Genomic DNA, 169,826 nt, shown 5'->3' with positions numbered 1-169,826 from the left:
ATAACCTGAAGGCCGCAGGTTCAAATCCTGCCCCCGCAACCAAAATCTTCAAGACTTATCAAACGAATAAGCCCTCCTCATCGGAGGGCTTTTGCGTTCTAAGCCCTCAAATGCCTATGCCACGTGGCGAGTGGATTTTTCATTCTCACATATCGGATAAATCAGGATCGCATGGGTCGACGCTCATCACTGATCGTGCCGGCTTAAGCTTTCGGGTGCGAGCCAAAGCATCCGCGAGATCATTTCCCGCTATACCGGAGTGTCCCTTGCACCACTCTATGTCCACGTTCGGATTACGAAGGAGCAAGCTATCCAAACTCCGCCACAGGGCTTCATCCGGTATCTGCCGCTTTCGGGCTCGCGAATTGGGGTTGATGCGTTTCCAACCGTTGGTCCGCCAGATTTTGCGATGGCGGTGGCAACCATCGACAACATGAACGGAGTCCGTCCAAAGGACGGTTGTCCGGCCAGGAGCGTGAGCATCCAGCCATAAAAGTGCTTTCGTGACTGCCATGACTTCAAAGGAATTATTTGTAAGTCCGATTTCCATCCCACGCGCAGCATGCAGCTGCTGCTCCGTCTCGAAGACGACAAATGCCCAGCTTCCCGATATTCCAACGGGATCGTACGAACCATCCGTGTAGATTGTGAGTGGAGCAGTCATCGAGCTTGTTTTCCCGTGTCAAAACCGCCTGGAAAAATAACAGTGCCTTCGAGGCATTTCTGTAGATGGCGTTTACTATGTCCTCGTCGAATCAAAATCTCCTGTTCTTTGTATCGGGACAGAAAATTCTGGCTTTCGCAGAGTAGGTCGTACCAGATCGGGAGATCTCGAGCGCGGTAACCTTCACTCTACAGTTCCTAGCCTAACTCTTGCACCTGTGAATGGCGGAAAAAGGAAATTCCAGCCTTAATGAGAGACATAGCCTCCGCGCTTCACGTCGCGAAGCGCGACGAACACGGCCGCTGCCAGCACAGCAATCATCGCACCCGTAATAATCAGAACCGATCCATGCGCCTGAGTGAAGGCGCTGCGCGCCGCGGTCCGTATCGCCTCAGCCTCATCTCCACCCAACCGCGCGGCTGCCGTCATCGCTTCACCTATGGATCCACCTGCGTCGGCTGCTGGAGAAAACGAGCGTGAAACTGCGGAGAAATAGATTGAGTTCACGAGCACTCCGAAGAAGGTGATCCCAATGCCGGCGCCAAGTTCGTAGCCGGTGCTTTCCAGAGCACCCGCGGCGCCTGCCTTATCCGCTGGCGCGCTTCCCATGATGGCGATGGACGATGCCAAAAGACCAATGCCGAGGCAAAGGCCAAGCATCGCCAGAAGCGCCGCCGTCATCTGCGGCGAAGTGATGAGATCGATGGATGCGAGACCGAACAGCGCTGAGGCGGCTCCCATCATCGAGAGGGTTGCGATCGGCCGAAGACCGAATCTATTCGCAAGGTTGCCACCGAGTGGACCACCCACGGCCGCCGCAATGACGAGTGGCAGCATGAACAGACCGGCATCGAGCGGCGACATGCCGAGCACGTACTGGAGTTCCTGCGCAAGCACCAACTCAAACCCCGCCAATGCGCCGGAGGCGACGAACGCCATAAGCATCCCGGCAGCAATCGCTGGTTTGAGGAAGAGCGACAGGTCGAGCATAGGATTGCGGGACGAGACTTGCAGCCTGCCAAACCAGCCGAGCAGAATTATACCCGCGGACAGCGATGCAGCGACCGTACCGTTGATGCCGCCTTTCATCCCGGTCTTGATGCCGTAAACGGTCAGAACCAGACCCGAGACCAGCAATGCCGCCTGTCCGATATTCCAGGCCCCGAGACCGGTGCCAACCTTCCTCGGAACAAGGAACCAGACAAGGGTGATGACGACAGCCAACACCGGAAGATTGACGAGGAAGACCGACCCCCACCAGAAGTGCTCGAGCAGGATGCCCCCGACAAGCGGACCGATAGCGGCGCCCGCCATGCCGACGACACTCCACAAACCGAGTGCTCGCGCCCGCTCGCCATCATCCTCGAATGTCGTGCGAATGATGGCAAGGACGCAGGGCATGATCATCGAAGCGCCAACGCCAAGGACGGCGCGGGAACCGATCAGCATCGCCGGCGACGTCGAGAATGCGGCCGCAGCCGATGCGCCGCCAAACACGACAAGTCCGGTCAGAAGCATTCGCCGGTAGCCCATGCGGTCTGCAAGCGTTCCCATCGGCACCAGCAGACCGGCCATGACAAGCGCATAGATGTCGATGATCCAGAGCACCTCGGTACCGGAAGCACCAAGAGCGATGGTCAGTGAAGGCACCGCAATATGGAGAATGGTGAGGTCGAGCACGACGGGCAGAAAGGCCATCATGACGGCAGAGAGAATAAGCCAACGATTGGCGGAGGACATGCGAGACACCTGCAACACGAATTTTTTATCAGAACGATCGTTTCACTATTGCATTAATACACGATCGTTCGTAAAACAATCAAGTGACAAATTGGAGAATGACGTGGGTCGTATTCGCAGGATTCAGAAAGATGACATCTTGGATGCCGCCGAGCGCGTGGTGTTGAAGCTCGGCGCCGCCGGGCTTTCAATCGATGCCGTCGCACAGGAGGCGGGTGTCAGCAAGTCCACCGTCGTTTACGATCACAAGTCGAAGAGCGCATTGCTTGAGGCTCTGATCGACCGCCGTATATCGCAGGAACTGGAGCGGCAGGCAAAATCGGTCGAAGACGCTGCCGATACCCCTCATCCCGAGCTTTTCGGGCGGATCAAGCTCGCCGAACGTGTTGTGGATGATACCGAACGCGCGGTTGCCATGGCGATCAGCGCCTCCGTTTCCTCCGAGGAGAAGCTCCAGCAGCAGATGCGTGACTGGACGTTGGCAGACCTCAAAGCCATGGGCGAGGGTGCCCGTCCCGAAGCGGCCCTGATGGCTTACCTTGCCCTCTCGGGTTTTTATTTCACCGAACTCTTCGGTTTCCACCAGTGGAGCCAGGATGATCAAGCCAGAATTCTCGAAGGTGTGCGAACGATCTACACGTCCTATCCCGAGAAGTAATCGTCGCCCATAGGGCCCAATAACAGCCGATTCAAGGAAGAAACATGTACCGCTGCAGCCAACTGCCGCGCCTAAGGGCGTGCCTTATTGCAACCTCGATTCTCATGCTGACGGCGACGACTGCCCTTGCGCAGGAAGGCGGGGAGATGCCGCCCGCCGCCGTCGGTGTCATCGATCTCAAGGCGCATGCGATCCCGGTTATCAGTGAGCTTCCAGGCCGTGTGGCCGCCACTCGGGTCTCCGAAGTGCGTGCCCGCGTTTCCGGTATCTTGCAGGAGCGCGTTTTCGAACAGGGCGCGCTCGTGAAGGAGGGTGACGTCCTTTATCGGATCGATCCCCGTCTCTTCAAAGTCCGCGTTTCCAGCGCGCAGGCAACTCTTCGCCGCGCAGAAGCCACGCGCGACAACGCCAAGGTCCAGCTGGAACGGCAGAGGATGCTGCGGGAGCGCAATGTTGCCAGCGGTATCGACTATGACACCGCGGCCGTCAATCTTGCTCAGGCAGAGGCCGATGTGGCACTTCAGCAGGCTTCTCTCGAAGAGGCAAAGATCAATCTCGAATATACCGAGGTTCGTGCTCCGATCACAGGCATCATCGGCGGCGCGCTCGTCACCGAAGGCGCGCTTGTTACCGCGGACGGCACATCGAATCTCGCGTTGATTCAGCAGATTAATCCTGCCTATGCCGACTTTACCCAGTCCGCCCAGGATCTTCTGGCGCTACGCCGCGCCGTTACTGACGGCAAGCTGGCAAGCCCCGCTCCCGGACAGGCAAGCGTAGAGCTGGTTTTTGATGGCGGCGATGTCTACGGCGGGAAAGGCAAGCTGCTGTTTTCCAGCGCCAACGTGGATTCAACGACCGGCCAGGTGACATTGCGTGCCGAGTTTCCGAACCCGAATGGCGATCTTTTGCCCGGCATGTATGTGCGCGTGCGCATCGAACAGGCCGTCCGTCAGGACTCAATCACCATTCCTCAGCGTTCCGTGCTGAGAACCCAGGACGGCAAGGCGCAGGTCTACGTTGTCGAGGCTGATGACACTGCAAAGCTCCGGGATGTCCAGCTAGGACAGGCGCTTGGCCAGGAGTGGGTGGTCGAAAGCGGCCTTAAGGAGGGCGAGAAGGTCGTGGTCGATGGTGTGCAGAAGGTTCAGCCGGACACCAAGGTTGCCTCTGAATCCTGGTCGGCGGACGAACACAAGCAATCTGGCGGCGTAATTCCCGCCACCTCGGGAAATTCAAGGTAATATAATGGCACAGTTCTTTATCAGCAGGCCGATCCTTGCCTGGGTCTTCGCCCTGTTCATTTCCATAGCGGGCATCATCGCCTTGCCCTTTCTGCCGATTGCGCAATACCCCAAGGTTGCGCCGCCGCAGCTCACCATTTCCACCTCCTATCCCGGTGCCTCACCGCAGGAAATCTATCAGGGTGTGACGCGGCTGATCGAGGAGGAGCTGAACGGCGTCGCCAACATGATGTATTTCGAATCGACTTCGGACACATCAGGCGCTGTCAGCATCAATGCCACCTTCGAGGCCGGCACCAACATCGATCAGGCATCGGTCAACGTGCAGAACGCTATCCGGCGCGTGGAGTCTCGTCTTCCGTCTGCGGTCACCTCGCAGGGTGTCAACGTTGAAGAAGCAGCATCGGGCTTCCTGATGATGATCACGCTGACCTCCACCGACGGTCGCATGGACGAAGTCGCACTTGGCGATTATCTGAACCGAAACGTTCTTGGTGAAATCCGCCGTCTTGATGGCGTCGGTCGCGCCCAGATGTTCGCGGCTCAGCGCGCCATGCGCGTCTGGATCGACCCGGACAAGATGGTCGGCCTGAATCTGACGGCAGCAGACATCAATGCCGCCATCACCGCCCAGAACGCCCAGGTTGCTGCCGGCCAGATTGGCGCTGCCCCAAACCCGGTATCGCAGGATCTGACCGCCACGGTTCTCGTACAGGGCCAGCTTTCTGACCCCAGGGCGTTTGGCGAAATTATCCTGCGCGCAAACCCCGATGGCAGCGCAGTCCTTCTGAAGGATGTCGCCAGGATCGAACTTGGCGCGGAGAACTACAACTTCACCAGCCGCCTGAACGGGCAACCGAGCGCGGCAGTTGGTATTCAGCTTTCCTCGACGGGGAACGCGGTAGCGACTTCGAACGCCGTAAAGTCGAAGATGGACGAGCTGTCGCAGTTTTTCCCCCAAGGGGTTGAATACGCCACGCCATACGACACCAGCCCATTCGTGTCGGCGTCCATCGAGAAGGTGCTGAGCACGCTGATCGAAGCCGTCGTACTCGTCTTCGTCGTGATGTTCGTGTTCCTGCAGAATTTCCGCTACACCGTCATCCCGACTCTGGTCGTTCCCGTTGCGCTGTTAGGCACATGCGCCATCATGTTCGCGACCGGCTTCTCCATCAACGTGCTGACCATGTTCGCAATGGTTCTCGCCATCGGTATTCTCGTCGATGACGCTATCGTAGTGGTTGAAAACGTTGAACGCATCATGGCTGAGGAAGGCCTCTCACCCAAGGCCGCAACCCGCAAGGCGATGGGGCAGATTACAGGCGCGATCCTCGGGATCACCCTTGTCCTCGCATGTGTGTTCATCCCGATGGCTTTCTTCCCGGGTTCGACCGGCATCATCTATCGCCAGTTTTCGCTGACGATGGTCGTATCGATCGGCTTTTCCGCTTTTCTGGCGCTGTCGCTTACCCCAGCGCTCTGCGCGACATTCCTCAAGCCGATTACCAAGGGGCATCATGAAAAAAAGGGGTTGGCAGGCTGGTTCAACCGTAATTTTGACGGCCTGACAAACCGCTACGTCAAGGTGACCAACGGCATGGCAAAGCGCGCCGGCCGGATGATGGTGATTTACCTTGCCCTCGTCGTTGGTCTTGGCTACCTGTTCATCAATCTCCCCTCGGCATTCGTGCCCGCGGAAGACCAGGGAACATTGCTGGTCGACATTCAGGGGCCGCCGGAAGCCAGCGCCAATCGCACGCAGGCGTCGGTCAGGCAGATCGAAGAAATCCTGAAAGCGGAGTCCGGCGTCAAGGATGTCATTGCGATCCAGGGCTTCAGCTTTTCCGGTAGCGGCGCCAACGCCGCGCTGATGTTCGTCACTCTCAAGGACTGGAGTGAACGCGGTGCGGACAACTCGGCGCAGGCCATTGCAGACCGCGTAAACATGTCGCTGTTCGGCCTTAAGGATGCGACCAGCTTTGCGCTTTCCCCTCCGGCTATCGAAGGTTTCGGTGCCACGGGCGGTTTCGCATTCCGCCTTCAGGACCGCAATGGTGTTGGCCAGGCCGCCCTGTCTGCTGCGGGAGCCGAATTGATGCAGAAGGCTGGGCAAAGTCCGGTGCTGACCGGCATGCGTGTGGAAGGCCTTCCGGATGCGGCGCAGGTTCTGCTGGTGATCGATCGCGAAAAGGCGAACACGTTCGGTGTGACCTTCTCCGACATCAACAACACGATCACCGCCAACCTCGGATCGTCCTATATCAATGACTTTCCGAATGCCGGCCGCATGCAGCGTGTCATCGTGCAGGCCAAGGACCAGAGCCGCCTTCAGGTCGAAGATTTGCTCAAGCTGAACGTCCGCAATGCCAGCGGCGGAATGGTTCCGCTGTCGTCCTTTGCAATTGCGCAGTGGCAGAAAGGTTCGCCACAGATCGTTGGTTACAACGGTTATCCGACGATACGCATCTCGGGTGAACCTGCTCCCGGCAACTCATCGGGTGCGGCCATCGCCGAGATGGAGCGTCTGGCGGGCGAAATGCCCGAGGGCATCGGCTTCGAGTGGACGGGTCAGTCGCTGGAGGAAATCAAATCCGGTTCACAGGCGCCCTTCCTGTTCGGCATCAGCCTTCTCTTCGTCTTCCTGCTTCTCGCAGGTCTCTACGAAAGCTGGTCGATCCCGTTCTCGGTCATGCTCGTGGTGCCGCTCGGTGTCATCGGTTGCGTGCTTGCGGTCATGCTCGCCGGAATGCCGAATGACATCTATTTCAAGGTGGGCCTGATCGCGATCATCGGCCTGTCGGCAAAGAACGCGATCCTGATCATCGAATTTGCCAAGGACAATTACGCCGAGGGCAAGCCGTTGCTGGAATCAGCGATCGAGGCCGCAAAGCTCCGCTTCCGCCCGATCATCATGACCTCGCTCGCATTCACGCTCGGCGTCGTACCGTTGGCAATCGCCTCCGGTGCCAGTGCCGCCAGCCAGAATGCCATCGGCACGGCCGTTCTGGGCGGCATGATTTCGGCGACAATCCTTGGTGTGTTCTTTGTCCCGGCCTTCTTCGTCTTCGTGCTGAAACTGTTCAGGACGAAGCGGCCGGAGGCGGACGATGCAGCCGCGAGTTCCGAGATTGTGCCAATCGCTCACGGTTCGCGCACATAACCTCAATCGCAGTTCGGGGTGTATCTTCCTCTGCACCGCAAGGCTCCACCCCCTTTTCCCAAAGGCGGTGGAGCCACTGTTCCAATCCAGTCCCTGGTGATCGGGCGCGCATCCCGCCCGGGTGATAATCTAGGGTGCCACTTCCGCCGAAAACGCCGATTTGATGAGTGTTTCGGTATATTCAGCGGCTGGCCTGTTGAATATGGCGTCCGTTTCGCCCTCTTCCACAATCGTCCCGTTTCTCATGACGATGACGTAGTCCGAAATGGCCTTGATGACAGAAAGGTCGTGGCTGATGAAGATGTAGGAAAGGCTGTGCGTCTTCTGCAAATCACGTAGCAGGTCGATAACCTGTCCTTGAACGGACCGGTCCAGCGCGGATGTAGGTTCATCGAGAATGACGACATCAGGCTTGAGGATGATCGCACGGGCAATTGCGATACGCTGGCGTTGCCCGCCTGAAAACTCGTGCGGGTAGCGGTTGCGGGTGGCTGGGTCGAGACCGACTTCTTTCAGTGCTTCGATTGCCCTTTTGTCCCGCTCCGCGCGGCTCAAACGTTGCTCATGCACGAACAGACCTTCAGTGATTATCTCTCCGACCGTCTGTCTTGGCGAAAGCGAACCATAGGGATCCTGAAACACAAGCTGCAAATGCCGCCGCAATGGCCGCATTGCCTTTCGGTCAAGGTCACTGATGTCCGTCTCGCCGAAGAAAATGCGGCCCTTGGAATGGGCAAGGCGCAGAAGCGCGCGTCCGAGGGTGGACTTGCCTGATCCGGACTCACCAACGATGCCGATGGTTTGTCCCTGGCGAAGGCTTAGATTGACGTCGTCGACAGCCCGAAACTTGCTCGATTTCGACAGGAAGCCACCCGGAATTTTATAATCGACCGTCACGTTCCGCCCGGAGAGAACGACAGGCGCCTCTTTGCCGACTGGCAACTTGTGCCCACTGGGTTCTGCATCGAGAAGCATCCGGGTGTAGTCAGCCTGCGGGCGATCGAAGATATCTTCCGTCGTGCCGGATTCGACGATTTCCCCGCGGCGCATAACCGCGACGCGATCGGCGAAATGGCGCACAACACCGAGATCATGCGTGATCAGGACGACGGCCATGCCGAAGCGTTTCTGCAATGACTTCAGAAGGTCGAGGATCTGTGCCTGGATCGTCACGTCAAGCGCAGTGGTCGGCTCATCCGCAATCAAAATGTCCGGCTCGTTTGCGAGAGCCATGGCAATCATGGCGCGCTGGCGCTGACCACCGGAAAGTTCATGCGGGTAGCTGTCTATGCGCCGCTCCGGCTCAGGAATTCCCACGAGCTTCAGGAGTTCGAGAACGCGGGCACGCGCCTCCTTTTTGCTGCCACCCCTATGGTGAACGATCGGTTCGGCGATTTGCGCGCCGATCCTGTAGAGAGGATCAAGCGAGGTCATCGGCTCCTGGAAAATCATGGTGATTTTCGCACCCCGGATATTGTTGAGCTCGCTGACCGGCAGGCCGATCAACTCGCGTCCACGATATTTTGCCGAACCCTCGATAACGCCGTTGGATGCAAGCAGCCCCATGATGCCCATCATGGTCTGGCTTTTGCCGGAACCGGATTCTCCGACGACGGCAAGCGTTTCCCCCTGTTTGACGTCGAGATCGATGCCTTTGACGGCATTGACGATGCCGTCAGGCGTGGTGAAGTCAACCTTGAGATTGCGGACGGTGAGGATGGTTTCAGATGTCGTATTCATGTCAACGATCCTTGGGATCGAGTGCATCACGCAACCCGTCACCCACGAAATTCAGCGAAAACAGGGTCAGAACGAAGAAGATCGCCGGGAATATCAGGAGCCACGGGGCTGACTGGATATTGTTTGCGCCCTCGGAAATCAGCGCCCCCCAGCTTGTCAGCGGCGCCTGCACGCCAAGGCCGAGGAAAGAGAGGAAGCTTTCCAGAAGAATGACTTTGGGCACGACGACCGTGACGAACACGACGACGGGGCCGATCGTATTGGGAATGATATGGCGGCGGATGATCTGCCAGTCGCTCAAACCCAAAGCCTGTGCGGCGCCCACAAACTCCCGCCGTTTCAAGGCAAGCGTCTGGCCACGGACGATACGCGCCATATCCAGCCACTCCACGGCACCGATGACCAGGAAGATCAGGATGAAGCTGCGGCCGAAAAAGACCACGAGGACGACCACGAGAAAGACGAAGGGCAGCGAATAGAGGATTTCCACGAAACGCATCATCACATTGTCGACACGCCCGCCTATATACCCCGCGGTTGCGCCGTAAAGAACGCCGATGCCGAGCGAAACGAGGCTGGCCAGAACGCCGACGGCGATCGAGATTTGCCCACCCAGCATCACGCGCGCCAGCATGTCGCGACCGTTGGAATCGGTGCCGAAAAAGAAGTACTCGCGGTTGACGTCGCCTTCCAGCTTCAGCGTTCGGCCTTCATCTTCGGTGGCGACGACCTTTGTGTTTTCGAATTCGTTGGCGCGGTCGAAATACCGTGTCGTGCGCGGGTCAATCGGACTGGTGGAGGTGACGGTTGCCGTGAAGGTCTGTCCTTCGACTGAAAATTCCTGCAGCTCGACGCGCGCCCGGTTGGCAACGCCTTCCATCACGCCTTGCAGGTTGTTCACATCCGGGCGCGGCTCAAGGCTTGGCGGGACGGAGACATAGGACGAAAACACCTGATCATAGGTGTGTGTGAGGAAATGCGGGCCGATGAATGAGAAAAGCGTGATCAGCAGCAGCATGACGGAACCTGCCATGGCGGCCTTGTTTCGTCTGAAACGCAGGGCTGCCAGCTGGAACAGGCTTCGGCTTTTCACCAATGGTTGATGGGCAATATTGCCGGGGATATCAGTCATGTCTGACCCTCGGATCGAGCAGGCCGTAGAGAATATCGACCACGAGATTGAACAGGATGACAAAAATGGCGACGAGAACGACGGTTCCCATCACCAGAGTATAGTCACGATTGATCGCGCCAAGAACGAAGTAGCGGCCGACACCCGGAATAGTGAAAATCGTCTCGATGACCGCCGAACCCGTCAACAGCGCTGCGGCGCAGGGAGCCAGATAGGAAACGACCGGAAGCATCGCCGCGCGCATGGCGTGGAATACCACCACGTTGCGCGCTGGAAGGCCATAAGCCTTGGCGGTGCGGATGTGGTCCATCCGCAAAGCCTCGATCATCGCACCGCGTGTCAGGCGCGCGATAACCGCAAGCTGCGGTAAAGCGAGCGCGATCATCGGGAGGATGAGATATCGCAGCGATCCGTCACCCCAGCTGCCGGCGGGCAGAAGCCCGAGTATGACGGCAAAGACAAGCGTGAGAACAGGTGCGACAACGAAGTTCGGCACTGTAACGCCAACCGTCGAAATTGACATGATCGAAAAATCGAAGGCACTATTCTGCCTTAGCGCGGCCAGAGTGCCGGCGAGAACGCCACCCACAAGCGCCAGCAAAAGAGCATAGCTGCCGAGTTCCAGCGAATAAGGCAGACCTTTGCCGATCAATTGCGCGACGGTATTGTCCTTGTAGACGTAGCTCGGACCGAAATCGCCGGTGACGGCATTGCCGAGATAGATGAGATACTGGCGCCACAATGGTTCATCCAGATGATAGGTTCTCATCAGGTTTTCCATCGTCTGCGGCGGCAGGGGACGTTCAAGATTGAACGGTCCGCCCGGTGCGAAACGCATCAGGAAAAACGAAATCGTGACGACGATAAACAAAGTCGGCACCGCACTCGCCAAACGGCGCAGGATAAACGAGATCATGCTTTTTCGGGCTCCGGCATGGCACGGTGGTGTGAGCCACCGTGCCGACGCTGCTTATTCGGAAACGCTCAGGAAGCGGCTGAGGTGTGCGTTAGCAGCATTGTCGACCCAACCCTTGACGCGGTTGGAAACCAGCCAAAGATCGGCCTGCGTCAGAAGCGGAACAACCGGCTGTTCCTTCATGAGGATGGTTTCTGCCTCATGCAGCAGCTTGGAGCGAGCGGCAGGATCCTTCTCGTCATAGGACTTCTGCATCAGCGCGTCATATTCGGCGTTGTTGAACTTGGAATAGTTGAAGGTCTTGTTGGAGGATACCGAAAGCGCCAGGAAGTTTTCGGCATCGGCATAGTCGGCAACCCATCCGGCACGCGCCACGTTGAATTTGCCGCCTTCCTGAAGGTAGCCATAGTGCGAGGCGACGTCGAGGTTCACCAGCGACACCTTTGCGCCGAAGGTGTTCTTCCACATATCAGCGATAGCCGTCGCAACGCGTTCATGGTTCGGGTTGGTATTGTAACGGATTTCGATGGAAAGCGGCTTGCCGCCTTCACCGTAACCAGCCTCCTTCATGAGCTTGAGGGCTTCGTCTTCACGGTCAAGCTGCGACAGCGTGGCGAAGTCGGCCTTTGCCGGCTCTTTGTAGGAATCCATGCCCGGAGGAACCATGGAGTAGGCCGGAATCTGGGAACCGCTATAGATTTCCTTGGCGAGGAAATCGCGATCCACTGCCATGGAGAGCGCCTGGCGGACACGGACGTCGTTATAAGGCGCTTCGCGGGTATCGAAGGTGTAGTAATAGGTGGCAAGCGTCGGCGAAACGTGAACCTGTTCGCCATAGGCCTTGCGCAGACGGTCGATCTGATCCGCGGAAAAGTTATAGGCGAGGTCCATTTCCTTTGCTTCGAAACGACGAACGGATGCGGCCTGGTCATCGATCGGGTAGAAGATGACCTTGTCGATCTTGGTGTTGGGCGCATCCCAGAAACTGGTGTTCTTGACGACCGTCAAGCTGTCGTTTGGAACATGCGCTTCGAGCTTGTAAGCACCATTCGAAACCATGACACCGGGCTTTACGAAGTCGGTGCCGTTCTTTTCGTAACTCGCCTTGGAGATTGGCAAAGCCGCCTGGTGAGAAAGGAGTTCAAGGAAGAATGGTGTCGGGCGCTCGAGTGTGATCTCAAGGGTCTTGTCATCCACCGCCTTGACGCCAAGCTGCTCAACCGGAACCTCGCCCTTGTTGATCTTTTCGGCGTTTTTGATCGGGTAAAGAATATTTGCATATTTTGCGGCGGTCTTCGGATCTTCGACGCGCTGGTAGGAGAAAACAAAATCTCCGGCCGTTACCGGGGTGCCATCCGACCACTTCGCATCCGCACGCAGTTTGAACGTGTAGACGGTGCCATCCTCAGACAGCGTCCAGCTTTCCGCCGTACCGGGAACGATCTTGCCGGCGGCATCGTAAATGGTGAGACCTTCATAAAGGTCTTTCAGGATAAAGGCTTCGATGTTGATGGAGGTCTGTGCCTGATCGAGCGTCTGCGGTTCGCCGGCATTGCCACGATGCAGAACTGTTTCTGCAAGCGCGGAACTGGCGCCAATCAGTAATGATCCTACCAGCAGAGTGGTGCGAGCTGTTGTTTTTATCGACATTGTTTTCTTTCCCCGTGAATATTTTGAGTCCACAAACAAGGCCAAATTGCTCCGGAGTGCAACCACAATAAATTGTGAGTTGATGTAGAAACCACAAGTTTCACTTAAGTTGACATGTCCGCGCTAGACCCGACGGTTTCTTATAAAACACTTCGGCTGAAGCCATCCTGCGCCACGTTGTCCCACAGCGAATGGCCCTCCGGCGGCCGAGCGGTTCACGTCGAAATCTGGTCGATGCCCTATCCCTTTATTCCGCTTGCCGCGATACTGGAGATGAACAGCCTCTGCAGGCAGAGATAAAAGATCAGTACCGGTAGGGTGATGATCGTGAGATAGGCCATGACTTCACCCCATGGCGTGTTGAGCTGGAAGAAATATTGCAGCCCCACCATTACGGGTCTGTATGCCTCGGACTGGGTCACGAGAAGCGGCCATAGGTATTGCTGGCTGTACATGACGAGAAACTTCAGGATCGCAGCCGTTGCGATGACCGGGCCGCTGAGCGGCATAACCACCTGGGCATAAATTCGTAGCCAGCTGGCGCCGTCGATGCGCGCCGCCTCCAGCAATTCCTTCGGCAGATCCTTGAAATATTGCACGAAGAGGAAAATCGTCAGCCCGTCTGCGATCCACGGAATGATCTGCACATGCCAGGAGTTGAGCCACCCCCAGGTAAACCCACCGCTGCCAATCCATGGCAGATTGTTGACTTCCAGCAGCAGCGGCACGGCAATTGTTTCAAAGGGAATGATGAGCGTGGCGAGGATGATCGAAAATAAAACATCCTTCCCGCGCCAGTTTAAAAAGGTGAAGGCGAAGGCGGCAAGCGAGCCAAAAAGCAGGGCGAGAAACACGGTAACACCCGTGACCAGAACCGAATTGAATATGAAGGTTGCAATCGGCGCCCGGGCGAAAGCTGCCGTGTAGTTTTCAAGCGAGAGATGTCCCACCGGCAGGAAGGCTCTTATCGACGTGGCGTCACTCAGCAATTGGTCGTTTGGTTTCAGCGACGAGAACCCCATGAACAACAGCGGTAAAATGAAGATCGCCGCGAAGGCGAGCATGAGCACATAGTTGCCGATGAGAAAAGCGAGGCTTTTGCGTTGTCCGGCCTGCATCATTGCTTCTCCCTTGTCATGTACCGCTGGGTCAAGGAAATGCACAGAACGAGCAGGAACAGGACGACCGAGATTGCGGAACCTGCTGCGATGTCCTGCTGGCGGTATCCTCGCTCAACCGCCTGATAGACGATGCTCTGTGTAGAGTCGCGAGGTCCGCCTTTGGTCATCACATCGATCTGCGCGAAAAGCGCAAAAGCCTGCATGGTGATGACGATGATAATCAGCACGGCTGTGTTGCGCAGCAGCGGCCAGGTTATCATGCTGAACCTCTGCCAGCGGCTCGCTCCTTCGATGTCAGCTGCCTCGTAGAGATCCGGAGAGATGGTTTGCAGACCGGAGAGCCATATGACCATGTGGAACCCAACGCCCTGCCAGACCGACATCACCAGAATGGCCCATAAGGCGGTATCAGTTCTGCCCAGCCAGTCGACAGGCTGGAAGAGCCCGAAGCTCATGTAACTCAAGAGACTGTTCAGGAGCCCGTTATCGGCCGCATAGATAAATCGCCAGAGCAGCGCCACCACCACCACCGACAGCACGACAGGCATGAAGTAGATTGCGCGGAAAATCGTGACGCCGGGGATTTTCTGGTTCACCAACAGGGCAAGAAACAACGCCAGCGCAGCCTGAACCGGCGCGACGACGACCACGAAGGAAAGCGTGTTCACGAGAGCTGTCAGGAATACGACATCACTTGCCAGAATGACGATCTGGTCCTCGCCCCAGGTGAAGCTCTTATATTCCCGCATTCCTTCCAGGTGGGGATAATCAGGGTTGTTGCGGGTGAAATTGCGAATTCTCGGATAGGAGATGGCGCCATCGGCATCCCGGCTGATGCTGCCGTCCGCCTCTTTTTCCGGTTCGAGCGTCAGCACGCCGATACCCAGCAGCCGGGTGTAATTTTCAACGCCGACAAACTCGGTCGGATTGGGAGATGTCAGCCGCTGGTTGGTGAAGGAAAACCCGAGCCCCAGCAGAAAGGGCGTGATCAGGAACAGCCCGATCAGCATCATCGCCGGTGCAGCCATGATCCAGCCCGTGAAGCCGTCTCGGGTGAGTTTCCCCTTTGAAGAAAAGAACGCCATCGGTCACGACCCCTATTTGGGTTGGTAACCGGAATTGCGCTCAATGTTGTTGTTTATCTCATCCGTTGCGTTGTCCAGCGTATCGGCAACATCCGCACCGTTGGCAATGTCGGAAAGAGCCTTGGAAAAGACCGGCGAGATGAAGGCGTAAGCCGGAGTTACCGGACGCAACGTTCCCTGGCGCTTGGACAGATCGAAGAAAATTTCGAGCGGGCCGCCCTGCTTGTAATTCTTCGTCATCTGGGCCGCCGAGGAGGTAGCCGGGATGAGGCCGATCGCATCGGAGAACTGCGCGAGATATTTGTCCTGTATGGCGAATTCGATGAAAGCGGACGCGCCTTCCGGATGTTTGCTGGTGGCCGACACACCAAACTGCCAGGATCCGGCGCCGATCTTCGGACCCTGCCCGAAATCAGGCGCCGGCAGAAACAGCAGGTCGTCGCCATATTTCTCAAGCGCCTTCACCGCAACCCAATTGCCCATCCATTGCAAGGCGTGACGACCTTCCAGAAAGCCGGTTTCATGGTCGGCAGGTGATTGTGACGTTCCGGGTGCCAGCTTCTTCTCGAACAGAGACTGCCACCATTCTCCGAACTTGACGGCACTGTCTCCGTTGAGGAAGTTCTCGGCGGTTTGATAATTTTTCTTGTCGATCAGGCTGCCGCCGAAGCTCTCCAGAAACGGGCTGAAGGCATAGCTGTACCATTCGGTTTTGTCGGCCATGCCAAGGTCGATCGCATATTCGAACTTGCCGCTGGCCGCGAGCTTCTCGAGCGCCGCATTGAACTCCTCGCCGGTCCATGCCTTTTCCAGTGTTGGAATGCGAATGCCGTTTTCATCGAGAACCGATTTGCGGGCGAATATGGCGACGGCTGCATCCCACAGGCCGACGGAATAGAGCTTGTCTCCCCACTTGCCCACCGCACCTGGCAGGAAATTTTCAAGCTTTGCCTCATCGATCTGCAGTGGCTGTAAATAACCCGACCACGCCCAGTTCGGCATGTTCGGCCCATCGACATCCAGAATGTCGGGCAGCTTGTTGGAAAGTGCTGCGGCGGTGACGGACTCGTTATAGGCACTCTGCGGGAACTCCTGAAGCGAGACCCGCCAGTCTGACTGAGACGAATTGAAATCCTCGATGATGCCGGCCAATATCTTGCGTTCTTCAACATTGCCCGCGCCGTGATACCACATCGTCAGGTCGGTCTGCGCCAGTGCCGCAGTGGAAAAAAACAACGAGAGGGCACTGAACGCGCCCGCAAAAATGGCTTTGGTGGTCATGGATTGTCCTCCTCCTGAAGGAGGGTAACTTCACCATCCAGAGATTGTTCCGAAGAAAATCTGCATTCTGGCGGTGCATCTTTTGTAAGAGCGCGAATAGATGGAACTTCGAGCAGCATTACGAACCCGCCTGAAATGCAGGCGGAAATGCCCACGCGTCCTTAAGCAAGGGCAGTGAACTTGACTGAGCCCTTGCTAAAGGAATGATGTTGCAACTGCCCAGCGGGGTTGCTCGGGCGCGGGGAGGTGCGGTTGAAAATCCTTTTGGTCGAAGATGATGCGGAATTGGCGCAATGGCTGATCAAGGCGCTGAAGCAACGCTACGAATTCATGATCGACTGGGCCGAAGATGGCGCGGTTGCGGACAATCGCCTGCGCGAGGAGGAATTTGATGTCGTGATTCTCGATCTCGGTTTGCCGTCCATGGGTGGGAGGTCGGTGCTGTCAGCGATGCGGTCTCGAGATGATCTCACTCCGACCTTGATTCTCACCGCCCGGGATACGTTGAGCGAGCGGATTGGCAGTCTGCACGAAGGGGCGGATGATTTTCTAGCAAAACCCTTCGCGATTGAGGAGCTGGAGGCAAGGCTGGTGGCACTCGTTCGGCGGTCGCATGGTCGCAACGCTGGAACCTTTTCATGCGGGGGACTGGCTTATTTCCCTGCAGAACAGCGTTTCACACTCCACGATAAAATCCTCGAACTTACACCGCGAGAGCACTCGATGCTGAGGGTCCTGGTCCAGCACGCGGGCGAGCCGATGTCCAAGCAGAAGATTGTCGACCGAATGTTCTCTTTCGACGCGGATATTCAGCTGGAAGCTATCGAAGTCATTGCCCATCGTTTGAGGAAGAAGCTGTCCGGAACCGTACAGATCACGACGCTGCGTGGTATCGGCTACGTTCTCGAAGAGACCCAGCCATGTTGAGGAGTCCGGAACGCGCCGGTCGCCGGTTGGCCGTTACGATCGGCTACTGGATATTTCCTGCGATCATTACCGCCATGGCTTCGACCTTATGGTTCAGCACAACGACCGTACAGGAGCTTGCCGACAGCGCCTATGATCGCTCACTAGCCGGAGCCGTACGGGCGGTTGATGCCAACATATCAACCGAGAGCGGGGGAGTGGGTGTCGAGTTACCCTATAACCTGTTCAATTTCTTCCAGTTGACCGCCCAGGGGACGGTCTATTTCAACGTTTCCACCAGCGACAATCTGGTCCAGATCGGCGATGTGCTGCTGCCGGAAACATCGGGGCTCGAAAGTGGCGAGCTCAGGTTTCACGATGGCATCTATTTCGGGCAGGAAATACGGGTTGGTGCACTGAAGCGTCCACTCGATGCATCGAAACCTGACGGCGTGCAGATCACGATACAGGTGGCCGAGACCAAGGTGTCGCGTGGGGCTTTCCAGAACGAACTGATCACCAGGGCCATTCTTCGCGACATACTTGTTGTTCTTATTCTGGGCGTGCTGATCGCGCTTGGCGTATTCAAGGCTCTAAAGCCCTTGAACCGTCTGAAAGAGACGATCGATGCGCGCGAACCCGACGATCTCAAGCCGGTCGCCGTCGCGTCGTTGCCGCTTGAAGTCCGCCCGCTGGTGCAGGCGATGAACGGGATAATGCAACGTACAGCCGAAGAGGCGACACAACAGCGGCGCTTTCTCGATGATGCGTCGCATCAGCTTCGCACCCCTATGACAATCCTGAGGACCCAGATCGAATACGCGCTCCACCAGGCTTCGCTCAATGAAATCCGGGCCACGCTGCATTCATCCAAGGACGTTTTGGAGAGGGCGATCCGGACGACCAACCAGCTTCTTGCATTGGCCAAGGCGCGCGCTGCGCAGGGAACGGAAATCTACCCGCAGGAGCGGCTATGCCTGTCGGAAACCGTCGCAGATACGATCCGGATGTTGTGGCCGCGCATCAGAAGCCGGAAGATGGATTGTGTTTTCGAGGCCTTAGAGCCGGAGGTGATCGTGCGTGCCAATGAAGGGCTGCTGCGCGAGGCGATGATCAACATCATTGACAATGCCGTGCATTATGCGCCGGAAAGCTCGCTCGTCACCGTGTCGCTGATACTAGAAGGCCAGATGGTCAATATTGATATCATGGACGAAGGCCCCGGCATGGCCGAAAACGATATCCTGCATGCCGGAACCCGGTTCAGGAGCGGAAAAAAAACGGGCAGCGGCAATGGGCTTGGGCTGGCGATTGCACTTACGGTTGCCCGGGCGAATGGCGGTACGATGACGGTCAGCAACCGCCGGGATCGCTCCGGCCTGATTGTAAGGATTGCTTTACCCGTCATCCGTTGAAAGCCGATTGAAAGCTTGGCTGCGATATATCCCGCTTCTGCAGATTGGAGGTCTGCGTTCACTACCTGGAGGAGACATCAATGTCATTCATTTCACGCGTTGCCATCACGGCGGCGGCGGCGTCAGTCGTGCTTGGAGGCTCGACCTCGATTACGCTCGCCGAACCGAAGAATCCCGAATGCATAGCGCCAGCCCAGCCGGGCGGCGGTTTCGACATCACCTGCAAGCTGGCTCAGGCGGCGTTGCAGCAATCCGGCGCGGTCAAGTCGCAGGTACGCGTTTCCTACATGCCGGGCGGCATCGGCGCCGTTGCATATAACGCCATCGTTGGCCAGCGCCGTGCAGAACCGGGCACCATCGTCGCGTACTCCGCCGGCTCGCTGTTGAACATCGCGCAGGGCAAGTTCGGTGCTTTCACAGAGAAGGATGTGCGCTGGGTGGCGACCATCGGAACCGACTACGGCGCTGTCGTCGTTCAGGCCGATAGCCCGTATAAATCGCTCAGCGACCTCATGAATGCCATCAAGCAGGATCCGACTTCGGTGATCATCGGAGCGGGTGGCACGATCGGTAGCCAGGACTGGATGAAGGCGGCCATGGCGGCTCGCGCTGCCGGAATCGACTACAAGACGATGCGTTTCGTGGCTTTCGAAGGCGGCGGTGACTGCGCGACTGCGCTTCATGGTGGCCATGTCAATGTCTGCATGAACGATGTCGGTGACAGTCAGGCTGCAATCGATGGCGGTGCGCCGCTCAAGTTGCTCGCGATTTTCTCGGAAGAACGTCTGCCCGGAAAGCTTGCCGAAGTTCAGACCGCCAGAGAGCAGGGCTTCGACATCCTCTGGCCGATCGCTCGTGGTTTCTACGTGGGCCCCGACGTCTCCGACGAAGACTATAAGTGGTGGTCGGATGCTTTCGAGGCGACAATGAAGTCTGCGAACTACGACGCAGCGCTGCAGCAGCGCAACCTCTTCCCGCTGCCGATGGCGGGTGCGGAGACGACGGCGTTTGTCGAAGAGCGGGTCGCTGCTTACAAAAAACTCGCCGCCGACTTTGGTCTCGCGACAAAATAAGGCTTGAACCATGAACAACGACCGCATTCTTGGTGCGGCCGCAATTGCGGTCGCAGCGATCCTGATCGCCTATGGTTACGGCTTGGAAGCACCGTTTGCCTACGAGCCCGTCGGCCCCCGGGCATTTCCTCTTATAGCAGCGGCAGTCATCGCTGTCTGTGGAGTGATCCTGGTGTTAAAGCCGGGTGCGGTGGACGGTTCCCAAACACCGATGCCCGGCAGAGCCATCATCGCTCTGTCGGGGTCGCTTCTTGCCTATTCCCTTGTATTTCAGCCATTGGGCTTCGTCATTTCGACGATGGTCTTCATGGTGCCGATTGCGATGATCTTCGGTGCGAAATGGTGGCAGGGAGCCCTGACCGGGGGATTGCTCGCCGTTTCGTCATTCCTTCTCTTTGACCGCGTCCTTGACGTCGTCCTGCCTGTTGGCCCGTTCGGGGGTATTGTCTGATGGAAACTCTCGGTTATCTCATGCATGGTTTCAGTGTCGCCCTGACGCCGAGCAACCTGCTGCTGGCATCGCTTGGCGCAGTCGTCGGCACCATGGTCGGCGTTCTGCCGGGGCTTGGTCCCATCAATGCCGTCGCGATGCTGGTTCCCGTCGTCTTCGCGCTGGGCTTGCCGCCCGAAAGCTCGCTGATCCTGATGGCGGCCATCTATATTGGCTCCGAGTACGGCGGCCGTATCAGCGCAATCCTTCTCAACGTTCCCGGTGAAGCTTCCGCGGTGATGACCGCGATTGAGGGCTATCCATTGGCGCGGCAGGGCAAGGCGGGGATCGCGCTTTCACTTTCCGCCTGGACATCCTTTGTCGGGTCGGCGATTGCAACTGTCGGAATTGTGGTTGCCGCACCCGTTCTTGCAAGCTGGGCGCTCGCATTCGGCCCGGTGGAATATGTCGCCCTCATGGTGTTCGCCTTCGCCTGTCTGAGCGGCCTCCTGACGGATCAACCAGTAAAAGCCATGCTGGCAATCTCGCTCGGCCTGGCCATCTCGACGATCGGTATTGATGCCAATTCCGGCGTCTATCGTTATACCTTCGGCTCACCCAATCTAGTCGATGGCGTCCAGTTCGCCACCGTCGTGATCGGGCTTTTTGCTATCAGCGAACTCCTGATCATGCTGGAATCCATGCACGGCGGTGCTGCTGTTCGCATCAAGCAGATGGGACGCTCCCTCTTCAATCGAAGCGAAATGCTGTTCACCAACATGGCCACGCTACGCGGCTCGTTGATCGGCTTCTTTGTCGGTATTCTGCCGGGCGCAGGCGGCACCGTCGCTTCGGCGCTTGCCTATACGACGGAGAAGCGCGTCGTTGAAAGGAGTGGCCCGGAAGGAAGTCTTTTCGGTAAGGGCGACATGCGCGGCCTGGCCTCCGTAGAGGCCGCTAATAACAGCGCTTCAAACAGCAATTTCATCCCCATGCTCACCCTCGGAATCCCAAGCTCGGGGACCACAGCAATCATGCTCGGTGTTCTGACGCTCTACAATCTGACACCAGGTCCAGCCCTGTTCAGATCGCAACCAGACCTCGTCTGGGGCCTGATTGCCTCGCTGTTCATCGGGAATTTCATTCTGCTCGCGATCAACATTCCGCTTGTCGGTGTCTTCGCCCGCATGCTGTCGGTCCCGGCATGGGTGCTGGTTCCGTTCATAGTGGTTGTCAGCACCATCGGTGTCTATTCTGGAAAATCGACCACGTTCGAGCTGGTGCTGATGATCGGGCTCGGTATCGGCGCATATTTTTTGCGTCGCCTTGGCGTTCCGATGGCGCCACTGATCCTCGGGCTGGTGCTGGGCAAGATACTCGAGCAAAGCCTTCGCCGCGCGCTGTCTCTTTCTGCCGGCGACATCTCTATCCTGTGGTCGAGCCCGATTTCCATCGTTCTCTGGACGATGGCAGGGGCTGTCTTCCTGGCCCCGCTTCTTCTGCCGAAATTCCAGCGGTGGCGGAGTGCAACGATCCCCGCCGATGAGTGAGGTGAAGGAAGATGTCGTATCTGTTGCCCTCTGAAGACGAGAAAGTTGCAGCCGGCATCCGGCTGCGGGAGATGCTGGCCAAGCCGGAAATCATCAGGATGCCGGGAGCGCACAACGGTTTGTCGTCGCTCCAGGCGAAGGCTGCCGGGTTCGAGGCGCTCTACCTGTCGGGAGCGGCAATGAGCGCCTCCATGGGCTTGCCAGATCTGGGCATCCTGACGCTCGATGATGTGCTGTTTTTCACGCGGCAAATTGTAAGAGCATCGGGTCTGCCGCTTCTTGTGGACGCAGATACGGGTTTCGGCGAGGCGCTCAATGTCATGAACACAGTGCGCAGGCTTGAAGAGGCGGGCGCGGCGGCCATCCAGATCGAGGATCAGGTGCTCCCGAAAAAATGTGGGCACCTGAACGACAAGAAACTGGCCGCTGCCGGGGATATGGCCGCGAAGGTCGCAGCTGCGGCGTGCGCGCGGCGGTCTCTGGTGATAGTCGCGCGTACGGATGCCGCCAGCGACGAGGGCCTCGAAAAGGCAATCGATCGCGCCAGATTATACGTCAGGGCAGGCGCAGATGCCATATTTCCGGAGGCACTGACGACCCGCGACATGTTTGTGGAGTTTGCCAATGCCATGAAAGGCGTGCCCCTGCTTGCCAACATGACAGAGTACGGTCGCTCGCCTTCGATGACCGCGTCACAGCTGCAGGACATGGGCTACCGCATGGTGATCTGGCCTGTCTCGTCACTGCGTGTCGCGAATAAGGCGCAGCAGGAACTCTTCGAGGATCTGGCCCGCAGCGGAAACACAACGGCTTCCGTTGCGCGAATGCAGACCCGCGCGGAACTTTACGAGGTGATCGATCTCAACGGCTATGAGGCGTTGGATGCCAGCATCATTGCCAGTCGTTTGCCGAAAACCAACCAGGCGTAGAGCGCCAGCTACACCGCCTGACCGACGAGTTGGCTGATCGGGAAATAGGCCTGTGAGCACGTCGTGAGAGTTTTCGAGACGAAAGCCGTCCGTGCGATTTGCTCGTTTGCGTCGAGCAAATAGCTGACAGAAACGGGCAGTTCATTGAGTGAAACGCAGAGGGGCATCTGTCTGCACCGATTTACGAAAAAATTCAGCAAGGAAGGGCGCCCGTGCGGAGCATCACAGCCGAATTGGTGTGATCAGAGCACTGAGACGGAAAAGAGCACAATCAAATCTCTCGGCAGATTCCGTGGGTGAGTTGGCGGCTGCAATGTTGTCACAACGTGCAACCCCCAAACCCTCCTCAACTCAAGAGGAAACACCATCTCGCGGGCAGCCAAAGGTGCCACGCTCCCTAGAAACTCTCCAGATGCAGCTATCTTCATAGGAAAAATGGGTGCGCCCCATTGGTGAGTGTTAAGCAACAAGGCGATGTAGCATGTAATGTTGTGAAGATACTGTAGAACTATTTTCGCTTCAGTAAAAAAGAAAGAAGGCATTCAATGCGAATTCTCATTATTCTTTGTCTGTTGACTGTAATTGCGGGCTGCGAAACCGTCGAGCAGGAAAATCGTTGCTCGGGGTATGGATTTGTTCGCGGTACCGATGCCTACGCCAATTGCCTGCAGCGGCTCGATATGTCACGTGAATATCGTTTTAGGCGCGGTTATGATTCTCCAATGTATGACTATGACTAGACGGCGGTCCTTCGAGGCTTTGGCGAACACCGCCATGCCCAGACTGTCCAAAAGAGGTTCATTGTAGGAACGGAGCCACCTCTCACGATGGGCGTTTCCGATCATCCAAGTCAACCATAGTAAAAAAGTGGTGATCCATGCGTATTCTAATCGTTGAAGATGATCGTGAGCTGGCTTCGTCACTGAAGGCGATGATGGAAGAATCCATTGGAGTTGCGGATACATTTGATACGGTAGCAGATGCGGAAGCCGCACTACTTACATTCAAGTTTGATCTTGTCCTCATAGACCGTAACCTTCCAGACGGTGATGGTCTGTCTCTTTTGCCTACACTGCGACAACTCCGGCCAAGGCCGGCGACACTTATATTGACAGCTTTAGACGATCCGACCGATATCGTATGTGCGCTCGACAGAGGGGCCGATGAGTATGTTGGAAAGCCTTTTGAACCAATTGAGCTTGTTGCTCGGGCGCGTGCTGTCCTGCGTCGCTATAATCTGGATGAGACAGGCTGCGCACAGTTTGGCAATCTGTCATTCGATCTCATAAATCGCTCCGCGATGATTAATGAGAATGTGCTGGCCATCCCAAGACGTGAACTCGCTATCCTCGAAGCACTTATCCGGCGTGCAGGTCGCGTCGTGCAACGCGATAATCTGGAGGCTTCCGTCTACAATATCGGCGACGAGCTGGAATCCAACGCGCTGGATTCCCATGTGTCCCGATTACGCAAGCGACTGCGTGAAGCAAACTGCAACATCACGATCCAGACAATCCGCGGTATCGGCTACATGTTGGCGCACGAACAATGAACCGAACGCGATCGATAGCTTTGCCGGTCGCCGGCGTGCTAATACTCGGCATGGCGCTCATCATGGTGATAAGCACCGTTGTGACGCTCATAGTATTTCTACTGACTGATAACGATAGCCGCCAGCGTATCGCTGTGGATATTGTTGGCAGATTCCTAATCGAGGAAACGAAGGACACCAGAAGCGGCTCACCAAATTCAGCATATGTGCCCGCAAAGACGATTGAATTGGCTAAAGGTCAGCCAGAATTTTGGTACGTCGTCGATGACGGTATCAAGACTGCCAAGCATGGTACGGTTCCGCCTTCAGCCAAGTTGATCCTCGACGCTGCCCCATCTCAAATGCTTACATATGAATTCAGCTACATGGTTGGCGGTAGGGATTATATCGGGGCGAAGAGAGTTGATGAGAGCGATTCAAGTGTAACTGTCTCTGTCGGCGGAGTTTCTCTTTCTGATACTCAAATGCTAATTTGCGCGCTCTGGTTGGTTTGGCCGCAGGGATTGTACCATTTACTTGGTGCCGTTCTCATCACGACAGCTGCTATCGCTTTCATAACGATGCGTCGCACAATCGCTGCCCCAGTAAGAAGGGTCGTTAGCTCTGCAGAGGATATTGACGGCCTTCCCAATGGTCGCAGACTATCTGACCACGACACCCCGAAAGAGTTGAAGCCAATGGTTGCCGCGTTCAACACTGCGCTTTCGCGGATCGATAATGCATTTGAAGCGCAGCGAAACTTCCTCGCCAGTGCGTCTCACGAGCTGAGAACGCCCTTGACCAAATTACGCATCAAACTTGATTTAGTTCAAGATCCTGAAGTGCGGGAGGTGCTGGTTCGCGATGTAACACGCCTGGCATCGATTGTAACGACATCGCTGCAACTTGCCCGTTTATCCGGCCAGTCCCTTACATTTTCGGTCTTGGATCTCACGACTTTGGCACGCGCTATCGTTGCGGATCATGTTCCGTCCGCCATGAAGCACGGAATGGAAATTGAGTTCAACGCGCCAGAAGAACGGGTCATGATTTCCGGCTCCGAGCCGGCAATACGTGTCGCGCTAGACAATCTGATTATCAACGCCATGCGCCACGCACAAGGAACAGAGATACTCACGGTCGATGTACTCCCCTCGTGTACACTGCGGGTTTCAGACAATGGTCCAGGTATCCCGGCAATGGAGCGTCAGAAAATGCTGCGGCCGTTCGTACGTGGCAATGGTAGTACATGCGAGGGAACGGGTATGGGGCTGGCCATCGTTAGCCAGATCATGGCGGCCCATGGTGGATTTGTTCACCTGGAGGAGGCTGCGGAAGGTGGCTTGATGGCGAGCCTCGCGTTTCCGCGGTCTGAAGCCGGAGCTTAAATTGGTGGGTATGCCCGGCCTGTAACTGCTTGCATCGTGATCACTTCCTCCTTTTCGGAAACGCGGCCCGGCGCTCGACTTCAGCGCGTGGGGCAGCGTTGGTATGGGATGGGCAGCGACGCTGGACGTCGATTTCGTTGATCGCGGCATTGGGGCAGGTGATGCATGCGACTGCAAGGGCGTTCCCCGGACTTCCTCCACATCCTTAACGAGCGTTGCAGACAATCGTCTGCGTCTTGCTGATGCATGGGCACGCTTTCGAAAGTTGGCCTGCGAGCCCTGACACATTATGAGTTTCCAGTATCCTGCCAAATTGTGTTTTTTCATTGCACCTAATGTGTACTTTAAGTACACAATCGCTTGACGTCCTGTCTTGCCCGTGCAATCTTCGAGTTATCAACATCAGGAAGCTCGGAGTTACGCGATGGCGAAGACCGTTAAGAGCAGTCTCTATGAGGATCTGAAGCGGCAGATTCTGACGATGGAGCTCGATCCGGACGCGGATCTCGATGAAGTGTCCCTGAGCGAACATTACGGCCTGTCCCGGACGCCCGTGCGTGACATTTTTCGTCGGCTGGCAGGCGAGGGATATATCGATATTCGTGAGAACCGGGGTGCGCGCGTCATCCCGATGAACCACACGACGCTTCGCAACTTCTTCCAGGTCGCGCCGATGATTTATGCGGCGATCGGGCGGTTGGCGGTGCAGAATTTCAAACCGGCTCAACTCCTCGATCTGAAGGAAACGCAGGAGCGGTTCCGCAAAGCCAGCGGCGACGAAGACGCGCTGAGCATGGTTTTGCAGAACAATCGTTTCCACGAGATTTTCGGCGAAATGTCGGCCAATGCCTATCTGCAACCGAGTCTCGGTCGTCTTCTCATCGATCACGCGCGCATTGGCCACACATTCTTTCGGCCGCGTAGTGCAGACATGAAACGACGCCTGCAGTTGGCTGTCGAGCACCATGACAGTTTCATCGAGGCGCTGGGCGCCCATGATGAGGACGCCGTTGTTGATCTCGTCTTCGAACATTGGGAGCTGTCGCGCGAGAACATGGAGATGTTCATCGCGCCGCAGGGCATCAAGGCGGATGCGATGCTCGGCGCTCCGGCCACGCAATCACTGGAGAAGTCATCGTGAAGTTTGAGGGTATCTACACCCCGGCGATAACGCCGCTCGACGAGGGCGGCCAGATCGACCGGAAAGCATTCGCCGCAGTGCTGGAATCGCTGATCGAGGCGGGTGTTCACGGTATCATCGTCGGCGGTTCGACCGGTGAATATTACGCCCAGACCAGCCAGGAACGGTTTGATCTCGCAGCTTATGCCAAGGAGGTCGTCGGCACACGGTTGCCGTTGATCATCGGGACCGGTGCGACCCGCACCGAGGATTCGATCGAATACGCGAAGGCCGCCAGGGAAATCGGCGCAGACGCAATCCTGGTCTCGACACCGCCCTATGCGCTGCCGACCGAGCGGGAGAATGCGGTTCATGCGCTTGCCGTCGACCGCGCGGCCAATATGCCGATCATGCTTTACAATTATCCGGCGCGCATGGGCGTGATGATGGGTGAGGAATATTTCTCGCGCGTCGGCAAATCGAAGAATGTCGTCGCCATCAAGGAAAGTTCTGGCGAGATGGCGAACCTTCATCTGCTCGCCCGGAAGTTTCCGCATATTGCCCTGTCCTGCGGCTGGGACGATCAGGCGCTGGAATTCTTCGCCTGGGGCGCCAGAAGCTGGGTCTGCGCCGGCTCGAATTTCCTGCCGAAAGAACATGTCGCGCTCTATGAGGCCTGCGTCATCGAAAAGAATTTCGACAAGGGGCGCGCGATCATGACCGCAATGCTGCCGCTTATGGATTTCCTTGAATGTGGCAAATTCGTTCAGTCGATCAAGCATGGATGCGAGATCATCGGGCTGACGGCCGGACCGGTCCGCGCGCCGCTGCGGCCGATGAATTCCGAAGAAAAGAGAACCCTTGAGACCGTTGTCGCCACGTTGAAGCGGACGGTCGGTCAGATCACGTCGGGAGCCAATCGTCATGCATGAACCGTTGACCGCCGCCGAATATAAGGCAATTGCCGCCGATCTCCAGTTTCCGGCGGGCGTTTTCATCGATGGCGCATTTCGTCCGGCCAGTTCCGGCAAGACATTCAAGACCAAGAACCCGGCAACCGGAGAAACGCTTGCAAGGATTGCCGCATGCGACAGCACGGATATCGATCTCGCGGTTCTCAAGGCACGCGATGCATTCGATGACGGTCGCTGGCGTCTGCAGCATCCGGGCGAGCGCAAGACCGTGCTTCTCAAGCTCGCAAGGCTGATCGAAGAGAACCGTCACGAACTGGCGGTCATGGAAAGTCTCGATAGCGGCAAGCCGGTGCGCGAGTGCCAGACGGTCGATATTCCCGATACCATTCATACGTTGCGCTGGCACGCTGAGCTGATCGACAAGCTCTATGACAACACCGCTCCTGTCGGTTCCAATGCGCTGACCATGATCATGCGCGAGCCGATCGGCGTCGTTGGGTGTGTATTGCCATGGAACTTCCCGCTGCTGATGCTGGCGTGGAAGATCGGCCCTGCGCTCGCCGCCGGTTGTTCCATCGTCGTCAAGCCGGCGGAAGATACGACACTCACCACGCTTCGGGTTGCGGAACTCGCCCATGAGGCCGGAATTCCAGCGGGTGTTTTCAACGTCGTCACCGGCAACGGCAAGGATGTGGGCGAACCTCTTGGCCTGCATATGGATGTGGATATGGTCGCTTTCACGGGTTCGACGCCGACAGGTCGCCGTTTCCTGCGTTATGCCGCCGATTCCAACCTCAAGAAGGTCGTACTGGAATGCGGAGGCAAGAACCCGGCAGTCGTCCTCGATGATGCCGAGGACCTTGATCTGGTCGCCGAGCAGGTCGTCAACGGCGCCTTCTGGAACATGGGCGAGAATTGCTCGGCCACCTCGCGCCTGATCGTCCATTCGAAGGTCAAGGACGAGCTTCTGAACAGGATCGGCGCTTATCTGCGCGAGTGGAAAACGGGTGATCCGCTTGATCCCGAAAACCGCATCGGCGCGCTGGTCAACAAGGCGCATTTCGACAAGGTGACTTCATTCCTTGAGGACGCCAGGGCGGAGAAACTTTCGGTCGTCCATGGCGGCGGCACACAGAACGGCGCCTTTGTGGAACCGACCGTCGTTGATGGTGTCGCGCCGAAAAGCCGGCTGTTCCAGGAGGAAATCTTCGGGCCGATCCTGTCGGTGACGACGTTCAACACGCTGGCCGAGGCTGTTGCACTGGCCAACGACACCAATTACGGACTGACGGCTTCGGTCTATACCGGCAGCCTGCGCAACGCCATCAAGCTGTCGCGTGAAATCCGTGCCGGCGTCGTCACCGTCAACTGCTTCGGAGAGGGCGACGCCAGCACGCCATTTGGTGGCTACAAGGAATCCGGTTTCGGTGGCCGCGACAAGTCGATCTTCGCTCACGACAATTATTGCGAACTGAAGACGATCTGGATCGACGTTTCCGAGCGCTCCGTGGATGAGACGGTGAGATGACAACAGGAACCGTGAGGCGTCTTCCAGTCGAAAACGGCGCCTCCGGTTGGGAGGCGATCAGCCAGCGCCCTTTCCCGCTTAAAAAGCTTGAGACTGTCGTATCGGCCGATTGGCTGGTCATCGGCGCGGGTTTTGCCGGCCTTTCGGCTGCCCGACGTCTACAGGCTCTCCGTCCCGGTGAAAAAATCGTGCTGGTGGATGCGGGTGAAATCGGCAAGGGCACGTCGGGCCGTAACTCCGGTTTCATGATCGATGTTCCGCACAATCTCTCCGCAAGCGAATATTCCAGCGGCGGAGCCGAAGCGACGCGGGTGGAGATGGCGCAGAACCGCTTTGCTATCGCTTTCGCGAAAGACGCGGCTCAGGACTACGGAATGTCGCGTGAGACCTTCGATCCCGCCGGCAAGACCAATGCGGCCGCCACCGGGCGCGGAATGAAGCTGAATGCGAATTTCGGCCAGTCGCTGAAGGCGGCTGGTGAGAAGCACTTATTTCTCGACGCGCAGGAAATGCGGGAACTCACCGGGTCGAGCTATTATCTCGGCGGGCTCTATACGCCGGGAACAGTACTGATCCAGCCCGCCGATTATGTGCGCCAGTTCGCCGCCGGTCTGTCGGACAAGATCGATATTTTCGAGTGCTCGCCGGTCACATCGCTCACACGAAAGGATGGAAGGTGGATTGCCTCCTCTCCGTCCGGATCGGTCAATGCGACAAAGGTTATTCTCGGCGTCAACGGACATATCGACGATTTCGGCCATTTCGGCGGTCGGCTGATGCACATCTTCGCCTATGCATCGATGACGGCGGGCTTCCCCGCTGGTGAGTTTGGCTCTTCGGTTTCCGGTCGGGATCGCTGGGCGTTGCTTCCCGCAGACGCCATGGGGGCGACCATTCGCAAGATCACCACCAATGGTGTTTCGCGGATCGTCATCCGCACGAAGTACACCTACGAGACGAAGGTTGCCGTCGGCGAACACCGGATGGCCAGGATGAAAGAGGAGCATCGCCGTTCGCTCGATGCCCGTTTCCCGGAACTGGCGCAAATCGGTTTCGAACATAGCTGGGCCGGGCGTCTCTGTCTCAGCCGCAACCATGCACCCGCCTTCGGCGAGGTGGAGGAGGGGCTCTTCTCCGCCTGCTGCGAGAACGGTCTTGGAACGGTGAAAAGCACTCTGGCGGGCATCATGGCCGCCGATCTTGCGACCGGGACGACGTCGCTGGAACTTAGCCGATACATGGATCACCCGCAGCCTTCGCGAATACCGCCCGAGCCGTTTGCATGGCTGGGCATCAACGGCGTGATCCGATTGCAGGAATTGCGTGCAGGCCGCGAGGGTTGAACCTTCGCCGCGCAATAAGAGGCTCGCGTCCGGCGCGGCTTCAATAAAGATGGGAACAAGAAACCAGGAGTAAGAGCGATGAAGACGATGTGGAAGGCGCTTTGCGCCGCCGCCATGATTGGAATGAGCATGCTTCCCGCCCGCGCGGAAGAAAAGACCATCAACATGGGCACGTTGTCCTGGGAGGATCTGACACCTATTACCGGCATCACCAGGAAGGTCCTCGAAGATTCCGGTTATACCGTCAAGGTCACCGAATTCTCCGAATGGGGCATCGCTTATGCCGCTCTCGCAAAGGGCGACATTCAGGTTCTGGCGTCGCAGACCGACTATGTGGCGCAGGATTACTGGAACAAGAACAAGAACCGCCTCGAGAAGATTTCGCCGGTTTCGCACGGTCTTTATCAGGGCATAGCGGTTCCGAAATACGTGCCGATCGACAGCCTCGAACAGCTCAATGAGAATAGCGACAAATTCAGCGGCAAGATCATAGGTATCGAGCCGGGCTCCGGCCTGATGAAGGACGCGTCGAACGCGGTCAAGGATTACGGCATCAAGCTGCAATTGGTGGAAGGCAGCACCGCGGCGATGACGGCGGCGCTGAAGTCGGCCTATGACCGCAAGGAATGGATCGCGGTGACGGTCTGGGAGCCGTCATGGATGGTCCAGAAATATGAAGTGAAATATCTCAAGGATCCGAAAGGCGTCTTCCCGCCGCCGCAAGGCTATTACTGGATCGGCCAGAAGGGTTTCTCCGCTGATAATCCGCATGCCCGCGAAGTCATGGCCAGCGTCTACGTGCCGATCGCCGATATCACTGCGATCAATGGTGCGGTCAAGGACGGCAAGACCATGGACCAGGCCGTGCAGGACTGGATCGGCGCCCATGCCGACCTGATCAAGCGTTGGGAAAATATCAAGAAGAACTGATCGCGCACTCGCCGCCCGGCACCGGTCGGGCGGCTTTTGTCAAAGCAACCAGAGAAGCCAGCATAATTGGCTCAAGGGAACCGCCATGAAAATCGACGCTGCTCAATCGAGCGAAATCCTGATCGACTGCCAGTCCCTCTGGAAGGTCTTCGGCGACAAGACCGGCGCCGCGATGCGATCGATTGCCGAACGCGGGCTTGGCAAGAAGGAAGTATTGCAGCAATTCAACTGCGTTGTCGGTGTGAACAATGCCAGCCTGCAGGTTCGGCGCGGAGAAATATTCTGCATCATGGGACTTTCCGGCAGCGGAAAGTCGACGCTGATCCGAATGCTGAACAAGCTCATCACGCCCAGCGCCGGCAAGGTGCTGGTCAAGGGACGGGACGTTGCTGCCCTGTCGCCACCCGATCTGCGTGAAATGCGGGCGAAGAACATCGGTATGGTGTTTCAGAACGTGGCGCTCCTGCCGCATCGGACGGTGCTTGAAAACGCCGCCTTCGGCCTTGAAGTTCAGGGCATACCAAAGACCGAGCGCAACAGCACCGCAAAGCAGGCTCTCGAGAAGGTTGGTCTGGCTGACTGGCTTGAGCGATACCCGACTGAACTGTCGGGCGGAATGCAGCAGCGTGTCGGTCTTGCGCGCGCTTTGGCTTCCGATCCCGAAATTATTCTCATGGACGAGCCGTTCAGCGCGCTTGACCCGCTGATCAGGCGGCAGCTGCAGGACGAATTCCGCCAGCTGACAAAGCAGCTCGGCAAGTCCGCAGTGTTCATCACCCATGATCTCGATGAGGCGATCCGCATCGGAGACCGCATCGCGATCATGAAAGACGGCGCGATCATTCAGACCGGGACTGCCGAAGACATCATTCTCAATCCGGCGGATGATTATGTTGCGGAATTCGTGGCCGGCATTTCCCGCCTGCATCTGATCAAGGCGCATTCGGTCATGCACAGTGTCAGCGACTACAGGAAGGAACAACCGAATTCGGACCTTTCGACGCTGGTGCGCACGACGCCGGACGCCGACATCGATGAGCTGATCTCGCTTACGATGCAGTCGGAACGCGATGCCATCGCCGTGGTCGATAACGAGCAGGTTGTTGGCATCGTCACCCCCCGCAGTCTCCTCATGGGGGTCAAGGGGTCTTCCAACAATGACCGCGCAGCGGCCTGATCTCTAGCGGGAGCTTCGTGACATGGACACTTCAGGCTTTACGGACGCCTTCGACGAATGGACGGATGCAACGCTGGAATGGGTGAGCGAGAATGGCGAATCCCTTTTCGACTACGTTCGGCTGGTTCTTGAGGGTCTCTATAATGGTATTCTCTGGCTACTGGAGTTGCCGCCTTTTTATCTGGTGGCTGTCATCGTGGCGCTGGTGGGCTGGCGGTTTGTCAATCGCTGGTTCGCGGTTCTGAGCGGCCTTGCTCTCATGCTTTGTTACGCCATGGGTCTCTGGCCGGAAACCATGAGCACGCTGGCGCTGGTGCTGACCGCCACCGTGCTGGCGCTGGCCATCGGTATTCCGATCGGTATTGCGGCGGGTTTCTTCACCGCGCTCGACAGGTTCATGGAGCCGGGGCTGGACCTGATCCAGACGTTACCGCCCTATATCTATCTGCTGCCGGCCATTGCGCTCCTTGGATACGGCCCTGCCACTGCGCTGATCGCCACCGTCGTCGTCGCTATTCCGCCTGCGATCCGGTTGACCTCGCTCGGCATCAGAATGACACCCAACGAGTTTCTCGAACTGGGCGAGGCAATCGGCATGACGCCGCGCACGATGTTTTTCAAGATTCGCCTGCCCTTTGCGCTTCCGAGCATCATGGCGGGTGTCAACCAGAGCCTGATGATGGCCTTCGGTATGGTGGTGATCGCAGGCATCGTCGGTTCCGGCGGGCTTGGCGAGACGATCTATGGATCGATCCGCACGCTCGATATCGCCACATCGATCAACGGCGCGATTGCAATTGTCGTCCTGACGATGGTGCTTGATCGCATTACCCAGAGTGCCGCCCGTATCGGGGCAGGGAGGACGTGATGGCTGATACAACGCTGCAGTTTTCACCCGGTGCCATTCTGGCTCCGGCCGTCGACTGGCTCAACACCAACCTGCATCCGCTTTTTGCGGCAATCGGTTATGTGGTGGAGGCCGTCCTTTCCGCCCTTGAGGCGACGCTGCTTTCGGTGCCGCCTTATGCTTTGATCGTGATCGTTTTTATCGCCGCGTTTTTTGCCGTCAGCGTCAGGGCGGCGATCCTTGCCGGCCTTTGTCTCGGCTTTTGCCTGCTTGTCGGCCTGTGGACCGCATCGATGCAGACGGTGGCACTGGTCACCGTTGCCGTGCTGATCTCGGTCACGATCGCATTTCCGATCGGCGTCCTGTGCTCCCGGCACAAGACACTGGAAGCGATTGTTCGCCCGGTTCTCGATGTCATGCAGACGGTGCCGCCCTGGGTCTATCTGATCCCCGCCGTGATGATCTTCAGCCTTGGGCGCGTGCCGGCGATCATCGCGACGATTGTTTATGGCATCCCGCCCATGCTGCGATTGACGACATTGGCTTTCAACCAGGTGCCACGGGAGTTCATGGAGCTTGGAAGCGCCATCGGTGCGCATCCTCGCTCGGTGCTGTGGAAGATTGAAATTCCGCTCGCCAGACAGACGCTTCTCGTCGGACTCAACCAATGTATCCTTCTGTCTCTGGCCATGGTGGTGCTTGCCGGTCTTGTCGGAGCGGGAGGACTCGGCGCGGAAGTCACACGTGGTCTGACGCGAATGGAGATGGGTCTTGGCCTGCGCGCCGGCCTTGCGATTGTCGCCGTCGCACTTCTTCTCGATCGGTTGAGCCGGGGTCTGCTTGATCGCAACACGGTCGCGAGACCTGCACTGGATTGAGGAAAGCTCCGTGAGACAGTCGTTTTTTTGCATCGATGCCCATACCTGCGGAAATCCGGTCCGCCTTGTCGCAGCCGGTGGGCCGATGCTGCCGCATCTGCCAATGGGCGAGCGGCGGGAAATTTTCATTCGCGAGCATGACTGGGTCCGTCGGGCGCTGATGTTCGAGCCAAGGGGGCACGACATCATGTCTGGTGCCATAATATATCCCGCCCATCGTGAGGATTGCGATTTTGCCGTCCTTTTCATCGAGGTCAGCGGCTGCCTGCCGATGTGCGGCGCCGGAACCATCGGGGTTGTCACCGCGGCCATTGAAGAAGGCCTGGTGAAACCCCGCACGCCGGGTGTCGTTGCAATCGAAACACCCGCAGGCAGAGTAGATGTCACCTACACGATGAAGAATGGTTTCGTTGACGCCGTCCGATTGCATAATGTCGCGAGCTACCTTCATCAAAGCGACATCGAGGTCGATGTCCCCGGTGTCGGACAGCTTGTCGTCGATATCGCCTATGGCGGCAACTTCTACGCCGTCATTGAGCCCCAGAAACACTGGGAAGGTTTCGAGGGAATGACCGCATCGCAAATTATCGAATACAGCCAGAAGCTTCGCCATGCTCTGGAGATGGTTTGCAATCCCCTCCACCCCGATGATGGGCGCATCAGAGGCGTGCATCACGCGATCTGGTGTGACGCGCCCGTCAGCAGCGGTGCCGATGGCCGGTCGGCGGTATTTTATGGCGACAAGGCGATCGACAGGTCTCCGGGCGGCACCGGCACATCCGCGCGCATGGCGCAGCTCCATGGAAAGGGACGCCTGCCGGTCGGTTCAACCTATAGAAACGAGAGCCTCATCGGCACGATCTTTGAGGGGCGTGTCGAAAGCGCGGCAAACATCGGTTCGTTTGAAGGGATAATCCCAAGCATTGGCGCCTGGGCCCGTGTCATCGGACACAACACGATCTATGTCGATGATCGCGACCCACTCGCCCACGGGTTTCAGATTTCGTGAGTGGGTGAGGCAACGGCGAGGGGAGCGAGGCGATGCGTCTGGAACAGCACAAGGAGGGTGAGGCAACGGACCAGACAAACCGGCTCAAGGTCGGCTTCGTGCTGGCGCGCTCATTCACGCTGTCTGCCTTCGCGATGTTTGTTGATACCCTGCGCCTTGCGAGCGACGAACAGGATCGCTCGGGACGGGTAAAAGCCGACTGGCAGGTGCTGGGCAGCACTCGGCACCTCATCATTTCAAGCTGCGGTGTGCAGGTTGCCCCGACATCGGATTTTGTCGATCCCACCCGGTTCGATTATATCGCCGTCATTGGCGGATTGCTGAACAGGGAGGATCCCGTCGATCATGAGACGATCGCGTTTTTAAAGCTTGTCGATGCGAGGAAGGTTCCCTTGCTCGGCATTTGCACCGGCACGTTCATTCTGGCCGAAGCGGGGTTGATGAAGAACCACGACGTCTGCGTGAGCTGGCTTCATGCCAAGGCGTTCAGGGAGCGGTTTCCCGGACTGTCAGTCCGGCCTGACAGGATTTTCAATCTGGATAGACGCCGGGGTTCCTGCGCCGGAGGCAGCAGCGCCGCCGATATGGCGGCGGCTCTCGTACGGCGCCACATCAGCCCCGATGCGGAGCGAAACGCCCTTGAAGTGCTGCAGATCGAGAAGGCGCGCTCCCATCTGGAAATCCAGCCGCGGCGACCGCTATACGAGGAATACAGGGATTCGCGCCTCAGGGCAGTCATGATCATGATGGAGCAGCATCTTGACGGTGATATGCCGATCGCTCAGCTCGCAGCATTCGTGGGGGTGACGCGCCGGCAGCTGGAGCGGATTTTCGAGAAGGAAGCGGGCATTTCGCCGGCACGGGCCTATGTCCGGGTGCGTCTTGAGCGCGCCAAGGTGCTTCTCACACAGACGAAATTGCCGCTGACCGACATCGCGCTCGATCTCGGCTTTCACACGGCCTCGCAATTTACACGCTCATTCAAGAAAGAGTTTGGGCAGACTCCGTCCCACCTGCGTTCGGCTCTTTTGGGAGCGAATTGACGTCACGCCGGAAGCACTGACGGTCGATTTTTCAGTTCTTGCAAGAAGGGGAGACGACATCTTTGTATGTGATGCCGTTCACCCATGCCGGCCATTAGCGGTCGATGACAAGATCACTCAGTGGTCGCGAACAGCAAGGCAGGAACATTCCCGCATCGATCTCGCGTTGCCGTATCCCGCCATTGTGGTTCATGTCGACGGTGCCGGATACCAGCTTCGATTTGCATGTGCCGCAAACGCCGTTGGAGCAGGACGAAGGCAGGCGAACCCCGGACTTTTTTGCTGACGACAAAACGGTCTGGTCGCTTCCCACTTCAATGTTCCGGCCCTGCTTCTGAAATTCAACCTGCCATACCCTGCTCGCCTGGGCCTCCTCTGCTGGAAGCCCCGGTTCATCGATCACTGCCGCGTCGAAGCTCTCTTCGATATAGTTTTCAGTTGGTACGCCGAGCGCCGATGAAATCGAGCGGGCTGCCGCCATGAAAGGCGCCGGGCCGCAGCACATGACGGTCCGATCAGCAATATCGGGCACGGCAAGCTTCATGAAATCGGTTGTGATGCGGCCGGTCAGACCCGGCCATGCAGGTTCACCAAGCACTGTCTCGGGAAGAAAATGCAGCCGCAACCCCTTCATTCGGGCGGCAAGACAGTTCAGTTCGTCGCGAAATATCAGATCGAGCGGCGTTCGCGCCGCGTGCATGAAGACGATATCTGCGGGTTCGCAGCGATCCGCGAGATCGCGGAGGATCGACATCACCGGGGTTATTCCCGAACCGCCGGAGAGAAGAAGCAGTTTGGAAGAGAGGGCATAAGGGCGGATGAAGTGCCCAAGCGGGCCTTGCGCGCTTACGGTCATGCCCCTGGCCAGATTGTCGTGAAGCCAGTTCGATATCCGACCGTTCGCCACGCGTTTGACCGTGACGCTGAAAGCATTCGACCGGTGGGGCGAAGACGAGATGCTGTAGCAGCGCGCTTCGGCATCGTTCCCCATCGGAAAATCGAAGAGAAAATACTGGCCGCCTTCGAAATCGAACCGCTTGCCGTGCGGGGATGCGAAGGTGAAACTCTTCACATCATGGGTTTCCTGATGAACGTCGATGCAGACAAGCGTGTCGTCATGCTCCGGATCCCAAACGCCGCAATCTGCAACCGCACCGCTTTTCCTTGTTGCGAGATCAATATCCATTGGCGCGCATCCGGTCGATATACCACGTCGCGAACTTGTCGAGATTGGTTTCGGAAAAACGGGAATAGGGGCCGGGTCGATAGGCGGGATCAAGGGCGCCTGCGTGGGAGCGGGCGACCAGATCCGCATCCTGATCGGTGGTCGCGATCCACACATCGGTCAGCTTGTCGAGATCATAGTCGACGCCTTCAACGGCGTCCTTGTGAACCAGCCACTTCGTTCGCACCAGGGTTTTTCCGGCTGAGAGCGGAATGACGATTGCAACAACCGCATGGTCTCCCATGAAGTGGTTCCAGGAATTGTGTCCCCAGAGGTGTGTGTCGCCCAGATCCTTCCGGCTCATGTGGCCGAGAAGCCTGGCGGAAGCGGCCGTCGCGTCATGGGTCTGGGATTCGCCGGCGCCGGAAATGATCAGACGCTGCGTTCTGAAGTTGGTTGCGCAATCCGTAAGCTGTTCGACGGCCGAGGAGGGAAATCCATCCGTTTCCCATGCCCTGGTTCGCTCTTCATAAAGCCGGAAATGTTCTTCCGCCTGCTCCCGGTCTTCGGCGCTCAAGGTCTCCGGGTCGAAACCGAAGTCGAGATCGACGAAAGAAACGCAGAGTTCCGGATGGTTTGCCGAGCAATGATAGCACTCGCGGTTGTTTTCCATCGTCAGCTTCCAGTTGCCATCCTCGATGACGTCGGTCTGATGTGCGATCTTCGCATTTCGGATGTCATAGGGGGCGAGACGCTCCGCCATCGTCCGCTCGAGGAGGTCGATGTCTTCAGGCGGATTTTCGGAAAGACAGACATAGATCAGGCCGCCGATCGATTTGAAATTCACCTGCCTCAGGCCGTGACAGTCCTTGTCGAAGTCCTTGCCCATATGCGGCGCATAGCTGAGCTCGCCGGTCAGTTCATAGGTCCAGGTGTGGTAGGGGCAGACGAGCTTCGAGATGATCGTGCTGCCCGCATCCAGCAGACGCGCACCACGATGGCGACAGACATTGTGCAGCACGCGGATTTCGCCTTCGTCGTCCCGCAGGAGGATGAGGCTGGTCCTGCCGATGTCGACCACTGTGGCGTCACCGGCTTCCGGAACGTCGCAGTCGAGACCCACACAGATCCAGTGCTTGTGAAAAAACACCTCGATATCGGCGTCGAACACGTCGTCGCGCGTATAGAGACCGGCGGGCAGGGAGTGCCCGTTGGTGCGGGCATCGAGCAATGACGAGATGGATGATGCGAGCTTGTTTAGCATGATATCCCCTGATGTTTATTTCTATGGAGATTGCGCTTGCATCCCTTGGTTCTCAACAGCATTAATTCTTACGTTGACATAATGAAATGTAATGCAAAGAGGCTATGATGCAGTTTCGCAGACGCCTGCCGTCGCTTACGGCGCTGATCATGCTTGAGGCGGTTTTGCGTCGGAGAAGCTTCACCGCTGCCGCCGGGGAACTTGGCGTTACCCAGGCGGCGGTCAGCAGACAGATCGCCCTGCTGGAGGAGGAGCTGGGCGTGCCGATGTTTATCCGTAAGCACCGGGCAATCGAGCCCACGGCTGCTTGTGAGGCTCTCGGAGCGTCACTGGCGCAAAGCTTCGTCAACATCGCTGAGACAATCGATGCCATCAAGGGATCGGCGAAAGACATCGTCACCATTGGAGCGACGGTTGCGTTCTCGTCCTTCTGGCTGCTCCCGCGCCTTGCCGATTTCCGCGCGCAGAACCCCGGAATTCAGATCCGGGTCGTTTCACAGGATACGCGCATCAATCTTGATGACGGGGATATCGACATAGCGATCCGGTACGGTGTTCCTCCGTTTAACGACGGAACGGTCATCGCATCGTGCGACGACATGCTTATGCTCGTATGTTCACCCGGTTACCTGGAGAAGCGCGGAAGGGGAGCCTTGGTCGCGTCGGATGATCTGATAGAAACGGATGTTGAGGACAGGTCATGGCTTTCATGGAGCCACTGGTTTTCCAACCTCGATGTCCGGTTCGAAATAAAGCCGACGCTGCGCTTCAATCATTACACCGAAACCATTTTTGCTGCACGCGAAGGGCAGGGCCTGGCGCTTGGCTGGGGGCTTCTTGTGAAGACTTTTCTGGACGACGGGACGCTGGTGCCCTTTGATGACACCCGAATGGCTTCCGGCGCTCGCTATAACGTGGTCCTGCCGATCAAATCGAGAAGGACAATGGCGATCGACCGCGCTGCGGCCTGGCTTACCGCAGCGCTGCATGGGTAAACGGGGCGGCACATCGCTCAGTAACTGACCGTCACAACGACCGTATCGCTGTAAACTCCCGGTGCCGGTGTATTCTGCGCCGGTACACGTCCATAGACGGTCAGTGTCTGCAGGCTACCGGTTCCGGTGCCGGTGGCGATTTGACCAGCCGCACTTCCCCAGACATTCGTGCGGTTGACGTCGCGATAGAGCCCGTAGGTTATTGATCCGCCCGCCAGCACCATCTGGCGCGAAGCCGGTGGGCTGTTACTCAGGCCGCCGTTGAGGGCGATGCTGTAATTCAGGTTGCTGGTACAGGTAAGAGCGATGGCCCCGGTCGCATCGACTGCGGTGTTGAGAACGCCGTGACTGCCGAAATTGATGTTTTGCGCCGAGACGATGCAGGTCGGCGATACCGCAGCCGTAACGTTGAATGGCACCTGTGTCGGGTTCTGGGTTACGTCGGAGCAGTTCGGGGCCAATAAAAGGAATGACGTATAGGTAAAACTGGTCTCGGCGCCGGCAAAGCTGGAGAGGTAGGGGCCGCGCGCGGCAGCGGCCTGACCGGCGGTGATCCTGCCATAAACGGTACGGCTCGTGCTGTTGAGGAGGAGGGGCAGCGCCATATCGATAGGCGGAGGTGATCCAAGTGCGGGCTGGGTGACCGATCCCCAGGGCGTTGTGCGTCCGGAGTTCTGATATAGCTGATAATTGAGGATGTTACTGCCTTGCAGCATCCGTCGGATACCGCCCGATTGCCCACCGCTACCGGCGTTGATGTTGGGGCAGATGCGGACGGAAAGCGCCAGTGACAAAGGGTTGGAGCAGGTGACCGACAATGTTGCGGTGGTATCCACGGCGCTGCCGCTTGTAAGGTTGACGAAGCCAAAACTCATGTCCGACATGCTGAAGCTGCAGCTTTGCGCCAGAACCGGTGTCCCGAACAGGAAAGCGGTGATGGCAAGGGCAGCGCGGGTCAGAATCTTCATTGAACGCTCCTGCATATGGCTTCAAGGGTGGCGCGTGTCTTGGCGGCAGGGGACACGGTAATCTGTGCTTCGCACTCTCCCTTCGTGGGTTGCGTGATGGCAAGCCGATGTGTTTCGCCGATATTATCAAGATAGGCCTGTCCGTCATAACCGACGATGAAGTCACGCTCACCGTCTATCTTGCCGGTCGACCCGGTTTCGATAAACTGGCCGCTTTCATCCTTCAGCGTTACCAGCGCCACCTGCCCCTCGGTTTCCACCTTGAAGCTGACGACTGCTCCGGCGCGCTCTGTCGGCGTGACGGTTTGTTTCGTTGTGTCGATGCGGGCATCGACGGGAAGATTGCTGGGGTCCAGCGTAATGTTGTTGACGTCATAGGACCGCAGGTTCGGAAGCAATATCTTTCCGCGTCGGTTCGTCTGGCCGATGGGGCGGTTCTCCAGCAGAATATCGACGCCGGGCGCGCCCGCATCCACGACGGCGAAGGCGTCATCGATCCGGTTTCCAATAAAGACATCGCCGCCGGCCAGCGCTATCGATCCGTCGATCTGGGCATAGGCCTGTGTCGTGCGGTTGAATTGATCGACGCCGGCCGACACACGTGCGACGCTGCCGCGATAACTGCCGGAGGCGGAGGCGATATCGTTGCCGCCCATCGAACCGCGCAGGCGCCAGCCATAACTTCCCTCCGCCTGTTCTTCGGATTTTCCGACTTCGGCCGTCAGAGAATATCCGTCCGCATCGGAGGACATGCCGGCCGAACCGGAGACGCCACCGCCGAACGACCAGGAGAGACCGGCATAGATGCCGTAGGAATTGCTGTCCTCTAGGTCCTTATAAGCGGTGACGAAGATATTGCCGTTTTCGCCAAAGGGCCGCGTGGCGGAAAGGCCAAGCAGCCGGGATTTTCTTTCATCGAAAGTTTCCAGCTGTGTGTAGGAGAAGTTAAGGCTCGTCTCATCGAAACCAAGTTGCGTAGAAACGGAAATCTGGTCGAGCGCGCGCGGCGGCCGCGCGCTGAGCAGGCCGGCTATCGTGCGGACTTTCGATGTATCAGCGGAAACGGATGCCATATCGTTATAGTCGCCGAATGTCCGTTGCGAGCGGGCGTTCAACCGTATTCCGAGCAATTCGGCTTCGACATTTGCGGAAAGCTGATAACCGCTTTCCGCATCAAAACGGCTCGATGCGCCCGAAATCGCCGCCAGCCCATGGGCTCCAAGCGTGAAGACGCCGCCGAAACCGATATTGTAGAAATCCTCACCGCCTTCCGCATGGCCCTCCAATGTCAACCCGTCCGACAATCCATAACGCACCGTTGCAGAGCCGAGAGGCCTGTCATCATAATCGAAAGACGAGGTGCCGTAATTGCGCCGGGCAAAGCCAAGCTCGGCCGAAAAATCGATGAGACCCTGCGCGAGCAAATCCGGCGAGGTATAAAAAGGCGTTTCGGACACGGTTTCGCGCCCCAGCGCATCCCGCACCACCAGCCTTGCATTGCCCGCACCGCTGATGACCGGCAGATTGGTGATGGAGAATGGCCCCTCGGGAACCTCTTGCGACAGGCGGCGGATATTGTTGACATAGACATCGACGGTGGAGGGCACCGCTGCGGAGCCTGCAAATTCAGGCATCGGCATGGTGACGATATCCGGCCGCAGATCGAAGTTTCGGCGGATCTGCACGCCGCCCAGCCGCGTTGGACGTGTCCAGCTCAACCCCCCGGTGATCAGGTCTCCGGCCCGGTATGTCGTCAGGCTGTCCTCATCGGAGTAGCTCCAGGTGGTGTCGAGGCGCTGGGTGTCGAATTGCGACAGGCGGGATGTGCTCAAGACCTGAGACGAAGACAGCACGCCGAGCGGGCCGAACACACGGCTTTCCAAAAGGGCGGAGACACCGTTGAAATCGGTAAGATCCGACCATTTGTTGCCACCGGACGAGCCGTAGATCGTGTAGTTCACCAGACCTCCAAAATCGCTTGTGGCCCTGTCCTGCACGTCCTCGTCTTCCTGCTCATCGCTCCTGCCGGATGCGTCGATGACCTTGCTTGCCCGTGCCGCCGTGGGCAGGGTGAAATGGACCGACTGCGCGCTTTCATCATAACGCGTCACCACATCCGGCAGTCTGGAGACATCGATCCAGCCATCATCGCCTACAGCGCTTTCAACCGGCGAAATCCCGATGTTCTTCAGCTGCTCCGGTTCGATAAGAAGCGACCCGGCGTCGTTTTGACGAAATGTGGCGATCAGTTCCGTTGAAACATCATTGATGTAGACTTCGAGCTGCAATGGCCCGGCTTCTTTTGCGGCAAAAGAAGTGGGCTGCGTTGCAGGGGGCAAATCCTGCGCCACGGATAAACTGCTCGATGAAAAGATCGTCAAACCTGCAATCGTCAAAACGGCAAGGTCAGCCGCCGTTGACGCGCGCCGTCGCATTGACGGGGCCGCCTTCGCTCTCAGCCGAAATCTTCAGTGTGCCACCAGCTTTTTTGCCGCCGGTTGCCGGAACAAGAAAGCTTGCACCGGATTTGCCGAGCACATAACCCACCAGACCCTGCTGCTGGGCAATCGCTTGCCCGTTGCCGCCCAGAACTTTCAGGTTGGCGATCCGTATCCGTTTCTGACCATTGTTGGAAACGGATACCCTGTAACCTTTGCCCTGCCGCGTTATCGACCAGACCGGCTCGGCATCGCCTGTGGAAGCGGGCGAAAAGAAAACAGGTATGGAGTGGCGAACGACCAGATTGACCGTGCCAGACTGGGGTCTTCCCCCAGAGGGCAATTCGTCCACAATGACGCGATAGCTCTCTTCCGCCCTGATGGGTGTTTTGGAAAGCCGGACGATACGAATAAGGTTCTCGGCGCCCGGTTTCAGCTGCGTCATCGGCGGGCTGGCGACGACGTCCTCTGCCGCAGTATAGACGTCTGAGCCATTTTGCTGGGTCCAGCGGAATATCCTGACCTGAACGTTGATGGGCGTTTTCGCATCATTCCATATGCGCAGGCTGGATGCCGCTGCCGGTGCCCTTAAATCCAGAATGACTGGTGAAACCCGCAGAGATGCGGCGTGTGAAGGTGAGACACTCAAACCGGCAATAAACGCAGCCGCTAAGGTAAAAAGACGCATGCGCGATCCTCCCTATGGCGATCAGTAATTGAGCGTGGCCGTCACCGTATCGGTATAGACGCCGACCGCGGGTGTCGTCTGGGCAGGTACGCGCCCATAGACCGTGAATGTTTGCGGCGCTCCGGTTCCCGTTCCTGTCTGGCGATCCGTCCCCACGGTATTGCCCCAAACCGTGGTATGTGCCGCAGTCGTATAGAGCGAGTATGCAATGGTGGCACCCGCCGGGGAGGTCATCAGACGGTTGGCGACGGTGGCGCCTGAACCGGCGCCGGCGCTCAGGCCAAGGCTGAAGGGTGTGCTGGAGGTGCATTGAACGACGACCTGACTGGTCGCGTCAATATTGCTGCTGATGACGCCATTGGTGCCGAAGTTCAGATTGCCGGCCGAGTTGATCTGGCATGCCGCCTGAATGGTGATTTGTACCGTGAAGTTTGAAGTGGCGACCTGCGCCATGCCTGATGACGGCGCAAGGGCGAACGCCGCAAGTGATAATAGGTAGCCTGATGTTGCGAACTTCATGCTCTCTCCCCAAGCGGCTGTGCTGCTGATTTCCTCGGTCACAACGCAGGATCACCCCAATAGCGGGTAATTAGAATAATCTAATACTCGCTTCGATTTGGTTAACAAATCCTTAACGGCGGATCCTAGAAAACTACAGGATGAGATACAGTATAAAGTGCAACCGTAAATTCCATGGAATTCGCGGATGCGAAAATAGATAAACTCGCAGAAAATGTTATATAATCAGTAGCTTGTCCATTTCCTCGCAGCGAGGTTCGATGTGATGGTGCACATTTGGATGAAGACGCAGGATCGTGACCCCTTGGCCGATGCCCATATAGGGAGCTCTTATTCCTGACTTTCGAGTCGATAGCGGCTTCCGGGGTATAATAGCCGTACCGATGTTACCGCACGGCTGGAAGACCACGTTCGCCGCCGAACCTGCAGGCAGGGTTCGTGCCGGCCGATCGCCAGCAATTTGCACTCCCATGGTTGGGGCGCTGCGGCTTCTATGAACTGTTCGGTCCGGGAAATCGGCGCCAACGCCGTCAAATAGGCATTCGGGGTCATGGAGCTGAAATCCTGCCGCAGATAGTCTGGAGCGACTGCGGCATTCACGAAACGATCTTCCAGCTGGATCGGAACGTCGTCTTCGTGATGAACGATGATCGAATGGAAGATTTTCGCACCAACGTCGATCTCCAGCGCCGAGGCAAGATCGGGACCACATACTTCGGTCTGCGCCAGGATCAGGCTGGCCTGGTGGGAAGAGCCCCTTTCCTTGATCTCGTCGGCGATGTTTCGCACACCCATCATGCCGGCGCTTCTTTTTTTCGATGCGACGAATGAACCGCGTCCCTGAACGCGCACGATAACACCTTCGGTCGCAAGCTCCCGCAGGGCACGATTTGCCGTCATTCGGCTGACGCCCAGCATCTCCACCATTTCGTTTTCGGAAGGGACCCGGTGGTGGAGGGGCCATTCGCCGCTCGCGATCTTTGCCTTGATTTGCGTTTTCACACGCTCATAGAGCGGCAGAGACGGATACTCGCTGGATGTTGCGAGGTCGCTTTCGATCACGGACGGCATTTAAACTCCCTGAAAATCGGCAGATTGCCTAAAATATAACCAGCATTTCGGACACATGCAAAATATCATCTTTGCACTTGCTTGTCTCCTAAAACCATGCAAAGTTACATATACAACTTGTAAAGCGTCGATGGGGAGTTGAAAAGTCGATCTTTTGCGGGCGCATTTTTCTCGTAAGTGGCTGAGGTGAGGATGTTTGCATGCCGACCCGCTCCGAAAGGAAAATGCAGGCAGGCTCGCCGATATTGGGAGAAAGGGCTGTGAATTCGTGGCTGTGAACCGTTTGCGGCTCTGATGCCTTGCAGGCGAACACATAGGTTTCGGCGCAAGAAGGCTGGATTGGCAGCGTTCAGGATTCGGACGATGTCGGTTTTTCAGTTGCTCTTCCAGTGCCTTTCCGGCTTGCCGCCATTCTCTAGCATTAAAGCTGTTTCAGCAAAGTTGTATAGTGAACTTAAGGGGAGTTACTTTCGTTGTGGCATAAAACTCCGATGCTGCGGGCAGGGAATAGGTGTGTTGTTCGGACCTGCTCCAAACCGTCCCGCTGACCCGGCGAAAGGTCGATATTCCTTCATCATATTTTCAGGGAGATCCTGCGCCGGCACCGCATGAATTTGTGCCGACAACATGCCAACCATCAATCAAAAAGGGGAATAAGATGTTGAATGCTAAATTTAAACTCGCGCTTGCCGCCACGGCCCTGTTTGCGGCGCTGCCCTTGGGCTCGGCCCATGCAGCCAGCTATTGCGGCGAGGGAAAGACTGTCACTTTTGCCGGCATCGATTGGGAAAGCGGCGCCTTCGTTACCGAAGTCATGAAGGCCATTCTGTCGAAGGGATATGATTGCAAGGTGGATTCCATTCCCGGCAATTCGGTGACGCTGGAACAGGCCACAGCCAATAACGACGTTCAGATTTTCGCCGAGGAATGGATCGGCCGGTCCGACGTCTGGAACAAGGCCGCTGCCGCAGGACAGGTTACCTCGGTCGGCAAGACCTTCGTCGGTGCCTCCGAAGGCTGGTTCGTTCCTGAATACCTGGTCAAGGGCGACGCGACAAAGGGCATAGAGGCAAAGGCCCCCGACCTGAAAAGTGTCGAGCAGCTTTCCGATCCGAAGATCGCTGCCCTTTTTCAGGATCCCGAAGAGCCGTCCAAGGGACGTTTTCTCAATTGCCCTTCGGGCTGGACCTGTGAGGGTGTCAATACCGCCAAGCTCCAGGCTTACAAGCTCGACTCGACCTACGTGAACTTCCGCCCGGGTACGGGCACGGCGCTGGATGCGGGGATCAGCGCCGCCTATCTTCAGGGCGAGCCGCTGCTGTTCTACTACTGGAGCCCGACCGCAATCATGGGCAAGTACAAGCTCGTGCAGCTTTCCGAGCCGGCCTACACCGAAGCCTGCTGGAAGGACCTGACAAGCGCCGATGGCAAGCGGGAGGCGGGATGCGCTTTCCCGGCGGTTGAGGTTGCTTATGGCGTCAACAGCGACTTCGCCAAGGCTGCGCCGGATATCATCGAAATCTTCGGCAAGGCGACCTTCCCGCTTGAGGAGGTCAATTCCAGCCTCGCTTATATGGTTGACGAAAAGGCCGATGCCGTGGCCGCAGCGACGCGCTTCCTGAAGACCAAGGGCGATATCTGGGGCGCATGGGTGTCGCCGGAGGCCAAGACCCGTATCGAAGCCGCGATCAAGTAGCAATCACGGGGCCGCATGCTGGATTGGCATGCGGCTTTTCTTTTCCCGTCAGAGCCGTGACCGTCGGGGACGGAAGACGGCAAGTGCGAGGACGCCACCCGATGTTTCCTGAGTCTCTTCATATTTCCATTCGTGGCCCGATCAACGACTTCGTCCAGTCGCTGGTCGTCAATTACGGCTTCGTCTTCAAGGCAATTTCGCAAACCATTCTGCAGGTCATCCTGTTCATGGAATGGATATTGCGCGGCCTGCCATGGTGGCTGGTCCTGCTTGCCTTTCTGGCGCTCGCATGGTTTGCCGCGCGCAAGATTTCGCTTGTTCTCATGGTCGGGGTCATGCTGCTCATCGTCGGCGCTCTCGGCTTGTGGGACCTGACAATGCAGACGCTGGCGCTGATGCTCATCGCCAGCCTGATTTCCATCATCATCGGTGTCCCGGTCGGCATCTGGCTCGCCAAGAGCCAGATCATGCGGCGTATCACGCTGCCTGTCCTCGACGTCATGCAGACGATGCCGAGTTTCGTTTATCTGATCCCGGCAATCATGCTTTTCGGCCTTGGCAAGGTGCCGGCGGTACTCGCGACCATCATCTATGCCGTACCACCGCTGATCCGCCTGACAGATCTGGGCATCCGCCAGGTGGATCGCGAAGTGGTGGAGGCGGCAACCGCTTTCGGCAGCAGCCCGTCGCAGATACTGTTCGGGGTTGAACTGCCGCTGGCCACACCCACAATCATGGCTGGCCTGAACCAGACGATCATGATGGCTCTTTCCATGGTGGTGGTCGCCTCGATGATCGGTGCACGTGGTCTGGGCGAACAGGTCCTGAACGGTATTCAGACACTGGATGTCGGAAAGGGCCTCGAGGCGGGTCTGGGCATCGTCATTCTCGCCATCGTCCTCGACCGTATTACGCAGGGCTTCGGCCAATCCAGCCGGAAGGAGCGCGGCGATGACTGATATCGCAATCCGTAATGTTTCCAAGATTTTCGGCGGCAACTGGAAAGCCGCGCTCGCCATGACGAAGGACGGCGCCGACAAGGCTGAAATATTGGCCAAGACAGGTTGCAGCGTCGGTCTCGACGATGTCAGCCTCGACATTGCCGGCAGCCGCATCTTTGTCATCATGGGCCTGTCCGGCTCCGGAAAATCGACGCTTGTGCGCCATATCAACCGCCTGATCGAACCGACGAGCGGTGAAATTCTGGTTGGCGGCAGCAATGTGCTTGATCTGAGGGCCAAGGATCTGCGCGACTTCCGCAATCGCCGCGTCAGCATGGTGTTTCAGAATTTCGGCCTCATGCCACACCGCACGGTTATGCAGAATGTCGTTTATGGCCAGCGTGTACGCGGCCTTTCAAAGGCGGAAGCAAATCCGATCGGCATGCAATGGATCGAGACCGTCGGGCTCGCCGGCTATGAAAACAAGATGCCCCACCAGCTTTCCGGCGGCATGAAGCAGCGTGTCGGCCTTGCGCGGGCTCTCGCTGCCGATACCGACGTTATCCTGATGGATGAGGCATTCTCCGCTCTCGATCCGCTGATCCGCGCCGATATGCAGGATCAGCTTCTGCAGCTGGAGAAGAACCTCTCAAAAACCATCGTCTTCATCACGCATGATCTTGATGAGGCGTTGCGGATCGGTGCGCAGATCGCGATTTTGAAGGACGGGAAACTGGTGCAGGTCGGAACGCCGGACGATATTCTCAATCGCCCTGCCAATGATTATGTCGCCCGCTTCGTGCAGCGTCGCACGGGTGCGGCGGTCGCCCACCATGATTGAGACCGTCATCATCGATCAGGGCATCTCATGGCGGGATGTCGCCATGGTGGCAAAAGGTGCACGACTGCGGCTTGCCGATGCCGCGTGGAAGCGTATCGCCGCGGCGCGTGACATTGTCGAGGCGCTGGTGTCGAAAGGCGTGCGCGGCTACGGCATCAATACCGGTGTCGGTGCCCTGTGCGACGTGATCGTGGACAGGGATCGACAACAGGCCCTGTCGCGAAACATCCTGCTCAGCCATTCCTGCGGGGTTGGAGAACCGCTGGGGCGGGAGCAGACACGTGCCATCATGGCCGCGCAGATCGTCAATTTTGCCCATGGTTTTTCCGGCATCCGCGTGGAAACCGTTGAGGCGTTGCTGGCCCTTTTGAATGCGGATGTTTTACCCGTCATTCCCTCACGCGGTTCGGTCGGGTATCTCACCCATGCCGCGGCGATCGGGCTGGTATTGATCGGCGAAGGCGAGGCGCTGCGTGATGGCGAAAGGCTGTCCGGAGGGCAGGCGCTGGCAGCTGTCGGTCTCTTGCCACTTGTGCCTCTGGCCAAGGAGGGGCTGAGTCTCGTCAACGGAACGCCCTGCGCCACCGGACTTGCCTGTCTGGCGCTGTCACAAATGGAAAATCTGCTGGACTGGGCGGATGCGGCCGCAGCGATGAGTTATGAAAATCTGGGCGCGCAGTCCGATCCATTCTCGGCAGCGCCGCTTGCTCTGCGCACATCCCCGGGGCTTCAGACCGTTGGAAATAATCTCCGCCATCTGTTGGCGGATAGTCCCCTCTTGGCGCGCTCGGCGGGATCGCGCACGCAGGATCCGCTCAGCCTTCGCGCCGTTCCGCAAATCCACGGCGCCATTCGCGACAGCGTCATGCAGATCGGCGAAGTGGTGAATCGCGAACTGGCAAGTGTTACGGACAATCCGGTCGTTACCGGTTCGCCAGATATGCCGCAGGTGCATTCACAGGCCCATGCGGTTGGCGCGGCATTGGGGCTTGCCATGGATGGTCTGGCCGTAGCCGCTGCAGAACTGGCAAGCGTTGCGGAGCGCCGGATCGACCGCCTTGTCAATCCGCTGGTCAGCGGCCTGCCAGCTTTTCTGGCGGAAGGCAGCGGTGTCTGCTCCGGTTTCATGATCATTCAGTATACGGCCGCGGCGCTGGTTGCCGAAAACCGGCGGCTGGCTGCGCCCGCCAGTCTGGATGGTGGCATTACCTCTGCCTTGCAGGAGGATATTCTCACTCACGCCACGCCGGCTGCCGACAAGGCACTTTCCATCATCGCCAATCTCGAAACCATTCTTTCGATCGAGATCATGTGTGCGGCGCAGGCCTATGACATGCAGTCTGGAGAAGCCGGCATGGCACCCGGCACCCACGCCCTCTACCGGCGTATTCGCGCAGACGTTCCCTTTTACCGCGATGACCGGCCGCTCAATTCTCTGCTTGCCATGGTGGAGAAGCTGTTGCGCAACACGAGCGCCGGGATTGGGCACTTGTCATAAATCAGGGATGCGCCGCCGGTGATGAATTTATGCACCGGCGTCATATTTAATCCAGCATCACCATATGTGCGGGCAGTTGGTCCTCGAAAAACTTCGAGAAAGTCGCGATGCGGGGCGGGAGCTTCTGGTAGGGCGGATAATAAAGCGTCAGCCAGAGTTCCGGCGGCGACCAGCCGCGCAGAACATGTATCAGCCGGCCGCTGCGGATATGGTCGGCGATATGAAACCCCGGCAACATGGCCACCCCGGCACCATCCGCCGCCAAATCTGCCAGAACCTCGCCATTATTAGCGCTGAATCTGCGACCGGCCGAAATCGTGATGCTTGATCCGCCATCCGAAAGGACCCAGTTTTCCCGCCGGCTTTCACCGCTATAGGCAAGGCAATCGTCGGGCGTCAGCTCGCCCGGATGTTCCATTTGCGTGAACCGGCTGCCCGGTGCCGCCACCAATATTCTCGGCACGGCCCTGATCTTGCGCCAGATGGTGAATTTGTCTGATGGGGCTGACGAAATGCGGATCGCGAGATCGTAGTCGTCATCGACGATGTTGACCAAGCCGTCGGACAGCGAAATCTCGAAGCACATTTTCGGGTACAGTTCCCGGAAACCCGAGAGGATCGGTGGCAGTACGGTTTTCCCGAGCCATGTCGGCGCGCTGATCCTCAGTCTTCCCTGATCGGCCTTGTGAGCATTCCTGACGTCGCGCCGGGCATTTTCGAGCGCTTCTATTGCCGGCTGAATCTGCGCGGCAAAAACGGCTCCGTCGGTCGTCAGCGATACCTGACGGGTCGTGCGGACAAACAATTGCACGCCGAGATCACATTCAAGCGCGGCAATGGCGCGGGTGACGGCTGCTGCCGTCATGCCCAGTTCACGGGCCACCTGCGCGAAGTTGCGCTTTTCGGCCGCCATCAGAAAGGTTTTGAGAGCTTTGTGGTCGTTCATCTCTATTATTTCAAAAATCGCAATTCAGTCACAAGAAATATTGCAATTCCTCGATGCAATCAAGCGACGTATATCTTTGTCATCGAAACGGACACACAAACGAAGAGAGGCGCCGACGATGATCAAGGATATCAAGGGCCTGCACCACGTTACCTCCATGGCGTCGGATGCGCTGCAGAACAACAGTTTTTTCACCGAAACGCTCGGCCTGCGCCGGGTGAAGAAGACGGTCAACTTTGATGAGCCCAGCGTCTATCACCTTTATTACGGTGATGAAACGGGATCGCCCGGCACGGTCATGACCTATTTTCCCTTCGCCCAGATGATGGCCGGTCGTCCCGGTGTCGGCGAAGTGGGCGAGACCCAGTTCTCCATTCCCAAGGGTGCGCTCGGCTTCTGGAAAGATCGTCTCATTGCCAAAGGCGCTACCGGAATTGAGGCCGACACGGTCTTCGGCGACAATCGCCTGCGCTTCACCGGTCCAGATGGCGACGGTCTCGCGCTGATCGAAACGGGCGATGATGCACGTGCTGGCTGGCTGGCCGAGGGCATAACCGAAGATAATGCCATACGCGGTTTCACCGGTGCGCGTTTCAATCTTCACGATACGGCTGCAACCGAGGAGCTTCTGCGTTTCATGGGTTATGAGCGGGCCGACGTTGAAGGAAACGTCACACGTTTCGTTATTCCCGGTGGCAATGGAGCGGATACGATCGATCTTGCGGCGTTGCCGAAGACACCCTTTGCCCGCCCGGGAGCCGGTTCGGTGCACCACATCGCCTTTGCGGTTGAAAACCGTGAAAAGCAGCTCGAAGTGCGCAAGGCGCTGATGGATACCGGCTATCAGGTGACCCCCGTCATCGACCGCGATTACTTCTGGGCGATCTATTTCCGCACCCCGGGCGGGATCCTGTTCGAGATCGCTACCAATGAACCCGGTTTCGACCGGGACGAGGATACAGCCCATCTTGGTGAGGCGCTCAAGCTGCCAAACCGGTATGAGCCGTTCCGCAACAAGATCGAGGCGAGCCTGGTTCCGCTCGCTGCTTAAGACGGACCGCTGATCCGAACCGACTGACAGATACACATTCACGCCCTTCAAAGACGGCTGCCCGCGCCGGGCAGCCCACCGGCGAAGCCTTGTCAATTTCCACCGCCGTAGATCGGCAATCACCACCTGAACGGAGAACGAAAATGTCCAAGCTCGAAGTCCTTACCCCCGCCAACAGCCAGTTGATCTTCATCGACCAGCAGCCGCAGATGGCTTTCGGCGTGCAATCGATCGATCGTCAGACCCTGAAGAACAATGTTGTCGGCCTCGCCAAGGCCGCCCGGATATTCAATATCCCGACGACCATCACGACGGTCGAAACGGAAAGCTTCTCCGGCAACACCTTCCCGGAATTGCTCGCGGTTTTTCCGGAGAACGATATCCTCGAGCGCACTTCGATGAATTCCTGGGATGACCAGAATGTCCGTGACGCCCTGGCGAAGAACGCCGCCGGCGGCCGAAGGAAGATCGTCGTTTCCGGTCTCTGGACGGAAGTCTGCAACACCACCTTCGCGCTCTCGGCGCTTCACGATGTTGCGGATTACGAGATCTACATGGTGGCGGATGCCTCCGGTGGCACCTCTGTCGATGCGCATAAATATGCGATGGATCGCATGGTGCAGGCCGGCATCATCCCGGTCACCTGGCAGCAGGTGCTGCTTGAATGGCAACGCGACTGGGCACGCAAGGAAACCTATGACGCCGTCACCTCGCTGGTGAAGGAACATTCCGGCGCCTACGGCATGGGCATCGACTATGCCGTCACCCATGTCCATGGCGGTGCAGAGCGCGTCAAACACGGCAAGCGCATCGGCCCGAACCCAGCCCCAAAATAAGCTTTCAACCGCGCCGCACCGGAAGGATCGATGTCCCCTCCGGTGCGGCTTTCATCCATCTAGGAGGTTCCCATGAAAGTCTATCTTCTGTCGCTTGGCGCCGGCCTGCTGGTCGGCATTGTTTACAGCCTGCTCAATGTGCGTTCACCCGCACCGCCCATCATCGCGCTTGTCGGCCTGCTTGGCATATTGCTGGGCGAACAGGTCATTCCTTTTGCAAGGTCGATCATCGGCAAGGAGCCGGCCGCCGTTTCGTGGATCAACCAGATCAAGCCGCATATGTTCGGCCATATGCCAAAGGGCAGCGGAGAGACCGTGGATCTCGCCAGGGCGAAACAGCCTGCGGATGGGGAGAGAAGCTGATGCCAACGCGACGCACTTTTCTTGGCGCGGCATCGAGCCTTGCCTTTCCGCATCTCTTTTCACCGGCCAATGCCGCTGATCCCATTCAGACCGGAGCCTATTCCATGTATCCCGACACCATTCTTCACAATGGCCGCCTGACGACACTTGATCGCGGCAATCCAAATGCAACGGCAGTTGCCATCAAGGATGGTCTGTTCGTGGACGTGGGAACCGATGCCGATGTCATGGCACTCGCCGGGCCCGGGACGAAAATCATCGATCTGAAGGGCAAACGCGTGCTGCCCGGCCTCATCGACAATCACACCCACGTCGTTCGCGGCGGTTTGAACTTCAACATGGAACTGCGCTGGGATGGCGTGCGCTCGCTGGCGGACGCCATGGACATGCTCAAACGGCAGGTGGCGATCACGCCCGCCCCGCAATGGGTGCGCGTCGTTGGCGGCTTCACCGAGCATCAATTCGTCGAAAAGCGCCTGCCGACCATTGAGGAAATCAATGCGGTGGCGCCCGACACGCCGGTCTTCCTGCTGCATCTCTATGATCGGGCGCTGCTGAATGGCGCAGCCCTTCGCGCCGTTGGTTATACGCGGGATACACCGAACCCGCCCGGCGGCGAGATCACCCGCGATGCGAACGGCAATCCCACGGGCATGCTGCTTGCCAAACCAAATGCCGGTATCCTCTATTCGACGCTCGCCAAGGGACCGAAGCTGCCGTTTGACTATCAGGTCAACTCCACGCGCCACTTCATGCGTGAGTTGAACCGGCTGGGTGTGACCGGCGTGATCGATGCGGGTGGTGGCTTCCAGAATTACCCTGATGATTATGAGGTCATCCAGAAGCTCTCCGATGAAGGCCAGATGACCGTGCGTCTCGCCTACAACCTCTTCACGCAGAAGCCCAAGCAGGAAAAGGAGGATTTCCTCAACTGGACCTCTTCGGTCAAATACAAGCAGGGCAATGACTATTTCCGGCACAATGGCGCAGGTGAGATGCTGGTTTTTTCCGCTGCCGATTTCGAGGATTTCCGCCAGCCGCGACCGGACATGCCGCCGGAAATGGAGGGTGAACTCGAAGAGGTCGTGCGGGTTCTCGCGGAAAACCGCTGGCCCTGGCGTCTGCATGCCACCTATGACGAGACAATCTCGCGGGCGCTTGATGTCTTCGAAAAGGTCGACCGGGACATTCCGCTTGAAGGTCTGAACTGGTTCTTCGATCATGCTGAGACCATTTCTGATCGTTCGATCGACCGTATTGCAGCGCTTGGCGGCGGTATCGCCACCCAGCACCGCATGGCCTATCAGGGCGAATACTTCGTCGAACGTTATGGACAGGGAGTTGCCGAGGCGACGCCGCCGATCAGGAAAATGCTCGACAAGGGCGTCAATGTCTCTGCCGGTACCGATGCCACCCGTGTCGCCTCGTACAATCCATGGGTGTCCCTTTCGTGGATGGTAACCGGCAAGACGGTGGGCGGCATGCAGCTTTATCCACGCGCCAATTGCCTTGACCGCGAAACGGCGCTGCGCATGTGGACCGAAAAAGTCACCTGGTTCTCGAACGAAGAAGGCAAGAAGGGCCGCATCGAAAAAGGCCAGTTCGCCGATCTGGTGGTGCCGGACAAGGATTATTTTTCCTGCGCGGAAGACGAAATCTCCTTCCTCACCTCCGAGCTGACCATGGTCGGCGGCAAGATCGTCTATGGCGCCGGCGACTTCAAGGCGCTCGACGAGAACGACGTGCCCCCCGCCATGCCGGACTGGTCGCCGGTTCGCGCTTTCGGCGGTTATGCCGCCTGGGGTGAGCCGCAAGGGGCTGGAAAGAACTCGTTGCGACGCGCGGCAATCACGTCCTGCGGCTGCGCCAGCGATTGCGGCGTTCATGGACATGACCATGCCGGAGCATGGACATCGAAGCTGCCAATCGCCGATCTGAAGGGCTTCTTCGGAGCGCTCGGCTGCTCATGCTGGGCGGTTTAAGCCCGACCGTGTGAATGTCAGGCCGACCAAGCGGGCAGCGTATTGCCGCTGCCCGCATCCAACGCGAAGGAAGTCCTCTCAGGCGGGCTAATGTTGCGAATTATGCAATTATATCGAAACTATTGATGCAATTGTTGGCGATAATTGTTTCAGCCAATATCGCTCCATCAGATGAACGCAACGCCGCTCGAAGCGAGCGGCCAGGCCGCAGGAGCAGACAATGACCAAACCATCTTCAACACTTCGCCTTCACGGGTTGCTTGCAGATATCGTTGCCGCGCCCGTCACACGAACCCTTGCGCTTCTGGCGCTTTGCTCGGCGTATATTCAGGGGCCGCTGACCAAGATCTTCGACTTTCCCGGTGCGATTGCCGAGATGAACCATTTCGGCCTTCATCCGGCTGCGGTTTTTGCCGTTGTCGTCATCGTGTTCGAGCTTGCCGCCTCGGCCATGGTGGTTTCCGGCTTTCTGCGCTGGGCAGGCGCTCTGGCGCTTGCGGGCTTCACGCTTCTGGCCACCTTCATTGCTCTTCGGTTCTGGGAAATGGCGCCCGGCATGGATCGCATGATGGCCACCAACGCCTTCTTCGAACATCTCGGTCTGGCTGGCGCCTTTGTTATCGTTGCCGCAATCGATCTCACGAAAGGAACAGGCAAATGAGTGCCGCAAAATCCTCCACGAGCAGCTTTGCTCCTCTTGCACAGCCGGTTTTTGCCGTCCTCTGGGCCGCAACCGTGCTTGGCAATACCGGCAGTTTCATGCGCGATGTCGCCAGTTCGTGGCTGATGACCGACCTTTCGGCCTCGCCTGCGGCAGTCGCCATGGTTCAGGCGGCGGGAACCCTGCCAATCTTTCTGCTGGCGATCCCGGCCGGCGTGCTGACGGATATTCTCGACCGTCGTAAATTTTTGATTGCGGTCCAGCTGCTGCTGGCCTCTGTCAGTCTCACCCTCATGGTCCTCGCCCATACCGGATTATTGTCCGTCAGTGCCCTGATCGGCCTCACTTTCCTCGGCGGCATCGGTGCGGCGCTGATGGGGCCGACCTGGCAGGCCATCGTGCCGGAACTGGTGAAACGCGAGGACATCAAGAGCGCCGTCGCGCTCAATTCGCTGGGCATCAATATCGCCCGTTCCATTGGTCCTGCGGTTGGTGGCATATTGCTTGCTGCCTTTGGTGCGGCCGTTACCTACGGCGCAGATGTCGCAAGTTACTTTGTTGTCATCGCGGCGCTCTTGTGGTGGCCACGGGCGAAGAACGCCAATGATGCATTGGCGGAAGGTTTCTCTGGTGCATTCCGGGCTGGTCTTCGTTACACACGCGCCAGCCGTCCCCTGCATGTCGTCCTGCTGCGAGCTGCGATCTTCTTTGCATTCGCCAGCGCCGTCTGGGCGCTGTTGCCACTGGTCGCACGGCAATTGCTCGGCGGAGATGCTAGCTTTTATGGCATTCTGCTCGGTGCGGTCGGTGCGGGCGCGATTGGCGGCGCGTTGATCATGCCGAAACTGCGCGCCCGCTTTGATGCCGATGCCCTGCTTCTGGGGGCTGCTGTCATTACCGCGCTCGTCATGGCCGGCCTGTCGTTTGCTCCGCCCAAGTGGCTGGCCATCGTCATCCTGCTGTTTCTCGGTGGCGCATGGATCACGGCGCTGACGACGTTGAATGGCGCGGCCCAGGCCATTCTGCCGAACTGGGTGCGGGGCCGTGGGCTGGCGGTCTATCTTACCGTCTTCAACGGCGCGATGACGGCGGGCAGCATCGGTTGGGGTGCCGTTGGTGAAGCGGCAGGCGTGCCCGGAACGCTGCTGATCGGCGCTGCTGGTCTGTTTATCGCCGGTCTTGTCATGCACCGCCTGAAATTGCCTGCCGGCGACGCGGATATGGTGCCGTCCAACCATTGGCCGGAACCGCTCGTTGCCGAGCCTGTGGCCCATGACCGCGGCCCGGTCCTGATCCTGATCGAGTACAACGTCGAAAAGCATCACCGCAGCGCCTTCCTGCACGCATTGGATGAGCTTTCACAGGAGCGCCGACGCGATGGTGCCTACGGCTGGGGTGTCACCGAGGATTCCGCCGATCCGCAGAAGATCGTTGAATGGTTCATGGTGGAATCCTGGGCGGAGCATCTGCGCCAGCATAAACGGGTCTCCAATGCCGACGCGGATTTGCAGGGCAAGGTACTTGCCTATCATTCGGGAATGGCAAGACCGGTCGTGCGGCACTTCCTCACGATCAATCGTCCGGGGAAAGCATAAAGCGAAAAAGGGGCCGATTGGCCCCTTTTTCATTGCTGCGGTAACCAACCGCGGGCTATTTTGTGATCCGCTCAAAAACACGGCTCAACGCTCCTTTCAGCGCATTGGAGCCGCCATTACGGTCAAAATCCTGCAAAACCTGTTCGTTGAGCCCGCCTTTGGTGGCAAATTCAACGCTGAGATCAAGGAAACTGGTGTCTCTGTCAGCGAGCTGGGCCACTTCGGAAAGACCAGCGAAGAGCGGGGCGAGATAGGCGCGACCCTTTTCTTCCGGCAAGCCGTTTTCAGCCAGCCATTCGGTCGTATGCTGCATGATGCCGAAATAGGTGGCCATCAGGGCACTCGCGGCAGCGAGAAGATCGTATTCCGCCTTCGTCTCGCATTCGACCGCATTGCCAAGGCTATTAAAAATTGCCGATGTATCTGCATCCGGCGGATAGACGGCTGTGACACCCCTGCGCCGTGCGACGAAAGGCAGGGGAATCGCCTGCGTGAGGCTGACATCCGCGCCGATCCAGTCGAAAAGCGCTTCGCGGCTGGTTGCGGCAACGACGCTGATGACCTTCTGTCCCTTCCGGAAACGCAACGGGCGGATGACGTCTTCGGCAATCTGCGGCCGGATTGCCAAGACGACGGTATGGCACCCGTCGATGATCGCCTGATTGTCGCCGGTAACGATCACCTGCAGGAAATCGGCAGCGAGCCTGGCCGAAATATCCGCGTTGCGCGCTGAAACCATGACATGCGGCACGGCCGCCGGCTTCAGGAGCAGGCCCCGCACCATCGCGTCGGTGATCGCTCCGGTTCCGATAAAACCGATTTTCTGGGGCAGGGGCATGATGACTCCACGTCGGCAGGGGGCCAGATCGGCCGTGTTTTACGCAGGATGGTGATGATTGTTCCGGACTGGTGATGAGACATTGGGCCAGAAAACTGGTCTGTCGGCAATGTTAATTTTTTTCCCGCATCCGCCGGCAGGACGTAAACGTGCTCCGCATCAGACGCTCAGCAGCAATCTGATTTTCCTTCTATTTTAGCATCTTATCGCGATCAGTTTTGCACTTTGAAGCAAGATTTTCGTGAGCACCCGGTGCCGATTGGCCAAAATATTTCACTTGATATTTACATTCGGAATGTATGTATATGGCACCGAAAGATCGGGCGCTTGTGATGTGTCCGAAAGCTCGTTTGCATCAAAAGGTGAAAAATGGTCGAGAAAAGTCAGTGGCGGCGCGGGCGAACGGTGGCCCTTGCGTTGATCCTATCCTGCGTCCTCTATCCCGGACGAGTGCTCTCGCAGCAGCAACCCACCCCGTCGGTCACGGTCGAAACCGCCAAGGCGGCGGATTTCACGCTGACTGCGCGTTTGCCCGGACGTATCAAGCCATCGACGATTTCAGAGGTGCGGCCGCAGGTCTCAGGCATCATCCGGGAACGGTTGTTTGAGGAGGGCGCCCGTGTCGAGGCCGGTCAGGTTCTCTACAAGATCGAGGATGAAACCTATGTCGCGGCGGTGGAGTCCGCCAAAGCCAATGTCGCCCAGGCGCAGGCAAGTTACGATTTCGCCCTTGTCGATGCACGCCGTGCTGAGGAGACATTTGCCAACAATGTCAGCTCGGCAGCGAACCGCGATAACAAGATCGCCGAAAGAAACAAGACGCAGGCCGCACTTCAGGTGGCGCGGGCTCAGCTGACGACAGCGGAGATCGACCTTGAGAGAACGACGATCCGCGCACCGATCTCCGGTATCATCGGGTTCTCGGAAACGACGGCCGGCGCGCTTGTTGCTGCGCAGCAGACGACCGCTTTGACCACGATCCGCGCGCTCGACACGATTTACGTTGATGTGACGCAGTCCGTAAACGATCTGTTGCGGTGGAATGCCGACAAAAGGGTCGGGAGCAGCCAGTCCCTGTCCGTTGCAACGATGATCCTTCCGAACGGCCAGACTTACCCGGTAAAGGGTGATCTTAAGGCGGCCGAACCGAGGGTCGAGCCGACGACGGGCATGGTCACGCTTCGAATTTCGTTTTCCAACCCCGATAACCGGCTCCTGCCGGGCCTCTATGTGGAAGTTGAGCTGCCGCAGGCCGTCACCAAGGACGCGATCCTTGTTCCGCAAAGTGCTGTGATGCGCAACGCCAAAGGCGAGGCATCCGTCTGGATCGTGGAAGGCGGCAAGATTGTTCCCCGTCCGGTGAATATCGTCACTGGCGCTGGCAACCGCTGGGTCACCAGCAGCGGCCTGAAGCCGGGGGACCAGATCGTCATGTCCGGTTTCCAGAAGGTGGCGCCGGGCGCCACGGTGGAAATAGAACAACAGCCGTTGGGCCAGCAGGCCGCCCGGGCCGGGAGCAACTGATCCATGGCACGGTTTTTCATAGACAGACCCATTTTTGCCTGGGTCATCGCAATCATCATCATGGGCCTCGGCATCCTGTCGATCATGAGACTGCCGATCTCGCAATATCCCTCGATAGCCGGTCCATCCGTGGTTATCGGCGCGACTTATCCCGGGGCATCCGCCGAGACGGTCGCGGATACGGTGGTGCAGATCATCGAGAAGGAAATGACGGGCCTTGACGGGCTGCGTTACATCGACTCGTCGACGACATCGACGGGCCGCGCCACCGTGACGCTCACCTTCAATCTGGGCACTGATCCCGATATCGCCCAGGTGCAGGTCCAGAACAAGCTGAGCCAGGCCGAAGCGAGCCTGCCTTCGGAAGTGACACGCCAGGGCGTGACGGTCGAGAAATCGACAACCGGCTTCCTGATGGTGATCGCGCTGATCTCCGACGACGGGGCCCGAAGCGCCATCGATCTGGCCGACTACCTGAACTCCTACATGGTTGAACCGATCTCGAGGCTGAAGGGCGTCGGTAAGGTCGAGGTGTTCGGATCGGAATATGCGATGCGGATTTGGCTCGATCCGCAGAAGCTGAAATATTACGGCCTCTCTCCCACCACTGTCATCAATGCCATCAGCGCCCAGAATGCGCAGATATCGGCCGGTGCCTTCGGCGCAATGCCGGCACCGGAAGGCCAGCAGCTCAATGCCACCGTCACCGCGCAGTCGCTCCTGAAGACGCCGCAAGATTTCGAACGCATTGTCTTGCGTGCCGATACCGATGGCGGGCTGGTGTTGCTGCGTGATGTCGCGCGGGCGGAACTCGGAACCGAAAACTACGAAATCTCCAGTTTCTATAACGGCAAACCGTCGTCAGGCATGGCAATCCAGCTGGCATCCGGCGCCAATGCGCTTGAAACGGCGGAACTGGTGAAGGCGAAGATGGCCGATCTCGGCGCATTCCTTCCCGCCGGGGTAAGCTATGTCATTCCCTATGACACGACGCCGTTCGTCTCGCTTTCCATTGAGGCAGTTATTCACACGCTCATCGAAGCGATCGTGCTGGTCGTGTTCGTGATGCTGATCTTCCTGCATAATTTCCGCGCGACGCTGATCCCGACGCTGGCCGTGCCGGTGGTTCTGCTCGGAACCTTTGGCATCATGGCGGCGCTTGGATTTTCGATCAACACGCTCACCATGCTTGCCATGGTTCTGGCGATCGGCCTGCTCGTGGACGATGCGATCGTGGTGGTGGAAAATGTCGAGCGCATCATGCGAGACGAACATCTCGATCCCGTCGCGGCGACGAAAAAATCGATGGGAGAAATCCAGGGCGCGCTAGTGGGCATCGCCATGGTGGTTTCCGCCGTCTTCGTGCCCATGGCGTTTTTTGGCGGCGCGACAGGGGAAATGTACAAGCAGTTCTCGGTGACGATCGTCGCGGCCATGGCGCTCTCGGTGCTGGTGGCCCTGATCTTCACACCGGCGCTCTGCGCGACGATGCTGAAGGCCCATGACCATAATGCAAAGCCGGGCCTTGCCAGCCGTTTCAGCAACTGGTTCGAGCGCAATTTCTCATGGCTGACGACAAGATACGGCAATATCGTCAGGGCTTCGGCGAAAAGGCCGGTCCGGATGTTCCTCGTCTACCTGCTTCTGGTGGTCGCCATGGTCTTCCTTTATCAGAAGACGCCCACCTCGTTCCTTCCCGATGAGGATCAGGGAACCCTGCTCACCATCATCCAGACGCCGCCCGGTTCCACCGCGCAAAATACCGAGGCGGTTCTGGGCAAGGTGGAAAACTACTACATGAGTGCCGAAGCGCAGAACGTCGAGGCTGTCTTCTCGGTTCGTGGTTTCTCCTTCGCCGGTCAGGGCCAGAACATGGGCATGATGTTCGTCAAGCTGAAGGACTGGGAAGAACGCAAGGGTAAGGACGACTCTGCCCAGGCCATCGCCGCGCGTGCTTTCGGGCCTTTGATGGGCGGCATCAAGGAGGCGATCGTGGTTCCGCTGGTGCCGCCGGCGGTCACGGAACTCGGCAACTCCAACGGCTTTACCGCCTTCCTGCAGGCGCGTTCCGGCCAGAGCCATGAGCAGCTTCTGGAAGCGCGCAACATGCTGCTGGGTCTGGCGGCGCAAAGCCCCAAGCTCATGGCCGTCCGGCCGAATGGCGTGGAAGATGCTTCCCAGTTCGAACTCAACATCGACTGGGGCAAAGCCGGCGCCGTTGGTCTCAGCGCAGCGGATGTCGGGTCGTTCCTGACCACCGTCTGGTCGAGTTCCTATGTGAACGACTTCCTCTACGAGGGACGCATGAAGCGCGTTTATGTGCAGGGCGAGCCCCTGGCGCGCACCGGGCCGGAAGACCTTGCTCTCTGGCGGGTGCCGAATGCGAATGGCGATTTCGTCGATCTTTCGACAATTGCCAGCCAGAACTGGGTCTTCGGGCCTCAGCAAGTCAGCCGTTATGACGCTCTTCCTGCCATGTCGATCGAAGGGTCGGCGGCTCCGGGTTTTTCCTCGGGTGAGGCGCTGGCGGAAATGGAGGCGCTTGCCGCGAAACTGCCGCCTGGCTTCAGCCTGCAATGGACAGGAATGTCGCTTGAGGAAAAGGATGCCGGTGCCGGCGCCCTTCCCCTCTATGGGCTGGCATTGGCGACCATGTTCCTCTGCCTTGCGGCGCTCTATGAAAGCTGGACCATTCCCGTTGCGGTTCTGCTCGCCATGCCGGTCGGTATCCTCGGTGCACTTCTGGGCGCATGGATCGGTGGACAGTCGAACGGCGTCTATTTCCAGGTGGGTCTTCTGACGGTGGTGGGCCTGACGGGCAAGAACGGCATCATGATTGTCGAATTTGCGCGGGAGCGAATGGCGCAGCTTGGCGAAAGCGCATTCGAGGCGGTCTGCCAGGCGGCGAAACTTCGCTTCCGGCCGATCCTGATGACGTCGCTTGCCTTTGGTCTCGGGGTCATCCCGCTCGTCATATCGACGGGTGCCGGTGCCGGCGCGCGCCAGGCTATCGGCTTTGCCACCTTCTTCGGAACGGTGACGGGGACGTTGCTGGCGATTGTTTTCGTGCCGGTTTTCTTCGTGCTGATATCGGGGATATTTAGCCGCAGGAGCGTAAAGGCGGCTGAGCCGAAAAACGCCTGAGGTCGATGCATTCCCGTCCCGCCGTGACGAGTTGCGGCGGGACGGCGGTTTGCTTTTGCCGGGCTGGTCCATGTAGAAAGCAACGGCGAAATTCAGTCATGGGAGTTTAGAGACGTGAGGAGAACCAAGGAGCAGGCGGCGGAAACGGGCCGCCAGATTTTGCAGGCGGCAGAGACCCTGTTTCTGGACAAGGGTTACGACAATGTCAGCCTGGAGGAAATCGCTGCTCTTTCCGGTGTGACCCGGGGTGCGATTCACTGGCATTTCAAGAACAAGCACGGGCTTCTGCTTGCTCTCAGAAATGAGGCGCAGGAACCGTTTCGGCGATTTGCCGACGAACTTTCCGAAGGCCGCAGCTCCGCTTCCATCGAAAAACTCGGTGATATCATAGCCGATACCTTCAGGATGCTGGAGCAAGATCCCCGTCAGCGCGGTCTGCTGCGGGTGATGATGAGGCTTGATATCGTTCTGGCGGAAAAGGATGAGGCCGCACAAAACACGTTTCCCGAGGAAATGCATGAATTGTTCGTGCGCATATTCAGGGCAGTCGAGCGAAATCCCGGAATGGTGAAGCCGTGGACGCCGGAAAAGGCGGCCTCCATGCTTTATGCGGCTATGGGCGGTCTCATTACGGAATGGGCGTTAAGGAAGAGCGTCTTTACGCTCTCCGAAGACGGGAGCCTTCTGGTTACGACTTTGCTGGCTGGAGTTCAGCAAAAATACCAAGGCCTCAACTGAACCGATCCTGACAAAATCACGGCAGGCAAACCACGTCTGACATGCGCTGGTGAAGGAAGATGACTAGGTTCGAATTTACAAACGTTTTGTATGTATATATAAAGGCATGGCTACTGTTGCCCCGGCAAGCAGGGCTGGTTGACCGTTACGATCTCGAAAGCGAACCGGTTACCCAATGGAGGAGGCGGTTCCGAAAATGATGCAGGATCGGGAAAATGTTTCGCGCCAGCCTCTTCCCATTCGGGGTAGTCTGGCTGTTTGCACAGGTTACGGAGATTTCGCGCCTGCTCCGTCTTCGATAAACATGGCTCTGACGTATCGTCCCCCGCAGTCAGGGCCAGTGATGTCCGCAACGCTCATTGCCGGACATCGGACGGGGCACGTTTTTCCCCACCAGCGTGCCCCGTCGTTTCTCCCGCGGCTTCGCCGTCTCATCTGCAGTGGACGGGAGGTCGGTCAAAACCGTTTCAGGAAACCGTCCGACTGGCTGAGAGTGGTCGCGCTTGGCATCATTCTGGTCGATTTCGCCGTGTTGTCCCTCGCCAACAGGTTTCTTGACCGGAACTTCGAAGGTTATCTGCCGGGCCTCGGACCAATGCTAGGCGGATTGCTCTTTGCAATTATCATCATGCGGCTTGCGCGTCCCGCATTTTATCCGGACTGGATCGCGATCGGCGCCCTCCAGGCAGCGATGGGATGTATCGTCTGCGTCGATGAGGGCCTTCGATCGTCCGCGGCCTTTCTGCTTTTCTGCTGTCTGTTTCTTGGTCTTTCGTTATTGCGGCTCTGGATTGGAGAAACGATCCGCCCCCACCGGGGGGCTACATCCCTGCTGGCAGGCGGCTTTACCACCCTCTTCTTTGTCGCATGGCTGGTCGCGGATCGCTCCTTGGGACTGGGAGCGGGGCCGGACATCATTCTGGCGGCGGATCTTCTGGTGGCGGGTTTCACGATGGTGGCGTTCGGACTTTCGCTGCGATCTGGCAAGGGCAAGCATTAAGGCAATGCAAGGGCTTGATGCGTGGACGCACAAGCGAACCCTGTCGATCGCGATCAAAATCGCGATCCATTCCTGCGGTGTTCATGCCGAGGCTGAGTTGATTGTCGGCCCACACGCGCCTGCCGCTCCTGTGCCCAGCTAATATCCCGCACCTAGCCGTGCGGCTTTGCGATCAGGCAAGAGGCTGCGCGCATTCAAAATCTTCTCCAGCGGTATATTTACTTTTATAATTATATAATGCAGATTTGCCCTATTGCTCGGAGGGAGCACGAAGTCTGTTGGAGGAACACATGCAAAAATTTATCGGATTTGGCTTTGCCGCCGCGCTCGCGGCTGTCGGCTTCGCCGTAACGCCCGTGAAGGCGCAGCAACTGGAATTGACGATCGCCGCGCCGGCCGGGGCAGGTGGTGGCTGGGATGCGGCATCGCGTTCGCTTCAGGAGGTCATGATGGCGACAGGCGCGGCCAAGAGCGTGCAGGTCGTCAACGTGCCCGGTGCCGGCGGCACGGTTGGGCTGGCGCAATTTGTCGGGCAGGCCAAGGGCAACCCTAACCAGCTGCTGGTTGCCGGCATCACGCTGGTCGGCGCCAGCATTTCCAACAACTCACCTGTCGATCTGACGCAGGTCACACCCCTTGCCCGCCTCACCGGTGATCCGCTCGTGATCGTCGTGCCGAAGGATTCGTCGATCAAGACGATGGCCGATCTGCAGGCAACCATCGAGAAAGATGTGGCCAAGACCATCTGGGTCGGAGGCTCGGCCGGCGGTGCGAATCATATTCTGGCGGCTCTGGTGACCAAGGCATCCGGGCAGGACCCGGCCAAGATCAATTACGTTGCTTATTCCGGCGGCGGCGAGTCGCTCGCAGCCATGCTTGGCGGGCAGGCGACGGCAGGTGTCTCGGGCTACGGCGAATGGGAAGGCCAGATCAAGTCCGGCGATCTGCGAGCGCTTGCAATATCCTATCCCGAGCCTATCCCGGGCATCGAGGCGAAACCTCTGAAGGCCCAGGGCTTCGATATCGAACTTGTGAACTGGCGTGGCGTCTTTGCCGGTCAGGGTGTCGAGGGCAAAGAGCTTGAGGCATTGCAGGCGGCCATTGAAAAGACCGTCAAATCGAACGAGTGGCAAACCGCTTTGAAAGCGCGGGGATGGACCGACTATTACGCGCCCTCTGACGAATTCAAGGCCTTCATCGGCTCTGAAACCGAACGGGTCCGCGCGATCCTGACATCCATCGGTCTTGCCAACTGATCTGGCCAGCGCGGGAGGCGGAGAGACCGTTTCCCGCCCGTGAGGAATATCATGACATCCAAAACATCTTCGCTGCGCAATCCGCCTGCGGTGGTCGTTGCCGTCATTCTGTTTGCCATAGCGGTCATCACCTATTGGGATGCAAGCGGCATGACGGCGCGGGCGACCTATGGCATGAGCGCGAATGCCGCTTCCTATTTTGTCGCCCTGCTGTTTTTCCTCCTGTCACTCGGGCATCTGTTCAGCGCTTTCAGGCCGAGTGAACTGGAGGATGAGGCAACCGACTGGAAGGCCGTGGGCTGGATCGCCATTGCCTTGTCAGGCCTGATCGGTGCGATCTGGTTCGGCGGTGGTTTCATTCTGGGGTCGACGCTGCTTTTCGCTTTCACTGCCAAAGCATTCGGGCGCAGGGCATTGGCCGTGGACCTCTGTCTCGGGGCGATCATCGCCGTCGTGATCTTCCTCATGTTCAACAAGCTTTTGACCCTCGCGCTGCCCCAGGGGCCGCTTGAGCGTCTGTTCTGAGGTGATCATGGATTCGCTTTTCGCCCTGTTCCAGGGGTTCTCTACCGCAATCGAACCCGCAAATCTCATCTTTGCGGCCGTGGGGGTCATCATCGGTACGGCTGTCGGCGTGCTTCCCGGCATTGGCCCGGCACTGACGGTCGCCCTTCTCCTGCCGGTGACGTTCAAGCTCGATCCCGGCGGCTCGATCATCATGTTTGCCGGTATCTATTATGGTGGCATGTATGGCGGGTCGACTACCGCGATCCTGCTCAACACGCCGGGAGAAAGCGCCTCTGTCGTGACCGCACTTGAGGGCAACAAGATGGCGCGGGCGGGTCGCGGCGGCCCGGCGCTTGCGACGGCTGCGATCGGCTCGTTCGTGGCTGCGCTGGTGGCCACTTTTGGCCTGGCATTCCTTGCGCCCATTCTTGTCAAGGTCGCCGTCCAGTTCGGTCCGTGGGATTATTTCGGGCTGATGCTGATTGCTTTCGTTACCGTTTCCGCGACATTTGGGTCGTCGCCGCTCAGGGGGCTGACGAGCCTTGCTTTCGGTCTGTGGCTCGGCCTGATGGGCATCGATCAATTGACCGGGCAGGCGCGCCTGACCTTCGGTGTGCCGGAGCTTCTGGACGGTGTGGAAGTCACGACGCTGGCCGTCGGCCTGTTTGCGATAGGCGAGGCACTGCTTGTCGCGTCCCGTCACCTCCACAAGCCGGAAAAACCGATCCCCGTCAAAGGATCGATCTGGATGACGCTTGAGGACTGGAAACGTTCATGGAAGCCGTGGCTGCGCGGAACCATAATCGGGTTTCCAATCGGTGCACTGCCTGCAGGCGGAGCGGAGATTCCGACCTTCCTCAGTTACAACATCGAGCGGAAGCTTTCGAAAAAACCAGAAGAATTTGGCAACGGTGCGATCGAGGGCGTAGCCGGTCCTGAGGCCGCCAATAACGCTTCGGCTGCCGGTACGCTCGTTCCACTGCTCACGCTTGGGCTGCCCACCTCCGCCACGGCCGCCGTCATGCTGGCGGGATTCCAGCAGTATAATATCCAGCCGGGTCCGCTACTCTTTACGCAGCATGCGGATCTCGTCTGGGGACTGGTTGCCAGCCTGTTCATTGCCAATGTCATGTTGCTGGTGCTCAACCTTCCGCTGGTTGGATTGTGGGTGCGCCTTCTCGCCATTCCGCTGCCATGGCTTTACGCGGGCATCCTCGTCTTCGCCTCGATGGGAACAATCGCGGCCAATCCTTCCGTTGTCGAATTGCTGCTGCTGACCGGATTTGGCGTTGTCGGCTTTTTCATGCGGAAATTCGATTATCCCGTCGCGCCGGCCGTCGTCGGTCTCATCCTCGGGCCATTGGCAGATAGCGCCCTCAGGCGCTCGTTGCAGATGAGCCTTGGTGATTCCATGATCCTGCTGCAACATCCGAGTTCGGCGACGATGATCGCTTTTGCGGTGATTGCGCTCGTTGCACCCTTCCTTTTCAAGGGGCTTTCCCGCTTCCGGCAGGATGAGGATTGAACAGTGAGGCGGCGGCCCGTTCGGGCGGCCGCCTGTTGCTTTGAGGCCGGGGATCATACAAGACTGGGCAAAATTACAGAGCGAGCCCCATGGTACGGAAAAGTCTTACGCCGCAGATCGTCGGAAACGTGATTGAATTCATTCAGACGAATGGGATCGGCAAGGGCGAGCATCTTCCTCTTCAAATGCTGGCTGACGCCTTCCGTGTCTCGCGTGCTCCCATCATGAGCGCTCTTAAGCAACTGGAGACCCAGGGCGTCGTGCGGGCGGAGCCCAATCGCGGTTATTTCCTGGCGGTGGACCCCGGCAGTCTTCAGGATATGAAATCCGCAGGCGTTGAAGACGGCGAGGGCGACGAGGCGATCTATTTCCGCATCGCCGAGGATCGCCTCGCCGGCAAGCTTGACGAGCGCATGAGCGAAAACGAACTCATGCGGTTTTACGATCTTCCGCGTACCAAGCTGCTGAGGGTCCTTCGGCGTATTGCGGAAGAAGGCTGGATCGAGCGCCTGCCCGGCAATGGCTGGGCGTTCACGCAGGCGCTGACGTCGAAGAAGAGCTATGAGGACGGTTACGCCTTTCGCGCCGTGATCGAGCAGCAGGCCATGTTGCTTCCGAGTTTCGAGCCCAATCCCGAAGGTCTAAAGCGGGCGCGGGAGATTCAGACGCGGCTGCGTGACGGCGGATATGAAACATGGTCGCGCGCCGAAATCTTCAAGGCCAATAACGAGTTTCACGAGATGCTCGTCGCCTGCTCGCAGAACGAATTTTTCCTGGATGCGATCAGACGCATCAACCGTCTGCGCCGGCTTATCGAATATCACATCACCATCGACCGCAGCCGCCTGCCCCGGCAGACGGAGGAACATCTGCAAATTCTCGACCTGATCGAACATGGTCGCCGGAACGAGGCCGCTGCTTTTCTCTACACCCACATCATGGGTGCCAGCCGCATCAAGTCACCCAAGGTCTAGATCCCTAACGTCTCGTCACGTTGCGCTGGGATTGCTCGCCTGTTTCGTGTCCTTCACCGCGTGAAAAGACAATCTGTTTATTATCGACCTAATTGCATTTTGTGATTATATTATGTATGTAAATCGCGACTTGCAAAGCAAGCAATGATAACGCCTGCGGGGGATGGCCGTGACGCTCGACCACAACAATATGCGAACGAAATTCGAGATAAACGGCGTCAGCTACGATATCATCGATCTTCCCGCAGAGGCGGGCGACTGTCTGGCGCGCATGCCTTATGTTCATCGGATATTGCTGGAGAATGTGCTTCGCACCGGAGAAGACGATGCTGCACGGGCGAAAGCGGCGATGATCGACTGGCTTGAAACCGGTGGCAGCGAGGTTGAAATTCCGTTTCTACCGAACCGGGTGCTGATGCATGATACGACCTGCGGCCCGGCTTTGGTCGACATTGCCGGAATGCGCTCTGCGCTTGCAGAAGCCGGGGGCGACCCCGCCCTGCTCAATCCGGTTGTTCCAGTGGATGTCTCGACCGACCATTCCGTTGCCGTGGATGTGTTTGCGACCTCATCGGCGCTCACCTGCAATATGGAGCGCGAATATGAGCGGAATGCGGAGCGCTATAGCTTCATGAAATGGGCGACGAATACGCTTGCCGATTTTCGGACACACCCCCCCGGCACGGGCATCATGCACACGCTCAATCTCGAGCGCCTGGCAACCGTTGTGACCTCGCAGCGGCGCAATGGGATATTGTGGGCCATGCCGGACACACTGATCGGTACGGACAGCCATACGCCGATGATCAATGGCATCGGGGTGCTTGGCTGGGGTGTCGGCGGGCTGGAGGCAGAAAGCGTGTTTTTCGGCATGCCGGTCGCCCTTCGCGTGCCTGACGTGGTTGGTATCCGGCTGACAGGAGCGCTGAAAGAGGGCGTGCTTGCCACGGATCTCGCGCTGGTCATCACGCATCTGCTGCGCCAGATTGACCTGCAGGATAAATATGTCGAGTTTTACGGTCCGGGCGTCTCCGGTCTGACGGCTGGTGACCGGGCGGTCATCGCCAATATGACGCCGGAATTCGGAGCAAATAGCGGTTATTTCCCGATAGATCGTCAGTCTGTCGACTATCTGCTCAAGACCGGGCGCACGCCGGATCACGCTGCCTTCGTTGAGGCTTATGCCAGACGTGTCGGAATCTGGTTCGATCCCGATACAAATCCCCGCTACACCGCAACCCTTGATCTCGACCTTTCGAGCGTCGAGCCAAGCCTTGCCGGACCGTGCCGCCCTCAGGACAGGATTCCGGTCAGCGCGACGCGCCATGCGATCTCCGCCATGAAGAAGGCCGGCACGATTTCCCTGGAAGGTGAGCCGAATGACGGCGCCGTCGCAATCGCGGCGATTACCAGCTGCACCAACACGTCCGACCCCCGGCTCCTGATCGCCGCCGGGCTCCTGGCCCGCAAAGCCAATGCTTACGGTCTGCGCCCACCGCATTGGGTCAAAACCTCGACTGCTCCGGGTTCGCCGACGGCGGAGCGCTACCTCCAGCGTGCGGGGCTGTTGACCGATCTGGAGGCCGTTGGTTTTGGCATTGTCGGTTATGGTTGCACCACCTGTATCGGCAATTCCGGTTCACTCACCAGTCCGGTTGCAATGGCAATGGCGGAGCGGGACATTCTTCCTGTCGCGGTTCTTTCCGGCAACCGTAATTTCCCTGGTCGGGTTCATCCGCAGCTGGAAGCCGGTTTTCTGGCCTCGCCACCCATGGTCGTGGCTTTCGCTCTGGCCGGCACGGTTGAGCTCGATATCATGAACGATCCCCTGGGCATTTCGGCCGGTGGCACTCCCGTCACGCTGTCGATGATCTGGCCGACCGGTGCCGAGATCGATGCGGCCATGGAGACGGCGTCCAGGGTGGAGGATTTCGCGCCGGCCTATGACGCGGCCGAGGCAAGCAAGGCGTGGAAGGAGCTTCCCGCGCCCACAACGATGCTTTTCCCCTGGGATGAGAAATCGACCTATATCCGTCGACCGCCTTTTTCCGGCTTCGGCAAGGGAACGAGGCTTGGCGCCTATGAAGCCCATCCTATGCTCGTGCTCGGCGACGACATCACGACCGACCATATCTCGCCCGCGGGTGCCATTCCCGCGACGGGCGACGCGGGACGGCATCTCATTGATCGCGGCGAGAATCCGCTTGATCTCAATGTCTTTTCTTCACGGCGCGGCAACTGGGAAGTCATGATCCGTGGTCTCTTCACCAACAAGACCGTGCGCAATCTTCTGGCGGCCGACATTCCCGCGGGTTCTACCATCCATGCGGGAACGGGGGAAATTCTTCCGCTCTGGGATGTTGCCCAGCGATACGAAGCCGAAGGCAAATCCGTTGTCGTTATGGCGGGTGAGCGTTACGGAATGGGATCTTCCCGCGACTGGGCCGCAAAAGGCGTTGCGCTCCTGGGTGTTCGGGCGGTTCTGGCGACAAGTTTCGAGCGCATTCACCGCTGGAACCTGATCGGCATGGGTGTCCTGCCATTGCGGCTTCCGGAAGGGCTGAAGCCCGCGCAGCTTGAAATGACCGCCCGCGACACAATCACCGTGGATGCCGATGTCCTGTCGATCGCACCCCGCTGCGCGATACCCGTGACAATCACGCGGCCCAACGGGGTTTCCATCTCTTTCGAGGCATCTGCGGCGATCGAAACCCGGGCGGAAATCGCCATTTTGTGTGCCGGCGGGGTTCTGCCCCTGATCCTTGAACGCCTGCACCGGCCTTCCGGGAAACGTCAGCGCGCCTGACGTCCCTTTTTGCGGGCCTTTGCGGACAAGGGACGCTCGGCATGCCGCCGATACTCTAATGTCCCGGATGCAGCGCGTCGTTGAGATACATACAGGTGAGCATGGTGAATACATAGGCCTGAATGCCGGCCATCAGGAACTCCAGAGCCGTGATGGCGACCGTCATGAAGAGTGGCGCGATGGCGCCGATTACCCCCAGCGCATTGACGCTGGCGAGGGAGACGACAAAACCTGCAAAGACCTTCAGGGTGATATGACCCGCAAGCATGACCGCAAACAGGCGGACGGAATGGCTGACCGGGCGCGAAATATAGGAGATGATCTCAATCGGCACGATGATCGGCGCCAGGATTGCCGGGATTCCAGCGGGTTTGAACAGGCCGAAAAACCCAATGCCGTGTTTGAACAGGCCATAGAGCGTGACGGTGCCGAACACCATCATGGCGAGGCCGAAGGTGACGATGATCTGGCTCGTTACGGTAAAGGCATAAGGAAACATGCCGATCATGTTCGCGAACAGGATGAACATGAAAAGCGAGAACACGAAGGGAAAGAACCGCATTCCCTGTTCGCCGGCATTGTCACGCAGGGTCTTGGCAACGAACTGGTAAAGCAGCTCCGCGCTCGATTGCCAGCGGCCGGGCACGAGGCGGGCCTTGCCGGTTGCCAGAAGCAGGAATGAACTCGCCAGTGTGACGGTGAGAAACATGTATGCCGAAGCATTGGTGAAGCTGAGGTCGATATCCCCGACTGTAATTTCAACGAGAGGTTTGACTTCGAATTGGTCGATTGGGCCGGCCATGACAGGTCCTTCAGTAAATTGCGACAATGACGGGAATGCGCGGGTGTTCGAGGTCACGGCTGTGCCGGACGCAGGAAGACCGTGCGTGTGGTGGAAAGTCAGAAATAGGGAGGGTGTTCGGTATATCGGCCATTCTGATCCCAAGATTGAGAGTCAGGGCCGTCCCCGGAACGTTTCGAGGCACGGGTCGTCCCGCGCCAGGGCTTTCTAGCCAAATCGGTGGCAGGTGACAATCGTTTTCCGGCAAACGCATCGGCGCGGGAAAACCGGACCAGATGGTTGGCGACAAGAACGAAGATCAAGGCCGCTGAAATCTGCGTCACCCAGCATGGAGAGCGTTGATTTGCACTCTGTGCGACCGTTTCTGAAATGTCCCGATAGAGCATCCGGGGCGCCTTCCACATCATCAATCCCGTGATCATGGGGCCGTCCCCGTTCGGTTTGAAGCGCGCGGGCCGTCCCGCGTGCCGTTTTCTCAGGCCGTAAACAACAGGAGGCCAAAGATGGCGAACAGCATCAGATGCAACAGTCCCTGCGCTGCCGAGGTTCGCCTGCCGAGATAGGTCAGGGTTGTCAGTGCAACCGTCAGGGTAAACAGGATGGTTTCGGCGGGCGAAATTCCGAAGATCACCGTTTTGCCGGTGACGAGGCCGACCGTCAGGACCGCCGGGACCGTGAGCCCGACAGTTGAAACAAATGCGCCGAGGCAAAGATTGATTGCCCGTTGTGTCTCGTTGTTCAATGCGGCCTTCACGGCCGTGATCGATTCGGGCGTAAAGACGATGATCGCAATAAGAACGCCGCCAACGGCCACCGGGGCGCCGGCTTGTGCAACGCTGTAGTCGATGACGATGGCGAGGTCGTGTGCGAGCAGTACGATCGGCAGCATCAATCCGATCAGAACCATCGAGTGAACGATGTTCTTTTTGCGGGCATGACCGTCCGTCGGATGGTCTGGAGCCTGACGCGTGACGGGTTCTGTCAGCCTGATTGACATCCGGCCCGGTGCGGGCTGCATGAAGTGGCTGCGGTAGCGGCCCATCTGGAGGGCGAGGAAACTGCCGTAGACAATCACGGTCACAAGGGAGATGACGATGGCCTGGAGAGCGGTAAACGTGCCATTGCCTGCGGGAAGCGTGTTCGGCACCAGAAGCGCGACGCCGGCCAGAACGACCGTCATCGCAATGAAGGAAACGGCGCCGGGCGCATTATATTCCTGCTCGCCATAACGCATTGCGCCCGCCAAAAGGCAGATACCTGTCACGAGATTGAGGATGATCATCATCACCGCGAATATGGAATCTCTTCCGATTGTTGGTGCCTCGTTCGGCCCTAGCATCACCGCGGCAATCAGGATCACTTCGATGGCGACGATCGACAATGTGAGAATGAGCGTTCCGTATGGTTCACCCAGTTGATGGGCCAGTTCATCGGCCTCTTTCACGACTCCGAAAGCCGCCATCAGGATTGTGGCGAAGAGCGCGAGAAAGCACGAGATGGCAACGGTTGGCGTCATGTCCGCCGAAAGCCATGACTGGCCGAACAGTTGGAAAACGGCGACAACCACCCAGGCCACGACGAGTTTCGGCCAGGGAGTGCGGAGAAGGGGTGGAGATTTGTCAGACATTGCAGGCGACCTCTATCTGGGGTCGTCCCCGGTAATCTGTCGCATTCGGGTCGTCCCGAACGAAGCCCTGTCAAGCTGTTGATGTCAGCGATAGCATGGCAGGGCTCCTGAAAGCAATGCCGCAGTCGGGCTTCCGCCTTGATGATGAGCGCCATTGGCGTTGCACTCATCATCAGCTTATAACCCGGCTTGGATGTTTAGTGCGGCAGCATTTCCGGCGCGTATGACGGGTCTTGCTGAGTGTTTATAGAACAGAAAAAAGCGCGGCCATCTTAGATTGACCGCGCTTGATGTTCTTGCCGAGAGGAGTGGTCTACGGAAGGACTGCCGAGACCTTCTTACGTTTCCTTGCGTGGCTGCTTTTCCGACGTTGGCCGATCCGTGCCATTTGTGATGGAAGCTGCGAGGAGGGCCTGTGTCGGGTCTGCTCCCTTGAAACCGGCCTGTGCGAGGATTTCATCGAGAACCGGCTTCTGCGCGGTGAAGCTCAGCAGCTGGCTTGAAAGATCACCCAGGCCATTGCCGTTTTGTCCGTCGCTGCCGCCACCGAGCGCGCCGGCCAGATTGCCGGCGCTGAAGATGCGGATGTCGGAAATCTTCTCGATCGGCTTCATCGCTTCGGCCAGCGCCTCGGGGATGATGGCGATCCGCGCGCGGGCAAGTTCGAATTCGATGATGTCGCCGGAAAGCGCATTGCGTGCATCGTTTTTCGCCCGCTCCGCCTGCGCCTCGGCATCACCGAGCGCGATGACGCCTTCGGCGCGGATTTTGGCGGCCTGCGCCTCGGCCTCGGCACCGATCTTGGCGGCGGCAGCGAGGTTTTCCGCGGCTTCGCGCTCGGCTTCCGCCTTCACGGTGATCGCCGTCGCTTCCTGTTCGGCCGCCTTGCGGGCGTCGATCACGGCGATACGCTTGGCGCGTTCGGCGATTTCCACTTCGCGGGCGGTTGCCACCTGTTCTTCGGCGGTGATGGCCGCTGCCTTTGCCTCATCAGCCTTGGCGCGCGCAGCCTGTTCCTGCTCCACCTTCTGGGCAACGGCGATCGCCGCTTCGATCCGGGCGGTTTCGGTGATCTTGCGGGCTTCCGCCTCGCGCTCGGCGATGCCGCGCTCGGCCTCGATGCGGGCGGTCTCGCGCGCCTGACGGGCTTCCGCATCCCGCTCGGCAATGCCGCGTTCGGTATCGAGCTTGGCGGTTTCCTCGTTCAGGCGTGCCGCCTGTTCGGCGCGTGCCGCCTCCGCCCTGGTTTCTGCGGTCTTGTTGGCGATATCGCGTTCCTGCGTCAGTTCCGCATCGCGCTGTTCGCGTTCGATGGTCAGGCGGCGAAGCACGGCTTCGCGGTCCTTGGTGGCGATTTCGACCTCGTTGTCGCGGACGATCTGGTTGCGCTCGCGTTTGCGCTCCTCGGTGATCCGTGTCAGCGCCGTCAGGCCTTCCGCGTCGAAGGTGTTGTTGGGGTTGAAATGCTTGATGTCGGTCTGGTCGAGCCGCGTCAGCGATACCGATTCCAGTTCCAGACCGTTGGACTGCAGGTCATGCGCAACGGCTGCCTGCACGGATTTGACGAATTCGGCGCGCTGTTCCTGCAAGTCGCGCAGCGACATGGTTGCCGCAACCGAGCGCAGGCCGTCGACAAATTTCGCCTCGACCAGGGATTTTAGCGCATCGGCATCATTTGTCCGGTCGCCGAGTGTCTGGGCGGCCAGCGCGATATTTTCGGCGTCCGGCTTCACACGCACGTAAAATTCGGCGGTGATATCGGCGCGCATGCGATCCTTGGTGATCAGCGATTCATGTTCGGATCTCTTCACTTCCAGCCGCAACGTGCTGAGCGAGACCCAGGAATAGGAGTGGAAGATCGGCAGAATGATTGCGCCGCCGTCGAGTACGACTTTTTTGCCGCCAAGGCCGGTTCTGACATAGGCCTTGTCGCGCGTCGAGCGCGTGTAAAGCGATGTCATGATGATGCCGATGACGACGATCGCCGTGACGATGACCCCGGCAATCAGGCTCAAAGAAAAGAAGTCCATGGTGAATTAACCCCTGTTGTGCCCGCTATTATGAATTTTTCAGATCCGGCGGTGCGGGAATGGCCTGGAAAAGCCCGTCCGCCCCGTCGACGATCAATACCTGCGCACCCGTATCGATCGTGTGACCGGATGCGGCCTGTGCGCGCAGGAAGTGAATATTGTCATGCCGGTCCTTGACCCGCACGGTGCCGGGCTTGCCCTGGTCAAGCGGCCCGATGGTGACGACGCCTGTGAGACCCAGAAAGTCGGCCTGCTCAAGCGCGTTGGTCTCATCGCGTGGAATGACCTTTGCAACAGCAAGGCTGAGCGACCGCGTGGCCGGAATGGCTGCAGCAATCGCGCCGGTCATGGCCAGAGGGAGCGGCAAGGGTCCGAGAAGCATTGTGGAAGCGACCCCCTGAATGAAGAAACCGGTAACGGCAAAAACCGAAAGCAGGATAACCGCAAGAACAAGCAGCGGCACGCCGCCGGCGTTGAGCCAGGACATCCAGCTTCCCAGCAACCCCGCTTCGGTATCGCCCGGCGCATGGTAGCTGAAACTGTCGTCCAGCAGACCGGAGGCTGACACGCCGAGCAGGACCGAGACGAGTTCGACAATGCCGAGGCCGGCGACCGTCAAGAGGGCGATCCAGAAGGGGGCAGTGCCGGGCTGGACAATGCCCTCCATCAGCGTTGTCCCTCCCGGAAAGCCTTGAGCCGCGCCTCTATGGCGCTCTGGCGTTGCATGCGGCCTAACTCTTCCACCTCGGCTGCGCCGGTATTGGGCTTGGCCGGTGTGCCGGTCACCCTTTCGATCGCTTCCAGCGCCTCGGCCAGACGGCGGTCATTGCGCTGGGACGGGGTGGCGTCGACACTGGCAGGTGCTGCGCGTTCGGCACGCTTGGCATCTTCGAGCCGCTTTTGCGCATCCGCCTTTGCAGAGGCGATGCTGCGCAAGGTGGTTTCCGCCTCGGCAATCTCGGCGGCGTTCTCGATGATCGCCTTGTTCAGCGCTTCGCGCTGCGCCTCCAGATCGATCTGCAACCCGGTTGCGGCGCGGGCCAGATCCTCGCGGCCGTTTTCCAGCCCGATTCTGATCTTGTCGTCGAGGTCGCTGATCTCTTCATCAAGATCGACGGCCTTCGATTTGAGGCGATGGCCGGCGGCAACCGCCACGCCGAGCGCCGCTCGCGCTTCCTCGGCGATTTTGGCAATTTCCCGCACGGCCTGCTGCGCGACTGCGACGGGATTGGACGCTTCCGCCGCATCGACGGCGTTGTTCATGACACCGGCGATGACACGCCCGAGTCGCCCAAGAATACCTTCATTGTTCATCGAAGCCTCCCTGTTCGGTTGGAAGCCGGTTTTTATGCCGGCATGGATGCTGATGGTTTCGCCCTCGAAAACGAGGCGCGCTTCTGAAAAGTCATTCCAGCCGTCGTGATAGCCAAGAACCGTGTAGGGCACGACGACCCGGCCCGAGAGGGTGGCGATGCTGAGGCTGTCAGGCCCTTTGACCGAAAACAGCTTGCTGTCGAGCGGGATGTCGCGCACCGGCTCCTGCGGATCACGCTGGCTGTGGTCGCGCAAAGCGAGCGTCACCATGCGGGATGGGAGACCTGTCTTGACCCTGATTTCTTCGTAAGCTGCGGCATGCAGTGCCACGAGGTTGGCGCCTTCTGTCTGATCGAGGATTGCCATAGCACGTCGATAGGCAAGAAGCGTTTCTTCGAGGGAAGATCGATCTTCCCTTGAAAGATTGAGTGCCAGAACGACGTTGGACAGAAGTTTCGTGCTCATGTGAAATATATAAAGCACTTCATTGGTGCTTTCAAGGGGCGGTGGTAGTTTTTTCAACCCTGCATAAGCTGATTTCCCGCTTCAGATGTAGTTTATACCGTACCGAACCACCGGCTAGCGGCTTCCGTGAGTTCCTCCTTGTCAGGAGTTGACCCCGTAGCCCAGGCGACGATGCCATCGGGACGCACCAGCGCGGCGCTTAATCCGAGCGGGTCGACGGCATTGGCCGCCACATAAGCGATCCGTCCGGTCCAACGACCTGCAAGCGCTTCAAGCGATGCACCCACGCCAAAGTTCAAAAGCAGCGCTCTTCCTTCTCGCAGAAGTTCGCCGGTCTTCCTTCCATCGGTCAGTACGAAATCCGGAACGCTGCGGCCGACAAGCGGATGTTGGCCGCCAAGCTCATAGCGCAGGGAAACACCCCAGACACGCTCGGCGAAATATGTCGCGCCATCGCGGGTCTCGATGAGGTCGCGGATGATGGTTTCCAGCGCCCTTGTGCTCGAGCTGGGGCGCATGAGAGCGACCTGCGCGCGCGACCAGTCGAGGATCTGTGCTCCCACCGGGTGTCGCTCGCTGGTATAGGTGTCCAGCAATCCGTCCGGGGCATCCCCGCGGATTGTCGCTGCAAGTTTCCAGCCAAGATTGAGCGCATCGCCCAGCCCGAGATTAAGCCCCTGGCCGCCAAGCGGGGAGTGGATATGTGCGGCATCGCCCGCCAGTAATATTCGGCCGTTGCGATAGGTCGTGGCCTGATAGGCGCGATCCGTCCATGTCGTTGCAAGTCTGAGGCCTGTGACCGTGACGTCGGTGCCGGAGACATGCCGCAGGACAGTCTGCACATGCTCCGGTGTCATCGGCTTGGTCCGGTGAAAGCGGCCGCCGTCGAAATCGACCATCGCGATGGTTCCGGGCTCTTGGTAGGTATACATGCCGGTCGGTGTGTAGTGACGGCCCGGAGCGAGTTTTTCCGGGTCCGCCATCTCGACCTCGACGGAATAGCCGGTAAATTCGGGATCGGTGCCGACGAAATCGAAGCCGCCCGCCTTGCGCACCGTGCTGCGGCCGCCATCGCAGCCAACGAGCCAGCGCCCGTGAAATATCTGGCCACCGGCGTAAACGGTCACACCCGTATCCGACTGCTGGACGCTCTCAACCCCAGCGCCGCGTCTGATCTCGGCCCCCATCGCGGTTGCACGTCTTTCCAGAACGGCTTCGATCTCTTCCATGCTGGAGGCCATGGTCACCGGCGTCGAATCCGGCAAGCGATAGGTCCATTTCGACGCATCGATATTGTCGTTGAAGAACTGGATACCGGCGAAATGGCCGCCCGGGCGGCGGCGCTGCTGCATCCAGTGTGTGGTCAAGCCGTGGCTGTCGTTTGGCTGTTCTCTTGTCGGCAGATTTTTGGTTATGTCCTCGAGCAGGCCCCGGCGGTGGAAACTTTCGATGGTGGGCACGGAAAGACCGCGCATGCCGAAGGGGAGTTTCTTAAGCGGCGACGAAGGATCGTGGGCCCGCTCCAGCACCAGTACCGAAACCTTCGCAAGGCGCAGCTCACAGGCGAGAAACAGGCCCACAGGACCAGCGCCAGCAATCACGACATCGTAAATCTGAGGGGTATTTGACATGAAATGCTCCTTTGGTCGTTCGACCGGAGCAGCTCATCGTTTGAGAACCACACGGACGAACAATTTGACGCCTTCACAGCGTCGTTGTTCGTCGTGGGACTCATGCGCGGGGCATGGACAGAGCTTTCGTTTCCGAAAGGACTTGGGCTAGACCACACCAAGTCGTGCCTTTTTCGACATTTCTTCCATAACGCCGGAGCGGCCGGTCGGCAAGGCAAATCCAGCGCGTCGTCCATCCGGCAGTCTCATTTCTCAAGACCCGGGCCGATGTTCCCGGAATGCGGCGGCAAGTGTGCGCAAGGCCTCGCGGGATCTGCTGTCGGTGAGGGTGGAGAACATCACGACCTCGGTGGAGGGCAGCGACGGCAGGCCGAAGCGCTGGCTAACCTCGACCGTGCCGGGCGGTGCAAGACGGCAGGAAAAGGCGGAAATGGCAAGGCCGGCGGAGACCGCGGCCGTAACCATCGACGAGGTGCCGCCAAGAAACACCTCCGTCCAGGCAATGGAGGCCGAATCCAGTGCGCGGGCGGCAATGTTGCGCACACCGCAGGCGGGTGAAAGCGCGGCCAGCCGCAGGGGTTCGCCCTGACGGTGTTCGAATTGCGGAGCGGCGTACCAGCCGAAATGCTCCGGCCCCAGCACCTCGCCGTCGCGTCGGTCGTCTTCACGCCGGATAATTGCGGCGTCGATTTCGCCACGGTCGAAGGCGTCCAGCAGCACACGGGAATTGTCCATGCGCACTTCGATCGTCAGTCCCGGATCATGGGCATTGAGCCGCGCCAGAAGGTTTGGCACCTCCGGCCCCGCAACATGGGCGGCAATGCCAAGGCCAAAACGGCGGCGCTGGGATGAAAGGCCGGCGAGGGCACGATCATGCGCGGCAAGGAATTCGCGGGCGGGCGCCAGAAACACCGCACCTTGCGCCGACAGCCGCACGGACCGGGGCGTACGCTCAAGCAGCCGTTGGCCCAGCCGGTCTTCCAGCCGCTTCAGCTTGACGCTGATGGCGCCCTGCGTGGTTCCCAGAGCTTCGGCAGCGCGGGTGAAGCTTTGCAGATCGGCAATGGTGACAAAAGCCTCGACGGCATCCACATCCAGCGTGCGCATATCAATAATTCCAATTTGTTGTCTCTGAAATAGCCAACCATCCAATTCAGTTATGGTCAAGCTTTGGTTAGTTTGCGTCCGGTTCCGCAGACCGGATTTCGCTGTTGCGATCCGCTCCATGAAAGGCTGAAGAATGACCCTTGCCGTTACCGCACCCGCGGGCAGCAGAAGCGCCATGGCGCTCGCTGCCGTTTGTCTCTCCGCCCTGATGTTCGGACTGGAGATTTCCAGCGTTCCGGCGATCCTGCCGACACTCGAACAGATGCTGCATGCGGATTTCCGGCAGCTTCAATGGATCATGAATGCTTACACGATCGGCGTGACGGTGGTGTTGATGGCGACAGGTGCGCTGGCAGACCGCTTTGGCCGCAAGCGCGTCTTCATTGCCAGCATTGTCGCTTTTGCACTTTCGTCTCTCGCCTGCGGAGTGACGGAAAATGTGATGGTGCTGATTGCGGCGCGTTTCCTTCAGGGGCTGAGCGGCGGTGCGATGCTGGTGTGCCAGATCGCCATCCTGTCATACCAGTTCCGCACGGCCAGTGAGCGTGGCATGGCGTTCGGCTGGTGGGGCATCATTTCCGGCGTAGGGCTGGGGTTTGGCCCGATTATCGGCGGGGCCATCGTCGCGCTGTGGAGCTGGGAATGGGTGTTCCTCGTTCACGTGGCGCTCAGCGCGGGCACCTTGCTGCTCGCAGTGGGCGGCGTGAGAGAATCGCTTGATCCGGAAGCGACACGTCTTGATCTTGCCGGTATCGCCACGCTGTCGCTGGCCGTGTTTCTCCTTGCCTTTTTCATCACACAAGGCCCTGAACTCGGCTTTGCCAGCCAGGCGGCGCTATTGATCCTTGCGGGGTCCGTCGCGAGCTTCATCGCTTTTCTCATCGTGGAAAAGCTCACACCAAGGCCGATGTTCGATTTTTCCGTGTTCCGAATCCGGCCGTTTTCCGGAGCCATCATCGGCTCGGCGGCGATGAACATCAGTTTCTGGCCCTTCATGATCTATCTGCCGATCTGGTTTCAGGCGGGTCTCGGTTATGACAGCGTCGCCGCCGGTCTTGGCCTGCTTGCCTACACGCTGCCGGCGCTGGTGATGCCGCCGCTGGCGGAGCGTCTGTCCTTGCGTTATCAGCCTCGCATTGTCATACCGGCGGGGCTGTTCACCATCGGTCTCGGTTTCATGCTGATGAAACTGGGCAGCGGCATCGAAAATGCGAACTGGCTTACCATGCTGCCCGGCTGCATTCTTTCGGGCATCGGGCTTGGCTTGACCAACACGCCGGTCACCAACACGACCACGGGTGCGGTGCCGCCGGCGCGTTCCGGCATGGCATCGGGCATCGACATGAGTGCGCGCATGATCTCGCTCGCCATCAATATTCCGATCATGGGCTTCATTCTGGTTGAGGGCGTGCGCTCTTCGCTTCAGGCAAACCTGACGCTCGATATGGATGTGAACACATTGCAATTGCTCGCTGAAAAGGTTGCGGCGGGAACTGCCGGATCCTCGGCGCAGGACGTTCCCGGAGTGCTCGTCCATCAGGCGCTGGCGGATGGCTTCGGTCTGGTCATGCTTTATGCCGGTATCAGTGTCTGGCTGCTTGCCGCCATCAGCTTCCTGGTCTTCGGCCCGGTGCGAAAACCCGCCTGCGACTAGGGCGCCGCAGGCGAATGAGGCGCACCCCCACGCGGTTTTGCCGATAGGGTTGCGCGCTGGTCCTTGCAGGTTCTGCCGCTGTTATTTCAGCTGCGTCACGGTCAGCTTGCCGTTCACCCGCTCGGCGACGAATTGCACTTTCGCGCCTTCCTGCAATTTCGCCAGCATGGCTTCGTCCTTGACCTCGAAGACCATGGTCATTGCCGGCATGTCCAGGTTTTTCAGTTCCTCATGGATAAGCGTGACCTTTTTGGCCTTGGTATCGAGTTTCTTCACCGTGCCGGAGGTGAATTCCTGCGCGAAGGCGCCGGCGGCAGAGGCGAGAAAGAGAGCTGCGGCGAGTGTGGTGTTGATGATTGTTTTCATGGGTCGGTTTCCTTGTTTGCTTACTTCTTGGCAACGGTGACATCGCCGTGCATGCCGGCGTCGTAGTGTCCGGGTACAAGGCAGGCGACCTTGAAGACGCCGTCATTGGTGAACCTCCAGACAATTTCTCCCGTCTTGCCGGGCGCCAGACGGATGGCGTTCGGATCGGCATGTTCCATCTCGGGGAATTTTTCCATCAGCCCCTTGTGCTCCATGACCTTTGCTTCTTCATCGAGAACGAATTCATGATCGAGTTCGCCTTCGTTCTTGACGGTGAAGCGGATGGTTTGGTCCTTGCGGACCTTGAAGTTGTTGGGCGTGAAGATCATCTTGCCATCCGCCGTTTCTTTCATGCTGACGCGGATGGTCTGGGTGACTTTCGTGGCATCGCCGGGCTCACCGACTGCCATGGCCTCGCTGTGTCCGCCGGCATGGCTACCGGCCGCCAGAGCGGGGGTCGCAAGTGCTGCCAGCACAAGGCCAAGAATTGCAGTGTTCATGATGTTTTCCTCTATCGTTTGGGAATGTTGACGATCAGCCATGGTTCGAATGGGCCGATGGGGGCTGCGTGCTTGCATCTTTGGCTTTGGGTGCGTCGGGCAGGTTGCCCGTCCACTCAAAGGCCTGTGTGCCGGGCGGGTTTTGATACCAGCCCGGATCGGCGTAATCGCCCGCGGAGATACCTTCGCGGACCTTCACCACCGAAAACATGCCGCCCATTTCGATGGGGCCGTGGGGACCCCAGCCGGTCATCATGGGCACGGTGTTTTCGGGTATCTCCATCGACATCTCGGCCATGTCAGCCATGCCGGCGGTGCCCATCGGCATGTATTCGGGGCGGATCTGCCGGATTTTCTTGGCGACTTCCTTCTTGTCGACACCGATGAATGTCGGGATTTCGTGACCCATGGCATTCATGGTGTGGTGTGACTTGTGGCAATGGATCGCCCAGTCGCCCTCATATTTGGCGTCAAACTCGTAGGCGCGCATTGCGCCCACGGGAATGTCGATGCTGACTTCCGGCCATCGGGCCTCGGGCCGCACCCAGCCGCCGTCGGTGCAGGTGACCTCGAAGTCGTAACCATGCATATGGATCGGATGGTTGGTCATGGTCAGGTTGCCGACCCGCACCCGCACCCTGTCGTTTTTCGACACGACCAGCGGATCGATGCCCGGAAAGACCCGGCTGTTCCAGGTCCAGAGGTTGAAGTCGGTCATCTCCATGACACGGGGTACATAACTTCCCGGGTCGATGTCGAAGGCGCTGAGCAGGAACACGAAGTCCCGGTCCACCGGCATGAACGCCGGATTCTTGGGATGGACAACGAAGAAACCCATCATCCCCATGGCCATCTGCACCATCTCGTCGGAATGCGGGTGGTACATGAAGGTGCCGGATTTCACGAGATCGAACTCGTAAACGAAGGTTTTGCCGACCGGAATATGCGGTTGCGACAGGCCGCCGACACCGTCCATGCCTGAAGGCAGGATCATGCCGTGCCAGTGAACCGTCGTATGTTCGGGCAATTTATTGGTGACGAAGATACGTACTCGGTCGCCCTCCACAGCCTCGATGGTCGGGCCGGGGGACTGGCCGTTGTAACCCCACAGATAGGCGGTCATGCCCTCGGCCATCTCGCGTTCCACCGGTTCGGCGACGAGGTGGAATTCCTTGACGCCGTTATTCATCCGGAAGGGCAGGGTCCATCCGTTGAGGGTGACGACCGGGTTGTAATCCGGGCCGGTAGAGGGACGAGTGGGCGTCTGGGTGGCAGCACCTTCCATGCTGGCTGCTTCCGGCAGGCCCATATTGGACGTCTGCGCCCAGGTTTTGGAGGATACGAGCGCCGCGCCGGCGGCCCCTGCTCCAAGCAATTGTCTTCTGCTGAACATTCCCGTTTCCTTTCTCAATGACCGCCGCCTGCCGGCGCTTCGGCCGACGCGACTTCGGTTTCGGCCGCGGCACTGCCTGTGCTTCCGCCATAGATGACGGGGGCAAGGTTGGCTTCGGCCAACCAGAAGTCGCGCTTGGCGTTGACTGCGAGGATGGTGGATTCGATTTTTTCGCGGGTATCGGCGATCAGTTCGAAGGTGCTGGTAATCATGCCGTTATAGGACAGCAGCGATTGCTCCTCGATCGCGCTGCGCAGGGGCAGGACATTGTTGCGGTAGTGGCGCGCAATATCGTAATTCGACCTGTAGGCCAGATGGGCGGAACGGGCCTGCGAACGGATGTCGACGGCCAGCCCGGCCAGCTGGTTGGCCGCCCGCATATAGGCGAGTTCGCCCTTGCGCAGACGCGCCTGCCCGGAATCGAAGATCGGGATCGTGAAGGACAGCGAACCGGTTCTTGCAATGTCCGAACGGGTGGCACCGTCCTCGCGTTCGCGTTCCTTCTCCCAGCTTCCTGCCAGCTCGATATCGGTGACGATGCGGGTGGCGTCTTCCAGGCGATAGGATTGCGCGGTTGCCTGCAATTCGAGGCGGGCGACCTGCAAATCCATGCGTTTGTGAATTGCTTCCGCCTCGATGTCGTTGCGCGCTATCAGGGTCTTCGGCAAGGAAGGAAGCCGGTTCGGTATCTGGAACTCGGCATCCGTGCCGGAAAGCCCCATCAACCGGATCAGCTCTTCCTTGGCGAGTTTCGCTGCCAGTCGTGCCTTTGCCGTTTCTCCCGTCAGTTCCGCATAGAACACATGTTCGCGGGCCTGATTGGCCTTGGGCATCGAGCCCGCTTCACCGATCTTTTTCGCAAGTTCCGAAGAGGCGTCGGCTGCGACCTTCGCCTGGTTGAGGTAGGCGACGTTTTCCCAGGCGGCCACGGCGTTGATCCATGCCCTTCGGGTTTCCGCAGCAAGCGACACGGTGGCGATCGCCGCATTGACCTGCGCCTGACGGAAGCGCGTATTCGCCAGGCTGATATTCTTGTCATAGGTCGCCAAGGCGAGAATATTGGCGGTGACGGCCCCTTCAAGGACACGATACATGGCAAGCCCGGGCGTTCCGATGCCGTTCAGGCTGACGGAAAAGGTCGGAAAGACGGAGAGTTGCGTCTGCCAGGCGTCTGCGGCGCTGTCTCCGAGATCCGCATAGGACGCCTGCAGCCCCTTATTGTTCAGCAATGCAACCTGAACAGCGGTTTCGACGTCGATGGTTTTTTTGGCCATCAGCGCCTTGACGCGGTCGCGCACCACCTGCGCCTGCTGCTGGTTCTGAACCCAGACAGTCTGTTTGCCGGTTGCCTCACTGGTTTTCAGCGTTGCATCGGCAAAGCCCGCATCCTTGGCAGCATAATCAGTCGTAACGCAGCCTGCCGCGATGAGGGGAAACAGGAGGGAGGATATCAGTCTGATAGGACGTGGGATCATCATGCGCCTCCCTTCGCTGGCGACTGCGCATCGTTCAGGCCACGCCAGGGTTTCGGATCGACGGGAACGCGGTGCGTGTAAGCTCCGATCGGATTTTGATAGGGAATGGGCCTGACGCTGGACATAGTGTCGGGGCTGTCGGTCGATATGACGACTTCAGGTAAGGTGGCTGCGCATCCGCCCGCAAAAAGCGGCAGGGCAACCACCAGGAACAAACGTTTCATGGTGAAAATCCGGCAATAAGATCATGATTGCTCCAGCACGCTCACGCATGCAGGTGCAGGAAAGCCCGCAAAGCGGTTCCGGATATTCAGATATTAGGGGGGCGCTGAAGCTTAGGTGCCAGACCGGCAGCATGCGTATCGTCGATGAACGCACGCAGGGAAATGACGGTCGGATGGTTCAGGGATGAGGAGGGGCACGGAATGGCCGCGACACCACAATAATCCTGGCAGCAGGAATTCTTCGATTTTTCCTTGCTGGCGTGGTCATGTTGATCGGCGTGGTCGCCGTGATCCTGAACGGCGGCGTCGTGGTGACCCCGGCCTGACGAATGGTCGTTTTCGATCTGTGAGATCGGGACGTCGTTTTCGGCATGCATTGCGGCATTGACGGTGGAAACGCTGTAGCCCGCCAGTGACACTACCATCACCAGTCTGAACAACAGGGCCATCAATTTCGATGCTCGCAACATCCCATTCATGCGCTGTAGCAGAGCCTCAGTCCTGAGATTTGTCAATGGGTATCGCCCATAACCATCAAAAAATGCGTTGGGCTCTACCGATCCAGCACGTTTGAGATTGCCGCTTGGGTTGGAATATCCTGATCGCCCTTGCCGGGTTCGCCTTCCAGAAAGCGCTTGCCGATATCAAAGAAAGACAGCTTCATCCGGCTGCGTTTGTCAGCACCCTCAAGACTGGAGACCGGTACCTTGAAACCGAATGTTTCGTCCGGCTCCGCAGAGCGTTCGCGCCAGAAAGCGTCGATATCCGCAATCATCATTTTTTGCCGCCGGGCGCGGCGATAATGGATCGGGTGTCTGGCGCGGGCGACGGCGAAATAGGCACATGCGCTTTGGGGCATCAGGCCCTGCAGAACCATCAGGACCGCCTCCTTGGGGCGAAGCCCGCAAAGATCTCGCGTGACTGACACCATCTCATCTTTTGCGGCGCGCGGCCCCTGCATACCTCCAACGACAAGCGTATGGTGGTCTCGCCCGTATTGCCCCAGAAAAATGAACTTTGCGGTCCACAGAACGGCCTCGTCGCGGTTGCGCACCAAGCGGACTGCAAAAGCGCCCTCGTGCCGGCCGCCGCAACAATCCGCGAGAGCAAGGGTGCACTGGTAGTCATCCTTTCGGCCATGAACGATGCCCATCTCCAGGGTCTTTCCTGCCCAGAGCCCACTCATGACGGCCTTCGTAAAATGACGGTCCGCGACTATGAAGTTCTCCACGAGAAAAAGCAGTCGTCTCTGCTGGGAAATTTCGCCGACAAGAAACTTCGACAGCGGTTTCTGCAGCAATTCATCATGGGGCGGCGGCAGTTTCCGCTTTGCCGAAAAGGCGGCCAGAAACTGCCACCACCGAAAGGTGACGACGGGATTGGCGGCAAAGCGCATCCAGAAAAGGACCGCCCGCTTCCAGTGCGCGCGCCCGACGAAGGTCATGATGGGCCAGAACAAGGTGAATTCGGTTGTGCCCGATGCCTTCTGCAGATCGTCCGTTGCCGGAAATTTTTCTGCCTGAATGGCGGCATCGTTGGTGTGCGGCATAGGTTTGGCTTCCGGCGAGCATGGATGTTGCAGCCGTTGCATGCGCCGGATTTGTGAAGATTGTGTCGAGAAACAGTGGAGCTTGCGCTAAGCCCGGATCGCCCCCTGTACAGGGAAAAAAAGACGATAAGCGCCAGCTTTTCAAGAGGTTGTCTTGAAGAGGATTGTCACGATCGTTCCGCCATCCTGCCCGGCCGCGATCTGCATGTCGCTATTGTGCGCCTGCGCAATGGCGCGGGCGATTGATAAGCCGAGCCCCGTACCTCCCGTGGTGCGGGCGCGTGATGGTTCCGTGCGCCAGAAGAGTTCGATGCCGTGCGCCTCGACGCCGGGTGGAAAACCCGGTCCCCTGTCTTCGATGGCGATGAAGGGACGTCCTTCCCGAATGCCGGTTGAACAGCGCAGACTTTTTCCGCCTGCCGCATAACGGCGTACATTGTCGATCAGGACAAGAAGCAGCTGCCGAAGACGTTGGCGATCGCCCTGAACGGGAGCCGGATCCAGTGACAGGTTGAGACAGATACCGGCCTCCTCCAGGAGGGGCCGCGCTGCCTCCGCCACCGCCGCGCATTCGGCTGCGAGATCAAGTGGCCCGATGTCTTTCACGAGACTGTTGGTTTCCGCCAGAGAGAGTGTACGCAGATCATCCACCAGACGCGCCAGCCCTTCCACCTGAACGATGAGGTGACGAATGGCCTGCTTGTCGAGGGGAAAGATATCATCCGCAATGCCATGTAGGCGGCCTTGCAGGATGGTGAGTGGGGTGCGTAGTTCATGGGCAACCGCCATCGTATTGAATTTCAGGCGGCGCTCCATCATCTGCAGCTCCTGTTTCAGGCTGTCGAAACTGTCGACGAGGAAGACGATCTCGACGATACGGTTTGCCTTGACCTTTTCGCCGCTGCTGAAGTCGCCAGCCGCCATGCGCTGGGCCGCCACGGTCAGTTCCTGCAATGGCGCGGCAATGCGCCGGGAAATGATATAGCCGAGCAGACTGCACAGCAGCACGCCGGCCAGCCCGAAGACGAACACCGATGCGACGAGCTCGTCATCGCCTGCGCTCTGCACATGGGGCAAAACGTCGAGAAGCGCCTGGAACTGCTGCAGGTCCGGCATCACGCCGCGATCTATGTCCGAGAAGGCTTTGGCGGCGCCCGGCGACAGCCCGGCAATCGCGCGTTCCTGAATGTTGTCCGCATACCAGGACACGCCGTAATAGATCATTGCAACGGCGAAGACGAGCATCGTGGTAATGGTGATCGCCGTCATCGTGCTGAGACTGAGGCGCCGGAACCTCATGGTTTCTGCTCCCCGGCAAGCCGATAGCCAATGCTGCGTACCGAGACCAGATAGCCGCGAGCACCATGATCCGTCAGTTTCTTGCGCAGATTGGCGATGTGCGTGTCAATCGTGCGCGCTAGCGCGTCGCTTTCCGGCAAACAGGCGTCGAGAATATCTGCACGCTGAAACGCATGGGTGGGACGCCGCGTCATATGGGCAAGTATTCTGAATTCGCTGAGCGTCAGGGGCAGGATGGTTCTGCCCGCCTCGCCGTAAACCGCCGCTATATAGGATTCTGTATCGATTTCGATGGCGCCGAAACGCAGGATGCTGGCACCAGCCGGCTGTCGCGTGCGCTTCAAGACGGCATTCACCCGCGCGATTATTTCCTGCGGATTGAAAGGCTTGATGATGTAGTCGTCGGCACCGAGACGCAGGCCGGTCAGCTTGTCCATATCTTCCGCAAGGGCGGTCACCATGATGACCGGTGTATCCCTCTCGCGCCGGATGCGTGTCAATACGTCGATGCCGTCGAGCTTGGGCAAACGAATGTCGAGAAGAATGAGATCCGGTCTCAGCATGGAGAAATGCGTGATCGCCGTTTCTCCATCGCCCGCCCTGACGGTTCTGTATCCATCGCGAATGAGGTAGGCGTCCAGAATCTGCATGATGTCGGGATCGTCTTCGACGATGAGAATGAGCCCTCTGTCCATGCTGAACCTGCAATTTTACGTATATAAGCCGCGTTAATACCGGGACGCTAAGCCGGCGTGACGCATCGGGCAAGGGTTCCCGTGTGAGATATCGGCCGTGGGAGCTGTTTTCCTCACGCTCTTGGGTGTTTCTCCGCAAAGGCTTGACATTTCTGCGGAAGAGAGCCGGTCATGCACCAGTATCTCCTCCGTAAAACCAATCAAAATGCACCGAATTGGCCCAAGAGGTCGAAACTTCGCTCGAACCCCATCCACGGCGTGTGCCAGGCTTTTGCACGTGCTGTCCGCAAGCCATCTCTTCTGGCTCTTGCGGTTGCGCTCGCGATGATGCTTTTCTTCACCGCCTGGCCGGATATCGATCTTGATGTCAGCCGTGGGTTTTGGACCGATGGCTTCCGTCACGGTGAGGATGCGTTCCTGCTTTCTGTCCGAGATCTGAACCGCGCGCTCCCAGCTCTTCTGTTATCCGGGCTTGTTTCCATACTTCTCGTCCGCCCATTCTCTGCCGGCTTGCAGCGCAATTTTCGCCCTCACCAATTGCTGCTTATTCTCACTTTTTATGTACTCGGACCGGGCGCGACCGTCGATGTCGTGAAAAACCTGTTCGGTCGGGCCAGACCGCGCCACCTAGGCGATTTCGGGGGAGAGCTGTTTTTTACGCCCGTTCTCTCGCTTGAAGGCACCTGTCTCCGCAATTGCTCATTTCCATCAGGCGAAAGTGCTTCCGCCATCGCCCTGCTGGCTTTCATCATCCTCTTGCCGAAAAAATTCCGCCTCGTCGGAGCCGCGGTCCTGATGCCGTTCATCATGATTTTTTCCCTGAACAGGGTTGCGATGGGCGCTCACTTCCTCTCCGATGTCCTGATCGCCTGGCCATTGATGCTTGCAGTGTTTCTGTTGCTGCATCGGCCGTTCACGAAATATCGCGAGACGATTGACGCTGCCTTCTCGCGCAAAGCCAACAGAAACCGGCACATTGCAGAACAATAAAGCCGGTTCGGGGCTTTGGTTGGCACCGCAATCACAGGGCTGGGGGCTCTAGAAAATCTCCATGAAGGCATCGTCGAGAATGAGCAGCTTGCGTGCCTGTGTGCGGGCGTATTCCTCGTAAAAACCCTGTGAGATCCAGATGGCGGAACGGCCTCGCCGCCCGCTCCAGCCGATGCCACCGATCATTTCGGCCGCCGCAAGTTTGCGGCTGACATGGGTTCGCGACAATGAAAGCGATTGCGCCAGTTGTGAGGCCGTCTTCACATCCGTCAGGTGCCTGCCATGTTCAAGAGGGTTTTCCCAGTCGATACCGGCAATCAGCCGGTCCATCAGCAAGCCGCCGGCATCGAACCAGTTGAAGATGATGGAAAGCGGGCCGGGGCAGCGCACCTCCGGATTGGATAGCAGCGCCTGTGCCACGCGAGGATGGATATGTGCGAGCATGGTTTCGGAGCGTGCGATGAAGCGTGAGGCCCTCAACCCCTCGTCGATAAGGTCCAGCGCCTGAAAATGGACGTCGTACCAATGGGTGAGCATCGCCAGCGTCAATGGTGAAGGCGCTATGCCATCGACCCTGTCGCTGTCGGATTGTGTCACCGGTCTCGTCAGCCCGCGTTTCAGCGCCTCTTTGAAGAAGGTATAGGCGATCTCGTGGCTGGCGAGGCCGTTTTTCAGCGCCAGTTGCGCAAAATCATCGCGGGTCAGGAAGGGTTCCCCCGTTTCAGCCTCGCAGATGCTGCGCTTCTGGAAATAAAGCGCCACCAGCGCGTGGCACAGAAGCCGGCTCTGGCGTGTCGCGAAAAGCGCGGTCATCTCGGGGGAGCCTTCATAAAGGCTTATGAAGCCCCCGGCCAACAGGCGCAACGCGGCTGTGAAAGAAGCGGTTTGAACCAGCGCGTCGATTTCGTTCAGTGGTGGCCTGCTGCCTATCACTGCGGCATCCGGCAGCCGGGAAATCGCAAAATCGAAAAAATTGGTCATGGCGCGCGCTCCTCGAATCGCCGGCATCACCTCTCTTTGGAGGCGTCTGGATTGAACGATCCATGGGCCTTACAGGGGCGGGGATGAGGCGTCTTCTCATTGCGCGCAGAGGCGAAATTTTAAACCGCAGGCAGGCCCATGACGCGGGCGTCGCCCGGCGCCATGCCGTAGGCGGCGGCAAACACCCGGTAGAAGGTGGCGAGGCTGTCGAAGCCGCAGCCATGCGCAATCTGCGTGATTGGCAAAGCGGGAAATTCCAGCAGCAGCCGTTTTGCCTCCTCGATCCGCATGGACGACAGGGTGCGGGAAAATGACAGTTCCGCGCCCTCGAACACGACGTGCAATTGCCGGAGCGAAATTCCCAGTTCCTTCGCCACTGCGGCGGGCGTCAGGTTTTGGCGGGATTTTTTCCGCATCATGATGTCCTGGGCCGCATAACAAAGCCCGGTGCGAAGGGCGGCGCGCACCTCCGGCATGGCGGGAGAAAGCCGTCCGCGCGCCGTCATCGCAAGCCGGGTGATGTGGGTCACATCGCGGGCGGGATCGATGAGCCGGCCATGGTCGGCATTCAGCGCGTTGAAGAGGGCCCGGAACGGCCGCGAGAAGGCGGCATTATCCGTATAACGGGCCGCAAACAGATCATAGGCTGTCTGGCCGAGCATAACCTCGTAATCGACAGGGATTTTGAGCATCCGGAAATGAAAATGATCTTCGCCACCCGGTATGCCGGCATAAGGCAGATCCGAGTGGTTGATGGTGATATCACCGCCGCCGACGGCATGAACCCGGTCCCTGCCCGTATATAGCAATCCGGAACCCCTGACTTGCAGGCCGATACAGAGGCTGTCGCCGGCAATGCGGGCAATGTCGGCTTCCGTACGATCCACCCGGTAGGAGGAGGCGTGCATCTCGCTCACGACGGCGTTGGCGATGGCGCGCGCCTGAAATGACCCCTGAAAGCTGTGGCGGCGATCCCGCGCAAGCTCGATCGTGACGCCAAACAGGCTTTTGCCGCGCACCTCGCGCCATTGGTCGAAGCGGTGCTCGGGCTGGAAATCGTCGGTTGCGAAACGGATGATGGTATTCGTGGCCTGATCCTCCCCGACGATCCCGGCAGCCTATTTTTCTGTTGCGCGAAATCGAAGATGAACGAGCGGGTAGGGCCGCCCCTGTCCGTCAAGATCGGAGCGCCCTGTCGGCTCGAAACCCAGCTTACAGTAAAAGCCCATGGCCTCGATGTTCTGTTCATTGACATCGGTGGTCAGCCCGGGATGCGTGGCGATGGCCGCCTGCACCAGCGCCTTGCCTATGCCTTTGCCGTGGTGATCCGGATCGATGAAAAGCGCCTCCATGTGCCCTTCATGCAGAAACATGAAGCCGAGCGGGTAATCCGAAAGATTGACCGCAAGCATCAGGGGCATTTGCGGGAGAAAGGCTTCGACTTCCTCACCGATCGCGGCGCGATCCGTCGGAAGAAGGAAGCCGTGGGTGGCGTCGACGGCCCGGCTCCATATGTCGAGGATGCGGGTTGTGTCGCGGTTGGTGGAGGGGCGAAGTGTGATCATGTCCCACCCTTAGCAATTGCGACCTTTTCACGCCATGGGGACCGCCTGGATCTTTTTCGCGCACCTTTGCAGTTGATGATTTCCGCAGCGAAAGCGGGTGATTTCAGCTTCGCCGTCCAGCCAGATTTACGGCGTTGAGAATTTTCCCAAAAAAAGCACTTGCAAAGACGGAGATAAAAAAAATAGATAAAAAGAAGTTCTATCTATTTATTTTGAAGGAGAGGCTGTCAAATGGATCAGATAATTGCGCAAACCGCTCGAAATCAGGCTGCACTTCCCGTGATCGAGGCAAGTTCCGCACTCGAAGAAGCGAAAATTATCTATAATTTACCGTTTAATGATCTGCTTTTTCAAGCCCAACAGGTGCATCGCCGCCATTTCGATGCCAATGCCATCCAGATGAGCAGGTTGTTGTCCATCAAGACGGGGGGATGCCCTGAGGATTGCAGCTATTGCAGCCAGTCGGCCCGCAACCCGACGGGTCTGAAGGCCTCCAAGCTCATGGAAGTGGAGCGGGTGCTGGCGGAGGCGCGCAAGGCGAAGGAAGGTGGGGCGACGCGTTATTGCATGGGCGCGGCCTGGCGCAACCCCAAGGAGCGCGACATGGAGGCCGTGGTGGCCATGGTTGAGGGCGTCAAGGCGCTGGGTATGGAGACCTGCATGACACTCGGCATGCTGACGCCGGAGCAATCCGAACGGCTGGCCGATGCCGGGCTCGATTATTACAATCACAATGTTGATACGTCCGAGCGCTTTTATTCGCAGATCATCACCACCCGCACTTTCGAGGATCGGCTGGAAACGCTCGCCAATGTCCGCGATGCGGGTATCAAGGTCTGTGCCGGCGGTATTCTCGGCATGGGGGAAACGGTCGAGGATCGTATTTCGATGCTGGTGACGCTTGCCGGACTGCCGGTGCCGCCGGAGAGCGTGCCGATCAACATGCTCATCCCGATCCCCGGCTCGAAGCTCGCCAATGCCGATCCTGTCGACCCGATCGATTTCGTCCGCACCATTGCGCTGGCACGAATCCTGATGCCGCGTTCGCATGTGCGGCTTTCCGCCGGGCGCACCGAGATGAGCGACGAAACGCAGGCACTCTGTTTTCTGGCCGGGGCCAATTCCATTTTCGTCGGTGAAACGTTGCTGACGGCCGATAATCCGGGTGAGGATCATGATACGGCACTGTTCCGGCGTCTGGGTCTGAAGCCGATGGAGTTGCAGCCTGCGCAGTCAGGAGAGGGCCGGTGAACGCATCGGCGCTCTCCGCTTACGAGGTGAAACTTGCCGGCCTGCACCGCAAATCGCGGCTACGGGCGCTCGTTCCCCAACAGGGGATCGATTTTACCTCCAACGACTATCTCGGACTTGCCGATGCGCCCCGGCTGAAGGCAGCGATTACCGAAGCAATCGAGAGGGGTGTACCGGTCGGCGCGGGCGGCTCACGGTTGCTGCGCGGCAACCACCCGGAACATGAGGCGTTGGAGGTGGAGGCGGCAGCATTTTTCGGGGCGGAAAAAACGATCTATTTCGCCAGCGGTTTTGCCGCCAATGTCGCGCTTTTTTCCACCTTGCCGCTGCGGGACGATCTTGTGCTCTACGATGCGCTGATCCATGCCAGCGCGCATGATGGTATTGCGACCGGCAAGGCAGAGGCGCTCGCCGTGTCACATAACAAGGTCGAGGCGTTCGAACGGGAAATAAACCGCTGGCGACACGCTGGTGGTCGTGGACGGCCGTGGATCGCGGTTGAGAGCCTTTATTCCATGGATGGCGACCGGGCGCCGCTTGCGGCGCTCGCGGACCTTGCCGAACGGCATGGCGGTTTTCTTGTGGTCGATGAGGCGCATGCCACCGGCGTTTTCGGGCCTGGCGGCCATGGTCTTGCCGCGGAGCTGGAAGGGCGGGGCAATGTGGTGGCGTTGCACACCTGCGGCAAGGCGCTGGGCCTTTCCGGCGCAGTCTTGAGCCTGCCGGCGGTTCTGGCCGAATACCTCATCAACCGCGCCCGGGGCTTCATTTATTCCACGGCACCTTCGCCGCTGATGGCGGCGGCGGTACGGGAAGCCTTGCGGATCGTCGCTGATGAAGCCTGGCGGCGGTCGCGGTTGGCGGCGCTGGTAAATTTTGCCGGCGAAGAGCTACGCTCACGGCTCGGGGTCATGCCGAGCGGTTCGCAGATCATGCCGGTCATGATCGGCGACAATGCCCGTTCGCTCGGCATAGCTGCGCGCCTGCGCGAAGGTGGTTTTGACGTGCGGGCGATCCGTCCGCCGACGGTGCCGGAAGGAACGGCGCGCCTGCGTCTTTCCATCACGCTGAATGTGGATGAGAGCCAGATTGCCGATATGGTCGGGCTGCTTGCCTTCGCATTGAAGGAGGAGCGGGCATGAGCCTTCGTTTCGTCATTTCAGGCACCGATACCGGCATCGGCAAGACAGTTTTTGCCGCGGCGTTGACCCACGCCTTGCAGGCTTCCTATTGGAAGCCGGTCCAATCCGGGCTGGAGGAGGAGACCGACAGCGAGACGGTGGAACGGCTGGGTGGTGTGCCGCGCGCCCGTATCCTGCCGGAAGCCTATCGCCTCAAAATACCGGCATCGCCGCATCTTTCAGCCCGTCTCGACAATGTGACGATCGATCCCACACTCCTGCAACCGCCGGAAACGAAGGGGCCGCTGGTAATTGAAGGGGCGGGCGGGCTTCTGGTGCCGCTGACCGAAAGATTGTTGTTCGCCGATATATTCGCCCACTGGCAAATCCCGCTGATCCTGTGCGCCAGAACTGCGCTTGGCACCATCAACCACACGCTGCTGTCGCTTGAAGCGCTGCGGTTACGGAGCATTCCGGTGCATGGTTTGGTTTTCATCGGTGACGAGAATGCGGAAAATGAGCGCATCATCTCCGATATCGGCCGAGTTCGTGCACTCGGCCGTCTGCCGCGTCTGCCTGAGATGACCGCCGGAGCGCTGCATCAGGCTTTCGCTCAACAATTCAATCCTGCCGATTTTCTGGAGGTTACGGCATGAGCCGTTCGCCCATCTGGCATCCCTTCACCCAGCACGGGCTGGAGCCGCCGATGAAACGCATCGTGTCCACGCAAGGTGCCTATCTGGTCGATGAGGATGGCACTCGGCTGTTCGATGCGATTTCATCCTGGTGGGTCATCACCCATGGTCACCGGCATCCGGCGATCATGGCCGCCATCCGCGCCGCGACGGCGGCCTTCGATCAGGTGATTTTTGCGGAATTTTCGCACGAGCCTGCCGAAGAGCTGGCAAAAGGGCTGGTCGACATTGCGCCCGCCGGGCTGGAACACGTGTTTTACTCCGATAGCGGTTCAACTGCGGTGGAAGTGGCGCTGAAAATGGCGCTCGGTTATTTCCATAACCGCGGAGAAAAGCGCGATCGCATCGTGGTGATGGAGCATGGCTATCATGGCGATACGATCGGCACCATGTCCACCGGTGAACGTGGCGTGTTCAATGCCGCTTACGAGCCGCTGCTCTTCGGTGTCGATCGGCTGGCTTTTCCAGAAGCGGGCAGCGGGCAGGCCACCCTCGACATGTTTGAACATTTCTGCCGCTCAGGCCGTGTCGCCGCCCTGTTGATCGAGCCGCTGGTGCTCGGCGCCGGCGGCATGAAGATGTATGGCGCGGATGTTCTGGCCGGGCTGAAGCAGATCGCCGAACGCCATGGCTGCCTGTTCATTGCCGATGAGGTGATGACCGGCTGGGGCCGGACGGGAAGCCTTTTCGCATGTGAGCAGGCCGGAATTTCTCCGGATATCCTGTGCACGTCGAAGGGCCTTACCGGCGGCTCCCTGCCGTTGGCGGCCACGCTGTGCAGCGGCGCTCTCTTCGATGCGCATTTTTCGACCGACCGCCATAAGACATTTTTCCATTCGAGTTCCTACACCGCCAATCCGATCGCATGCGCCGCCGCCGTCGCCAATCTTCAGGTCTGGCGGGATGAGCCGGTGGCGCAGCGTATCGGGCAACTGGAACAGATGCTGGGAGACCATCTGCGGCGCTTTGCGGATGACGGACGTTTTACCAATATCCGGCAGGCGGGAACCATAGCCGCGCTCGATCTCGTGGTGCCTTCCGGTGGTTATCTCGCCGAATTCGGGCCGCGTATGCGGCGCCTGTTTCGGGAGCGGGGATTTGTCATCCGCCCGCTCGGCAACGTTGTTTATCTGATGCCCCCCTATTGTGCGGCACCAGACGATCTGGGCCATGCCTTCGACGCCATCGATGAAGTGGCCTCGATCGTCACCGAAACCGCTCGCATAAAAACACCTGTGCCCGGGATGGTGTGACACCGGATATCCGCAGCCTCCTGAACACTCTTGAAAGACCAGACAATGCAGACACTTTCTTCGCGCATGGCCGGCTTTGGACATGCCGTTCCGGGGCGGTGCGTCGGCAATGACGAGATAGAGGTGCGCCTGGGGCTGGAGACCGGCTGGATCGAGCGGCGAACCGGCATTCTCAAGCGCTATTGGGCGGAAGAGGGCGATACCCTGAGCGGCCTTGCCACCGAGGCTGGCCGCATGGCGCTGGAAGATGCGGAAATCGCCCCTGACGATGTCGCGCTGACATTGCTGGCGACCTCCACACCGGACCATCTTCTGCCGCCTTCCGCTCCGCTGCTTGCCCATCGATTGGGCCTGACGCAATCGGGCGGCATCGATCTCGCCGGCGCCTGTTCCGGCTTTCTTTATGCGCTCACCCTTGCCGATGGATTTGTCCGCACCCATGGTCGCGCCGTGCTTGTCGTCGCGGCCAATATTCTGAGCCGCCGCATCAATCTTCAGGAAAGGGCAAGCGCTGTCCTTTTTGCCGATGCAGCCGGGGCAGTCGTGCTTAGACCGTGCCACGAGGCGCGGCGTGGCCTTCTGTCCGCCGACCTGCGATCTGATGGCGGCGGTTACGATCTGATCCAGATAGCCGCAGGCGGCAGCAGCCAGCCGTTCTCTGCGGATACGCCCACCGAGGATACGCTGATGACGATGCGCGACGGCCGCGAGGTTTTCTCCCGCGCCGTGGCGCTGATGACCCGAACCTCACAGCGTGTGCTGCAACAGGCGGAGCTGTCAGCTACCAATATTGACCGTTTCGTGCCCCATCAGGCCAATGCCCGCATGTTCGATGCCGTCTGCGGCAATCTCGGCATCGACCGGCAGAAAACCGTCCGCACGGTGGAGAGCTTCGGCAATTCTTCCGCCGCGACCATTCCGCTGTCGCTCTCCGTTGCCAATGCGGAAAGGCGTATCGCAAAGGGCGAGACGTTATTGCTCACCGCCGCAGGAGCCGGTTTGACCGGGGGGGCAATTGTTTATCGGGATTAGCCCGGTGGCAGTGCGCAGAACGAAAAGCCGGCGCGTATATGTTTGATTTTATTTGAAGAAATTGGCTGGAGAACCTGGACCCTAAGAGGGTACGCAGTCAACTATTTGATATTGAAAAAACTAATTTGATTTCGCTAACGGGGCCGTGGATGGCGTGAGAGGGGTAGCGCTCAGATTTGAGCTGAATGCTATCGACGCTCAACAACCCAGTGCCGCCACTTCCCAGACGGCCACTGGTACCAGTCCTCCCGGCTCCACGCGAATTCGTGGTTAGGGGTGAAGATGTAAAACGCACCGGGAAGGCGGCAAACGATTTCAACGGAAAGGCCGATTAAAGGGAGCTTGATTTTCATGTGATGGCGTCTCGAAAATGGAGTTGATTTGCGTTGTCCCGGCCAGAACGATGACGCTTAGACTCCAACGAGATTCTGACGTCAATAGTAAAAATCATTATTTTTCAATGGTTTGTATTCACGCGTAAGTGGGTTGTCAGTAGGTGATTGAAAGGGTTCTGGAAATCAGTGTGACGCGTGGATAGGTTTTCTGTCGCGCACCCGTGAGGGCGCTTAGCAGGTCTCGAACAATGAACCAGATTGTAGACATCAACACCAACTCTACGCTCACGATATCCAGCCGAGAAACCGCAGAATGCCGCCCCACCTAACTGGGAAAGCGCTGGTCGCAATGTTGGGTAAAATTTATTATAAGTGTGGCGTCTTTCTCAGCGACAGCGGCCAAGGAATCTACATGCTTTTGCATATAGGCTTCTGCATCGCTTTGGGATCGATAAGATTTTTCGAAAATGCCTTCTGCCTGAGCAGCCAGCTTGTCGAATTTTGTTTGGTAGTCTGCGGACTTCTTGGCGTCTCCAGCTTCCTTGTAGACCTTTGCCATGATCGCAAAGGCCGCCCCACACTGGAAAGGATGCTCATTTGAATTGGGTCCAAGTTCCACTGAACCTTGGCCATAGCTCGGCGTCGCAATAGCCCCGACCAAAAGCAAAACAATCACACGCATTAAAAGCCCACCCTTTCACGCCGAAGTTGTTACTCTAGCGCCCGAGACACGTGAGATACCATCCCACGCTTGGAAAAGCAGTTAACCGGACATTTACGAAGAGCGAACGGTCAAGAAGCTCGAAGTGCCCGCTCCGTCTGAGATCGGCCGAGTTTTCGGCCAATGTCCCTGACAGCTTTGGCAGACCGCACGTTCCGGTGTGGATCGAATTTTCCGGACAGACACAGCTAAGAATAGCGGACGGCTTGCAGGATAAAGTGCAAGCAGCTATTCTTCAGACACCCACACTATAGGCTGTGAGGCCCCTTCACTAGAGGGTTAGATAAAAGGTCACGGTAAGCAACACCGTGGCCTTTTCCTTGCCGGTAAGGCGGGCGACTGCACTATCTGCAGAGGCTACCTTAGTCTACGCAACACACGCTCTTAACATACGTGTTGCCGACCGTCATGAAGGCGTCATCTGGAACCGCCTTTTCCTCTTTCAACTGCTTGAGTAGTTCCGCCGCCTTCTCTGGCGGTAAGCTCTTTTGAAGGGCAACTGCGTACCACTTATTCGCGGCGAGATAGGCGGTTAGAGGGAGGCGAGATGAAGCCACAAAGGCGGCTGCCTCTGCGTAATTATCGAAGCTCTTGATTTGGATGTATCGGTTCTCGAAGGGCTGGGCCAGAAATTGATCCACTTTTACCCAATTGTGGTGCAGGTATCCCTCCTTGCCTTTCGTCCGCACCTTGTACCATCGCTCACCAACCGACAGAATCTCTACGCGGTCCCGGTTCTGTAATCCAAGAAGCTTCTCCGAGGATTGATCCTCTCCCGCCCTCAAGAACTCTTTCCCTTTAGGAACGCGTAGAAGCCCGCTTCTCGCCAAGGGAATTTGGAAGCGTGCATCGTCGTCCGCAATCCTAGAGCTTGGCAGAGCCTTGCTTTCCCGATTGTCGCCTTTATCGGCAGCCGCCAACCTCTGCTCTGAAGGAGTTCCACTGCTCAAATCCAAATTCGTGACGCGATATTGAGCCATTTCGCTCTTCGAAAGATAGCGCATATCGTCTTTTTCGTACCGGAGAGACAATTGCAGCAGGGCTGGATCGACTCCCATCTCAGACAAATAGCTTATGGTCTCGGCTGTTTGATGCTGTATGTATGACACTGCGTCTTCGACCGAAATTGCGGCAGCGTCCGAGAATGATGACTTATGTACGCCTATCGATCCAGTTTCTGCCGCCCGGAATACGCCGCCCATGAATGCGAGAGCACACGCGGAAGCACACTCAAGGCCCCGCGACTGAAATGTGGGGAGGCCAAGGGTACGGATGAGGCGGCCCAGTTCTATCGCTTTAGACGGGTTTCCCCCGGGAGAATTGAAGCTGACTATCGCGGCTTTGTCGCCAACGCTTTTAGCTAATTGCAAAAACTGGCCGAAATTCTCAGAAGGCTCGAACACCCCCGATACAAGTATGATGGATTTTCCGGCATCCACAGGCTCGACAGAAAATGTGAGAGCGGAGGCGGGGTTGCTCAGCAAGAAATACACGGACGCAAAAGTCACCGCGAAACAAGACGCCGTTTTCATGTGCTGCACTACCCTTAAGATGCCCTCGACTAGTATATTCAGCCGTGCGTGTTGAGCTAGTGGTGAAACCCAAATTCATGAGTTGGATATCGCTGGGTTCCAGAAAAGTCACCTCTACCAGCCATTGTAAGGGCAGGTGGCGAAGAGTGTAAGCAGAGTGAGTTGGCGTTTAAGCGGAGACCTAAGGGCTGAGGTACATAACGCGGTACGCCCTGAGGTACGCGGCCATGCCTAAGCCATTGATTTTTTATCTGAAAAGAGATTGGCTGGGGAACCTGGATTCGAACCAAGATCGACGGAGTCAGAGTCCGCTGTTCTACCATTGAACTATTCCCCAAAAGCGTGAAGCGCGTGGCGCGTTCGCTTTGGTGGGTCGTCATATAGATGATTTATGCCGGGGCGCAAGTCGAAAAAATCGAAAAATGCGTTTTCACCCCTCTTTTGCGTTTCATCCCGGGATCAGAGCCTTGCGCGGGTGGAGCGCGGGGTGGAAAGCAGCAGGCTGGTCTCGCTGCCAGTGATGCCGGGCACCAGGCGGATGCGGCGCAGCACGGCGTCGAAATCGCTGAGTGTGGCGGCGTTGAGCTCTACGATCAGGTCCCAGCGGCCGTTGGTGGTGTGGATTTCGGATATTTCCGGGAAGCCGCCAAGGGTGCGGATGACGCGGTCCGTCACATGGCCTTCAATCTCGATCATCATAATGCCGCGGATCGCCGCTTCCACCGCATCGGCCCGCAGAATGACGGTGTAGCCGATGATGGAGCCGTCATTTTCCATTCTTTCGATGCGGGAGCGAACCGTCGCGCGCGAGGTTTCCGTCTCCAAAGCCAGATCGGAAATGCTGCGTCTGCCGTTGTGACGCAAAAGGGTGACGAGCCTTTCGTCGAGATTATCCATGATTACCATTTTGATAAAGTGATTTTGCCAGATTGATAATTCATTTCGATAATCTTGCCAATATTTGATGTTCAATCCGCCATGTCTCTGTGGTTTAGTGATGTTGCTGGTTGGGAAAGCGAGGACGGGAATGAATATCAGGCTTATTGGTGCACCTCTGCAAATCGGAGCGGGGCAATTGGGATGCGAAATGGGACCGAGCGCCTATCGCATCGCCGGTCTCGTGCGCGCGCTGGAGGATCTGGGGCACCGGGTGGTCGATACCGGCAATGTGGCGCCGGCGCCGCTTAAGGAATTTCGTCACCCCAATCCGGCCGTGCATCATCTGGAGGAAACCGTGGCCTGGACAGAGGCGCTGACGGAGGCGGCCTATCGCGAAAGTGCGGATGCCGTGCCGATCTTTCTTGGCGGCGACCATGCGATTTCGGCGGGAACGGTGGCTGGCATGGCGCGGCGGGTGGCCGAGACGGGCCGGCCGTTTTTTGTGCTCTGGCTCGATGCCCATACCGATTATCACACGCTGGAGACGACACGCAGCGGTAATCTGCATGGCACACCCGTTGCCTATTTCAGCGGCCGTGAGGGGTTTGCCGGTTATTTTCCGCCGCTGTCCCACGCCGTGCCGGAAGAAAATATCGGCATGATCGGTATCCGAAGCGTCGATCCCGCTGAAAGGGCGGCGCTGGAAAAGAGCGGCATCACCGTTCACGACATGCGCTCGATAGACGAGCACGGCGTTGCGGTTCTGCTGCGCGAATTTCTCGCCCGCGTTCAGGCGGCAAACGGCCTGCTGCATGTCAGTCTTGATGTCGATTTTCTCGAGCCATCCATTGCGCCTGCCGTCGGCACTACCGTTCCGGGCGGCGCGACGTTCCGTGAAGCGCATCTGGTGATGGAAATGCTGCATGATAGCGGGCTGGTCTGCAGTCTCGATCTGGTGGAACTCAACCCGTTTCTCGATGAGCGCGGCAGGACGGCGACGCTGATGGTCGATCTCGCCGCAAGCCTGATGGGCAAGCGGGTCATGGACCGCCCGACACGCGCTGGCTGAAAGGGGTGATGCGATGACCGTGATACCGAATCTCAATATCGTTCCCTTCGTCAGCGTCGACCATATGATGAAGCTCGTGCTGCGGGTGGGAATCGACACCTTCCTGCGTGAGCTTGCCGATGTGGTGGAGGAGGATTTCCGCCGCTGGAAGAGCTTCGACAAGACGCCGCGTATCGCCTCACATTCGAAGGAGGGCGTTATCGAGCTGATGCCGACCAGCGACGGCGCGCTGTACGGCTTCAAATATGTCAACGGCCATCCGAAGAACATGAAGGAAGGCCGTCAGACGGTAACGGCCTTCGGCGTGCTTTCCGATGTCGGCAATGGTTATCCGTTGCTTCTGACTGAAATGACGATCCTGACGGCGCTGCGCACTGCCGCCACCTCGGCCGTTGCCGCGAAATACCTTGCCCGCCCCAATTCCCGTTCCATGGCCATCATCGGTAACGGTGCTCAGAGCGAATTTCAGGCGCGGGCTTTCAAGGCTATTCTCGGCATTGATACGCTGCGGCTTTTTGATATCGACCGGTCCGCCAGCGAAAAATGCGCCCGCAATCTTGGCGGACAGGGTTTCGCCATCGAAATCTGCGATAGCGCTGAGGAGGCGGTGGAAGGCGCGGATATCATCACGACAGTCACCGCTGACAAGCAATATGCGACGATCCTGACCGACAACATGGTCGGCCCCGGCATTCACATCAACGCTGTCGGCGGCGATTGCCCGGGCAAGACGGAACTGCACCGGGATATTCTGCTTCGCTCCGATATTTTCGTCGAATATCCGCCGCAGACGCGCATTGAAGGTGAAATCCAGCAATTGCCGGAGGATTATCCCGTGACCGAGTTATGGCAGGTCATTGCCGGCGAAAAACAGGGCCGGGCGGGCAATAGGCAGATCACCCTGTTCGACAGCGTCGGCTTTGCGACCGAGGATTTCTCGGCGCTGCGTTACGTGCGCTCAAAACTGCCGGGCACCGGTCTTTATGCGGAGCTGGATCTCCTGGCTGATCCGGATGAGCCGCGCGATCTGTTCGGCATGTTGCTGCGTTGTGAGGCGGCTCTCGCCTGAAGAGGACAGATTTAAGGTGGCGCAGGCTCTCAGCCGGCTCCCCCGCTTTTCTTTCGGCCGACCACATGTTCCCGCCAGATGGTGAAGAGGCCGGCGGCAATGACGATTGCTGCGCCCAGAACCATATTTGATGTCACGATCTCACCATAGATGGTGACACCAATGATAGAGACGAGCACGAGCTGGTAATAGGAGAAAGGCTGCACGGAAGCTGCATCCGCCAGTTCGAACGCTTTTATCAGGCAATAATGACCGCTCATGCCGGTAATGCAGAGCGCCAGCATCCATCCCCAGTCATAGGGTTCGAGGCTGACCCAATAGAACGGACCCACCAGCGTCAGTGCCGCTGCACCGGCGACGCCGGTATAAAAAAAGCTCGTCATCGCGGTATCGCTCCTGCTGCCGAGGCGGGTGAGCACGCCGTAAAGCGCCAGCATGAAGGCGGCGATGAAAGTGATGATCAGGCTGTTGTCGAAACCTTCGCCATCGGGCTTCAGGATGACGAGAACACCGATGAAGCCGACAAAAATGGCGCACCAGCGCCGCCAGCCGACCTTTTCCCCAAGCAAGGGTACGGAAAGTGCGGCGACGATGAGCGGCGCGGAAGCGATGATGGAGTGGCTGTGCGCCAGCCCGACAATGGCAAAGGAGAAGATCGAAAAAACGATCTGTACCGCCAGCAGAACACCGCGACCGATCTGCAGCCAGGGACGGTTGGCCATGACGGCACCCCGGATGCCGCCCGATGACCTTGCGGCCATCAACAGAACGAAGACGGCAAAGGCCCAGTATCGCAGCATGGCGATGAAGACGGGCGGATAGGCGCTGCCCAGATGTTTCGAGATGCCATCCTGCGCCGCAAAGATCGTGAAGGCGACAAGCGCATAAAGAAAACCGGTCTTGGGTGATGGCATGAAAAAATCGCTGTCCGGCTGCTTGCCAGCAAAAGAGGATTCGGCGTGAATGAGATGGGTAACAGCCATATGTTACGGCCGCACCTTGTCAGACAACCTTATTTTCCGAATAGCAGCTATGCAAGTCCAGCGACTGCCTTTTTGATAGGCAACAAGCGTTCGGACGGGTGCGGAATAATCGGCTTTTCTCAAAAAAACAGCCGGAACACTCACCCCCGGGTCAAACCCGAGGGTGAAGATGAGATCGGCTTCAGCCGATTGTCACGGCCGTCTTGGAGGTCGCGGATTTCAGCGCGGCGTCGGCCAGTTTCAGCGCAATCAGCCCGTCCTTGATGGAAGGCGAGGGTGCGACATTGTTTTCGATGCTGTCGATGAAAGCGGTGATTTCCGCCGCATAGGCCGCCGTGTAACGCGTCATGAAGAAATCATGCAGCGGCGGGCGGGTATAACCGTCGGCATTGGCGATCTCGATGGAGACCGGACGCTGGTTTTCGGCCGCTGCCGAACCGAGAGAACCATGCACTTCAATACGCTGGTCGTAACCATAGGTCGCGCGGCGCGAATTCGAAATCACCGCCTGCCTGCCGCTTTTCGTCGTCAGAATGATGCTGGCGCTGTCGAAGTCACCAAGCGCGCCGATTTCCGGATTGACGAGAACCGAACCGGTGGCGAACACGCTGTCCACTTCTTCGCCCAGCAGGAAGCGGGCCATGTCGAAATCATGAATGGTCATGTCGCGGAAGATGCCGCCGGATACCTTGATATATTCAGCCGGTGGCGGGCCGGGATCGCGGCTGGTGATGGTGACCATTTCCACCTTGCCGATGCGGCCATCCTCGATTGCCTTATGTACGGCCTGAAAATGCGGATCGAAACGGCGGTTGAAACCGAGCATCACCTTTGCGCTGGTTTCTTCCACCACCTTGGCGCAGGCTTCCGCGCGGGCAACATCGAGATCAACGGGCTTTTCGCAGAAGATGGCCTTGCCGGCGCGGGCGAAACGCTCAATCAGATCGGCATGGGTGTTGGTTGGTGTGCAGATGATGACGGCGTCGATCGTCTTGTCGGCCAGAACCTCGTCGATCGTGCTGACCTTGCACTGCGCTTCGCGGGCAATTGCCTCCGCAGCGCCGGCCATGGCGTCCACAACAGCCACCAGCTTCGCACGGCTGTCGGTGGTGATCGCCTTGGCGTGGACCTTGCCGATCCGTCCAGCGCCGAGCAGTGCCAATTTCGTAACCATCTTTCCTCCGGTTCCTCACATTCGTCCCTCACTCCCGGAGGGACAGAATATGAATACAAACAATGTTTCGATATGGAATATATGTTCCATTTTGCTAGATCGACATCGGGGGCGTGTCAAGCGTTTTGACAGCGGCAGGCAAGGCCGAAATCATTCGTCCTTGGAGGTCACGCGATGTGGTTGCTGATCATGACAAATGGCGCGCTGAGCCAAGGCCCAAACGCCGCCGGGCGTCAGCTGGTGGAGGGCATCTGCACGGCATTCTGGGGAAGCGCATAGACCTCGACCGGGGTTTCAAGGCCGCGAAGCAGCCATGGACCCAGATTTTCCAGCCTGTCCCCATTTCCGGCCATACGGACGAATTCCTCGGAAAACAGCACGTTGCGGCCGGTTTCCTTGGTCAGCGTTTCAAGCCGCGAGGCGATGTTGACAGCGGGGCCGATGACGGTGAAATCGAGGCGGGTTTTGGAGCCGATATTGCCATACATGACATCGCCAACATGCACGCCGATGCCGTAACCCAGGGGATCGTGGCCTTTCTGGCAATTGATTTCATTGAGGGCGACGAGACCCTTTTGCGCGCTGGCGATGGCTTTCAGCAGGTTTTCGCAGGCCTGCGGATCGCTCAGCGGAAAAATCGCCAGCAGCCCATCACCCATGAATTTCAGGATCTCGCCACCGAATTCCTCGATGGGGTCGCACATGGCGTCGAAATAGCCGTTCAGGAGCTCGATCACGTCATCGCGCGGCCAAAGGTCGGAGATATGGGTGAAATTGCGCAGGTCGCAGATCAGGATCGCCGCGCCCACCGTTATGCCGCTACCGCGTGTCGTGGCGCCGTTGAGAATTTTTTCGCCCGCATGCGGACCCACGTAGGTTTCCAGAAGGGTGCGTGTCATGCGGTTTTTGAGGCGTATTTCGCTGACCAGCGCCAAAGCCGGCAGCAGGTTTTTCAGGGCGGCGATTTCGCTGTCGGAAAACCCGCCTGGCTGGTCGCTGGAGAATGTCGCGACATGGCGCTTTCCAAAAGTGTGTTCGATCGGCCAGGCGCAATAATCCGTCAGCCCTTCGGCCCGCAGCTCTTCATAGATCGTATAACCGGGTTCATCGACGTCATCGCCGTTCAGGCGGTGGCGGACTTCCGTCGCACCCTGATGGATGTCGTTGATGGGACTGTTGAGATATTCGGGCGTACTCTCCGAGCCGTAACCATAGGTGGCGATTTCGGCTGTGGGCATACCGGCTTTCCACAGTATCCGAGCGCCAAGCCATTGCGGGTGGCGGATGCGAAAAGCGAGAACGCCCCTTGCGATGGAGATTCCGCTCTCCCGCAGTCTGCTGCAAAGCTCCACGAATATCTCGTCGATAAACCGCTCGTCCTTGGTGCCGGTGACGAGCCAGTCGAGAATTTCGGTCTTCTCTGCCGGCCACAATTCATCCAATGCTGAAGAAACCCGTTCTTCGGTGTTAAGGCTGAGTGTCATGGCAGGATTCCGGAGGTTGTTGCTGCTCTCGCACGGGCAGGGCACATGTCGAACTTCATCGACCATGGTCGCTCGTGAACCCCATGTGGTGCCGGATAACGAAAATGTTAAGAGAGGGCTTCGGAAAATATTCCGGAAGATATTGGCGGCCTCAGGCCACGCGCGCCGCCCGGATGTTCTCTTGAACATCGTCCCCGGCGGCGCTGAGATTTTTCGTGATCGCTACGGGCGATCAGATAACGGTTTCGACAGGAATATGCAGGGCGGCGGCAACGCGTCTGATACGCGATGGATCGCTGTCGGTGCCGTCTTCCAGTGCGTGGATTTCGGTGGTGGTGAGGCCGCAGGTGACGGCAAGCTGTTCGACCGTATAGCCGGCGAGCGTGCGCGCGGTCAGGACCTTTTTGGCAAAAGGAGCATCGGTTTCGTGATCGGAATTAAGTTCTGAGACTGAAATTGTCATTATTGCATCTCCCTGATGATGGACACTTAAATGCGGGCGGCAAAGAAAAGTTGCCGGGGCCGAATGCGACCGCGTTGCCGGAGAAGAAATCGTGCTGCAACGCAGCGAGGAACATAGACGCTTCGCCCACCTACGCAATAGTTAAATTTTGTTAAGATTCGTGATCGCCGCATTGCTGCGGCATTTTTAGTGGTGGAAACAGCCGGACGACAGGCAATTTTCCAGTTTCGGGCAGGCCACATTTCAGAATGCCACGCTTAAAGCATGCCCCAGGCGCGAAAACGGCCGCGACCCGTAACTTCACGCAATTCCAGCTGATTGGCGAGCCCGATTGCGCCCTGGGGCGTGGTGCCGAGTTCCTTGACGATCATCGCCGCCGAAACCACCGGCCGGGAAACCACCAGCTCCACCAGTTCCGGCAAACGTGAGGATGAGCGCCGGCCGGTCAGCTTGCGCATCATGCGATCCCGCGCGTGGGTCAGCCGGTCATGTTCTTTCAAACTGGTCTGCGCCGCCTCGTAAAAACTGTCCAGAAGGGCGAGCAGCCGCTGTGTCTGGTTTCTGGCGTGTCGGCGCTCGCGCGGAACGGCGCGAAGGCCAGTGCTCAGTGCCGGCAGGTGATCGGGCGTCACGGCCCCCTCACGCAGAAAGGCGGCGGCCAGAAGCCGGCCGAGCCAGGGGCTGCGCTGCAACACCTCGATCATGTTCCAGGCGTCGAGCAGAATGGCGGTGCGAAGGATGGCCGGCAGTTCCGCCGTCCTTGCGTGCAGTTCCAGCCATTCTTTCAGCCGTTCGTCCTCGTCCCAGTCAGGCTCATTGATGATCGGATGGCCTTCCTGCCGCTGGTTCATGGGCGTGGGCATGTTACCGGCGGTAATCGCCTCAAGTGTCGCGGAGCTTCGCGCCAGCAGCGCATCCAGTTCGGAAAAAGCCCCGTCCAGCAGCGCTTCCCCAGCCGTGCCGCTCTCGTCGCTGCGGGCATGATCCCCGGTTTCCCTGGGAAGTGACACCTCGTCGGCTGCAAGTGTGGCTCTGCCTCGTAATCTGGAAAGGCCGGGGGCGGTGAGGGCCCAGCCGGCGGCATTGGAAAAGATCAGCCGCCTTGACCGCAAGATTCGGTGCGCCGCCGTCATTTCGTGGGTGGGCGCGCGCACGTCCATATGAGCGTCATGCAGGACCAGATCTTCCATATGGACGAGTTCGCCGTCGACCCACATGGAGGAAATCGCGTCGGTGAAATCCTGCCTTTCGATGAAGCCGTGTTTCATCGGTGAGCGGCTGATCCGTTCATCCAGCCGGGCCAGCGCTTCGCCCGCACGGGCGGCGGCGATGAGAAGCTTTTCGATCTGGATGTCCGATATATCATAAATCATTGATATTTTTTAGTTTGAGCGCGCGCGGCTTACAAGACGGATTGCAATGGCCCGGTTTCACTTTTGCCGGTATCATCACCGAAGATCCTACTGCGCGGACCGGTATGGAGGGCCGGGATTCCCTGCGATGCAGGTCACTTCTGACGCTTCTACCGCATTGTTGCGATGCAGCATAAGCTTGCGCATTGCAACATGACGGGTATATACCCCCGCCAAGAGCGACAAATTATCACACCTTCCGTTCGCCCTTCCATCTCCAGACGAAGATGAATTGGAGTCAACCCGTGAATATTATGGCAAATGGTCCCGCCACCGCGCCGGATCAGAAAACCCGTTTGAAATCCATTATCGGCGGATCGGCGGGCAATCTCGTTGAATGGTACGACTGGTATGTGTATTCGGCCTTCACCCTTTATTTCGCACCGGTGTTCTTCCCTTCCGGAAACCAGACCGCCGAACTCTTGAGCGCAGCCGCCGTTTTTGCCGTCGGATTTCTGATGCGGCCGATCGGGGCCTGGTTCATGGGCACCTATGCCGACCGCAAGGGCCGCAAGGCCGGCCTGACCTTGTCCGTTACGCTGATGTGTCTTGGTTCCCTGTTGATCGCGATTACGCCTGGCCATGAGACGATCGGCATCGCCGCACCTGCCATTCTGGTTTTCGCCCGCCTTCTGCAGGGCATCAGCGTTGGCGGTGAATATGGCGCCAGCGCTACCTATCTCAGTGAAATGGCCGGCAAGAGCCGTCGCGGCTTCTTCTCGAGCTTCCAGTATGTAACGCTGATCTCCGGTCAGCTTCTGGCGCTGGCGGTGCTTCTGGTGCTGCAGCGGGTGCTGACGCCGGCACAGCTTGGCGACTGGGGTTGGCGTATTCCCTTCTTCATTGGCGGCATTCTGGCGATTGCGGTGTTTTATATCCGTCGTGGCCTTGCCGAAACGCAGTCCTTCGAAAATGCCAAGGCCGGTGGTGATGCCGACAAGCCGAGATCCAGCGGATGGGCGCTGTTCAAGCACTATCCGCGGGAAGCGCTGATGGTCATGGCGCTGACATCAGGCGGCACGCTCGCCTTCTACGCTTACACGACCTATCTGCAGAAATTCCTCGTCAACACCTCGGGTTTCAGTAAGGAAAGTGCGACCGAAATTACCACGGCGGCGCTCTTCGTCTTCATGCTGTGCCAGCCGCTTGCCGGTGCGCTGTCCGATAAGGTCGGCCGCAAACCGCTGATGGTGGGCTTTGGCATTCTCGGCACGCTGTTTACCTACGTCATCTTCACCACGCTGGCGACGACGACCGATCCGATCATGGCTTTCGCCCTCGTTCTGGTCGGCCTGCTGATCGTTACCGGCTACACCTCCATCAATGCGGTGGTGAAGGCGGAAATGTTCCCGGCCCATATCCGTGCGCTCGGCGTGGCGCTGCCCTATGCGCTGGCGAACACCATTTTTGGTGGAACGGCAGAGTTCGTGGCTTTGAAGTTCAAGCAGATCGGCCATGAAAACTGGTTCTTCTGGTATGTGACGATCATGATTGCACTGTCGCTGGTGGTCTATGTGAAGATGCGCGACACGCGCGATCACAGCCATATCCACGAGGATTGAGCGATACATCCAGACGACAAAAGCCCCGTCCTTCTGACGGGGCTTTTGCTTTCAGTACCTTCAGGCAATTTCGACGGGAAGAACCACACGGGCCTCGAAGCCGTCTTGCCGGCCGGGTGCCGGTGAAGAAAGCAGCAATTCGCCGCCGGTCTGCTCCACCAGGCTTTTGACGATCGCAAGGCCAAGTCCGGTGCCATCCGCCTTGGTCGGCCCTCGGGCAAAACGGGTCGTCAGTTTGGGCAACAGTGCCCTGTCGATTGCCGGTCCGGAATTGATGATGCGGACCGTGCCGTCCTGTTCGGCGAAAATCTGCACCGGGCTTCCCGCCGGGCTGTGGATCAGGGCATTTTCGAGGAGGTTTCGAACGATGATGCCGAAGGCGTCCGCGCCTATCCTGCAGGGCAGGCCGTCCTCACAGTGATTGGTGAAGCGGATGCGGGACTTGCCTATCGCCGTTCTCACCATGTCATCGATGACGAGTTCGAGAATGGGGATGACGTCATTCGCCGTATCGGTCACGCCGATCCTTGCTTCGGCCCGCGACATCTGCAGCAGCTTTTCGGCGAGATGGCCAAGGTGTTGCAGGGATTTTTCGATATTCTCGACGCGCGGCGCAAGTTCGGGTGGAATATCGGCATGCAGCCGCTGCGCCTGCGCCAGCGCGCCGGCAATTGGCGTGCGCAATTCGTGGGCGCTGTTGGCGGTGAATTCCCGCTCCGCCTCGATTGCCGATCGCAGCCGCCCAAGCAGCAGATTGACCGAACGGGCGATGGGATGCAGTTCACCGGGAAAAGGCTGTGTTTCGAGCGGCGCAAGATTGCCGCCATCCTTTTTGCCGATCTCGTCGCGCAGGGTCTGTATCGGTTGCAGGGTCCTGCGCACCACCACGATGACGGCGAAGATGCTGGCGGGAATGAGGATGAGTACGGGCAAAAGCAGCGCGCTGCCCGCTTCCTCGATCGCCTCGCGCCGGTTGGCGAAGGCATCGGCGACCTGCAGGAAATAATTACCGTCCGGCGTTACAGCCGTGTAGATGCGCTGCGTCGCTGTTTCAGAAAAACCGGGGTCGAGTGAGACTTCGAAAGGCTCCGTCGAGCTGTCATGCGAATGCAGAACGACCTGTCCTTCGCGGTCGCGCACCTGATAGGTCAGATATTCCGCGCCTTCCGCCGAAGGGTTGAGCTTGCGGGAGGCGGGGGCCGTGTTGTTTTCCCTGAGATCGTCGGCCAGAAGCGGCAGCAGCCTTTCGGCGGTCTCCTGCACGCCGGCATCGAAAATCTCGGCAAATTCGTCCTGCATCACCATGACGCCCAGCCCGCAGGCGAGGAGCCAGGATATGGCGACGACGCTGGTCAACGCCGTCACGAGCTTGCGGGTCATGCTGGTCGGTCTGGCCATTTCTGCCTGCTTCTTATTTGCTTGCTTGCCGTCTGGCCTTTCTGCCGTCTGGCTCACTTGATCGTGTAGCCGACGCCGCGCACGGTCTCGACGCGGTCATGGCCGATTTTCTTGCGCAGCCGGCTGATATAGACCTCGACCGTGTTGCTTTCTATTTCCGCACCGAATTCGTAAAGCGTATCGTGCAGCTGGGCTTTCGAGACGACGGCGCCGGGATGTTCGACCAGCTTTTCCAGCACGGCCCATTCGCGGGCGCTGAGTGTCTGGGCCGTTCCATCGACCGTGATATTGCGCGCCACCTGGTTGATCTCGATGCCGGGCAGGCGGATGACGGGCGCCGAGCGACCCTCGTAACGGCGCGAGACCGCCAGCATGCGCGCCGAAAGCTCATCGAGGTCGAAAGGCTTGACCAGATAGTCGTCCGCCCCGGCATTCAGCCCGGCAATCCGGTCGGAAACCTGATCATGTGCCGTCAGGATGATCACCGGCGTGGCGTCGTCGCGCTTGCGCAGCGCTTGCAGAAGGGTGATGCCTTCGCCATCCGGCAGGCGCATGTCGAGCAGGATCAGGCCATAGGCCATGGTCAGCGTTGCCGCCATGGCATCGCCCAGTGTCTTGAACCAGTCAACAGCATGGCCGGCCGCTGCGACATGGTCCCGCAACGCTTCTCCAAGCACATGATCGTCTTCAACAAGCAGAACCCGCAAGACAGCTCCCTTTATCGCGTCGTCCTGCGTATCGCTTTCACGGGATAAGCGTCAAGCACTGTCTGTTTAGCTGTTCTGGCGCTGGGTGCAGCCGCCAAACACATCCAGCGAGGGATCGTAGACGGAAGTGGAGACATTCATCATGCCAAGGATGCTGTGGAAATAATTGTCGTGGGAGCGTCCACCCTCTGCGGCACTTTTTGCAAGGCAGGCCCGGTTGAGCCCCATGGATTTGGCGAAGTCATCGTCGAACCAGACGAGAAACGGCACATGGGTCTGCTGGTCGGGGGCGAGCAGGTAGGGTGCGCCATGCAGGTAGACGCCGTTCTCGCCAAGCGATTCGCCGTGGTCAGACGCATAGATCATGCCGGTTGCCAGCTTGTCGGAGCGTGCTTTCAGCTTGTCGATCACGGTCGAGAGGAAATGGTCGGTGTAGAGAAGCGTGTTGTCATAGGAATTGACGATCTCGGCATCGCTGCAATTGCCAAGCTCGGCGGTGCGGCAATCCGGGGTGAATTTGCGGAATTCGTCGGTATAACGCAGATAATAGGTCGGTCCGTGGCTACCCATCTGGTGCAGCACGATGACGCTATCCTTCGTGACGTTGTTGAGCCAGGCGTCGAGCTTGTCGAAGAAGATATCGTCGCGGCATTCTCCGCCGGTGCAGAAGCGGCTGTCATTCGTGGAGGGCAGGTCGAAATAGGGGATACGGTCGGCGACATTCTTGCTGCCGGTGTTGTTGTCCAGCCATGTCGCACTGACACCGGCGTGGACGAGGACGTCCATGACGTTTTCATTCGCGAGTGCCTTGCTATGGCTATATTGCGAACGGGGGAATTTCGAGAACATGCAGGGAATGGACATCGCCGTCGCGGTGCCGCAGCTGGTCGTGTTGGGGAAATAGATCACGTCGCGCTTGGCCAGTTCCGGATTGGTGTCGCGCCCATAGCCGTTCAGGGAAAAATTCGCGGCGCGAGCGGTCTCACCCGCAACGATGACGGTGATGCGCGGCTTATGGACACCTCCAGCTGCGGGAAGAACCTTAGCGTCCTTACCGATTGGGCTGACCTGTATTTCGGCTTCCTGGCCGGCCTGCGTGAAATAATGGACGGCGGACATCATCGGCGACAACGGGTTGACGCTTTTGACGATATCCTTGTGCTGACGGATGGCAGTCGTGAATGTCTTTGAATTCGCAAAACTGATGATGCCGACGATGCCGAGGCACACCAGGATGCTGATGGTGTTCCACAAAAGCTTGTCGAGGATAGGCCGATGCCGAACGCGGATGGCGGCGATGACGATAGACGGTACCAGTCCGTAAATCGCCATGTGCCAGACAAAGCCGGGGGTGATCAGATTGCCCGCTTCCGCCTGCGTGGTTTCCATGGCGTTGCGGATCATGTCGCTGTCGATGACGACGCCGTAACGGTCCATGAACCAGGAGGCGGCGGCGGCCGCAAATATGACGAAGACCAGAAACGGCTTGATGAGATATTTGGCGGAAAAAATGGTGATGAGGGCGCCGAAAAGCGCCGCCATGGCGACATAAAGCGCAACGATGGCAACCGGATAAGCGGAAAGATAGGTGTGAACCTTCGACCAGAATGTCTGGTTCATGAAAAACAGCAGATAGGCCGCCGTCAGCAGGCTGAGCGGCACGCTGCCGATTTCCGGACGATACGATTCAAATCCCGTCGCTTTCGCGGTAAAAAGAGCCAATGCCAGGTCCACCAGTTTTTAAATATGCCGGCGGTGGCGGAAAACGAGCAAAACGCCCTGTTCACGCTGCCGCATGGGCCGATTGATGGCGGATGCGTTATTTAGCTGACATCAACCTGAAAGCTTTGTCATGAAAGTGTCATATGAAGGCTCTCACGGCCGGAGAAGCTACACCTTCGCGGAGGATACGGCGCTTGAAGGCCTCGGGATCGGCGGCGGCGTCCGTTATGTCGGAAAGCGCTATGGCGATGCCGCCAATACCTTCGAGATGAAGGGTCTCGCCCTGCTCGATCTCGGTGTGCATGACGAGAAGAACGGTTATCGCGCTTCGCTCCTCGTGCAAAACTTGACTGATAAAGAATATATTTCTAGTTGCTCCACTTTCGGATGCTATTACGGTGACGGAAGAACGGTCATGGGCAAGCTGACCTATCGTTGGTGACGCCATTATCAAGTGAAGCAGCAGGGGCATGACGCGCAAGGATCGATGGATGTCCCCCCTTTGGGGGCGGCGGGAATTTTTAGGCCTGCTCGCCGCGTCTGCCTTTGCCGGCAAGGCGGTGGCCGCAACCCCGCGCATCGCCGCAATCGACTGGGCCATGCTCGAAACCTCCGTGGCGCTCGGCGTCATGCCGGTGGCGGCAACCGAGCTGATCCAGTTCAGGGCCGGTGCGGTTGAGCCGGAAATCCCTGAAAGCGTCGTTGATCTCGGTCTGCGCGGCGCGCCGAATTTCGAGCTTCTGCAATTGACCCGGCCGGATCTCATCCTGATTTCGCCTTTCTACACGCGCTACACCGGCAGGCTGGAAGCGATTGCGCCGGTCTTCTCGCTGCCCTTCTACGTGAAGGGCGAGCCGCCTTTCGCAAAGGCGCTGGCGGCGGTCTCCGCCCTTGGCGAGAAGCTCGGCAGGGCAGACGAGGCGCGCAGGGTGCTGGACGAAACGGAAGCGGCGCTGCAAGCCATGCGGACCCGCCTTGCCGGTTGTGTGGCGCGGCCGACCTATGTGATCAACATCGGCGACGCCCGGCATTTTCGCGCTTTTGGTGCTGATAGCATGTTCGGGGATGTGCTTGGCCGCCTGGGGCTTTCCAATGCCTGGGTGGATCGCTCGCAATTCACCTTCGCGGCACCGGTGCCGCTCGAAAATCTCGCCGCTTCGCCGGAGGCGCGCATCGTCATCGTCTCCGATATTCCGGTGGAGGCCCGTGAGAGCCTGCGCAACAGCGCCATCTGGCGGGCCCTTCCGGCCGTGCGGGAAAACCGGGTGGTCACGCTCGGCAATGTTGGTCCCTATGGCGGCATCACCGCCGGTATGCGTTTTGCACGGCTTCTGACCGAGGCGCTGGCGGCGCAGGGAGAAGCTCTGTGACCGCGCGGCCTCTCCAGCTTTTCTTCGGGCTTCTGTTCGTTCTGGCCTGCGGGCTTTCTCTGCATGCCGGCCTGCAGCGGCTGCCTTTCGGCGCATGGCCCGGCCTGCCGTTCGATGCCGCCAATCTGTCGATGGATCAGGTGATTTTCGCCTTCAGTCTGATGCCGCGCGCAGCTGTCGCCATTCTGGCGGGCGCGATGCTCGGCCTGTCGGGCGCATTGTTCCAGCAATTGTTGCGCAATCCGATTGCCGACCCCTCGACGCTCGGCATTTCCGCTGGCGCGCAGCTGGCTATCGTCATCGCTACCCTGTTCTTTCCCGCGGTGCTGGATGGCAATCGCGCCTTCGTGGCCCTCACTGGCGCTGCCGCTGCCGCCGGCATTGTCTTTCTTCTCGGCTGGCGACGGTCCTTCGAGCCGGTGACTATGGTGGTATCAGGACTTCTCGTCGGCATAACCGCCGCCTCCGTTTCTGCGGCGCTGACGCTGGCGCAGGGCGAATATCTGATGTCGCTTGTCGTCTGGAACGGCGGCTCGCTCAGCCAGCAGGACTGGTCGAATGCCTTTTCTCTCGCCTTCCAGCTCCTCGCCGGCCTTGTGCTGACCGGTTTGCTGATAAGGCCATTGACGGTTCTCGGTCTTGGCGATGCCGGCGCGCGATCGCTCGGCGTATCGCTGTTTTCGATCAGGCTGGCGGTTGCGGCCGTTGCGGTCGCGCTGGCTGCCTTCGTTGCTGCAGCGGTCGGCCTCGTCAGCTTCATCGGCCTTGCCGCACCGGCGCTCACCCGGGCGCTCGGCGTGCGGCGGTCTTCCTCCGTGCTCCTGGTTTCCCCACTGCTGGGCGGGCTGCTGCTCTGGTTCTGTGATGGTCTCGTTCAGCTTCTGGCGAGCACGACGGCCGAAGTTTTCCCAACAGGCGCGGTGACGGCGCTGATCGGTGGGCCGCTGCTTTTGTGGCTGTTGCCGAAAATCCGGCCGACGGACGTCCATCGCAGCCAGGGCGGCGACGTTGCGGCAAGACGCCGGCTTGCTACGCTGCTGCCAGTGCTTGTGATCATGGCCGTGCTGATCTTTGCAGCGCTTGCCATCGGCAAAGGCCCAGATGGCTGGACACTGCTGGGTGCCGGTGATCTGCAAAGCCTTCTACCCTTCCGCTGGCCGCGGCTGGTGGCGGCCATGGCCGCCGGCGGTCTTCTGGCCATGGCGGGCGCGCTTCTCCAGCGGCTGACCGGCAATCCCATGGCAAGCCCGGAGGTGATCGGCGTCAGCGGCGGCGCAGGCCTTGGTTTTGCCGCTGCCATCACGATTTTTCCGGCGGCTGGCCTCTTTGAACTGTTCGCGGGTGCCGGCATCGGCTCGGCGGCGGTCATGACTCTCGTGCTGATCTTTGCGGTGCGCCGGTATCTGGCGCCTGAAAAAATACTGCTTGCGGGCATTGCCGTCAGTTCTCTCTGCTCGGCCGTGCTTTCGGCCCTGCTTGCCATTGGCGACCAGCGTGCCTGGCAGATTCTTGCCTGGCTCAGCGGTTCCGGTTCGACTGCAACACCGGCTTCGGCGATATTTCTTGCGGTGCTTTCCGTCGTTCTTCTTTCAGCTGCGCTGTCGGTGACGCGCTGGCTGACGATCCTGCCGCTTGGCCGGGATGTGCCGATTTCCCTCGGGCTGCCGCTCAGTCTCGCGCGCATTGCTGTCATTGCGGTGGCCGGCATCGCCACTGGTGCTGCATCGCTGCTTGTCGGTCCCCTGAGCTTCGTCGGGTTGATGGCGCCGCATATCGCACTTCGCGCCGGCTTCACCACGCCGCGCGACCATCTGTTCGCTTCTTTCCTGTTCGGAGCGGTACTGATGGCGCTTTCCGATCTCGGGGCGCGAACGGTCACCTTTCCCTATGAATTGCCGCTCGGGCTTTTTGCGGCTCTGGCCGGTGCGCCCTACCTGATCTGGCTGTCAGGCAGGCGCCAATGATGTGTCTGAGCATTTACGGAGATAAAAACCATGGGTGAGGCAGCATTTGCCGCTGGCTACGACGATACCCCGCTTTTTTCATTGGATGGGGTAACGATGGAGGTACCCGGCCGAACATTGCTGCAGCCGCTGACAGCAAGTTTTGCGACCGGCAAGACCATCGGCCTGATCGGTCACAATGGTTCGGGAAAATCGACGCTGCTCAAGATTCTCGCGCGGATTCAGGAGCCAACAGCGGGTAAAGTGTCGTTTGAGGGAAAGGCGTTGGGTGCCTGGGGTAACCGGGAATTTGCGCGGAAGCTCGCCTATCTGCCGCAATATACGCCGGCCGCCTCCGGCATGCTCGCCAAGGAACTGGTGGCGCTCGGTCGTTATCCCTGGCATGGCGCGCTCGGCCAGTTCACCAAGGCGGATCAGGAGAAGGTGGACGAGGCCATCGAGCTGACCGACACCGTGGCGTTCCGCGACCGGCTGGTGGACACGCTCTCCGGTGGCGAGCGTCAGCGCGTATGGCTTGCCATGCTGGTGGCCCAGAATGCCGAAAGCCTGCTGCTGGACGAACCGATATCGGCGCTTGATCTCGCACATCAGATCGAAGTGTTGTCGCTGGTGCAGAGATTGTCACGCGAAAAGGGTCTTGGCGTCATCGTGGTGCTGCACGATGTCAACATGGCGGCACGCTTCTGCGACGAGATCGTCGCCCTGCATTCCGGTAATCTGATTGAAAGAGGAACCCCGCAGGAGATCATGACGCCAGAGGTGCTGGAGCGGATCTATGGGGTGCGCATGGATGTCATGACGCATGCCGCCACCGGCTTGCCCGTCGCGCTGCCGCTTTGAGTTTGTTGCAGCAAAACAACGCCTGAAAGCGCTTGTTGTTGACAGTAATTTTCAACGCATTTTCCGCCCTAACAATGTCTTAATGGCACCCTACCGCCATTAGACATTGTTAACCGCTTTGCTTTCCTTGCATCCAATTAAGTTGTTTTGGATCGATTTCAGGGAACAAACGTTAACAGTGCGGAATTCAATATCCGGAGAGGGCAAGAAGGGCTGCTGCGGGTAGGACTAAAACAGGAGAAAATAAGATGAAAAAGGCTGTTGCCGTAACTTTTGCCGCATTGACGATGGGCCTCGGTGGGGCTGCATCCGCACTGGCTGCCGACCTTGCGAGATACGAATCCGCTCCGCAGGAGCAGGACGACCGCAACGGCGTCAAGATCGGTTATCTGAGCTGCGATATCGGCGGTGGTGTCGGTTATGTTCTCGGTTCCGCCAAGGAACTGGACTGCACCTTCCAGTCCACGATGGGCGCACGCCGCACCGACCATTACACCGGCGCCATCCGCAAGATGGGCGTTGACCTCGGCTTCACCACGCAGGGCCGTCTGGTCTGGGCCGTTTTCGCTCCGACCGCCGGTTACCACCGTGGTTCGCTCGGCGGCCTTTATCAGGGCGCAACGGCTGAAGTCACCGTTGGTCTCGGCGTTGGCACCAACATCCTCGTTGGCGGCACCTCCGGTTCCATCCAGCTGCAGACGGTCAGCGTGACGGGTCAGGTTGGTCTCAACCTTGCTGCCACCGGCACCTCGGTTACGCTGACGGCCATGAACTGATCGGCGAAGCGCCCGGTGCTTTGACCGGGCATTCTGTCGCATGTCAAAAAACGCCCTCTTCGTTGTCAGACGGGGAGGGCGTTGTATTATCCGGGGCATGATTTCCATATTCAGACATATTGCGGCAGCGACCGTATTTTCCCTCGTCGCGGTGAGCGCCTTTGCCGAAGGCGATGCGGCTCATGGGGAAAAAGTTTTCAGCCGCTGTTCCACCTGTCACAGTGCCGATACGCCGCGCACCCGCATGGGTCCGCATCTGATGGGTGTGGTCGGCAGGCCGATGGCTTCCGTGGCCGATTACGGCCATTATTCGCAGGCGCTAAAGGATGCCGGCGCGGCTGGCCGGGTCTGGACGGAAGACGAACTGCAGAAATTCATTGCCAGCCCGAAGAAGGCGATCCCGGGAAATGCGATGCGTTTTTTCGGGCTGTGGAGCGAAACAGATATAACGGACCTGATCGCCTATCTGAAAACGCATCCCCTGCCACAATAATCGTCAGAGCGGCGCTTCCGCGACGATCTCTTCCGCCTCTTCAAAGCTCATCGCCATAACCTTCGCGCCGATCTCGAAGCCGAAGCCATTGCGGGCGAAGGCGGAAAACTCCTTGCCCTTGCGCTTCTCGTCGAGTTCGACACGGCGAAACGGCCCGAAGGCGCGCTTGCGCGCGAAGATGACGGCGGCGACCAGATCGTTGGTCTCCTGCAACGCGGCCGTTGCCGTTTCCCGTGCTATGCCCTTGATCTGAAGTTTCTGCGCCAGCCCACGTTTCGATTTGCCGCTGCGCTGGCCGCTCCGCACAGCAATTTCCGCATAGGCCGTATCATCAAGCGCCTTGATGCCATAAGCGAATGTCACGGTAAATTCGCCGAGTGCCTTCACCTGCGCCGGGCTGATCTCCTGGAATTTTTCCCGCGCCTTGCGCATGATGGCGTCGCGCAGCTGCTTTTCCGTCATCATCCGCTGTTCCAGCCGGTAAAGGGCGGAATTGCGCGCCCAGGACAGCATGCGGCTGGTGGGTTCAACGGCCGGCGCTTCGCCGTCGAACTCCATGTCATCAGTCAGGAAGGGGCTGGAATCGTCACTCATGCCGCATTTATAACGCGGCAAAGCCGTCTTGCCAGTTCCTTCGCGGTCTGAATTTTACGGTTTCAGCGTCTCAGGGTGTCTGCGCACCGGTTGCGGCCACATATACCGAATAGAGCGATTTCGTTGCGGTGATGAACAGCCGGTTCTTTTTCGGGCCGCCAAAGGTGAGGTTTGCAACCGTCTGCGGCACCTTGATCTTGCCGATGAGCGTGCCATCAGGCGCAAAGCAGTGAACGCCATCACCGGCGCTGGTCCACAGATTGCCGGACGTATCCAGGCGGAAGCCGTCCGGAAGGCCATTGTCGAGGTTGCAGAATTCCCGGCCGTTGGCGAGCTTCGCGCCGTCCACCACGTCGAAGACGCGGATATGACGCGGGCGGGTGACATCATGGCTGTAGGAACTGTCGGCAACGTAGAGCTTCGTTTCATCGGGCGAAAAAGCAAGACCGTTCGGCTGCATGAAGTCGTCGATAGCGACCGTTACCTCTCCTGTTGCGGGATCGAGCCGGTAGACATTGCGCGTCTTCTGTTCCGGCTCGGCCTTGTATCCCTCATAGTCGGAGAGGATGCCGTAAGTGGGGTCGGTGAACCAGATGCTGCCATCGGATTTCACCACCACATCGTTGGGTGAATTGAGCCGCTTGCCGCCAAAGCTGTCAGCGAGAACGGTGATCGAGCCGTCGACCTCGGTACGGGTAACGCGGCGGCCGCCATGTTCGCAGGAAACCAGTCGTCCCTGCCGGTCGCGCGTGTTGCCATTGGTGAAGTTGGAGGGATGGCGGAACACCGAGACACCGCCATCCGGCACCCAGCGCAGCATGCGCTGATTGGGAATGTCGCTAAACAGCAGGCAGTTCAAATCGGCAAACCATACCGGCCCTTCGGCCCAGCGGCAGCCGGAATAAAGCTCTTCCAGCTCGGCATTACCGACGATCAGATGGCGGAAGCGGTCATCGTGGATTTCGTAAGGGGAGGCGTTGTCTGTGGTCATGAGCGTGGTCCGCTTGTGGGCTTGTTGTTTGGGGTCAGCGCGTGGCCTTGGGGCCACTTGCCAGAAGAATGACTGATATGATGATGAGGCCGGTGAGGATGAGGCGGATGCCGGCGCCGAAACCATAGGTGTTCAGCATCGAAACCACCAGGAACATGAAGAGCGAGGCGCCCCAGATGCCGGGAACGTTGGAGTCACCACCCGCCACCGCCGTGCCGCCGATGACGACGACGGCAATCGACATCAGCAGATATTCGGATCCCATGTTGAGCGCCGCCCCGCCGGAAAAACTGGCAAGCAGATAACCGGCAATCGCCGCCAGCACCGCGCAGAGGACATAGGTGACGAAACGGGTGCCATCCACCGGAATGCCGGTCATGCGGGCGGCAAAGGTGCTTTGGCCGATAGCGGAAATCCAGCGGCCGTAAAACGAACGGTCGAGCAGCAGCCATGCGATAACCGAGAGGAGAAGCGCCACGAGTGCGACGTTCGGAATGCCGAAAGAGCTGGAGATGGCGAAAGTCGCCAATGTTTCCGGCGGCTTGATGCGCAGGCCGCGATTTGACCAGATGGCGATGGATTGCACGATGAAGCTCATCGACAGCGTCGCGATGATCGGCGGGATGCGCAGAAGCTTGATCAGCGCATAATTGCCGATGCCAATGGTGATGCCAATCAGGATGGCGATCAGCAGTCCCGGCAGGATGAGACCGTCGGACACATCCATGAATTTCAGCGCCAGCGTGCCTGATAGCGTCATTGTTGCGGGAACGCAGAGGTCGATATTGCCCGGCCCGAGCGTGATGACGAACATCTGGCCAATGCCGACGATGACGGAAAAGGCCGCGAAAGTGAGCGCCGCATGCGACAGCCCGAAGGAACTTGCGCCGCCGGTGAAGAGCACGGTGACGATCCACACGGCAGCCGTTGCGGCGAACGACCAGATCCATGGTTTTTTCGAGAGGGATGACAGTCCGTTCATTGGTTTTTCTCCCGCTTTTCAAGACGGTTGAGCAGGATGCGCAGCGCCAGCACGATGATCAGGATCGCGCCTTGCGCACCGATCTGCCAGTCCGGCGAAATGCGCATGAAGGACAGGAAAGAGCCGGCAAGCGTCAGCGTCAGCGCGCCGATGACAGCGCCGACGGGTGAAACCCTTCCGCCGACGAATTCGCCGCCGCCCAGAATGACACCGGCAATCGACAGCAGCGTGTAACGCAGGGCGATATTGGCGTCGGCCGCGGTCGTCAGTCCGACAAGGGCGATGCCCGACAGCACCGCGAAGAAACCGGCGAGCGCAAAGGTGGCGGCGCGGATGCCGACCACCGACCAGCCGGAACGCTCGACGGAGCGGAAATTGCCGCCGACACCGCGCATCAGCACACCGAAAGAGGAGCGCATGACGATGTAATGGGCAACGACCGCGATCAGGATGCTGGCGACGATGGCGATCGGCACCAGCGGCGGTTTGGCTGTCATCAGCGCCCGGATGAAGGCGGGCGCCTGGCCGCCGGGAGAGGGCAGGATGAGCACGGCCAAACCGCCCCAGACGAAACTCATGCCGAGTGTGACGACGATTGAGGGCAGGGCGCGGATATGGATGATGGCCCCGAGTGCGGCATAAACCGCAATCGCGCCGGCAAAGATCGCAATGCCGAGAAGCGGTGTCGTCTGCAGGAAGGTGGCGGTGACACAGGCGCAGAAACTGACGAAGGTGCCCATCGACAGGTCGAGATCGTTGACCGACATGATCAGCATCTGGGCAATGGTGGCAAGTGCGATAGGCACTGCCAGATTGAACAGCAGGTTCATGCCGTTATAGCTCATGGCGCGCGGTTGCATGTAGAAGACGGCGGCGAGCAGGAAGGCAAGCGAGGCGGCGGGAATGATGAGGCGAAGGGCGCTGGCGGAGAGTTTCATGCGTGGTCTTCTCCGGCAAAGGAAGCGGCCAGCACATTCTGCTCGGTGATGTCATCGCCGACGAGTTCCGCCTGAATGGCGCCGTCGCGGAAGACATAGACCCGGTCACAAAGGCGGATTTCGTCCATTTCGGTGGAGTACCAGATGAAGGTGCGGCCATGAGAGGCTTCGGTTCTCAAGATGTCATAGACCTCCTGTTTGGTGCCGATATCGACGCCACGCATCGGGTCGTCCATCAAAACGGTGCTGGCGGTGGTGGCAAGCGCGCGGGCGAAAAGCACTTTCTGCTGGTTGCCGCCGGAGAGGGATAGGATCTTGTTACCCATATCAGGCGTGCGGATTTCGATGCGCTGTTTCCACTGTGCGCCAAGTTCCGTTTCCCTGGTCCGGTCCACCATGCCTGCCGATGAAATATCCCTGAGCGAGGCGATGGAAAGGTTCTTCAGGATGCTCCAGAGCGGGAAGGTGCCGTTCAGACTGCGGTCGCCCGCCACGAAGGCGATATCGGTCTTTCGCGAAGGCAGCCAGCTGCTGTTCTGCGCGAGATAAAGATCGAGCAATGCTTCGGTCTGGCCATGGCCGCCGAGGCCGGCAAGGCCGATGATCTCGCCGCGAAAGGCCTCGAAGGCGAGGCCTTCACCGCGCCGCGCCGGCATGGAGAGCACCTTTTCGCCTGCCTTGCGGCCTTCTCCCTGCCGCCTGTCCTGTTCCTTGACGACGCTGCCCATGGCTTCGACCAGCGAGCGGGTGGTAAATTCCGCAGCCTTCCGGTCGGCCACCACCCGGCCGTCCTTCATCACCACGATACGAGTGGCGGTGGAGAGAATTTCGCCGAGAATATGCGAGATCAGCAGCACCGAGCCGCCCTCGCGCACGAAACGGCGGACATACTCCATCAGCTGCTCTGCAAGGCCGGCATCTAGCGAAGACGTCGGTTCATCGAGGATCACCAGTCTCGGCGCCTGCGGAATGCGGCAGAAATTGATGGCGATTTCCACCATCTGCCGTTCGGCGATGGATAGTTCGGAAATCGTCAGTTCACAATCGATGCCATGGCCGGGAAATATCTCGTCCAGGGTCTGCCGGATCGTCGTCAGTGCCCGGCTGCGCCAGTTCCGGCCGCCGATTGCGGCATGCATGATGCGGACGTTTTCGCTGATCGTGAGGTTCGGGCAGAGCGACAGCTCCTGAAACACACAGCGCACGCCACTGGCACGGGCGGCCGCGATACCGTGGCGGTTCTGGTCGCCTCGATAAGAAATGGAACCCTCATGCGGTGTCAGCCCGCCATTGATAACGTTGACGATGGTGGATTTTCCCGCGCCGTTATGGCCGACGAGCCCGAGGCATTCCCCGGCACGGATGATGAGATCGGCCCCGTCCAGCGCCTTGACCGCGCCGAACACGACCTTCACGCCGCGCGCGGCGACGACCTCTTCCGCCTCGATGATGTCATTCATGAGCAATTACGCCAGTGATCTGAAAATCGGATAAAAGTGTTGGCTGCTGCGGCGTCCGTTTCCGGAGCGCCGCAGATATCGGTTGTGAACCGGCCCGCTTATTTGGCGGCGATGGCCTTCTGCGCATCCGCCTGCGAATATTCCACATTCGCCACGCCACCCTTCTGGGTCGTCTTCAGGTTTTCCTCAAGATTACCCTGATCGATACGCAGGAAGGGAACGGTCAGATCCTTCTTCACATCCTTGCCGTCGAGGATCTGCTGCGCCACCCAGAAAGCCAGCGTCGAGACGCCGGGGGCGATGGAGACGGACATGGTCTCGTAACCGCTCGCATCCTTCTGCTGTTTCCACCATTGCAGTTCGTCTTCGCGGTTGCCCATCACGATGGTTGGCGTCGGGCGCTTGGCGGCGGCGAAAGCCTGTGCGGCACCGTAACCGTCACCGCCCTGCGTCACCACGGCGGCAACTTCGGGAAGGCTTGGCAGGATGCCGGCAACGGCGCGCTGTGCCACATCCTGCGCCCAGTCGCCATTGACCGAACCGACAATCTTGAACTGCGGGTTCTTGGCGACACCGGCGGCAATGCCGGCATGGATTTCATCATCCACCGAAACGCCTGCAAGACCGCGGATTTCGAGCAGATTGCCGCCCTTCGGCATGGCCTTGGCGAGATAGTCGATCTGGCTTTCGCCCATGGCCTTGAAATCCACGGCGATGCGCCATGCGCAGGGTTCGGTGACGATGCCGTCAAACGAGACCACGATAATGCCGGCGTCGCAGGCTTCCTTCACAGCGCCGTTAAGGGCGGTGGGGGAGGCGGCGTTGATGACGATGGCGTCATAACCCTGCAGAATGAGATTCTGGATTTGCGCCGCCTGTTCGGTCGCCTGGTTTTCGGCGGTTGTGAAGGCGTCGGCGCTCGCGACCTGCTTGTCGGCGACAGCCTGCTTGGTGATCTTGTCCCAGCTGGTCAGCATTGCCTGACGCCAGGAATTGCCTGCGTAATTGTTCGAAAGCGCGATTTTTTTCGCCGACGTATCGGCATGAGCGGTGATCGGCAAGGCTGCGCACGCGACAGCGGCCGACGCCAGAAGCATCTTCCTGAAAGCCATTGATTTTCCTCCCTGGTGGCTTGCCCTTTCGGGTCCGGAACCCTCACCCGCCGCAAATCTCCTCGGCAGCAGACGAAATCCCGTTGCACTGGAGCTCCGTTCCCCAGTACAAGCGAGAATGACCAAGAAGATTTGGCTTGTACAGGCGGATCACGGCAATCTTCCTGCGGGTTTCCGCAGAAAGCATGCGGGAACCCGCAGGACGAACCGGCCTTGCCCGGCGCAGAATGGATGATGCGGCGTTCCGAAGGGTCATCTCAGCCGCAATGGTCGAAGGCAGGCGCTTGGGAGGGTGCCCGCACATGCTGGATACGCCGAAAAGCGCTCTGTTTCACCACTATATGGGCATTTCGCGGTTGCTCGCCGGGCAGCTCGAATTCAACGCCATCATTCAGGCGGTCGCCACCGAGATCAGCCATATTATCCCGCATGATCATATGGATGTGTGCATCAAGCAGCTGGATGACAAATACCATATTGCCTATGAGAGCGGTCTCGTCAGCGCCTGGAGCCGGCAGCCGCCGGCCCTGTTGACCGGCAGCCCGATCCGTTCCCTTCTCTCCGGTGCGGTCGAATATCTTTTGAGCGGCGATGCCTGCGCCGATCCGCGCTTTCACTTCGAAGGTTCGTTTTCGAGCCCGATCATCGAACTTGGCCTGCACAGCCGCCTGCATGTGCCGATGAAGGTGCATGGCGATATCATCGGCGCGCTCAGCTGTTCGTCACACCAGTCGGACGCCTATGGGGCGGAGGATGTAGCCAATGCCCGCGCGGTTGCGGATTTGCTGGCGCCCTATTTCTACGCCATCCGCGCCGCCGAGCAGGCCAAGCGTTCCGCCATCGAGGAGGCGCGCGCCAATGCTCGCGAAGAGGGCCTGCGGCTGGGCGCCCTGCAATTGACCGAGGCGCTGGAGGCCGAACGGCAGCGCATCGGCATGGATCTGCATGACCAGACGCTGGCGGATCTCACACGGCTGGCGCGGCGCATCGAACGTATGAGCCATGCCTCCGATGTTTCGGGCGAGATGCTGGAGCCGGTGGTGCGCAGCCTGCAGCATTGCATGCAGGACCTGCGTGAAATCATCGAGGAGGCAAAACCCTCCATCCTGCAATTGTTCGGCGTCGTGCAGGCGATCGAGACCTATGTGGACCGCTCCGTCCGTGACAGCGGATATGCGATTGAATGGTCGGTAACCGATGAGACCGACGGGCTGGTGGAAACGCTCGACAAGACGGTGGCCATCTCGCTGTTCCGCATCGTGCAGGAGGCGGTCAACAATGCCATTCGCCACGCCCAACCGGAAGCCATTGCCGTGACGCTTTCGTCCGTCGATGGCGGGTTGCGGGTGACGGTGAGCGATGACGGCAGCGGCGGCGGTGAAGGCGGAGCCTCCGGCGGTCTCGGCATCGGCAACATGAAGACGCGGGCGCGGCTGATTTCGGCGCGGTTCGATATTGGCGGCAACGGTGCGGGAGCCGGAACCCGAATTACTGTAACGCTGCCGGAAAGCGCTTTCGACCGGCGGGAGGATGTGTGACATGGACGTGCTGATCGTCGAGGACGATGCGCTGCACCGCGCCTATCTGAACGAGGCCGTGCGTGCCGCCCTGCCGGAATGCGACAAGGTATTGGAGGCGGCCAACGGCAGAACCGGTGAAAAGCTCGCGCGGGAAAACCGGGCCGCCCATATTGTCATGGATTTGCAGATGAACGAGCGCAACGGCATCGAGGCGGCGCGCACCATCTGGAAGGAAAGGCCGGATACACGCATCCTGTTCTGGTCCAACTATTCCGACGAGGCCTATGTGCGCGGCGTCTCCCGCATCGTGCCGGAAGGGGCTGCCTATGGCTACGTGCTGAAATCGGCCTCCGACGATCGGTTACGGCTGGCGCTCCGCAGCATCTTCATCGAGGCGCAATGCGTGATCGACCGGGAAGTGCGCGGCCTGCAGGAAAAGAGCCTCGGCAAGGCGCATGGCTTTACCGATTCCGAATATGAAATCCTTGTCGATGTCGCACTCGGCCTCACCGATAAGGCGATTGCGCGCCGCCGCAACCTGTCGCTGCGCAGCGTGCAGAACCGGCTGCAAAGCCTCTATGAAAAGCTGAACGTGCATCAGGCGCCGGGTGATGATGATGCGGAAGGCCGGTATAATCTTCGAACCCGCGCCGTCACGGTGGCTTTCCTGCGCAAGCTTTTGAATTACAGTGCGTTGGAAAGGGCCGAGCGGGAACTGGCGGAATGGGCGGGGAGCCGCTGAGCCTTACGGCAGGAAGGCAAGCAGCCGTCTTTCATCCGCCCTGAGGCCGGAAACGGGCTTTGCGCCGACTTTCAAAATGCGGCCAAGCTTTTTCTGTGCCTTTTCTTCCGTCGCAATCTCGAGAACGGCAGGGTGCACATAACTCTTGCGGCAGATGGCGGGTGTATTGGAAAGCTCCGTCGCTGCCGCCTGACACATGCCCTTTATGCTTGGTTTTTCACCTGACGCCACATGCTCCATCGCATCGCAGAAGGCCGCCAATGTTCCGCCCCAGGTACGGAACGTCTTGGCGGAAATTCCGGCGCCGCCGGTGCGGGAGAGGTAAGCGTTGAGATCGCTGGAATCGACTGAATGCACCCGGTTTTCGCTATCCTGCCAGACGAAGAGTTCCTTTCCGGGCAGATCGGCGATTTCCTCAAGTATCTTCTGAAGCCGGGGGTGGCGCAACTGGCGCTTCACCTTCTGCCCGCCCTTGGCGGCAAAGCGCAATTCGATGGTCTCACCAAAGGAGACGTGGCGTTTGAGCAAGGTGGTCGCGCCATAGGTGCCGTTGGTTTCGAGATAGGAACGGTTGCCGACGCGCAGATAGGCGGCATCCAGCAGCAGCGTGAGCGCGGCCAGCGTCATCTCCGGCCCGTGATCCTGTTTCTCGATATCGGCAATGGCCCGGCGACGAATGGCGGGCAGCGCCTTGCCGAAGCTTTTGAGCTGGAAGAATTTCGTCTCACCCCGCAGGGCGTGCCAGTCAGGATGATAGCGATATTGTTTTCGCCCACGGGCATCGAAGCCGGTTGCCTGTAGATGCCCGGTGGGATCAATGCAGATCCACACGTCTTTATAGGCGGGTGGCACGCCGAGCGCTTTGATGCGCTTCAGTTCTACGCTGTCGGACAGTAATTCTCCGCCCGGCAGACGGTAACAGAAACCGCGTCCGCGTTTCTCGCGGGTAATCCCCGGCTCCTGATCGTTGACATAGGCAAGTCCGATTTTGGCAAGAAGGCGGGTGGGCGGTTGTGGCATGGTTTTTTCCGGCAGGTTTCACGCTGCGGCAAACGAAAAACAGGCCGCCTTCGTTCCGGCGGCCTGTCGTTCCAGTCGTGAGTTTTCTCAGCCGGCCTTGGCGATCCGCAGAATCTGCGATTCGCCGCCGCCGCGCTCTTCGGTCACGGCATAGATCGCGCCATCCGGACCGACCTTCACGTCGCGGATGCGCGCTTCCAGCGGCAGTCGGCTTTCGGTCGCGACCCTGTCTCCATCGATATGCAGGATGACAAGACCCTGGCTCACCAGACCACCGACAATGAAGGCGCCCTTCCATTCGGGAATCTGGTCGCCGTCATAATAGGTCATGCCGGAAGGGCCGATAACGGGGTCCCAATAATAGACCGGCTGTTCCATGCCTTCCTTGGCGGTAACGCCTTCGCCAACCGACCGGCCGCTATATTCGACGCCATAGGTAATCACCGGCCAGCCGTAATTCAGGCCCGCTTTCGGCATGTTGAGCTCATCGCCGCCCTTCGGGCCGTGTTCCACGGTCCAGAGCCTGCCCTCTCCATCCAGCGCTGCGGCCTGCAGGTTGCGGTGACCATAGCTCCAGATTTCCGGCAGGGCGTTCTGCTGACCGGCGAAGGGGTTACCCTCAAAAGCCTTGCCTTCGGCATCAATGCGGAAGACCTTGCCAAGACCACTCGACAGATCCTGGGCCTGCACGCGTGGTGTTGCATCCGAACGTTCGCCGACGGTGACGTAAAGCTCTTTGTCAGGTCCGAAGACGAGGCGGGAGCCGAAATGCTTGTCGCCGTCATAGGTGGGCATCTGGCGGAAAATCACCGAGACATCTTCCAGTTTTGCCGCACCGCGATCTTCGGCCAGCTTGGCCGAAGCGACGGAGGTGCCGTTGCCGCCATCACGTGGTTCGGAGAAGGAAAAGAAGATTTTACGCGATGTCTCGAAATCGGGAGCCAGCGCGATGTCGAGAAGACCACCCTGTCCGGCGGATGCCACCTCGGGCACACCCGCGATCGCCGGGCCGGCCTTGCCATCAGCGACGATATGCATGGCGCCTTCCTTGGCGGCGACGATCATGCGGCCGTCGGGAAGGAATTCCATCGACCAGAGATGCGGAAGACCCTCGGCGACGACGGTTTTTTCAATGTCCGGCTGGGCAGCTGCCTGCGGCGCGCGCGTCTGGCCCTCGAAAGCCGGCTTCTGATCCGGCGCATTTGGCCGTTTCGTTTCGGCAGCCGGAGCGGTCTGTGCATGGGCGGCGCCGGCGAACGGCACGGCAAGCAGCGCACATAAGATCGTCGAACTCAGAAATCGGTTGTTATGGAACATGGGTCTCCCTTCCTTCGTTTACGTCAGGCAGAGAACCATTTGGGGAGGATTTCGTTTCCTGCGAGAGTTTCAAGAAAACTTGATGAGGTCGTGTACTGTCGCACGCCCCTTTTCTCATCCATGTGAATTCGTAAGGAACCGCAAGCGCGCCATCACGTTTTCCCTCTGGTTAAAGGAGGGTGCCATGCAGATCATTGATAACAGGACCATAGACGGGAACAGACCGAAGCCGATCCTGAATGTTGCGGAATTCTGCCGCCGTTACCGGCTGGATAAGGCCGAAGAGACCCGGCTGAGAAAACTCTTCGGCGAGTTCGCTTCGCGGCACGAGCTGCTGATGAATGCGCAGCGTAAGCCGAGTTTCCGCTGATCATTCCTCCGGGTCGGTCGATTTCCCGAAGATCATGAAGACATCATAACGGGTATTCTTGCCCATTATCTGATGGGAGGGCTTGCGAATGCCTGGCATCGGCTCAGCCCGCAGCGGCCATTTCAGAACCACCCGCTTCGTTGCATGTTCGAGCGCCACCTCCATCAGCTCTACCTGATCGGGATCAGAACCCACCAGTTCTCTCAGCACCCGCATTTCTTTTTTCACCAGCGCCGTGTTGTGGCGCGGCGGATGCATGGGGTCGACGATGACCACTTCGGGTGAAAGTTCTTGCAACAACTCGCGTGAATCGCCTTGCAGCAGCGTCATGCGCGCTGCCGCCTCGGCATAGGCGCCGCCTGCCTCCAATGCGCGGCGAATACCGTCCGCGAGATGGGCGTGCATGCCCGGTGAGCGTTCAATGAGGGTAACCTCCGCTCCGAGCGACGCAAGCAGGAACGCATCTCGCCCCAGCCCCGCCGTGGCATCGACGATTTTTGGCGTGCGGCCCTTCGTAAAACCGGCGGCTTTGGGCAGGGCCTGTCCACGCCCTTCGCCGGAGCGGAAACGGTGCCCGACCGCACCGCCGACAAAATCCACCACGAAGCTTTCGTCTTGTTCTTTCATCGCAGGCCTTAGAACGGGCAGGGTACGGTATAAGTGACGTCTCGGCCATCGGGATGGCGAAAGCCCACTTCTTGCGCATGCAGCATCAGGCGCGGCGCGGCCGCGAGCGCCTCGCCCTCGGCATAAAATTCATCGCCGAGGATCGGATGGCCGAGCGCCTTCATATGCACCCGCAATTGGTGGGTGCGGCCGGTGAGGGGCGTGAGTTCCAGCCGTGTTGCCGGAAGCGGCAATCGCTCCAACACCCGCCATAGGCTTTGCGACGGCTTGCCATTTTCATGGTCCACGCGATGGCGTGGCTTGTTGTCAGGATCGATCGCCAGCGGCAGGTCCACCTCGCCCGCTTCATCCGCGACCGTGCCCCAGACGACGGCCACATAGGATTTACGCGTCTCACGGTTCTCGAACTGGGCGGCGATGGCGGCATGGGCCTTGCGGTTCAGCGACATCAGCACGATGCCTGATGTGTCCTTGTCCAGCCGGTTGATCATCAGCGCTTTCGGAAACTGTTTCTGCACCCGCGTCATCAGGCTGTCGGAGAGCGCCGGGTCGCGCCCGGGCACGGATAGAAGCCCGCTCGGTTTGTCCAAAACCAGCAGATCGTCATCCCGGTGCACGATGGTGAGCCAGGGCTCGAGCGGCGGATTATAGATGGGGTTGGAAAGCTCAGATGACATGGCGCTTCCTTAGCACGAATCTCGCATTCGGACAGGCGTGCTAGTCGGGAATGTGGAGATTGACGCGCCCGCTGGTCAGGTCGCTTAAAAGTCGGGTCAGGCGTTCAGCCTCCTCGGCCGGAACGGAAAGCAGCATGTCCGCACCGGTGCCGGTAAAATCCTCCCTCTCCAACCGCAGGTTCTGCGTGGCGGAAAGGCGGGATTTTACCAGCGCCAGATCGGAGAAGGGGCAGCTCAGCGTGGCGCTGACATAGGCAATGACGGGCGAGGTTTCACCAAGGCGAAGGCAGGCTGCCGCCGTGCCGCCATAAGCGCGCATCAGGCCGCCGCTGCCGAGCAGGATGCCGCCAAACCAGCGGATGACGAGAACGGCGATATTATCCAGCTGTTGGCCGTCAATGGCCTGAAGGATCGGTTTGCCGGCCGTACCCGAGGGTTCGCCGTCATCGCTGAAACGATAGGTCTGACCGCAGCGCCACGCCCAGCAATTGTGGTTGGCATCGAGATCCGAATGCGCCACGAGGAAGCTTTTTGCGTCCTCCTCGCCGGTTATCGGCGCGGCAAAGGCGATAAAGCGGCTTTTCTTGATATCCTGCGAAAAGGTGACGGCGCGGTCGAGCGTGAACATGGGCGTTCAATATCGCATATATTCGCATCCGGAAATCGGTATAAGGCTTCAAAGGCGAAGATGGTGATGGAGAGGGTTTTGGCAAAGGCGAGGCGGGTCGCGATTGTCGGCGGCGGACCGGCGGGATTGATGGCGGCCGAAATGCTCTCGGTCCCAGGCAATACTGTGACGGTGTTCGAGGCGATGCCAACCGTGGCGCGCAAATTGCTGATGGCTGGAAAATCCGGACTCAACATCACCCATGCCGAAGACTACGACAGTTTCCGCCATCGTTTTGGCGATGCCGAACCGCGGCTGCGCGCCGCCCTCGACGATTTCACGCCTGACATGCTGCGCGACTGGGCGCATGGGCTGGGGCAGGAGACCTTTGTCGGCACATCGGGCCGGGTGTTCCCCAAGGCCATGAAAGCCTCGCCGCTGCTGCGCGCCTGGCTCGCCCGATTGGAAGCACAAGGTGTTTCCATCAGGACACGGCATCGCTGGACAGGCTTTTCCGGCGATCAACTGGTTTTTGAGACGCCGGCAGGCGCGGTTGAAGCTAAGGCCGATGCCGTGCTTCTGGCAATGGGTGGCGCAAGCTGGCCGCGTCTGGGGTCCGATGCCGCATGGGTTCCGGCGCTTACGGCCAAAGGCGTGGAGTTTTCTCCGTTCCGTCCCGCCAATTGTGGTTTCGACGTCGAATGGAGTGATGTCTTTCGCGCGCGTTTCGCCGGTGAAGCGGTGAAATCCACCATCACCATTTCCCCGGCCGGAGCCTTTCAGGGCGAATTCGTAATCACGAAACATGGCATTGAGGGCAGCGTGGTTTATGCCCATTCCGCTGCGTTGCGCGACCGGCTGGAACTTACGGGCAAGGCCTCGCTCACCGTTGATCTTGCCCCGGGACGCACGGTGGAACGCCTCAGCCGGGATCTGGCGAAGCTTGGACGGAAGGAGAGTTTTGCGAACCGCATGCGCAAGGCCGCCGGCCTTTCCGCCGTCAAGGTCGGACTGCTGCGGGAAATCTTCCCCGACATAGCGGCCGTGCCGGATGATTTCGTCGCAGCGAGGATGAAACATGCGGAAATACCGCTTCTGAGGCCGAGGCCGATCGCCGAGGCAATTTCATCGGCAGGTGGTATCGCGTGGAGCGGTTTCGATGAAAACTACATGCTGAAAAAACTCCCCGGCATATTCGCTGCCGGGGAAATGCTGGACTGGGAAGCGCCGACCGGCGGTTATCTGCTGACTGCCTGTTTCGCCACCGGTAAGGCGGCGGCGAACGGAATGGCCAAATGGCTTGAAGGCTAACCTAACAGGCGTTCAGCGGCCCCAGCTTCCTCACTATGCGCGGTCCTGACGAGGCAGCGCATGATGGCATCCGTGGTAACTGAGCCAAGCACCTTGCCGTTTTCCCCCACGACCACAGCGTTGCCGACATTTTCCCGCACGAGTGCGCGCAGGCCTTCTTCAACGGTCATATCCGCATCGAGTTGAAGCCGCGACTGGCCGGAAAATTCTGGCTGGACAATGGCGCCGAGACGGATGACCCTGCCGCGATTGACCTCTTCCACGAAGGCTTCGATATAGCTGTCGGCCGGCGACATGACGATCTCGGCCGCCGTACCCTGCTGAATGATCTCGCCGTCGCGTAAGATGGCGATCTTGTCGCCCAGCCGCAGCGCTTCATCCAGATCGTGGGTGATGAAGACCACGGTCTTTTTCAACTCCTTCTGCAACTCCAAAAGCACCGTCTGCATATCGACACGGATGAGCGGATCGAGCGCCGAATAGGCTTCGTCCATCAACAGGATTTCGGCATTGTTGGTCAGTGCCCGGGCGAGACCCACACGCTGCTGCATGCCGCCGGAAAGCTGGTTCGGATAATGGCTGGAGAAGCCCTCCAGCCCTACGCGCCGGATCCAGACTTCGGCCCTTTCCTCCCGCTCGCGCTTGTCGATGCCCTGCACCTCAAGGCCGTAGACGACATTTTGCAGCACGTTGCGATGTGGCAGCAGCCCGAATTTCTGGAACACCATCGCCGTCTTGTGGCGGCGGAATTCCAGAAGGTCGGCTTCGCTGAGGCGACAGACATCGGTGCCGCCATAGAGGATTTCGCCGGCGGTCGGGTCGATCAGCCGGTTGACGTGGCGGATCAGCGTCGATTTTCCGGAACCGGAAAGGCCCATGATGACGGTGATCTGCCCGCCCGGCATGGTGATGTTGATATCCCGCAGGCCGAGCACATGGCCATGTTTGGCGTTGAGTTCCGTCTTGGACATGCCGGCTTTGACGGGTTCGACAAAATCTGCCGCCTTGGAGCCAAAAATCTTGTAGAGGCTGCGAATTTCGATCGATTGACTAGCCATGCGCCACTTCCCGGTGTTTTTGCAGGCGAAGGCCATAGGCCTGGCTGATGCGGTCGAAGATGATGGCGATGCCGACAATGGCAAGCCCGTTGAACACGCCGAGCGTGAAATACTGGTTGGCGATGGCCTTCAGCACCGGCTGACCAAGGCCTTGCACGCCGATCATGGAGGCGATGACGACCATGGCAAGCGCCATCATGATGGTCTGGTTGATGCCGGCCATGATGGTGGGCAGCGCCAGCGGCAGCTGCACCTTGAAGAGCTTCTGGCGCTTCGAAGAACCGAAGGCATCGGCAGCTTCCAGCACGTCACGGTCGACCATGCGGATGCCGAGATTGGTGAGCCGGATCATCGGCGGAATGGCGTAGATGACGACGGCGATGACGCCGGGCACGCGGCCGATGCCGAGCAGCATGACGACGGGAATGAGATAGACGAAACTCGGCATCGTCTGCATCACGTCGAGAACGGGATTGACCACGCTCTGCAGGCGGTTGGAGCGCGCCATGGCGATGCCGATCGGCAGGCCGATGACGATGGACAGCACGGCGCAGACGAAGATCATCGAAATCGTCTTCATCGTATCCTCCCACATGCCGAACCAGCCGATGGCGAAGAGAATGCCGCAACAGAGGGCAACAATGGTGGCGCTGCGGCTGGCGAGCCAGGCGAGCACGGCGACAATAAGAATAACGACCGGCCAGGGCGCGCCGATCAAAAGCCTTTCCGCCCAGATGAGAAAGCTCTGAAGGGGTGTGAACAGCCCCTCTATTGCGCTGCCATAGGTTCGGGTAAACGCCCGGAACCCTTCATCGATGACTTTCTTCAGCGCACGCAGGGCATCGTCATTCATGGCCGGAAATTTGAAAAGCCATTCCATATCCTGTTCTCCATGACGAACCGGAGGCGGGGATCGATATCCGCTGCGCTCCGGGAGTAAAATCGCCAGAGCGCCGCCGCGTCTTCGGTGACGCCAGGCGGGACGCTCTATTCCTGTTGAACCGGCGCATCGTGCTTTTTTGAGAACCGGCTGGTTTTCGGGCATCGATGCGGCTCGGCGCCGCCTCTGGCGGACGCCGGTTGCCGGGCAGATATGCCGGGCCGACCTTAAAGGGCGGCCTTGACCTTTTGTGCGACTTCAGGAGACACCCAGCCCGTCCAGAGCGCTTCGTTTTCCTTCAGGAATTGTTTGGCACCATCTTCGCCGGTCGCCTGATTGTCTGTCATCCAGGCAATCAGCTTGTTGACGGTGTCGTTGGTCCAGGCGCGCTTGTTCAGATAGTCCATGGCCGGGCCGGCACGGTCGGCAAAGGTCTTGCTCACCAGCGTCTGCACGTCGTCGATCGGCCACGCGTTCGGCTTCGGATCGGCGCAATCGGCAACCGATGTACAGCGCTTCCATTCAGCCGCATCATATTCGGTGCCGAAGCCGAGCTTTACCATCTCATATTTGCCGAGCAGCGAGGTGGGCGCCCAGTAATAACCGACCCACGGCTGCTTTGCCTCGTAAGCCTTGGCGACGGAGCCGTCGAGACCCGCTGCAGAACCGGTATCGACGAGGGTGAAGCCGGCTTTTTCACCACCGAACGCCTTGAACAATTGCGCGGTGACGACCGTGCCACCCCAGCCCTGCGGGCCGTTAAAGACGGCGCCCTTCGCCTTGTCCTCAGGGGAGGGGAAGAGTTCGGGGTGCTTGAAGAGGTCGGGAATGGTCTTGAGATCGGGATTTGCGTCGGCGACATATTTCGGAATCCACCAGCCCTGAACGGCGCCATCCGACAGGATCTTGGCGGCCGTGACGACTTTGCCGCCTTCCAGCCCCTGTTTGACGATTTCCGGCTGCAGGCTGACCCAGGCTTCGGGAGCGATGTCCGGCTGGCCCTTTTCGGCCATGGAGGTCAATGTCGGTACGGTGTCGCCGGTGACGATTTCGGCGGAACATCCATAGCCGTTTTCAAGAATGAATTTGTCGAGATTGGCGGCGACTTCGGCGGATTGCCAATTCATGCTGGCAATGGTCACGTTTCCGCAGTCGGCGGCGAAGGCTGTGCCGCCTGAAAAGGCGAAGCCGGCGGACAAGATTGTGGCACCCAAAAGTATTTTCATTGTTGTTCCCTCTGGTCGCGGTGTGGCGAAGACCCGGGTGCGGACGGCACCGCGACCGTCAGCGCCCGTATTGAGCGTTAATAATTCCCTTGTTGCCATTCCGTTTGCGGCAATTTCTGGCGTATTGAGGATGGCAATTGTCAATCAATTGTCCGGCAATTGCCCACCATTACGGGTGAGGGTGCACAATTTGCGACATTGGGGCGGCGATGTTCCTTAACCTTGCCGGGCGCCCCTGCGGACGTCCTGCAAAAAATGGAACTTTTCCGAAATTGCGAAAAGCCGGGAACAATAAACGGAAGCTTCTGTTTTCTTGGACTTTTATCCGGTTCTGTATTACGGGAAATTTCGTCTCTGTTTTTGTGGTGATATTGAATGACCAATCTTCGTGCTGCCCCGGTATGGCCGATCGGTGGCGGTGAAACGGGTGAGCTCGTGCGCGTTTTCGACTGGTCGAAGACATCGCTCGGTTCGATTAACGAATGGCCGCAAAACCTGAGGCAGAAGGCCAATTCCGTCGTTAATTCTCCCATTCCGCAGGTGCTGATGTGGGGCGCGGATCACGTGATGATCTATAATGACGGTTATGCGGAGATAGCCGGCAATTATCATCCCCGGGCGCTGGGCGGCACGGTGCCCGGTATCTGGCCGGAAATCTGGGACTGGAACAGCCGCATTCTGGAGGCGGGTTTTCGCGGCGAGGTCATGGCCTATCGCGACCAGCCGATGACGCTGATGCGCAATGGCCTGCCGGAAGAGGTCATCTTCGACCTGTTCTACACGCCGATCTACAATGATGGCGGCACCGTGGATGGTGTCTTGTGCACCGTCCTTGAAAACACCGACAAGGTGAAGGCGGTGGAGGCGCTGGAGCAGAGCCGTAAGGAACTGAGCCGGCTTACCAACGCCCTGCCGATCCTGGTGGGATATGTCGATCGCGACTACGTTTATAAGTTTGCTAATGACGGTTATCTGGAATGGTTCGGTCGCAGCGCCAACGAGGTGATCGGCCGCAGTGTTCCCGAGATTGTCGGCGAGACGTTTTTCGAGGCCCGGCGGGCCTATCTCGACCGCGCACTCGGCGGTGAAAAGATCGTTTCCGATACCGTGATCCAGAGACCGGACGGGACCACTCGCGCCGCTGAAATCCGTTATGTTCCGCGCTACATCGCCGATGGCTCCATCGACGGCATTTATGTGCTGATCATCGATATCGAGGATAGAAAACGATCCGAGCAGGAAATACTGCTCAGCAACAATCGGTTCCGTGCGGCGGTGGATGCCGTGCATGGCGTGCTGTGGACCAACAGCGCCGATGGCAGGATGCTGGGAGAGCAACCCGCCTGGGGGGCGCTGACCGGCCAGAGCTTTGAGGAATATCAGGGGGCCGGTTGGGTTGAGGCGGTTCATCCTGACGACCGTGAACATTCGCTCGAAAGCTGGAAAAAGGCGGTTTCGGCCAGAGCGACCTATGTGTGGGAACATCGCGTTCGCCGTCATGACGGTGTCTACCGTACCTTTGCGATCCGTGGCGTACCGATTTTCGACAAGGCCGGCGTCATTGCGGAATGGGTCGGTGTCCATACCGACGTCACCGAACAGCGCCGGGCGGAAAACACCCTCAAGGACCATGCGAGCAATCTCGAGCGCGAGATTCGTCACCGTATCCGGGCGGAAGAGCAGCTTCGCCAGTTGAACGAAGGCCTTGAAGCCCGCGTCGAGACGGAAATGGCTGAACGCCGCCAGACCGAAAGAGCCTTGCAGCAGGCGCAGAAAATGGAATCCATCGGTCAGCTGACCGGCGGCGTGGCGCATGATTTCAATAATCTCCTCCAGGTGATTGCGGGTAATCTGCAATTGCTGTCGAAGGATGTGATCGGCAATGAGCGGGCCGAGCGGCGGCTGGAAAACGCGCTTGCCGGCGTCCATCGCGGCGCAAAGCTCGCCAGCCAGCTTCTGGCCTTCGGGCGGCGTCAGGCGCTGGAGCCGCGTGTCATCAACATCGCCCGTTTTGTCACCGGCATGGATGATCTGCTGCGCCGTTCACTCGGCGAGGCGATCGAGGTGGAGGTCATCACCTCCGGCGGCCTGTGGAACACTTATGCCGACCCCAACCAGGTGGAAAATGCGCTGCTCAATCTGGCGATCAATGCGCGCGACGCCATGGAAGGGCACGGCAAGCTGACGATCGAGGTCGGCAATGCGGTTCTCGACCGTGATTATGCCCGCAAACATTCCGAGGTTTCGGCGGGGCAGTATGTCATGCTCGCCGTTACCGACACCGGCTCCGGCATGTCTCCGGAAATTCTGGAAAAGGTCTTCGAGCCTTTCTTTTCGACCAAACCGGAGGGCAAGGGCACTGGCCTTGGCCTTTCTATGGTCTATGGTTTCGCGAAACAGTCCAGTGGCCACGTCAATATCTACAGTGAGCCAGGGCAGGGCACGACGGTCAAGATGTATCTGCCGCGCTCGGCTGCCGACGAAGATCGTGAAGTGGTGGTGCATACCGGCCCCGTTGAGGGTGGAACGGAAACCATACTTGTCGTTGAGGATGACGAAGAGGTGCGCAGCACCGTTGTCGAGACGCTGAGCGATCTCGGTTACCGCGTACTCACCGCCCGCGATGCGCAGGCGGGTCTGACGGTGGTGGAAAGCGGCGTCCCGATCGATGTCGTCTTCACCGATGTGGTGATGCCGGGGCCTTTGAAAAGCCGGGAAATGGCGCGCCGCGCTCAGGAACGCCTGCCCAATCTCGCCGTCCTCTTCACCTCGGGTTATACGGAAAATTCCATCGTGCATGGCGGCAAGCTGGATGCCGGGGTGGAACTTCTCTCCAAGCCCTATACGCGGGAAGCGCTGGCGCGGCGCATTCGCCACGTCATCGCCAACCGCAAGCAGGTTTCGTTGTCGAAGGCACGGCCGGCATCGGCATCGGGTCATTCAAAGCCAGCGGAAGCCGCGCGGCCCAACGAAAACAGCACGATACGCGTCCTTCTGGTGGAGGATGACGAATTGATCCGGATGAATTCGACGGAGATGCTGTCCGATTGCGGCTTTATTGTCGTCGAAGCCGGAAATGCGGCACAGGCGCTGAAGGTGGTCGAGGCGGAACATATCGATGTTCTCGTGACCGATATCGGCCTGCCTGACATGAAGGGCGGTGAACTGGCAGTGGAGGCCCTGCGCCGAAAGCCGGGCATGGCCGTCGTCTTTGCGACTGGTGATAGCCATCTGCCCGAAGGTGCGCCAGAAAATGCGGTACTGTTGACCAAGCCCTATGACGAACAGCAGATCATCTCCGCTGTCGAATTGGCCCATGCAGGCGGAACGGTGGCGGCCGAATAGGCCGCCTGCCATTTTTGCAGGGTCAGTAACCGCGCGCCATATCGACCGTTTCCGGGAGCGTACCTGTTTCGCGCCATGTGTAAACATTGCCGGCGACAATCCGGGCTGAGCTTTCGCGGCTTGTCGGCGCGGAAATATGCGGCAGGACGGTGACCTTCGGGTGCTGCCAGAAGGCGGAAGAGACGGGCAATGGCTCCTGCTCGAAGACATCGAGAACGGCATGCGAAAGCCTCCCGGAATCGAGTGCCGCAATCAGATCCTCGGCAATGATGACCGCGCCACGGGCGAAGTTGATGAGTGCTGCGCCGTTTTTCATCGCGGCGAGACGGCCGGCATCGAGAAGACCGCGTGTCGCATCGGTGAGCGGCACGAGACAGACGAGAATGTCGCTCTTTTCCAGCAATGTTTGCAGCCCGTCATCCCCGGTCAGCGTTTCCACGCCGCCGATCGCCTTGGCGGAGCGGCTCCAGCCGGCAACGTTGAAGCCGGCGTGGCGCAAGCGTTCGGCCGCGGCCGCGCCAAGTGCGCCGAGGCCAAGGAGGCCGACGGTCATCTCGCGCGGATGGCGGTAATCGAACTCCTGCCAGAGTGTCTTCTGCTGGTTGTCGCGATAGGCCGGCATGTCGCGTTGCAGATAATAAGTCCAGGCCAGCACGGCTTCGGCCATGACGCGTGAAAGCTCCGGATCCTTCAGCCGGACGATGGGCGGAGCCTTGTCGCCCAGTTCCAGCACCAGCCGCTCGACGCCCGCCCAGAGACTGTGAATCCACGTCAGGCCCGGCAATGCGGCAATATCGGCCGGATCGGGATTGGCGACGATGGCGAAATCCACGGCCCGTCTCTGCTCGTTGGTCAATTCGGAAAAGGAGAGGATTTCTTCCTGCGGCATGGCGGCACGAAGCGCGTGCTTCCAGACGGCTTCCGTTTCCGCATTCATCCGCGAAACAAAGGCGATGGGTGATGACATGAAAACAGGTCCTGCTTGATTATGACGGTGCCGCCATCAATGCGCAGTTTTGTGGGGTAATACCATAGGCCTGTCGTTTTAAACTTCAATAGAATGAAAACGGCCCGGTTTCCCGGGCCGTTCTGTTATCAGGCGTTTTCCTTCACCGGCGGCTTGGCGTCGCCGTAATAGGCCGAGAAGCTCTCGTGATAATGCTCCGAACCACCCGGGCCGGCATAACGCTGCAATTCCGTCATGTCGGTCTTGTTGAGCACGATGCCCAGCGTCTTGTTGGCGATCTGCGGTTCGTTGGCCATCAGGTTCTGCACCATCTGGATCGGCGTCTTGCCCCATTCGGTGACGAAAACGAAGCCGTCCACCTGCGGCGCAAAGGCCTTGGCGTCGATGACGGGGACCACCGGTGCAAGGTCGACGATGATGTAATCGCAGGCCTCGCGTGCCTGATCGATGAATTTGCGCATGCCGGAGGAAGCCAGCAATTCGCTGGAATGGGCGAACTGGTTGCTGGTGGAAACCGGCAGAATGCCCATCTTTGTGCGCGTATCGACCTTCACCGCCTGGGTCCATGGAATTTCGTCAAGAACGACTTCCACCAGACCGGCGGATTGCCGTGTGGTCAGCATGCGGCTGAGGCCGGGATTGCGGATATCGGCATCCACCACCAGGGTGCGTTTGCCGGTGGAGGCGATCAGCCCGGCCAGATTGAGCGCCACGACCGACTTGCCCTCGTTCGGCAGGCAGGAAATGACGCCAATGACCCGGCACTGGCGCTCCTGAATGACGACATCCGCCGTCAGTTTCACGTTGCGCAGCGTCTCCGCAAAGCTGGAGCGCGGGCTGTCGACCGCAAGACGCAGCATCTTCTGGAACGAGACCTGACCGCTTTCATCAAGCGTGGCATTCTCGCCGCCGGGGGTGGCGGCGCTGGTGCCCGGTTTTGCTGTTTCCACGCCCCTTTCGCCGATAAACGGCAGGTAGCCCAGAAAGCGCATGCGCAGATTGTCGCGCACATCGTTGCCGGTGTGGAAAAACCGGTCGCGGAACTCGAGAAGTGCAGCAATACCGCCGCCCAGCATCAGGCCGAGAATGACCGAAAGCGCCATGGTCATGGTCTTTTTCGGGCTGGAAGGGGCTGTCGGCAGACCGGCTTCAGAGATGATGCGGGCCTTGGCGATCGGCAGCGACTGTTTCTGCGAGGCCTCCTCGAAACGACCGAGATAGGACTGGTAGAGGGTTCGCAGCGCGGTTGCCCGTTGCTCGAGCTCGCGCAATTGCACCATGGTGATATTGGCCTGCGAATTGCGGCCGGCAACGCCTTCGATATTGTCGCGCAACGACTGCACGCGGGAATTGGCGACGTCGAATTCGTTCTTCAGACTGCCGGTCAGCTGTTGCAGTTCCTGATAGATCTGCCGCGAAACCTCTTTCTTTTCGGCATCCAGTGCGATCGCCTGCGGGTGATCGGCGCCGAATTGCTGGACGATGCCCTGCTGCCGGTCGGAAATGGTGATGTAGCGTTTGCGCAGATCCTGAATGACCGAATTGTCGGTGTCGCGTGCCGAAACGACGGCGTTATCAACAGCCACGTCAGGTCCGCGGTCGATGATCGACTTATACTGGTTATAGCGGGCAGAGGCCGTTGCGGCATCCGCCTGAGCCGCAATCAACTGGCCGTTGAGATCGGCAAGCTGGCCTTCCGACATCAACTCGCCGCGCGAGGAGACGATATTATTGTCCGACTTGAATTTCTGCACCGCAAGCTCAGCCGCCTGGGCGCGCTGGTTGAGGTCGGTCATGCGCTCCTGCAACCAAACCGAGGCGCGTTCGCTGGCGTCGAAATTGGCGTTCAGCTGTTCGGTGAGGTAGGCCTGCGCATAGGTCTTGGCGATCTGCGCGGCCAGCTGCCGGTCGGTCGAGCGGGTGGAGATGGCTATGACGGAACTGCGGCCGACACGCTCTACCGTTAGCGACTGCTGCAGAATTGCGGCGGCCTTTTCGCGGCGTCCGGCGCGGATTGCGGCTTCGGAAACCGGCGGATCGCCCGGCAGGACGAGATCGAGAATGCCGCGCACGGAGGATTTGACGAGCTCTACCGGCGACATCGGCGGATTGACGATGATGTCGTTCTCATCGAGCTTGGCCTTGTCCACCACGGTCAATGCCATTTCCTTGGATTTCAGAATTTCCACGGCGCTGGCAATGCGGTTGTCGACGATCTGCGCGGCAGGCACCGGCGATTCCTCTTCCGCATAACGGGAAAGGCTTTCATCCAGCAGCACCTGCGTCATCGCGGTGTAAACGGGGGTCGCAAGCACCAGATAAAGGCCGGCCAGAACCACGGCGGCGATGACCGAAGCGGCAATGACATTGGCACGGCGAACCACGGCGGCCCACAGGCGGTCGAGGTCGATAAACGTGTCGGAATCCTTGCCGGAATCCGGAAAGCCGATGTTGGATTTAAAGGTCTTGTGGTGCATGGACCTACCTTGTGAATTAAAAATGGTACGCGGGAAGCCGAGCCTTGGCTCGCCTTCCCGCCCCCCGTTATTGGTGCGCCAGCCGCCTCCCCGGCGGCGCGATTAAAGTCAGGCCGCCCGAACGCGGCTTTCGTGGTTTGCCACCAGCTCCTTCACGGAAGCGAGAACCTGCGCCTCCATGTCGGCGCGCATCAGCGAAAAGGCAACATTGGCGGCGATGAAGCCCTGCTTGCTGCCGCAGTCGAAAGTGCGCCCGCTGTATTTCTGCGCATGGAAACCCTGCTTTTCGGCAAGCCGCTTCATGCCGTCGGTCAACTGGATTTCATTGCCCGCGCCGCGCTCCTGTCTGGCGAGAATATCGAAGATTTCCGGCTGCAGGATGTAACGGCCATTCAGGTAATAATTCGAAGGCGCCTTGGATGGTTCCGGCTTTTCGACCATTTCGGTGACGGAAAAGCCGTGATTGACCTTCTGGCCGACGCCGACGACACCATAGGACGACACTTCTTCGGGCAGGCATTCCTCGACGCCGAGAATATTGCCGCCGACTTCGTCATACAGCTCCATCAGCCCGGCAATGCAGCCGCGCGCGCCGTAAGACACCATGTCAGGCAGAAGCAGGGCAAAAGGCTCCTTGCCAACCAGTTCACGCGCGCACCAGACGGCGTGGCCGAGACCGAGCGGCACCTGCTGGCGCGTATAGCTGACGGTGCCGGCAACCGGCAGCATCTTTTCCAGCTGCAGCACCTGCACGGTCTTACCGGAGCGGGTGAGCGTATTGATGAGCTCAGGCGCGCTGTCGAAATAGTCTTCGATGGCGGTCTTGTTGCGGCTCGTCACGAAAATAATATGTTCGATGCCGGCCTGCATGGCTTCGTCAACGGCATATTGCACGACTGGACGATCGACGATCGTCAGCATTTCCTTCGGCATCGCCTTGGTGGCGGGCAAAAACCGTGTGCCGTTGCCAGCTACGGGAATGACGGCTTTTCTGACAGTTTTGTTCAGGTCCATCGCGTTCTCCTTCATCAAGGTTTGATCTGTCCCCAGTCCCCGCGCAGATTTCGTCCACGCGTCAATTTCACGAAATCTGTCTTTTCACCCCTGTATTCGCCGCGGGCGCAAACATGGCGTCCCGCAGCCTCCTCAGCCGCACCGCAATGGGCATTCTTAAGTGCCCCAGCACGGCGGGATCCCTGATCGTGGTCTTCAAGGCGCCCAGTACTGAGCGGCTCTTGATGTTTTCCACCAATGTCAAAAAATTATGCGCCAGCCGCAGGCTGCGGGCTCTCGCCTGCTGCGCATCCATGGCGGCGGGCAGCAAAGTGTAATGGCTCAGGAACTCCTGGTCCGCCCGCATCATCGCTTCGACGTGATGAAGTTCGAGCACGCGCGAAATCGAGCCTTCGCGGATATTGTAGACATAACCCGGCTTCGGTTCGATGACGCAAAGACCGCCGGCGGCGAGCGCCGAGGCGAGCAGGATATAATCCTCGCCGATGCGGATATCCTCGCGGAAGCGCAGTCCCTCGCCATTGAGGAAATCGCGCCGGAACATCGGCTTCATGTAGCCGAAGTTGAAGGTGGCGCGGAAAAGAATGTTGGAGGAAATGAAGTCCTCGAGCGTGAGAACCGGCCGTTCCTCCAGAAATTCTTCCGGAAACATCGTCTCCATGGGCCTGCCGTCGGTATAGACGACATCGAGATTATCGACCGCAATTGCCGCATTGGCGGCTTCCGCCCGGCACATCATGCAGGCGGAGCGCTCCGGGCGGATGACATCGTCGGAATCGAGCACGGCGATCCAGCGTCCGGTCGCGGCTTCGATCCCGGCATTGCGTGCACCGCCCGGACCGAGGTTTTCTGCGAGAGCAAGCAGACGGACACGCGGATCGATGATGGCGATACCTTCCACGAGCGCAATGGTGTCATCGGCGGAACGGTCATCCACGACGACGACTTCGAGCGTCACACCCTGCTGGTCGAGCGCGCTTTGAACGGCGGCTTCAATCGTACCGGCGGCATTATAGGCGGCGATGACGAAGCTGATATCGGGCGGCGAGGCGAGGTTTTCCATCAGGTCGCCTCCACCGCGCCATATTGGCGGATTTCACGCACGCCGAAGGCGCCGCTCATCGAACCCATATGCAATGCGGCACGCAGTGCATAGCGGTTACGGCGCACGGCGTTGAAGCCGCTTAAGGCTGCAAATACGCCGCAATACAGCACTTTCGAGCCAGCCTTCAGCACCTGCACCACGCGGCGTGCGCCGGGCTTCTTTTCGGCCAGCACACGGCCATGGGTCTGGCCGGAGCGGAAGCGGCGCTTGGCAAGCCACATGAAGCTTGCGCGATTTTCCGGAACCGGCTCCGACAAGACGGCGTCTTCCGCAAAAACGATACGCCCGCCCGCGGCGTGAAGATGCGAGAAGAAATGAGTATCTTCGCCGCCGCTCTGGCCGAGCGCCAGCGCGAAGCGCCGGCCCTTCACCGAGGGTGCATCCATCTTGAGCAGCGTATTGCAGGTATAGCCGGTGATGATCTCGCCATTGACCCAGACGGGGACTGTCGAGTGAAAGTCGCCGCGTTTCATCCAGCCCGGCGCATTGTCCCGGTAAACCGCCGTCACCGGGCCGAGAACGGTTTCCGCGCCGGTTTCATCGGCCTTTTCCAGAAGGGCGGAGAGCCAGTGCGGCGGGGCGGTCTCGTCATCGTCGATGAAGGCCAGATAATCCGCCTTGCATTCTGACAGGCAGGCATTGCGGGCAATCGAAATATTCGATTTCGGGCAATGCACATAGGTGATCTCGAAGGGCGCATTTTCGCGCAGGCGATCGACACTCGCCTTGGCGCTCGGCTCCTCGTCATTATCGGCGACAATCAGCCGAACCGTCACGCCTTCCGGCACCTCCAGCTCGAAGAGTGACAGAAGTGTGGCGACGAGCGCCGGGCGTCTGTAGGTGCAGATGCCGATATCGACGGTTCTCGAATCATCTGGGCGGGTGACGGTGTTGTCGGTCATGAGACAGCCTTTCTTCCCCGGAATTTCAGGAGTTCCAGCCAGAAGCCGGTGGACCAGGCCAGGTGCATCACCATCGCCGAAAAGGCGGCGAGCGGGCCGTATGGGTTTTTCTGACCTATTGCCATCCACAAGCCATACCCCACACATGCGGCGATCCAGAGGCCGAGCGGAATAAGTGCCACCCAATGCACAAGCGACAGCAGCGCGAGGATGAAAACCGGCAGCACGGCGAGCGGGATCATCTGGCGGATTTTCGGGATCGAGCGATGTTTCAAAAGGTTCTTCGCCCGGCCGCGGCCATAGGCGAGGTATTGCCGGAACAGCGGCATGACGCTCGCGCGTGGATAATAGGTCATGCGGGTCTTGTCGGTCATCCAGATGCGGAAGCCGGATTTGCGCAGGCGGAAGTCCAGCTCGGCATCCTCATTGTGGCTGAAGCTCTCGTCATAACCGCCCACGGCATCGAAAGCGGCAATCCGCATCAGCGCGTGGTGGCCGTGGTCGATCCAGTGGCCTTTGGCGCCTTCGCGGTGCTTGGAGCCACCATTGCCGAGCTTGGAATTCTGGGCGATGGCCGTCGCCTTCTGGAACAGGCCGTGGCCGACCGTATCCATGGCGACGACGACGGAATCCGCGCCGGTGCGTTCCGCATCCTCGATCAGCCGTTGGCAATAATCATCCGGATAATCGCCATGGGCGTCGATGCGGATCATATAGTCGAATTCTTGGCCAAAGGTGGCAACGGCAAGGTTGATGCCGGCGCTCTGGATGCGCTTGGGATTGGTGAGAAGCGTGACGCGATCATCCTTTGCGGCGAAGGCGGAAACGATATCGCGGGTTCCGTCCGTGCTGCCGCCATCGGCAACCACGATGCGGAAAAGACGCCCCTGCATCGCGCCGGTGAATTTGACAAGCAGTCCCTCGATCGTCTTCGCCTCATTGAGGCAGGGTATGACGATCAGCGTTCTGATGCCGGAATGACCAAGACCTTCCATGATTTGCCCCCTACGCACTACACGGGTGAAAACTGCGCTTCACGGGCATGGCCGGAAGCGGATTTGGCAAGAGAGGACAATTGCTGCACTAGCAGACGGCAATCGTCGCGGTCGGTCAGCCATTGTTTCCTGTCTGTCGCCGAGAGGGTGTTGAAGGCGTTCGTATAGGTTTGCGGGTCCATCTGGCCGAACAGGGTAGCCAGATCGTCCGGTTGCGCTTTGTTCAGAACGAAGCCGATATCGCGCTTTTCGATGAAGCGGGCGGTTTCCGTGCCGGCAAGCGCAATTGGCAGGGTGCCGTAAAGGCAGCCCTCATAAAGCCGGTTGGGCAGCAGCCAGCTGGAATTCTGGCCTTCCTCGAAAAAGTCGATCGCCCAGGTGAACTGCACCTCGTTATAGATGGCGGCAAGGTCTTCGGGGTTCTTGTAAGGCCCATGGAAATGCACGTGCGGGGCAGCGGCAACGAAGCCGTCGAAATCGGCAAATTCCGAATAGGCTGGCCGGCCGCGCAGGATGATTTCGACCTTGCCCTCCATTTGGCGGGCAAATTCAGCGAGGATTTCGAGCGATTTGCGGCAGCGCAGCGCACCGAACCAGCCGATTTTCCAAGGCTCGCCGGGTGCGGGAGCGCGTGGTTGCGGTGTGGCGGCAACGGTGGCGTCAAGCGCCAGAACCTTGTTTTCCTGAAGCAGTACCGGAAGGTTGAGGCCCGAGACCGGTTTGAAATAATGCTCCACGAAGGCCGGGGAACTCGTCACCAGCAGTTTGGCATCGCGTGCGAAATAACGCTGGGCGGCATTCAGCAGCTGTCCGGGCTTGCCCTTGTTGAGAAGCAGGCGGTGAATGTCGAGACATTCATAAACCAGCGCCGGTTGCCCGGCATAGATCGACATGGCCCGCTTTGCCAGCGCCAGCATTTCCAGGTTTCTGGCAAGAATGACATCGGGAACCGGAATGCCGCCCAAGGTCTTGCCAAGCGAGAGGCTGGCTTTCGCCACCGCCGCCATGCGCTGCAGAAACTGCCCGTCGGCGGTTTCCCCAAGCACGACGGGCATGAGGCCGTCGATGCCCGCGAGCCGGTTATTTCCGCGCCGGAAGCCGGCCAGCGTCACCCGCGCCCCACCCGCAAGCAAGGTCAGCACCCGCCGGCGAATGGCGGGGTCCGACAGATCATGCGCGAGATAAAGGACATGGGTCATGCAGGGGTTCCGGTTGCTTTCATGCGTCGAAGACGCTGCGGCCTACGTTTCGGTTCAAAAAATAGTCAGTTGAGGGCGCAGGCGATGGATTCCGGGAACTGGCATTTGTCGCCGAGCGCCGTGAAGGCAAACCGGTCAACGATCATTTGCGTTGCGCCGGAATAGGAAAAGGCGCCCATCCAATCCTTCAGCGTGTCGGTGCCCCACAGGCTGAAGAAAATCTTCTGGGCACTTTGCGGGATTTTCGTCTCGTCCGTCACTTCATGGACGAGCTTGCCGTTGACGTAATAACGCAGGCGCTGAGGCTCCCAGACGAAGGCGTAATCGTTAAAGCCGGCATCGGCTCCGCCTTCCACCGGTACCAGTTTTTCGTTACCGCCCTTGGCGGAGATATACTGGTTGAGCTGCACCTTGCCCGTATTCTTGCCCAGCACCTCGAAATCGATTTCATCGTGCGGTTTCTTGTCGGTCGGGCCGATATAGGTGAAGAAGGCCGAGTTCAGACCCGAGCCGGTGGCGGCCTTCATGCGCGTTTCATAGGTGCCGTAGCGATACCGCCCCTTGGTCTGGATTTCACCGCAGGCGAAGTTGCGCTCGCCCGCCTTGGCTTCTTCAAAACCGAGTGTCAGCTGGCCGTTTTCCACCGTCGCCAGTTTCTTCGACCAGGTGCAGTTCTGATGCGCGCCATTGTTCCAGCCGTCGGAAACGTACCAGAATGACCTGTCCATGGAATCGAAGTTCTCGATGAAGGACGTGCCGTTGCCTTCCTGCGCATGGACCGGCGCTGCAAAAGCTGTGGCCGAAAGGGCTGTGGCAAGAAAGATGCGTGTCTGAACGCGGGTGACAAATGTTGTCATTGGTTCACCTCTGTCGTTGCGAATAAAGTGTTTCGGATGTGGGCGGGCCGATGATGGCGCCCCGTTTTGCCGTAAAATCGGCTTTCGGTTTTGATTTGCCGCTGCGGCTTCCGGTCAGCACGCCATAGACGGCCGGCAGGTATTTGCGGGTCTGAGCATTGCTAATCACCAGAATGACGAAGGCTGAAAGCGTCGCGCTAATATAAAAAGCGGGGTAGAAATCCGGTCCGCCCTTGTTCCACACCATCCACATGATGACGAGCAGGGGGTAATGGGCGCAGAAAATCCAGAAGCTCAGGCTGCCGGTTTCGGCAAGCCGCTGGCCAAGCCGGCTGCGGATCAGGATAGCGGAGGAAACCCAGAAGCCGAGCGCGCCGAAGACGGCCAAAAGATTGCGTGACATGTTGAGCCAGAAGGTGAATTCCGGGCCGGTGAAATAAAGGCCGGTGGCCAGCATGGCCGAAGCCGCAAAGGTCAGCGCCATGATCGGCACGGCATAGGGATCGAGAGCCTTGACATCGACACGGTGCAGCGCAAGCGCAATGCCGAGCGAAAAACTGAAAAGGATGGATTTCTTCTGGACGATGAAGATCGTCAGGTCCGGCATGGCGGTGATGAAGAGCAGGATCGCGAGCGTCGGCAGCGCGAACCGGCGCATCAGAAAGGCGAGCACCGGCGACAGCAGGATGCAGACGAAAAGGTCACGCAGGAAATACAGCGGTACATTCACCGGCAGCTCTTCGAGCGCCGTACCGTGGCTGATGATTTCACGCGGGCTGGCATTCCACAGATCAGGGAAATACCCCACGCCCAGATCGAAGAGCTGGATGAGCAACACGGCGGCAAACAGCGCACCATTCCACAGAAGGAAGGGCAGTAGCACGGTTTTCGACTTGGAACGGATCGTCGCCGGATAATCGAAACCACTCATGCCGCGGCGAAACAGCAGGTAACCGGAAATGGCGCTGAGACAGGGCACGCCGATGCGAAACAGCGCATCGCCCAGAAAAACCCGCAGCCAGTCGAAGAAGCCATAAAGGCCAAGAAATGGGCTGGTTTCGGCATCGTGCGGCACATGGACGAACACGATTCCTGAAATCAACAATATGCGCATCAAATTGATACGGGAGGATAGGTTCTGATCGACAGTCACATCAGTCACCCCTATTGGCGGCGTCTCCCCACGCCGCGTTGCAACCAGAGCGAACTTAAGCCCGCACTGGAAAGTCTGGTTTCGACTTTGGGATAAAATGTGGCGACGCGGGAAAAACACAAGATTAGATTTTGCGGGTGATTGTCTGGCGTCAGCGCCATTTCCGCGATCTTAAAAAATCAAATAACTGAAATTAATAGATTTTTTCTAAAATCACGCATCGTTAAAAATCGCTGAAGCGTGTGAATTTGTCATTTGTCGTGATGCTGCGCCGCAAAAAGAGAGGGGGTGCTGCCTTGTCGCAGTGAATGAAATCACCGCGGCAAGGTCGCTTAACGGCGGAAATGAGGCGCGTTTTTCCGCGAATTTTCTAACCTTGGGTTGCAGCATCCCGCATGCGCCGCGATTTCACCATTCCGAAGATTTTCCCCAGCAGCGCGCGTTCCGTCAACAGGATCAGCACCGCATAGATGACGCCGCCGACGGCAGCACCGACGAGAACCTGAAGGGTGGCGCTTGGCACACGGTCTGCAAGCATATGAAGCAGATAACGCACCGAAACAGCCATGATCAACGCTGCGATCATTGGCCTGCTGCTGACATAAAGGCCGCGGAGAAACGGCGTGTCGCTCGCCTTGAACACCGCCCAGGAATAGGCGACCAGCGTTACCGCATTGACGATGCAGAGCCACACCATGGCATCGATCAGCGTGCCATAAATCGCGGCGAGCCAGACCGCGACGGTGGTGACGATGGCGCGGATCGTCGCCGACCAGAACAGCACACGGCCGTACCCCGCGCCCTTCAAATAGGGGATGAAGGTGCTGCACGGCGTCAGAATGGCTTTTGACAGAGCCAGAAGCCCGAGAACCGGCCAGGCATAGGCCCAGTTCTGCCCGAAGATGACCAGCATGGCGGGCTCGGCCACGGCCCAGAGGCCGAACATCATCGGCGCCAGCAGCACGGTCAGCACCTGCGTGCTGAACATCAGCGCATCGCGACGACGTTGCGGATCGTCCATCATGCGGCTGAAGGCGGGAAACAACACGCCCATGACCGCCGAGAGCACCACCTGGTTGGGAATGCTGGCAAAGCGGTTGGAGGCGGAATAGGCGCCGGCATCGGCAAGGCCAAGATGCCGGGCGATGACCACCATCGGTGACTGGAAGGTGACGAAATTGGCGATTTCCGAGCCCATCAGCCCGGAGCTGAAGCCGAGAAGCGGCACCAGACGGCGCGGTTTCATGACGAAGCGCGGGCAATAGCGCGAAACGGCATAAAGCCCGACAAGCCGGATGAGGGCCGCCGCAAAAAGCTGGATGATGAGCGCCCAGACCCCAAAGCCGAGAAGCGCCAGAGCCACGGCGACCACCGCCGCAATGCTTTCTGACGCCATGCTCCAGAGCGCGTCCTTGCTGAAGTTCATGCGTCGGGCCAAGAGCGAATAGGCGACATCGCCCGCGAGCTGCAGCGGAATGAGGAAGGCCATGATGCGCAGCAGGTAAGCGCTCTCCACCGCGCCCAGCAGACCGCCGAAAAATTCCGCGAAGATGTAGAGAACGGCGGCCATGGTGCAGGAAATCGCCAGATTGGCCCAGAAGACGGTATGGATCGTATCCATATCCTCTTCCTTTTCGACGATCAGCGCAGAGGTCAGCCCCGCGCCGGCAATCATGGTCAGAAACTGTACAACCGTAAGTCCTACTGCAACCACGCCGAATTCTTCCGGGGAAAGCAGTCTTGCAAGAATGGGGACCGTGACAAACTTAAGCCCGAATGTCCCTGTTTTTGACAGGACGCTCCACCCCACATTGGTGGTGATGGTCTTTACATTTGGAGCTGGGGGCATACAAGCATCCTGTTTCTGGAGGCCGGCGGGGAGGATCGCCGGTTGGGAGTTGCCGATACCATCGGGGCCGCTTTTAGGATCGGGCCCGACACTTCTTGATCAACGCAAGGGGCGAAACAATGGCAAGATTTACTGTCGTCATTCCCTATTACCAAAAGCAGCACGGAATTCTTGGACGTGCACTCGCATCGGTTTTTGCGCAGACTTACCAGGATTTCGATCTTGTCATCGTCGATGACGAATCGCCATATCCGATCGAAAGCGAACTTGCGGAACTTTCGCAGGGTGAGAAAGACCGGATTCTTGTCATTAAGCAGGCCAATGGCGGGCCTGGCGGCGCGCGCAATACCGGTCTCGACAATGTGCCTGATGGTAGCGATTACGTAGCTTTTCTCGATTCGGACGATATCTGGACACCCGATCATCTGCGGAATGCCGCCTTCGCGCTAGAGACCTATGGCGGCGAGTGCTATTGGGCGTCGATGCAGGCAAGTGACGAATTTTATTACCATTTCGCCATTTCAGAATTGGAAAAGAACGAAGGTGCGGCAAGGCTTTCCGAGAAGCCGCTGGTGATCGAACTCCCGGATCTCGCAAGCGTCATGCTACGGAACTGGAGTTTCCTGCACCTCTCCTGCATGGTGATTGGCCGTCCGCTTTTTGAAAAGATACGCTTCGATCCGGCGCTGAGATTGGCTGCGGAAGATGTACTGTTTTTCTGCGATTCCATCCTTGCATCGAAGCGGACGCTGCTCTGTGACGATGCCGGTGCGATGCGCGGCATGGGGGTCAATATCTTCCACAGCATCGATAATGCCTCGCCGGAATTCCTGCGTCAGCAGTTCAATACCTGGGTGGCACTCGACACTCTGGAGGGACGTTTTTCCCGCCGGCCGGCCGATGTGGCATCGATCGCTTCCTATAAAAACACGGCCCGCAAACAGGCGCTGTGGAGTCAGGCGGGCAATCTGAAACGGCGTAAAATTCCCGAATTCGGGCTGCTCTTGAAATGGGCAATGCGCGATCCCGCACTGCTGCGCGCCGCTTTTGAGCTCGGCGCAGGAAAAATCGTTCGTACAAGATGAGCGAATTCTTGCCTGCAAGAATTTATATGTTTTTCACCCAGGAGTGACCTCATGAAACCTTACCACTGGGAATCGCATCACGGCAATTTCGGTGACGATCTCAATCTGTGGCTGTGGGATTTTCTGCTTCCAGGCCTGCGCGACGTGCATGACGATGTCATGCTTGTCGGCGTCGGCACCGTGCTGAACGACACCCTGCTGCCGGCAAAACAGCGCAAGCTGGTCATCGGCAGCGGTTATGGCTATGGCGCGGTGCCGGATACGGGCACCGGGTTCTGGGATATTCGCTGTGTGCGCGGCGAAAAAACCGCCGCCAAGCTCGGGCTTACGCCGGAAATGGGCATCGTCGATCCCGCCGTCATGGTCACCGAGATGCCGGACTTCAAAGGCCTGCCGAAACTCCACAAGAAGACCTTCGTTCCCCATTGGGAGTCGGCGGAATTTGGCATGTGGGAAACGGTCTGTGAACCGGCGGGGCTGACCTATCTAGACCCGCGCGGCGAGGCGAAATCGGTCATCCGTGCCATTGCCCAATCGGAATTCATCGTCGCCGAATCCATGCATGGCGCAATCCTTGCCGATGCGTTCCGCGTGCCATGGGTCGCAGTTAGCACATCCCCCTCGATCAACAGCTTCAAATGGAGTGATTGGGCAGGCACCGTCGGCGTGGAATATCAGCCGCGTTACGTGCCTGTTTCCACCCGTGCCGAGGCGGCAAAAAAGGGCTCGCGCTTCTGGGGCATGAATTTTCCGCCGCCGCCAGCCCCCGTCATTGCCGAGACCGGCTCCGTTTTGGCGCATGGGGGCCCGGCGCATGAAGGCGATGTGCTGGTCAGGCCGCAGGAAAGCCAGTCAACGTCGTTGCGCAAGCTGGCCAAGCAGGTTCTGGCCGCCCCTTCCACGCTCGCGCTCTGGCAGGCAAGCCGGGCGGAACCACGTCTCAGCCCGGATGGCAGGCTGGAAGAGCGAAAGGAGCGTTTTTCCGCCGTTCTGGAAACGATCAAGCGCGATTATCTTTGAGGGTGAAGAGCGGATGCGGCAGAGAATTTTCTGCCGCATTTGCTTGAGGATGCCATCCTCTAACGTCTCCATCGTCATGCTCGGGCCTGTCCCGAGCATCTGCAACCGACCGATTATACGATACGGCGTAGATCCTCGGGACAAGCAACCGTGGAGTTATTGCTGGAAAGCAGGGTCTGATCGAGCGATAGCGTTGAGGATCGTGATGAGTTTTCGCACGGTTGCGATCATGGCGAGTTTGAAGGGCTTACCGCGCGTTCTGAGCCTTTGATAGAAGTCGCCGAGGACAGGGTCCCTTACCTTGATGGCGCTGAGCGCGGCCATGTAGGCGATGTCGCGCAGGTGCTTTCTGCCGCCCGCACATCGTCCGTTTCGGTCCGATGCGCCCGACTGGCGCGCATAGGGCGCGACACCGAGAAGGGCGGCGGCGACCTTTGAGGAGACTTTGCCCAGTTCCGGCATGTCGGCAAGCAGTGCCGTTGCCAGGACCGGCCCGACGCCGGTGACCTGGCGAAGGCGCGCATGGCTTTTGCGCAACCGCGGCGTCTGCGCCAGCACATCACCGATTGCCGCATCCAATGTGGCGATATCCTGTGCGATAGTCCGCAGGCGTTCCTCGATCAGGTCGCGCACCAGCGGTTCGTCGATAGTGTCGAGCTGGCTGACGAGCCCGCTCTTTTCGGCCAGCAGGCGTCGGCGGTGGGCGCCGATCGCACTCAGCCTGCGGCAAGAAGGATCAGGCGCGTGAGGGGTGAGGTTGGACCGCACCGCCATCAGATAGCGAGCGATCATGGCCGCATCGATCCGGTCGGTCTTTGCCAGTTGACCGATGGCGCGGGCAAAGCCGCGCACGCGGGCGGGGGCGACGGCATAAACCTCAAGGCCGGCGGCATGAAGACCATCGGCCAGCCTGCTTTCATAACCGCCCGAGGCTTCGAGGCCGACGGCCACCGGCCCCAGTTCCCTAAGGCGCCGGGCCAGCTGTGCGATCTCATCCGGTGACGAGCCGCAACGAAAGCTTTTGCCGGTGGGGTGGATATGGATGTCGAAGTACTGCTTGGAAACGTCGATGCCGACGACGGCGATATCGTGTATCATGGCCTTGCTCCCAGGCTTGTGGTGCGGGCAAAAGCCCGATCAACCGTTCGGGGTCAAAGGGAGCAGGCAGGGCCTTGCTTGACCTCGGCTGTCTAAACCAGCCCGAAAAAACGGCCGCCTGCCTGCATCAGCCGGGCTTGCGCTGCCCGGCTGATGCATCCAAGTAAACCACAAATCGTCCACACAAGCCCGAGGATGACGGCGGAGAATTAGCCGAGGTTGTCTTTCCCCTTACGAAACCGGCGTCCCCTCCAGAAGATATCGCACGTCCCGCACCGGCTGCGACGGCTTGCGGAAACGCGCGGTCTTATCGGTCAGGATACCGCGCGTGATGGCGGGCAGGGCGGGCAGGCGTGCAAGAGCGTGGGTTAGCGCGCCGCCCATGCCTTTCTGCTTTTTCGCATCGAGAAAATGGCGAAGCTCGAATTTGGCGCGGATATGTTTTTCATGTTCTCGAAGGATCGCCGCTTCGTTGGCGGACAGCCTGCAGCCAGCGAGGATGGACCTGTCCGCCTCGTATAAGCGGCGAAGGTCCTCGGTGCTGTGACGCCCGCTCAGCGAATTGCCGCGCACGATCGCGCCGTAACCGCAATGGCGGATGACCTTGTAGCGGGCGCCGGCGGCAAGCGCGCGAACGTAAAGCTCGTAATCTTCGCCCAGCCGCAGGGCCTCGTCGTAGCGCAGCGCATGTTTGTCGAGAAAGTTGCGGCGTATCACCGGTTTCAGGAAACCTGTCTCTCCGCGCTCCACGCCGGGCCTGGAAATATTGCCTTCCACGAATTCCGCAAGCGACAGGAACCGGGCCTCAGGTTCGAAGCGGGCCGGCTGCATGGAGGATGCGCCCGGAACCGATTGCTGGATGAAGGCGATATTGTCGGCGACCAGATCCCAGTCATCATCGGCCAGCATGGCGGTGAAACGGCCCCTGAAAAAAAAGTCGTCCGCATCGAGGATGCTGATAAGCGGCGCAGATGAAATTGAGATCGCATGGTTGCGGGCAGCGGAAGGTCCGCGGTTGACGTCGAATCGCACCACCCGCAAGCGACCGCTACCGTCATCTGCCGCATGCGCGACATCGCTTGTCGTATCGGTGGAACCATCGTCGATCACCACCACTTCGCCGACCTCCGGTTCCACAAGCGCGGAGCGGATGGCGATATCGATCGTTTCGGATGCATTTTTCGCAGCGATGATGACGCAAATGGGCTGTGAACCACTCACCATGGGATGTCCTTTTGCTTTGACGACCGTCAGGATTTGGCCAGCAGAAAGTGTCAGGGATGTGGATGCAAGCGATTTTTTTGCGACGCAATAAAAGCCGATGCTTGAAAGCTTACATATCGGTGAGTTTCGCGCCATGCGGCGGGGCGCTTTTGGCTGTTTCGGCCGTCATGGTTTCAGCGCTGCGATCATGTGCGAATGTCTCACGCAACCGGCGCTTTTCGCGGGCGACCAGAACCAGAATTGCAATAAAATAACCGACTTGCAGAAGGACGGCGCAGATGAGGGTCTGGATGAACGCCGTATAGAACGACCCGTGAATGAAATATGTAGCAACCGCAAAGGTAAGCAACGCACCGATCATGCTGAAAAAAACACGAGGTGCATACATGGTGCTCTCCTCCCGAGAACGATTTCTCCGTTTTTGGCTGCGCTGCGGCATTTTTTTTCTTTGCAAGAAATATACGATGAGACTGGTGTTGTTTCAACACACATATACTTCTTCTATCTGGCGCAGCATGAAATTTCGGTAATCTTGATTGGTAAATTCCTTGGTAATCGATGATTTCCCTCTGTCGGGTCTGTTTTGAAACCCGGTTTCTGGCTTCGGACAGGCATAGAATCGCTCTTTGATAGGCTATTGCGGGTTGTCTCCGCCGCCCTGCAGACTTCGTTAACCATCTCGCCTTTAAAAAGTCGGTATTGATTCCTCGAAGAGCAGGGTGCCCGCGTGACGACGAGTTCAGAAGTAATCGCCTTTCCGGCAAAGAACCGCATTGCCGACGTAAAACGGTGCGCAACCATGCTTGACCGTCTGCATGGTGTGGAGGCGAATGATTTCTGGCGCAGGGAGTGCCGTGAACTGGCCGCTTATCTGACGGGATTGGGCTATGAAGACGCTGCCATGCGGCACGAGGTGATGGAATTTCAAAACGCGGTGCAGGCCGAATTGTGGTCCGGCGATGCTGCCCCCGAGGCTCGTCGCGATAGCCATTGAGGCTTTAAGTTTTCTCATAAAAAAGCCGGCGTGTGCTTTGCACCGCCGGCTTTTTTGTTGGCGTCCGCCTGGCTTCAGGAGGCGCTGGCGCCGCGTGTGCGGGCAACACCATCGAGCGCCGGCTTGTATTTCGGATCGAGCCGCGCCGCGTGGGAATAGGACTTGGCGGCCTTGGCCATCTCGCCGCGCCGCTCATAGACCAACGCCTGGTTGGCCCAGGATTCGGCGACGTTGCCATCAAGCGAAATAGCGTGATTGAAATCCGCGAAGGCGTTTTCGTCGTCGTTCAAGGCGACATAGGAGAGGCCACGGCCGTTATAGGGTTCCGGCGAGGTGGAAGACAGGGAAATCGCCTTGGAGAAGTCCTCGATGGCCTGGGCGTGCTGGTTGCGCAGCTGGTAGATCAAGCCGCGATTGTGCCATGCGCGTCCATCCGTGGTTTCAAGCTGGATGGCGCGGGAGAAATCGTCGAACGCTTCGTTGACCCGTCCCGACTGGCGGTAAAGATTGCCACGGCCGATCAGCGCCACATCATAGCTCGCGTTGATCTGCAGGGCGGCGTTATAATCCTGCAGGGCCTGCTGCTGCTGACCGGAGTTGCGATAAACCAGCGCGCGGTTGGCGTAAGCCTGGTAGAAGCGCGGGTTCAGCTGCAATGCCTTGTTGAAGTCTTCGATGGCGCGGCGGGAATCACCCGCGCGGCCGTAAGCCGAGCCACGGACATTGTAGCCTTCCGGATCCTGCGGATTGGCGTTGATGACCGAGGTGAGCGAGGCGATGTTTTCCTGCGAGCCCTGGGCGCGGTCGATCCTGAACACGTCTTCCGTCTGGTTGGATGTCGCGCAACCGGAAAGACCGGCGAGCACGGTGCAGACGACCAGAGAAGCACGAAACCCTCTGTTGTTTTTCAATGGCACCCGCCGCGTGGAGGCATCGGAGTTTTTCACAACACAGGCATCGACAGCGATCATTCGGTGTGGGTTCCCTCGCAGGCCGGTCTCATAATCGTTGTCCCACGATTTGTCTCCGACCACAAACACAAAGAGCGGCGGCGAATTGATCGCCCCCGCCCAACAAGCATTCAAAAACGTCCAAAAGACGGCCTATTAACGGCTCGCGCGCGGGGCCGCAATCAGACCTTCGCGCTGTGCGCGCTTGCGTGCCAGCTTGCGAACGCGGCGAACGGCTTCAGCCTTTTCGCGGGCGCGCTTCTGGGAGGGCTTTTCGTAATAATCGCGCATTTTCATTTCACGGAAAATGCCTTCGCGCTGCATCTTTTTCTTGAGGGCGCGAAGCGCCTGATCAACGTTATTGTCGCGGACTAGTACCTGCACGTTAAACCCGTTCCTTTAGTTTGGTTATCTTGCTGTGCGAATAAAGGCATTCGCACGCAAACACAAAATCGTTCGCTTGGCCTTTTTAGCCGTGCGATTGGTGTCGTGCATTATCAGATCATTTACGCCAAGTCCAGCCGATAACCCGCAAACAACAGCTAAAATGCGACCCCTCCGCTATTCTCGCGGTCATGTCGAAACAAAAGCATTGCGGCGTCGCAAAATGGATATTGCCTCCCATCCCGATTTGCCATGTGTATGATACAGGCCGGAACTATGCTTCCGGTTTCTGGCCGGTTCTTGAGGAGCAGATTGCGAATGCGCAAATATTCCGTTTTTGCCGTGGCGCGTGAGGCGCTCAGGGGTCATAAAGGCTGGGATGCGCAATGGGCATCACCCGAGCCGCGCAAGGATTACGATGTCATCATCATCGGCGGCGGCGGCCACGGGCTGGGGGCGGCCTATTATCTTGCAAAGGAACACGGCATCACCAATGTCGCGGTGCTGGAAAAGGGCTGGCTTGGCGGCGGCAATACCGGCCGCAACACCACCATCATCCGTTCCAACTATCTCTATGAAGAGAGCATGGATATTTACGAGCATTCCCTCAAGCTGTGGGAAGGCCTGAGCCAGGATCTCAATTACAACGTCATGTATTCAGCGCGTGGCGTGATGATGTTGTCGCACAATATTCACGACCGGCAGTCCTTCAGCCGGCACATCAATGCCAACCGTCTCTATGGTATCGACAATGAGTGGCTGACGCCCGAACAGGCCAAAGCCTATTGTCCGCCGCTCGATATTTCCGGCAATGCGCGTTATCCGATCAATGGCGCAGCACTCCAGCGCCGTGGCGGCACGGCGCGCCACGATGCGGTGGCCTGGGGCTATGCCCGCGCCGCCTCCGACCGCGGTGTGCACATCATCCAGAATTGCGAGGTCACGGCCATCAGGCGCGGGCCGGACGGGGCAGTGACGGGTGTCGAAACCAATCGCGGTTTCATCGGCGCCAAGAAGATCGGCGTTTCCGCCGCCGGCCACTCCTCGGTTCTCATGAAGATGGCGGATGTGCGGGTGCCCCTGCATTCCAACCCGCTGCAGGCGCTGGTGTCAGAGCCGCTGAAGCCGATCTTCCCCTGCGTCGTGATGTCCAACACGGTGCACGCCTATATTTCGCAGTCCGACAAGGGGGAACTGGTCATTGGCGCTGGCACGGACCAGTATAATTCCTATTCCCAGACCGGCGGCCTGCAGATCATCACCCATACGCTCGATGCCATCTGCGAGCTGTTCCCGATCTTCCGTCGTGTCAAGATGATGCGCCAATGGGGCGGCATTACCGACAATACGCCCGACCGTTCGGCCATCCAGAGCGTGACGCCGGTGCCGAACCTCTTTGTCAATTGCGGCTGGGGTACGGGTGGTTTCAAGGCGACGCCGGGTTCGGCCAATCTCTTTGCCCATCTCATCGCCCGCGGTGAGCCGCATCGCCTTGCCGCCGGGCTGACACTCGACCGGTTCCGCACCGGCCGGCTCATCGATGAGGCCGCCGCTGCCGCGGTGGCGCATTGATGCTGGCGGCGGCTGTGCTTGCGATCAATATATCTGGCGCGGTCGCGGTCGTGCCCGTCGGCAGCATCATTCCCGAGGCCGAGGATTTTCGCAGTCAAAAAATTGCGAAGATGCAGGGTGAGAAAGACTGGCCTTTCGTGGCGGAAAAAGGCCTGCTGCTGTGTGCTCCAAGTCTCGCGGACAAGATGGTCTATTTCGTCGGCGAGAAGGAGGATGGCGAGCAGGACTATCCCTTCGCAATCGATACCGACATGATGGCGGTTGCCATCGTCAATATGGGCCGGGCCTCGGCGCTACGCCCCTTCGATAATTTCGCGCAGCTTCTGACGCGGCTTTCCCCCTTTGTTGCGATGGGAAAGCGGCTATGTGACCAACCCGCCGGAAGCGTCCTTCCGGAAAATTCTCTCTAGGTGGAGCGACGATGCTTCTGATCCATTGCCCCTATTGCGGGGAAGACCGTTCCGAACTGGAATTCCGCTGGGCGGGCGAAGCCCATATCGCTCGGCCGGAAAACATCGCCGATATCTCGGACGAAGCTTTCGCGGAGTATTTCTTCATTCGCGACAATGACAAGGGCCTCGTTTTCGAGCGCTGGCGGCATATCCATGGTTGCGGCCGGTTCTTTAACGCCGCCCGCCACTCCGTCAGCGATAAATTCCTGATGACCTACAGGGCCGGCGAGCCGAAGCCGGATGTCGAGACTGTCCTGTCTGGAGAAAAGGGAGCCGGTCAATGAGCGGCGATTACCGTATAAAGGGCGCTGGCCGCCTGACGCCGGCCAGAACGGCGCGTTTTACCTTCGACGGCAAGATTTATTCCGCGCTGGAAGGCGACACGGTTGCCTCAGCGCTTCTCGCTAACGGCGTGCATTTGATCGGCCGCTCGTTTAAATATCACCGGCCACGCGGTTTCCTGTCTGCAGGGCCGGAAGAGCCGAATGCGCTGATCGACGTCTCACGCGATAGCATGCGCAAGCAGCCGAATGTGCGCGCAACGGTGCAGGATGTGTTCGACGGTGCAATCATTGCCTCGCAGAACCGCTTTCCGTCGCTGTCCTTCGATATCAGCGCGATCAATGACTTCCTTTCGCCGATGTTTGCGGCTGGCTTCTACTACAAGACTTTCATGTGGCCGAAGGCCGCCTGGCACAAGATCTATGAACCGATCATCCGCCGCGCTGCCGGTCTCGGCAAGGCGCCGAGCGAACCCGATGCGGATCATTATTCCGGCCGTTATGCCCATTGTGACCTGCTGGTGGCCGGTGGTGGCGTTGCCGGTCTGACGGCAGCGCTGGCTGCGGCGAATACTGGCGCCAGCGTCATTCTGGTGGATGAGAATGCCGAAATCGGCGGCGCGCTGCGCTTCGACACGGGAGCGGTTATCGATGGCCTGCCCGGTTATGAGTGGGCGCAGAAGGTTCTCGCCGAACTGAAGTCCCTGCCTAACGTCCGGGTTCTGACCCGCACGACAGCCTTCGGTTATTACAACCACAATTTCGTGGCGCTGGCAGAGCGCGTGACCGATCACCTCGCCACGCCCGCCAGACACCAGCCACGCGAGCGGCTGTGGCAGGTGCGCGCCAAAAAAGTCGTTCTGGCGGCGGGCGCGATCGAGCGCCACATGGTCTTTGCCAATAATGACCGTCCGGGCATCATGCTGGCATCGGCGGCACGCACATATCTCAATCACTACGGGGTGGCTGTCGGCCACAATGTCGGTGTCTACACCGCCCATGATTCAGCCTATGAAACGGCTTTCGACCTGAAGAAGGCCGGCGTGAAGATCGCCGCCATCGTCGATTGCCGCGAGAACCCGGATCGGCGGTTGCTGGATGAGGCGCGGGCGCTGAACATCGAAGTGTTGGCGGGCCACAGCGTTTACAATACGGCCGGGCGTCTGCGCGTGTCGTCCATGACCGTTGGCCGCAATGGTGGCTCCAACAAACGCAAGATCGCCATTGATGCGCTCGTCGTTTCCGCCGGCTGGACGCCGTCGGTACATCTGTTTTCGCAATCACGCGGCAAGCTGAAGTTTGACGCGGCTAACCAGCGCTTCCTGCCCGATATCCATGTGCAGGACTGTGTTTCCGTCGGCACCTGCAACGGCACGGACGATCTTGCGGCGGTGATTGCCGAAGCGGCGGCTGCTGGCGGTTCCGCTGTGGAGTTTTCCGGCGAGAATGCCCGTGGCTGGACCGGCGGTATGATCGGCGCTGCCGAAGGTGCGGGTGAGGGCACCGGCGTCAAGGCCTTCATCGATTTCCAGCATGATGTCTGCGCCAAGGATATCCGCCTTGCCGTGCGTGAGGGCATGCACTCCGTCGAGCACATCAAACGCTTCACCACCAATGGCATGGCGTCGGATCAGGGCAAGATGTCCAATATGCACGGGCTCGCCATTGCATCCGAAGCGCTGGGTCGGGATTTGCCTAAGGTCGGCCTCACCACTTTCCGTCAGCCCTATACGCCGGTCACCTTCGGTACGCTCATCAATCATTCGCGCGGCGCATTGTTCGATCCGGCCCGCAAGACGCCGATGCACGACGAAGAGGCGGCGGCAGGTGCGGTGTTCGAGGATGTCGGAAACTGGAAGCGCGCGTGGTTCTTCCCGCGTGCGGGCGAGGACATGCACGAAGCAATCAACCGCGAGTGCAAGATGGTGAGAGACAGCGTTGGCGTCTTCGATGCCTCGACGCTCGGCAAGATCGAGGTGGTCGGCCCTGACGCGGCGAAGTTCCTCAACCTCATCTACACCAATGCCTGGGATACGCTGAAACCCGGCCGCTGCCGTTATGGCATCATGACCCGCGAAGACGGCTTCGTTTACGATGACGGCGTCGTCGGGCGTCTTGCCGAGGACCGCTTCCATGTGACGACGACCACGGGCGGCGCGCCGCGTGTTCTGCAGCACATGGAGGATTATCTCCAGACCGAATTCCCCGATCTCAATGTCTGGCTGACCTCGGCCACCGAACAATGGGCTGTCATTGCCGTGCAGGGGCCGAAGGCGCGGGAGGTAATCGCTCCCTTCGTCGAGGGTATCGACCTTTCCCCGGAAGCCTTCCCGCATATGGCGGTGGCCGAGGGCAAGTTCTGCGGCGTGCCGACGCGGCTTTTTCGCGTCTCTTTCACCGGCGAGCTTGGTTTCGAAATCAACGTTCCGGCCGATTACGGCGCAGCCGTCTGGTCTGCCATCCGGGAAAGGGCCGAAGCCGTTGGCGGTTGCCTTTATGGCACCGAAACCATGCATATCCTGCGTGCCGAAAAGGGCTATATCATCGTCGGGCAGGATACCGACGGCACGGTGACGCCTGACGATGCGGGGCTCAGCTGGGCGGTTTCCAAGAAGAAGACGGATTTCGTCGGTATTCGCGGTCTTAAGCGCCCTGATCTCACGCGCTCCGGCCGCAAGCAGCTGGTGGGTCTGAAGACGAAGGACAGGCTGACCGTTCCGGAAGAGGGCGGCCAGATCGTTGTCGATCCGAACCAGCCGAAACCCATGACCATGCTCGGCCATGTGACATCCGCCTACTGGTCGGCAAATCTCGGCCATTCCATCGCCTTTGCGCTGGTGGCGGATGGCAGGGCGCGTTTGGGCGAAACGCTCTATATCCCGCTCGCCGATAAAACCATTGCCGTCGAAGTGACCGACATGGTCTTTCTCGACAAGGAAGGGGCCCGTCTCAATGGCTGATATGCTTCACGCAAAACGCAAATCCGTGCTTGAGGATTTCCATGGCGGCTCGCCCTTCGTCTCGCTGAAACCTGCCGCTTCCGCATCACGGCTGTCGCTGCGCGCGCGGGAAAGCGCTGTGCCGGCCCTTTCGGAAGCGCTTGGTCTTTCCTTGCCCACCAGCCCGAAAAGCGCCGTCACCTCGGGTCTGCGCTCTGCTCTCTGGCTCGGCCCGGATGAATGGCTGGTGATCGATCAGAGCGAAAGCGACCTGATGGCAGTGCTCTCCGGCGTCTCCGGCCTGTTTTCGGCAACCGACATTTCCCACCGTAATACGGCCATCATCGTCTCCGGCCCGGGTGCGGAGGCCGCGCTCAATGCCGGTTGCCCGCAGGATCTGTCTCTGACACGATTCCCGGTCGGCGCCTGCTCGCGCACGGTTTTCGGCAAGGCGGAAGTGGTTCTGCTACGCGTGACCGACGATACGTTCCGGGTGGAATGCTGGCGTTCCTTCGCCGACTATGTCGGCGGGCTGCTGCAGGAGGCGGCTGAGGACGTGGCGGTTTAAATCCCCTGGTTTTTCCAGCCGCGCCATTCCACCCAACGCCCGTGAAAATCGGCGCGGCCGATTTCCTGTTTCTCGCCAGTCGGCCAGATTTGCAGGGTAATCGCGGCGCTGCCCGGCGTTTGGTCCGCTTCCATCTGCAGGCGGGCAAGCGGAGCCTCCGGCGTGGCGCGGGCGCCTGCCTCCGCAATCAAGGCTTCTCCGGTCTGCTTCAAGGCATCCGGCAGATATTGCCAGGCGACGGAATGATAGATGACATGGGTGGCGCCCGAATGCGGTGCGGCAAGGCGTCGTTTCAGCCAGTCGATTGCATCGGCCTTTTCGACGTGTAAGCCGTTCTCCACGGCAATCTGTAGAGCCGCTGCCGTTCGCTCCAGCCTGTCGGTCTGGTCAGCCCAGACATAGGACATCAAGCGCAGGCGATCCTCGGCGGATGACGGATCGAGCGGGTTGAGATCGCAGCCGGCACGCTCGATGACCTCAATCCGACGATCGGGCGGCGATGCGTTTCCGCGCCATTCCGGCGAAAGAAAGACATCCGACTTCTCACCCCATGCGAGGTCGCCCAGTCGATACTGGTAACGGTCAAATTGCAGGTTCAGCCCGGCGCTGGCGCCAACTTCCGAAAGCGCCAGCGGCTTGCCGGCGAGCGCTGCAATGGTCAGAAACCCCGGCAGCAGCACTGCGGAACGGCGCACTTCGTTGGTCTGCGGTGGTGATTTCAACCTCTCGAGGATAAAGGCTGCATGAAAGCGCAATGCATCTTCGCAGGCTTGCCACAGCGTATCGTCGTTTTCGGGTGCGATATCGACAAGCGGCGTGATCTTGTCCTCAATGGCAAGCGCATGCAGGGCGCCCGCCAGCCGCAAGGGAACGGAATCGCCGGAGGGGCCGACATCGCCCGGCCAGGACAGGATTTTCTGGCCCACTTCCGTCTGGCGGTCCAGCCGCGCCGAGACTGCACGGCAAAGCCTTGCGGTAAAGGGCGAGCCGAGGCTGTCGCAAGCCCTCGCCTGAACGAGAAACGCATTTCTTACGGCTTCATCATGCATGCGGTCTCTCCCTTGGTCCGTGGGTCAGATATCTTCCGGCCTGTCCTCCGGATTGAACTGGGTGATCGTCGTCCAGCGGGCGGTGAGCGCCGGCTTTCTTTCGTTTTCAATCTCCACTGTCACGTCATAGGTCGTCATCAGCATGGCGGCGCCGCGAAAGCGGGCTTCCGCCAGAATGAACCGGCCGCGCACCCGCGCACCACTTTTAACCGGCGCGACGAAACGCACGGCGTCGAAGCCGTAATTGAGGCCCATGATCTGCTCGCGAATAGGGGGCACGGCGTCGTAATACAGCGCCGAAAGCAAAGACAGCGTCAGGAACCCATGCGCGATAGTACCGCCGAAGGGGCTTTCCGCTTTGGCGCGCTCCGGGTCCGTGTGGATGAACTGTTCGTCCAAAGTTGCTTTTGCGAAGGCGTCAATCATCGTCTGATCCACGATGATCCAGTCGGAAACGCCCATTTCCGTGCCGACGAGACTTTTAATCTCCGCCACCCCTATGTCCTTTGCCATAATGTCTCTTTCCGGTTGCGTCGCACGCCATATAAAGGTGCCGGTGCCAGGCATCAACCGCGCAGATAAAACACCACCGAACGGGCAGGCAGGAAAGCGGGATTACCGAAATCCGTGCCGATAGCTCTCCAGCCATTGCCGGGCAAGGTAAAGGGCACAATCTCGCGGCTGCGGTTGATGAGCACCGCGAGTTCGACCTCGTTTCCCCTCTCGTGATCGGAGGTGGAAAGTACCATGGCGAAGGCCGGTCCGTCCGGTCTTTCCCAGTCCGAAACCCTCATGGGTTCGCCGCCCGGAGCAAGCCACGCCACATCGTCCTTGCCGGAGAAAAATGCGGTTTGCGAAAACACGCTGAAGCGTTTGCGCAGTGCGGAAAGAAACGCAGTGTGATCGATCAGTTCCGGGGAAAGCGATGACCAGTCGACCCAGTTGATCTCATTGTCCTGACAATAGGCGTTGTTGTTGCCCTGCTGGCTGCGGCCGCCCTCATCGCCAGCGGTGAGCATCAACGCGCCGCGGCTGACGAAAAGCGTGGAAAGCAGCGCCTTCACATCAGCAAGGCGCGCAGCGACAATGGCAGGATCATCGCTTGGGCCTTCTACGCCATTGTTCCAGGAATGGTTTTCATTGTGGCCGTCGCGATTGTTCTCGCCGTTTTTTTCATTGTGCTTGTGTTCGTGGCTGACGAGATCGAACAGCGTGAAGCCGTCATGGGCGGCAAGGAAATTGACGCTGCGGCTTCTTGAGCGGCCATGGCGTGAAAAGATCGGCGACGAACCGGATAGTGCATCGGCGAGCGCCCCGGTGGTTCCCGCATCACCGTGCCAGAACCGGCGCATATCGTCACGGGCACGGTCGTTCCATTCCAGAAAGCTTTCGGGGAAATTGCCGAGTTGGTAACCGCCGGGGCCGATATCCCATGGTTCGGCGATCAGCACACGGTCGTGAAGCACTGTGTCCGAATGCATGGCATCAAGCGTTTCGCTGGCCATATCGAAGCCATTGGCCGTTCGACCGAGCACGGGTGCCAGATCGAAACGGAAGCCGTCCACACCAGCATTCACGACAAAATGCCTGAGCGCATCGATGATGAGCTGGCGCACATAGGGATGATCGCACGCGACCGTATTGCCGGTGCCGGTATCATTAATGAGCACGCCCGGTTCTCCGGGCGGGTGTCGGAAAGCGGTGAGATTGT

General features: G+C 58.9%; 150 protein-coding genes, 1 tRNA gene and 1 pseudogene (1 of these 152 only partly in view). 70 read left to right on the top strand and 82 right to left on the bottom strand.

All coding sequences use genetic code 11. From position 1 onward, the window contains the following. Nucleotides 1-145 precede the first annotated feature (145 nt). Together ACQZ5F_RS25160 and ACQZ5F_RS25155 are read right to left on the bottom strand one after the other, a co-directional pair. On the bottom strand, nucleotides 146-664 hold the full coding sequence (locus ACQZ5F_RS25160) for a ribonuclease H family protein (RefSeq protein WP_448731113.1): 519 nt from the start codon (nucleotides 662-664) through the stop codon (nucleotides 146-148). A 246-nt stretch (nucleotides 665-910) separates the two neighbouring features. Beyond that, complete coding sequence (locus ACQZ5F_RS25155) at nucleotides 911-2,404, bottom strand: MFS transporter (protein ID WP_046801940.1); 1,494 nt, start codon at nucleotides 2,402-2,404, stop codon at nucleotides 911-913. Between the two features lie 103 nt (nucleotides 2,405-2,507). Here ACQZ5F_RS25155 and ACQZ5F_RS25150 point away from each other — a divergent pair, with 103 nt between their 5' ends. The 3 genes from ACQZ5F_RS25150 (at nucleotide 2,508) to ACQZ5F_RS25140 (ending at nucleotide 7,466) form a co-directional block, all read left to right on the top strand. Beyond that, entirely contained in the window at nucleotides 2,508-3,062 is a 555-nt protein-coding gene (locus tag ACQZ5F_RS25150) for a TetR/AcrR family transcriptional regulator (protein ID WP_137087208.1), read from the top strand. A gap of 104 nt (nucleotides 3,063-3,166) precedes the next feature. Next, nucleotides 3,167-4,306 carry an efflux RND transporter periplasmic adaptor subunit gene (locus ACQZ5F_RS25145; RefSeq protein WP_225338054.1) on the top strand — a complete coding sequence of 380 codons (1,140 nt, stop codon included), beginning with the start codon at nucleotides 3,167-3,169 and terminating at the stop codon, nucleotides 4,304-4,306. A gap of 4 nt (nucleotides 4,307-4,310) precedes the next feature. Further along, nucleotides 4,311-7,466 carry a multidrug efflux RND transporter permease subunit gene (locus tag ACQZ5F_RS25140; protein WP_225337955.1) on the top strand — a complete coding sequence of 1,052 codons (3,156 nt, stop codon included), beginning with the start codon at nucleotides 4,311-4,313 and terminating at the stop codon, nucleotides 7,464-7,466. Between the two features lie 129 nt (nucleotides 7,467-7,595). Here the strand turns inward: ACQZ5F_RS25140 and ACQZ5F_RS25135 are convergent, their stop codons facing one another. The 7 genes from ACQZ5F_RS25135 to ACQZ5F_RS25105 form a co-directional block, all read right to left on the bottom strand. Next, nucleotides 7,596-9,206, bottom strand: coding sequence for an ABC transporter ATP-binding protein (locus ACQZ5F_RS25135; protein WP_225337956.1), 1,611 nt, complete (start codon nucleotides 9,204-9,206; stop codon nucleotides 7,596-7,598). 1 nt (nucleotide 9,207) lies between these two features. Further along, nucleotides 9,208-10,338 carry an ABC transporter permease gene (locus ACQZ5F_RS25130; RefSeq protein WP_225337957.1) on the bottom strand — a complete coding sequence of 377 codons (1,131 nt, stop codon included), beginning with the start codon at nucleotides 10,336-10,338 and terminating at the stop codon, nucleotides 9,208-9,210. Then, entirely contained in the window at nucleotides 10,331-11,254 is a 924-nt protein-coding gene (gene oppB, locus ACQZ5F_RS25125) for an oligopeptide ABC transporter permease OppB (protein ID WP_035265000.1), read from the bottom strand. Before oppB ends, ACQZ5F_RS25130 begins: the two co-directional genes overlap by 8 nt. 54 nt (nucleotides 11,255-11,308) lie before the next feature. Beyond that, the gene (locus ACQZ5F_RS25120) at nucleotides 11,309-12,904 is read right to left on the bottom strand and encodes a peptide ABC transporter substrate-binding protein (protein ID WP_046801945.1); all 1,596 of its coding nucleotides are present in this window, start codon (nucleotides 12,902-12,904) and stop codon (nucleotides 11,309-11,311) included. Nucleotides 12,905-13,143: 239 nt separating this feature from the next. Then, a complete protein-coding gene (locus ACQZ5F_RS25115) occupies nucleotides 13,144-14,025 on the bottom strand; it encodes a carbohydrate ABC transporter permease (protein WP_080842876.1) in 882 nt (293 codons plus the stop codon). After that, the gene (locus tag ACQZ5F_RS25110) at nucleotides 14,022-15,110 is read right to left on the bottom strand and encodes a carbohydrate ABC transporter permease (RefSeq protein WP_137087222.1); all 1,089 of its coding nucleotides are present in this window, start codon (nucleotides 15,108-15,110) and stop codon (nucleotides 14,022-14,024) included. Before ACQZ5F_RS25110 ends, ACQZ5F_RS25115 begins: the two co-directional genes overlap by 4 nt. A 12-nt stretch (nucleotides 15,111-15,122) precedes the next feature. Beyond that, nucleotides 15,123-16,391 (bottom strand): sugar ABC transporter substrate-binding protein, encoded by a 1,269-nt coding sequence (locus ACQZ5F_RS25105; protein ID WP_225337958.1) that lies wholly within the window; start codon nucleotides 16,389-16,391, stop codon nucleotides 15,123-15,125. Between the two features lie 252 nt (nucleotides 16,392-16,643). On the opposite strand from ACQZ5F_RS25105, the gene ACQZ5F_RS25100 reads away from it, so the two are divergent. The 18 genes from ACQZ5F_RS25100 (at nucleotide 16,644) to ACQZ5F_RS25015 (ending at nucleotide 36,402) form a co-directional block, all read left to right on the top strand. After that, nucleotides 16,644-17,318 carry a response regulator gene (locus ACQZ5F_RS25100; protein WP_225337959.1) on the top strand — a complete coding sequence of 225 codons (675 nt, stop codon included), beginning with the start codon at nucleotides 16,644-16,646 and terminating at the stop codon, nucleotides 17,316-17,318. Next, on the top strand, nucleotides 17,312-18,712 hold the full coding sequence (locus tag ACQZ5F_RS25095) for a sensor histidine kinase (RefSeq protein ID WP_225337960.1): 1,401 nt from the start codon (nucleotides 17,312-17,314) through the stop codon (nucleotides 18,710-18,712). Before ACQZ5F_RS25100 ends, ACQZ5F_RS25095 begins: the two co-directional genes overlap by 7 nt. An 80-nt stretch (nucleotides 18,713-18,792) precedes the next feature. Continuing rightward, nucleotides 18,793-19,785 carry a Bug family tripartite tricarboxylate transporter substrate binding protein gene (locus tag ACQZ5F_RS25090; RefSeq protein ID WP_225337961.1) on the top strand — a complete coding sequence of 331 codons (993 nt, stop codon included), beginning with the start codon at nucleotides 18,793-18,795 and terminating at the stop codon, nucleotides 19,783-19,785. A gap of 10 nt (nucleotides 19,786-19,795) precedes the next feature. Next, on the top strand, nucleotides 19,796-20,236 hold the full coding sequence (locus tag ACQZ5F_RS25085; protein ID WP_225337962.1) for a tripartite tricarboxylate transporter TctB family protein: 441 nt from the start codon (nucleotides 19,796-19,798) through the stop codon (nucleotides 20,234-20,236). After that, entirely contained in the window at nucleotides 20,236-21,765 is a 1,530-nt protein-coding gene (locus ACQZ5F_RS25080) for a tripartite tricarboxylate transporter permease (protein ID WP_225337963.1), read from the top strand. Before ACQZ5F_RS25085 ends, ACQZ5F_RS25080 begins: the two co-directional genes overlap by 1 nt. Before the next feature lie 11 nt (nucleotides 21,766-21,776). After that, nucleotides 21,777-22,694, top strand: a complete 918-nt coding sequence (gene prpB, locus ACQZ5F_RS25075) for a methylisocitrate lyase (protein WP_225337964.1) — start codon at nucleotides 21,777-21,779, stop codon at nucleotides 22,692-22,694. Nucleotides 22,695-23,571: 877 nt separating this feature from the next. After that, nucleotides 23,572-24,246, top strand: coding sequence for a response regulator (locus tag ACQZ5F_RS25070; protein WP_046801949.1), 675 nt, complete (start codon nucleotides 23,572-23,574; stop codon nucleotides 24,244-24,246). A gap of 50 nt (nucleotides 24,247-24,296) precedes the next feature. Next, on the top strand, nucleotides 24,297-25,613 hold the full coding sequence (locus tag ACQZ5F_RS25065; RefSeq protein ID WP_448731114.1) for a sensor histidine kinase: 1,317 nt from the start codon (nucleotides 24,297-24,299) through the stop codon (nucleotides 25,611-25,613). Between the two features lie 424 nt (nucleotides 25,614-26,037). Beyond that, a complete protein-coding gene (locus ACQZ5F_RS25060; protein ID WP_046801950.1) occupies nucleotides 26,038-26,754 on the top strand; it encodes a GntR family transcriptional regulator in 717 nt (238 codons plus the stop codon). Then, the gene (locus tag ACQZ5F_RS25055) at nucleotides 26,751-27,665 is read left to right on the top strand and encodes a dihydrodipicolinate synthase family protein (RefSeq protein ID WP_225244808.1); all 915 of its coding nucleotides are present in this window, start codon (nucleotides 26,751-26,753) and stop codon (nucleotides 27,663-27,665) included. Before ACQZ5F_RS25060 ends, ACQZ5F_RS25055 begins: the two co-directional genes overlap by 4 nt. Then, a complete protein-coding gene (locus ACQZ5F_RS25050) occupies nucleotides 27,658-29,175 on the top strand; it encodes an aldehyde dehydrogenase (protein WP_225337966.1) in 1,518 nt (505 codons plus the stop codon). Before ACQZ5F_RS25055 ends, ACQZ5F_RS25050 begins: the two co-directional genes overlap by 8 nt. After that, entirely contained in the window at nucleotides 29,172-30,518 is a 1,347-nt protein-coding gene (locus ACQZ5F_RS25045) for an NAD(P)/FAD-dependent oxidoreductase (protein WP_225337967.1), read from the top strand. The genes ACQZ5F_RS25050 and ACQZ5F_RS25045 overlap by 4 nt, the downstream gene beginning before the upstream one ends. Nucleotides 30,519-30,596: 78 nt before the next feature. After that, complete coding sequence (locus ACQZ5F_RS25040; RefSeq protein ID WP_046801954.1) at nucleotides 30,597-31,448, top strand: glycine betaine ABC transporter substrate-binding protein; 852 nt, start codon at nucleotides 30,597-30,599, stop codon at nucleotides 31,446-31,448. Between the two features lie 85 nt (nucleotides 31,449-31,533). After that, nucleotides 31,534-32,625, top strand: coding sequence for a quaternary amine ABC transporter ATP-binding protein (locus ACQZ5F_RS25035; protein WP_225337968.1), 1,092 nt, complete (start codon nucleotides 31,534-31,536; stop codon nucleotides 32,623-32,625). A 22-nt stretch (nucleotides 32,626-32,647) separates the two neighbouring features. After that, a complete protein-coding gene (locus ACQZ5F_RS25030) occupies nucleotides 32,648-33,493 on the top strand; it encodes an ABC transporter permease (protein ID WP_225337969.1) in 846 nt (281 codons plus the stop codon). Beyond that, a complete protein-coding gene (locus tag ACQZ5F_RS25025) occupies nucleotides 33,493-34,350 on the top strand; it encodes an ABC transporter permease (RefSeq protein ID WP_225244803.1) in 858 nt (285 codons plus the stop codon). Before ACQZ5F_RS25030 ends, ACQZ5F_RS25025 begins: the two co-directional genes overlap by 1 nt. Before the next feature lie 10 nt (nucleotides 34,351-34,360). Next, nucleotides 34,361-35,359: a 4-hydroxyproline epimerase gene (locus tag ACQZ5F_RS25020; protein WP_225337970.1), complete on the top strand. Its 999-nt coding sequence runs from the start codon at nucleotides 34,361-34,363 to the stop codon at nucleotides 35,357-35,359. A 32-nt stretch (nucleotides 35,360-35,391) separates the two neighbouring features. Next, nucleotides 35,392-36,402, top strand: a complete 1,011-nt coding sequence (locus tag ACQZ5F_RS25015) for a GlxA family transcriptional regulator (protein ID WP_225337971.1) — start codon at nucleotides 35,392-35,394, stop codon at nucleotides 36,400-36,402. Between the two features lie 94 nt (nucleotides 36,403-36,496). On the opposite strand, the gene ACQZ5F_RS25010 is transcribed toward ACQZ5F_RS25015, so the two are convergent. Then, nucleotides 36,497-37,588: an FAD-binding oxidoreductase gene (locus ACQZ5F_RS25010; protein WP_225337972.1), complete on the bottom strand. Its 1,092-nt coding sequence runs from the start codon at nucleotides 37,586-37,588 to the stop codon at nucleotides 36,497-36,499. Beyond that, nucleotides 37,578-38,831, bottom strand: a complete 1,254-nt coding sequence (locus tag ACQZ5F_RS25005; protein WP_225337973.1) for an aromatic ring-hydroxylating oxygenase subunit alpha — start codon at nucleotides 38,829-38,831, stop codon at nucleotides 37,578-37,580. The genes ACQZ5F_RS25010 and ACQZ5F_RS25005 overlap by 11 nt, the downstream gene beginning before the upstream one ends. Before the next feature lie 107 nt (nucleotides 38,832-38,938). On the opposite strand from ACQZ5F_RS25005, the gene ACQZ5F_RS25000 reads away from it, so the two are divergent. Beyond that, nucleotides 38,939-39,826, top strand: a complete 888-nt coding sequence (locus ACQZ5F_RS25000) for a LysR substrate-binding domain-containing protein (RefSeq protein WP_225337974.1) — start codon at nucleotides 38,939-38,941, stop codon at nucleotides 39,824-39,826. Nucleotides 39,827-39,843: 17 nt separating this feature from the next. On the opposite strand, the gene ACQZ5F_RS24995 is transcribed toward ACQZ5F_RS25000, so the two are convergent. The 5 genes from ACQZ5F_RS24995 to hutC all read right to left on the bottom strand — a co-directional run bounded on the left by ACQZ5F_RS24995 (nucleotide 39,844) and on the right by hutC (nucleotide 45,510). After that, the gene (locus tag ACQZ5F_RS24995; RefSeq protein WP_225337975.1) at nucleotides 39,844-40,794 is read right to left on the bottom strand and encodes a Csu type fimbrial protein; all 951 of its coding nucleotides are present in this window, start codon (nucleotides 40,792-40,794) and stop codon (nucleotides 39,844-39,846) included. Further along, on the bottom strand, nucleotides 40,791-43,229 hold the full coding sequence (locus ACQZ5F_RS24990; RefSeq protein ID WP_448731115.1) for a fimbria/pilus outer membrane usher protein: 2,439 nt from the start codon (nucleotides 43,227-43,229) through the stop codon (nucleotides 40,791-40,793). The genes ACQZ5F_RS24995 and ACQZ5F_RS24990 overlap by 4 nt, the downstream gene beginning before the upstream one ends. Further along, nucleotides 43,201-43,920, bottom strand: coding sequence for a fimbrial biogenesis chaperone (locus ACQZ5F_RS24985; protein ID WP_052820885.1), 720 nt, complete (start codon nucleotides 43,918-43,920; stop codon nucleotides 43,201-43,203). Before ACQZ5F_RS24985 ends, ACQZ5F_RS24990 begins: the two co-directional genes overlap by 29 nt. Nucleotides 43,921-43,941: 21 nt before the next feature. After that, nucleotides 43,942-44,439 carry a Csu type fimbrial protein gene (locus tag ACQZ5F_RS24980; protein WP_225337977.1) on the bottom strand — a complete coding sequence of 166 codons (498 nt, stop codon included), beginning with the start codon at nucleotides 44,437-44,439 and terminating at the stop codon, nucleotides 43,942-43,944. A gap of 330 nt (nucleotides 44,440-44,769) precedes the next feature. Further along, nucleotides 44,770-45,510, bottom strand: coding sequence for a histidine utilization repressor (gene hutC, locus ACQZ5F_RS24975; protein ID WP_046801966.1), 741 nt, complete (start codon nucleotides 45,508-45,510; stop codon nucleotides 44,770-44,772). 658 nt (nucleotides 45,511-46,168) lie between these two features. Between hutC and ACQZ5F_RS24970 the strand changes: the two genes are divergently transcribed. The 4 genes from ACQZ5F_RS24970 to ACQZ5F_RS24955 all read left to right on the top strand — a co-directional run bounded on the left by ACQZ5F_RS24970 (nucleotide 46,169) and on the right by ACQZ5F_RS24955 (nucleotide 50,486). Then, on the top strand, nucleotides 46,169-47,206 hold the full coding sequence (locus tag ACQZ5F_RS24970; RefSeq protein WP_448731116.1) for an ABC transporter substrate-binding protein: 1,038 nt from the start codon (nucleotides 46,169-46,171) through the stop codon (nucleotides 47,204-47,206). 101 nt (nucleotides 47,207-47,307) lie between these two features. Beyond that, complete coding sequence (locus ACQZ5F_RS24965) at nucleotides 47,308-48,165, top strand: ABC transporter permease (protein ID WP_046801968.1); 858 nt, start codon at nucleotides 47,308-47,310, stop codon at nucleotides 48,163-48,165. Further along, the gene (locus ACQZ5F_RS24960) at nucleotides 48,158-48,988 is read left to right on the top strand and encodes a quaternary amine ABC transporter ATP-binding protein (protein ID WP_052760272.1); all 831 of its coding nucleotides are present in this window, start codon (nucleotides 48,158-48,160) and stop codon (nucleotides 48,986-48,988) included. The genes ACQZ5F_RS24965 and ACQZ5F_RS24960 overlap by 8 nt, the downstream gene beginning before the upstream one ends. Further along, complete coding sequence (locus ACQZ5F_RS24955; protein WP_225337979.1) at nucleotides 48,981-50,486, top strand: HAL/PAL/TAL family ammonia-lyase; 1,506 nt, start codon at nucleotides 48,981-48,983, stop codon at nucleotides 50,484-50,486. The genes ACQZ5F_RS24960 and ACQZ5F_RS24955 overlap by 8 nt, the downstream gene beginning before the upstream one ends. Before the next feature lie 46 nt (nucleotides 50,487-50,532). Here the strand turns inward: ACQZ5F_RS24955 and ACQZ5F_RS24950 are convergent, their stop codons facing one another. Beyond that, nucleotides 50,533-51,432, bottom strand: a complete 900-nt coding sequence (locus tag ACQZ5F_RS24950) for a LysR family transcriptional regulator (RefSeq protein ID WP_046801970.1) — start codon at nucleotides 51,430-51,432, stop codon at nucleotides 50,533-50,535. Between the two features lie 118 nt (nucleotides 51,433-51,550). Between ACQZ5F_RS24950 and ACQZ5F_RS24945 the strand changes: the two genes are divergently transcribed. The 6 genes from ACQZ5F_RS24945 (at nucleotide 51,551) to ACQZ5F_RS24920 (ending at nucleotide 57,920) form a co-directional block, all read left to right on the top strand. Continuing rightward, nucleotides 51,551-52,483, top strand: coding sequence for a VOC family protein (locus ACQZ5F_RS24945; RefSeq protein ID WP_052820889.1), 933 nt, complete (start codon nucleotides 51,551-51,553; stop codon nucleotides 52,481-52,483). Between the two features lie 143 nt (nucleotides 52,484-52,626). Further along, on the top strand, nucleotides 52,627-53,319 hold the full coding sequence (locus ACQZ5F_RS24940) for a hydrolase (RefSeq protein ID WP_448731117.1): 693 nt from the start codon (nucleotides 52,627-52,629) through the stop codon (nucleotides 53,317-53,319). Between the two features lie 72 nt (nucleotides 53,320-53,391). Continuing rightward, a complete protein-coding gene (locus ACQZ5F_RS24935) occupies nucleotides 53,392-53,682 on the top strand; it encodes a XapX domain-containing protein (RefSeq protein ID WP_046801973.1) in 291 nt (96 codons plus the stop codon). Next, nucleotides 53,682-55,664: an amidohydrolase gene (locus tag ACQZ5F_RS24930; RefSeq protein WP_225337981.1), complete on the top strand. Its 1,983-nt coding sequence runs from the start codon at nucleotides 53,682-53,684 to the stop codon at nucleotides 55,662-55,664. The genes ACQZ5F_RS24935 and ACQZ5F_RS24930 overlap by 1 nt, the downstream gene beginning before the upstream one ends. Nucleotides 55,665-55,884: 220 nt before the next feature. Further along, on the top strand, nucleotides 55,885-56,325 hold the full coding sequence (locus tag ACQZ5F_RS24925) for a DoxX family protein (RefSeq protein ID WP_046801975.1): 441 nt from the start codon (nucleotides 55,885-55,887) through the stop codon (nucleotides 56,323-56,325). Next, nucleotides 56,322-57,920 carry an MFS transporter gene (locus ACQZ5F_RS24920; RefSeq protein WP_046801976.1) on the top strand — a complete coding sequence of 533 codons (1,599 nt, stop codon included), beginning with the start codon at nucleotides 56,322-56,324 and terminating at the stop codon, nucleotides 57,918-57,920. Before ACQZ5F_RS24925 ends, ACQZ5F_RS24920 begins: the two co-directional genes overlap by 4 nt. 55 nt (nucleotides 57,921-57,975) lie before the next feature. Here ACQZ5F_RS24920 and ACQZ5F_RS24915 read toward each other — a convergent pair whose 3' ends face one another. Then, nucleotides 57,976-58,758: a pyrroline-5-carboxylate reductase gene (locus tag ACQZ5F_RS24915; RefSeq protein ID WP_225337982.1), complete on the bottom strand. Its 783-nt coding sequence runs from the start codon at nucleotides 58,756-58,758 to the stop codon at nucleotides 57,976-57,978. Between the two features lie 369 nt (nucleotides 58,759-59,127). Between ACQZ5F_RS24915 and ACQZ5F_RS24910 the strand changes: the two genes are divergently transcribed. The 9 genes from ACQZ5F_RS24910 to acnA all read left to right on the top strand — a co-directional run bounded on the left by ACQZ5F_RS24910 (nucleotide 59,128) and on the right by acnA (nucleotide 72,232). Continuing rightward, the gene (locus tag ACQZ5F_RS24910; RefSeq protein WP_052820894.1) at nucleotides 59,128-60,282 is read left to right on the top strand and encodes an efflux RND transporter periplasmic adaptor subunit; all 1,155 of its coding nucleotides are present in this window, start codon (nucleotides 59,128-59,130) and stop codon (nucleotides 60,280-60,282) included. Between the two features lie 3 nt (nucleotides 60,283-60,285). Next, nucleotides 60,286-63,426 carry an efflux RND transporter permease subunit gene (locus tag ACQZ5F_RS24905; RefSeq protein ID WP_225337983.1) on the top strand — a complete coding sequence of 1,047 codons (3,141 nt, stop codon included), beginning with the start codon at nucleotides 60,286-60,288 and terminating at the stop codon, nucleotides 63,424-63,426. A 114-nt stretch (nucleotides 63,427-63,540) separates the two neighbouring features. After that, the gene (locus ACQZ5F_RS24900; RefSeq protein WP_225337984.1) at nucleotides 63,541-64,164 is read left to right on the top strand and encodes a TetR/AcrR family transcriptional regulator; all 624 of its coding nucleotides are present in this window, start codon (nucleotides 63,541-63,543) and stop codon (nucleotides 64,162-64,164) included. Nucleotides 64,165-64,360: 196 nt separating this feature from the next. After that, nucleotides 64,361-65,164 carry a hypothetical protein gene (locus ACQZ5F_RS24895; RefSeq protein ID WP_225337985.1) on the top strand — a complete coding sequence of 268 codons (804 nt, stop codon included), beginning with the start codon at nucleotides 64,361-64,363 and terminating at the stop codon, nucleotides 65,162-65,164. 290 nt (nucleotides 65,165-65,454) lie between these two features. Further along, a complete protein-coding gene (locus ACQZ5F_RS24890) occupies nucleotides 65,455-66,420 on the top strand; it encodes a Bug family tripartite tricarboxylate transporter substrate binding protein (RefSeq protein WP_225337986.1) in 966 nt (321 codons plus the stop codon). A 51-nt stretch (nucleotides 66,421-66,471) separates the two neighbouring features. Continuing rightward, nucleotides 66,472-66,945 (top strand): tripartite tricarboxylate transporter TctB family protein, encoded by a 474-nt coding sequence (locus tag ACQZ5F_RS24885; protein WP_046801983.1) that lies wholly within the window; start codon nucleotides 66,472-66,474, stop codon nucleotides 66,943-66,945. A 7-nt stretch (nucleotides 66,946-66,952) separates the two neighbouring features. After that, the gene (locus ACQZ5F_RS24880) at nucleotides 66,953-68,452 is read left to right on the top strand and encodes a tripartite tricarboxylate transporter permease (RefSeq protein WP_448731118.1); all 1,500 of its coding nucleotides are present in this window, start codon (nucleotides 66,953-66,955) and stop codon (nucleotides 68,450-68,452) included. Nucleotides 68,453-68,541: 89 nt separating this feature from the next. After that, nucleotides 68,542-69,426: a GntR family transcriptional regulator gene (locus ACQZ5F_RS24875; protein ID WP_225337988.1), complete on the top strand. Its 885-nt coding sequence runs from the start codon at nucleotides 68,542-68,544 to the stop codon at nucleotides 69,424-69,426. A 190-nt stretch (nucleotides 69,427-69,616) separates the two neighbouring features. Next, nucleotides 69,617-72,232, top strand: a complete 2,616-nt coding sequence (gene acnA, locus ACQZ5F_RS24870) for an aconitate hydratase AcnA (protein WP_225338055.1) — start codon at nucleotides 69,617-69,619, stop codon at nucleotides 72,230-72,232. A 55-nt stretch (nucleotides 72,233-72,287) separates the two neighbouring features. Here acnA and ACQZ5F_RS24865 read toward each other — a convergent pair whose 3' ends face one another. The 8 genes from ACQZ5F_RS24865 to ACQZ5F_RS24830 all read right to left on the bottom strand — a co-directional run bounded on the left by ACQZ5F_RS24865 (nucleotide 72,288) and on the right by ACQZ5F_RS24830 (nucleotide 81,208). Continuing rightward, complete coding sequence (locus tag ACQZ5F_RS24865) at nucleotides 72,288-73,034, bottom strand: F0F1 ATP synthase subunit A (RefSeq protein WP_046801986.1); 747 nt, start codon at nucleotides 73,032-73,034, stop codon at nucleotides 72,288-72,290. Between the two features lie 98 nt (nucleotides 73,035-73,132). Continuing rightward, entirely contained in the window at nucleotides 73,133-73,456 is a 324-nt protein-coding gene (locus ACQZ5F_RS24860; RefSeq protein ID WP_156316087.1) for a hypothetical protein, read from the bottom strand. A gap of 53 nt (nucleotides 73,457-73,509) precedes the next feature. Further along, entirely contained in the window at nucleotides 73,510-74,661 is a 1,152-nt protein-coding gene (locus ACQZ5F_RS24855; RefSeq protein ID WP_225337990.1) for a calcium:cation antiporter, read from the bottom strand. A 338-nt stretch (nucleotides 74,662-74,999) separates the two neighbouring features. Then, nucleotides 75,000-76,691, bottom strand: coding sequence for a flotillin family protein (locus ACQZ5F_RS24850; RefSeq protein ID WP_225337991.1), 1,692 nt, complete (start codon nucleotides 76,689-76,691; stop codon nucleotides 75,000-75,002). Nucleotides 76,692-76,719: 28 nt separating this feature from the next. Beyond that, nucleotides 76,720-77,358 carry an OB-fold-containig protein gene (locus ACQZ5F_RS24845; protein ID WP_225337992.1) on the bottom strand — a complete coding sequence of 213 codons (639 nt, stop codon included), beginning with the start codon at nucleotides 77,356-77,358 and terminating at the stop codon, nucleotides 76,720-76,722. After that, nucleotides 77,358-78,470, bottom strand: coding sequence for a PspA/IM30 family protein (locus ACQZ5F_RS24840; protein WP_225337993.1), 1,113 nt, complete (start codon nucleotides 78,468-78,470; stop codon nucleotides 77,358-77,360). Before ACQZ5F_RS24840 ends, ACQZ5F_RS24845 begins: the two co-directional genes overlap by 1 nt. A gap of 92 nt (nucleotides 78,471-78,562) precedes the next feature. Further along, nucleotides 78,563-80,101: an FAD-dependent monooxygenase gene (locus ACQZ5F_RS24835; protein ID WP_225337994.1), complete on the bottom strand. Its 1,539-nt coding sequence runs from the start codon at nucleotides 80,099-80,101 to the stop codon at nucleotides 78,563-78,565. A 252-nt stretch (nucleotides 80,102-80,353) separates the two neighbouring features. Then, nucleotides 80,354-81,208, bottom strand: a complete 855-nt coding sequence (locus ACQZ5F_RS24830) for a LysR family transcriptional regulator (protein WP_225337995.1) — start codon at nucleotides 81,206-81,208, stop codon at nucleotides 80,354-80,356. 133 nt (nucleotides 81,209-81,341) lie between these two features. On the opposite strand from ACQZ5F_RS24830, the gene ACQZ5F_RS24825 reads away from it, so the two are divergent. Beyond that, a complete protein-coding gene (locus tag ACQZ5F_RS24825) occupies nucleotides 81,342-82,862 on the top strand; it encodes an MFS transporter (protein ID WP_225337996.1) in 1,521 nt (506 codons plus the stop codon). A gap of 81 nt (nucleotides 82,863-82,943) precedes the next feature. Here ACQZ5F_RS24825 and ACQZ5F_RS24820 read toward each other — a convergent pair whose 3' ends face one another. From ACQZ5F_RS24820 to ACQZ5F_RS24780, 9 genes are all read right to left on the bottom strand, one after another. Further along, the gene (locus tag ACQZ5F_RS24820) at nucleotides 82,944-83,228 is read right to left on the bottom strand and encodes a copper-binding protein (protein WP_225337997.1); all 285 of its coding nucleotides are present in this window, start codon (nucleotides 83,226-83,228) and stop codon (nucleotides 82,944-82,946) included. Nucleotides 83,229-83,248: 20 nt separating this feature from the next. Next, complete coding sequence (locus ACQZ5F_RS24815; RefSeq protein WP_046801994.1) at nucleotides 83,249-83,728, bottom strand: cupredoxin domain-containing protein; 480 nt, start codon at nucleotides 83,726-83,728, stop codon at nucleotides 83,249-83,251. Between the two features lie 34 nt (nucleotides 83,729-83,762). Beyond that, nucleotides 83,763-85,121 carry a multicopper oxidase family protein gene (locus ACQZ5F_RS24810; protein ID WP_225337998.1) on the bottom strand — a complete coding sequence of 453 codons (1,359 nt, stop codon included), beginning with the start codon at nucleotides 85,119-85,121 and terminating at the stop codon, nucleotides 83,763-83,765. 14 nt (nucleotides 85,122-85,135) lie between these two features. Then, complete coding sequence (locus ACQZ5F_RS24805) at nucleotides 85,136-86,596, bottom strand: TolC family protein (protein WP_052820965.1); 1,461 nt, start codon at nucleotides 86,594-86,596, stop codon at nucleotides 85,136-85,138. Next, on the bottom strand, nucleotides 86,596-86,820 hold the full coding sequence (locus ACQZ5F_RS24800; RefSeq protein WP_046801620.1) for a hypothetical protein: 225 nt from the start codon (nucleotides 86,818-86,820) through the stop codon (nucleotides 86,596-86,598). The genes ACQZ5F_RS24805 and ACQZ5F_RS24800 overlap by 1 nt, the downstream gene beginning before the upstream one ends. An 86-nt stretch (nucleotides 86,821-86,906) precedes the next feature. Continuing rightward, a complete protein-coding gene (locus tag ACQZ5F_RS24795; RefSeq protein ID WP_052820967.1) occupies nucleotides 86,907-87,269 on the bottom strand; it encodes a hypothetical protein in 363 nt (120 codons plus the stop codon). A 104-nt stretch (nucleotides 87,270-87,373) separates the two neighbouring features. Beyond that, nucleotides 87,374-88,369 carry a DUF535 family protein gene (locus ACQZ5F_RS24790; RefSeq protein WP_225337999.1) on the bottom strand — a complete coding sequence of 332 codons (996 nt, stop codon included), beginning with the start codon at nucleotides 88,367-88,369 and terminating at the stop codon, nucleotides 87,374-87,376. 141 nt (nucleotides 88,370-88,510) lie between these two features. Next, complete coding sequence (locus tag ACQZ5F_RS24785; RefSeq protein ID WP_225338000.1) at nucleotides 88,511-89,668, bottom strand: ATP-binding protein; 1,158 nt, start codon at nucleotides 89,666-89,668, stop codon at nucleotides 88,511-88,513. Then, nucleotides 89,665-90,363, bottom strand: a complete 699-nt coding sequence (locus ACQZ5F_RS24780) for a response regulator (protein WP_225338001.1) — start codon at nucleotides 90,361-90,363, stop codon at nucleotides 89,665-89,667. The genes ACQZ5F_RS24785 and ACQZ5F_RS24780 overlap by 4 nt, the downstream gene beginning before the upstream one ends. A gap of 171 nt (nucleotides 90,364-90,534) precedes the next feature. Here ACQZ5F_RS24780 and ACQZ5F_RS24775 point away from each other — a divergent pair, with 171 nt between their 5' ends. Further along, on the top strand, nucleotides 90,535-91,353 hold the full coding sequence (locus ACQZ5F_RS24775; RefSeq protein WP_225338002.1) for a phosphatase PAP2 family protein: 819 nt from the start codon (nucleotides 90,535-90,537) through the stop codon (nucleotides 91,351-91,353). 48 nt (nucleotides 91,354-91,401) lie between these two features. Here the strand turns inward: ACQZ5F_RS24775 and ACQZ5F_RS24770 are convergent, their stop codons facing one another. From ACQZ5F_RS24770 to ACQZ5F_RS24760, 3 genes are all read right to left on the bottom strand, one after another. After that, nucleotides 91,402-92,334: a hypothetical protein gene (locus tag ACQZ5F_RS24770; RefSeq protein WP_225338003.1), complete on the bottom strand. Its 933-nt coding sequence runs from the start codon at nucleotides 92,332-92,334 to the stop codon at nucleotides 91,402-91,404. A 119-nt stretch (nucleotides 92,335-92,453) separates the two neighbouring features. After that, nucleotides 92,454-93,353 (bottom strand): helix-turn-helix transcriptional regulator, encoded by a 900-nt coding sequence (locus ACQZ5F_RS24765; protein WP_225338004.1) that lies wholly within the window; start codon nucleotides 93,351-93,353, stop codon nucleotides 92,454-92,456. Nucleotides 93,354-93,452: 99 nt separating this feature from the next. Beyond that, nucleotides 93,453-93,899, bottom strand: a complete 447-nt coding sequence (locus ACQZ5F_RS24760) for an acetyltransferase (RefSeq protein ID WP_225338005.1) — start codon at nucleotides 93,897-93,899, stop codon at nucleotides 93,453-93,455. Between the two features lie 231 nt (nucleotides 93,900-94,130). On the opposite strand from ACQZ5F_RS24760, the gene bioB reads away from it, so the two are divergent. Genes bioB through ACQZ5F_RS24735 form a run of 5 tightly spaced genes read left to right on the top strand, consistent with a single transcriptional unit; the run spans nucleotide 94,131 to nucleotide 99,251 of the window. After that, nucleotides 94,131-95,150, top strand: coding sequence for a biotin synthase BioB (bioB, locus tag ACQZ5F_RS24755; RefSeq protein ID WP_046801629.1), 1,020 nt, complete (start codon nucleotides 94,131-94,133; stop codon nucleotides 95,148-95,150). Next, nucleotides 95,147-96,292, top strand: coding sequence for an 8-amino-7-oxononanoate synthase (locus ACQZ5F_RS24750; RefSeq protein ID WP_225338006.1), 1,146 nt, complete (start codon nucleotides 95,147-95,149; stop codon nucleotides 96,290-96,292). The genes bioB and ACQZ5F_RS24750 overlap by 4 nt, the downstream gene beginning before the upstream one ends. Then, nucleotides 96,289-96,927, top strand: coding sequence for a dethiobiotin synthase (gene bioD, locus ACQZ5F_RS24745; protein WP_225338007.1), 639 nt, complete (start codon nucleotides 96,289-96,291; stop codon nucleotides 96,925-96,927). The genes ACQZ5F_RS24750 and bioD overlap by 4 nt, the downstream gene beginning before the upstream one ends. Continuing rightward, complete coding sequence (locus ACQZ5F_RS24740; protein WP_448731119.1) at nucleotides 96,924-98,219, top strand: adenosylmethionine--8-amino-7-oxononanoate transaminase; 1,296 nt, start codon at nucleotides 96,924-96,926, stop codon at nucleotides 98,217-98,219. Before bioD ends, ACQZ5F_RS24740 begins: the two co-directional genes overlap by 4 nt. Nucleotides 98,220-98,264: 45 nt before the next feature. Then, nucleotides 98,265-99,251, top strand: coding sequence for a beta-ketoacyl-ACP synthase III (locus tag ACQZ5F_RS24735; protein ID WP_052820982.1), 987 nt, complete (start codon nucleotides 98,265-98,267; stop codon nucleotides 99,249-99,251). A gap of 660 nt (nucleotides 99,252-99,911) precedes the next feature. Here ACQZ5F_RS24735 and ACQZ5F_RS24730 read toward each other — a convergent pair. From ACQZ5F_RS24730 to ACQZ5F_RS24715, 4 genes are all read right to left on the bottom strand, one after another. Then, entirely contained in the window at nucleotides 99,912-100,268 is a 357-nt protein-coding gene (locus tag ACQZ5F_RS24730) for a hypothetical protein (RefSeq protein ID WP_448731120.1), read from the bottom strand. A gap of 401 nt (nucleotides 100,269-100,669) precedes the next feature. Continuing rightward, on the bottom strand, nucleotides 100,670-101,839 hold the full coding sequence (locus ACQZ5F_RS24725) for an SH3 domain-containing protein (RefSeq protein WP_225338010.1): 1,170 nt from the start codon (nucleotides 101,837-101,839) through the stop codon (nucleotides 100,670-100,672). Between the two features lie 263 nt (nucleotides 101,840-102,102). Next, nucleotides 102,103-102,176, bottom strand: a tRNA-Gln gene (locus tag ACQZ5F_RS24720). A gap of 122 nt (nucleotides 102,177-102,298) precedes the next feature. Then, nucleotides 102,299-102,736 (bottom strand): Lrp/AsnC family transcriptional regulator, encoded by a 438-nt coding sequence (locus ACQZ5F_RS24715; protein WP_225244757.1) that lies wholly within the window; start codon nucleotides 102,734-102,736, stop codon nucleotides 102,299-102,301. 130 nt (nucleotides 102,737-102,866) lie between these two features. Between ACQZ5F_RS24715 and rocF the strand changes: the two genes are divergently transcribed. Then, complete coding sequence (rocF, locus tag ACQZ5F_RS24710) at nucleotides 102,867-103,787, top strand: arginase (protein WP_448731121.1); 921 nt, start codon at nucleotides 102,867-102,869, stop codon at nucleotides 103,785-103,787. A gap of 13 nt (nucleotides 103,788-103,800) precedes the next feature. Further along, nucleotides 103,801-104,856 (top strand): ornithine cyclodeaminase, encoded by a 1,056-nt coding sequence (locus ACQZ5F_RS24705; RefSeq protein ID WP_225338011.1) that lies wholly within the window; start codon nucleotides 103,801-103,803, stop codon nucleotides 104,854-104,856. Between the two features lie 29 nt (nucleotides 104,857-104,885). Here the strand turns inward: ACQZ5F_RS24705 and ACQZ5F_RS24700 are convergent, their stop codons facing one another. From ACQZ5F_RS24700 to ACQZ5F_RS24680, 5 genes are all read right to left on the bottom strand, one after another. Next, nucleotides 104,886-105,770, bottom strand: a complete 885-nt coding sequence (locus ACQZ5F_RS24700) for a DMT family transporter (RefSeq protein ID WP_225338012.1) — start codon at nucleotides 105,768-105,770, stop codon at nucleotides 104,886-104,888. A gap of 250 nt (nucleotides 105,771-106,020) precedes the next feature. Next, a complete protein-coding gene (gene iolG / locus ACQZ5F_RS24695; RefSeq protein ID WP_225338013.1) occupies nucleotides 106,021-107,013 on the bottom strand; it encodes an inositol 2-dehydrogenase in 993 nt (330 codons plus the stop codon). Nucleotides 107,014-107,246: 233 nt separating this feature from the next. Beyond that, the gene (locus ACQZ5F_RS24690) at nucleotides 107,247-108,497 is read right to left on the bottom strand and encodes an adenylate/guanylate cyclase domain-containing protein (RefSeq protein WP_225338014.1); all 1,251 of its coding nucleotides are present in this window, start codon (nucleotides 108,495-108,497) and stop codon (nucleotides 107,247-107,249) included. Nucleotides 108,498-108,729: 232 nt separating this feature from the next. After that, complete coding sequence (locus tag ACQZ5F_RS24685) at nucleotides 108,730-108,960, bottom strand: helix-turn-helix domain-containing protein (protein ID WP_046801638.1); 231 nt, start codon at nucleotides 108,958-108,960, stop codon at nucleotides 108,730-108,732. Between the two features lie 257 nt (nucleotides 108,961-109,217). Beyond that, a complete protein-coding gene (locus ACQZ5F_RS24680) occupies nucleotides 109,218-110,333 on the bottom strand; it encodes an RHE_PE00001 family protein (RefSeq protein ID WP_052819887.1) in 1,116 nt (371 codons plus the stop codon). A 293-nt stretch (nucleotides 110,334-110,626) separates the two neighbouring features. Between ACQZ5F_RS24680 and ACQZ5F_RS24675 the strand changes: the two genes are divergently transcribed. After that, nucleotides 110,627-111,934, top strand: coding sequence for an MFS transporter (locus tag ACQZ5F_RS24675; RefSeq protein ID WP_448731134.1), 1,308 nt, complete (start codon nucleotides 110,627-110,629; stop codon nucleotides 111,932-111,934). Between the two features lie 60 nt (nucleotides 111,935-111,994). On the opposite strand, the gene ACQZ5F_RS24670 is transcribed toward ACQZ5F_RS24675, so the two are convergent. The 3 genes from ACQZ5F_RS24670 to ACQZ5F_RS24660 all read right to left on the bottom strand — a co-directional run bounded on the left by ACQZ5F_RS24670 (nucleotide 111,995) and on the right by ACQZ5F_RS24660 (nucleotide 115,773). After that, nucleotides 111,995-113,332: a sensor histidine kinase gene (locus tag ACQZ5F_RS24670; protein ID WP_052819891.1), complete on the bottom strand. Its 1,338-nt coding sequence runs from the start codon at nucleotides 113,330-113,332 to the stop codon at nucleotides 111,995-111,997. Nucleotides 113,333-113,385: 53 nt separating this feature from the next. Next, a complete protein-coding gene (locus tag ACQZ5F_RS24665) occupies nucleotides 113,386-114,039 on the bottom strand; it encodes a response regulator transcription factor (RefSeq protein WP_046801641.1) in 654 nt (217 codons plus the stop codon). A gap of 66 nt (nucleotides 114,040-114,105) precedes the next feature. After that, entirely contained in the window at nucleotides 114,106-115,773 is a 1,668-nt protein-coding gene (locus ACQZ5F_RS24660; RefSeq protein ID WP_046801642.1) for a phosphoethanolamine transferase, read from the bottom strand. Between the two features lie 157 nt (nucleotides 115,774-115,930). Here ACQZ5F_RS24660 and ACQZ5F_RS24655 point away from each other — a divergent pair. The 6 genes and pseudogenes from ACQZ5F_RS24655 to ACQZ5F_RS24630 all read left to right on the top strand — a co-directional run. Further along, a pseudogene (locus tag ACQZ5F_RS24655) lies at nucleotides 115,931-116,203 on the top strand (TonB-dependent siderophore receptor); the annotation flags it as partial. A gap of 28 nt (nucleotides 116,204-116,231) precedes the next feature. Beyond that, complete coding sequence (locus ACQZ5F_RS24650; RefSeq protein ID WP_225338015.1) at nucleotides 116,232-117,131, top strand: iron-siderophore ABC transporter substrate-binding protein; 900 nt, start codon at nucleotides 116,232-116,234, stop codon at nucleotides 117,129-117,131. Beyond that, nucleotides 117,128-119,095: a Fe(3+)-hydroxamate ABC transporter permease FhuB gene (gene fhuB, locus ACQZ5F_RS24645; protein WP_225338016.1), complete on the top strand. Its 1,968-nt coding sequence runs from the start codon at nucleotides 117,128-117,130 to the stop codon at nucleotides 119,093-119,095. Before ACQZ5F_RS24650 ends, fhuB begins: the two co-directional genes overlap by 4 nt. A 30-nt stretch (nucleotides 119,096-119,125) precedes the next feature. Next, the gene (locus ACQZ5F_RS24640) at nucleotides 119,126-119,935 is read left to right on the top strand and encodes an ATP-binding cassette domain-containing protein (RefSeq protein ID WP_448731122.1); all 810 of its coding nucleotides are present in this window, start codon (nucleotides 119,126-119,128) and stop codon (nucleotides 119,933-119,935) included. 248 nt (nucleotides 119,936-120,183) lie between these two features. Next, nucleotides 120,184-120,711, top strand: a complete 528-nt coding sequence (locus tag ACQZ5F_RS24635) for a DUF992 domain-containing protein (RefSeq protein WP_046801646.1) — start codon at nucleotides 120,184-120,186, stop codon at nucleotides 120,709-120,711. Between the two features lie 97 nt (nucleotides 120,712-120,808). Next, the gene (locus tag ACQZ5F_RS24630; RefSeq protein WP_046801647.1) at nucleotides 120,809-121,204 is read left to right on the top strand and encodes a c-type cytochrome; all 396 of its coding nucleotides are present in this window, start codon (nucleotides 120,809-120,811) and stop codon (nucleotides 121,202-121,204) included. 3 nt (nucleotides 121,205-121,207) lie between these two features. Here the strand turns inward: ACQZ5F_RS24630 and recX are convergent, their stop codons facing one another. The 6 genes from recX to ACQZ5F_RS24600 form a co-directional block, all read right to left on the bottom strand. After that, nucleotides 121,208-121,798, bottom strand: a complete 591-nt coding sequence (recX, locus tag ACQZ5F_RS24625; protein WP_225338018.1) for a recombination regulator RecX — start codon at nucleotides 121,796-121,798, stop codon at nucleotides 121,208-121,210. A 70-nt stretch (nucleotides 121,799-121,868) separates the two neighbouring features. Beyond that, entirely contained in the window at nucleotides 121,869-122,789 is a 921-nt protein-coding gene (locus ACQZ5F_RS24620) for an SMP-30/gluconolactonase/LRE family protein (protein WP_225338019.1), read from the bottom strand. 34 nt (nucleotides 122,790-122,823) lie between these two features. Then, nucleotides 122,824-123,771 carry an ABC transporter permease gene (locus ACQZ5F_RS24615; protein WP_225338020.1) on the bottom strand — a complete coding sequence of 316 codons (948 nt, stop codon included), beginning with the start codon at nucleotides 123,769-123,771 and terminating at the stop codon, nucleotides 122,824-122,826. Next, nucleotides 123,768-124,709 carry an ABC transporter permease gene (locus ACQZ5F_RS24610; RefSeq protein WP_046801651.1) on the bottom strand — a complete coding sequence of 314 codons (942 nt, stop codon included), beginning with the start codon at nucleotides 124,707-124,709 and terminating at the stop codon, nucleotides 123,768-123,770. Before ACQZ5F_RS24610 ends, ACQZ5F_RS24615 begins: the two co-directional genes overlap by 4 nt. After that, the gene (locus ACQZ5F_RS24605; protein WP_225338021.1) at nucleotides 124,706-126,169 is read right to left on the bottom strand and encodes an ATP-binding cassette domain-containing protein; all 1,464 of its coding nucleotides are present in this window, start codon (nucleotides 126,167-126,169) and stop codon (nucleotides 124,706-124,708) included. Before ACQZ5F_RS24605 ends, ACQZ5F_RS24610 begins: the two co-directional genes overlap by 4 nt. Nucleotides 126,170-126,267: 98 nt before the next feature. Further along, complete coding sequence (locus ACQZ5F_RS24600; RefSeq protein WP_052819908.1) at nucleotides 126,268-127,281, bottom strand: ABC transporter substrate-binding protein; 1,014 nt, start codon at nucleotides 127,279-127,281, stop codon at nucleotides 126,268-126,270. Between the two features lie 302 nt (nucleotides 127,282-127,583). Between ACQZ5F_RS24600 and ACQZ5F_RS24595 the strand changes: the two genes are divergently transcribed. Both ACQZ5F_RS24595 and ACQZ5F_RS24590 read left to right on the top strand, forming a co-directional pair. Continuing rightward, nucleotides 127,584-128,819 carry a GAF domain-containing sensor histidine kinase gene (locus tag ACQZ5F_RS24595; RefSeq protein WP_225338022.1) on the top strand — a complete coding sequence of 412 codons (1,236 nt, stop codon included), beginning with the start codon at nucleotides 127,584-127,586 and terminating at the stop codon, nucleotides 128,817-128,819. 1 nt (nucleotide 128,820) lies between these two features. After that, nucleotides 128,821-129,543 carry a response regulator transcription factor gene (locus tag ACQZ5F_RS24590; protein WP_010973515.1) on the top strand — a complete coding sequence of 241 codons (723 nt, stop codon included), beginning with the start codon at nucleotides 128,821-128,823 and terminating at the stop codon, nucleotides 129,541-129,543. A 3-nt stretch (nucleotides 129,544-129,546) separates the two neighbouring features. On the opposite strand, the gene ACQZ5F_RS24585 is transcribed toward ACQZ5F_RS24590, so the two are convergent. Together ACQZ5F_RS24585 and ACQZ5F_RS24580 are read right to left on the bottom strand one after the other, a co-directional pair. Next, complete coding sequence (locus tag ACQZ5F_RS24585; RefSeq protein ID WP_225338023.1) at nucleotides 129,547-130,563, bottom strand: DNA topoisomerase IB; 1,017 nt, start codon at nucleotides 130,561-130,563, stop codon at nucleotides 129,547-129,549. Nucleotides 130,564-130,650: 87 nt separating this feature from the next. Further along, nucleotides 130,651-131,880 (bottom strand): PQQ-dependent sugar dehydrogenase, encoded by a 1,230-nt coding sequence (locus ACQZ5F_RS24580; RefSeq protein ID WP_225338024.1) that lies wholly within the window; start codon nucleotides 131,878-131,880, stop codon nucleotides 130,651-130,653. A gap of 184 nt (nucleotides 131,881-132,064) precedes the next feature. Here ACQZ5F_RS24580 and ACQZ5F_RS24575 point away from each other — a divergent pair, with 184 nt between their 5' ends. After that, nucleotides 132,065-132,250 carry a hypothetical protein gene (locus ACQZ5F_RS24575; RefSeq protein ID WP_046801657.1) on the top strand — a complete coding sequence of 62 codons (186 nt, stop codon included), beginning with the start codon at nucleotides 132,065-132,067 and terminating at the stop codon, nucleotides 132,248-132,250. On the opposite strand, the gene ACQZ5F_RS24570 is transcribed toward ACQZ5F_RS24575, so the two are convergent. From ACQZ5F_RS24570 to ACQZ5F_RS24560, 3 genes are read right to left on the bottom strand one after another with little or no spacing between them, the layout of a single operon-like run. Continuing rightward, entirely contained in the window at nucleotides 132,251-132,877 is a 627-nt protein-coding gene (locus tag ACQZ5F_RS24570; protein WP_448731123.1) for a class I SAM-dependent methyltransferase, read from the bottom strand. 8 nt (nucleotides 132,878-132,885) lie between these two features. Next, complete coding sequence (locus ACQZ5F_RS24565; RefSeq protein WP_052819919.1) at nucleotides 132,886-133,554, bottom strand: pseudouridine synthase; 669 nt, start codon at nucleotides 133,552-133,554, stop codon at nucleotides 132,886-132,888. Between the two features lie 40 nt (nucleotides 133,555-133,594). Then, complete coding sequence (locus ACQZ5F_RS24560) at nucleotides 133,595-134,182, bottom strand: IMPACT family protein (RefSeq protein WP_448731124.1); 588 nt, start codon at nucleotides 134,180-134,182, stop codon at nucleotides 133,595-133,597. 66 nt (nucleotides 134,183-134,248) lie between these two features. Between ACQZ5F_RS24560 and ACQZ5F_RS24555 the strand changes: the two genes are divergently transcribed. Next, nucleotides 134,249-135,472: a TIGR03862 family flavoprotein gene (locus tag ACQZ5F_RS24555; RefSeq protein ID WP_448731125.1), complete on the top strand. Its 1,224-nt coding sequence runs from the start codon at nucleotides 134,249-134,251 to the stop codon at nucleotides 135,470-135,472. On the opposite strand, the gene ACQZ5F_RS24550 is transcribed toward ACQZ5F_RS24555, so the two are convergent. From ACQZ5F_RS24550 to ACQZ5F_RS24540, 3 genes are all read right to left on the bottom strand, one after another. Further along, a complete protein-coding gene (locus ACQZ5F_RS24550; protein WP_052819923.1) occupies nucleotides 135,469-136,530 on the bottom strand; it encodes a quaternary amine ABC transporter ATP-binding protein in 1,062 nt (353 codons plus the stop codon). The two genes, ACQZ5F_RS24555 and ACQZ5F_RS24550, sit on opposite strands and share 4 nt — an antisense overlap. Then, nucleotides 136,523-137,410: an ABC transporter permease gene (locus ACQZ5F_RS24545; protein WP_046801662.1), complete on the bottom strand. Its 888-nt coding sequence runs from the start codon at nucleotides 137,408-137,410 to the stop codon at nucleotides 136,523-136,525. Before ACQZ5F_RS24545 ends, ACQZ5F_RS24550 begins: the two co-directional genes overlap by 8 nt. A 227-nt stretch (nucleotides 137,411-137,637) precedes the next feature. Beyond that, a complete protein-coding gene (locus tag ACQZ5F_RS24540) occupies nucleotides 137,638-138,636 on the bottom strand; it encodes an ABC transporter substrate-binding protein (protein WP_046801663.1) in 999 nt (332 codons plus the stop codon). 375 nt (nucleotides 138,637-139,011) lie between these two features. Here ACQZ5F_RS24540 and ACQZ5F_RS24535 point away from each other — a divergent pair, with 375 nt between their 5' ends. Further along, entirely contained in the window at nucleotides 139,012-141,981 is a 2,970-nt protein-coding gene (locus ACQZ5F_RS24535; protein ID WP_225338028.1) for a PAS domain S-box protein, read from the top strand. Between the two features lie 22 nt (nucleotides 141,982-142,003). On the opposite strand, the gene ACQZ5F_RS24530 is transcribed toward ACQZ5F_RS24535, so the two are convergent. The 10 genes from ACQZ5F_RS24530 to ACQZ5F_RS24485 all read right to left on the bottom strand — a co-directional run bounded on the left by ACQZ5F_RS24530 (nucleotide 142,004) and on the right by ACQZ5F_RS24485 (nucleotide 154,499). Then, nucleotides 142,004-142,948, bottom strand: a complete 945-nt coding sequence (locus ACQZ5F_RS24530; RefSeq protein WP_225338029.1) for a 2-hydroxyacid dehydrogenase — start codon at nucleotides 142,946-142,948, stop codon at nucleotides 142,004-142,006. A 128-nt stretch (nucleotides 142,949-143,076) separates the two neighbouring features. Then, entirely contained in the window at nucleotides 143,077-145,425 is a 2,349-nt protein-coding gene (locus ACQZ5F_RS24525; RefSeq protein WP_225338030.1) for a polysaccharide biosynthesis tyrosine autokinase, read from the bottom strand. Between the two features lie 108 nt (nucleotides 145,426-145,533). Beyond that, the gene (locus ACQZ5F_RS24520) at nucleotides 145,534-146,439 is read right to left on the bottom strand and encodes a UTP--glucose-1-phosphate uridylyltransferase (protein ID WP_046801667.1); all 906 of its coding nucleotides are present in this window, start codon (nucleotides 146,437-146,439) and stop codon (nucleotides 145,534-145,536) included. A 67-nt stretch (nucleotides 146,440-146,506) separates the two neighbouring features. After that, nucleotides 146,507-147,502, bottom strand: coding sequence for a glycosyltransferase family 2 protein (locus ACQZ5F_RS24515; RefSeq protein ID WP_225338031.1), 996 nt, complete (start codon nucleotides 147,500-147,502; stop codon nucleotides 146,507-146,509). Further along, complete coding sequence (locus ACQZ5F_RS24510) at nucleotides 147,502-148,446, bottom strand: glycosyltransferase family 2 protein (RefSeq protein ID WP_225338032.1); 945 nt, start codon at nucleotides 148,444-148,446, stop codon at nucleotides 147,502-147,504. The genes ACQZ5F_RS24515 and ACQZ5F_RS24510 overlap by 1 nt, the downstream gene beginning before the upstream one ends. Continuing rightward, nucleotides 148,443-149,441: a glycosyltransferase family 2 protein gene (locus ACQZ5F_RS24505; RefSeq protein ID WP_225338033.1), complete on the bottom strand. Its 999-nt coding sequence runs from the start codon at nucleotides 149,439-149,441 to the stop codon at nucleotides 148,443-148,445. Before ACQZ5F_RS24505 ends, ACQZ5F_RS24510 begins: the two co-directional genes overlap by 4 nt. A 17-nt stretch (nucleotides 149,442-149,458) precedes the next feature. After that, on the bottom strand, nucleotides 149,459-150,640 hold the full coding sequence (locus ACQZ5F_RS24500) for a glycosyltransferase family protein (protein ID WP_225338034.1): 1,182 nt from the start codon (nucleotides 150,638-150,640) through the stop codon (nucleotides 149,459-149,461). A 65-nt stretch (nucleotides 150,641-150,705) separates the two neighbouring features. Beyond that, nucleotides 150,706-151,497 (bottom strand): endo-1,3-1,4-beta-glycanase ExoK, encoded by a 792-nt coding sequence (gene exoK / locus ACQZ5F_RS24495; protein ID WP_225338035.1) that lies wholly within the window; start codon nucleotides 151,495-151,497, stop codon nucleotides 150,706-150,708. Between the two features lie 4 nt (nucleotides 151,498-151,501). Further along, nucleotides 151,502-152,611, bottom strand: coding sequence for an acyltransferase family protein (locus ACQZ5F_RS24490; protein WP_225244834.1), 1,110 nt, complete (start codon nucleotides 152,609-152,611; stop codon nucleotides 151,502-151,504). Nucleotides 152,612-153,020: 409 nt separating this feature from the next. Continuing rightward, nucleotides 153,021-154,499 (bottom strand): lipopolysaccharide biosynthesis protein, encoded by a 1,479-nt coding sequence (locus ACQZ5F_RS24485; protein WP_046801673.1) that lies wholly within the window; start codon nucleotides 154,497-154,499, stop codon nucleotides 153,021-153,023. A 119-nt stretch (nucleotides 154,500-154,618) separates the two neighbouring features. Here ACQZ5F_RS24485 and ACQZ5F_RS24480 point away from each other — a divergent pair, with 119 nt between their 5' ends. Further along, the gene (locus ACQZ5F_RS24480; protein WP_225244731.1) at nucleotides 154,619-155,584 is read left to right on the top strand and encodes a glycosyltransferase family A protein; all 966 of its coding nucleotides are present in this window, start codon (nucleotides 154,619-154,621) and stop codon (nucleotides 155,582-155,584) included. Nucleotides 155,585-155,635: 51 nt separating this feature from the next. Then, nucleotides 155,636-156,604 carry a polysaccharide pyruvyl transferase family protein gene (locus ACQZ5F_RS24475; protein WP_225338036.1) on the top strand — a complete coding sequence of 323 codons (969 nt, stop codon included), beginning with the start codon at nucleotides 155,636-155,638 and terminating at the stop codon, nucleotides 156,602-156,604. Between the two features lie 156 nt (nucleotides 156,605-156,760). On the opposite strand, the gene ACQZ5F_RS24470 is transcribed toward ACQZ5F_RS24475, so the two are convergent. From ACQZ5F_RS24470 to ACQZ5F_RS24460, 3 genes are all read right to left on the bottom strand, one after another. After that, entirely contained in the window at nucleotides 156,761-157,702 is a 942-nt protein-coding gene (locus tag ACQZ5F_RS24470) for an IS110 family RNA-guided transposase (protein WP_225338037.1), read from the bottom strand. A 231-nt stretch (nucleotides 157,703-157,933) separates the two neighbouring features. Continuing rightward, nucleotides 157,934-158,926: a glycosyltransferase family 2 protein gene (locus ACQZ5F_RS24465; protein ID WP_046801676.1), complete on the bottom strand. Its 993-nt coding sequence runs from the start codon at nucleotides 158,924-158,926 to the stop codon at nucleotides 157,934-157,936. A gap of 109 nt (nucleotides 158,927-159,035) precedes the next feature. Next, entirely contained in the window at nucleotides 159,036-159,314 is a 279-nt protein-coding gene (locus ACQZ5F_RS24460) for an exopolysaccharide production repressor protein (protein WP_046801677.1), read from the bottom strand. Nucleotides 159,315-159,653: 339 nt separating this feature from the next. On the opposite strand from ACQZ5F_RS24460, the gene ACQZ5F_RS24455 reads away from it, so the two are divergent. After that, nucleotides 159,654-159,920, top strand: coding sequence for a DUF6074 family protein (locus ACQZ5F_RS24455; RefSeq protein WP_046801678.1), 267 nt, complete (start codon nucleotides 159,654-159,656; stop codon nucleotides 159,918-159,920). Between the two features lie 74 nt (nucleotides 159,921-159,994). On the opposite strand, the gene ACQZ5F_RS24450 is transcribed toward ACQZ5F_RS24455, so the two are convergent. Continuing rightward, complete coding sequence (locus ACQZ5F_RS24450) at nucleotides 159,995-160,891, bottom strand: tetratricopeptide repeat protein (protein ID WP_046801679.1); 897 nt, start codon at nucleotides 160,889-160,891, stop codon at nucleotides 159,995-159,997. 135 nt (nucleotides 160,892-161,026) lie between these two features. Then, the gene (gene rpsU, locus ACQZ5F_RS24445) at nucleotides 161,027-161,254 is read right to left on the bottom strand and encodes a 30S ribosomal protein S21 (protein ID WP_006313768.1); all 228 of its coding nucleotides are present in this window, start codon (nucleotides 161,252-161,254) and stop codon (nucleotides 161,027-161,029) included. A 318-nt stretch (nucleotides 161,255-161,572) separates the two neighbouring features. Between rpsU and ACQZ5F_RS24440 the strand changes: the two genes are divergently transcribed. Genes ACQZ5F_RS24440 through ACQZ5F_RS24420 form a run of 5 tightly spaced genes read left to right on the top strand, consistent with a single transcriptional unit; the run spans nucleotide 161,573 to nucleotide 167,066 of the window. After that, complete coding sequence (locus tag ACQZ5F_RS24440) at nucleotides 161,573-162,826, top strand: sarcosine oxidase subunit beta family protein (RefSeq protein ID WP_046801680.1); 1,254 nt, start codon at nucleotides 161,573-161,575, stop codon at nucleotides 162,824-162,826. Then, complete coding sequence (locus ACQZ5F_RS24435) at nucleotides 162,826-163,236, top strand: hypothetical protein (protein ID WP_046801681.1); 411 nt, start codon at nucleotides 162,826-162,828, stop codon at nucleotides 163,234-163,236. The genes ACQZ5F_RS24440 and ACQZ5F_RS24435 overlap by 1 nt, the downstream gene beginning before the upstream one ends. 11 nt (nucleotides 163,237-163,247) lie before the next feature. Beyond that, nucleotides 163,248-163,562: a sarcosine oxidase subunit delta gene (locus ACQZ5F_RS24430; RefSeq protein ID WP_046801682.1), complete on the top strand. Its 315-nt coding sequence runs from the start codon at nucleotides 163,248-163,250 to the stop codon at nucleotides 163,560-163,562. Beyond that, complete coding sequence (locus ACQZ5F_RS24425) at nucleotides 163,559-166,519, top strand: sarcosine oxidase subunit alpha (RefSeq protein ID WP_225338038.1); 2,961 nt, start codon at nucleotides 163,559-163,561, stop codon at nucleotides 166,517-166,519. Before ACQZ5F_RS24430 ends, ACQZ5F_RS24425 begins: the two co-directional genes overlap by 4 nt. Then, nucleotides 166,512-167,066 (top strand): sarcosine oxidase subunit gamma, encoded by a 555-nt coding sequence (locus ACQZ5F_RS24420; protein WP_052819948.1) that lies wholly within the window; start codon nucleotides 166,512-166,514, stop codon nucleotides 167,064-167,066. Before ACQZ5F_RS24425 ends, ACQZ5F_RS24420 begins: the two co-directional genes overlap by 8 nt. Here ACQZ5F_RS24420 and ACQZ5F_RS24415 read toward each other — a convergent pair. The 3 genes in view from ACQZ5F_RS24415 to glgX are tightly spaced (at most 53 nt apart) and all read right to left on the bottom strand, a layout consistent with a single transcriptional unit that may run on beyond the window. After that, nucleotides 167,063-168,115, bottom strand: a complete 1,053-nt coding sequence (locus ACQZ5F_RS24415) for a DUF2332 domain-containing protein (RefSeq protein WP_225338039.1) — start codon at nucleotides 168,113-168,115, stop codon at nucleotides 167,063-167,065. The genes ACQZ5F_RS24420 and ACQZ5F_RS24415 overlap by 4 nt on opposite strands. 24 nt (nucleotides 168,116-168,139) lie before the next feature. Beyond that, the gene (locus ACQZ5F_RS24410) at nucleotides 168,140-168,628 is read right to left on the bottom strand and encodes a MaoC family dehydratase (protein WP_448731126.1); all 489 of its coding nucleotides are present in this window, start codon (nucleotides 168,626-168,628) and stop codon (nucleotides 168,140-168,142) included. Between the two features lie 53 nt (nucleotides 168,629-168,681). After that, a protein-coding gene (gene glgX / locus ACQZ5F_RS24405) for a glycogen debranching protein GlgX (RefSeq protein ID WP_225338041.1) crosses the window boundary here: on the bottom strand, nucleotides 168,682-169,826 show its 3' portion. Its footprint extends 811 nt past the window's final position; only the last 1,145 of its 1,956 coding nucleotides appear in the window; its start codon lies beyond the right edge, outside the window — the gene reads right to left on this strand; the stop codon is at nucleotides 168,682-168,684.

It is taken from the genome of Agrobacterium sp. 22-210-1 (assembly GCF_053522525.1).
Note: the sequence above shows the minus strand (reverse complement) of the source record. Positions and strands in the feature narration are given on the sequence as shown.

Bases quoted from the DNA above. Each gene is read 5' to 3' on its own strand.
- ACQZ5F_RS25160 (WP_448731113.1), bottom strand. From the start codon at position 664: ATGACTGCTCCACTCACAATCTACACGGATGGTTCGTACGATCCCGTT.
- ACQZ5F_RS25155 (WP_046801940.1), bottom strand. From the start codon at position 2,404: ATGTCCTCCGCCAATCGTTGGCTTATTCTCTCTGCCGTCATGATGGCC.
- ACQZ5F_RS25145 (WP_225338054.1), top strand. From the start codon at position 3,167: ATGCTGACGGCGACGACTGCCCTTGCGCAGGAAGGCGGGGAGATGCCG.
- ACQZ5F_RS25140 (WP_225337955.1), top strand. From the start codon at position 4,311: ATGGCACAGTTCTTTATCAGCAGGCCGATCCTTGCCTGGGTCTTCGCC.
- ACQZ5F_RS25135 (WP_225337956.1), bottom strand. From the start codon at position 9,206: ATGAATACGACATCTGAAACCATCCTCACCGTCCGCAATCTCAAGGTT.
- ACQZ5F_RS25130 (WP_225337957.1), bottom strand. From the start codon at position 10,338: ATGACTGATATCCCCGGCAATATTGCCCATCAACCATTGGTGAAAAGC.
- oppB (WP_035265000.1), bottom strand. From the start codon at position 11,254: ATGATCTCGTTTATCCTGCGCCGTTTGGCGAGTGCGGTGCCGACTTTG.
- ACQZ5F_RS25120 (WP_046801945.1), bottom strand. From the start codon at position 12,904: ATGTCGATAAAAACAACAGCTCGCACCACTCTGCTGGTAGGATCATTA.
- ACQZ5F_RS25115 (WP_080842876.1), bottom strand. From the start codon at position 14,025: ATGATGCAGGCCGGACAACGCAAAAGCCTCGCTTTTCTCATCGGCAAC.
- ACQZ5F_RS25110 (WP_137087222.1), bottom strand. From the start codon at position 15,110: ATGGCGTTCTTTTCTTCAAAGGGGAAACTCACCCGAGACGGCTTCACG.
- ACQZ5F_RS25105 (WP_225337958.1), bottom strand. From the start codon at position 16,391: ATGACCACCAAAGCCATTTTTGCGGGCGCGTTCAGTGCCCTCTCGTTG.
- ACQZ5F_RS25095 (WP_225337960.1), top strand. From the start codon at position 17,312: ATGTTGAGGAGTCCGGAACGCGCCGGTCGCCGGTTGGCCGTTACGATC.
- ACQZ5F_RS25090 (WP_225337961.1), top strand. From the start codon at position 18,793: ATGTCATTCATTTCACGCGTTGCCATCACGGCGGCGGCGGCGTCAGTC.
- ACQZ5F_RS25085 (WP_225337962.1), top strand. From the start codon at position 19,796: ATGAACAACGACCGCATTCTTGGTGCGGCCGCAATTGCGGTCGCAGCG.
- ACQZ5F_RS25080 (WP_225337963.1), top strand. From the start codon at position 20,236: ATGGAAACTCTCGGTTATCTCATGCATGGTTTCAGTGTCGCCCTGACG.
- prpB (WP_225337964.1), top strand. From the start codon at position 21,777: ATGTCGTATCTGTTGCCCTCTGAAGACGAGAAAGTTGCAGCCGGCATC.
- ACQZ5F_RS25070 (WP_046801949.1), top strand. From the start codon at position 23,572: ATGCGTATTCTAATCGTTGAAGATGATCGTGAGCTGGCTTCGTCACTG.
- ACQZ5F_RS25065 (WP_448731114.1), top strand. From the start codon at position 24,297: ATGGCGCTCATCATGGTGATAAGCACCGTTGTGACGCTCATAGTATTT.
- ACQZ5F_RS25060 (WP_046801950.1), top strand. From the start codon at position 26,038: ATGGCGAAGACCGTTAAGAGCAGTCTCTATGAGGATCTGAAGCGGCAG.
- ACQZ5F_RS25050 (WP_225337966.1), top strand. From the start codon at position 27,658: ATGCATGAACCGTTGACCGCCGCCGAATATAAGGCAATTGCCGCCGAT.
- ACQZ5F_RS25045 (WP_225337967.1), top strand. From the start codon at position 29,172: ATGACAACAGGAACCGTGAGGCGTCTTCCAGTCGAAAACGGCGCCTCC.
- ACQZ5F_RS25040 (WP_046801954.1), top strand. From the start codon at position 30,597: ATGAAGACGATGTGGAAGGCGCTTTGCGCCGCCGCCATGATTGGAATG.
- ACQZ5F_RS25035 (WP_225337968.1), top strand. From the start codon at position 31,534: ATGAAAATCGACGCTGCTCAATCGAGCGAAATCCTGATCGACTGCCAG.
- ACQZ5F_RS25030 (WP_225337969.1), top strand. From the start codon at position 32,648: ATGGACACTTCAGGCTTTACGGACGCCTTCGACGAATGGACGGATGCA.
- ACQZ5F_RS25025 (WP_225244803.1), top strand. From the start codon at position 33,493: ATGGCTGATACAACGCTGCAGTTTTCACCCGGTGCCATTCTGGCTCCG.
- ACQZ5F_RS25015 (WP_225337971.1), top strand. From the start codon at position 35,392: ATGCGTCTGGAACAGCACAAGGAGGGTGAGGCAACGGACCAGACAAAC.
- ACQZ5F_RS25010 (WP_225337972.1), bottom strand. From the start codon at position 37,588: ATGGATATTGATCTCGCAACAAGGAAAAGCGGTGCGGTTGCAGATTGC.
- ACQZ5F_RS25005 (WP_225337973.1), bottom strand. From the start codon at position 38,831: ATGCTAAACAAGCTCGCATCATCCATCTCGTCATTGCTCGATGCCCGC.
- ACQZ5F_RS25000 (WP_225337974.1), top strand. From the start codon at position 38,939: ATGCAGTTTCGCAGACGCCTGCCGTCGCTTACGGCGCTGATCATGCTT.
- ACQZ5F_RS24995 (WP_225337975.1), bottom strand. From the start codon at position 40,794: ATGAAGATTCTGACCCGCGCTGCCCTTGCCATCACCGCTTTCCTGTTC.
- ACQZ5F_RS24990 (WP_448731115.1), bottom strand. From the start codon at position 43,229: ATGCGACGGCGCGCGTCAACGGCGGCTGACCTTGCCGTTTTGACGATT.
- ACQZ5F_RS24985 (WP_052820885.1), bottom strand. From the start codon at position 43,920: ATGCGTCTTTTTACCTTAGCGGCTGCGTTTATTGCCGGTTTGAGTGTC.
- ACQZ5F_RS24980 (WP_225337977.1), bottom strand. From the start codon at position 44,439: ATGAAGTTCGCAACATCAGGCTACCTATTATCACTTGCGGCGTTCGCC.
- hutC (WP_046801966.1), bottom strand. From the start codon at position 45,510: ATGCCGTCCGTGATCGAAAGCGACCTCGCAACATCCAGCGAGTATCCG.
- ACQZ5F_RS24970 (WP_448731116.1), top strand. From the start codon at position 46,169: ATGTTGAATGCTAAATTTAAACTCGCGCTTGCCGCCACGGCCCTGTTT.
- ACQZ5F_RS24965 (WP_046801968.1), top strand. From the start codon at position 47,308: ATGTTTCCTGAGTCTCTTCATATTTCCATTCGTGGCCCGATCAACGAC.
- ACQZ5F_RS24960 (WP_052760272.1), top strand. From the start codon at position 48,158: ATGACTGATATCGCAATCCGTAATGTTTCCAAGATTTTCGGCGGCAAC.
- ACQZ5F_RS24955 (WP_225337979.1), top strand. From the start codon at position 48,981: ATGATTGAGACCGTCATCATCGATCAGGGCATCTCATGGCGGGATGTC.
- ACQZ5F_RS24950 (WP_046801970.1), bottom strand. From the start codon at position 51,432: ATGAACGACCACAAAGCTCTCAAAACCTTTCTGATGGCGGCCGAAAAG.
- ACQZ5F_RS24945 (WP_052820889.1), top strand. From the start codon at position 51,551: ATGATCAAGGATATCAAGGGCCTGCACCACGTTACCTCCATGGCGTCG.
- ACQZ5F_RS24940 (WP_448731117.1), top strand. From the start codon at position 52,627: ATGTCCAAGCTCGAAGTCCTTACCCCCGCCAACAGCCAGTTGATCTTC.
- ACQZ5F_RS24935 (WP_046801973.1), top strand. From the start codon at position 53,392: ATGAAAGTCTATCTTCTGTCGCTTGGCGCCGGCCTGCTGGTCGGCATT.
- ACQZ5F_RS24930 (WP_225337981.1), top strand. From the start codon at position 53,682: ATGCCAACGCGACGCACTTTTCTTGGCGCGGCATCGAGCCTTGCCTTT.
- ACQZ5F_RS24925 (WP_046801975.1), top strand. From the start codon at position 55,885: ATGACCAAACCATCTTCAACACTTCGCCTTCACGGGTTGCTTGCAGAT.
- ACQZ5F_RS24920 (WP_046801976.1), top strand. From the start codon at position 56,322: ATGAGTGCCGCAAAATCCTCCACGAGCAGCTTTGCTCCTCTTGCACAG.
- ACQZ5F_RS24915 (WP_225337982.1), bottom strand. From the start codon at position 58,758: ATGCCCCTGCCCCAGAAAATCGGTTTTATCGGAACCGGAGCGATCACC.
- ACQZ5F_RS24910 (WP_052820894.1), top strand. From the start codon at position 59,128: ATGGTCGAGAAAAGTCAGTGGCGGCGCGGGCGAACGGTGGCCCTTGCG.
- ACQZ5F_RS24905 (WP_225337983.1), top strand. From the start codon at position 60,286: ATGGCACGGTTTTTCATAGACAGACCCATTTTTGCCTGGGTCATCGCA.
- ACQZ5F_RS24895 (WP_225337985.1), top strand. From the start codon at position 64,361: ATGATGCAGGATCGGGAAAATGTTTCGCGCCAGCCTCTTCCCATTCGG.
- ACQZ5F_RS24890 (WP_225337986.1), top strand. From the start codon at position 65,455: ATGCAAAAATTTATCGGATTTGGCTTTGCCGCCGCGCTCGCGGCTGTC.
- ACQZ5F_RS24885 (WP_046801983.1), top strand. From the start codon at position 66,472: ATGACATCCAAAACATCTTCGCTGCGCAATCCGCCTGCGGTGGTCGTT.
- ACQZ5F_RS24880 (WP_448731118.1), top strand. From the start codon at position 66,953: ATGGATTCGCTTTTCGCCCTGTTCCAGGGGTTCTCTACCGCAATCGAA.
- ACQZ5F_RS24875 (WP_225337988.1), top strand. From the start codon at position 68,542: ATGGTACGGAAAAGTCTTACGCCGCAGATCGTCGGAAACGTGATTGAA.
- acnA (WP_225338055.1), top strand. From the start codon at position 69,617: ATGCGAACGAAATTCGAGATAAACGGCGTCAGCTACGATATCATCGAT.
- ACQZ5F_RS24865 (WP_046801986.1), bottom strand. From the start codon at position 73,034: ATGGCCGGCCCAATCGACCAATTCGAAGTCAAACCTCTCGTTGAAATT.
- ACQZ5F_RS24860 (WP_156316087.1), bottom strand. From the start codon at position 73,456: ATGATCACGGGATTGATGATGTGGAAGGCGCCCCGGATGCTCTATCGG.
- ACQZ5F_RS24855 (WP_225337990.1), bottom strand. From the start codon at position 74,661: ATGTCTGACAAATCTCCACCCCTTCTCCGCACTCCCTGGCCGAAACTC.
- ACQZ5F_RS24850 (WP_225337991.1), bottom strand. From the start codon at position 76,691: ATGGACTTCTTTTCTTTGAGCCTGATTGCCGGGGTCATCGTCACGGCG.
- ACQZ5F_RS24845 (WP_225337992.1), bottom strand. From the start codon at position 77,358: ATGGAGGGCATTGTCCAGCCCGGCACTGCCCCCTTCTGGATCGCCCTC.
- ACQZ5F_RS24840 (WP_225337993.1), bottom strand. From the start codon at position 78,470: ATGAGCACGAAACTTCTGTCCAACGTCGTTCTGGCACTCAATCTTTCA.
- ACQZ5F_RS24835 (WP_225337994.1), bottom strand. From the start codon at position 80,101: ATGTCAAATACCCCTCAGATTTACGATGTCGTGATTGCTGGCGCTGGT.
- ACQZ5F_RS24830 (WP_225337995.1), bottom strand. From the start codon at position 81,208: ATGCGCACGCTGGATGTGGATGCCGTCGAGGCTTTTGTCACCATTGCC.
- ACQZ5F_RS24825 (WP_225337996.1), top strand. From the start codon at position 81,342: ATGACCCTTGCCGTTACCGCACCCGCGGGCAGCAGAAGCGCCATGGCG.
- ACQZ5F_RS24820 (WP_225337997.1), bottom strand. From the start codon at position 83,228: ATGAAAACAATCATCAACACCACACTCGCCGCAGCTCTCTTTCTCGCC.
- ACQZ5F_RS24815 (WP_046801994.1), bottom strand. From the start codon at position 83,728: ATGAACACTGCAATTCTTGGCCTTGTGCTGGCAGCACTTGCGACCCCC.
- ACQZ5F_RS24810 (WP_225337998.1), bottom strand. From the start codon at position 85,121: ATGTTCAGCAGAAGACAATTGCTTGGAGCAGGGGCCGCCGGCGCGGCG.
- ACQZ5F_RS24805 (WP_052820965.1), bottom strand. From the start codon at position 86,596: ATGATCCCACGTCCTATCAGACTGATATCCTCCCTCCTGTTTCCCCTC.
- ACQZ5F_RS24800 (WP_046801620.1), bottom strand. From the start codon at position 86,820: ATGAAACGTTTGTTCCTGGTGGTTGCCCTGCCGCTTTTTGCGGGCGGA.
- ACQZ5F_RS24795 (WP_052820967.1), bottom strand. From the start codon at position 87,269: ATGGCCCTGTTGTTCAGACTGGTGATGGTAGTGTCACTGGCGGGCTAC.
- ACQZ5F_RS24790 (WP_225337999.1), bottom strand. From the start codon at position 88,369: ATGCCGCACACCAACGATGCCGCCATTCAGGCAGAAAAATTTCCGGCA.
- ACQZ5F_RS24785 (WP_225338000.1), bottom strand. From the start codon at position 89,668: ATGAGGTTCCGGCGCCTCAGTCTCAGCACGATGACGGCGATCACCATT.
- ACQZ5F_RS24780 (WP_225338001.1), bottom strand. From the start codon at position 90,363: ATGGACAGAGGGCTCATTCTCATCGTCGAAGACGATCCCGACATCATG.
- ACQZ5F_RS24775 (WP_225338002.1), top strand. From the start codon at position 90,535: ATGCACCAGTATCTCCTCCGTAAAACCAATCAAAATGCACCGAATTGG.
- ACQZ5F_RS24770 (WP_225338003.1), bottom strand. From the start codon at position 92,334: ATGACCAATTTTTTCGATTTTGCGATTTCCCGGCTGCCGGATGCCGCA.
- ACQZ5F_RS24760 (WP_225338005.1), bottom strand. From the start codon at position 93,899: ATGATCACACTTCGCCCCTCCACCAACCGCGACACAACCCGCATCCTC.
- bioB (WP_046801629.1), top strand. From the start codon at position 94,131: ATGGATCAGATAATTGCGCAAACCGCTCGAAATCAGGCTGCACTTCCC.
- bioD (WP_225338007.1), top strand. From the start codon at position 96,289: ATGAGCCTTCGTTTCGTCATTTCAGGCACCGATACCGGCATCGGCAAG.
- ACQZ5F_RS24740 (WP_448731119.1), top strand. From the start codon at position 96,924: ATGAGCCGTTCGCCCATCTGGCATCCCTTCACCCAGCACGGGCTGGAG.
- ACQZ5F_RS24735 (WP_052820982.1), top strand. From the start codon at position 98,265: ATGCAGACACTTTCTTCGCGCATGGCCGGCTTTGGACATGCCGTTCCG.
- ACQZ5F_RS24730 (WP_448731120.1), bottom strand. From the start codon at position 100,268: ATGCGTGTGATTGTTTTGCTTTTGGTCGGGGCTATTGCGACGCCGAGC.
- ACQZ5F_RS24725 (WP_225338010.1), bottom strand. From the start codon at position 101,839: ATGAAAACGGCGTCTTGTTTCGCGGTGACTTTTGCGTCCGTGTATTTC.
- ACQZ5F_RS24715 (WP_225244757.1), bottom strand. From the start codon at position 102,736: ATGGATAATCTCGACGAAAGGCTCGTCACCCTTTTGCGTCACAACGGC.
- rocF (WP_448731121.1), top strand. From the start codon at position 102,867: ATGAATATCAGGCTTATTGGTGCACCTCTGCAAATCGGAGCGGGGCAA.
- ACQZ5F_RS24705 (WP_225338011.1), top strand. From the start codon at position 103,801: ATGACCGTGATACCGAATCTCAATATCGTTCCCTTCGTCAGCGTCGAC.
- ACQZ5F_RS24700 (WP_225338012.1), bottom strand. From the start codon at position 105,770: ATGCCATCACCCAAGACCGGTTTTCTTTATGCGCTTGTCGCCTTCACG.
- iolG (WP_225338013.1), bottom strand. From the start codon at position 107,013: ATGGTTACGAAATTGGCACTGCTCGGCGCTGGACGGATCGGCAAGGTC.
- ACQZ5F_RS24690 (WP_225338014.1), bottom strand. From the start codon at position 108,497: ATGACACTCAGCCTTAACACCGAAGAACGGGTTTCTTCAGCATTGGAT.
- ACQZ5F_RS24685 (WP_046801638.1), bottom strand. From the start codon at position 108,960: ATGACAATTTCAGTCTCAGAACTTAATTCCGATCACGAAACCGATGCT.
- ACQZ5F_RS24680 (WP_052819887.1), bottom strand. From the start codon at position 110,333: ATGATTTATGATATATCGGACATCCAGATCGAAAAGCTTCTCATCGCC.
- ACQZ5F_RS24675 (WP_448731134.1), top strand. From the start codon at position 110,627: ATGGCAAATGGTCCCGCCACCGCGCCGGATCAGAAAACCCGTTTGAAA.
- ACQZ5F_RS24670 (WP_052819891.1), bottom strand. From the start codon at position 113,332: ATGGCCAGACCGACCAGCATGACCCGCAAGCTCGTGACGGCGTTGACC.
- ACQZ5F_RS24650 (WP_225338015.1), top strand. From the start codon at position 116,232: ATGACGCGCAAGGATCGATGGATGTCCCCCCTTTGGGGGCGGCGGGAA.
- ACQZ5F_RS24640 (WP_448731122.1), top strand. From the start codon at position 119,126: ATGGGTGAGGCAGCATTTGCCGCTGGCTACGACGATACCCCGCTTTTT.
- ACQZ5F_RS24635 (WP_046801646.1), top strand. From the start codon at position 120,184: ATGAAAAAGGCTGTTGCCGTAACTTTTGCCGCATTGACGATGGGCCTC.
- ACQZ5F_RS24630 (WP_046801647.1), top strand. From the start codon at position 120,809: ATGATTTCCATATTCAGACATATTGCGGCAGCGACCGTATTTTCCCTC.
- recX (WP_225338018.1), bottom strand. From the start codon at position 121,798: ATGAGTGACGATTCCAGCCCCTTCCTGACTGATGACATGGAGTTCGAC.
- ACQZ5F_RS24620 (WP_225338019.1), bottom strand. From the start codon at position 122,789: ATGACCACAGACAACGCCTCCCCTTACGAAATCCACGATGACCGCTTC.
- ACQZ5F_RS24615 (WP_225338020.1), bottom strand. From the start codon at position 123,771: ATGAACGGACTGTCATCCCTCTCGAAAAAACCATGGATCTGGTCGTTC.
- ACQZ5F_RS24610 (WP_046801651.1), bottom strand. From the start codon at position 124,709: ATGAAACTCTCCGCCAGCGCCCTTCGCCTCATCATTCCCGCCGCCTCG.
- ACQZ5F_RS24605 (WP_225338021.1), bottom strand. From the start codon at position 126,169: ATGAATGACATCATCGAGGCGGAAGAGGTCGTCGCCGCGCGCGGCGTG.
- ACQZ5F_RS24600 (WP_052819908.1), bottom strand. From the start codon at position 127,281: ATGGCTTTCAGGAAGATGCTTCTGGCGTCGGCCGCTGTCGCGTGCGCA.
- ACQZ5F_RS24595 (WP_225338022.1), top strand. From the start codon at position 127,584: ATGCTGGATACGCCGAAAAGCGCTCTGTTTCACCACTATATGGGCATT.
- ACQZ5F_RS24590 (WP_010973515.1), top strand. From the start codon at position 128,821: ATGGACGTGCTGATCGTCGAGGACGATGCGCTGCACCGCGCCTATCTG.
- ACQZ5F_RS24585 (WP_225338023.1), bottom strand. From the start codon at position 130,563: ATGCCACAACCGCCCACCCGCCTTCTTGCCAAAATCGGACTTGCCTAT.
- ACQZ5F_RS24580 (WP_225338024.1), bottom strand. From the start codon at position 131,880: ATGTTCCATAACAACCGATTTCTGAGTTCGACGATCTTATGTGCGCTG.
- ACQZ5F_RS24575 (WP_046801657.1), top strand. From the start codon at position 132,065: ATGCAGATCATTGATAACAGGACCATAGACGGGAACAGACCGAAGCCG.
- ACQZ5F_RS24570 (WP_448731123.1), bottom strand. From the start codon at position 132,877: ATGAAAGAACAAGACGAAAGCTTCGTGGTGGATTTTGTCGGCGGTGCG.
- ACQZ5F_RS24565 (WP_052819919.1), bottom strand. From the start codon at position 133,554: ATGTCATCTGAGCTTTCCAACCCCATCTATAATCCGCCGCTCGAGCCC.
- ACQZ5F_RS24560 (WP_448731124.1), bottom strand. From the start codon at position 134,182: ATGTTCACGCTCGACCGCGCCGTCACCTTTTCGCAGGATATCAAGAAA.
- ACQZ5F_RS24555 (WP_448731125.1), top strand. From the start codon at position 134,249: ATGGAGAGGGTTTTGGCAAAGGCGAGGCGGGTCGCGATTGTCGGCGGC.
- ACQZ5F_RS24550 (WP_052819923.1), bottom strand. From the start codon at position 136,530: ATGGCTAGTCAATCGATCGAAATTCGCAGCCTCTACAAGATTTTTGGC.
- ACQZ5F_RS24545 (WP_046801662.1), bottom strand. From the start codon at position 137,410: ATGGAATGGCTTTTCAAATTTCCGGCCATGAATGACGATGCCCTGCGT.
- ACQZ5F_RS24540 (WP_046801663.1), bottom strand. From the start codon at position 138,636: ATGAAAATACTTTTGGGTGCCACAATCTTGTCCGCCGGCTTCGCCTTT.
- ACQZ5F_RS24535 (WP_225338028.1), top strand. From the start codon at position 139,012: ATGACCAATCTTCGTGCTGCCCCGGTATGGCCGATCGGTGGCGGTGAA.
- ACQZ5F_RS24530 (WP_225338029.1), bottom strand. From the start codon at position 142,948: ATGTCATCACCCATCGCCTTTGTTTCGCGGATGAATGCGGAAACGGAA.
- ACQZ5F_RS24525 (WP_225338030.1), bottom strand. From the start codon at position 145,425: ATGCACCACAAGACCTTTAAATCCAACATCGGCTTTCCGGATTCCGGC.
- ACQZ5F_RS24520 (WP_046801667.1), bottom strand. From the start codon at position 146,439: ATGGACCTGAACAAAACTGTCAGAAAAGCCGTCATTCCCGTAGCTGGC.
- ACQZ5F_RS24515 (WP_225338031.1), bottom strand. From the start codon at position 147,502: ATGGAAAACCTCGCCTCGCCGCCCGATATCAGCTTCGTCATCGCCGCC.
- ACQZ5F_RS24510 (WP_225338032.1), bottom strand. From the start codon at position 148,446: ATGACCGACAACACCGTCACCCGCCCAGATGATTCGAGAACCGTCGAT.
- ACQZ5F_RS24505 (WP_225338033.1), bottom strand. From the start codon at position 149,441: ATGGAAGGTCTTGGTCATTCCGGCATCAGAACGCTGATCGTCATACCC.
- ACQZ5F_RS24500 (WP_225338034.1), bottom strand. From the start codon at position 150,640: ATGACCCATGTCCTTTATCTCGCGCATGATCTGTCGGACCCCGCCATT.
- exoK (WP_225338035.1), bottom strand. From the start codon at position 151,497: ATGACAACATTTGTCACCCGCGTTCAGACACGCATCTTTCTTGCCACA.
- ACQZ5F_RS24490 (WP_225244834.1), bottom strand. From the start codon at position 152,611: ATGCGCATATTGTTGATTTCAGGAATCGTGTTCGTCCATGTGCCGCAC.
- ACQZ5F_RS24485 (WP_046801673.1), bottom strand. From the start codon at position 154,499: ATGCCCCCAGCTCCAAATGTAAAGACCATCACCACCAATGTGGGGTGG.
- ACQZ5F_RS24480 (WP_225244731.1), top strand. From the start codon at position 154,619: ATGGCAAGATTTACTGTCGTCATTCCCTATTACCAAAAGCAGCACGGA.
- ACQZ5F_RS24475 (WP_225338036.1), top strand. From the start codon at position 155,636: ATGAAACCTTACCACTGGGAATCGCATCACGGCAATTTCGGTGACGAT.
- ACQZ5F_RS24470 (WP_225338037.1), bottom strand. From the start codon at position 157,702: ATGATACACGATATCGCCGTCGTCGGCATCGACGTTTCCAAGCAGTAC.
- ACQZ5F_RS24465 (WP_046801676.1), bottom strand. From the start codon at position 158,926: ATGGTGAGTGGTTCACAGCCCATTTGCGTCATCATCGCTGCGAAAAAT.
- ACQZ5F_RS24460 (WP_046801677.1), bottom strand. From the start codon at position 159,314: ATGTATGCACCTCGTGTTTTTTTCAGCATGATCGGTGCGTTGCTTACC.
- ACQZ5F_RS24450 (WP_046801679.1), bottom strand. From the start codon at position 160,891: ATGATCGCTGTCGATGCCTGTGTTGTGAAAAACTCCGATGCCTCCACG.
- ACQZ5F_RS24440 (WP_046801680.1), top strand. From the start codon at position 161,573: ATGCGCAAATATTCCGTTTTTGCCGTGGCGCGTGAGGCGCTCAGGGGT.
- ACQZ5F_RS24435 (WP_046801681.1), top strand. From the start codon at position 162,826: ATGCTGGCGGCGGCTGTGCTTGCGATCAATATATCTGGCGCGGTCGCG.
- ACQZ5F_RS24430 (WP_046801682.1), top strand. From the start codon at position 163,248: ATGCTTCTGATCCATTGCCCCTATTGCGGGGAAGACCGTTCCGAACTG.
- ACQZ5F_RS24425 (WP_225338038.1), top strand. From the start codon at position 163,559: ATGAGCGGCGATTACCGTATAAAGGGCGCTGGCCGCCTGACGCCGGCC.
- ACQZ5F_RS24420 (WP_052819948.1), top strand. From the start codon at position 166,512: ATGGCTGATATGCTTCACGCAAAACGCAAATCCGTGCTTGAGGATTTC.
- ACQZ5F_RS24415 (WP_225338039.1), bottom strand. From the start codon at position 168,115: ATGCATGATGAAGCCGTAAGAAATGCGTTTCTCGTTCAGGCGAGGGCT.
- ACQZ5F_RS24410 (WP_448731126.1), bottom strand. From the start codon at position 168,628: ATGGCAAAGGACATAGGGGTGGCGGAGATTAAAAGTCTCGTCGGCACG.